Source organism: Dorea ammoniilytica, from assembly GCF_025567415.1.
In the GTDB taxonomy this organism is placed as follows: Bacteria; Bacillota; Clostridia; order Lachnospirales; family Lachnospiraceae; genus Claveliimonas; species Claveliimonas ammoniilytica.
The window spans coordinates 173015-403700 of sequence record NZ_JAOQJV010000001.1; the positions used below are offsets into that span (position 1 = coordinate 173015).

A 230686-nucleotide genomic window follows, 5' to 3' on the forward strand; every position below is an offset into this window, starting at 1 on the left:
GTATCTGACAGAGCGCACAAAGAGCTGACACCTGAGTGGGTATATCAGATCTTTAACGATAACTATGTCAATGCAAAGAGCGTATTTGCTATTGATGAGTGTCATTTCAAACAGACTGACGGTATTATCGCAGACGCAACGATCCAGCATGGCAGTGACACAAGAATTGTGACAGCTTCCGGTAACGGACGTCTGGATGCAGTAAGTAATGCGATCAAGCAGTATTTCAATATCAGCTATGAGCTGAGATATTACGAGGAGCATTCATTGACACGCGGTTCTTCCTCTAAGGCAGTTGCATACGTAGGTATCGTATGCCAGGGTAAGACCTACTGGGGTGTTGGTATCGATGCTGATATCATCAAAGCTTCTATCGAGGCATTGATCGTAGCAGTTAATAAACTGGATCAGATTAATACAGCAGATACAGTAAATGATCCGCGTATGATTGAAATCATGAATTACATCCAGGCTAATTACATTGATGTGACACTGGATGACCTGGCAGAGAAGTTCTACCTTTCTAAGCCGTATCTGTCCAAGTACATCAAGGAGAAATCCGGAGTAACATTTGGGGAACTGGTTAAAAAAGTACGTATGAAAAAAGCACGTGCAATGCTGAAGAGCAGCAGTATGACTGTTGAAAATATTGCATTGACCGTAGGATATCAGAACGTGGAACACTTCAACCGTCTGTTTAAGAAAGCATACAATATGACGCCAGTTCAGTTCCGTAATCAGAAATAATATAAAAGCAGGGGTGTTATCTGTAAAAAAAGCAGATAATACCTCTTTTTTTTATCCAAAGATTGAAATTAGGAAAAATAACGGATATAATGTAGGATGTTAAAGTATTAAAATAAGGAAATGAATGGAGGGCTGTTTTATGAATAGTGTTACAGCAGATAGCACAGCCGTAATGAGAATAGCTGCGTTGCTGGATGAAGGCAGTTTTGTGGAGATTGGTGGAGCAATCACGGCAAGATCTACAGATTTTAATCTGCAGAATGCCCCGACACCGGGAGATGGTGTCCTTACAGGATATGGTCTGATTGATGGTAATCTGGTCTATGTGTACTGCCAGAATCCGGAAGTGCTGCATGGAACGATCGGTGAGATGCATGCAAAAAAGATAGCCAATGTATATGATATGGCAATGAAAATGGGAGCACCGGTGATTGGATTGATCGATTGTGCAGGTATGCGTCTGCAGGAGGCTACGGATGCATTGTATGGATTTGGTAATCTTTACCTGAAACAGACTATGGCATCAGGAGTGATTCCACAGATTACAGCTGTGTTTGGCGCATGTGGTGGCGGACTTTCTGTAGCAGCAGGTTTGTCTGATTTTACATTTATGGAAGCAGAGAAGGCAAAATTGTTTGTGAATTCTCCAAATGCGATTCCTGGAAATTGTGAAAGCAAGTGTGACACAGCTTCTGCAGAGTACCAGAGCAGTCAGTCTGGGTTAGTCGATGGAACCGGAAGTGAAGCAGAGATTCTTGGAAAGATCCGAGAACTGATCTGTATGCTCCCGGCTAATAATGAAGACGAATCACCTTATGCAGAGTGTGCAGATGATCTGAACCGCATTTGTGCTGATCTTGCAGGAACTGTTGCAGATACGGGACTTCTTCTTGCGAAGATTGCAGATCAGCAGTATTTTCTGGAATTAAAAGAAGATTATGCGAAAGATATGGTGACAGGTTTCCTTCATTTGAATGGTCAGACGGTGGGAGCGGTTGCAAACCGTTCTGTTATCTATGACATAGAAGGTAATGCAGAGAATGTATCAGATGGAGGACTCAGTGTAGAAGGAGCAGAGAAAGCAGCAAGATTTGTGGAATTCTGTGACGCATTTCATATCCCGGTGCTGACAGTGACCAATGTAAATGGATTCAAAGCATCGGAAGAAAGTGAACGGAGACTTGCAAAAGCTTCTGCAAGACTGGTATATACATTTGCCAATGCAACTGTACCGAAGGTCAATGTGATTGCCGGAAAAGCATATGGAAGTGCAGGGGTTGTGATGAACAGCAAGTCGGTCGGCGCAGATATGGTATATGCATGGCCGGAGGCTGAGATTGGTATGATGGATGCAGAGCTTGCAGCAAAGATCATGTATGCAGACGAGACAGCACAGGTGCAGAGAGAAAAGGCGGAAGAATATAAGAAGCTTCAGTCAAGTCCTGTATCAGCAGCCAGAAGAGGCTATGTGGATACCTTGATCCAGCCGGAGAATACAAGAAAATATGTGATCGGAGCGTTTGAAATGCTTGCTACCAAGCGGGAAGAGCGTCCGTTTAAGAAGCATGGAACAGTATAGAGAGGTGAAGCAGAGTGAAAAATAAGATTCGTGTTTTAACAGGAATGTTGATTATGATCCTTCTGCTTACAGCGGGTTGTGGTAAGAAGGAAACGCTTGCTTATGATCAGCAGACTATCACGCAGATTACGGAATTTATGATCGATTACAGTTCCAGTGCGGATGAGCAGACGGTAGAACAGCTTAAGGCAATGAGAGAGTCCACTTTTGAAGATCAGCTTGCCAATATGGGCTTATCCATTACTCCGGATCATTTTGTGAGCGTGGTCGAGGCATGGAAGGCCGGTGAAAAAGAATGTGGTGCATATGTGGATCACGGTGCTTATACAATCGAAGCAACTGCGGATGAACTGCATGTGACTACAGAAGCGAAGTTCCAGAATCGTGATGCGGAATTGGAATTTGTGTTTGACAAGAACCTGTATCTGGAAAGCCTGACTGTAGGTGCCCATTATTCAATGGGCGAGATTCTGAAAAAGGCCGGAATGAATACACTCCTGGGAATGGGAACGGTATTTGTGGTACTGATACTGATCTCCGTGATTATTTCATTATTCAAATATATACCGGCAATGCAGGAGCGTATGAAGAATAAGAAGTCTAAAAAGAAAGATGTCACAGACGGTACAGAAGAGACCGCTCAGGCAGATATTACAGAAGCTGCGGACAATGTGACGGAGGATGAAGAGCTTGTAGCAGTCATTGCGGCAGCAATTGCAGCGGCAGAGGGTACTACAACAGATGGCTTTGTGGTAAGAAGTATTCGAAGAAGACCATCAAACAAATGGAATCGATAATGGAGGAATAAGGATGAAGAGCTATACAATTACAGTAAATGGAAATGTATATGATGTAACAGTAGAAGAAAAGGGTGGTGTGACACCGGCAGCAGCACCGGCACCTCAGGCAGCACCTGTAATGGCACAGGCTCCACAGGCAGCACCGGCACCGGCTGCAAAATCCACAGGAGCAGGATCTGTTCAGGTGAAGGCAGGAGCAGCAGGCAAGGTATTTAAAATTGAAGCCGGTGTGGGACAGACAGTAAAGCGCGGAGATGCGGTGGTAATTATTGAGGCAATGAAGATGGAGATCCCGGTTGTGGCACCAGAAGACGGAACAGTAGCAAGCATTGATGTGGCAGTAGGAGATGCTGTAGAAGCAGGCCATGTACTTGCAACCATGAATTAATATGACAGGAAATGGCATAACAGATGTTATGTAATAGACACAACTGGAGGTTATAAAATGGAATATATTTCAACAACATTACAGAACCTCGTGCATCAGACAGCGTTTATGAATCTGACGGGAGGCAATCTGGTCATGATCGGAGTCGCCTGCTTTTTCCTGTATCTTGCTATCCGGCACGAGTTTGAGCCGTTACTTCTGCTTCCGATTGCATTTGGTATGCTGCTTGTTAATATCTATCCGGATATTATGCTGCATGCGGAAGATTCTGCAAACGGAACCGGAGGACTGCTCTATTATTTCTATATTCTGGATGAATGGGCAATTCTGCCGTCGCTGATCTTCATGGGCGTCGGTGCGATGACAGACTTTGGACCGCTGATCGCTAATCCTAAGAGCTTTCTTCTTGGAGCAGCAGCGCAGTTTGGTATCTTTGCGGCATATCTGGGAGCAATGGCAATGGGATTCTCAGATAAAGCAGCAGCTGCTGTATCTATTATCGGTGGAGCGGATGGACCTACATCCATTTTCCTGGCAGGTAAATTACAACAGACAGGTATTTTGGGACCAATCGCGGTAGCAGCGTATTCTTATATGTCACTGGTGCCGATCATTCAGCCACCGATCATGAAGCTTCTGACAACGGAGGAAGAGCGTAAGATCAAGATGGAGCAGCTGAGGCCGGTATCGAAGCTTGAGAGAATCCTGTTCCCGATCATTGTAACGATCGTGGTATGTATGATTCTCCCGACAACAGCACCGTTGGTTGGTATGCTGATGCTTGGTAATCTGTTCCGCGAGTCGGGTGTGGTAAGACAGTTACAAGAGACAGCTTCCAATGCGATGATGTATATTGTAGTTATTCTTCTTGGAACTTCGGTAGGAGCAACTACCAGTGCAGAGGCATTTCTGAACTGGGATACATTGAAAATTGTGGCACTGGGACTGATCGCATTTGCATTTGGTACAGCAGCCGGAGTCCTTTTCGGTAAACTTATGTGCAAAGTAACGCATGGTAAGGTGAATCCACTCATAGGATCGGCAGGAGTATCAGCAGTACCAATGGCAGCCAGAGTATCACAGAAAGTAGGAGCGGAGGCAGATCCGACTAACTTCCTGCTGATGCATGCCATGGGACCGAATGTGGCAGGTGTAATCGGAACTGCGGTAGCAGCCGGAACATTTATGGCGATATTCGGAGTATTCTAAGATGTCCCGGACATCAGAATCATTAGGAAGAAATGGACGTTAGGAGGAATAACGAATGGCAGAGATAGAAAAGAAACCGGTAAAAATAACAGAAACCATCCTGCGCGATGCGCATCAGTCTCTGATTGCAACCCGTATGACGACAGAGCAGATGCTGCCGATCGTAGAGAAGATGGATCAGGTGGGATATCATTCCGTAGAATGCTGGGGAGGTGCAACGTTTGATGCATCCCTCAGATTCCTGAAGGAAGATCCATGGGACAGACTTCGTAAATTCCGTGACGGATTTAAGCATACCAAGCTTCAGATGTTGTTCCGTGGACAGAATATTCTGGGATACCGCCCTTATGCGGACGATGTGGTAGAGTATTTTGTAGAGAAATCCGTGGCCAATGGTATCGATATTATACGTATATTTGACTGCCTCAATGACCTGCGTAATCTGCAGACAGCAGTATCAGCAGCGAATAAAGAAAAAGCAGAGGCACAGGTGGCACTTTCCTACACACTGGGAGATGCCTATACGTTGGATTACTGGGTAGACATTGCAAAGCGGATTGAAGATATGGGTGCAAATTCTATATGTATCAAGGATATGGCAGGACTTCTGCTTCCTTATCAGGCAACCGAACTGATCGGAGCATTGAAAGATGCTGTAGATCTTCCAATTCAGCTGCATACACATTATACATCAGGAGTAGCCTCTATGACTTATCTGAAAGCAGTGGAAGCCGGCGTAGATGTTATCGATACAGCAATTTCACCATTTGCGCTTGGTACTTCACAGCCGGCAACAGAAGTTATGGTAGAGACATTTAAGGGAACTCCGTACGATACCGGACTGGATCAGAAATTGTTGGCGGAGATTGCAGATTATTTCCGTCCGATCCGCGATGAGGCACTGGCAAGTGGACTGTTAAATCCGAAGAATCTTGGTGTCAATATCAAGACACTTCTGTATCAGGTACCAGGCGGCATGCTGTCTAACCTGACTTCTCAGTTAAAAGAGCAGAATGCAGAAGATAAATACTATGAAGTGTTGGAAGAAGTTCCGAGAGTACGAAAGGATCTGGGTGAACCGCCGCTTGTTACACCGTCTTCACAGATCGTGGGTACACAAGCTGTATTCAATGTGCTGATGGGTGAGCGCTATAAGGTTGCAACCAAAGAGACGAAAGATATTTTGCGCGGTAAATACGGAGCAACGGTAAAACCTTTTAATGAAGAAGTAAAGAAAAAAGTCTTGGGAGATGATCCGGATACCATTACCTGCAGACCTGCAGATCTGATTCCGGATGAATTAGATACCCTGCGTAAGGAATGTGAACAGTGGATCCAGCAGGATGAAGATGTACTGACATATGCGTTGTTCCCGCAGGTTGCAGTGGATTTCTTTAAATACCGGGAAGCACAGCAGACGAAGATAGATCCGGATAAGGCTGATAAAGAAACAGGCAGCTATCCGGTGTAGTGAGAGGTATTAATGATTAAAAATGTGATATTTGACGTGGGTCGTGTATTGGCGGCCTACGATTATCAGAGCTATCTGAATCGTAAAAATTATAGTGAGGAAGAACAGCAGATTATTAAAAAAGCCATGTTTGAGAGTCAGACATGGCTTTTGGCAGATCGCGGCGAGGTACCGGAAGGGAAACTCCTGGAATTGTTTGTAAATAATGATCCAGATCATGAAGAACTGATTCGGGATGCTTATGAGTATATGGAGGAAGTGATTTGGTTATTTCCGTATACTATGCAGTGGGTTAAGGATCTCAAAGAGCAAGAGTACAAGATCTATGTGTTGTCTAATTATGGAGAGGAATTACTTACGCGGACAAAAAGTAAACTTGAATTTCTTCCATATATGGACGGAGTTGTATTTTCATATGAGAGTCATTTTCTGAAACCGGAGGCAGACAGCTATCATTATCTGTGCCGCAAATATAATATCTGTCCGGCAGACAGTGTATTCTTAGATGACCGTCCGGAAAATGTGGAAGGTGCCAGAGCATACGGCATACATGGCATTTTATTTGAAAGCTATGGACAGGCAGATCAGAAACTAAAGGAATTGATTCGTTTGTATGAGGAAGATGACCGCATGTCATATTGTATAGAGTAATCTTGCATAAACTCTGCTTCTAAATGTCCCATTTTCTGCATATACTCTAACAGCACATACGGAGAGGGGCAGAAAGCAGATGGATGCGAATCATTTATACAAGGACATACAGGCAAGGACGAATGGTGAGATCTACATAGGAGTGGTGGGACCGGTACGCACCGGCAAATCCACCTTTATCAAGAGATTTATGGAGATTCTTGTGCTGCCGCATATGACAGATGAACCGGATAAGGCGAGAACCAGAGATGAACTTCCGCAATCAGCGTCGGGGAAGACGATTATGACTACAGAACCCAAATTCATCCCTAAGGAGGCGGCAGAGATCCGTTTGATGGATGATGTGGCGGTGAAGGTGCGGTTAATTGATTGTGTAGGTTATATGGTGGATGGCGCTTCCGGACATATTGAAGAAGGGGAAGAACGTCAGGTAAAGACGCCCTGGTTTGATCAGGAGATTCCGTTTACCAAGGCAGCCAGCATTGGTACTCGTAAGGTGATCCATGAACATGCGACAATAGGTGTTGTGGTAACAACCGACGGAAGCATCGGCGAACTGGGGAGAGAACAGTACCTGGAAGCAGAAGAGAAGACAATTCGGGAACTGCAGAGTATCGGGAAACCATTTGTGGTGGTAGTGAATTCAGAGAAACCTTACAGTCCGGAAGCAAGGAAGATTGCGGAAGAAATTGAAAAGACCTGGCAGGTACATGCAATTCCGGTTAACTGCGAGCAATTGAAAGAAGAGGATATTCAGAGGATACTGGAAGCAGTACTTGCTACATTTCCGGTATCTGAGATTGCGTTTTATATTCCCAAATGGGTGGAAATGCTGCCGATGGATCATAAAATCCGGCAGGATATGACGACACATATCCGCAATCTGATGGATCAGGTTGGTGAAATGGGTGATGCATCTACAGGAATCAGCAAACCTGACAGTCCGTACATTACTGATCTTAGGGTAGAGAAGATTGCCATGGACAGCGGACAGATCCAGATTCGGATTGATGTAGACGAAGCATTTTATTATGAGATGCTCAGTGAAATGACAGGATCACAGATTGACGGAGAATACAGTCTGATCGCAGAATTGAAAGAATTGTCAAAGCTTAAAAACGAGTATGAGAGCGTGCGCGATGCATTTACCAGTGTGAAAATGAAAGGCTATGGCGTAGTCAGCCCGACCAGAGATGAAATAACACTGGATGAACCGGTGGTCATCCGTCAAGGCAATAAATACGGCGTGAAGATTCATTCGTCGGCACCGTCAATTCATCTGATCAGGGCAAATATTGAGACGGAGATCGCACCGATTGTAGGAGATGAAAAGCAGGCAGAGGACCTGATCACTTATATTCATCAGATGGCGAGTGAGGAAGATGGTATTTGGAATACCAATATCTTTGGTAAATCGGTGGAAGATCTGGTGATGGATGGTATGCGGAATAAAATGGCAGTGATCAATGATGAGAGCCAGACCAAGCTGCAGGATACGATGCAGAAGATTGTCAATGACAGTAATGGCGGACTGGTGTGTATAATTATCTGAAATTCGGGTTGCTTTTTTAAAGCGTAGGTGTATAATAAACACAGAAAAAGATGACAAAGATGTCAGAATCGTACGGATAGTGCGTATTCTGGCATCTTTTTTGCGCAAAGAGCGTTTTAAAAGTGGCTCTGAAGAAAAGAAAAAGGAGAAGAGGTTATGAAAGAATTTTCGTTTAAGGTACCGCAGAATATTGTATTTGGGGAGGGAAGCATCCGTAAGCTTCCGGAACTTCTGAAGGAAAGCGGCTGTACAAATGTATTGATCATTTCCGGCCCGCGTCTTCGAAAGATGGGAAAGGTAGATGAAGTCGCAGGATACGTAAAAGAATCAGGAATTGGCTGTGATATGTTCACTGATGTAGAAGGTAATCCGTCCGTAGATACTGTAGATAAGGCAGCAGCAAAATATCGTGAAATGAAAGCAGATGGAATCGTGGCATTCGGTGGTGGAAGTCCGATGGATGTGGCTAAGGCTGTAGTTCTTGTGGCGAAATATGGCGGCTCTATCACAGAATACGAAGGCGGCGATAAAGTACCTGGACCGGTAGATACGATTATTGCTATTCCGACTACTGCAGGAACAGGAAGTGAAGTGACAACATTCTCTGTAATTACAGATCATACCAGAAATTATAAACTGTCTGTATTCAGTTTTGATCTGCTTCCAAAATATGCGATCCTGGATCCGGAACTTCTTACATCTATGCCGGCATCTGTTGCTGCATCCTGTGGAATTGATGCGATGATCCATGCACTGGAGTCTTATTTGTCAAGAGCAGCATCTCCGTTCTCAGATGCGATGGCAGAAAAGGCACTGGAACTGATCGGAGGAAATATCAGACGTTTTGTTGCTAACAGAGAAGACATTGAGGCAGCAAGTGCAATGTTGACAGGAAGTATGTTCGCAGGAATTGCATTTTCGTGGGCAAGACTGGGAAATGTACATGCTATGTCTCACCCGGTCAGTGCATTTTTTGATGTGCCGCATGGGGTTGCGAACGCCATTTTGCTGCCGGTTATCGTAGAGTACAATGAATTGGCTGATCAGGGACGTTACGCAAAGTTATATCAGTTCATTTCAGAAGATCATAAGATTCCGGAAGACTTCCATGCTTCTATGCTGACAGAAGAAATCCTCAGGCTGAACAAATCTCTTGGTATTCCTGCAGGTCTTGCTGAGGCAGGCGTGACAGAAGACAAGATTCCGGAAATGGCTGCAGATGCCATGAAGAGTGGTAATATTCTTGTTAATCCACGTCAGAGTACATTAAAAGATATTGAAATGCTCTATCACAAAGCAATGTAAGATATTGCGCGTGTAAGGTGATATGCGTGTGGCAGATGGTAAAATGTGAGAATGCTGTGATGTGGTGAAAAGCTTGCAAATACAGTGAATAGTTGTTATTATTATGGATAGGAACAAATGAAGATATTTGGAGGTACATCATGAGAGTTGCAGTTATTACGGCAAGTACGCCGATTTACAGAGGACAGGAAGAGGATGCCAGCGGCAAGGTGATCCGCCATATTTTAGAGGAAGCCGGACACGATATCGTATTTCAAAAAGCACTTCCATGTGACAAGACTGTACTTTCTACAGTAATGCAGAGAATGGTAGATGGAGAACTTGCAGATCTGATCCTTACAACAGGAGGAGCAGGATGCGCAGCCGGTGATTGTATGCCGGAAGCTACCATGGAGATTGTGGACAGACCGGTACCGGGTATTCCGGAGGCTATGCGTGCATATACATCTCAGATGACAAAACGTGCAATGCTGAACAGAAGCGCAGCAGGTATCAGAGGAAATGTACTGATTGTGAATCTTCCGGGTAAGCCAGGGGCAGCAAAGCATTGTCTGGAGTATATTCTTCCGGAGATCACACATGCAGTTAAGCTGATCCAGAAGCAGGTATAAGTGGGAGAGACTACATATGAACGTTACCTATATACAGCACAGTGGATTTTCCGTTGATTTTGCAGATATGATGCTTGTGTTTGATTACTGGACGGGAGAGATTACGATTCCGGAGGACAAGCCGGTTTATGTATTTGTAAGTCACGCACATCATGATCATTTTAATGAAGAGATCTTTGAGTGGGAAAGAAGCGGTGTGGATATTCGTTACATTCTGTCGGATGATACCAATGCAGATCCGGCAGAGAACCGGATCTTGTTAGGTCCGGATGAGTTCTGTGACCTGGGTAATATAAAGATAAAGACGCTTCGCTCTACGGATGAGGGCGTAGCGTTCTTTGTTTCTATACAGACATCAGAATCAGCCCGAGAGGTTCATATCTATCATGCAGGGGATCTGAACTGGTGGCATTGGGAAGAAGAGGGCACAGAGTATAATCAGCAGATGAAAGAAGATTATCAGAATGCCCTGCGGTTAATGGAAGGGGAACATGTTGACGTGGCGTTTGTCCTGGTAGATCCAAGACTCGAGGATGCATATTACTGGGGAATTGACTGGTATATGCGCCACACGGATACGGAACGAGTGTATCCGATGCATATGTGGGGGCAGTATGAGATCCAGGATCGTCTGCTGCATCAGCCGGAGACAGCACCATATCGTGAACGGATTGTGAAAGTGATGGCATCATGATATTGGATGAATCAGCAGATGATGCAACGGATTATAAAAGCGAGAGGTTAAAGTAATGAAAGTTAAGATTTATACAGATGGAGCGGCACGGGGGAATCCGGATGGTCCAGGAGGGTATGGTACCGTTCTGGAGTATGTGGATACAAAGGGAGAACTCCATACCAGGGAACTGTCCCAGGGATATATTAAGACGACCAATAACAGAATGGAACTTATGGCAGTCATTGCGGGGTTTGAAGCTTTAAACCGTCCATGTGAGATTGAACTATATTCAGATTCCCAGTATGTGGTAAATGCATTTAATCAGCACTGGATTGACGGATGGATCAAAAAGGGCTGGAAACGTGGTAAGAATGAACCGGTGAAGAATGTAGATCTCTGGAAGAGATTGCTGCAGGCAAAAGAACCGCACAGGGTGACATTTAACTGGGTCAAAGGCCATGCAGGACATCCGCAGAATGAGCGATGCGATGAGCTCGCTACAACAGCGGCAGATGGCAAGGATCTGATTGCAGATGAAGGAATCTAATCTTGCATGGAAACGTAAGATGTGATAAAATGAAGAACCGTGAGATTCAAGTATGACAAGTAATCGCGGCTGCGAATGCCGAAAGGCTGCAGGTGAGGAAAGTCCGGGCTTCACAGGGCAGGATGCCGGATAACGTCCGGTGGAGGCGACTCCAAGGCCAGTGCAACAGAAATATACCGCCTGATCTTTGGATCAGGTAAGGGTGGAAAGGCAGCGTAAGAGACTACCGCCCTGCTGGTAACAGCAGGGGCACATGTAAACCCCATCCGAAGCAAGACCGAAAAGAGAAGATACGGCGGCCCGTCGGTTCTCAGGTAGGTTGCTTGAACCTGTTGGCAACGGCAGGTCTAGATAGATGATTACTCAACGACATAACCCGGCTTATCGTTGTGCTTGAACCCACTTGAATGAAAAAAGATTGCGCATTTCGCGCAATCTTTTTAGTTACATTGGGTCAGCCCCGGCCTTTATTTTGCTTTTATTTTCTTAGAACGGAGACGACCGTCATACTTTTCTTCGCAGTATTTACAACGATAAGTTTCCGTCTCAGGATCTGTCAGCACAAAAATATGAGACAGTCCATGTTCGATGGAAGTAATACATCTCGGATTCTTGCAGCGGATCACATTGCAGATCTGTTTAGGCAGATGCAGAGCTTTTTTCTCAACAATCTTCTGATCTTTGATGATGTTGACTGTAATATTGTGATCAATGAAGCCAAGGATATCAAGATCCATAAAGTCAATCGGGCATTCGATCTTCATAATGTCTTTTTTACCCATTTTACCGCTTCGTGCATTCTTAATAATAGCAACACAGCAGTCTAATTTGTCCAGATTCAGATATTTATAAATTTCCATGCTTTTACCGGCCTCAATATGATCCAGTACGAAACCTTCCGAGATACGACCGACGCTTAATGTATTTTCTACCATAATGAGCCTCCTATACTTCAATATTTAACAGTGTCAGAATCAGAGCCATACGTGCATACACACCGTATTGAACCTGTTTGAAATATGCAGCACGCGGATCTTTGTCTACCTCAACTGCAATTTCATTAACACGAGGAAGCGGATGGAGAACTAGCATATCTGATTTGGCAAGTTCCATCTTCTGGGCATCCAGAATGTAGAAGTCTTTCATACGTACATAATCTTCCTCATTGAAGAAACGCTCCTTCTGTACGCGGGTCATATAGAGAAGATCCAGTTCCGGCAGTGCGTCTTCCATGCGGACTACTTCTTCATATGGAATGTTGTTCTTATCCAGTACATCCTGGCGCATGTAACTTGGAAGACGAAGTTCTTCCGGAGAAATAAGGACGAATTCGATTCCCGGATAGCGCACCAGTGCATGGATCAGTGAATGTACGGTACGTCCAAATTTCAAGTCGCCGCAGAGACCGATCTTCATGTGGTTCAGTCTGCCTTTCAGAGAGCGGATTGTCATAAGGTCTGTCAGCGTCTGGGTAGGATGCTGATGACCACCGTCTCCGGCATTGATTACAGGAATGGAAGAATATTCACTGGCTACGAGCGCTGCACCTTCCTTAGGATGACGCATTGCACAGATGTCGGCGAAGCAGCTGATCATGCGAATCGTATCGGCTACCGTCTCGCCCTTTGTAGCAGAGCTTGATGCGGCAGAAGAAAAGCCAAGTACGCTGCCTCCCAGATTCAGCATTGCTGCTTCATGACTGAGGCGAGTGCGGGTGCTCGGCTCGTAAAATAAGGTAGCTAACTTCTTACCTTCACATGCATGTGCGTATTTGTCTGGATGTGCCTCAATATCACCGGCAAGATCCAATAATTTGTCAATTTCTTCCACTGTGAAATCCAGCGGACTCATCAAATGTCTCATAATAACCTCCTTGGTAAAATAAAAAAAGAAGTCCTTCGGGAAAGTATCTGTGTGCGGTTAGCCTCCTTCCTGAACAACTTCTTGCATTTAATGATCTCTAGTTCGTTAATATAATATACTAATCCAGATCAATTTTCAATGAAAAGATATATATTTTTTAAAAGGCGTCGTCTGGATTTTGAAAAAAAGCTGTTGTATAATAGTCGATAGTATGTGTTTATCACACGAGATAATAAAGTTTCAAGAACTTTGAATAAGTAGGATAAAGGAGAACGATATGAGATCGTTAGAGGAACTGAGAAATGAACTGGATCGTATTGATCCACAGATCATACAGCTGTACGAAGAAAGAATGTCGGTCTGCGAAGAAGTAGGCGAGATTAAGATAGAAGAAGGAAGGAAGGTCTTCGACCGGAACCGGGAGCAACAGAAGTTAGCGCAGGTGACAAGGGAGGCTAAGGATCCATTTTATAAAAAAGGACTGACCGAGCTGTTTGAACAGCTGATGAGTCAGAGCCGAAAGTTACAGTATCAGTTGCTGACCAAGAAGGGAGCGCTCGGAAGACTTCCATTTATCGGAGTGGAAGAGTTGGATTGGAAGAATTCCCGAGTGGTATTCCAGGGGACAGATGGAGCATATTCACAGGCTGCCATGCATAAGTTCTTTTCCAAGGATGTGAACAGTTTTCATGTGCAGACATTCCGGGATGCCATGGAAGCAATCGAGGAAGGATCTGCAGATTTTGCAGTTCTTCCGATTGAAAATTCATCTGCGGGTATGGTCAGTGAGATGTATGACCTGCTGGAGGAATTTGAAAATTATATCGTTGGTGAAGTGATCCTGCCGATCAATCATTATCTGGTGGGTACAGAGAATACGACACTGGAAAGCATCGAGCGTGTGTATTCACATCCGCAGGCACTGATGCAGTGCTCCAAATTCCTGGACCGTCATGGAAGTTGGCAGCAGATTGGTGCAGCCAATACAGCAGTAGCAGCAAAGAAAATCCTGAATGAAAATGATCCGACACAGGCGGCAATCTGCAGTGAACACGCAGCGGAGATCTACGGACTTAAGATTCTGGAAGAGAAGATCAATCACAATCACAACAATTCTACCAGATTTATTGTGGTAACCAATCAGAAGATTTTTCTGAAGAAGGCACAGAAGATCAGTATCTGCTTTGAAGTGGCTCACGAAAGCGGATCTCTGTATCATCTATTGTCCCATTTTATTTATAATGATCTGAACATGACCAAGATTGAGTCACGTCCGATCGAGGGAAAGACATGGGAATATCGTTTCTTTGTAGATTTTGAAGGGAATATGGGTGACGCGGCAGTCAAGAATGCGATCCGCGGACTGCGGGAAGAGTCTAAGAGTTTGAAGATACTTGGCAACTATTAGAGAAAGTATAGAAAGAAGTGTAGAATATGAGAGTAAATGAACTGATGTTGTATCGCCATATGGAGCAAGGACAGGTACTGAATGATATGGCTTTCCTGATGGAAAACTATGACAATGAATATTATAATAAAGAGGACTTAAGAGGTCTGTTATTTGACAGTGTGAATGAGATCCTGGAGCTTGCCGTAAGCCACGGACTTACCGGTAATCTTTGGCATGATTATCTGACGTTTCTTCTGGCAAGTGATGAGAATGCCTACAGCACTTCCTGTGAGATCGTAGGAGCGATTGACGGAAGTATGAATCAGGTAGCAATGCATGACTTTGCGATTTTTAAGGAACTGTATGATTATGATTTTACAGAACTTGAAAAAGCTCTTGGCGTGGACTGTATGTCTATGCTGAAGGGATTTAAAGCAGATGGTGCACATGGCAGCGTATTTAACAAGCGAATCCGTGACCGTATCTGTGAATTGAGTATTCATCTGGCAGAGTCAGAGAATATCGAGGAATTTAAGGCAGTTCTTACCCAGTTTTATAAAGAATTCGGTGTGGGTAAATTCGGTCTGCACAAAGCATTCCGTATTGAACATACAGAACTTGGTGCTGAGATCGTACCGATCACTAAGATCGCACATGTACATCTGGATGATCTGGTGGGCTATGAGATGGCAAAGAAGAAGCTGATCGAGAATACAGAGGCATTTGTGAAAGGTAAGAAAGCCAATAACTGCCTGCTGTTTGGAGATGCTGGAACAGGCAAATCCACTTCCATTAAGGCAATCCTGAATCAGTATTATGATCAGGGACTGCGTATGATCGAAGTCTATAAGCATCAGTTCCAGGATTTGAATGATGTGATTGCTCAGATCAAGAACCGTAATTATAAGTTCATTATCTATATGGACGACCTGTCATTTGAAGAATTTGAGATTGAGTATAAATATCTAAAAGCCGTAATCGAAGGCGGATTGGAGAAGAAGCCGGACAATGTGTTGATCTATGCGACATCTAACCGCAGACATCTGATCAAAGAGACATTCAAGGACAAGGAAGACAGAGACGAAGAACTGCACACCAATGACACCGTACAGGAGAAGCTGTCGCTGGTAGCAAGATTCGGCGTGACGATCTTCTTTGGCAAACCGGATAAAAAGCAGTTCCAGGAGATCGTGCGTCAGCTTGCGTCAAGAACAGAGCTTGAGATTACAGAAGGAGAACTGATGTTAGAAGCCAATAAATGGGAACTGTCACATGGCGGTATGTCCGGAAGGGCAGCACAACAGTTCGTGGATTATCTGTTGGGAACAAGGTTATAAAAATTAATATTAAGAAGGTGCAGACAAGATGAGTTACATAGCAAGAGAAGATGCAGTTCAGTTATTAAAGAAATACAACAAAGATCCGTTTCATATCCAACATGCATATACTGTTGAAGCAGTTATGAAATGGTATGCAAATGAATTAGGATATGGTGATGATGCGGAATACTGGGGAATCGTGGGACTTCTGCATGATATTGATTTTGAATTATATCCGGAGGAACATTGCCTGAAAGCGCCTGAACTGTTGAGAGAAGCCGGTGTGGGCGAGGATATTATCCACAGTGTAGTATCGCACGGATATGGAATTACAGTTGGGTGTGGTACAACAATTGATATAGAGCCTGTACATGAGATGGAAAAAGTATTATTCGCAGCAGATGAATTGACCGGACTAATCTGGGCGGCAGCATTAATGCGTCCGTCTAAGAGCACTAAAGATATGGAATTAAAGTCTCTGAAGAAAAAATATAAGAGCAAAGGATTTGCCGCAGGATGTTCAAGAGAAGTGATACAACGTGGCGCAGATCAGCTTGGATGGGAACTTGAAAAGCTTTTGACAATGACGCTGGAGGCAATGAAAGCCAGCGAGGATCTGATTAACGCGGAATGTGCGCAACAGCAGTGATTGCCAATAAGGCAACGCCAAAAGCATTGAATAGAATGACGGGTGTGATCCTTGTGGTACTTGGAATTGTGATTATGCTGTTCAATGTTCTGACGTAATAGAATTATACAAAGACAAAATGAAGCAGGAGCATGTAACATATCGTGCCTCCTGCGATGGATATCAGCATGTTGCGTTTCCAACAATGAAGCACGCCTGTGACGAGGATAGCGATTCCTTCCGGGAGTCCGTGGGTTCCGTGGAACAGACTTACATTCTTCAGACAATAGATAACGAGCATGCCGAATACGGCTGATGGGAGGAATTTTCCGAGATATTGTACAAACTCGGGAGTCCTCCTTTTTTCATTAAATATGATAAATGGCAAAAAGCGGGTAGCCATGGTTCCCAGTACACACATAGCAATGGTGATAATCTGTTGTGTGAGTGTCATGGTGAATCCTCCTGTTCTTTCTTATCGAGTCGCGGCTTTAACAGTGCCAGCAGCACAACGATCAGAATCATAGTTGGGATAAGAAATGCGTCAGCACCGAAGCAAATCAGACAAATAACGGAAATCAGTAGCCCAAGAATGGAGGCTGTGTGATTCGTTTCTTTCATCCATTGCTCCAGAAAGATTACAACAAACATGGTCCAGAGAACCACCATAGATCAGCAGACTCATGAACATCGGATATAAAAATGAAAAGCCGGAAGCATTGGCGTAAATGCTATATGCCATGCCTAAGAACCAGAATCCGGTAAAGATCGGGAGAGTATAGGGAAATGCGGCTTTTAAAGCTTTGTATCTCATAGCTAAGTCTCCTTCACATTATGATTCCAGCAGAGTCAGTCCTGAGATGTCTGAGTCGATGACCAGCGAATAGTTGGTGTGATAGATGACGAAGCCCGGTCTGGCACCGTTTACTTTTTTTACATGTTTCTTTTCGATATAATCAATCTCGACCTTATCATTACCGCGATTCTTGGAGTAGTAGGCCGCAAGCTTTCCGGCTTCTTCAAATACTCGGTCAGGCATCTCGCCGTCCTGAGATTTGACGATGACGTGGGAACCAGGCGTGCCCTTGGCATGGAACCACCAGTCTCCACCATTGGCAAAATGGAAAGTCAGTTCTTCGTTTTGAAAATTATTTTTTCCTACATAAATATGATAGCCGTCGCTGGACAGATAGTGGAATGGCTGGCTCTTAAGCTTTACTTTTCTCTTCGTGAATTTACGGCGTATATATCCACTCTGGGTCAGTTCCTCCTTAATCTGTGCCAGGTCATCCTCACTAAGTGCGATATCTAAGGCATTGTTGACAGATTCCAGATATAGAATGTCGTCTTGCGTTTCTTTGATAAATTCGCTCAGTGCCTCGTAAGTACGTTTTAATTTATTATAACGTGCAAAGTAACGCTGTGAATTCTCCTGTGCTGTCTTATTCGGATCCAACGGTATCTTGACGAGATTATTATTATCGTAGTAATTCTCTGCTTCCAATACTTTGGCATCTGGTTCCAGATTGTAACCGTAGACATTGATCAGTTCACCGTAGATCTTATATTTTTCGCGGCCTTCGGTATCACGGAGCTGTCTGGACTGGAGATCGTATTTCTTGCGGGCACGTTCCAGTGCGGTCTGTACGATCCGGCGCAGATCGGAAGACTTCTGGCGGATACGAGTGATCAGATTCTTCTCTGCATAATAGCCGACCAGGAGCTTAGAGACGGAATCGAAGCAGGTCTTAGTATAGGCGCTGTAATGAGATAGCGGCAGGCAGGAAAAATCTTTTGGATTGCCATTATCATAATAAATGACTGGCTGAAATTGTCCTTCACGCACCTGATCCATATAGATTTCGAACTGATTGTACAGATGGTGCATGATATCATCTGACAGATCAGAGGCAGTCATCGAGGAATCAATGCCGGATATGGTACAGATTTCCTCTGCTACAACAGGGCTGATGCCCGTAAAACCAGAGTAAAGTGCCTTGCTAATCGGCATTGGTTTGGAACGGAGCATTTCAGCAAATGCTTCTGGGTCTGCACTCAGCGGATCCAGCTTATGCATGGTGTCCGGGATAAAGTAATCTCTGCCCGGAAGTACCTCTCTGACAGAGCTCATCTGCGCAGATACATGCTTGATGCTGTCCAGGATCCGCCCGGACTCATCGCAGAAAATGATATTGCTGTGCTTGCCCATGATCTCAACGATCAGTGTCTTCTGGCGGATATCACCGAGCTCATCCAGATGCTCAAGCTGAATGTTGATTATACGCTCTAAGCGCGGTTGTGAGATGCCGACAATGCGTGCATTGCCCACATGTTTTCTGAGCAGCATACAAAAATTCGGTGCCGTCATAGGGCTTGGTTTATTTTCATCAGTCAGATAGACAAGTGGGAGAGAAGCACTTGCGGAAATATATAAGCGTCTCTGTCCCTGTGGGGTCTTGATCGTGATTAGAAGTTCATCGGATTCCGGCTGTGCAATCTTGCTGATGCGTCCGCCGTCCAGTGTATTTTTCAGTTCCTGCGTTAACGCAGCAACGGTAATTCCATCGAATGCCATAATAAGTAGTCCTTTCATTTATATCTATCCTATGATAACACAGATTTGTTGACGGAACAAATAAAATGCTTTATAATGCTACATGGAAAACTGGGACTGCATCACAGGAGAATGGACAGACAGTCCTGATTTTTAATAATGAAAGGTAAGAGAATATTATGATTAAGAGTATGACGGGTTTCGGACGCTGTGAAGTGTCAGAGGGCGACCGTAAATTCACGGTAGAAATGAAAGGTGTTAATCACCGTTATCTGGATGCGAATATCCGTATGCCAAAGAAGCTGAATTTCTTTGACAGTGCAATCCGCACCGTATTGAAGCAGTATGTGACCAGAGGAAAGGTCGATATCTTTATTACATATGAAGATCTTACAGAGAATCAGGTAGCCCTGAAGTACAACGAGTCTCTGGCGAAGGAATATCTGGACGCATTTAAAAAAATGGAAGAGACCTTTGGCCTGGAGAATGATATCCGTGTATCTACCGTATCCAGATGTCCGGAGGTTCTTAGGATGGAAGAACAGTCTGCGGATGAGGATGAGCTGTGGAAAGGATTGAAGAAGGCACTGGAAGGTGCACTGAAGCAGTTTGTAGAGACCAGAGGTATTGAGGGTGAGAATCTGAAGAATGATATCATTGCCAAGTTAGACGGTATGTCTGAGAAAGTGGCATGCATTGAAGTTCGTTCACCGGAGATTGTGGCAGAGTATCGTGCCAAGTTAGAGGAAAAGGTCAAAGAACTTCTTGCTGATACCCAGATGGACGAAGGACGTATTGCGGCAGAGGTTGTAATCTTCGCAGATAAGATCTGTACCGATGAGGAAGTGGTACGTCTGAAAAGCCACATTGCTCATATGAAGGAGACATTTGCAACAGAAGAAAATGGAATCGGCCGCAAGCTTGACTTTATTGCACAGGAGATGAACCGTGAGGCGAATACAATCCTGTCTAAGGCTAATGATATCGAAGTATCGAACTACGCAATCGACTTGAAGACAGAGATTGAGAAAGTACGTGAACAGATTCAGAATATCGAATAAGGAGACCGGTTATGAATACACATGGAATATTAATCGTTGTTTCCGGTTTCTCAGGTTCCGGAAAAGGAACGATCATGAAAGAACTTCTGAAAAGATATGACAACTATGCCCTGTCCATTTCAGCAACTACCAGAGCTCCAAGAGAAGGCGAGACAGACGGTCGGGAATATTTTTTCAAAACCAGGGAAGAATTTGAAAAAATGATTGCGAAAGAAGAATTGATAGAGTATGCTGAGTATGTGAATAATTACTATGGGACACCAAGAGCTTATGTGGAGGAACAGCTTACAGCGGGTAAGGATGTCATTCTTGAGATTGAGATCCAGGGTGCGTTGAAAGTTAAGAAAAAGTTCCCGGATACATTGCTCTTATTTGTGACTCCGCCGTCAGCAGAAGAGCTTAGAAAGCGGTTGATCGGACGTGGTACAGAGACCATGGAAGTTATAGAACAGCGGATGCAGAGAGCCATCGAAGAATCCGATGGGATGGAATCGTATGATTATTATGTGATCAATGATGATCTGGATACCTGTGTAGATGAAGTGCATCGGATCATTCAGGCAGAGCACAATCGCAGTACGAGAAATCATGCATTTGCAGACAAGATTAAGAGAGATTTGAAAGGAGAATAATGATATGTTACATCCATCTTATACAGATTTGATGAAAGAAGTGAACAAAGGAGCAGAAGACGGTGAGACAAGAGTAGTCAGCAGCCGTTATTCTATCGTGATGGCTACATCGAAGAGAGCCAGACAGCTGATCGATGGAGCGCTTCCATTAGTAGATACCAAGCCTGGTGACAAGCCGCTGTCTATCGCAGTTGATGAGTTGAACAGTGGTAAAATCACTATCATCGGTGAGGAAGAAGACGCCGAATAATTAAGGAACAAGAGGCAGGTGCCGGATGGTATCTGCCTTTTCAAGAAATATGTAACAAGGGAGAATAAGAATGAATATTTTATTTATTTCACTGGGGTGTGACAAGAATCTGGTGGATTCGGAAGTCATGCTCGGGCTTCTTGATTCCCGCGGATATCAGATTGTAGATGATGAGACGATCGCAGATGTGATCGTGGTCAATACCTGTTGCTTTATTCATGATGCCAAGGAAGAAAGTATTCAGACAATCCTGGAGATGGCTGAGTATAAGAAGACAGGACGCTTAAAAGCACTGGTTGTGACAGGATGTCTTGCACAGCGTTACCAGCAGGAGATCATTGATGAGATTCCGGAAGTGGATGCTGTGCTTGGTACAGCTTCTTATGATAAGATTGCAGAAGCAATCGATGAAGCACTGGACGGTCATACAGAGATGTATCTGGAAGATATTGACAGACTTCCACAGGTGTCCTCCAAGAGACTGGTGACAACCGGAGGTCATTACGCATATCTGAAGATTGCAGAAGGGTGTGACAAGCATTGTACCTACTGCATTATTCCGAAAGTTCGCGGTAATTACCGAAGCGTTCCAATGGAGCAGCTTCTGAAAGAAGCAAAGGAACTGGCGGAAGGCGGCGTTAAGGAACTGATTCTTGTAGCGCAGGAGACTACCGTTTATGGACAGGATATCTATGGAGAGAAGTCATTACATCGTCTGCTTAGGGAACTTTGTAAGATTGATGGTATCCAGTGGATCCGTCTGCTGTACTGTTATCCGGAAGAGATCGATGCGAATCTGATTCGGGTGATGAAGGAAGAGCCGAAGATCTGTCATTATCTGGATCTGCCAATCCAGCATGCAAGTGATGCAATCCTCAAAAAGATGGGCAGAAGAACATCAAAGGCACAGCTTGTGGATACGATCCGTACACTGCGGGAAGAGATTCCGGATATCACACTTCGTACAACCCTGATCACGGGATTCCCGGGAGAGACAGAGGAGCAGCATCAGGAATTGGTAGAATTCGTGGATGAGATGGAATTTGACCGCCTTGGCGTATTTACTTATTCACCGGAAGAGAATACACCTGCAGCGGAGATGCCGGATCAGATTCCGGAGGAAGTGAAAGAAGACCGACAGGCAGAACTGATGGAACTTCAGCAGGAGATTGCATTTGATCTTGCAGAAGATATGATCGATCGGGAAGTTCTGGTGATGATCGAGGGGAAGGTCGCTGATGAGAATGCATATGTAGGCAGAACTTACCGGGATGCACCGAATGTAGACGGTCTGATATTTATCAATACGGATGAAGAACTGATGTCCGGAGATTTTGCCAAGGTAAAAGTAACCGGAGCAATGGAATATGATTTGATAGGAGAGTTGATGTAATGAATTTACCTAATAAACTGACAGTACTTAGAATGATTATGGTTCCGTTTTTTGTATTATTTATGCTGACAGATATCGGAGGCCCTGCGAATAAATGGATCACACTGGTCATCTTCTGTGTGGCAAGTCTGACAGATATGCTGGACGGTAAGATTGCGAGAGCACGTAACCTGGTAACGAACTTTGGAAAATTTATGGATCCACTGGCAGATAAGATGCTGGTATGTTCCGCTATGATCTGTTTTATTCCACTTGGCAAGCTGACTGCATGGTATGTTATCATCATTATTGCAAGAGAATTTATTATCAGCGGGTTCCGTCTGGTAGCATCTGATAATAATGTGGTCATCGCAGCAAGCTACTGGGGCAAATTCAAAACGGTATCACAGATGTTTATGATTATCCTTCTGATTGCTGATCTGGGTGGCGTTTTCAATACGATCGCGGCAATTCTGGTATGGGTATCACTTGCTTTGACTGTAATCTCACTGGTAGATTATATCGGAAAGAATATTCAGGTCCTCACAAAGGGAGGCATGTAGGATGAATGCGACCGAAGAGGATGTTACACTGGAAGAAGCGGTTGTTGATATTCTTAAGGAAAAGAAGCTGACAGTTACAACAGTAGAATCTTGTACAGCAGGGCTTCTGGCAGGAAGACTGATGAATGTGCCGGGAGCTTCTGCGGTATTTAATGAAGGGTATATTACCTATTCAAATGCTGCAAAAGAAAAAATCGTGGGTGTATCTCACGAGACCCTTGAGAAATACACTGCCGTAAGCAAAGAAACAGCAGCAGAGATGGCAGCCGGAGCAGCCAGGGTATCCGGAGCAGATGTGGCAGTATCGGTAACAGGTATTGCGGGACCGGATGGTGGCACCAAAGAGCAACCGGTAGGTCTGGTATACATCGGATGCTGTGTCAATGGAAAAGTCCGTGTAGAGGAATTCCATTTTACCGGCAATCGACAGAAAAACAGAGATTATGCAGTTGTACGCGCACTTACCCTGTTGAGGGAGGAGATTATATGTTTGTAAGACCATTGAATCCGGATGAGGTATTGTCTGCACTTCACCTGATCTGGGAAGTATATGCTTCGGATGTGGCTCCACTTCAGAATCCGGAAGCTGTTGCCGGATTCAGGGAACTGATCCGATATGAGCATATTATGCCACGTATACAGAATAAAGAGGTCATCCTTTTTGGTGCGTGGGAAGGAACTGAACTCTGCGGAGTCGGCGGCATCAATAATCGCGGCAATGTCCTGTTTCTGTATGTGCGAAAAGAATGGATGAGAAAAGGTGTAGCAAGACAGCTAATGCAGGGAATGTATCAGTTCTGCGCACAGGCGCTTGTGATTACCAGAATGACAGTGCGTGCTGTACCGGCTTCCGTAACAGCATTTAACCATCTGGGATTTCGGGAAGTGGCACCGGTTCAGAATGTCGGAGCAGAAATATTTGTTCCGATGGAACTGCTGATCGCACCGGGAAGTATACCGGCAAAGAAACCGAAGAAGAGGATCGCATTGATCATTGTCGGGGTTTGTCTGCTTATTGCACTTTTGATTTGCATGGTGGTCAAAGAAGCAGCATCCATTGTGCAGGAATCCGATACATATGCGGAAGAACAGGAGAACCCATTTGGAGATTATGGCAATGGAGATTCGGGTGAGTATGATTTTGGAATGGGAGATGGATCGGAGACTGAGCAGCAGTCCGGTCTGGATCAGATTCCGGAATATGAGGCAGAAGATCTTCCATTTGAAGTGAAAGATGAGACCTATAATTATTCACCGGAGAATCAGTCTTCCGTAACGCAGCAGTTTGAAATTTATTATCCACAGCTTGATGGCATGGAGAATCAGGACATTCAGGCAAAAGTGAATGACGAACTGAAGAACTGCGCGATGGAGACCGTAGACCGGATTTATGAGAATCCGGATAATGAGATCAGAAACCGGGTATTGGAAGCAGAAAGCCCGGTAATCGCAGATTTTGTGAAATATAAAGTGACTTATCTGACACAGGATTATATCTGTGTGGCATATGAGGATTACAGTTATGAGGGCAATTCAGAATATTCTTATGTGGGACTTCGTACTAAGAATATCAATCTGAAAGATGGTACAGTCTACGATGTGAAAGATATTGTAAATACAGATAAGACCTTCGTAAATAAATGGCTGAAAGAGATGCAGAGTGAAGCAGATGACAAATCTCTGCTTGCAGATCAGAATACAGACAGTCTCGCCAAAGTTCTGTCCGGCGAAGATACACAGAATGGCACATTTACACCAGTGTTCTTCATGGATAAGGACGGCATTGAAATAGGATTATCATTCCATTATGACAAAGAAGATGAAAATGCACCAGATTACGGCTGGGTGACAGCACCATTCCAGCTTAATGACCTGAAGGACAGCAAGACTGACAGCACGTTTTGGGATTTGGTAAAATAGTTGACGAATCCTGTAAATTATGAGAAAATAACTACGCCTGGTGTTAAATAAGTAACATATACCATGCGTCAGAAAATCATGCACATGTTGAAAGGAGTTTTAAAATGATTTATTCACACGAAGTAGAAATGATGTGTCCAGTAGCACAGGGCGCTAATCACGGACCAGCTCCGATTCCGGAAGAAGCAAAATGGGTAAAAGCAAAAGAAATCACAGATATTTCAGGTTTTACACATGGTATCGGCTGGTGCGCACCACAGCAGGGAGCCTGTAAGCTGACTCTTAATGTAAAAGATGGTATTATCCAGGAAGCACTTGTTGAGACAATCGGATGTTCAGGAATGACTCACTCAGCTGCTATGGCATCTGAGATCCTTCCAGGAAAGACTATTCTTGAAGCACTTAATACAGACCTTGTCTGTGATGCTATCAATACAGCTATGAGAGAACTGTTCCTCCAGATCGTATACGGAAGAACTCAGAGTGCTTTCTCTGAGGACGGACTTGCAATCGGAGCAGGACTGGAAGACCTTGGAAAGGGACTTCGTTCTCAGGTAGGTACAATGTATGGTACATTGGCAAAAGGTCCTCGTTACCTTGAAATGGCAGAAGGTTATGTAACAGGTATCGCTCTCGATGAGCACGATGAGATCATCGGATACCAGTTCGTATCTCTTGGCAAAATGACAGACTTCATCAAATCTGGTGACACACCGACAGAAGCTTGGGAGAAAGCAAAAGGACAGTACGGACGTGTTGCAGATGCAGCGAAGATCATCGACCCAAGAAAAGAGTAGTTGCGATAGGCGGACAGAGACAGGCGTTGAATTTAGTTCAAGTTGAGTCCGCGTTATTTCAAGAAACGTAAATATAGTAGGAGGACATTATAAATGGCTTTATTTGAATCATATGAAAGAAGAATTGATAAAATCAATGAAGTATTAGGAAGCTATGGCATTGCTTCCATCGAAGAAGCAGAAAAGATCACAAAGGATGCCGGACTTGATGTATATAATCAGATCAAAGGCATTCAGCCAATCTGTTTCGAGAATGCTTGCTGGGCATACATTGTAGGTGCAGCAATCGCAATTAAGAAAGACTGCAGAAAAGCAGCAGATGCAGCAGCAGCAATTGGAGAAGGACTTCAGGCATTCTGTATTCCGGGATCCGTAGCTGATCAGCGTAAAGTAGGTCTTGGACATGGTAACCTTGGAAAGATGCTTCTGGAAGAAGATACAGACTGTTTCGCATTCCTGGCTGGACATGAGTCATTCGCAGCAGCTGAGGGTGCTATCGGTATCGCAGAGAAGGCTAACAAGGTACGTAAAAAACCTCTGCGTGTTATCCTGAATGGTCTTGGAAAAGACGCTGCTAAGATCATCTCAAGAATTAACGGATTTACATACGTTCAGACTGAGTACGATTACTACACAGGAGAACTGAAAGAAGTACAGAGAACATCTTACTCTGACGGACTTCGTTCTAAGGTTAACTGCTACGGTGCTAACGACGTACGTGAAGGTGTAGCTATCATGTGGAAAGAGGGCGTAGACGTATCTATCACAGGTAACTCTACCAACCCAACACGTTTCCAGCACCCAGTTGCAGGTACATATAAGAAAGAGTGTGTAGAAGCAGGAAAGAAATACTTCTCAGTAGCATCAGGTGGTGGTACAGGACGTACACTTCACCCAGATAACATGGCTGCAGGTCCGGCTTCTTACGGTATGACAGATACACTTGGACGTATGCACTCTGATGCACAGTTCGCTGGATCTTCATCTGTACCGGCTCACGTAGAAATGATGGGTCTGATCGGTGCAGGTAACAACCCGATGGTTGGTATGACAGTAGCTGTAGCTGTTTCCGTTGAAGAAGCTGCAAAGGCTGGCAAATTCTAACAATGATTTTATGAAAAGAGCTTTCACAGTTGGTAAAACTACTGTGATAGTTCTTTTTTATTGTTAAAAAATACCCAAACTGATATAAAAATGAAAATTTTTCTGTTTCCTTTGCTAATTGTTGTTGAATGTAGGATGTTATATAATGCAAACATCGATAGGAAAAGAGTTCTAATGGAGGAATGGAAATATGAAAAAGAAATTATTAGTAACATTAGCAGTGGTTTTGGTACTTGGTGGATTTGCAGTTGGACAGGGAAGAGCAGAGGAGACAAATAATCTCACGACAGATCTCTCCGGATATACGGAAATGAGCTGGCCGGATACAGACATGGCACATTCAATCCCAACACCGGCATCATCTACAGGAAGCATGTATGCAACTGAAAAAACAGTTGTTGCAGATGTTGCTAACACATCAGAAGATTCTTACAACGCATATATAGAGAAATGCAAAAATGCTGGATATGATAACAATGTTGTAACAGAGGATGGAATGTATGCAGCAGATAACGGAGTATATACATTAGTGTTATCTATGGCTGATGATAATGTAATGAACATTTCAATGAATGTAGTTGAATAAACAGAGTATAGATAAATATTAGGAAAGCCTGGGTCATAACAATGATCTGGGCTTTTTTGATATCAGACTATAAGCTACAATGCAGAGATTGATAAAAAATAATATAAAAATAGAGACGAATTAGAAGTGAAATATATAGCCTGTTACGAAGGAATGATGTATAATAACTGAGAATGTTTTTTGAAATGTATGATTGAACAATGCTTTAAATAAATATATTGCATAAGGAGTAGAAGAATGCCAGTATTTGATTTTAATAATACACCGGATACAAAAGAACCGGTGAAGTGTACCTATACAACATTTGCATCAGATGCGGATCATGCATCTGCGGAGCAGCCGATTCTGATCCTGGATAATAGCAAGAAGGAATGGAAGCATCATTCTTGTGGAGTGTTTGCTAATCAGAATAAGCAGACTGCATTTGAATTTGATGAGGAAGGCGGCAAAGTAAGTGCTGATATTCTTCGCGTGGATTCACGTTTTGTAAGCCTGTTAAAATGGTTGGGTGAGAACCGGATTAATGTACGTTTGTCTGGAGTAAATAATTCAGAAGGTTATTGTGTATACCGTATCCGTGAGATTGCATTTGGCGGAGGTACAAAGCTTTCCGCCGAAGATGGATTCCTGCAGTTTATGATTGAAAGATTATTTGCAAGTGATGCACCGGAAGAAGAGATAGATGATGAAGATCAGGAAGAGTCTGGTGACGATATGAAACTTACCAGTATTCAGAGTATCACAGATTTCCTGAACTGTGCGGGACGGACATTACCGGATAATATCCGACTTTGGGCGAGAAGAAATCTTGCGGTAGCACGTTCGCATGAAGTGTCTCCGGAGGAACGCCGCCATGCGCAGAGAGCACTGTCTATGATGTTAAACATTCAGTGGAAAAAGGATTATTTTGAAGCAATTGATCCTGCGGAAGCGAGACGTATTCTGGATGAAGAATTATATGGCATGGAGCGTGTAAAGCAGAGAATCATTGAGACGATCATTCAGATTAACCGTACTCATACATTGCCTGCATATGGACTGTTGTTGATCGGTCCGGCAGGTACAGGTAAGTCACAGATTGCATATGCGGTGGCTCGTATTTTGAAGCTCCCTTGGAGTACGTTGGATATGAGTTCGATCAATGACCCGGAACAGCTTACCGGAAGTTCCAGAATCTATTCTAATGCAAAGCCAGGTATTATCATGGAAGCCTTTGGCATGGCAGAGTCTTCTAATCTGGTATTTATTATTAATGAGCTGGATAAAGCAGCATCAGGAAAAGGGAATGGTAACCCGGCGGATGTACTGTTGACACTCCTTGATAATCTTGGATTTACGGATAATTATATGGAATGTATGATTCCTACATCCGGCGTATATCCGATTGCAACAGCCAATGACAGAGATCAGATCAGTGCACCGTTGATGTCACGTTTTGCAGTCATCGACATTCCGGATTATACGGCTGAAGAGAAGAAAGTAATCTTTTCCAAATTTGCACTTCCAAAGATTCTGAGGAGAATCGGGCTTTCAGCAGATGAGTGTATTATGACGGACGAAGCACTGGATGCAGTCATCGAGCTGTATTCTAACACCAGCGGTATCCGTGATCTGGAACAGGCGGCAGAGCATATTGCAGCACATGCACTGTATAAAATTGAAGTAGAGCATGTAAAAGAAGTGGTATACGATGCGGAAAGCGTAAGAGAATTACTGAGTTAGAGTGTCATAGAAAATGATGATTGTTATACCATGCATTTCCAGACAGGAGAATGTGGCGGACATTGTGTATGAGATGGAGAATGGAAGAATTTCATAAAATCAGATTTTGACAGATACTTAATGCCATGCATTTCTTGACACGTAAGAGATGCATGGTATAATTTTGAATATAAGTTAGTGTAAACTAACGAACGTAAGCTATGACGAATATAACGTTGGCAGCGAGGCAGTGAAAGAAGGTTTGATTATGCTTTTTAAGACGATAGGAAATAAGTCCAATCCGGCAATATTATTTTTCCATGCAATGGGTGTGACGGGTGCAAGCAGTATACCTGTGGCGGAATATCTACAGGAAACATATTATTGTATTATGCCGACATCGACGGTGTATTGTGAAGGACAGAGATACGAAAGTAAGACAGAAGAGATAAAGCAGATCAGGAAGTTTCTTGAAGGACAGCAGATTGACCGATTGGCACTCGTGGTGGCGTCTTCTATCGGGGCAGATCTTGCAATGACATTCCTGACAAAATCAGGAGTTGAAGTAGAGCATGTATTTTTTGACGGCGGACAATTTGCACAGATTGCTAAAATGACGCGCTGGATCATGGTTCCGTTTTTATATCTGGCGATTAAGAGTCTGTACTGGTCAAACGGAAAAACGCTGAAAAAGATTCTGTGGTGCGATGATGAAGCGATTAAACCTTATTTTATCGCGGCGGGAAAAGCACTGACCTATGGTAATATACGGAGACAGCTTGCAGACAGTCTGGAAGATAAACCATTTCCGGCACTGTCAGAGGAGTTACAGAGGCGGACTGTGTTTGAATTTGGAAGTATAGAAGATCATTTGAAATACCGTGAAGCGGTCATGCGGGTGTATCCGTATGGTCAGTATCCGGTATTTGAAGGATGTAAACATATGCAATATCAGATCCGTGATCCGAAAGGATTTGCTAAGATGTTGGATACGTTGATAGAAAAAGGTGTGCCTGTACAGATAAAAGAGAGATAAAACAGACACCGGGAGGACGGTATATGAGCAGTAAAGAGGGACAGACAGTCATTGAATTTCGGGATGTAGTACGTACTTATGGTGAGGGGGAAGCCTTACAGTATGCGGTCAACCATATTAATTTTACGATTGATAAGGGTGAATTTGTGGTAATCCTTGGACAGTCGGGCGCGGGCAAGTCTACTGTGCTGAATATGCTTGGCGGCATGGATCAGCCTACGGAAGGCGAAGTGATCATTGATGGGGCGACGATATCCAATATGAGGGATAAACAGTTATCCGATTACCGGGCAGAGAAGATTGGATTTATTTTTCAGTTTTATAACCTGATCCCGACACTGACGGCATATGAAAATGTGGCATTGACGAAGAGTATTGTCAAGAATGCGGCGAGTGCGGATGAGATGCTGGCAGCAGTAGGTCTTGCGGATCACAAGGATAAATTTCCATCGCAGTTATCGGGAGGTGAACAGCAGAGAGTGTCTATCGCCAGAGCATTAGCCAAGAAACCGCAGATCATCCTTGGTGATGAGCCAACCGGCGCACTGGATTCCGAGACGGGTGTGATTGTGCTCGAGCTTCTTCAGAAGCTTGGAAAAGAGCATGGTAATACGGTAGTCATTGTTACCCATAATGCGGATATTGCCAAGTGTGCGGATAAGGTGATTCGTATGAAAAATGGTAAGATATCCGAGATCGTTATCAATGAGAATTCGCTTCCGGTAAGGGAGGTGGAGTGGTAATGCTGTTTCGCAAAATGCTGCGTGATTTTAGGAAGAATTTTGGAGCATTTTTCTCAGTATTTCTGTTATCGGCACTGGCAATGACATTATTCTGCACCTTTGAAGGACATGTATTATCGCAGAATGTTGCCAGAGAGGCATATCATAAGGAGTGCAATCTGTCCGATGTATGGGTATATGGAGAAGGATTTTCAGAAGAACAGTTAGAGAAAGTACGGGATCTTGATTTCGTCCAGTCGGTTCAGCTTCGGACTACTATTACAGGCACGGCTCCAGACTGCGATGGGGCACAGGTGGATATCTTCCTGGAAAATGAAAATACGGTCAATACACCATATTATATTTCAGGTGAGAAGTTTGATCCTTCAGATAAAGATGGTGTCTGGATTGCCAATGCATTTGCCGAGAGGCGGAATCTTCATGTGGGTGATCGATTTACCATTGAGTATGACGGAGTAACATTTACTAAGACGATAAAAGGACTGACTGAGAGCGCGGAATACGAATATCGTCAGGCAGACGGAGATGCAGATACTTATCTGGAAAATATCGCAATCGTGTATATGTCTATGGATGGATTTCCGGCAGAGGAGTATGTACAGCATCTCTTTACACAGGGAAAGATTAGTATTGTGGATGTGATCGCGGGACTGGCATCTTCGGATCAGTATGATTCTATGCCGTATACGCAGATGATTATCCGTACCAAAGATAATGGAGCACTGGAGCATGAGGATGAAATCGCTGAGGCATTGGATCATGATTATTCGGCAATGATCGATCGTAAATCGGTGCCTGGACTTGCAAGACTTGACAGTGAGCTTGACCAGCATCAGTCATTTTCTTATGTGTTTGTTGTGATATTTGTGGGTATTGCGGTGTTGGTAATTGCAACTACAATGAACCGTATGGTGGCAAAACAGCGGACACAGATCGGTACATTGAATGCGCTGGGTATGAAGAAATGGAAGGCACTGCTTCATTATGTAAGCTTCAGCCTTGTAGTATCGGTGCTTGGTGTGAGCGTTGGTCTGTTGCTTGGGATTTTATGGGGATGCCCGACAATCATGAGTGTGTTTGGAGCGTGGTACATTGTACCGGATCTGCATTCCGTTTTCCATCCGATGTATCTGGTGATTTCTCTGGTAGTCGTGTTGGTATGTGTATTATCAGCATATCTGAGCTGCAGAAAGATTTTGCGGATACGCCCGGCGGAAGCACTTCGCCCGGCGCCGCCGAGACAGGGCAAAAGGTGTTTGTTTGAAAAGTTGCCATTCTGGAAGAAACTGTCATTTAACAGCCAGTATAATCTGCGCGACATATCGCGTGCGAAGTTAAGAGCATTTATGTGTGTTGTCGGAACGGCAGTCGGAATGCTCATGATGATGTACGGAACCGGATGCGGCTCATTAGTTAGCACGATGGTGGATCTGAATTTTGAGCGGACAGCAGTAGCAGAATATCAGACAAAACTATCGTCAGATGCTAAACTATCGGATGTGGATGCACTGGCAGACAGTGTGGACGGAGAACTGGTGATGCAGGATGCAGTGGAAATCTCAAAGGTGAAAAATGCATCCTCAAAAGAGAAGAAGAAAGAGACCATTACGGTTCTGGAAGGAGAACATCTCTATAATATTCTGGATCTGAATAATAAAGTAACAGATCTTGTACCGGGTACGGTTGGCTTAAGCCGGAAACTGGCAGAAGGTATGGATATTAAGGTTGGAGATACTATATACTGGCATTTGTATTCAAAGAATACCTGGTATAAAGCAAAAGTCGGCATGATCTATCGGTGTTCGGATACACAGGGAATTGCGATGCTCAGAGAAGATTATGAAGAGACAGGCGCAGAATATACACCGACCCTGCTGATGAGTAATCAGAAACCAGAGAATACGAAAGATAAAGACTATATTATCAGCGTATCCAGTAAACCAGATATGGAAAAGGCATATGAGAACAGTATGTCAATGGTTAATCTTATGGTATATATGATGATCGGATTTTCTTCCATTATGATCATCGTTGTATTATACAATTCCGGTTCGTTGTCGTTTAATGAACGAATCAAGGAACTGGCAACACTGAAGGTTATGGGCTTCCGTTCCGGTAGGATCCGCCAGATTCTCAGTGTGCAGAATCTGTGGCTGTCACTGGTCGGAATCGTGATTGGTATCCCGCTTGGCAATGTGTCATTGAATGCGATGATGAACAGTAATGGCGAGAATTTTGACTATATGCTGAAATTACCGATGATCGATTACGTGCTGTCCGGAATACTCGTCATGGCGGTATCTATGCTGGTAAGTTTCATGTTCTCCAAACGTATCCATAAACTGGATATGGTGGAGGTACTGAAAGGGTGCGAATAAGTGAGAATTCGGATAATTGAAAAAATCGAAAAATGTCTTGCATTTTTCATGACTTCTGTGTATTATATTATAAACTCTTTGCACTGCATATATTAACTACAGTACAAACTGAACAGGCCGGGGAAACCTGGGGCCGGGTCACAGAAGTGACAGTGGAGAATAAGACGATATGTACATCCACGGGACAGTAGATTTACTGAAACGTGGGTGTATTTTTATGCCCATGTACATAACAGCAGACAGAATGTCTGATTATGAAAGAGCAGGAGTGCTTGTCAATGAATGGAGGTTATGGACATGGAAAATGAATTTGAAAAGACAGCAATTAGAGTCTCGTTAGTGAGTGTAGTATGGAATCTGATCTTATCAGTATTTAAGCTGATTGCAGGTTTTGTAGCACATTCAGGAGCAATGATCAGTGATGCGGTACATTCGGCATCAGATGTATTCAGCAGTATCATCGTGATGATCGGCGTGCGGATTTCCGGAAAGGCATCAGATAAGGATCATCCGTATGGACACGAGAGAATGGAATGTGTGGCAGCCATTGTACTGGCTACGGTACTTGCAGGGACAGGTGTTGGTATTGGCTATGCCGCAGTCAAGACATTACTTGACGGTGAATATGCATCTGAGATACCGGGAATGCTGGCACTGATCGCAGCAGTCGTATCAATCTTGGTAAAAGAAGCAATGTTCTGGTATACCAGATATTATGCGAAGAAGATTGATTCCAGTGCAGTGATGGCAGATGCATGGCACCATCGTTCTGATGCGTTATCATCGGTAGGCGCACTGATCGGTATCGGTGGCGCGAGACTTGGCTTCCCAATCATGGAGCCAATCGCAAGTATAGTAATCTGTGTATTTATTGAGAAAGCAGCATTTGATATTTTCAAAGATGCTATTGATAAGATGGTAGATAAGGCATGTGATGAGCAGACTGAGGAAGCTTTGAAAAACTGTGCATTGAATACCAAAGGAGTAGAGCAGGTGGATCTTTTGAAGACCCGTATTTTTGGCAACAAAGTTTATGTGGAGATGGAAATCGGGGCAGACGAGAATTTGTCGTTAAAAGACAGCCATGCGATCGCAGAGAACGTACATGATGCGATTGAACAGGGCTGGCCGAAGATCAAACATATCCTGATTCATGTGAATCCGGTGAGAATGTAATTAGATAGAAAAAATTATAGAAAGTATTCAAGGCGTTCCATTTAACGGAGCGCCTTTTGAATTATATGATTGAATCGCAGATGTAGTTATACTAAAATGATATTGAAACTAATGTAAGAGAATTAAAAGGCTAGTTATGTATTTGATATCTTTATACTTTGATGATGTGACAAATGAAAGAATCCAGTCGTATATGAATCAGATCGCAAAACGCACGGGGAATGACGTGATGCTTGCAGGTAAGGTTCCGCCACATATTACGTTGTCAGCATTTGAGACAACGCAGGAGTCAGAAGCAGTGGTAGTGTTTGAAGATCTGGCAAAGGAATTTATCTGCGGTGAGATCATGTGGTGTTCGGTAGGGATATTTTTTCCACACACGATCTATCTGCTGCCGGTTATGAATCACTACCTGTTTCAAATGTCAGAACAGGCATATCAGTATATAAGCCAGATTCGTCAGGTGAAGATTCATCAGCGGTATCAGCCATTTTCCTGGATACCGCACAGTACGATTGGAAAGCAGCTGTCGCAGACAGAATTAAAAGAGGCATTTGTAGTGATGCAGGAGCAGTTTGGCATGTTCCGTGGAACTGCGGTCGGCATCGGTCTTGCAAAGACGAATCCATACACGGATATTTGTCGGGTGTGGTATGACCCTGTGACAGGCAAATGCATACAAAACGATAAGAAGGCAATGCAGGAGAGAAAGCAATGGAAATAGGATTAGTATTGACATTATGCGGTCTTGGAATTGCATTTTGGATTCCAGCTTTTATACTGGGCATGATTTCAGGTAATAAAATGCGCAAATGCACAGCTGATGCAACAGCCACAGTAGTACGCATCAATGTAAGGAATTCCGGTGATAATGGTTTGTCGTATCATCCGATATATGAATATTATGCCGGAGGGAGTTATTATACATCAGAAGGCACTTATATAAGCAGACGTGTGCCGCCAGTTGGTGCAAAAGTCCAGATTAAGTATAATCCGGACAAACCAAAGCAGTCTTACATACCGGGATATGATAATAAAGTATATAAGATATTGACAATTGTATTTGGAATTGTCGGAGCGATACCGATACTTGTATGCATCGGAATCTTATTATTTGTGTAGACAAGAATTTTAATAGTTATTGATAGGGACAGGAGAAAACAGATGAATGATAAATGGCTGAACTGGGCAGTGAAGATACAGAGTATCGCACAGGCTGGACTGACATACAGCCGCGATCCGTATGATAAAGAACGGTATGAGGAATTGCGTGAGATTGCAGCGGAAATGCTGGCAGAGAGAACGGATATTCCGACGGGTAAGATTCGGGATCTGTTCTGCAATGAATCGGGATACCAGACGCCGAAAGTAGACACCAGAGCGGCGATATTTAAGGATGGAAAAATTCTGCTCGTACATGAGAATAACGGTACCTGGGCATTACCGGGAGGCTGGTGTGATGTGGATCAGTCCGTGGTGTCTAATACGCTTAAAGAAGTAAGCGAAGAGACCGGACTGACGGCAGAAGCAGAGCAGTTAATTGCGGTACAGGACTGGCGCAGGCATAATGTGCAGAATTATGTATATGGCATACTTAAGATCTTTGTAGAATGCAGAGTGATTGGTGGCAAGTTCGAGGATAATATTGAAACTACAGAGATCCGATATTTTGGAAAAGAAGAATTACCAGATAAGCTGGCGGTCGAGAAGACGACAAAAGAACAGATACTGATGTGCTTTCAGGCACATGAAGCGGAACACTGGAAAGTAATTGTGGATTAGAATGTAAAGACGGTAGCAGAGGCTGGTTGAATATCGATTACTGGGAACATACAAAGTGATTTTTGAGAGACACGTATAAAGGCAGAACGAGTTCATAACATGGTATAGGAAGTTGGATTGACAAGCGAGTTAGTCTATGCTAACATAACAAGTATGATGGAAGATGAGCGCAGAAAACAAACGGAACAAAAATTAATAGAGTCTGGCAAAGCAGAATTTCTAAAAAAAGGCTATGCGAAAGCTAATCTACGGGATCTTTGTAAAACAGCCGGGGTCACGACCGGAGCATTTTATTTCTCATTTGCGAATAAAGAAGCATTGCTGGCTGCAATCCTTGATCCCGTGATCGCGGATTATGAGCGGATGTGCAGTATGTTTGCGCAGAGAGAAGAGGAAGATCCGGCGCCGCCGAGACAGTCATCCTCATGGATCAGTGTGCCGGAAGCCGGTATGAGATGTTCAGAGCACAGATTAAATTACAGATGCAGGCAGCATTTACCAGTTATTTTACGAAATTTATGGGTAGAAAGCCTGACGCAGAGCTTATCAGAATCTTAGTGTCTATGAGACTTCAGGGATATATGGAGTTGATAAAAGGAGATTACACGGTGGATGAAAGAGTACGGATGTCGCGGGAAATCGGCATTCATGCCGATGCCGGGACAGCGGCATTAATTAAATATCTGAATCAGGAACATGAAGCCTGTCGCAAATAATGCGGCGGGCTTTTCTATTGCCAAACATAACATTTTGCGGATTTGTTATGTGCTCGAAATGAGTAAAAATATATTTCTAAGGAGGAACTAACATGAGAGAAAAGACAAATTACGGGAACTGGGTGCCGGAGAAAGCATTGTATATGCTGTTTGGTGGCGCAGCGATCTTACTTGTAGCGGCAATTGTATCAGGAGTAATGGGAGTGGTGCCGGTTATTACATGGATAGCAGGCGTGATCGGTGTGCTGATGCTTGTGATGGCTGTGTATATGCTGATCTGCCATGAGGAATTTGCATTTGGAAAAGGAAATATGATGGCTGGCGTACATCAGCATCTGGTTGACCATCTTGACTGGGACGGCAAAGGCGAGCTGCTTGATATCGGATGCGGAGCGGCAGCACTGACAGTCCGCTGTGCGAAGGCTTTTCTGGAGGCAGAGATTACCGCGATGGACTACTGGGGAGCCGAGTGGAATTATGCCAAAGAGCAGTGTGAGAACAATGCGCGTCTGGAAGGTGTTGCGAACAGGATAACATTTCAGAAGGGTGATGCTGCAAAGATGGAATTTGAGACGGAAACATTTGATGCAGCGGTCAGCAATTTTGTATTTCATGAAGTGCGCACTGCAAAGGATAAGAGGGATGTGGTAAAAGAAGCACTTCGGGTGGTAAAGAAAGGCGGCGTATTTTCTTTTCAGGATATGTTCTCTCAGAAGGCATTATATGGAGATATGGATGAATTTGTCAGAGAACTGAAAGCAGAAGGTATTTCAGAGGTTTACTATATCGGTAATCTGGAAAAGAAGCTGGATTTTATTCCTGGATATGTGAAGACTCCGTGGATGATAAGCGGTATGGGCATTCTGTATGGCAGGAAATAGGAGGTAAATGATTCGTAGATTGACAAAACAGCCTGTCTGCTTCTATGCTAAAGCTGTAAAAACGTTTCGCAGATAGAAAAGCGGAGCGGGAACAGCAGGAGGAAATGACAAGACGTGGAGGCGAAACAGTTCGGGCAGTTTATTGCCGGGATACGAAAAGAGAAAAAGATGACGCAGGCAGAACTTGCAGAAAAAATCAATGTGACAGATAAGGCAGTCAGCCGGTGGGAGCGCGGGCTTGGCTTTCCGGATATCCAGACACTGGAGCCGCTGGCGCAGGCACTTGGAATCTCGGTGCTGGAATTGATGCGTTCTGAAAAGAAGGAATCCACAGGAGATGTGGATATAACGGAAACCCAGTATACCCGGCAGGAGGTGGCTGAGATGCTCCAAAATGCAGATGATATTTCGAAACAGCAGAAAAGACAGGATAAGAATGCCAATATCATTGCCGGAATCCTGGTGATCGGTGTGGCGGCAGCGGCGTGGGCAGCGAAGATTGCCAATGTCGGAGGCGGACTTGTGCTTGGCGGACTGGCAGCAACTGTGTTTGTGTCTTTGTGGTATTTTTTCCAGAATATAGATGATGAAGAAAGCCGCAGGATATATGGCGTGGCATCAGCATTATCTATTGGAATTGTAGCAGCGCTGGTCAATTATGTCTGGGGAGACCGGATTGCAGAATGGATTCCGGGCGGTGTGGAACGAAAGGAACAGATTTTCTGGACACTCTGGTATCTGTTTGTGATTGCAATGCTTATGCTTGGGACGATCAGAGGTGTCCGTCAGCAGAGACAGAAAAAAGCAAAGAAGTATAAAACGGTTCTCTTTACAGGAATTATGGCAGTATTTATGTTTGTCACGCTCTGGCAGTATCAGAATACGATGCAGAGACAGAGACGGAATATAGGAATCTGGAGTGGAGCACAACAGTATGCCGAGACATTGCTCAAAAAAGACAAACATCTTGAAAATGACTGGTTAATTGGTGATGAGTCATGGCAGGACGGGAAAAATACTTATCAGATTCGTCTTACCTACTATGCTGATGCCGATGCCGAAAAAGAAGGAAGAGAGAGCAAATATCAATACACGATTCGATTTGATGAAACAGAAGGATATCTGATTAAATCGGAGGGTGTCCCGGAGAAAGAAATGGATCTTACAGGGGAATAATCTATTTGACACAGAGACCTCTTTCGTGTATAAAAGTGTGTGGATTATTTTGACAACATGCGTTACACGAAGGAGGTTTTTTATGGCTGGAAGAAAAGAGATGGATCTGACAACAGGCAGGCCGTTCGGTGCACTGTTCAAATTTGCGATTCCTGTAATACTTGGCAATTTATTTCAGCTTTTTTATACACTGGCGGATTCTGTAATCGTAGGGAAGACACTAGGAGCAGATTCTCTTGCGGCGGTAGGGTCAACCAGCATTATTATTTATTTTGTGCTCTGTTTTATCAATGGATTTACCGGTGGATTTGGTATCTGTCTGGGACAGCGCTGCGGTGCAAGAGACGAGCGCGGAATGCGAAAGAGTATCGCGGTATCAACGATTTTGAGTGTTGCGTTTGCGGTAGTGCTGACTGTTTTGTGCTGTGTGCTTTCCCATCAGATCATACGCTGGATGAAAATTCCGGCAGATATTGCAGTGGAGGCATATGCATATATGTTTGTCGTGCTTCTCGGTACAGGTGCGACCGTATTTTACAATATGATCTCCAATATACTGCGTGCACTGGGAGACAGTAAGACACCATTGTACTTTCTGGTCTTTTCGTCAGTGCTGAATATTTTCCTTGATATACTGTTTATTCTGCCGCTTGGAATGGGTGTCGCCGGAGCGGCATGGGCGACGATTCTGTCGCAGTTTTTGTCGGCTGTGTTGAGTCTTCTGGTGGGGATGCGACGGTTTGCGGTACTGCATCTGAGAAAAGCTGATTTTGCGAATTTGGGAAATGCAATGGTAGTGCATCTTAAGACAGGTTTCCCGATGGGATTCCAGATGTCGGTGATGTGTATCGGTCAGCTTGCCATGCAGATGGTGGTCAATTCTCTTGGGACTGCTGCTGTAGCAGGATACACAGCGGCATCGAAGGCAGACCAACTATCTGTTCTTGTAAATAATGCCATGATGACGGCAATTTCTAATTATGTGGCACAGAACTTTGGTGCAGGCAAGAGGGAACGGATTTGTCAGGGTGTTCGTGCCAGCCTGATTCAAACAGAGACGTTCAATGTGTTGATGTGTGCGGGCATTATATTACTGAGGCATCCGATTGTAGAACTTTTCATGTCCAATCCGACAAAGGAGATCTATCATTATTCGGATGCATATCTGACGATCGTGGCACCGTTTTATGTGATACTGGGACTGCTTGCTGTGTATCGTACTACTATTCAGAGTATGCAGAATGGCTGGGCACCATTTGCAGCGTGTATGATCGAGCTGGTAATGAGGATATCAGCAACAGTTGGACTTGTTGGAATGCTTGGCTATACATCAGTATGCATTGCAAGTCCTATGGCGTGGTTTGGAGCATGTGCATTACTGATTCCATGCTATTATCGAATGATGAAAGCATGGAAAAAAGATAAATAGAATATGCTAAATTGAGAAAAACAGTCCATTATACTGCGAAAATGATAGTCGTTTTCACTTGAAAAAATCAAAATGATGCGTTACACTATATGAGAAGTTAGAGAAAACTAACTCGCGTGAATAAATCATTTTGAAACTCCCTTTTCAATGTATGACTGGAGTGCTTACAGTCAGAAACAGCGGTCTGATCTGCTGACAGACCGCGGTAAATGGGAGCGGGAAGGAGCTAATAATATGGACTATTTACAGATTGAAAAAGTAATTGGAAGAGAAATTCTGGATTCAAGAGGTAATCCGACCGTAGAGGCGGAAGTGTATCTGATAGATGGAACAGTCGGCAGAGGTACTGCACCAAGCGGCGCATCTACCGGAGAGTTTGAAGCGCTGGAGCTTCGTGACGGAGATAAGGACAGATATCTTGGAAAAGGTGTGCAGAAAGCTGTGGAGAATATCAACACTGTAATCAATGACGCGCTGATTGATATGGACGCATCCGACATTTATGCAATTGACAAGGCAATGATTGATGCAGATGGAACAAAGGACAAATCCAAACTTGGAGCAAATGCAATTCTTGCAGTATCCATCGCGTGTTGCAGAGCGGCAGCGTCTGCATTAGATATTCCGCTTTACCGTTTCCTTGGCGGTGTATCTGGTAACCGTCTTCCGGTACCGATGATGAACATCCTGAACGGCGGCGCACACGCTGCAAATACCGTAGATGTACAGGAATTTATGATCATGCCGGTAGGAGCAGCGTCATTTAAAGAAGCGCTCCGCTGGTGTGCGGAAGTATTCCATGCACTTGCAAAACTGCTGAAGAGCAAAGGACTTGCTACATCGGTAGGTGATGAGGGAGGATTTGCACCGGACCTTGCAAGTGATGAAGAAGCAATCCGGTACATTCTGGATGCAGTAAAACAGGCTGGATACGAGCCGGGCAAAGACTTTATGATTGCTATGGACGCAGCTTCCAGTGAGTGGAAAGGCGAGAAGAAGGGCGAATATGTACTTCCGAAGGCAGGAACTAAGTATACATCTGCAGAACTGATCGAGCACTGGAAAGGTCTTGTAGAGAAATATCCGATCATTTCTATCGAGGATGCATTGGATGAAGAAGATTGGGAAGGGTGGCAGTTGCTTACCAAAGAACTTGGCGATAAGGTACAGTTAGTAGGTGACGATCTCTTTGTAACGAATACAGAACGTCTTGCTAAGGGTATCAGCCTTGGATGCGGTAACTCTGTACTGATCAAGCTGAATCAGATCGGATCTGTATCTGAGACTCTGGAAGCAATTAAGATGGCACATAAAGCAGGTTATACAGCAGTTACCTCCCATCGTTCCGGTGAGACGGAGGATACAACCATCGCTGACCTCGCAGTAGCATTGAACACCTGCCAGATCAAGACAGGAGCGCCGTCAAGATCTGAACGTGTGGCAAAATACAACCAGCTTCTCCGCATCGAAGAAGAACTGGGAAGTGCCGCAGTATATCCGGGAAGAAAAGCATTTAACGTATAAATGCAACATACATTACATGAATCAGTCCTTAAGTATCTTTTAACTTCATAAACAAGATGAGAATCCGCCGGGTGCAGTCGCACTTAGGCGGATTTTCATCTTGCGTGATAATCTGCTATGCAGAAATTGTACTTGCACGAATTTCTGATGGCTCATACAGTTGTATCAGAATCCAACATCTGGTAAGATAAATAACAGTAATGTTGAGAGGAGGAAGTACAATGTTTGAAGGAAAGAAACTTGGATTCGGACTGATGCGTCTGCCGCTTACAGATGCAAATGACAAGGGAAGCATTGATATAGAAGCATTAAAAGAGATGGTGGATGCATTTATTGAACAGGGATTCACTTATTTTGACACGGCGTGGATGTATTGTGCATTTAAGAGTGAGGATGCGGTAAAAGAAGCGCTGACAGACCGTTATCCGAGAGATCGATATACGCTGACCACAAAGCTGCATGCATCGTATCTGAAGAAAAAAGAGGATAGGGACCGCATTTTTGAAGAACAGAGACAGAAAACAGGCGTTGAGTATTTTGATTATTATCTGATCCATGCAATTGATCAGGAATTATATTCAATCTACAACGAGATGGACTGCTTTAACTGGCTGATTGAAAAGAGGAAGCAGGGACTTGTAAAACATATTGGATTTTCTTACCACGACAGTGCAGAATTCCTGGATCAGGTACTGACAGAACATCCGGAGATGGAGTTTGTACAGCTTCAGATGAATTATCTGGATTGGGAAAGTGCAGAAGTGCAGTCGCGTAAATGTTATGAGGTGGCGTCAAAACATGGCAAACCGGTCATTGTTATGGAACCTGTAAAAGGAGGAACCCTTGCTGATGTACCTGCGGAGGTACGTGAGAGCTTTGCAGCATATCATCCAGATCTCTCTGTGCCATCATGGGCAATCCGGTTTGTGGCAAGTCTTGATAATGTGGCGATGGTACTGAGCGGCATGAGCAATATGGAGCAGCTTATGGATAACATATCCTATATGAAAGAATTTGTGCCAATGAATGCCGAAGAAACCGAGCTGGTACATAAGGCTGCTGAAATGATCAAAGACAGCATAGCGATTCCGTGTACAGGATGTTCTTATTGTACAGAAGGCTGTCCGATGCAGATTGCAATTCCAGATCTGTTTCGCGTCTATAACAAGAGTAAACGTGGCGAAATTTCTGACGTTGAGGCTGACGAGGAGTATCGGCAACTGACAGAGTCTGGAGGAAAAGCCAGGGAATGTCTGGCGTGTGGACAGTGCCAGGTGGCCTGTCCGCAGCATCTGGAGATCATTAATTATCTCAAGGATGTGGCAAAATGTATGGAAAAGCAGGATTAGAACATGAACATAGTTAATATTGAGAATATCAGTAAAATATATGGAGAGAAGGTTATCTTTGACGAGACTTCTTTTGGTATCCAGCAGGGAGATAAGATTGGTATCGTTGGAATCAACGGAACCGGTAAGACTACACTCCTTCGGATGGTCAGCGGAGAGGAAGTTCCTGACAGCGGACAGATCGTCAGACAGAACGGATTAAAGATTGCGTTTGTAGTGCAGAATCCGCCGTATGATCCAGAGGAGACGGTTGATGCCTATGCATTATCGGGAAATCCGGATACGGACTGGAAGGTACAGAGTTATCTGAACCAACTTGGGATTGCGGATGGCACACAAAAGATGAAAGAGCTGTCCGGAGGACAGAGAAGACGCGCAGCTATGGCGAAAGTACTTGCAGGTGACTTTGATCTGCTGCTTCTGGATGAGCCGACGAACCATCTGGACGAGGAAATGATCAGCTGGCTGGAAGATTATCTGCGAAGCTTCCGTGGAACGATCCTGATGGTTACTCATGACCGGTATTTTCTGGATCGCGTGACGAATCGTATTCTGGAGATCAGTCATGGGAAACTCTATGGTTATCAGACTGCATATTCGGGATTCCTGGAACTGAAAGCGGAACGGGAAGAGATGGAGCTTGCATCCGAGCGCAAGAGGCAGAGCATCCTGCGCATTGAACTGGAGTGGGCGAAGCGCGGATGCCGTGCGAGAACCACCAAGCAGAAAGCGCGTCTGGAACGTCTGGAGGGTCTGAAAAATGGATCTGCTCCGGTATCAGACCAGACGGTGGAACTGGATAGCATTGAGACTCGCATGGGCAAGAAGACGATCGAACTGCATCATATTGCCAAGGCATTTGGCGACCGGGTGATCCTGAGAGACTTTGATTATATTTTTCTGAAGAACCAGAATGTTGGTATTGTGGGTCCGAACGGCTGCGGTAAGTCTACCCTGCTTCGGATGATCGCAGGAGAAACAGAACCGGATCAGGGAAGCGTCGAAGTGGGCGAGACAATCCGCATTGGTTATTTTGCGCAGGAAGAACAGGAGATGGACGACCGTCAGAGAGTCATCGATTACGTAAAGGACATTGCGGAATATATCAACACCAGAGAGGGACGCATCAGTGCATCTGCCATGCTGGAGAGGTTCCTATTTACCCCGGATATGCAGTATGCGCCGATCGGCAAGCTGTCCGGCGGTGAGAAGCGAAGACTGTATCTGCTTGGCGTGCTCTGCCAGGAGGCAAATGTGCTGATCCTTGATGAGCCGGGCAATAATCTTGATATACCGACATTGACAATTCTCGAAGATTTTCTTAATTCTTTTGTAGGAATTGTGATCACCGTATCCCATGACCGATATTTTCTGGATAATGTGGCAGACCGCATTTTCGCATTTGACGGACATGGCGGACTTACCCAGTATGAGGGCGGTTATACCGATTATCTCGAAGCATCCGGCGGCGGACATATGGCGAATGCCGTGACCGCACCGCAGATCAGTAAAGCAGATCCGGCACAGAAAGAAGATGCGAAGAAGAGCTGGAAGCAGAACCGTCCGCAGAAGCTCAAATTCAGTTACAAAGAGCAGAAAGAATTCGAGACGATTGATGACGATATCGCAAAACTGGAAGCGAAGATTGGACATCTGGATGAAGAGATGGCGCGCAATGCAACTAATTCTGTGAAGTTGTCAGAGTTGATCGCTGAGAAAGAACAAACAGAAGCGGAGCTGGAAGAAAAGATGGATCGTTGGGTATATTTGAATGACCTGAAAGAGCGTATTCAGAACGGAGAATAAAATAGATCAATAATTAATTCAAAAAGATGATTAGGATACTTGACAAACAGTAGGTATATTGCTATTATAAAAAAACAGAACGCACTCTGTTTTTGAAAAGTAAGATCAGGAGGTGCACAATGAAAAGAGTATTATCATTATTAGTAGATGATAATCCTGGAGTTCTGAGCAGAATATCAGGATTATTCAGCAGAAGATGTTATAACGTAGACAGTATCACAGCAGGTGTGACTGCCGATCCGAGATTTACAAGAATTACAATTGTAACAAGCGGAGATGAGCTGATTCTGTCACAGATTGAGAAGCAGGTCAGAAAGTTGGAAGACGTTGTTGAGATTAAGGTGCTTGCTCCGGAAGAGTCCGTATTTCGTGAACTGATCATGGTGAAGATTCGTGCCAATGCAGCACAGAGATCAGAAGTCAGCGCGATCGCAGATATTTTCCGTGCCAAGGTTGTAGACGCAGGCAAGGAGTCGCTGATCATCGAACTTACAGGCAATCAGTCCAAGCTTGGCGCATTCTTAAATCTTCTGGACGGCTATGAGATACTGGAACTTGCAAGAACCGGTATTACAGGGCTCTCAAGAGGAAGCGATAATGTAACGATTATCGAATAGTTATACCAGCAGAGATAACGATGGTCTCTAAATGCGGTGTGAAGAGCATCAGCATTTGACAATATATTTTATTATTCATTAGGAGGATGATACATATGTCAGCAAGAATTTTTTACCAGGAAGATTGTAATTTAGCTGAATTGGAAGGAAAGAAGATCGCTATTATCGGTTATGGCAGCCAGGGACATGCACATGCCCTGAACCTGAAAGAATCAGGATGCGATGTAATCGTAGGTCTTTACGAAGGAAGTAAGTCATGGGCAAAAGCAGAAGCTCAGGGACTGAAGGTTTATACAGCAGCAGAGGCTGCTAAGCAGGCAGACATCATCATGATTCTGATCAACGATGAGAAACAGGCTGCACTTTACAAGAATGATATCGAGCCAAACCTTGAAGAAGGTAACATGCTGATGTTCGCTCATGGTTTCAACATTCACTTCAATCAGATTGTACCGCCGAAGTATGTGGATGTTACTATGATCGCACCTAAGGCACCAGGACACACAGTAAGAAGCGAGTATCAGGCTGGTAAGGGAACACCTTGTCTGGTAGCTGTAGAGCAGGATTACACAGGAAAGGCTCTTGACAGAGCACTTGCTTATGGTCTTGGAATCGGCGGAGCAAGAGCTGGTATCCTTGAGACAACATTCAGAACAGAGACAGAGACTGACCTCTTCGGCGAGCAGGCTGTACTTTGCGGTGGTGTTTGTGCTCTTATGCAGTGTGGATTTGAGACACTGGTTGAAGCTGGATATGATCCGAGAAATGCTTACTTCGAGTGTATCCACGAGATGAAGCTGATTGTTGACCTGATCTACGAATCAGGATTCGCGGGAATGAGATACTCTATCTCTAACACAGCTGAGTACGGTGATTACATCACAGGACCTAAGGTAGTAACAGCTGAGACAAAGAAAGCTATGAAGCAGATCCTGAAAGACATCCAGGATGGTTCATTTGCAAAAGAATTCCTGTTAGATATGTCAGCAGCAGGTGGACAGGCTCACTTCAAAGCAATGAGAAAGCTTGCTTCTGAGCATCCGTCAGAGAAGGTTGGCGAGGAGATCAGAAAGCTGTACAGCTGGAGCGATTCTAACAAGCTGATCAACAACTAATCTAAATATTGAATAATAGAGATTACCGAGACCGTTGCGTATGCAGCGGTCTCTTTGCTATACTGAAAACAAGAATCGGAGACACAAGGAGGAAGACCTATGATCATACCACATTACTACGAAGACCCTCATATACTGCACGAGAATACCATGCCGAACCGGGCATACTATGTTCCGGCATCAAAGCGGATGGACAATCTGATCGAACACAGAGAACAGTCAGATCGTCTGCAATTGTTAAATGGGAACTGGAAGTTCCGTTATTATAAGAGTATCTATGATCTGCAGGATGAATTTTACAAGACTGATTATCCAGTAGAAGAATATGATACGGTTCCGGTACCGGGTGTATGGCAGAATTACGGTTATGAGTCTCATCAGTATATCGAATCCGATTATCCATTTCCGGTGGACCCTCCTTATGTACCGTTAGATAACCCGTGCGGGGCATACATTCATAAGTTTCCGTACAAAACGAATGCAGATGCGCCAAAAGTGTATCTGGAATTTGAAGGCGTGGATTCCTGCTTTTATGTGTGGCTGAACGGAACATACGTGGGTTATGGTCAGGTGTCGCATTCTTTGAATGAATTTGATATCACAGATCAGATCGCAGAAGGAGAAAATACGCTGGCTGTTCTGGTGTTGAAATGGTGTGACGGAAGTTATCTGGAAGATCAGGACAAGTTCCGTATGTCGGGAATCTTTCGGGATGTGTATTTATTAGAACGCCCGAAGCAGTGCATTTACGATTACACGATCCGTGCAGTGCCGGAAGCAGATGATCGAAAAGGGAAGATACAGATTCAGACCAGCTATCTGGATCAGGTGCTTCCTGTAATGGCAAGAGTATACACGGCAGATAACTGTCTGATTCACGAAATAACATTTGAAAATGAGACGGAGCTGGTAATCGATGATCCTGTGTTGTGGAACAGTGAACAGCCGTATCTCTACACGCTGGTTTTGGAGACGGAACACGAGGTGATCACAGAATATATCGGAATCCGAGAGATCCATGTCGAGAACAGCGTCGTCTATATCAATGGGGCACCTGTGAAGTTCCGCGGTGTGAACCGCCATGATTCCGATCCGGTAACAGGATTTACCATCAGCGTAGATCAGATGAAGAAGGATCTGGAGCTGATGAAGCGGCATAATATCAATGCAATCCGCACCAGCCACTATCCGAATGCACCGATGTTTTATCAGATGTGTGATAAATACGGATTTTTCGTGATCGATGAAGCAGATTATGAGAGTCATGGAACGATGAATCTGTATTATAAAAATGACACCCGTGAGGAGCGGACGAGCAGATGGAATGAGCTGATTACGGATAATCCGGAATATGAAGAAGCAGTGTTGGACAGAGTGAAGAAAATGATAGAACGGGACAAGAACCGTCCATGTGTCGTTATCTGGTCAATGGGTAATGAGAGTGGTTACGGCTGTACAACCGAGAAAGCGCTTGCATGGACGAAAGCGTATGATCCAGGCCGACTTACACATTATGAAGGTGCTTTGCACAAAGGGAAAAAGCGCAGATATGATTATTCCAATCTGGATCTCTACAGCAGAATGTATCCGCTCTATGAGCAGGTGGAAGAATACTGTGAATCTGAACCTGATAAGCCGATGATCCTGTGCGAATACTGTCATTCTATGGGAAACGGAGCCGGAGATTACGAAGATTATTTTGAAATGATTGAGACATACGACTGTCTCTGTGGCGGATTTATCTGGGAATGGTGTGATCATGCTATTTACAAAGGAACGGAAGAGAATGGAAAGGACATTTACTACTACGGCGGTGATCATGGTGAATATCCGAATGACGGCAATTTCTGTATGGACGGAATGGTATATCCTGACCGCACACCACACACGGGACTTTTAGAATATAAGAATGTGCACAGACCGGTTCGGGTTACAGAGTATAATCAGGCAGAAGGATATGTGATTCTGAAAAATGAGATGAATTATCTGAGTCTTCAGGAGTATGTGGACGTAGCATATGAGGTGAGTTGCGATGGGACACTCGTTGAATCCGGACAGCTGAACCTGACTGAAGTTCCTGCAATCAATCCGCATCAGGCAGGAAACATACAGTTACCTGTCAATGTGCCGGAGAAGGGCAGGGTCTATTTAAAATTGACCTATCAATTGAAACATGCAGATGCAATCCGCAGTCAGGGGTATGAACTCGGATTTGACGAGATATTACTGGAAAATGTAGATGGAAACAATCGAAGAGTTACAGACTGGCTTAACAGTAATATAGAAAATGCCGAAGCGATAGAAGTGGAAGAAACAGAGCGGCAGCTGATCGTGAAAGGTGCGCGTTTCTGTTATACCTACGATAAGCTTCACGGAATCTTTGGGCAACTGGAGGCAGATGGCAAAGTATTACTGGATCGACCAATGGAAGTGAATGTATGGCGGGCACCGACGGACAACGATCGGATTATCCGCGTAGAATGGCAGAAAGCAAGGTATCATCAGACAACAACGAGAGCCTACACCACGGAGTATGCAGTGACTGATGCCGGAGTAGAAATCCACAGTAAGATGGCACTGCTTGCAATCACAGTACAGAGACTTATGGATATCGATGCAGTCTGGAAACTCGATGCGGATGGAAGAATATCGGTAAAAATGGATGTCGTGAAGAATCCGGAGCTGCCGGAACTTCCGAGATTTGGTCTGCGTCTGTTCCTGAAAAAGGATATGGATCAGTTGGAATATTACGGCGTAGGACCACAGGAAAGTTATATCGATAAATGCAAAGCAGGCAGTCATGGAATCTATACGGGCAGCGTAACGGATCAGCATGAGGATTATATCCGTCCACAGGAAAACGGAAGCCATGCAGACTGCGATTACGTGATCGTGAAAGGAAGCGTACTTGGAATTGTTGCATATGGAGCGCAGTCATTTGCATTTAACGTATCTGAGTATACGCAGGAAGAACTGACGGAAAAAGCACATAATTATGAGCTTGAACCATGCGAAAGCACCGTGTTGTGTCTGGACTATAAACAGAATGGAATCGGATCGCAGAGCTGTGGACCGAGACTGAAAGAGAAGTATCGATTCGATGAAGAGAGCTTTACATTTGAAATGAATCTGAATCCATTGTATGGTACACTGAAAGCAGAAAAGTAGTGGAGGATAAGTCATGCGGAATACTATTCTGATCGTAGAAGATGACGAAATGGTCCGTCAGGGAATTGTAGATGCACTGCAGCTTCGTAACTGGAAAACGGATGTGGCAGCAACTTGCGAAGAGGCAGAGAAAAAGATAAAAGAGGATACATATATGCTGTATATTCTGGATATGAAGCTTCCGGATGGCAACGGGATTTCTCTTTGCCGGAAAATCAGAACCGCTACGGAAAATCCGGTTTTGTTCCTATCAGCGTATGACAATGAAAGCTATATTGTCGAAGGACTTGAAGCAGGCGGTGATGACTATGTGGTGAAGCCGTTTCGGACACTGGAACTTCTGGCACGTATCAAATCTTTGCTTAAGCATTCGAATCAAACTCAGCAGATGAGACCAGAAGGCATCCGGAGCGGACATATTTTTCTGGATTTGAACAGCCACACCGTGTATGTGAATGACCGCGCGGCAGACCTGACGCTGACGGAATACCGCATTTTATATAGTTTGATAAATAATGCTCCTGGTCTGGTCACACGGGGGAAACTTTTGGATCTGATTTGGGAGAACAATGATCATGACGTGGATGATAATGCATTGTCAGTGTATATGAACCGGATTCGCAGCAAGTTGACAGTCGATTCAGAGCCTGTGCCGATAGAGACCAGACGAGGACTTGGATATCGGTGGACAGACAGAACCGAGGTTGTGTATGGATCATTTTTCTAAAAAAGACATGTTAAAAATCACAGGAAAATGGCTCGTTATCTTTGGAACGATAATGATTATTTTCTGTGCATATCAGTATCGTCTGGGAAGTATGTATATTTCTCGGATGATATCGCTTGTTGGCAGCCTGGAACATCAGACAGATGTTGAGACTGCCATTTTTGGTGAATTTCAGGAGGAAGATTATCAGAGTGGATTGCAGAGCATACGGGATGCAGGACTTGAAAAGACAGGTGAGGATAACCTTTACCAGACGATTATATCTTATGGTAGAAATTGGTATGTTGTGATGACAGTAATGCTCTGTCTGACAGGAATGGCATATGATTGTTACCGGTGCAGGAAAAATGCTGCGAGAGCCGAAAAATATGCAGAACAGATACGGGAAGAAGAGCGGACCAGATTACAGGAAGAAAAAGATTACGTGATAAAAGAACGTGAGAAGATGGGAGCCTATATGGAGAATATTGCTCATCAGTTGAAAACTCCGACGGCAGGAATGATGCTTGGACTAGAGTATCTGCAGGATACGGAAGCAGATGAGCAGAGACAGAGAAGACTGGGGCAATGCATTAACCAGCTGGAGCGTATGTCAGACATGACGGCATCACTGCTCCGGCTTGCGCAGATTGATTCCGGAAAGATATGGATGAAAAAGAAGAAAGAGAATCTGTCGGAACTTCTTAATGAGTCAGTAGATGCAGTAGAGCCACTGAGGGCGGCGAAAAGTATCGATTTTCAACAGGAAATCCCTGAAGAAACTATGTTATCATGTGATGCATTCTGGGTCAGGGAGGCATTTAAAAACTTATTGAAAAATGCCACAGAGCATACACCGGAAAACGGGCAGATACGTATGACACTGGACGTTTCAATCGGGCAATATGATATCCGTATCTATAACAGCGGAGCAGAGATAACGATGGATCAGCGTGAAAAGATATTTGACCGTTTTTATCAGACCGATGGAGATAAAAAAGACAGTTTTGGCATTGGACTCCATCTGTCGCGTGAAATCTTTCGTATGCATCAGGGAACCGTACGCGTATTAGAATCGGATGAGACAGGAACGACATTTCAGATTCTGCTGCCTATATTTACAGCGAAAGACGCCGGCAGCAATCTTACAGAATTGTAAGATAAGATTAAGAGAACAGTAAGATACGTGCTTTATAATCTGAGTCAGAAGGACAGATCAAGGAGGTGGGGATATATGGATACAATAATTCGAATGAAACATGTAAGCAAGAGTTATCAGCTTGGACTAAAAAGCATCCAGGCACTGAAAAATCTTGATTTTACTGCGGAGCGCGGAGAGTTTGTGGCAGTCATGGGACGAAGCGGATCTGGCAAGTCCACTTTTCTGAAAATTGCAGGGACACTGGAAGATGCAGATGAAGGAAAAGTGTGGATCGGTGAGAAGGAGATCCAGACACTTTCTAGGCAGGAGCGGTGTGAGATGCGCCAGGGTTCTATCGGCTTTGTATTTCAGAAATATCAGCTTCTTCAGGAATATACGATCTGGGATAATGTCTGCATGCCTCTGTATATCGCACATCAGAATCCGGACAGGGATTATATTCAGCAGATTCTGGAGCGGGCAGGATTGTGGGAGAGATGCATGGATTATCCGGAAGAACTGTCTGGTGGCGAACAGCAACGAGTGGCAATTGCCAGAGCAATGGCGGCAAAACCGGAGATCATCCTTGCTGATGAGCCGACCGGGAACCTGGATTACCGCACCGGACAGGAAATTATGCGGATGCTTCGGGCATCCAGAGAAATGTATCTGCAGACGATTGTGATGGTGACGCACGATATGGAAAGCGCCAATTACGCAGACCGTATCGTGATACTGGAGGATGGGAAGCTGCGATGAAAGAAAATCACGGGATAAGGCATATTGAATGGAATATTAGTTTACAATGGATGAAACGCCAGAAAAAGTATTGCCTGATGGTGGTGTGGGTTGCCATTCTTGCGTGTATGCTGATGCAGACAGGCTTTCTCATTACAGATGGGATAAGCAGTGCAGTGATGAACCAGCGTAAGAACATCTATGGCGAATGGGAATATGGACTGGTAAACATGGATGCAGATTCGCAGACTTTAATAGAAGATCATCCATTTATCGAATCCAAAGGGAAGATTCAGATATATGGTGTGCTGGCTGGTTCTTATATGGACAATAAGCAGGCGAATATCGGAACGATGGATCAGACTGCGTGGAATATCGGATATTTGCAGATGTTAAAAGGGCATCTTCCGGAAAATGAACAGGAGATTGCTATGGAATCCGGCATGCTTACCGCGCTTGGTTACCAGGGAGAGCCGGGGGAGAAGATTACGTTAAATATCGTTACTACGACTGCGTATCAGAATGATATGGTCGGAAAGGCTTATACCTATACATTGTGTGGTGTCATCAAGGACTATCAGGTCAACTGGGACATCTGTAACCGGAATCGGTTTCCGACAGGAATTGTGACAAAAGCAGGAGCAGAGCGGATTGGCAGTCCATTGGAGTCTCATATGCTGATTCGGGCAGACAAGGGAGACTCGGTTTATGAAGATTTGAAGAAAAGCGATAAGCTGACCTGCGGTATGGAAGAAAATGCAAAATGGAATCAGGATGTGGTGAAGCAAATGCCATATATCGGATTTCTTCAGGCAATCCGTGTGGTAATCGCAGTAGCGGCAGCCTGTGTGTTGTATCTGATGGTGTCGCACTCTGTTCAGAAACGTCAGGAGATGTGGAAGATTCTGGATGCACTTGGAATGGAGAAGAAGCAGATGTACCAGATACTGATCTTTGAAGCCTGTGCGTGTTATCTGATTGCGTCTATAACCGGAATGGGTCTCGGTACATTGACGTACCTGGCAGCTATGAAAGGATGGGAGAAGATACTTGGCTATCCGTTAGCTGCAAAAGTGACCGGAAAAGCATATGCAGGAACACTATTATACAGCTTTTTCGTATTTTCATTTAGTTATTTCTTTTCATGCATGAAATTAAATAAATTCAGGAAAGGAGGTACAGACCGCCAGAAAATTAAATTATCAAAAAGAAAAAATCAGATTACCAGACTGACACCTCTTTCTATGGTGCTGTGTGACTGGAATTACAGAAAACTGCGTAAAGGCATACAGATTCTGCTGATAGCAAGCGTATTAGTGATGTGCGGTACGGGGTATCTGGAGATACGGTCGGACTGGGAAGAACTTGCAAGAGACCGTCAGTATACAGGCAATGGATATATGTTAAATGTGCAGCCGGATTCAAACACACAAGGGATTAGTAAACTTACAGTTCAGACATTGTCTCAGATTGAAGGTGTGGAATCGGCAGAAGCATATTATTCTACAGATAGTGACGAACGTAATGAAACAGAATATACCATTGATTTGTCGGAGTATGAACAAAGCCCATATATTGAAAAAATACTGGAGACAGAGCAGCTTTTTAAGGAAAATGTGAATGCTCATAACATTTCTTTTCATGCACTGGGAGTCACGCGCTGGGAAGATCTGCAGAGATTCCTGGCAGATGTTCAGGAAGGAACCGTTACACGAGAAGAATTTGAAAGCGGCAACTTCTGTATCCTTGTATTAAGTCCACTTCGAGAGCAGGACGATATGGAAGGCATATATCTGCCGTGGTATATAAAAGAAATGGTGAAAGACAGTGACATTCGGGAATCACAGATCAAAGCCGGTGATCAGTTATCTGTTACCTATCATGGAAAAAAAGAAGTGCAGACGAAGCAGATGCGGGTTAATGCAATTTTGCGCGCATCTTCCGAAAAAAATATACATCCACCTTATCCTGCCAGCAGTGGTATCTGTGCGGTCACAGGAAAGAATTTCTGGAAACAATATGGCATAAATACCGTGGATGATTATTGTGAGAAGGTACGGATATTGGTAGATGATACAGCGGATGCTTACGATGCAGAGACGCATATACTAAGCTGTGTGAAAAAGGCTGGAAATATCGACCTGATCAATTACCATGAAGAGTATGCAGGCAGACAGCAGACCTGCTATTCCGTTACAGGCACATTCATTATCTTTGGAATATTTTATCTTATCATGGTGGTTATCGTGGTAAGCCAGCTGTTGGAAGCGGAACGCCAGGACAAGGCGAGAAATCATCAGATATTATATGCGCTTGGAATGGAAGATGCATTTTTAAAGAAAATGAGATGCATTGAAGTGGTTCTGGAATGTGGAATAGCACTGGTATTAGGTGTGGCAGTGCTAATAAGTTACTATATGATGAAGTAAAGGAGAAAGATAATATGAAGAAAAAAATATGTTCTATTATGCTCGTTATGATGTTAAGTTTAAGTTTTAGCTCTATGATGGCTTCAGCGGCAGAAATACAGCCATAAGGAGCATTAGGAATTAGTGTTTCAATATCTGGTATTTCACTTGGATTTTCAGGTGGAAATTATGACTCTCAAGCAATAACATATAGGTATTAAGGATATGTATTATGAAAAGTTGAAATGTATAATAAAAGTATTTGCAATCATAATATTGATAGTTATAACGAGTATTTTTGTTGTAAATCAATATATTTTTATGACAAGAGATATACGTGAATTAGCACCGTTTCAACTCGGAGAAAATGATATTGTTGAAAGTGAGACTAAAAATACAATTGTTATTATTTCTAAAAACCCTGCAAAACCTGATACGGCAACAGTGAAAATAATACAGAAGACTGTTTTTCGTCCGTATAACGAGGAAAATATAATAACAATAAATGCTAAGGATTATTATATTGAGTATTTTAATACAAACGTATATGATATTAAATTTGGAAAAAAGGGTGAAGGAATTAATATGGGAGGTCCCAAGTGGGTGGGGGAAAATTATTTCACATGGCTCAATAATTATGGATTCTTCCCTAAAGTGACGGAAATAGAGATAGAGTATGTTTTTGATAATGTTAAAAGTGTAGAGAATCTGGAAGTTCAAGTTGGAGTAGTAAGAAGATAACGGATGATGCCTGAACTCGTTGTGATGACGGGGTTGGGCGTGCTGTGTATTCTTAAATGGAAAGGGGAAATGGTATATGAAGCGTAATATACGAATAATTGTGATGGGAGCTTTTGTGATAAATGCGTTAATTGGCTGTTCTAAACAGAATGAAGTTCCTGATTCTACTACAAAATTATTACATGCTATCGTGGAATCTCCGAATGAAGAGTTATATCATGCTCAGCCTACTGAAATAGGAATAGGAACAGATGTACCAGATGAAGAGGAAATAGAAGCAACACAGAAAGCAGTGGAAGAAGAGAAAAATGCCTGGGATGAGACAGTGGGAGACTGCTTTGCAAAAGGAATGTTTGATACATTCTTGAACAGTCAGGAACGGATTTATTTTCTGGGAGCTTCTGATGTGAATGGCTGTCAGACATCTGTAAAAAAGATTGAACTTGTTGAGAAAAATGATAATATACAGCACATAAAAGTGACAGTGCAGGCAGAGACAAGTGATTATAAGGAGGCTGAGACGAAAGACTTCGAGACGGAGTGGAGAGTTATCTATGATAAGGATGATCCGGAACTGATACAGACGATAGAACTGACAGATGATGACGGGTTCTGGGAGTGGAATGTAAAAAAATAAACAAAAAAGACATCCATCATGACGGTAATGGATGTCTTTTGTTTCGTTTACTTTATTCAAATAAATTAAGCGATTTCGTTTACAGCTTTTGATAAACGTGCAATCTTTCTTGAGCAAGTGTTCTTGTGGTAAACTCCCTTAGAACCAGCTTTGTTGATCTCAGAAATAGCAACCTTCAGTGCGTCCTGAGCAGCAGTAGCGTCTTTCTTTGCTACAGCAGTCTCAACTTTCTTTACGCAAGTCTTAACCTTAGATTTGATCGCTTTATTTCTTGCAGCCTTTGTCTCGTTTACTAAAATTCTTTTCTTTGCAGATTTGATGTTAGCCAATTTGTCCACCTCCGATATCATGGATTAATTATAATTTCATTCATGTTTATCAGAACAGACACGGACGCTCTGATAAAACGTACTTAATTATATTAGAATAATTAGGTGTGCTTGTCAATACATATTTTGACAAAAGCTGTAAAAACTAATGGAAAATGAGTATGAAGGAGAGAGACTAGGTATGATCGACAAGTTCAATGTGCGTACGGATCTTGCATTGGAAGAAAAGGAACGGTTTGAATCGGATGATGTAGAGATATCAGGCGTGGTGTTGGAGGAACATTATGATGAGCAGAAGGAGATCCGCATCACGATGGTGAAGATTGAGACAGAGAAGGGGGCAAGAACCATGGGGAAGCCTGTAGGGAATTACCTGACGCTGGAGGCACCGGGGATGGCGGATGATAACGAAGAGATCCACCGGGATATTTCGGATGAACTGGAGAAGCTGCTCAGACGCATTTTGAAAGATCATAAGGGAAAGCAGGAGTCGGTGCTGGTAGTGGGACTTGGCAACCGGATGGTGACACCGGATGCACTGGGACCGTACGTGGCAGATCATCTGAATATCACCCGTCATGTGATCCGTGAGTATGGCAGGTATGCATTACATGATCAGCGGATGCGTCTGGTCAGCGCGATTGTGCCGGGAGTGATGGGACAGACCGGCATGGAGACGGTAGAAATTGTGAAGGGAATTGTGAAAGAGACGGAGCCGGATCTTGTAATCGCGATTGATGCGTTGGCTGCGCGGAATACGAAGCGACTGAACCGCACGATCCAGGTGGCAGATACTGGGATCCAGCCGGGATCCGGCGTTGGGAATCACCGCAGTGCGATCTGTCAGGAGACATTGGGGATTCCTGTAATCGCAATCGGTGTGCCAACAGTGGTAGATGCAGCGACAATCGTTAATGATTCTATGGAGAATCTGATTCAGGCACTGGAGACTTCGGAGGCGTTGCGTGGTGTCGGACTGGTATTACAGGGATATAATGCCACGGAAAAATACGAATTGGTGAAAGAACTCATTTCCCCACATTTGAATGGAATGTTCGTGACGCCAAAGGATATCGATGATACAGTGAGGCGGATCAGTCGGATTGTCTGTGATGCGATCAATCAATTGTGTGTATGTGTGGAATAAATGCAGATGTATTGGCATATTTTACACCGGGACGGCATAGGATAACAGCAGTACGGCAGACTGCCGGAGGTGAGTGAACGATGCGGAGTGGACATGTAAAGATCAACCGTTGCCTGATTCTGATGCTGTCAGTGATCTTGGGGGCATATATATTGTGGAATATGGGCGTATTTTCCTGGGATATGATCTGGGAGGAGATTACCGATATGCTGGTCAGGCAGTCGGCGGAGTGTTATCTGCCCGGAATGGTATATGTGGCAGAGGATAAAAATGGTGACTGGAAGGAATGGCTGGAAGGAAAGGCAGCCGAGCTGATACCGTTAGGTACGTATTTGGATGAAAAATCAGAATGGGAGACCGAAGTGGAGGATGCAGAGACAATTGCAAAGATTCTGGCGGAACAGGCGTCAGATGAGAATGCGGTGGATGCGAATGGGGCGTTAATCGGCGAGGATGATTCAGCTAAGACGGAAGGAGTGGGCACAGGCATTGATGTATCTCCGGAGAAAATGGGAGATTTTAACTATCTGCTGAGCCATTTCTATACGGTGGACAGTTCCACGATGATCCGCAGTGATGAACTGAATGGGACAGAGCTTATGAGCAAGGATCTTCATATTAATCAAGAGACAGGAGGACCGAAGATCCTGATCTATCATACCCATTCCCAGGAAATGTTTGCGGATTCGGTACCTGGAGATCCGTCTACATCGATTGTGGGAATCGGAGATTATCTGACGGACCTGTTGAATCAGACATATCATATAGAAACAATGCATCATATAGGTGTCTATGATCTGATCAATGGAGAATTGGATCGAAGCAAAGCATATGATCTGGCGAAACCGGAGATCGCAGAGATTCTGAAAAATAACCCATCCATTGAGGTGGTGATTGACTTGCACAGGGATGGCGTGGGTGAGGGAACCCATTTGGTGACGGAGATCAATGGAAAGCCAACAGCCCAGATTATGTTCTTTAACGGACTAAGTAAGACCAGGTCAAACGGTGAGATTGATTATCTTGCCAATCCTTACATACAGGATAATCTTGCATTTTCTCTGCAGATGCAGGTGGCGGCAAGTGAGAAGTATCCGGATTTTGCCAGACGGATCTATCTGCGAGGATACCGTTATAACATGCATCTGATGCCGAAGAGTCTGCTGATTGAGGCGGGTGCGCAGACGAATACCGTACAGGAAATGAAAAATGCGATGGACATCTTAGCGGAGCTGCTGAATCAGGTGCTGGTAAAGTGATTGGTAACGATCACTAAAATAAATTCTTTGCGAAAAAGAAACATTTGTGATATTCTAATACAACATGGGTAAGTATGCGAAATAGTAGAAAGGACTAATTAACATGGCGAATAAAGCTACATATGATGCGGACAGTATCTCGGTGCTGGAGGGGCTGGAGGCAGTCCGTAAGAGACCGGGTATGTATATCGGAAGTACCTCAACGAAAGGTCTGAATCATCTGATCTATGAGATCGTGGATAATGCAGTGGATGAGCATCTGGCGGGATTCTGTTCCGAGATTCATGTGACATTGGAAAAAGACGGATCGGCAACCGTGGTGGATAACGGACGAGGCGTGCCTGTCGGCATGCATGCAAAGGGCATGTCTGCTGCCAGACTGGTGTACACGACACTGCATGCGGGCGGTAAATTCGATGACTCGGCCTATAAGACCAGCGGTGGTCTGCACGGTGTGGGTTCTTCTGTAGTCAATGCGCTGTCTGCATGGATGGACGTGGAGATCAGCAGAGACGGATATGTGCATCATGACCGCTATGAGCGTGGTGTTCCGGTAATTGAATTGGAAGATGGACTGTTGCCGAAGATCAGTAAGACAAGAAAGACAGGAACGAAGGTCAGCTTCCTGCCGGATGATACGATCTTTGAGAAGACGAAATTCCGCGGGGAAGAGATCAAGAGCCGCATGCATGAGACGGCTTATCTGAATCCGAACTTAACAATTATATATGAAGATAAACGTGGAGAAGAGACCGAACATATCGAATATCACGAGCCGGACGGTATCATTGGCTTTATCCGCGATCTGAATGCTAAGAAAGAAGTCATCCATGAACCGGTGTATTATAGGGGAACAGCAGAAGGCGTTGAGGTCGAGGTTGCGTTTCAGTATGTCAATGAGTTCCATGAAAATGTACTTGGCTTCTGTAATAATATCTATAACGCAGAGGGCGGAACCCATCTGACCGGATTTAAGACAACATTTACCACAGTGATGAATCAGTATGCCAGAGAACTGGGTATCCTGAAGGATAAGGATGCGAACTTTACCGGAGCGGATATCCGTAATGGTATGACAGCCATCGTATCGATTAAACATTCGGATCCTAGATTCGAGGGACAGACAAAGACAAAGCTGGATAACCCGGATGCTGCCAAAGCGACAGGAAAGGTAACCGGTGAGGAAGTTGTACGCTATTTTGACCGCAATCTGGATACCTTAAAGAAGGTGCTTGCCTGCGCAGAAAAGGCAGCCAAGATCCGTAAGACAGAGGAACGCGCAAAGACGAATCTGCTGACCAAGCAGAAGTATTCCTTTGACAGTAACGGCAAGCTTGCTAACTGTGAGAGCAGGGATGCGTCCAAATGCGAGATCTTTATCGTGGAGGGAGATTCTGCGGGAGGTTCTGCCAAGACAGCCAGAGATCGTATGTATCAGGCAATCCTGCCGATCCGCGGTAAAATCCTGAATGTAGAAAAAGCAAGTATCGACAAGATTCTTGCCAATGCGGAGATCAAGACAATGATTAATGCATTCGGATGCGGTTTCTCCGAAGGATACGGCAATGACTTTGACATTACCAAACTGCGGTATGACAAGATTATTATCATGGCAGATGCAGATGTGGATGGAGCACATATTTCCACCCTGCTGTTAACTTTGTTTTATCGTTTTATGCCGGAACTGATTTACGAAGGACATGTATATATCGCGATGCCTCCGCTCTATAAGGCAATGCCGAAGAAGGGTGAGGAAGAATATCTCTATGATGACAAGGCATTAGAACGTTATCGTAAGACCCACGAGGGACCATTTACCTTACAGAGATACAAAGGTCTGGGCGAGATGGACGCAGAGCAGCTCTGGGAGACAACGTTGAACCCGGAGACTCGTGTAATGAAATTAGTAGAGATCGAGGATGCCAGAATGGCATCCAGTGTGACGGAGATGCTGATGGGGACAGAAGTGCCGCCGCGCCGTGCATTTATCTACGACAATGCGACAGAGGCAGAGCTTGATATCTAGGGAGGAGCAGATAAAATATGAGTGAAGCACAGATTATTCGTACCGAATATTCGGACGTGATGAAGAAATCATATATTGATTATGCCATGAGTGTTATCGTGGCAAGAGCCCTTCCGGATGTGAGGGATGGGCTGAAACCGGTACAGCGGCGTACACTGTATGATATGCATGAGCTTGGCATCCGGTGGGACAAGCCTTACCGTAAATGCGCCCGTATTGTGGGTGACACTATGGGTAAATACCATCCGCATGGTGACAGTTCTATCTATGAAGCACTGGTTGTGATGGCACAGGACTTTAAGAAAGGGAAGATTCTGGTGGACGGACATGGTAACTTCGGCTCTATTGAAGGAGACGGAGCAGCAGCCATGCGATACACGGAAGCGAGACTTGCAAAGTTTACCCAGGATATCTTTCTTGCGGATCTGGACAAAGATATTGTGAATTTTGTTCCAAACTTTGATGAGACAGAAAAAGAGCCGGAGGTGCTGCCGGTACGTGTGCCGAATCTGTTGGTCAATGGTGCAGAAGGCATTGCAGTTGGTATGGCGACCAGCATTCCTACCCATAATCTGGGTGAGGTGATCGATGCGGTCATCGCGTATATGAAAGATAATACACTGACCACAAAGCAGTTAATGAAATATATCAAAGGACCGGATTTCCCGACCGGCGGTATTGTGGTCAATCAGGACGATCTGCTGTCAATCTACGAGAGTGGAACCGGTAAGATCAAGATCCGCGGTAAAGTAGAGACAGAAGATATGAAGGGCGGTAAAAAACGTCTTGTTATTACCGAGATTCCTTATACGATGATCGGAGCAGGCATTGGCAAATTCTTAAATGATGTCTGCAATTTGGTGGAGACCAAGAAAGCATCGGATATCGTAGACATTTCCAACCAGTCCTCTAAGGAAGGTATCCGCATTGTGATCGAATTGAAGAAGGGCGCGGATGTAGAGAATCTTACGAATATGCTCTATAAGAAGACACGTCTGGAAGACACCTTTGGCGTAAATATGCTGGCGGTAGCAGACGGCAGGCCGGAGACCATGGGCTTAAAAAAGATTATTGAACACCATGTGGATTTCCAGTTTGAACTGGCGACCAGAAAGTATCGTACACTGCTTGCAAAAGAACAGGATAAGAAAGAGATTCAGGAAGGACTGATCAAAGCCTGTGATGTGATTGATTTGATCATTGAAATTCTCAGAGGCAGTAAGAACATCAAAGATGCGAAAGCATGTCTGACGAATGGTGTGACTGAGAATATTAAATTCAAGAGTAAGATTTCACAGAAGATGGCGGCGATGTTACGCTTTACGGAGCGCCAGGCTACAGCAATCCTGGAAATGCGTCTGTATAAGCTGATCGGCCTGGAAATTGAGGCATTACAGAAAGAGCACGAGGAGACGTTGAAGAAGATTGCACGCTACGAGGATATCCTGAATCATTATGAGTCAATGTCCAGTGTGATCATCGAAGAGCTGGAACAGTTCCGTACGGAATTTGCAGGAGCCCGTCGTACCGTGATCATGAATGCAGAAGAGGCGGTATTTGAAGAAAAGAAGATTGAGGAGCAGGAAGTGGTGTTCCTGATGGACCGCTTTGGTTACGCACGTACCGTAGATCCGTCAGTATATGAGAGAAATAAAGAGGCAGCAGACAGTGAGAACAAATACATTGTCTCCTGCATGAATACCGGCAAATTGTGTCTGTTTACCAATACCGGCAAGATGCATCAGATCAAGCTACAGGATCTTCCGTATGGAAAGTTCCGTGATAAAGGCATTCCGATAGATAATGTGAGTAATTTTGACAGCACCGGTGAACAGATCGTTTACCTGTGTGATGGCGAGCAGATGCGTTATGCATGGCTGATGTTTGCGACGAAGCAGGGCATGATCAAGAAGGTAGAGGGTGCTGAGTTCCAGGTGATCAAACGTACCATCGTGGCGGCGAAGCTGCAGGACGAGGATGAACTGATCAGCGTTCAATTGATCCATCCAAATCAGCAGGTGGTATTACAGACCAAAGAAGGGTATTTTCTGAAGTTCGCTGCAGATGAAGTGGCAGAGAAGAAGAAGGCAGCAGTCGGTGTCCGGGGAATCAAGCTTAAGAAGAATGACGAACTGGAACAGGTATATCTGATTGGAGAAGGTCAGGAGAGTACGATACGTTACGGTGAAAGGGATCTGTATCTGAACCGATTAAAACTGGCTAAGCGTGGTGGAATGGGTACCAAAGCACGGAGTTAGCAATTTGTATCAAAAATAGAAAAAACCTTTGTAAAATATGGGAAATCCCTTGATTTTACAAAAAGCAGGTGCTATACTGTATACAGTTACATAGTAGATTGAGGCAAGAGTGAACGAAAGTTCACTCTTCTTTGTTGTAAGAAAGCATATTAATAATTTTAAGAAAGAAGGGAATAACTGCATTGTCTAAGAGAGAAAGTTATGAACAGAGAACAGAAGCAATTCTGCTCCCAATCCTTGAGAAGCATGGATTCTCACTGTGGGATGTGGAATATGTGAAGGAAGGCGGTAACTGGTATCTGCGTGCTTACATTGATAAGCCGGATGGAATCGGAGTGAATGACTGTGAGGTTGTAAGCCGTGAATTGTCAGATATCCTGGATGAGGAAGATTATATTGAAGGATCTTATATTCTGGAGGTCAGTTCACCGGGACTTGGAAGACCGCTGAAGAAGGACAGAGATTTTGAGAGAAGTATGGGAGAAGAGGTGGAGATCCGTACTTATCGGATGATCGACCGTACCAAAGAATTCCGTGGAATTCTGAAAGCATACGACAAAGACAGTGTGACCATTGAGATGGACGATTCCCGGGAAAAGACATTTGAAAAAAGTGAAATAGCATTGGTTCGGCTTGCTTTTGATTTTTAGATTTATCAGTAGGAGGAAAAGAAAATGAATACAGAATTATTAGAAGCGTTGACAATATTAGAGAAAGAAAAAGACATCAGCAAAGAGACACTCTTAGATGCCATTGAGAATTCTCTGATCAATGCATGTAAGAACCATTTTGGAAAAGCGGATAATATCAAAGTTATCATGGATCGTGAGACCTGCGATTATCAGTTGATCCAGGAGAAGACAGTAGTAGATGAAGTGATGGATGATGTAGAAGAGATCAGCCTGGAAGATGCTAAGAACATCGATAAGAAATATGAAATCGGTGACATCGTACAGATTCCGGTAGAGTCTAAATCATTCGGACGTATCGCAACACAGAATGCAAAGAATCTGATCCTTCAGAAGATTCGTGAAGAAGAGCGTAAAGTGATTTACGATCAGTATTTTGAAAAAGAAAAAGATATCGTAACTGGTATCGTACAGCGTTATGTTGGACGTAATATCAGCGTAAACCTTGGTAAGGTGGATGCTATGCTGACAGAAAATGAGCAGGTAAAGGGTGAGGTGTTCCAGCCGACAGAGCGTATTAAGCTGTACGTTGTAGAAGTTAAGAATACAACCAAGGGACCTAAGATTCTGGTATCCAGAACCCATCCGGAACTGGTAAAACGTCTGTTTGAAGCAGAGGTTACTGAAGTAAGAGACGGCGTCGTAGAGATCCGCAGTATTGCAAGAGAAGCAGGAAGCAGAACGAAGATCGCTGTATGGTCTAATGATCCTGATGTAGATCCGGTAGGAGCATGTGTAGGTATGAACGGTGCACGTGTCAACACGATTGTTAATGAGTTGCGTGGCGAGAAGATCGATATCATCAACTGGAGTGATAATCCGGGTATTCTGATTGAGAATGCACTGAGCCCGGCAAAGGTTATTTCTGTAATGGCTGATCCGGATGAGAAGACTGCAAGCGTTATTGTGCCGGATTACCAGCTTTCACTGGCTATCGGTAAAGAGGGACAGAATGCAAGACTGGCAGCGAGACTGACCGGATACAAGATAGATATTAAGAGCGAGAGCCAGGCAATTGAGTCAGGAGAGCTTCCGGAGAACTATATGGAACTGATGGAAGGTGTATACGAAGAAGAGATGTACGAGGACGGCTACGATGAAGAAGTGGCAGATGAAGCTTACGAGACATCTGAAGAAGCATCTGAGGAGACAGCACCGGAAGACGAGATTCAGTTCGAAGAAGTAGAAGAATAAGAGTAGAAATCAGGTGATTGTTTGAGTGGAAATAAAAAGATGCCTGTGCGTATGTGCGTAGGCTGTCAGGAAATGAAGAATAAAAAAGAGATGATCCGGGTGATCAAGACACCGGAAGGTACATTTATGTTGGATGCGACCGGCAAGAAGAATGGCAGAGGGGCATATGTATGTCCAAGTGAAGAATGTTTGCAGCTTGCCCGTAAGAACAAGGGACTGGAAAGGTCATTCAAACAGGCTATCCCGGCAGAAGTCTATGAATCGCTGGAAAAGGAGATGGAAGCACTTGAAATCAGATAAAGCATTGTCAATGCTCGGCCTTGCGGCAAGAGCGGGAAGAATCGTCAGCGGAGAATTTACCGTCGAGAAGGAAGTGAAGAGCGGCAGAGCATATCTGGTGTTGATCGCAGAAGATGCATCTGAGAATACCAGAAAAAAATTTCAGAATATGTGTGAATTCTATGAAGTACCAATGCGCCTGTGTTATGACAGAGAGAGGCTTGGACATTTTATCGGCAAAGACTTCCGCGCATCCGTTGCAATATTGGATGAGGGATTCGCAGATAACATTCTGAAACATTTAAACAGTCAGATATAGATACAATTGCATAGAGGAGGTTAGTTTGTATGTCAAAAGTAAAAGTATATGAACTTGCAAAGGAACTTGGCAAGGACAGCAAAGACGTTGTGAAGTTCCTGGAAGGAAAGAATATAGAAGTAAAGAATCATATGAGCACGATTTCAGAGGATGAAGCCGCCATGGTGAAGAAAGCACTTGGCGGAAGCAAAGCCTCTGCATCAGGGGATGAGGCTAAGGCAGCACCGAAGAAGAAAAATATCGTGCATGTATTCCGCCCGCAGAATACCAGAGACGGTTCCAGAAATGGCAGACGTCAGGCCGGGCGTCCTGCCGGTGGAGCAAAGGCACCGCAGAATGCAAAGCCGATGCAGGTACAGAACGGAAGACCGGCACCGGGAAGCAAGCCGGCAGTAAAATCTGTCGCTAAGCCAGCAGTTAAGCCTGTAGCAGAGAAGCCGGCAGAAGCAGTAAAGCCTGCAGAGGTGAAACCAGAAGTAAATGCAGAGACAGTACAGTCTAAGAAGCCGGAAAGTACTCCGGTACAGCCGCAGAGTGTGGCGAACCAGACAGAAAAAGTTCAGGAGAAGAATACGTCAGTGGAAAAACCAGTTAAGAACAGAGAAGAACAGAATAGAAATTCTCAATCCCAGGAAGGACGCAGAGAGCGTTCACAGGGGGGATATAACAGAGACCGTCAGGGAAGAAATGACAGAAATAATGACCGCGGTGACAGAAACGGTCGCCCACAGGGAGACAGAAGAGATAATAACCGCGGAAGAAACGACAGAAATAACGATAGAAATGATCGCCCGCAGGGAGACAGAAGAGATAATAACCGCGGAAGAAATGACAGAAATGATCGTCAGGGCGGATTCAACAACAGAGACCGACAAGGAAGAAACGGAAATGACCGTTTCCAGAATAACGATCACCGCAAGAAGAATAATAATCCTGCAATTCCTGCACCGGCTTTGGAAGGACAGAAGCCACAGCAGAGAAAGAATAAGGGTAAGGAAGACTTCAAGAAGAAAGATTACCGCAAGGATGACGAAGACAGAATGCCTAAGGGAAGAAAGCAGAAGAATGATCAGAAGCAGCAGATGCAGAAGCCACAGCAGAAGGAACAGAAGGTAGAAGAGACAATCAAGTCAATCGTAATTCCAGAGGTCCTTACAATCAAAGAACTGGCAGATAAGATGAAGATCGTACCATCTGTTATTGTTAAGAAGCTCTTTATGCAGGGCAAGATCGTAACTGTTAATCAGGAGATTGATTATGATACAGCAGAAGAGATTGCGCTTGAGTTTGATGTACTCTGCGAGAAGGAAGAAGTTGTAGATGTAATTGAAGAACTCCTGAAAGAGGAAGAAGAAGACGAAAAGAAGATGAAGAAACGTCCGCCGGTTGTATGTGTTATGGGACACGTTGACCATGGTAAGACTTCTCTTCTGGACGCAATCCGCCATACAAATGTGATCGACCGTGAGGCCGGTGGTATTACACAGCACATTGGTGCTTCTGTTGTTACAGTAAATGGTGAGAAGATTACATTCCTGGATACACCGGGACATGAGGCTTTTACTGCAATGCGTATGCGTGGTGCGAACTCTACTGATATTGCGATTCTTGTAGTTGCCGCTGATGATGGTGTAATGCCGCAGACGGTTGAGGCGATCAACCATGCGAAAGCTGCAGGTATTGAAATTGTAGTTGCGATTAACAAGATTGATAAGCCAAGTGCAAATATCGATCGTGTAAAACAGGAACTGTCTGAGTACGAACTGATTCCGGAAGACTGGGGCGGAAGCACAATCTTCGTACCGGTATCTGCTAAGACCGGAGAAGGTATTCAGGATCTGATGGAAATGCTGCTTCTGACAGCAGAAGTATCTGAACTTAAGGCTAATCCGAACAGAAGAGCAAGAGGTCTTGTAATCGAGGCTCAGCTTGACAAAGGTAAGGGACCGGTTGCTACTGTTCTGGTACAGAAGGGTACACTGCGTATCGGAGATGCGATAGCTGCAGGTTCTGCTTACGGTAAAGTAAGAGCGATGATGGATGATAAGGGACGCCGTGTAAAAGAGGCCGGCCCGTCTACTCCGGTAGAGATTCTTGGTCTGAATGACGTGCCGAATGCCGGTGAAGTATTTGTTGGATGCAAGAATGACAAAGATGCAAGAAGTTTTGCTGAGACATTTATCTCGCAGAACAAAGCTAAACTTCTGGAAGATACTAAGGGTAAACTTTCTCTGGATGATCTGTTTACACAGATCAAGGAAGGTAACCTGAAGGAACTGAATATTGTAGTTAAAGCAGACGTACAGGGATCTGTAGAGGCGATCAAGCAGAGTCTCCTGAAGCTGTCTAACGAAGAAGTTGTAGTTAAGATCATTCATGGCGGTGTTGGTGCGATCAACGAATCTGACGTCAGCCTGGCATCTGCATCCAATGCGATCATCATCGGATTTAACGTTCGTCCGGATGCGACCGCAAAAGAGACAGCAGAGCGTGAAGGTGTAGATGTACGTTTGTATCGTGTTATTTACAATGCTATCGAAGATGTGCAGGCAGCGATGAAGGGTATGCTGGATCCGGTATTTGAGGAGAAAGTGCTTGGTCATGCCGAAGTACGTCAGACATTCAAGGCTTCCGGAGTGGGTACAATTGCCGGATCTTATGTGCTGGATGGTATATTCGAAAGAGATTGTCAGGCAAGGATCGTACGTGACGGTATCGTTATTTATGATGGCAAGCTTGCCTCTCTGAGAAGATTTAAGGATGATGTAAAAGAAGTACGTGCCGGATATGAATGTGGTTTCGTATTTGAAAATTATAATGATGTAAAAGAAGGCGACCAGGTAGAGGCGTTCAAGATGGTTGAGATCCCTAGATAATAGCGGGGATCTGACGCCCCACCCGGGGAGTCTTGGTAAGGAGAATAGAATTGAGAAAAAACAGTATTAAGAATACCAGGGTGAATACAGAAGTTCAGAGAGAACTGAGTAATATTATCCGTGCAGGGATCAAAGATCCGAGGGTAGCACCATGGACATCTGTTGTTGCAGTACAGGTAGCTCCTGATCTGAAGACCTGCAAGGCTTATATCAGTGTGCTTGGCGATGAGAAAGCACAGGCAGACACAGTAGTCGGACTTAAGAGTGCGGAAGGATATATCAGAAGACAGCTTGCACATAATCTGAATATGCGCAACACTCCAGAGATTACATTTGTGCTGGATCAGTCAATTGAGTATGGTGTAACTATGTCTAAGAAGATTGATGATGTAACCAAGGATTTGGATACGGACGGTGAAGAAGATGCTGAATAAAATGCTTCAGAAAGCACAGACGGTTGCCATTGGCGGACATGAGCGTCCGGATGGCGACTGCATTGGTTCCTGCATGGGAATGTATCGATATATTAAGAATAATTACCCGGAGATCCAGGTGAATCTCTATCTGGAACCGATTGCGGATAAATTTCGCTTTATCCGTGGAACAGAGGATATTTTAAGTGAGATTGACGAAGAGAAACGCTATGATCTTTTTATCAGTCTGGACTGCGGAGACCGGGCGCGTCTCGGATTCTCTGAGCCGCTGTTCTGCAGTGCGGCACACACATTGTGTATTGATCATCATGTGAGTAATGGTTCTTTTGCAGAAGAGAATTATATATTCCCGGATGCAAGTTCTGCGTCAGAGCTAGTATACGAACTACTGGATAAGGACAAGATTACAAAGGAGATTGCGGAGTCCCTGTATATGGGAATTGCACACGATACGGGAATCTTCCGTTACTCCTGTGCATCGCCGAAGACATATCGCGTGGCGGCAGATCTGCTGGAATATGGATTTGATGCTCCGGCACTTCTGGATTCTACATTCAGCGAAAAGACATATGCACAGAATCAGGTGATGGGACGAGCATTGTTAGAGAGTATTCTGTTCATGGATGGTAAATGCATAGCATCGTCCTTTAAAAAGGAGCAGATGGACTATTATGGCGTGACACCAAAGGATTTAGATGGCATTGTGTCACAGCTTCGCCTGACGAAGGGTGTGGAGGTCGCGATATTTGCCTATGAGTTGGCGGCAGATGTGTACAAAGTCAGCCTGAGGTCCAAGAGTTATGTGGATGTGAATAAAGTAGCCAGCTATTTTGGCGGAGGCGGTCACGTGAGAGCGGCCGGCTGTACTATGCCTGGTACGATCTATGATGTGCTGAACAATCTCTCCGGACGGATTGCGATGCAGATGGAGCAGGAATAAATCATGATTCATGGAATTATTAATGTATATAAAGAGAAGGGATATACTTCTCATGATGTAGTAGCAAAACTCAGAGGTATTGTTGGTCAGAAGAAGATTGGCCACACAGGAACCCTGGATCCAGATGCGGAAGGGGTTCTTCCGGTATGCCTGGGAAAGGCGACGAAGGTATGTGAACTTCTGACAGACAAGGATAAGACATACCGAGCAGTGCTTTTCCTGGGACAGACAACAGATACCCAGGATGCTTCAGGTACAGTGCTTGAGACTTCAGATATTTCGAATCTGAATGAAGCACAGGTGACAGAAGCTGTCAAGAGCTTTGTGGGAGAATATGCACAGATACCGCCAATGTATTCAGCTCTCAAGGTGGGTGGTAAGAAACTTTATGAACTTGCGCGTGAAGGGAAAACAGTAGAACGCAAAGCAAGAAATGTGATGATTCACAGTATTAAGATTCTTTGTGTAGATCTTCCGAGAGTAGAAATGGAAGTTTCCTGCTCAAAAGGAACTTATATCCGTACGTTATGTCATGATATCGGTGAAAAGCTCGGTGTCGGTGGATGTATGGAGTCGCTGCTCCGGGTGCAGGTAGGACGCTTTGTGCTGGCAGACAGCCTACGCCTTAGTGAGATACAGAAGGCGAAAGAGGATGGGAATCTGGAAAAGATTCTTCAACCGATCGACAGTGTGTTTGAACAATACAGAGCAGTTTGGATCCGTCCGGATCAGGAAAAGAGACTGCAGAATGGTAATTCGTTCCGTAAGCCTGACAGATCACAGAACTATGATGATCAGGAAATGGTAAGAGTTTATGATTCGAATGGACATTTTGCGGCAGTTTATCGGTATGTAGAAAAAGAACATGAATTCCGAATTGTGAAAATGTTTCTGCAGCCGTAGAACAAGAGGAGAAACATGCAATATATTAAAGGCTTGAAAGATTACCACGATGACAGTCAGACTGCTGTTACGCTCGGAAAGTTTGATGGTGTACATCGTGGCCATGAAAAACTTGTTGAAAAAGTAATAGAATATGCAGATACTGCGGGTGTAAAAAGTGTTGTGTGTGCATTCGATATGCTGGCATTTTCGAAAAAGCATGTGGATGAACGCTGTATTTTGATGACCAAAGAGGAAAGGGAAGACAGACTTCACGACCGGGTGGATTATCTGGTCGACTGTCCATTTACCAGAGAGTTCAGTCAGGTGAAGGCTGAAGATTTTATCCGGGATGTGCTGGTGGATACATTCCATGCATCTTATGTGGTGGTTGGAACGGATTTTACGTTTGGCTATAAGAAACGCGGCGATATTCACATGTTGAAAGAGTATGAAAAGGTATATGGATATCATCTAGTTGTGATCGAGAAAGAACGGTACCACGACCGGGAAATCAGCAGTACTTATATACGTGAAGTGCTGAACGCAGGGGATATTCCGCTGGCTAATACATTACTGGGATATCCGTATCGGGTTATAGGGTGTGTGGAGCACGGAAAAAGACTTGGCAGAACACTGGGATTTCCAACTTTGAATGTGGCTCCAAATCCAAATAAGCTGATGCCGCCAAATGGTGTATATGCAGTGCAGGTAAAGATGGACGGGAAGGTCTACGGAGGCATTGCCAATGTAGGCGTGAAGCCGACAGTGACGAATGAGAATCGGATGCTGGTGGAAGCGTTTTTGTATAATTACTCTGGTAATGCATATGGTAAAGAAGTAGAGATTGAGTTTTGTGAATATCATAGACCGGAACAGAAGTTTCATGGTGTTGATGAGCTGAAAGCGTGTGTGGATACAGATATTTTATACGGAAAAGAGTATTTTAAATAAAAGTCTAGGAGATAATACGAAAATGTTGTATAATATGTACAAAGGTGTTTGGGGTGTGGAATGTTCTGCGCAGCGATGATCCTTTGACATCAAAATACATGTATTATGGAGGATTCTAGTATGAAAAAGATATTGGTAGTCGGAAGTCTGAATATGGATACTGTTATTGAGACTCCAAGAATTCCGGTTCCGGGCGAAACGATTATGGGAAATGGTATTAAGCATGTGCCAGGCGGTAAAGGTGCTAATCAGGTTTATACGATTGGTAAGCTTGGTGGAGATGTAAGCATGATTGGTGCAGTTGGTGATGACAGTTTTGGTGATGCAATGTTAGAAAATCTCAAAAGTGTTAATGTCAATGTAGAAGGTATTGAGCGAATTCCGGGGGGAACAACCGGGCAGGCATTTATACCGGTTGATGCTAATGGCGAGAATTCAATTATCGTAGTTGGTGGAACAAATAGTCTGGTAGATGAGGACCTTTTGAAAAAATATGAGTATCTGATGGATGAGGCTGATATTGTGGTAATGCAGCAGGAGATTCCACTTGATACCGTTATGAAGGCAAAAGAGATGGCACTTGCCAAAGGTAAGACGATCATTGTAGATCCGGCTCCTGCAGCAGCTATGCCAGAAGAATTTTGGAAAGATATTGACTATATTAAGCCGAATGAGACGGAACTTGGTATTCTGATCGGCAGAGAATTGCATAGCAAAGAAGAGTATAAAGAAGCAGCACACGAGATGCTGAAAAAAGGTGTCAAACATCTGCTTGTTACTCTGGGAAGCAAAGGATGTCTCCTGATGTCAGAAGAAGGAGAGGAATTTCTTCCGGCTAATAAGGTGAAAGCAGTAGATACTACAGCTGCGGGAGATTGCTTTACAGGAGCGTTTGCAGTGGCAATCAGTCAGGGGAAATCAGAAAAAGATGCGATTGCATTTGCACAGAAAGCGTCTGCAATTGCAGTTACAAGATCAGGTGCACAGTCTTCCGTGCCATCATTGGAAGAGGTGCTTGAAAGTTTATGATGCCAACCATTAAAGATGTGGCAGAGAAAGCCGGTGTCGGCATTGCGACGGTGTCCAGAGCAATGAATGGCACCGGCTATGTTTCTGCCCGTTCCAGGGAGAAAATTGAAACAGCAATCCGGGAACTTCATTATATTCCCAATGAACGTGCACGTAATCTGTCCAGAAAGCAGACTGGAATTATCGGTGTGCTGATTCCGGATTTTCAGACGCCGTTTTACGCATCGTTTTTGCGACAGGTTGAAATGGAATTATATAATTATGGCTATCGTACGATGGTGTGTAATACGGTAAAACACAGTGACAGAGAAGCGGCATATGTGGAAATGCTAGATCGTAATATGTTGGATGGTTTGATTACCTGCGCATGGTCTGCTGAGGCAGAAGTGTATCGGCATATGGACAAACCAATAGTCAGCATGGATCATAATCTGGGAGAAGGTATTCCACTTATTCATTCCGATCATAAGACCGGAGGAAGAATTGCAGCAGAACATCTATTGGAAAAGGGATGCAAAAGAGTGTTGCAGCTTGGAGACTATTTTCCAGTATATACGCCATCGAATGACAGGTACCGGGAATTTCATCGGATTATGGATGAAGCAGGCGTGGAGGTACGTCAGCTTGATCTGGAGTGGAATCGCCTGGATTATGAATATTATGAAAAATATCTATCAGAACATCTGAGGGATGTGAAGTGGTCGGATGCAGTGTTTGCTTCTGATATGGGGGCAATTGCCTGTTATCGTTTTGCGACAGAGAGGGGGATTCAGGTTCCGGATCATATGAAGATTATGGCGTATGATGGAACAGATTTTACCCGGATGATGATGCCTGTTATGACGGCAGTGCGCCAGGACATTACAAAGCTTGCATCAAGCTGTGCCGATACTGTAGTCCGGCTGGTACAGCGCAAAGAGCCTGTGCGTATGCATCGGATTATTGATGTGGAATTTCAAAAAGGTGGAACAACATAACGTTTCTGTATGTGCAATGTACATATATGGAAACGTTTTTATAATGTATAAATGTACTGAATATACAAAAATGATGGGTTCTTTTCTTGACTTTCTAGATAACGCTGATGATAATGATAGATAGAAAGACAGCTGTGAATGTAGAATGGAAAGGAAGGAACCGTATGAAAGAGACAAGATGGGCAATTGTGGGAACCGGATATATTGCTAATGAATTTGCAAAGGGCATGCAGGAGGCGGCTGCAGCAGAACTTGTTGCGGTGGTTTCCAGAAGCGAGGAAAATGGAAAGACATTTGCACAGAGATATGGTTGTGATACGGTCTATACAGAGCTAGCAGAGATGCTTCAGAATGCGAGACCAGACATTGTATATATTGCAATTCCAAATGACTGCCATTTCAGTTATATTATGACAGTGCTGGAGGCGGGCATTCCTGTTCTTTCGGAAAAGCCGATGGTTGATAATCGAAGACAACTTGATGCAGTGCTTGCAAAAGCAAGAGAAAAAGATGTTTTTCTTATGGAAGGTATGTGGACCAGATGTTTTCCGGCGGTGAGACAGGCAAGAAGCTGGATTGCAGAAGGTAAGATCGGAAAACCACTTACAGTGAAGTCTGGATTTGACATTAAACCGGATGTCAGTGACTGGCAGCCGTGGAAAGGCGGTATTAGTCATGCGGGTGGTGCACTTCGTGATGTGGGAATTTATGCTCTAGCTATGGCACAGATGGTATTTCCGGAGTCTCCGAAAGAGGCACATGCTACGATGAAGTCCAACGGTGAAGTGGATGAAAGTTTTCATATGCTGGCAACTTATACAGATGGAAGAGCAGCATTCTTAAGTGGTGCATTTAATCAGGTCAGTACACCTGTGACAGAGATTGTAGGCGAGCTTGGACGAATTCTGATTGGACCGGAATTCTGGCATCCTACTACTGCAGAGCTTGTGATGAATGATGGAACCAGACAGACCTTTGAAAAAGCATATCCGGCAAGTGGTTTTCAATATGAGATAGAAGCGATACAGGAATGCCTGGAAAAAGGAGAAAAGGAGTGTCCATATTTTACGTTAACAGACACAGAGATTATCGCAGACTGGATTGAAACCACCAGAAAAGAATGGGGTATTGTATACAAAGCGGATAGTGAATAAACAGTTAAGCATTGGTGAATAAAGGGAGGATGAGACGATGAAAGGTAAAATCAAGCAGATTTGTGTGTTGGTAGATGATGTGCAGAAAGCGATGAAAGAATATTGGGAAAAATTCGGTATTGGGCCATGGGATATCCGACATTTTACACCGGACACGGTGCATGATTTATATGTGCGTGGCGAAGCAGTGACTGAAGGATTTGACTTTATCTGTGCTGTCTGCTGGGCAGGTGATATGGAATTTGAATTAATTCAACCGATCAAAGGTCCAAATATTTACTGGGAATTTTTAGAAAAATACGGCAGCGGACTTCACCATTTTAAAATTGTAATTCCTGATGATGAAGAATTGAGGGCGTATGTAGACGAATTACAGGCGAAGGGCCTTAAAGTAACACAGACAGGCTGGATTGATAATGATGTACATTATTATCTGGATTCATATGAACAGCTTGGACTGACATTGGAACTTGGAAATGGCGGTAAGATTGGACCAGCACCAGAGGTTTATCCGGAGGAAGGTGCGATTCGGTCAATAAACCACATTCCGAATATCAGACAGCTTGCAATTGTCGTTGACGATGCGGAAAAATACATGAAGAATTATGCATATTATCTCGGAATCGATGGATGGGATGTGCGCCATTTTACGCCGGATAAGGTAAAGAGCCTGAAAGTAGGCGGTCATGAAGTGAAAGAGGAATTTGATTTTATCTGTGCAGTGAAATGGGCGGGAGATATGGAGATTGAAATCATTCAGCCAGTCAAAGGACCGAATATTTACTGGGAATTTCTGGAGAAACAGGGACCGGGATTCCATCATATTAAAGATATATTTTCAGACGAAGAGATTGCAGAAGAATGTGATCGCCTGAAAGCGTATGATGTGGAGATTATGCAGACCGGATGGATCGATGGAGACAGTCACTATTATATGAGTACGCAAAAATTTCTTGATATGATCATAGAGTTTGGAAATGGTGGTAAGATCGGACCACCGGATTATGTGTTTGCAGATGGAAAGCGGAGGCATTCTTGAACTTTTATCTCCAACATTGTATCTATATTGAATAATCAGTATTGACAATTATATGTTGTGCAATATATAACAAAAAAAGTGGCTTAAAACGATTAAAGGTAGCAAAATACACAGGAGATAAGAAGTGCGCGCAACAATTAAAGATGTGGCGAAGCTTGCTGGTGTATCGACGGCAACGGTATCTAATGTGCTGACTGGACGTAAGAATGTCAGTGAATCATTACGTCGCCGGGTGAATGAAGCAAGTGCCGAATTGGACTATAAACCAAATAGTATAGCGAGAAGCCTGAAGACGAATCAGAGTCACACGATTGGTGTGATCGTGCCGGATATCCTGAATCCTTTCTTCGCGGAAGTGCTGAAACATATTGGCTATGAGGCATCCAGAAAGGATTATCAGGTCGTGATGTATGAATCAGGTGAAAGCGTCAGACAGGAGAAAAAGCTGCTTCAGCAATTAGTGGAAAGTGGAGTTGATGGAATTATTGATATTACATCGCGCCTGGATCGTGAAGAGTTAAAAGCAGGTTTTTCAGTGCCGCTTGTGCTTGGAGATCGTGTGGCATTTGACAGTGTGGGTAATGTGGCATTTGCACATACAGATAATCATGCCAGCGGACGAATTGCTGCAGATCACCTGATTGAGCGTGGGTATCGGAAGTTTGCATGTATTGCCGGACCTGTAGATGCAACTTCTGCTGCAAGAAGACGACTGGAAGGATTCCGGGAAGGACTACAGGAACACGGCTTTACAGAACAGGATTTACTTGTTTTTTTGTGTAAATTTTCGTTTGATGACGGATATCGAATGATGAACCATTTTCTGGATATTTATAATCAAGAAGAAAATTGTGCCGTATTTGCCAGTAGTGATATTATGGCTTGGGGGGCAGTGGAAGCATGCAAGAGTAGAGGCATCCGTATTCCGGAACAGATCGCAATAATTGGAAATGATAATATCTGGTGTAGTAAATATATTGAACAAGGACTTACGACCGTGGAGTATCCAGCGAAAGAGTTGGGCATCAGAACCATGGGAATGCTTCTGGAAGCACTGAATCATGGTGGGGTATTCCGGGAACGGGAAGTCATCTTACAACCTAGTCTATGTTTAAGGAATACAACATAGAGAATCCTGATTTATATGAGATTCTTCGGAATCTCATATAAATTACAACAAAAGTTAATCGTTTAACTACGCAACAAAAGACATACTTGAATATGTTTTGGAAAAGGACAGAGTGGAACGATTACTAATACACTATAAAAGGAGAGCGTGTGATGAAGTATTGTTATGAAGAAGGACAGAAAAGAACCGGACATGTGTTTATGGGCGAAGAGATTACGCGAAGTGCCCGCATTGAGACGCTGCGAGATACACTTCTGGAGGCAGTGCCACAGATATCAGCAGATAGAGCGATGATCGTGACGGAAGCTTATCAGAGGTATAACAGTGAAACTATCTATATTAAGCGTGCAAAAACACTTGCAGAGCTTCTGGAAAAACTTCCAATTACGATTCTTGACGGTGAATTGATCGTAGGAAGTGTCAGTGACAAACTTCGCTGTGCACATATTTTTCCGGAATTCGGTCTGGACTGGCTGATTGAAGAACTGGATGGGAATCCAGTCAGACCAGAGAAACGCCCGGGTGATCGTTATGAGATTGCGGAAGCGGATGAGAATAAACTTCGCGAGATCACGGACTATTGGCGTAATAATAATCATGAGTATCGATGTAAGGCAGTGCTGCCGGAAGAGACACATTTGATTCGTGAGATGGGTGTGACGGATTCATACTGGTTGATGATCGGGGGTGAAGGACACCTGACAGTGAATCTGAAACGTGTTGTCAAAGAGGGACTTAGTAACTATATGAAAAGGGCAAAGGAACGGCTGGAGAATCTGGATTTGTCGGAACCATCTGAGGCGGAGCAGAAGCCATTTCTGGAGTCAGTGCTGATTACCTGTGATGCAGTGATAAAATATGCAGGAAGATATGCGGCGCTTGCTGAAAAACAGGCGGAAGAGACGGAAAATCCAGTGCGGCGGAAGGAACTTCAACATATAGCGGATATCTGCAGACGTGTTCCGGCAGAACCTGCGAGAGATTTCCATGAGGCCTTGCAGTCAATATGGTTTATTAATCTCTGTATCCAGCTGGAAAACAATGGCCATTCCATATCGCTGGGACGTCTGGATCAGAATCTTTTTCCTTATTATAAAGAAAATATTAATTCCGGTGTAATGCGTGATGAAGATGCATTGGAATTGTTGGAATGCCTGTATCTTAAGCTGTTTCAGCTTCACAAAATTACAAGCTGGGGTAATACGAAATCGTTCAGTGGTTATCAATTATTCCAAAATATTACGATCGGCGGGCAGGATATGAATGGAAAAGATGCAACGAATGAGCTTTCATATTTAATCCTGGGCGCTCAGGCGGCGATAAAATTACATACACCATCCATTTCACTGCGCTATCATGACCGTATTTCAGAGAAGATGATGTATGCGGCTATGGATGTTGTGCGTCTTGGCGGTGGGCAGCCTGCAATCTACAGCGATGAAGTCTATATTCCGGCACTGGTTAACAGGGGGATCAGATGGGATGATGCAGTGGAATATTCCATTGTAGGATGTGTAGAAGCCATTGTGGAAGGCAAACAGACCGGAAGACCTAATGGAGCGGGATTCATTAATCTGCAGAAGATCATGGAACTTGCATTATATGGTGGAAAAGATCCGAATACCGATATCTGCCTGCATCCGGGAAAGGGCAGTCTCGCAGATTTTGCCTCATATGAAGAACTTTATGAAGCATTCAAAGAACAGATTCGTTATTATTTCAAGTATCAGGTAATTACGGATAATATGATCGATATGGTAACCGAAAAAGGAATTGCAGATCCATTTGTGTCCTGTCTTGTGGATGATTGCATCGACAGAGGTAAGACCATGAAAGAGGGTGGTGCGGTCTATGACTACTGTGGACCATTATATGTAGGAATGGCGAATGTGGGCAACACTCTGGCTGCATTAAAGAAATTGGTTTATGATGAGCGTATTCTTACAGGTGTACAGGTGATGCATGCGATACAGACAAATTATGAAGATCTTACTACTGTACCATCTGGACCGGATATCCGTAAAATGCTTCTGGATGCGCCAAAATATGGTAATGACGATGACTATGTGGATGATATTATGGTAGATTATTTCCGGTTTATCTGTGAAGAAACAGCAAAGTATAAGACTACACGGAACGGACGTGGACCGATCGGATGTATCTGGCAGCCGTCTACCAGTTCTGTGTCATCAAATGTGCCTTGCGGTGAATGTGTAGGAGCGACTCCGGATGGAAGAAAAGCGGGAGAGGCATTGGCTGATACAGCATCTCCGACACATGGTACAGATACAAAAGGTATTACTGCCTCTCTTAAATCTGTAGGTAAACTTCCGACGGTTCTGGTATCCGGCGGACAACTGGTTAATGTTAAAGTGATGCCTGCAATGCTAGACGGTATGATGACAAGAAAAATGGTACAGGTACTGCGTACATATCTGGGTAATTATAAAGGAATGCATGTTCAGATTAATTGTGTATCTGCAGATACACTGAAAGCAGCACAGGTGCATCCGGAAGAATATAAGGATCTGATGGTACGCGTTGCAGGTTATAGTGCATTATTTACTCCTTTAGATAAAGCACTGCAGGATGATATTATTGCAAGGACAGAGCACAGCGCATAAGAAAATACATAGCATGGCGTATCATAACGAAGGTAGGTGAATAGTGTGTTTGGTTCCGATTATAGGGAGATAGAAGAGACTACAAATGGAATCGTATTCAACATAGAACATTTCCATGTACATGATGGAGAAGGAATCCGAACCAATGTATTTCTGAAGGGATGTAATCTGCATTGCCCGTGGTGCTGCAATCCTGAGTCTATCAGTCCGGATCCACAGATTGCATTTTATAAAAAATTCTGCACCGGATGTGGGAAGTGCCAGAATATTTGCCCACAGCACTGTATAGAAATAACTGGAGATGGGAAAAGCAGAACAGATCGTTCGAGGTGTATTGCATGTGGGGCGTGTGAAAAGGTGTGTCCGCATGGTGCCAGAGAGTTGTTTGGTCATCGAATGAATGTGGCGGAAGTGATGGAGGATGTGGAGAAAGACAGCTTTTATTTTATGAATTCAGATGGCGGCATGACATTGTCAGGAGGTGAAACCTGTCTTCAACCGGAATTTGCGAGAGCGCTTATTGAAGCAGCACACCGCAGATATATTCCCGTAGCGTTGGAAACCGCCGGAGCTGTCAGATGGGAAAACCTTTGGAAAGTTGCTGAATTGGCGGATGAGATACTATTTGATTTAAAAACAACAAAAACTGAGCATTTTGCACAAGTGGGAAATATTTTTTTAAAAAAAGTGTTAAACAACTTGCACAATTTAACTGTGAATGGTAAAATAATAACTGTGAGATGTCCCATAATACCAAATTTTAATGACACGGCAGAACATCTGGAGAATGTTGCGAAGATTGCGACAGATTTTGGGATAAAGAAGATTGATCTGTTACCGTTTCATCAGTTTGGAAGACACAAGTATGAAGCAATCGAACGTGCTTATTGTTTGAAAGAATATCCGGAGATGGAACACAGTAAGGTAGAAGCGATGGCGGATTGCCTGAGAAAAAGGGGATTTCAAGTGTCAGTCGGTGGTTGATAACTGACAAATAATCAGATATCAATATTCCATTTTGGTGGTTGATGAGATGGAATGTGGATATATACTTTTGCAATATGCGAAAGTTATAATGGCATGAAGCAGCCAGAATGCTTCCAAATTATACAAGGAGGATGTGTAACATGAAAAAGAGGATTTTAAGTGCAGTACTGGGCATCGCTATGGTAGCGACTCTGCTCGTTGGATGTGGCTCTGGCTCATCTGATGACAGCTCAAAGGAAGACACCAAGACAGAGGACACCGCGAAGGATGATTCCGGTGAAAAGACAGCAGCTGATTACAAGATTGCTGTAGTTCCTAAGATGACAAACCTTGCATGGTTTGAGCGTATGGAACAGGGTGTTGATGACTATAACGAGGCTAACGGAACAAGCGTTGAGTACTGCGGATCTCCGGAAGGTGACGGACAGGCAGCATTCGTTGAGGGACTGATCTCTCAGGGATACGATGCAATCTGTGTAGTTCCGTTCGATGTAGAAGCTCTTGACCCTGTTCTTGCAAAAGCTAAAGAGGCAGGCATCGTAGTTATCTGCCACGAGGCATCTACAGTAGAGAACATGGACTATGACGTTGAAGCATTTGATACATTAGAGTATGGTGCTCACCTGATGGAAAAGATTAACGAACTCTCTGACGGAAAAGGACGTGTAATCCAGACAGTTGGTGCTCTGACATCTCAGTCTCACGTTGAGGAAGCTCAGGGTGGTAAAGAATGGGCTGAGAAGAATGCTCCAGATCTTAAAGTAGATGATCAGCCAATCGTTTCTGATGACAATCAGGACACAGCATACAGCAAAGTTAAAGAAGCACTTACAGCTGATACAAAACACGAGATCGTTGGTATCCAGTGTGCAGCTATGTCAGAGACTCCGGGTGCAGCTCAGGCAGTTGAGGAACTTGGACTTCAGGGCAAAGTACATATCGCAGGTACATCTCTTATGTCAGTTTGTGGCGAGTATGTTGAAGACGGAACAGTTGAGCTTATGAGCTTCTGGGATCCGGCACTTGCAGGTCAGGCAATGATCGAACTTGCTGTTGCAACTCTGAATGGAACAGTTGGCGAAGATACACTTTCACTTCCGGTAGAAGGATATGAGAACCTGACACTTGAAGGCAAAGTATACACAGGTAGTGCTTGGATCGATGTTGATAAAGATAACTGCAACGACGAAGCATACGATTTCTAAATACATTTTGACATCTAAAATGTTTTAACTGAATGAGCCTTAAGCCTCATAGGGAATTGCAATAAGGGCATTCTCTATGAGGCTTTATTTGATGAAGAAACGAGGGATTCTATATGGGAGAAGTATTTCTGAAATTAGAGAATATTAAGAAATCGTTTGGTGGTGTGCAGGCCTTAAAAGGCGTTGATCTCGAAATTAGAAAAGGAGAAATTCTGGCACTTGCCGGACAGAATGGATGTGGTAAATCCACATTGATCAAAGTGATTTCCGGAGTTCATGAACAGACATCCGGTGATTATTATCTTGAAGGTAAAAAAGTCGAAAAACTGACACCTATCGATGCGATTCGAGCAGGTGTACAGGTTATATATCAGGATTTTGCAGTATTTCCTAACTTAACAGTTGCAGAGAATATTGCAATGAACAATTCACTCATGACAGGCACTAAGGTCATGAACTGGAAGAAAGCAAGAGAACTTGCTATCGAAGCTATGGAGCAGGTAGGTGCTCACATGGATCCGGATATTCTTGTAGAAAGGCTGACTGTTGCTAATAAGCAAATGGTTGCTATATGCCGGGCCATTATTAATGATGCAAAATTTCTGATTCTCGACGAACCTACTACTGCGCTGACTAAAAAAGAAGTTGAGAATCTGTTTAAGATCATCCGTCGCTTAAAAGAGAAAGGTATTGCGATTATGATCGTTAACCATAAGCTGGATGAGATATATGAAATTGCTGACAGACTTACGATTATCCGAAACGGAGAATATATCTCCAGCGGAGATATCAAAGAGTATGACAGAGCGAGATTTATCCATGATATCACCGGTCGTGATATTGTTGAATCTGTATATGTTCCAGAGAAAAGTGATGGAACAGAGATTTTGAAAGTTGAAAATATTTCCAGAGAAGGTGCATTTGAAAACGTATCGTTCTCACTTGAAAAAGGCGATGTGCTGGGGATTACAGGACTTCTTGGCTCAGGACGTGGAGAACTTGGTGATGCATTATTCGGGCTTGCACCGGCTACGAGTGGAAAAATCATTTTGAATGGAAAAGAGATTGAGATCCACAACATTGAAGATGCAATCAAGAATAAGATCGCATATGTTCCGGAAGACCGACTGACACAGGGATTGTTCCTTGACAGAAGTATTCAGGATAATATGGTGGCTGCGTCTATTGGCAAGTATTTCCATGGTGGCAAACTGGATCATAAAAAGATCGCAGAAGATACGACAGACTGGATCGGTAATCTTTCTGTGAAGATCGGTAAGCAGACAGATGCAATCCGTACATTATCCGGTGGTAATGCACAGAAGGTTGTTATTGCAAAATGGCTGAATACGGATCCTGAGCTGATTGTTCTGAACGGACCTACAGTGGGTGTGGATATCGGATCAAAGAGTGAGATTTTTGAGATTCTTCACAAACTTGCAAAAGAGGGCGTGGGAGTTATCGTTATCTCTGATGACTTGTCTGAGCTGGTTCAGAACTGTAACAAGATCCTTGTTATGAGAAATGGTAAAGCTGTTGCTCATATCGATGAAGAGATCAGCGAGAATGAACTGTACAAGCTGTTCAGCGAAGGAGGAGAGAGTTAATGAAACAATCAAAATGGAAAGAGATTCTGACTTCGAATCAGATGTTTATTGTTTATATTATTGTTGTCCTTTGCATTGCGATTAGCATGAAGACACCAGCGTTTGCAGAGGTTTCGACAATTATTACACTTGCCAGAGCACTTCTGGTAACACTGTGTTTTGCTATCTGTGAGATGGTGGTTATTATTTCGGGAGGTATCGATGTTTCTTTCCCGGCAATTGCGTGTGCATCTCTTTATATTCCAATCTGTGTATTTAAAGAGAACGATATTGACAATGTAGTTCTTGCGTTTGTATTTGCGGCAGCTATCGGGCTGGTGATTGGTATTATCAATGCGGTACTGATTTCATTGCTTCAGATTCCGCCGTTGATTGCTACGCTTGGTGTGAGCAGTATTACACAGGGCATGCTTCTTACATTCTTTGGCACCAGACAGATCTCAAGACTGCCAAGTACGATTGCAGCACTCAATAAAGTTTATTTGTTTACGTATCAGAGTAAAGCGGGTAATAACTATAGTATGACCGCATTGATTCTGGTTCCGATTATTCTTTATATTGTTGTATATATTGTTTTGAAATATACAATGCTTGGACGTGGAATCTATGCAATCGGCGGAGATGCCAATGCAGCTCGTATTGCCGGATTTAACGTAGTAAGACTTCAGTTTATTGTGTACATGTTCTCGGGCGTTATGGCTGGTATCACCGGAATGATTTATTGTGTACTTAATAAGGCGGCGAACCCATTGAATCTTATGGGAAGTGAAATGATGATCATCGCTGCTGTTGTTGTAGGCGGAACCCGCATGAGTGGCGGACATGGTACAGTGCTCGGAACGATTCTCGGTGTTGTGCTGATCGGTCTGATCCAGAACAACCTGATCATGCTTGGCGTACCTACATATTGGCAGACGTTCGTAGTCGGTGCTGTAATCGTAGTTGGTACAGCAATCACTTCGCTGAAAGAACTTGCTGTTCAGAAGAATCAAAAGGTATAAAGGGAGGAATGTACAATGAAGCTTTTGAAGAAAATAGACCATAACATTCTTTCTTTATTAGGAATGTATGCAGTCGTATTAATTGCGATGGCGATTTTGAACCCGTCAACCTATTATTCAACATTGAATATCAAATCATGGTTTTACCTGTTTCCGGAATACGGTATCCTTACATTTGGCATGATGCTGTGTATGATCTCCGGAGGAATCGATCTGTCTCTGGTTGGTATTGCCAATCTCGTAGGTGTTGTAGCATCGTATATGATGGTTAATATCGGCGGTGGAAAAGAATGCGGTATGGGTATGATTATTGGTGCGATCATTGTGGGTCTGATCATCGGTGTGCTGTGTGGCGCGTTTAACGGTTTCCTGATTGGATTTCTGCACATTCCACCGATGCTGGTTACACTTTGTGGTCTGCAGCTTTACACAGGTATTGCTATGATCGTTACAACAGGTCCTGGTATCACTGGCGTACCACAGTCATACATTAATATTGCAAATGGAACGATTGCAGGTATACCGCATACATTGCCTATGTTCATTATTGTTACACTGGTGATGTCATTCCTGTTGAAGTCTACTACATATGGACAGAAAGTATATTTCCTTGGAAGTAATGAAGTCGCATCTAAGTATTCAGGAATCAACAACTTTAAAGTTATCATGACAACATATATGATTTCCGGTTTTCTGGGAGCAATCAGCGGTATCCTGACATCTTCACATTATGGATCCGGTAAATCTAACTACAATACATCTTATACACTGCTTTCACTGCTGATCGTAGTATTGGGTGGCGTTCATCCAGATGGTGGTAAAGGTAAGGTGATAGGAGTTACACTTGCAATCGTATTATTACAGCTGATTTCTTCTGCATTCAGTGTCCTTCGTATCGATACGGTTATTACAGACCTCGTATACGGACTGATTCTGATCGCAGTACTGGTTATTACAAACATTGCAGCTAAAAGAGCAACTAAGGTGAAAACAAAATAAAGGGAGGACTTAGTTATGAAAAAAATCATTAACAAACCGGAAAATTATGTAGACGAGATGCTGGAAGGTCTTTATGCAGCGCATCCTGATTATATTACTTATACAGCGGATGACCTGCGTTGCCTTGTAACATCTAATAAGGTCGCTGGAAAGGTTGGTATCGTTACAGGTGGCGGTTCAGGACATTTGCCATTATTCCTGGGATATGTAGGAAAAGGTATGCTGGATGGCTGCTGTGTAGGCGGTGTGTTCCAGTCACCAAGCCCGGAACAGGTATTTAATGTTACAAAAGAAGTAGATGACGGAGCAGGTGTTCTGTATATTTACGGTAATTATAACGGAGATATTCTTAACTTTGACATGGGCGCAGAAATGGCTGATTTTGAAGAAGATATCCGTGTTGAGACGGTTGTTGCAGGTGAAGATGTAGCTTCTGCTGCACCGGCTGGCCCTGGAGAACCAAATCACAGACGAGGCGTAGCTGGTATTGTATTTGTATATAAATGTGCAGGTGCTGCAGCAGCTCAGATGAAAGATCTGGATGAAGTTAAGAGAATTGCTGAGAAAGCGGCAGCTAATGTAAGAACAATGGGTGTGGCTCTGACGCCGTGTACAATTCCGGAAGTTGGTAAACCGGGATTTACAATTGCTGACGATGAGATGGCTATTGGTATGGGTATCCATGGTGAGGCTGGTATTCGTAATGGTAAAATTGAGCCTGCAGATGCTATTGTCGATGAGATGTTAGAAAAGATTCTTCCAGATATTCCGTATGTAAAAGGCGATGAAGTAGCTGTTATGGTAAATGGACTGGGAGCTACTCCTCTGGATGAGCAGTATATTGTAACACGCCATATTGACAAGAGATTAAAAGAAGAAGGTATCAAAGTACATCGTTACTATGTAGGTGAGTTCGCTACAGCGATGGAAATGGCAGGATTCTCAATTTCCCTGTTCAAATTGGATGATGAGTTGAAGGAACTTCTTGATGCTCCGGCAGCAACACCGTTCTTTAAACAGCTTTAATATTAGGAGGAAATCATAATGAATTCATCATATATTGTAAAAATGCTGGCTGAGATCAGCACAATCATGAATGAGAACAAAGATCGATTGATCGAGTTGGACAGTGTAGTAGGAGATGGAGACCTTGGACTTACAATGACTAAGGGATTTGCGGCAGCGTCTGAATTTGCAGCAGGATCTGATGAAACGGATGCTGGCAAGATGCTTTACGGCGCTGGAAAAGCAATGTCAAGTGCGGCGCCATCTACTATGGGTACGCTGATGTCTATTGGACTTATGCAGGGAGGAAAGGTTCTGAAGGGTAAGACTGAACTGAGCAACGAAGATATTGTAGAATTTCTTGCTGCATATGAGAATGGAATTATGACAAAGGGTAAAGCAAAACTTGGAGAGAAGACATTCTTAGATGGATTTGATCCGGGAGTTCAGGCACTGAAGGTTGCTGTGGAAGCTGGCGAGGATCTTGCGGCAGCGACTGCAAAAGCAGCTGTGGCTGCGGAAGAAGGATTCAACGCAGCTACTAATATGAAGGCTGTACATGGTAAACCAGCAGTAAAGGGCGATGCTTCCATCGGTATGGTTGATCCGGGAGCATGCGTTGCAATGCTGATTTTTAAAGCAATTGCAAAAGCCTCTGTATAACAGTAAATAATTAGATCTGATTACACTTATTAGGCCTTGCCGAATAAGTGTAATCTTTTAAGAAAGAAGGATTTGTTATGAAGAAGATTAAAGTAGAGCAGCTTACAAAAGAAGCATTTGCAGAATTTGGCGAAGTATTATCTTATGAAGGAAGAGAAGACTGTGGAGCAAAAGGCTCTCATACATGGTATCCACAGGTTGTAGTCAGAGACACTCCTACATCCATCAATTTGATGGAAGTGTTCCGTAAGCCATTTACAGTGAAGAAATTTGAAGCACATGATCATACGGAGGAGAATTTATTTGCAATGACTGGCGGTATTATTGTTCCATTTGCACCGGCTGGCAAACCGGATCCGGACAAGGTTCGTGCATTCTATATTCCAAAGGGAATGGGAATCAGCTGTAAACCTGGCGTATGGCACTGGGCTCCGAATACACTGGACGATTCCGTACATTGCCTGGTTATTTTTAAGAATAACACAAGCCATGAAGACATATACTTCGATGAACTTCCTGAGGAGATTGGACTCGAACTTTAATAAAACGGAGGAAAATAAGATGCGTAAAATAGATTGTGTATTAGGTGTTGATATGGGTACTGGCGGAGCCAGGGTTGGTATTTTTGATCTGAAAGGTAATCCAATTGTATTTTGTGAGGAACCATATCCATTGTATACGCCAGCTTCCGGTCGCGCAGAGCAGAAGCCAAGCGAATGGTGGGATTCTATCTGCAAGGCATCAAAGAGAGCAATGGCAGAAAGTGATATTGACCCTGCTTGCATCAAAGGCATGAGCGTAGATACAACATGCTGTACTGTTGTCCTGTCAGGGGATGATATGGAGCCTCTCCGTGATGCGATTATGTGGATGGATGTGCGCGCTTCCGAACAGGCAAAGCGTATCTACGAATCCGGACATGATGCATTGAAGTACAATGGATACGGAATGGTATCTGCAGAATGTCTTCCAGCTAAGGCTCTTTGGTTAAAAGAAAATGAACCAGAGACTTATAATAAGGCTACAAGATTTTATGAATGTACAGATTGGCTGATGTATAAATTGACAGGCGAATATACAGCAAGTATTAACTGTGCATCTGTTCGCTGGTATTATAACAATGAAGAAGGTGGATATCCGGTTGACTTCTATAATACGATCGGATTGGATGATCTGGTTGAAAAGCTTCCGGAGAGGGTGTTGCCGTTAGGAGAACTTGTTGGCGGATTGACAGAAAAGGCTGCTGAGGATATGGGGCTTATTCCAGGTATTCCGGTTGGCGAAGGAGGTGCCGATGCGTTTGTTGGCGTTATCGGACTGAATGCACACCAGCCTGGCAAGCTGACATTAATCACCGGATCTTCCCATTTGCATGTTGCCCAGTTTAAAGACCCGATCCATAGAAAAGGAATGTGGGGAGCGTATCCGGATGCTATCGTTCCTGGACTTCGTATGGTTGAAGGCGGACAGACATCGACAGGTTCAATTGTTAACTGGTTCAAAAATCAATTATGTGGTACAGTGAAAATGCAGGCAGAAAAAGAAGGCTGCAGTGTATATGATATTCTGAACCGTGAGGCTGCAAAGCTTCCGATAGGAGCAGAAGGTCTGGTAGCACTTGATTTCTTCCAGGGCAATCGTACACCGCATGTAGATCCGGATGTCAGAGGAATGTTTTACGGATTGTCTTTGGGACATACACCGGCGCATATGTATCGTGCGATTATTGAGAGTATCTGCTATGGTACAGAAGCAATTCTCGAAGTATTCCGCGAAGCTGGATTTGTACCGAAAGCAATGGTTGTATCAGGTGGAGCGGCAAAGAGTGATTTCTGGCTTCAGGCTCATGCAGATGTAAGCAATTGTCCGGTTGTTGTACCGAAATGCAGCGAAGGACCTGTGCTTGGTTCAGCAATCCTTGGTGCTGTAGCTGGTGGAGTATATCCGGATATCGATACTGCCGCAGAGGCTATGACGGATGTAGAATATACGGTTGAGCCTAATCAGGAAAGACATGAAGAGTATATGTTCTACTTTGAAAAATATAAAGAGATTTATGCAATTGCAAAAGATTGGATGCATTCAGTGACAAATCATGTAACACAGAAATAAAGGATATTCAGGTGGGTATGGTGACATGCCCACTTGCTTATAACAGGAGGAAAACTATGGCAAAGGTATCAGCATCAATCCTTGCATGTGATCACACAAAGATTGGAGAACAGGTATTAGAAGCAGAAAAGGCAGGCGCAGATATTGTACATATTGATGTGATGGATGGTGTTTATGTGGAGAATGTTACTTTTGGACCACAGCTTGTAGCGGATCTGAAGAAAATTACGAAGCTTCCGCTTTCTGTACATATGGAACTTGTTAGACCAGAGACATTTCTTCCAATGTTTGCAAAAGCAGGTGCGGATATCATTACATTTCAACTGGATGCATGTCCGAACCCGCTTCATATGCTGCGCGAAGTAAAGAAAGCTGGTATTAAGGCGGGACTAGGTATAGGACCGTCTTATGATGTGGAAAGACTTCGTTACCTGCTTCCGCATATCGATGGGTTGATTCTTATGAGTGTAGAACCGGGATATGGAGGACAGCCGTTTGAAGAGAGTATCTATGAAAAAGTGAAAAGATCAGTAGAAATCATGGATGAAACTGGAATACATGTTCCGATCAGCATAGATGGCGGTGTGAATACGGTGACAGGCAAGAAGCTTGTAGAAGCCGGAGCGGATATACTGATCGCGGGAAGTTCTGTATTTGGTGCAGACTCCATTACAGATGCTGTTAAGAGCTTGAAAGCTTTATAGAAAGATACAAAAGGGGGGTTTACATGGACCTCCCTTTTGTGTTATACTACGATTCGTGTAAAACAACCGGTGTTCGGTAGCTGGAGGACTCCAACCGCTACTTAATGTCGGCAGTGTAAAGAATAAGGAGGAAAAAGACATGATAACAAAAGAGCAGAAGAGTCAGATTATCGCAGAGTATGGAAGAGGAGAAGGAGATACAGGTTCTCCGGAAGTTCAGGTTGCTATCCTGACAGCAAGAATCAATGACCTGACAGATCATTTCAAAGCTAATCCGAAAGATCACCACTCAAGAAGAGGACTTCTTAAGATGGTAGGTCAGAGAAGAGGACTTCTTGCATACCTGAAAGAGAAAGATATCGAAAGATATCGTGCACTGATTGAGAAACTTGGACTGCGTAAATAATTATCGCATTTTGAGGATTGAAGAAGTGAAACAAGAGCATCGGGATAACCGGTGCTCTTATTTTGATGCTGTTAAAAAGAAAAATAAAAGATAGCCTTTTTATATAATGTATGCTATAATAAACAAGATTGCGAACAGAGACATATATTCCGAGACCACTGAAAAGTGTATTTTGCGAAATATGTTTTTCAGTAGTTTCGGTGGTTTCTGATTGCGCATAGTTGAAATAAGTTTAAGAGATGAATTTGAGAAAGGAATACTACCATGTTTAAACAATTTGAAATGGAATTAGCTGGCAGAACACTGCGAGTTGATGTGGGAAGAGTTGCAAAACAGGCAAATGGTGCAGTATTAATGCACTATGGTGATACAACTGTGCTGTGTACAGCAACAGCATCCGAGAAACCGAGAGAAGGAATTGATTTCTTTCCGTTAAGCGTAGAATATAATGAAAGAATGTACGCTGTGGGTAAGATTCCGGGAGGATTTAACAAGCGTGAAGGTAAGGCGTCTGAGAATGCAGTTCTGACAGACCGTGTTATCGACCGTCCGATGCGTCCGCTGTTCCCGAAGGATTATCGTAATGATGTTACATTGGAGAATCTTGTACTTTCTGTAGATCAGGATTGTTCGCCGGAACTTACAGCAATGCTTGGTTCTGCAATTGCAACTACAATTTCTGACATCCCGTTTGACGGACCGATTTCTACTACTCAGGTAGGTCTGGTTGATGGCGAATTTGTATTTAACCCGACAGCTGTTCAGAAGGAAGTGTCTGACATGGCTTTGACAGTTGCGTCTACACGAGAGAAGGTTATCATGATCGAAGCTGGAGCTAATGAAGTTCCGGAAGCACAGATGATCGAAGCGATTTATGCTGCTCACGAAGTAAACCAGAAGGTTATCGCATTTGTAGATACAATTGTTGCAGAGTGTGGCAAACCGAAGCATGATTATCAGAGATTTGCAGTTCCGGAAGAACTTTTCGCAGCAATTAAAGAGATTGTTCCGCCGGAAGAGATGGAAAAAGCAGTATTTACTGATGAAAAGCAGGTTCGTGAGGAGAATATCCGCCAGGTAACAGAGAAGCTGGAAGAAGCTTTTGCTGAAAATGAAGAATGGCTTGCTGTACTTGGAGAGGCTGTATATCAGTATCAGAAGAAGACGGTACGTAAGATGATCCTGAAAGATCACAAGCGTCCGGATGGAAGAGCAATTGAACAGATTCGTCCGCTTGCAGCAGAAGTAGACCTGATTCCTCGTGTGCACGGATCAGCAATGTTCACCAGAGGACAGACACAGATATGTAATGTCTGCACACTGGCTCCACTGTCGGAGGCACAGAGACTTGATGGATTAGATGAGAAAGAGACTACAAAGCGTTATATGCATCACTATAACTTCCCTTCATACTCTGTGGGTGAGACAAGACCATCCAGAGGACCGGGACGTCGTGAGATTGGACACGGAGCTCTTGCGGAGCGCGCACTTGTACCAGTTCTTCCAAGTGAATCTGAATTCCCATATGCGATCCGTACTGTATCAGAGACATTTGAGTCTAATGGATCTACATCTATGGCTTCTACCTGTGCATCTTGTATGTCTCTTATGGCTGCAGGTGTTCCAATTAAAGCTATGGTTGCAGGTATCTCATGCGGACTCGTGACCGGAGATACAGATGATGATTATCTGGTACTTACTGATATTCAGGGCCTTGAAGATTTCTTTGGAGACATGGACTTTAAGGTAACCGGTACAAAGAAGGGTATCACGGCAATCCAGATGGATATCAAGATCCACGGACTTACAAGACCGATCGTTGAAGAAGCAATCGCACGTACAAGACAGGCTCGTCTGTTTATTATGGATGAGTGTATGTCAAAGGCAATTGCAGAGCCTAGAACAGAGGTTGGAGAATTTGCACCTAAGATCATTCAGATGCAGATTGATCCACAGAAGATTGGCGATGTAGTTGGTCAGCGTGGAAAGACAATCAATGCGATCATTGAAGAGACAGGCGTTAAGATCGATATTACAGATGATGGCGCTGTATCTATCTGTGGTACTGATGCAGCTGGAATGGCTCGCGCAAAACAGTTGATCGAGATTATTGTAACTGACTTTGAAGCGGGACAGGTTCTGGAAGGAAAGGTTGTCAGCATCAAAGAGTTCGGTGCATTCCTTGAATTTGCACCTGGAAAAGAGGGAATGGTGCACATTTCTAAGATTTCTAAAGAAAGAATCAAACAGGTTGAGGATGTACTTACCCTGGGTGATGTGGTTAAGGTTGTATGCCTTGGCAAGGATAAGATGGGACGTCTTTCATTCAGCATGAAGGATGTAGCTGAATAGGATATAATATTAAGGGACCGGATTTTCTGGTCCTTTTTTATTAAAGCAAACTTAAGATTCAGGTTATTAATTCTTTAGATTCTATACACATCCATGTCACATATCTCCGTTATGCTAAATATAGTTGGAAAGGAAAGCCGGAATTAGTCATATTGTAGGGGGAGACGCAATATAATAATAAAGTCGGCAATCCAATCAAACTTACAGATGAGTATAATTGAAACAGAAAGATAGGAGGAGATTTGCATGGATAAGGGGACATACAGAGATAACTATCAGGAAGTTATATCGATGGAAGAGTATCTGCTCAGAAGGCAGCGTATCCGGGAAGCCGGACGTAAGAACCAGCAGTCTGACGTTGTGGAAAATAGTCCCGCCTGGTTCATGGCAGAACTTTATATTTAACCCACATACATAAGAATTTCAAAGAAAGAGCTGCACGGAACAATCTGTGCGGCTCTTTTGCAAATAAATAAAGTAAAGACTTTGAAAAAAAGTATTAAATGGTATATAATATTGTGAGCGGATTAGGCATGCCTGCCGTCTGCAATATTTTAACAGACAAAGGAGAAACAAAAATGGCTGGATTATTAGATCAGTGGCGTAAAATCGCATATAACGAACAGGCAGACAGAACCGAGCTTCAGAATTTCTGGGCTAATTATTTTAATATTGAAAAGGACATTTATGAGCAGCTGTTATCGGATCCGGATACAGAAGTACGCGGAACTGTAAAGGAACTGGCTGAAAAGTATGGTCAGGATGTTATGACTATGGTTGGATTTCTGGATGGAATTAACGAGAGTCTGAAAGAAGAGAACCCGATCGAAGATCTGTCAGAAGATACACAGGTGAACCTGGTATTTGATAAGGCTCTTCTGTATAAGAATATGGTGGCTGCCAAGGCTGACTGGCTGTATGAACTGCCGCAGTGGAAAGAAATCTTCTCTGAGGAAGAATTAAAGGCGCTTTACAAGGAGCAGAGAGATTCCGGTACAGTTCGTAAACCAAAGAAAATCGGAAGAAATGATCCATGTCCATGTGGAAGTGGCAAGAAGTACAAGAAGTGCTGTGGTAGATAATAATTCTCTGTTTGTATGATCATATGACAGGGGAATGGAAAAGGAAATGGAACTGTTATGGGAATAAATAATGAACTGCTCCAGAAGATTGATGAGAAGTATCCCAGATTAAGCAAGGGGCAGAAGAAGCTTGCCGATTACATCCGGCAGGAATACGATAAGGCTGCGTTTCTTACAGCCGCTAAAATGGGAGAAGTGGTAGGTGTCAGTGAATCGACGGTTGTTCGTTTTGCTATGACTCTTGGATATAAAGGGTATCCGGAATTTCAGAAAGCATTGGAAGAACTGGTGCGGACCAAGTTGAATTCTATACAGCGGATGGAAGTGACCTATGGAAGGATCAGTCAGGGAGAGATCCTGACGTCGGTTCTGCAGGCTGATATTGAAAAGATTAAGCTTACCATGGGAAGTATGGATCAGGAAGCGTTTGAGATGGCGGTGGATACGATTCTGAAAGCAAAGAGAATCTATGTGATCGGTATTCGGAGCTGTGCTCCGTTAGCTAGCTTTCTGAGTTATTATCTGCAGTTGATCTGTGAAGATGTGACGCTTGTTAATACCAACAGTTCCAGTGAAATATTTGAACAGTTGATTCGTATCGGACAGGATGATGTAGTGATTGGTATCAGTTTTCCACGTTATTCCATGAGGACTTTAAAAGCACTTGAATTTGCGAATAATCGCAATGCCAAGGTGATTACATTGACGGACAGTGTTCATTCACCGATGAATCTGTATTCGTCCTGCAATCTGATTGCACGAAGTGATATGGCGTCTATTGTAGACTCTCTGGTGGCACCTTTGAGTGTGATCAATGCGCTAGTAGTAGCTCTTTGCATGAAGAAGCAGAAAGAAGTAGTGGCAACACTCGAAACACTGGAGAAGATCTGGGACGAGTATCAGGTATACAGTAAGGATGAACTGAATATGGTTACGGATAAGGTGGAATTTTCGAATCTTGGCGGAGATGATATTTAGTTATGAGTAAAGTGATTATTATAGGAGGCGGTGCTGCAGGTATGTTTGCGGCAGTACATGCGTCTGATAAAGGGCATGAAGTACATCTTTTTGAAAAGAATGAGAAGCTTGGTAAAAAGTTATATATTACCGGAAAGGGAAGATGCAATATTACCAACGCCTGTGATGTGGAGGAACTTTTTCAGGCAGTAATCGGCAATCCGAAGTTCCTTTACAGCAGTTTTTATACGTACACGAATCAGAATGTGATTGATTTTTTTGAAAATGAAGGCCTTGCTACGAAGATTGAGCGAGGCAACAGAGTATTTCCGGTATCTGATCACTCTTCGGATGTAATCCGTACTTTGTCAGAGGCTATGAGGAAACGTGGTGTTCAGATACACTTGAATCAGAAAGTAGAAAAAGTGCTGCAGAAAGATGGAATGTTTGATGGGATTGTTCTGGAGGATGGTAAGACAGTAAAAGGCGACAGCTGCATTATCGTGACAGGAGGTCTTTCCTATCCATCTACTGGTTCCACCGGCGATGGATACAGATGGGCAGAAGCACTTGGACACAAGGTGACGGAGCGGAGTCCAGGACTGGTTCCGCTTGAGACAAAAGAGCCATGGGTAAAAACACTTCAGGGATTGTCGCTTAGAAATGTTAATGTCACTGTTTTAGATGGACGTAAGAAATATTACGAAGAGTTTGGTGAACTTTTGTTTACACATTTTGGCGTGAGTGGTCCGACTGTGATCAGTGCCAGCAGTATCGTAGGACAGATGTTGAAAAAGAAAGAACTCACACTGACAATTGATCTGAAACCGGCACTTTCTGAGGAACAGCTTGATAAGAGGTTGCTGAGAGATTTTGAAGAACAAAAAAATAAACAGTTCAAAAATGCACTTGGTGGTTTGTTTCCTTCCAAACTGATTCCGGTTATGGTAGAACTCAGTGGGATTTTGCCGGAGAAGCAGGTGAATGCTATTTCTAAAGAAGAACGCCGCAGTCTGGTACGTTTAATTAAGAATTTTGCAATGACACTTACTGGAATTCGTGGATATAATGAGGCAATCATAACCAGAGGTGGTGTATCAGTCCGGGAGATTGATCCTGGTACTATGGAGTCAAAGAAAGTTAAAAATCTTTATTTTGCAGGTGAAGTTCTGGATCTGGATGCAGTAACAGGAGGATATAATCTGCAGATTGCCTGGTCTACCGGATACATGGCAGCACAGGAAATACGATAGAAAAGGTGAAAATATGGGATTTAATATAGCAATTGATGGACCGGCAGGTGCCGGAAAAAGTACAATAGCCAAGTTGGTGGCGGCCAGACAGAATTGCATCTATGTGGATACGGGCGCAATGTACCGTGGCCTTGCTGTACATTTTCTCGGAAAACAGATTGATCCATCAGATATCAATGCGGTAATTGATGCCTGCCGGGATGCGGATGTAAGTATCCGTTACGAAGACGGTATGCAGCAGGTGTATTTGAATGGAACGAATATTACCGGACAGCTTCGAAGTGAAGAAGTCGGCGATATGGCGTCTAAGACATCTGCGATTCCTGAAGTTCGCACAAAACTTCTGGAACTGCAGCGCACTATGGCAAGAGAACATGATGTAGTGATGGATGGAAGAGATATCGGAACCAATATCCTGCCAGATGCAGATGTGAAGATATATCTGACTGCAAGTGTGGAAACTCGTGCTAAGCGGAGATTTGATGAGCTTCAGGCAAAAGGACAGGAATGTGATCTGACTAAGATTCAGGAAGACATCAGAGCGCGGGATCACAGGGATATGACGCGAGAGACTGCGCCGCTCAAACAGGCAGACGATGCAGTGCTGGTGGACAGTTCTGATATGAACATAGAAGAAGTAACAGATGCGATTCTTGCGATATGTGCAGATAAGCAGAAGGAGACGGTATGAAAGTTCTGTTAGCTAAGACTGCCGGTTTTTGCTTTGGAGTGAAACGTGCGGTTGATACCGTATACCAACAGGTAGAAGAGAATAAAGACTGTAAGATCTATACGTTTGGTCCGATCATTCATAACGATGAAGTGATCAAGGATATGCAGGCGAAAGGTGTGACTGTACTGGAGGGAGAAGAAGATCTTCCAAAGGCAAAGAACGGGATTGTGATCATACGATCCCACGGAGTGCCGAAACGCATCTGTGACCGAATGGATGAACTGGGAATTCAGTACGTCGATGCGACCTGTCCATTTGTGAAAAAGATTCATAAAATTGCAATGGAAAAAGCAGAAGAGGGCGCATTTCTTGTGGTGATAGGCAATCCGGTACACCCGGAGGTAGAAGGCATTATGGGCTGGGCTGGAGAAGATGCGGCTGTTATTTCTACGGCAGAGGAAGCAGAGCATCTGACGGTGCCAGAGGACAGGAAAATATGTGTTGTTGCACAAACGACATTTAATTACAATAAATTCAAAGAATTGGTTGAAATTATTTCGAAAAGGCGTTATGATATAAGTGTTTTGAATACGATTTGCAGTGCGACGAAAGAGCGGCAGACTGAAACTGCCCGTATTGCAGACAGGGTCGATGCGATGATCGTTATTGGAGATAAACGAAGTTCCAATACCCAGAAGCTATTCGAGATATGCAAGAATGCATGTAACAATACGTACTATATACAGACACTTGACGATTTGAATGTGAATCAATTAAGGTCCGTGGAAACAGTAGGTATTACAGCAGGGGCATCCACGCCCAATAATATAATTGAGGAGGTTCAAAATTATGTCAGAATTAACTTTTGAACAAATGCTAGAAGATTCGTTGAAAACAATTCACAACGGAGAGGTGGTTGACGGTACGGTCATTGACGTTAAGCCAGATGAAATTATTTTAAATATAGGTTACAAGGCTGACGGAATCATTACAAAGAGTGAGTACACGAATGAGACCGGTGCAGATCTTACAACTATGGTATCAGTTGGAGATTCAATGACAGTTAAAGTATTAAAGGTAAATGATGGCGAAGGTCAGGTATTATTGACATACAAGAGACTGCTTGCTGAAAGAGGAAATGAAAGACTGAAAGAAGCTTTCGAGAACAAAGAAGTACTGAAAGCACCAGTTGTTCAGATCCTTGGCGGTGGATTAAGTGTTGTTGTTGATGAAGCAAGAGTATTTATCCCGGCAAGTCTGGTATCTGATACTTATGAAAAAGATCTCAGCAAATATCAGGGACAGGAAATTGAGTTCGTAATCAGTGAGTTCAATCCTAGAAGAAACCGTGTAATCGGTGACAGAAGACAGCTTCTGGTTGCTGAGAGAGCAGAAAAGCAGAAAGAACTTTTCGCAAATCTTCATGTTGGAGATACAGTAGAAGGTGTTGTAAAGAATGTTACAGATTTTGGCGCATTCATCGATCTTGGTGGAGTAGATGGTCTGTTACATATTTCAGAGATGTCTTGGGGACGTGTTGAGAATCCTAAGAAAGTATTCCAGGTTGGCGAAAAGCTGAAAGTACTCGTGAAAGATATTCACGATACTAAGATCGCACTCAGCCTGAAATTCCCAGAGACTAATCCATGGGCTAATGCTGCAGAAGATTATGCAGTAGGTAAAGAGATCACAGGTAAGGTTGCAAGAATGACAGATTTTGGTGCATTCGTTGAACTCGCTCCTGGAGTAGATGCTCTGCTTCATGTTTCACAGATTTCTCGTGCACATGTTGAAAAACCATCTGACGTACTTTCAGTTGGACAGGAGATTACTGCTAAGATTGTAGATCTGAACGAAGCTGAGAAGAAGATCAGCCTGAGCATGAAAGCACTTGAGAAACCGGAAGAGGCATCTGAAGGTGAAGAGGCTTAATTACTGATAAGAACAGACTTGATATATATGAAAAAGATAGCAAAGATAGGGACACGAAAGTGCCTCTATCTTTCTGTGTTGTTATGCCTAAAATGTTAAATAATAGGCAAGCTGTATTGAAAAATGTACAACGAAACATCCTACATTTATGGAAAATTAGGAGATTTTTTTGTATATTATATATAATAAACTAAAAGGAAGGAAGGAAAAGGAATGGCACTGTTAACATTTAAGGGTGGTATTCATCCGGATGACGGCAAGAGTCTGGCAAAAGATAAGGCGATTGTTGATGTGAAGCCAAAAGGAGATCTTGTATATCCGCTTTCGCAGCATATCGGTGCTCCGGCAACTCCAATTGTTGCCAAGGGAGATCACGTGCTGAGAGGACAGAAGATTGCGGAAGCTGGCGGATTTGTTTCTGCTCCGATTTATGCTTCAGTATCCGGAACGGTAAAAGCAATTGAACCTCATTTTAATCCTACTGGGGCAAAGGTGAACTGCATCGTAGTTGAGAATGACGGAGAGTACAAGGAAGTTGAATATGCTCCTGTAAAACCGTTGGAGGAAATGACAAAAGAAGAGATACTGAATGCGATCGGTGAGGCCGGTGTTGTAGGTATGGGTGGAGCTGGATTCCCTACTAAGGTGAAGCTTTCTCCAAAAGAGCCGGAGAAGATTGACTATATTATAGCAAACTGTGCGGAGTGTGAGCCATATATCACTGCCGATTACAGACGTATGATGGAGACGCCGGAACGTCTTGTTGGTGGTATGAAGGTTGTCCTTTCACTGTTTGAACATGCAAAAGGTATTTTTGGCGTGGAAGATAATAAGCCAGATTGTATCGAGAAGCTGAAAGAACTTACAAAAGATGAGCCTCGTATGGAAGTTATGGCATTAAAGACCAAATACCCTCAGGGTGGTGAGCGTCAGCTGATCTATGCTACAACCGGGCGAGCAATCAACTCTACTATGCTTCCGGCAGATGCGGGATGTGTTGTAGATAACGTTGAGACTATGATCAATATTTACCAGGCAGTTGTAGAAGGAAAGCCTTCTATTGAACGTATTGTTACTGTCAGTGGTGATGCGATCAATGAGCCTGGTAACTTCCGCGCACCATTTGGTATGAATCAGATGGAACTTGTAGAGCAGGCTGGTGGATTTAAGGAAGAACCAGAAAAGGTGATTTCCGGTGGTCCGATGATGGGATTTGCCATGTTTACTGTAGATGTACCTGTTACGAAAACATCTTCTTCAGTTCTGGCATTTGTAAAAGATCCGGTTAAGAGACTGGAAGAGACCGCATGTATCAACTGTGGACGTTGTGTGGATGCCTGTCCAAGCCGTATTATTCCGTCTCGTCTGGCTGATTATGCACAGCATCATGATGCGGAGACATTTGAAAAAATGAACGGTATGGAATGCGTAGAGTGTGGATCATGTAGTTACGTCTGTCCAGCTAAGAGACCGTTGAAACAGTCAATCGGTTCCATGAGAAAGATTGTTCTGGCTAATCGCAGAAAGAAAAAATAACAAGAGAGGAAGAGGTGAACAAAAGTGGAGAATCAGTTAAATATTTCATCTTCACCACATATACGTTCCAAAGTTACTTCCAGCAATATTATGCTCATGGTAACAATTGCTCTGTTGCCGGCATCTGCATTTGGAGTATATAATTTTGGAATGGATGCACTGCTGATGCTGATCGTTACGACTGCAACAGCTGTGCTCACAGAGTTTATTTATGAAAAGCTTATGCACAAGAAGATCACAATCGGTGATTTCAGTGCTGTTGTAACAGGACTTCTGCTTGGACTTAATATGCCACCTACAGCACCGTTGTGGATGGGAGCACTTGGTAGTGTATTTGCTATCCTGATCGTCAAGCAGCTGTTCGGAGGTTTGGGACAGAACTTCATGAACCCGGCACTTGGAGCAAGATGTTTTCTGCTGATTTCTTTTGCAGGACAGATGACCAAGTTCGTTTATGATGGAGAGACAGGACCGACACCACTGGCATATCTGAAGGAAGGAGCACTGTCAAGTGTGAATTCTATGGACATGCTGATCGGACGTATCCCAGGTACGATTGGTGAGACATCTGTGATCGCAATCATTATTGGCGCGATTTTCCTGATTATGTTGGGAATTATTGATCTTCGTATTCCTGGTACATATATTGTAACATTTGTACTGTTTATTGGTATCTTCGGACAGTTCTCTGATGCAAATGTAGGATTTTTTGATCCTCAGTTCATCACTGCAGAGTTGTGTGGAGGTGGTCTGATGTTAGGTGCATGGTTCATGGCAACTGACTACGTTACATCACCGATCACCAAATCCGGTCAGATCGTATACGGTATTGTACTTGGACTTCTGACTGGTCTGTTCCGTCTGTTCGGTGGATCATCAGAAGGTGTATCCTATGCGATCATCATCAGTAACCTTTTAGTTCCACTTATTGAGAAGGTTACTCTTCCGAAACCATTTGGCAAAGGAGGAGAAAAATAATGAACAAGATTATTAAAAATACAGCGATCCTTACAGCAATCACTCTGATTGCAGGACTTTTGCTGGGACTGGTATATGAAGTAACTAAGACTCCGATTGCTCAGACTCAGGAAGCAGCTAAGAGAGAAGCCTGGTTACAGGTATTCCCTGAAGCAAGTGAGGATGATTTTGAAGCAGTAGATGTAGACCAGAAGGTTGCTGATCAGGTAATCAAAGATCTCGGCATCAAGGGAAGCATCGATGAGGTATGTTCCGTAAAAGGCGGAGAGGCCGGATATGTTATCACAGCTACCGATGGCGAAGGTTATGGCGGTGATATCCAGATCACAGTAGGTATTACAGCAGATGGAACAATCAGTGGAGTTGCATTCCTGAGTATCAGCGAGACAGCAGGACTTGGTATGAAAGCAACTGACAGTTCTTTCTATTCACAGTATGTGGGTAAGCAGACAGATAAATTCTATGTATCAAAGGATGGCGGCGAAGGTGAGCCGATCGATGCCATCAGTGGTGCAAGCTTTACATCACGAGCTGTAACAGGTGCCGTGAATGCAGCACTTGCATATTTTCACAGTGCATTTTAGTCGGGAGGTAGTGTAGATGAATTCATGTGGAGAAAGACTGAAAAATGGTCTTATTGATGAAAATCCGATTTTCGTCCTGATGCTTGGTATGTGTCCGACACTTGCGGTAACTACTTCGGCTATGAACGGTATCGGTATGGGACTTTCAACAACGGCGGTACTTGTAATGTCCAACATGTTGATTTCCATGTTACGTAAGATTATACCGGATTCTGTCAGAATGCCGGCATTTATCGTGGTTGTTGCGTCATTCGTAACAATCGTTGACTTCCTTATGGAAGGATATACACCGTCACTTTATGATTCACTTGGGATTTATATTCCACTGATCGTTGTTAACTGTATTATTCTTGGCCGCGCAGAGAGCTATGCTTCTAAGAACCCGGTTCTTCCGTCTATTTTTGACGGACTTGGTATGGGACTTGGATTTACCGTGGGTCTTCTTGCAATCGGTGCTGTACGTGAGATCATTGGAGCAGGACAGATCTTTGGCAAACAGATTCTTCCGCTCGCTGATTCTACAATGGGTAAGGCAGGATATACACCAATTACAATCTTTATTCTGGCACCTGGAGCATTCCTGGTACTTGCAGGTCTTGCAGCAATCCAGAATAAGGTAAAGATTAACATGGAGAAGAAAGGCAAGGATGCATCTAAGATTCAGTCAGGATGTGGTTCTGATTGTGCAACCTGTGCCGGATGTGCTTCTACAGCAGATAAAGGAAAGGAATAGGAAAGATGGGAAATTTGATTTTAATCGCAGTCGGTTCTGCGCTTGTAAGTAACGTCGTACTTAGTCAGTTCCTCGGTATCTGTTCTTTCCTGGGTGTTTCCAAGAAGACAGAGACAGCTGCCGGAATGGGCGGAGCCGTTATTTTCGTAATCACTCTGGCATCATTAGTTGCCGGAATATTACATCAGTTTATTCTCAAACCACTGGGATTTGAGTACTTGAACACAATCGTATTTATCCTTGTAATCGCAGCACTTGTACAGATTGTAGAAATGTTCTTGAAAAAGTTTGTGCCTTCATTGTACAATGCTCTTGGAGTATACCTTCCACTGATCACAACAAACTGTGCAGTGCTTGGTGTAGCTCTGAATAATGTACAGGATGATTACAATATTCTCGAAGGCGTAGTGAATGGTTTTGCAACAGGTGTTGGTTATCTGATCGCCATTGTACTGCTTGCCGGTATCAGAGAAAAGATGGAATATAATGACATTCCGGAATCCTTCAAAGGTATGCCGATTGTACTGCTGACATCAGCACTCATGTCAATCGCATTCTTCGGATTCTCAGGACTTATTTAGGAGGAAGACAATATGAGTATGATAGGAATTGTTTTGGCTACAGTCATTGTAGGCGGTACCGGATTATTCATTGGTATTTTCCTCGGACTGGCAGACAAAAAGTTTGCAGTTGAAGTAGATGAAAAGGAAGAAGCTATTCTGGGTGTTCTTCCAGGTAATAACTGTGGTGGTTGTGGTTATCCGGGATGTTCCGGACTTGCAGCCGCAATTGCAGCCGGTGAAGCTCCGGTCAATGCCTGTCCGGTCGGTGGTGCACCAGTAGGTGCTAAGGTAGCCGAGATTATGGGACAGGAAGCAACAGAGCAGGTGCATGAAGTTGCATATGTAAAATGTGCAGGTACCTGTGATAAAGCTAAGACTGATTATGAATATCAGGGAGTTTCTGACTGTATTATGATCAATATGATGCAGAATGGTGGACCAAAGACATGTAACTATGGATGTATCGGTGAGGGTACCTGTGTGAAAGCCTGTCCGTTTGATGCAATCCATATTGTGGACGGAGTTGCAGTAGTAGATAAGGAAAAATGTAAGGCATGTGGTAAATGTATCGCAGTATGTCCAAGACATTTGATCGAACTGATTCCATATGAACAGAAACATATGGTACAGTGCAGCTCACAGGATAAAGGTAAGGATGTAATGGCAGCTTGTGCCGTTGGTTGTATAGGATGCAGAATGTGTGCGAAAGTATGCCCTGCAGAAGCAATAACCGTAGAAAACAATATTGCACATATTGACTCCACTAAATGTGTAAATTGCGGCGCCTGCGCTGAGAAGTGTCCGAAGAAGATTATCCGGATTCAATAGTTACCAATCTTCTCAACCAACTGTTAATTAAGGAGATCTTGGTCGAGATATAGATCGGACATTACATCATACAAGATATGTTGACTCAATGCATAACATTGGGATCCGCGGAAGCGGAAGGTGAAAACGACAGGGGTGATTACGAAAGTAATCACCCCTGTCGTTTTGTATATTATTTTGGAAAATTATCTGAGTAAGTCAGATTATTATCTGTATCGATGAATACGGCTTCTACGCCATCCAGACTGTTGATTAAATCCATTCCCTTATCCGGACCAAGAAGAAAAGTTGTGGTACTCAGTGCATCTGCTGTGAGAGAAGAATCAGTGAGAATCGTAACACTGTTCAGCCCATTGTTGCACGGCATACCATTGGAAGGCTGTAATATGTGATGGTAGAAATCACCGTCTTTTTCAAAGTATCTCTGGTATGTACCAGAAGTAACAGCGGCCTGATCATTCAATTCTATGGATGCGATTGGCTCACCACGGTCGTCAAAAGGTTTCTGAATGCCGATCAGAAAACTGCTTCCATCTGGCTTGTCTCCGATAGCAAGGACATTACCGCCAAGATCAATCAGTGCGTGTTCTACGCCTTCGCTTTTCAGATATTCTTTTAATTTATCAGCAATAAATCCTTTGGCAATGGCTCCGAGATCTATTTTAGATTTGGGATCGGAGAGGCGTACCAGATTACCGTCAATTTCTACATTGTGATAATCGACGTGTGTCACGGCCTCTGCAAGAACTGAGGCATCCGGTACCTGTGGATCATCGGATTTGAAATCCCACAGCTCAGTGACAGTCCCAATGGTAATGTCGAAAGCTCCATCAGATAATTCGCTGTAATGCAATCCTTCCCGGATTAATTTGAGAGTATCATCAGAGACTTCGGTATAAGCGCCTTCTGCATGGTTAATCTGCCAGATCTCACTGCCTTCTCTGGTACGTGACAGCCTGGCTTCATAATCGTCGCAGATCTTCTGACATTTAGTTAGAAGATTATTATCCTGTGAATCGTAAATCTTAATACTAATTACAGTGTCAAGTGCCGTCCCGGTATAGGAAATGGGATCTGTGTTGGCAGAACTCCCGGAACATCCGGTAAGACCAAGCAGCAGAGACGCTGTGCCAAGTATAGCTAGTTGTCTATGCCATTTCATAAGTGTACTCCTTTATCAATAACTGCAATGGCAGTTAGTATTTTAAACAGATTCAGTATAGCACAGGGAAACAAAGGGTTTCAACCTTTATCGAACGTGTGGTTGCGATGGAGGAGTGGTTGTGATAGAATAGGTAAGAATTATAAAAGACTGGAAAGTGCAGAAGTGTGAAGATGGGATTAAAGAAAAAAGATCTGGTGTTAATGGGGATAATTCTCTGTATTGCTGCAGTGTGCAGCCTGGTACATCATTTTACCGGAGAAGCGGGGAAAGGCATAGTGGCAATCAAAGTGGATGGAGTGACAGAAGGGACATATGTACTGACGGAAGATCGCAGGATAGAGATTAATCATGGAACCAATATACTTGAGATTAAGAATGGAGAGGCTTCTATGATTGAAGCTGACTGTCCGGATCAGATATGTGTGCATGAGAAAGCAATATCTGCCGATGGCGAGTCAATTATCTGCCTTCCTAATAAAATCGTAGTTGAGGTGGAGTCTGATAAAGAGAGTGAACTGGATGCAGTAATGAAGTAGGAGGCAGTTGTGAAGAACCGAGTAGCATATTTTGGTGTGTTTGTTGCGCTGGCATTGATATTCAGCTATGTTGAAACAATGATTCCGTTTCAGATTGGTATTCCCGGTGTTAAGCTGGGACTGGCAAACCTGATCGTAGTTATAGCATTGTACAAAACGGATGTAAAGGAGGCGCTGCTGTTATCAGTAACAAGAGTGGTTTTATCCGGATTTATATTTGGTAATCTGGCAAGTATTCTATATAGTCTTGCCGGAGGGCTGTTGAGTCTTGCGGTAATGGCATTGCTGAAAAAGTATGCGGATCTGAGCATTATCGGAGTCAGTGTGGCCGGTGGTGTATTTCATAATATAGGACAGCTTGTAGTGGCAGCTATTGTGGTTGAGACTTATAGCGTAACCGGATATTTGCCGGTACTCCTGGTGGCAGGACTGATTACAGGATTTTTGATCGGTACGGTGGCAACGGAAATGATACGACGGCTGAGAAACATAGATCTACGTTAAAATCAATCTGGAATAGAAGGGGGACAGACGGAATGATTGCATATATAAAAGGCGAACTTGTAATACTGGAAGAAGACAGGGTGGTCGTTGATATCGGTGGTGTGGGATATGGCATCTATATGCCGGGAAGAGCGATGTCTGCGCTTCCGCCGATAGGTTCGGAAGTGCTTATTCATACATATCTGAATGTAAAGGAAGATGCGATGCAGCTTTACGGATTTCTTACGAGAGACGACCTTGCAGTGTTTCGCAAAGTGATCACAGTCAGTGGAATCGGGCCAAGAGGAGGACTCAGCATTTTGTCTCAGCTTTCGGCGGATGATCTGAGATTTGCTGTTATGTCAGGTGATGCCAAGGCAATTTCGGCTGCACAGGGAATCGGGAAAAAGACGGCCGAGAAGCTGATTCTGGAATTAAAAGACAAACTCAGTATGCCGGATCTGGATCATTATGCGGCTTTAGAAGATACATCTGCTGTATCGGCTGCGACAGGTGGAATCCAGCAGGATGCGGTATCGGCACTGGTGGCACTTGGCTATGGCAATACAGAAGCTTTGAAGGCAGTACGTCGGGTAGAACTTACAGAAGGCATGAATGTAGAAGATGTGCTGAAACAGGCTTTGAAATATATGATGTTTTAGCAGCAGAGGGGTATCATGGGAAGAAGAATTATCACAACAGAGAATCTGGAAGAAGATCAGAAAATAGAAAACCATCTCAGACCGCAGACACTGGATGACTATGTGGGTCAGGAAAAAGCGAAAGAGATGTTGAAAATATATATATCTGCGGCAAAGGACCGAGGAGAGCCGTTAGACCATGTATTGTTTTATGGGCCGCCGGGACTCGGTAAGACAACACTTGCCGGGATTATTGCCAATGAGATGGGCGTGAATTTAAAGGTTACATCCGGTCCGGCAATTGAAAAGCCGGGAGATATGGCGGCAATATTGAACAGTCTGCAGGAGGGAGATGTACTTTTTGTGGATGAGATCCATCGCTTGAACCGTCAGGTGGAAGAGGTACTTTACCCAGCTATGGAGGATTTTGCCATTGACATTATGATTGGTAAGGGTGCAAGTGCCAGATCGATACGTCTGGATCTTCCTAAGTTTACACTGGTCGGAGCAACCACCAGAGCGGGTATGCTTACAGCTCCGCTTCGTGACCGCTTTGGCGTGATCAATCGCCTGGAGTTTTATACGGTAGAAGAGCTGCAGACGATCATACAGAGATCAGCAACAGTTCTGGGTGTGGAGATTGATGAACGTGGTTCTGCGGAACTTGCAAGAAGATCCAGAGGTACGCCGCGTCTTGCCAATCGTTTGCTGAAACGGGTACGTGACTTTGCACAGGTGAAGTTCGATGGCGTGATTACAGGAGACGTAGCAGATTTTGCACTGGATCTTTTAGATGTAGATAAATATGGTCTGGATCATGTCGACAGAAATCTTCTGTCTACAATGATCACAAGATTTGCCGGGGGACCAGTTGGTCTGGAGACACTTGCAGCATCTATAGGTGAAGATGCCGGAACGATAGAGGATGTCTATGAACCGTATCTTTTGAAGAATGGATTCCTGCTCAGAACACCGAGAGGAAGGGTCGCAACAGAGCTGGCATATGGACATTTGGGAATTTCCCTTTCAAAATAGTGAAAAACTGTTGGTTTTTATGGAACTATCGTTTATAATATATCTATATTGTTTATGTATGAATTTAGGAAATGTTGGAGGTTGCAATGGCATCATCAAAGAATTTTACAGAAGTATTAATTGGTGGAAAGGTATTTACTCTGAGTGGATTTGAGAGTGAAGAATATCTGCAGAGAGTGTCTACATATCTGAATCATAAATTAGAAGAGTGCTCCAGCAGTGATGGCTACAGAAAGCAGAGTGCAGAGACGAGAAGTATCCTTCTTGCGCTGAATATTGCAGATGACTATTTCAAGGCTAAGAAGCAGGGCGGTACATTAGAAAGTGATATCGAAGCAAAAGATAAAGAGATGTATGATCTCAAGCATGAGTTGATTTCAGTACAGATTAAGCTGGAGAACGCGGACAAAGCACTGGACAAGCTGAAAGAAGAGAATAAAGCATTGCAGATGAAGATTGTACAGTTAGAAACTGAGATGAAGAATAAAAAGAGTAAATAGGCTGTCATACGACAGCCTATCTGCTTTATATGATCGTTTATATAAACAGAATTCGGAATAAATGGATATTTTCAAAGGAGTTTAGATGGAACGAATGCCAGAAATTCTTGCACCGGCAGGTGATTTTGCTACACTGAAAGCAGCTGTATCAGCCGGAGCAGATGCAATATATCTTGGCGGGGAGCAATTTGGAGCTCGCGCCTTTGCAAAAAATTTTACAGAAGAAGAACTGTGCTCAGCAATTGATTATGCACATCTGCATGGCAGAAAGATATATTTGACAGTTAATACGCTGGTCAAGGAACGTGAATTTGATCAGTTATATGGATATCTTCTCCCATACTATAAGCAGGGGCTGGATGCAGTAATTGTACAGGATATGGGTGTGATGGAATATATTCGTTGCCAGTTTCCTGAGATGGATATCCATGCCAGTACGCAGATGACGGTTACGAATGCAATTTCAGCAGAATGGCTGGAGAAGCAGGGCGTGGTACGAGTGGTTCCGGCAAGAGAGCTTTCGCTTCCGGAGATTAAGGAAATACGTGACAGGACCAATCTTGAGATTGAGTGTTTTGTACATGGAGCTCTTTGTTATTGCTATTCCGGACAGTGTCTGCTCAGCAGTCTGATTGGGGGACGAAGCGGTAATCGCGGACAGTGTGCGCAGCCATGCAGACTGCCTTATCGGGTGAATGGAAAGAAGCCGTCAGATATTATGAGTCTGAAAGATTTGTGTACGATTGAGTATATTCCTGATCTGATTGAACATGGAATTGATTCCTTTAAGATTGAAGGACGGATGAAGCAGCCTGCTTATGTAGCAACAGTGACTGATGCATATCACAGATACCGGGATTACTATCTGGAAAAAGGAAGAGAAAATTATCGCGTTAAGAAAGATGATTTAAACCGGCTTATGCAGGCTTATCAGAGAAGAGGATATTGTAACGGTTATTACTATGTTCATAATGGAAAGAATATGATATCTCTGGAGCGCCCAAAAGCGGAAATGCAGTCAGAGGATACACCCAATATGGTCTGTCAGGAAAAAATTACAGGTGTGTTAAGGGCTGTATGTGGAAAACCGGCAGAATTTTCAGTAAGTTGTGGTGAGACAGAAGTATGTATAAAAGGTGCAGATGTACAGCGTGCTGAAAAAGTTCCGATGAGCAGGGATCGTCTGGAGAAGCAGATGAAGAAGACCGGCAATACGCCATTTGTGTTTGAGCAGCTGGATATTCAGATGGATGAGGATATCTTTCTCCCGGTGCAGGCATTGAATGAACTTCGCCGTCAGGCGTTGGGGATGCTGGAAGCAAAACTTCTGGAATCAGGAAAAAGAGAAGAACCGGAGCGGTTAGCCATTTGCTCAGACACAGAAAATACAGCAGATACGAATAAGGAAAAGGCATCGGAGCTTACTGTGTCGGTTGAGACTATAGAACAGTTTGAAACAGTAGCTGGATTTACAGGAATTGCACGTATTTATGTTGAAGATACCCTGTGGGATGGGCAGAATGCAGACCGAATGAAACAGATCATTCGAATTGCACGAGAGAATGGAACAGATGTATATTTCGCTATGGCACGGATTTACAGAGAAGAGTCAAAGTTATATTATAATAAGCACCTGGAAGAATTGATGGAGACCTTTGATGGCGCACTGGCACGGAATCTGGAGAGCCTGCTTCTTATACGTAAAAAGAGTGCGGATTATCCGGTGGTTACGGATAGCAGTATATATCTGTGGAATCATAGAGCTAAGAATTTCTTGCGGCAGTTTAATCTTAAGGCAGGGACTGCACCTGTAGAACTAAACAGCTGGGAATTAGAGGAACTGGGCATACAGGAGATGGAACTTGTAGTATATGGATATCTCCCGGTTATGGTATCGGCGGGATGTGTGCGTAAGAATACATCCGGTTGTACAGGAAAACCAGGGGAACTTATCCTGACAGATAGACAGAAGAAGAATATGACAGTAAAAAATGTCTGCAGATACTGCTATAATGTAATGTATAATACATCTCCATTATTGCTGGCAGATCAGCAGATGAAGATTATGCGTCTCCATCCGCGTGCACTGCGCCTGGCGTTTACGACAGAAAATGGAGAGGATATGCAGAAGATACTTTGCATGTTCAGAAATATCTATGTAGAGAATACAGAATGTCCGATCCCAAAGATGGATTATACAAGAGGACATTTTAAACGAGGAGTAAAGTAGGTGGAAAATGGTTAATATCATAGTTGAGCTTTCAAAATATCTGATCATCACGATCATTATCATGTATACCTATTTGTGTTTCCGTATCTTCGGATATCAGGATGCCGAGAAAAAGCAGCGTATGCTGAAGCGTCAGAATACATTAATGTTTATGCTTCAGCTTATTGCCTTTATGGTATTGTATCTGGAAATGGATGACATTAAGATACTGGGACTGTATCTTGCACAGATGGCACTTTTTCTGGCAACAATCCTGTTGTATACGCACATTTACCCGAGAGTATCAAGACTTGTGGTAAATAATATGTGTATGCTGCTGTGTATTGGTCTGATCATGCAGACCAGATTGTCTTACAGTAAGGCGATGAAACAGTTTGTGATCGCTGCCTGTGCGATAGCATTGAGTCTGGTGATTCCGATCATTATCCGCAAGTGTAAATTCTTGTCAGAGTGGAGAAAAATCTATGCGATCATAGGTTTGATTTCACTTGGAGTGGTAGTAGTCGTCGGTCAGGTATCCTACGGCGCCATGCTTGGGTTTACGATCGCAGGAATTAATATCCAGCCATCAGAGCTGGTGAAGATTGTATTTGTATTTTATGTGGCGGCGAGTCTGAAAGTATCCAGGGAATTTAAAGATATTGTGGTTACGACAGCCATTGCCGCGTTTCATGTGCTGATACTGGTAGTCTCTAAAGACCTTGGAGCCGCACTTATTATTTTTGTAGTATATCTGGTCATGCTGTACGTGGCGACCAGACAGCCGTTATATATACTGGCTGGGCTTGGAGCCGGAAGTGTGGCATCGGTAGTAGCATATTATTTGTTTGGTCATGTACGTACAAGAGTTATCGCATGGAAGGATCCATTTGCAGTATATGACAGTGGCGGCTATCAGTTGGCACAGTCTTTATTTGCGATAGGAACCGGCGGCTGGCTCGGAATGGGACTTTGTCAGGGACAGCCGGATAAGATTCCGGTAGCGGCTGAAGATTTTATTTTTTCGGCAATTGCGGAAGAACTTGGAATCGTATTCGCCATGTGTCTGATTTTGATCTGCCTGAGCTGTTATATTATGTTTCTTAATATAGCCATGCAGCTTCGCAATCAATTCTATAAGCTGGTTGCATTGGGGCTGGGAACCTGTTATATTTTCCAGGTGTTCCTGACGATTGGCGGAGTGACCAAGTTTATTCCATCTACAGGAGTTACGCTGCCACTGGTTAGCTATGGAGGAAGTTCCCTTTTGAGTACTTTAATTATGTTTGCAATTATTCAGGGGCTCTATATCCTGAGAGAAGACGAGGAAGAGATCATTGAAAGAAAGAAGAAAGAACAGCAAATACGACAGTTACGAGCTGAAAGAAGCAGAAAACAGAGAACGCAGGAAGCGAGAAAGAGAGCAGTTAAGCCGGAAAGAGCGCCGGAGCGCCAAAAAAGAAGACAAGCACCTGGAAAAGAAAAAGCGCGCCCGCAACAAAGAGTTCGCTAGAGTTACGTATGTATTTGTTGCGCTGTTTCTGGTTATGATGGGATATATCGGATATTTTACAGTGGTCAAGAGCAAAGACATTATCAGCAGTCCATATAATCCGCGTCTGGATTCCATGGCAGACCGTGTGGTACGAGGGAAGATCCTGGACAAAAGTGGTAATGTATTGGCTGAGACAGATACGGCTGATGATGGCAGTGAGTATCGATACTATCCATACGGTGAGATATTTGCTCATGTGGTAGGTTATTCTTCCCAGGGTAAATCCGGTCTGGAGTCTACACAGAACTTCAATCTGCTGACATCAGATGCATTTATTCTGGAAAAACTGGTAAAGGAATTTCAGGATCAGAAAAATATCGGCGATAATGTAGTGACTACTCTGGATGTAGATCTTCAGAGTGCTGCATATAATGCACTTGGCGATAATAAAGGTGCGGTAGTGATCATGGAGCCAAGTACTGGAAAGGTGCTCGCTATGGTATCAAAGCCGTCCTTTGATCCGAATTCGGTTGCGGCAAATTGGGATGCGTTGAATTCCGATGAGAACAGCGTTTTGCTTAACCGCGCAACACAAGGGCTGTATGCACCGGGATCTACATTTAAAATTGTGACTACACTGGAATATATGCGGGAGCATCCGGATGATTATAATTCCTATAGTTATAACTGTACCGGATCGATCACTTATGGGGACACAACGATCCCGTGTGCGAATCATGCAGTGCATGGTGCAGAGGATTTGGCATCTTCCTTTGCAAATTCCTGCAACTCTTCATTCTGTAATATCGGCATGAGTCTGGATGTAAAAAAATATCAGGAGACTGCCGAGGATCTGCTGATCGGCTCAAAGCTTCCGGGTGATTTTGCAACTGGCAAGAGTGAATTTCAACTGACAGAAAATGATTCTACGGCAGAGAAAATGATGACTGCGATGGGACAGGGTAAAACACAGGTGAGTCCTTATCAGATGGCACTGATTACATCAGCGATTGCTAATGGCGGAACTCTGATGCGTCCGTATCTGGTAGATTCAGTGACGAATTATACGGGAACGATTATTTCTGAGACGACACCGGAAAAATATAAAGATCTGATGACATCTGCGGAGGCTTCACAGCTTAAAACATATATGGAAGGTGTAGTCAGCTACGGAACAGGTTCCGTGCTGAGCGGTCAGTCCTATAGCGTGGCAGGAAAGACAGGTACGGCAGAATACAGTATGGATTCTTCCAGCCAGAATCATTCCTGGTTTGTTGGATTCAGTAATGTAGATAATCCGGAGCTTGTAGTCAGCGTGATCGTGGAGCAGTCAGACGGTAATACAAAGGCGGTTAATGTAGCCAAATCAATATTTGACAGTTATTACTATTAAAGAGGTGTGCCGGTGAAATATTATAGCAATCTGTATGTTTCAGAAGGACTTGAAAAAAAGAAAGATAAAGTGATCGCCAGATTGGAACGAAGAAAGATCCAGCCGGATCTGCATGTGATCCTGTTACCGGAATGCGACCATAATCAGTTGGAGATTGTAAATGCAATGTATCTGCTGCAGCCTGGTTATCCGAGAGAAGGCCGGATGGTAGTGGGGATCGCAAAAGGGTTTGAGGAAGCGGTAGAACTGGTAGAGGAGATCAGCCGGGAAGTGTATGATGCGACCGGAGATCTGGAGCTTAGAGACTATATTCAGGCAAAGGAACAGGAAGATTGATATGCTACATATTCTTTTTCTGATATTAAAAATAATAGGGATTATATTGGCAGTGATATTGGGACTGATTCTTTTGGTAATCTGTATTGTCCTCTTTGTGCCAATTTGCTATAAAGCTGATCTGCATGGGAGCGGAAATGCAAGAGAACTGACGGTACATGCAAAAGTAAGCTGGCTGTTTGGATTGATAAAGGCAGTATTTGCTCTGGAAAATGGCAAAACAGATTTATCAGTACGAATTGCCTGGAAAAAGTTTGGGGATAGCGATCCGGTTGAGGATAAAGCCGAGGATAGGATTGAAGAAAAGCCAAAGCCGGAAAAGAAATCAGTAATGCAGGAGAAACAGGTCATACAGGGGGAGGAGAAGCAGGATGACACGACGAATCGAATTACAGATAAAGCGGTTGAAGATCAGACTGAAAAGGCTGAAAAATCTGAGCAGACTGCAAAGACTCGTCCGGAGAGCACTGAAAAGAAACAGCGCAAGAAGAAAGATCGAAAAGAAGATTCGGATTCAGCTTCAAAGATTGAACAGATTACGGAAAAGATAAAATGTACATACCATAAATTCTGTGATAAAATAAATGAAATCACAGAAAAAAAAGATAAGATGAGTGATTTTCTTACGGATGAGACGCATAAGAATGCTTTTCTTAAATTAAAAAACGAAGCATTTCATCTACTTAAAAAGCTTAAGCCAAAGAAGATACAGGGTGAGATTACATTTGGATTTGAAGATCCGTCACTGACTGGCAGGCTTCTGGCATGGATCAGTATGATCTATCCATGGATTGGCGAACACACAGATATTACGCCGGATTTTGAACATCGTACGTTAAGTGGTGATTTGAGTATACGCGGCAGATTATATGTAATAACGCCGGTGGTGACAGCCATTCGTCTGATCTTGAGTAAAGCGGTACGCAGATCATTTAAAGATATCAGAAATTTCAAATTATAAAGCAGGAGGTTTGCAGTTATGGGAGAGAATAACAAGCTGAAAGGGACAGTAGAAGAGCTGTTTCGCGGAATGGATGGAGTGATTTCTTCCAAGACCGTTGTGGGAGATGCAATTCATATTGGAGATACGATCATACTTCCGTTAATTGATGTGTCATTTGGTATGGGAGCGGGCTCATTCAGTGGTGAAAAGAAAGAAAAAGGCGGTGGAGGTCTCGGTGGTAAGATGACTCCATGTGCGGTTCTGGTAATCCAGAATGGTAATACCAAACTTGTCAATATCAAGAACCAGGATACGATCACTAAGATTCTTGACATGGTTCCAGATGTGGTTGACCGCTTTGCATCACGTGGTGAAACGAAAATGACTGAAGAAGATGTGGTAGACATTCTTAATGAATCAGAATAAAATCAGGATTATACGGAACCATGCAGGTATTGCCGCATATAATATCATAAGGTTATATGCGGAGGCAGTATGAGAAGAGTAACAGGATTTATATTATTTTGGATGGCAATGGGCATGATCGTTAACATGTTATTACCGAATCTTTTTGTCCAGATCTTGTGCATCTGCCTGTGTATTCTGATCGGGTATGAATTGTATCGTTGTGACTAAAAGAAAATGTTAAAACAAAATGATAAGAAATTCATAAATAATACTTGCATTTGCTTTATTCTTCTGATACAATAACTATTGTTGTGAGTCTGTATAGCAGACTATATCGGAGCGTTAGGAGGTGCAGTCATGGCTAAATGTGCTATTTGTGATAAGGGTGCTCACTTTGGAAATCATGTAAGTCACTCACATAGAAAAACACCAAAAATGTGGAAATCAAATGTAAAGTCAGTTCGTGTAAAGACTGAGAGTGGAGCTACAGAAAGAATGTATGTATGTACTTCTTGCTTAAGATCCGGAAAAGTTGAGCGTGCATAATAATGGTAACACTAAAACCTGGATTCAGAAGAATCCAGGTTTTTTTGTGTCACGACGAGCCAAAGTCCGAGCTTGCTCGAGACCTTGGCGACCGTGGATAATCCCGGAATGTGCAATAATCCGTTGAAAAATTTTGTTGTAAATAAAAAAGAAACAGAGTATAATACATTTGTTAAATTATGTTTTGTAACATGAAAGACAACATTCATATAAGAATTGGAGGATATAACTATGAAGGGAAGTATGAGTACGGATCTCGGAACAATTACAGTCAGCTCTGATGTTATTGCCAAATATGCAGGTACTGTAGCTGTAGAATGCTTCGGCATTGTCGGAATGGCTGCTGTTAATATGAAAGATGGAATCTACCGCCTTCTCAAGAAAGAGAATCTTACACATGGTATTCAGGTTACTATTTCAGAAGATAATCGTATTAAGATCGATTTTCATGTAATTGTAGCTTTCGGTGTAAGTATTTCTGCTGTTACAGAGAATTTGATCAGCAATGTTAAGTATAAAGTGGAAGAATTTACCAGAATGCCGGTCGATAAGATTAATATTTACATCGAAGGCGTCAGAGTGATTGATTAAGGAGGAACTTCGAAAGTGGCTACAAAGACTATTAATGTAGATATGCTTGCCAAAATGTTCCTGGCAGGTGCACAGAATATTGAAGCAAGAAAAGAGTATATTAATGAATTGAACGTATTTCCGGTTCCGGATGGAGATACAGGTACGAACATGTCTATGACGATCATGTCAGCGGCAAAAGAAGTAACAGCACTGGATCATCCGGATATGAAGACCCTGGCTAAAGCTATTTCTTCCGGATCACTGCGTGGAGCCAGAGGTAACTCCGGTGTTATTCTTTCACAGCTTCTCAGAGGATTTACAAAGGTTGTGAAGGAACAGAAAGAGATTGATGTGACGGTTCTTGCTGCAGCATGTATCCGTGCGAAAGAGACTGCATACAAGGCAGTTATGAAGCCGAAGGAGGGTACGATCCTTACAGTTGCCAAGGGGATTGCAGAAAAAGCAGCGGAGATGGAGCTGGAGACAGATGATCTGGAAGTATTTATACCAGCTGTTATTGAATATGCAGAAGAAGTTCTGGCGAAAACACCAGAGATGCTTCCTGTATTAAAAGAAGCCGGTGTTGTGGATTCCGGCGGACAGGGACTGTTAGAGGTTTTGAAGGGCGGATATGATGCATTCCAGGGCAAAGAGATTGATTATTCTGCAATTACTCCAAGTGAAAGCAGTGCAGTAACTAAAATTTCTGCAGAAGCAACGGCAGATATTAAATTTGGGTACTGTACAGAGTTTATCATTCTTACAAATCGCGAATTTACAGAGAAGGACGAACAGGAATTTAAAGCATATCTGGAGTCTATCGGTGACTCTATCGTATGCGTAGCGGATGATGATGTGGTTAAGACACATGTTCACACCAATGATCCGGGACTTGCGATCCAGAAGGCTCTTACTTATGGGCAGTTATCTCGCATGAAGATTGATAATATGCGTGAAGAACACCAGGAGAAGCTGATCAAAGATGCTGAGAAGATGGCTCGCGCTCAGGAAGAAAAAAAGAAAAAAGAGCCGGCGAAGCCTATGGGATTCATTACCGTATCGATTGGTGATGGATTGAATGATATTTTCCGTGAACTTGGCGCTGATTATATCATCGAAGGCGGACAGACCATGAACCCAAGTACAGAAGATATGCTGAATGCGATCGATAAGGTCAATGCAGAGACTGTATTTATCCTTCCGAATAACAAAAACATTGTTCTTGCAGCTAATCAGGCTAAGGCACTGGTTGAAGATAAGAAGATCGTGGTTATTCCAACCAAGACAGTACCGCAGGGTATTACAGCAATCATCAACTTTATGCCAGATGCAGATGCGGCGGCTAATGAAGAGGCAATGCTGGAAGCTATTCAGAATGTAAAAACCGGACAGGTTACTTATGCAGTCCGTGATACTAAGATCGACGACAAAGAGATCCATGAGGGAGACATCATGGGTATCGGTGATGCAGGTATTATAGCTGTTGGAACAGATATCCAGAATACAGCTAAGGAGATGCTTGCAGCTATGGTAGATGAGGATTCAGAGCTTATCAGTCTGTACTATGGTGAAGAGATTTCAGCTGAGGATGCGGAAAGCTTTGCGGCAGAGATTGCAGAGCTGTATCCGGATATGGATATTGATGCGCAGTTTGGCGGTCAGCCGATCTATTATTATGTAATGGCGGTAGAGTAAATAAATGAATGAAAGAACAGGTATTGGCGAATTAAAGGGCATTGGAGAAAAGACAGAAAAACTTTTCCATAGGCTTGGTGTCTATACGGTAGGAGATCTTTTGAGACATTATCCGAGAGGATATGACATATATGAAGCACCCGTGCCGATTGATGATCTTACGGAAGGCAGAATCCAGACAGTATCCGGTTTATTATCCGGAGCTGTTCAGGTATCACCGAATCGCAAAATGCCGGTTACAACTGTAAAAGTAAAGGATGCATCCGGGACTATAAAAGCAATATGGTTCCGGATGCCTTTTTTAAGGAGCACATTGGCGGCAGGTGGACCGATTATTCTGCGTGGACATGTGGTGCGGAGAAAAGATGGTCTGATCTTGGAGCATCCTGAGATCTTTTATCCGGCAGATTCTTATCAGCAGAAAATGGGTACACTGCAGCCGCAGTATCCGCTGACGACAGGACTTTCCAATAATCTTACGGTAAAGGCGGTCCGTCAGGCTGTAGAACAGCTGAATCTGACGACAGACAGGCTGCCAGAAGAACTCCGTATGAAATACGAACTGGCGGAGTACAATTATGCAATTCGCGGTATACACTTTCCAGAGGATAAAGAAGTATACTGTCGAGCAAGAGAACGGCTGGTGTTTGAAGAATTCCTGGAATTTATTCTGTCTATCCGAAAGCTGAAAGAAAATAATGAACGTATGAAAAATGATTTCGATATCATGCCAAGGAAAGAGACAGACAGACTGCTCCGGTCATTGCCGTATGAACTGACAGGTGCACAGATGCGTGTGTGGAAGGAAATAATGCAGGATATGCAGGGGGAATACGTGATGTCGAGACTGGTACAGGGAGATGTGGGGTCCGGTAAGACGATCGTAGCGGCACTTGCTCTTCTCACTGTTGTAATGAACGGATACCAGGGAGCGATGATGGCTCCGACAGAAGTGCTCGCGAAGCAGCATTTTGAATCATTAACAGAACTTTTTGACACCTGTCATATTTCGATAAAAACGGAACTCCTGACTGGATCAATGAAAGCAAAAGAGAAGCGGGAAGCGTATGCAAGAATTGCATCTGGAGAATCACAGATTATTCTTGGTACGCACGCATTGATTCAGGATAAGGTCGACTATCATAACCTGGCACTAGTGGTGACTGATGAGCAACATCGATTTGGTGTACGCCAGCGGGAGATATTTGCGGAAAAAGGAACAAATCCACATATTCTCGTTATGAGTGCAACACCGATTCCACGGACACTGGCAATTATTCTGTATGGTGATCTGGATATTTCAATCATTGATGAGCTTCCATCCAATCGTCTGCCGATCAAGAACTGCGTGGTAGACACCGGATATCGTGATACTGCATATCGATTTATTAAGAATCAAATTATTGAAGGGCGGCAATGTTATATAGTGTGCCCGATGGTAGAAGAAAGTGAACATCTGGAAGTTGAAAATGTAACGGATTATGCGGTAATGCTTCAGCACGAACTGGGCAATACGATTAAGGTAGATTATCTTCATGGAAAAATGAAGCAGTCTGAAAAGGATGAGATCATGAATCGTTTTGCGGCAAACGAGATTCAGGTACTGGTATCAACAACGGTAATCGAAGTGGGGATAAATGTACCAAATGCCACAGTGATGATGGTGGAAAATGCTGAACGCTTTGGTCTTGCGCAGCTGCATCAGCTTCGTGGACGTGTGGGGCGCGGTAAATATCAGTCATATTGCATTTTTATGAGTGGTTCAAAATCAAAAGATACGAAAAAAAGATTGGAAATTCTGAATAATACCAATGACGGATTTAAAATTGCGAGTGAAGATCTGAAGCTTCGCGGTCCGGGAGATCTGTTTGGTATCCGGCAGAGCGGACTGATGGATTTTAAGCTTGGAGATATTTATCAGGATGCAAAGCTTCTGCAATATGCATCGGAAGCAGCTGAATGGATTATGACCAATCACCAAGACTGGATACAGGATCTGGAAAAGAACGAAAAAAATACCAGTGTAATATTATAAAACCTCCATATACTATGGGTGTAACTTAAGACAGGGTTACAGACAAACAGTAAAAGGATACAAAAGGAGGAAAATAAAATGGCAAGTCGTTCAACAAACAGAACAGCAGTGCCTGAGGCAAAGGGCGCACTGGACAAATTTAAATACGAGGTAGCAAGTGAATTGGGAGTACCGCTTTCAGATGGCTACAACGGAGATTTAACATCCAGACAGAACGGATCTGTAGGTGGATATATGGTAAAAAAGATGATCGAAGAACAGGAAAAGCAGATGGCAAATAAATAATCAGACAAATGCTGAAAGAGACCTCGGAAAAATCCGGGGTTTCTTTGTATTTTCTGGGATTCCGTGTTGACATTTTTGCTACTTATTTATATAATTAACAAGGTAAAGTATTATGTATACAAGAGGAGAAAGAATATGCGTGTTATCGGAGGACGGGCAAAGCGGTTACAGTTGAAGACACTGGAAGGGATGGATACCAGACCGACGACAGATCGTATTAAGGAGACACTTTTTAATATGATCGATCCGTGGATTGCTGACTGTGACTTTCTGGATCTGTTTGCCGGAAGCGGCGGAATCGGGATTGAGGCTGCCAGCCGGGGAGCGAAGGAAGTAGTATTTGTAGAGAAGAATCCTGCTGCTATGATGATTATCCGGGAGAATCTGAAGCACACAAGCCTGGAAGATGCAGCTGTTACGATGCAGTCTGATGTGATGACTGCAATCCGTTCACTGGATGGACGAAAGCAGTTTGATTACATTTTCATGGATCCACCATATGATCACAGCCTGGAACGTCAGGTGCTGGAGCTTCTCAGAGAACATCGTATCCTGCGTGATGATGGCATGGTGATCGTAGAGGCATCGCTTGATACATCCTTTGCATATCTGGAGGAATGTGGATTCCGCCTGGTAAAAGAAAAGATATACAAGACTAATAAGCACATGTTTATTGAGTATCAGCAAGATTAGATGAGACATAGATTACAGGAGGATTTTTTATGAGAGCGATTTATCCGGGAAGTTTTGATCCGGTTACATTTGGACATCTTGATATTATCTGCCGTTCATCAAAGATTGCGGACGAGTTAATTATCGGAGTATTGAAGAATAATGCAAAAAGTCCGTTGTTTTCCTTAGAAGAACGTGTTAAAATGTTGGAAGAGGTCACAAAAGATTATCATAATGTGAAGGTTGTTCCCTTTGAGGGATTATTGGTAGATTTTGCAAAGAATATGAAGGCAGATATTGTCGTCCGGGGATTGCGGGCGATCACAGACTTCGAGTATGAGCTGCAGATGGCGCAGACCAACCATAAGCTGGAAGAGAATGTTGAGACGATATTCCTTTCCACCAGACTGGAGTACTCTTATCTGAGTTCTACAATTGTAAAAGAAGTGGCGTCTTTTAATGGGGATATATCTCAGTTTGTACCGAAAGTGGTAGAACAGAGAATACGGGAGAAAATACAAAAAAGGAGAGTGTAAATTATGAGCAGCCGTATTGAACAGATTATTGAAGAGATTGAAGAGTATATTGATTCCTGTAAGTTTCAGCCTTTATCTACAACTAAGATCATTGTAAATAAAGATCAGCTGGATGAACTTCTTCGCGAACTGCGTATGAAGACACCGGATGAGATTAAGAGATATCAGAAGATCATTGCGAATAAAGATGCGATTCTGGCAGATGCACAGGCAAAGGCAGATAATATGATTGAAGAGGCACACATTCAGACGAATGAGCTGGTCAGCGAGCATGAGATCATGCAACAGGCATATGCGCAGGCCAATGATATTGTTACTGCGGCTACTGAGCAGGCGCAGCAGATTCTGGATAATGCAACACGTGATGCTAATGATATCCGTATCGGCGCTATGCAGTATACAGATGATCTCCTTGCTAACGCAGAAAGCATTATCGGTCATACACTGGACAGTTATACAGCGAAGTATGATGGACTGATCAATTCACTTCAGGAGTGTTTTGATATGGTACGTAATAATCGTTCTGAACTTGAGATTCCAGAACAGCCACAGCCGGATGCCAACGAATATGTTGAGCCGGAAGAGGACGATTTTCTTGACACGGAATTAGATCAGTAATTAATTACAATAAGATATAGATATGCCAACAGGCTGGTTACCGTCATGGTAACCAGCTTTTCAGCTATATATGGGATCATTTTAAGTCCGGATCTTTGAATCATGGACATGGTCTGCAGAATGGAAGAGATTCCACCAAACGAGGTCAGCGCGAGCATAATCAGATAACGGATGTTTCGCGAAATAGGGAGACCAGACAGCAGTTCAAGACCTGTAGTAATCTCAAAAGTGGACAACAGGATAGTCTTACCAACACTGTCTGTAAGAATAATCTGATCTAACATATGCATCCATATGGATGCAAGCATCATATAAAGCGCTACCCGTATGATGGCATCGGCACTTTCAGTAATGCTGGTATTTAAGATTGTGCCAAAGGAATGACTTGCGGGTTGCACGGATGACCCGATTGCGCAAGTCCGATATTCTTCAGAATGTATCCTGGGCTTGTGGGTATAATAGAGTCTGAACATCTGGCTGCAGAGCATCGGAGAACCTGTTAATATCAGGAAAAATGGAAGATGCAGGGCATGTTCGGGAATATAATTGCGAAAAAGCACACCCAGAATAAACATGGGACTCATATTATTACAAAAAGAGAGCAGAAATGCACCCTCATCTGGGCTGATACGTTCGCTGACAGTCAGGTCTGCGGTCACCTTGGCACCCACCGGATAACCGCACAGGAAACCGGCGATGACTGCAAAAGAGCCATATCCCGATACGCCTGGAAAAAGACGCATGAAAGATTCTGTAATCCGGCTGACAAGATACACAGTGTCTGTCTGCATCATCATCTGTGTCAGGATCATAAATGGGAGAAGCGTGGGAAGCACATAGAGGTACCACAATACAAGTCCTTCCAAAGCACCGGAAATGACTGCATTTCTGTAAAACAAAAAGAGAAAAAAGACAGATAACAGCAGTGCAGAAAGAATCCTTCGCTTCATAGTATCACCTGATATATAAGTTATAATTAATCTATGCGTCCGGTTGCTTTTTCATGTGGAATATGACAAAATAAATGATGTTGGAGATAAAATAACGAAGAGAGGATAGCGAGAAGATATGTCAGTATTAAGTGAATTGGAACCAAAGAAGGTATTTCATTATTTTGAAGAACTGTGTAAAATTCCGCACGGCTCTTACAATACAAAAGCGATCAGCGACTATTGTATGCAATTTGCAGCAGATAGAGGGTTGGAAGCAGAACAGGATGATACTAATAATGTGATTATCCGCAAGAATGGAACGGCAGGTTATGAGGAATCTGCGCCGGTTATTATTCAGGGGCATCTGGATATGGTATGTGAGAAGATGCCTGAAGTAGAGCATGATTTTGAGAAAGATCCATTGGATCTTCAGATTGAGGATGGATTTGTTACTGCCAACGGAACCACTCTTGGTGGAGATGATGGAATTGCGATCGCCATGGCACTGGCGGTTCTGGACAGCGATAATATTCCACATCCACCGATTGAGGCGGTATTTACCACAGAAGAAGAGGTAGGCATGGAAGGTGCCCGTAATCTTGATTTCTCTAAGATTAAAGGTAATATGGTGATTAATATTGATTCTGAAGAAGAAGGCATTCTGACTGTAGGATGTGCCGGTGGTTTTCGTTTTGATGCGATGCTTCCGGTTGCATATGAGCCGGTCAATGGAACGGTGTTATCCGTTCACATCCATGGATTATCCGGCGGACATTCCGGAGCGATGATTCATCTGCAGCGTGGAAATGCTAATAAGCTGATGGGACGTCTGTTAAATCACATTCGTCTGCAGCAGTCTGTACGCCTCGTAGAGCTTGGCGGCGGTAATAAGGACAATGTAATTCCTGCTGATCATACAGCTAAGATCGCAGTGACGGATGCAGAAGCAGTGAAAGCACTGATCCGTGAGATGGAACAGATCTGGAAACAGGAATTTGGCAAGGATGAACAGGGACTTACAGTAGATATCACAGAGACCGCTGCGGATCAGATGATGGATGAGACGAGTACAGACCGCGTGATCGCGTATCTGGATCTGATGCCGGACGGAGTGGCTGCGTTTGAGCGTGAGATTGAAGGTCAGGTTGAGACTTCTCTGAATGCCGGTGTCGTGAAGACAGAGGCAGAGCAGGTTGTGGTAACACATCTGGTAAGAAGTTCTGTAGAGTCGAAGAAAGCAGAATTAAAGGAACGCCTGTACCGTCTGGTACGTATGCTGGGTGCAGACGGAATCGATCGCGATGAGTATCCAGCATGGGCTTACAAGGCAGACAGTGTACTCCGTAGACGGATGGTTGAAGTATTCAAAGAAGTATACGGCAAAGAGCCACAGGTAGTAACTATCCACGCAGGACTGGAGTGTGGTATTTTCATGGGCAAGCGTCCGGAACTGGACTGTGTATCGATCGGACCGGATCTGTTCGATATTCATTCCTATAATGAACGCATGGATATTAAATCAGTAGAACGCACTTACAAATATCTGCTGGAAGTTCTGAAAGCAATGAAATAATGCATAGGATAATAAAAAAGGCTGGACATCGGATTGAGAAAAAGGAACTTGAAGATGTTCAGGATTCTGTTGATCCTGGCATTTGTCTGTACGAACGGGGCGCATGCTCTGTATGAAAAAAGTAAGATCAATACAAGAGAAAATCTGGGAATAGAAGACGCAGAGTATCGGCGTGAATTCTGTTCTCCGGGGATGAAAGAGGACAGGGATGAATGGTCAGATTCCTGTCTTTCTTTTTTGGAAAAAGTAGAACGCGACAGTGTTTATTTTCCGATACCGGAGTCTGTGGCCGATCAGACGCTGACCGTATCATACGTTGATTCCTGGATGGCCAACAGAGAATATAAGGGTAAGAGCAGGCATGAAGGCACGGACATTATGGCAGATAAGAATGAGCGGGGACTCTATCCGGTGATCAGTATCTCGGATGGTATGATCACGAACCTTGGATGGCTGGAGAAGGGCGGATACCGGATCGGGATCACATCGCCTTCCGGTGTCTACTATTATTATGCGCATCTGGAATCCTATGCGGAGATTAAAGAGGGTGATCAGGTACAGGCAGGAGAAATGCTTGGATTTATGGGTGATTCCGGTTATGGAGAAGAAGGAACTACGGGACAGTTTCCGGTACATCTGCATCTTGGGATTTATGCCTTTGAAAATGGGAAAGAGATCAGCGTGAATCCCTATTACCTTCTACGTGCGCTGGAAGACAAAACGTTGAAATATTACTACATATAGAGTATAATATGACGGTATATACAAAGGATGCCGTATCATGTATTTCACCGGCATCTGAATGGAGGAAACGATGTATTTACCGGAAAAGTTTGAAAGAAAAATGCAAGATATCCTGGGAGATGAATACCAGGAATATGTAGATTGTTATGAAGCACCCCGCTATTATGGGCTGCGTGTGAATACGAAGAAGATATCAGTGGAGGACTTTGTCCGGATCTGTCCATTTGAAATCCGTCCGATACCATGGATTGAGAATGGATTTTATTACGATGGAGCACAGATCTCGCCGGCAAAGCATCCATATTATGCAGCGGGATTATATTATCTGCAGGAGCCAAGTGCTATGACTCCGGCGAACCGCCTGCCGGTCGAACCGGGTGACCGCGTATTGGATGTATGTGCAGCACCGGGAGGTAAAGCGACGGAACTTGGAGCAAAGCTTCAGGGACAGGGAGTACTGGTGGCCAATGATATCAGCAGTTCCAGAGCAAAGGGACTATTAAAAAATATAGAAATGTTTGGGATTGGCAATGTACTGGTACTCAGTGAAGAACCAGGCAAACTTGTAGAGTATTTCAGAGGATATTTTGATAAGATCCTGATCGATGCACCATGCTCCGGTGAGGGTATGTTCCGAAAAGATAAAAAGATGGTCAAAGCCTGGGAAGAACACGGACCGGAGTTTTTCAGCAAATTACAGCGCAGTATTATTACGCAGGCTGCTGAGATGTTACGACCTGGCGGAATGTTGCTTTATTCCACCTGTACCTTTGATGGATTGGAGAATGAAGGAACGATCGGTTACCTGTTAGAACAGTATCCGGAGTTTACAATCGAAGGGATTCGCCCATATGAGGGATTCTGTGCGGGAATGCCAGGACTCTGGAAGAAGGATATTCCGGATCTTAAGAAGACAGTCCGTATCTTTCCACATAAGATGAAGGGCGAAGGTCATTATATTGCGCTGCTGAGAAAGAACGGGGAACATGAGATGATGTCTGGCGGCAGTAAGAAACGACCGAAGAAACTAGCCGAAGAGTTGGAAGCATTTCTGGCACAGGTGGACTGGGAAAAAGCAGGCATTGATTTTAAGCGGGAACAGTTAGAATTTCATGGCGAGCGCGTGTACTATATGCCGGAGAATCTGCCGGATATGGCAGGGATCCGTTTCTTACGTACCGGGCTTCTTATGGGTGAACTTAAGAAAAACCGCTTTGAGCCGAGCCAGGCACTGGCAATGTGTCTGAATATGGATGCGTATGGAGACTGCATTTCGCTTCCGGTGGATGATGACCGTGTGGTGCGTTACCTGAAGGGCGAGACACTGGATGTGGAAGATGTGACCGGAATGAAGAAAAAGGGATGGCATCTGTTCTGCGTGGACGGTTATCCGTTAGGTTGGGGCAAGCTTGCATCCGGGACGCTTAAGAATAAATATCTGCCGGGCTGGAGATGGCAGTCCTGACAGAGAGATAAGTAAGATAAGGATGGAATCCGATGATAAGACTGGATAAATATCTGGCAGACATGGGGATCGGTACCCGTTCTGCGGTAAAGCAAATGATCCGGAAAGGGCAGGTGCAGGTCAATCAGGAGACTGCTGCCAGACCGGAGTTAAAGATTGATGAACAGAATGACAAAGTGCAGGTAAACGGACAGATGATAGGCTATGCAGCCTTTGAATACTATATGCTCCATAAGCCTGCAGGAGTTGTGTCCGCAACAGAAGATAAGCGTGATAAGACGGTCATTGATCTGATCGAGAGCCGGAAGCGGAAAGACCTGTTCCCGGTAGGGAGACTGGACAAAGATACAGAAGGGCTGCTTCTGATTACCAATGATGGTGCTCTGGCACACCAGCTTTTGGCACCGAAGAAGCATGTAGACAAGGTCTACTATGCAAAAGTGCATGGATGGGTTACAGAGGATACGGTCAGTCAGTTCGCAAAAGGACTGAATATTGGCACTGACGATGCAGAGGAATGGACAAGACCAGCAAAGCTTGTAATTGTACAGGCCGGTGATGATTCGGAGATTCGACTGACGATCCAGGAAGGCAAATTTCATCAGGTGAAACGTATGTTTCAGGCAGTTGGCATGGAAGTAACCTATCTGAAACGGGAGTCTATGGGAAGCCTTGTGTTGGATGAGACATTAAAGCCTGGTGAATATCGGGAGCTTACAACAGAAGAACTGGAGAATTTATGAATAAATACGAAGAGATTATGAAAAATACAGATGCCGTGCTGTTTGATATGGATGGAACACTGATTGATTCCATGTGGGTATGGGCTGCAGTAGATGAAGAATTTTATGAGAGATACGGTCTGACAGAGCCGGACGACTTCTATGAGCAGATGGAAGGCAAGAGTTTTACAGAAGTTGCAAAGCTTTATCTGGACGCATTTCCGGAGATACCATTTACACTGGAAGAACTGCAGCAAGAATGGACCAGGATGGCATATGAAAAATACACAACTGAAGTGCCGTTGAAAGAAGGCGTGAGAGAATTTATCACCTTGCTGAAAGAACGGAACGTCAAGCTTGGAATCGGTACAAGCAATGGAAGAGAGCTTGTAGATGCAACGCTTCAGGCGTTGGATATTGAGCAGTATTTTGATTCCGTACATACATCCTGTGAAGTGGAGACAGGAAAACCATCGCCGGACATCTACCTGCTGGTGGCAGAGGATCTGGGTGTGGATCCGTCAAGATGCCTGGTGTTTGAGGATGTGCCGAACGGAATTCTTGCAGGGAAGAACGCAGGCATGCGCACCTGTGCAGTTTATGATCAATATTCCCGTGATCAGGAAGATAAGAAAAAAGAAATGGCCGATTATTATATTGATAGTTACATGGAACTTGGGAGTGCAGAGTAGTTATGGGACAGGGATTTTTACCGATTTGTAAAGAAGATATGGAAAAACGTGGCTGGACACAATTGGATTTTGTCTATGTGTCTGGTGATGCTTATGTTGATCATCCATCTTTTGGACCTGCGATCATCACCCGTATACTGGAATCCTATGGCTATAAGGTTGGCATTATCGCGCAGCCGGACTGGAAGGATAAGAACAGTGTGACGATCCTTGGAGAGCCGAGACTTGGTTTTTTAGTTTCTGCCGGCAATATGGATTCTATGGTAAATCATTACTCTGTATCCAAGAAGCGGAGAAGAACGGATGCATATACGCCAGGTGGCGTGGCCGGTCACAGACCGGATTATGCGGCTGTAGTCTACGGCAATCTGATTCGTCAGACATACAAGCATACGCCGATCATCCTGGGCGGAATCGAAGCAAGTCTCCGGAGAATGGCACACTATGATTACTGGTCCAACAAATTAAAACGCTCCATATTGCTGGATTCCGGTGCGGATATCATTTCGTATGGGATGGGAGAACGGTCGATCATTGCAATCGCAGAAGCTCTGGATGCAGGATTGGATGTAAAAGATATCACCTATATTGATGGCACCGTGTGTAAAGTGAAGGATTTGGACAGTGTCTATGATTATATCAGGCTTCCGTCTTATGAAGATCTGAAGACAGATAAGTTGGAATATGCCAGAAGCTTTTATACACAGTATTGCAATACAGATCCGTTTTCTGGAAAACGTCTGGTAGAACCATATAACGATCACCTGTACGTAGTGCAGAATCCGCCGTCCAAGCCGTTAACTATGGAGGAAATGGATCAGGTCTACAGCTATCCATATATGCGGACATGGCATCCGTCTTATGATGCAGCGGGTGGAGTTCCTGCGATTCAGGAAGTAAAGTTCAGCCTGATCAGCAACCGTGGCTGCTTTGGCGGCTGTAGTTTCTGTGCATTGACGTTCCATCAGGGACGGATTATTCAGACCAGAAGCCACGAATCACTGGTCGAAGAAGCGAAGATGATGACGCAGGATAAGGAGTTTAAAGGATATATCCATGATGTCGGAGGACCGACTGCTAATTTCCGTGCACCATCCTGTCAGAAGCAGTTGACAAAGGGTGTGTGTCCGAATAAGCAGTGTCTCTTTCCGAAACCATGTAAAAATCTCCGCGCAGACCACAGAGATTACATAAAACTATTACGTGAACTTAGAAAAATTGACGGAGTGAAGAAAGTATTTATCCGATCAGGAATCCGATTCGATTATGTGCTGGCAGATCCGGATGATACATTTTTAAGAGAGCTATGTGAATATCATGTCAGCGGACAGTTAAAGGTAGCACCGGAGCATGTGTCTGATCCGGTATTGCAGAAAATGGGAAAACCGGAATACAGCGTGTATCAGAAGTTTGTGGAGAAATACAATCAGATGAATAAAAAGCTCCGCAAAGATCAGTATCTGGTACCGTATCTGATGTCATCGCATCCAGGTTCTACATTAAAAGAAGCAGTAAATCTGGCAGAGCATCTGCGGGACTTTGGCTATATGCCGGAGCAGGTACAGGATTTTTATCCGACACCGTCCACTCTTTCTACCTGTATGTATTACACAGGCGTGGATCCGCGGAACATGCAGCCGGTATATGTGCCGAAGAATCCTCATGAAAAGGCAATGCAGCGAGCGCTGATCCAGTATCGTGACCCGAAGAATTATGATCTGGTCATGGAAGCACTAAAAAAGACCGGACGCATGGATCTGGTAGGATATGACAAACGCTGTCTGATCCGTCCGGAAAAGGGGAAATCCAGCGGTTGGTCAGAGAAGGGCAAGTCAGGAAAGAATGCGCGTGATAACACACGGAAGAAAAAGCATATTCGTAATGTGCATAAACGCAAAAAGAAATAACATAGCAAATAACAGAATCAATCAGGGAGTGACAGGGGAATATGAAGAAAGTAACAAAAGGAAAAGCAGGATATCTGTCTGAAAAGAAAAAAAGATTAGGATTGCAGGCACTGGCGGAATTTGCCGTGGTTGCGTTGATCCTGATCATTGGATATGTAATTACAAAAACAAGACTGAATATATTTACGGTAGTTGCAATCGTAGGCTGTCTTCCGGCAGCGCGTGTGCTGGTGGAGTTTATCGCGATGTTTCCTTATAGAAGCATTGAGGGAAAAGTACAGCGTGAGATAGATGAGAAAGGAGCACTGCTTACCAGAGCGTATGATATGGTGATTACAGATGGAGAGCATATCATGCCGGTCAGTGCAGTGGCAATCTCCAATCACAAGGTATTTGGTTATGCGCCAAATCCAAAGACAGATCCTGAGATGGCTGCGGCGTATATCAAACAGATCCTGAAAAATACAGGTCTGGAACCATCCACAGTAAAAGTATTTGCTGAGTATGTGCCCTTTCTTTCCAGGGTAGAAGGCCTGAACAGCATGATGGAGATCAGCCAGTCTGCAGATCAGCAGTTGGAGAGACGTATCCGCCGCAAGATACTGAATGTATCCATGTAATGAAAACACTGCTTTTGACACAATTTTAAAATATCAGAATCATGACAGGTGACGAATGAGAGAATTAATCATATCGAAAAATGAAGCGAATCAGCGACTGGACAAGTATCTTGCCAAATATCTGAATCAGGCTCCGACAAGCTTTATCTATAAAATGTTAAGGAAAAAGAATATCGTTTTGAATGGTAAGAAAGCTGCCGGAAAGGAAAAGCTGCAGGCAGGGGATTCGGTGAAATTATTTCTTGCGGAAGATACAATTGAGAAGTTTATCGAGCAGAAACATACTGTACGGAAGAGACTTCCGGGACATATGCCGGAAGTGATCTATGAGGATGCGGACGTTTTGCTGTTAAATAAGCCTGCAGGTATGTTGTCACAGAAAGCGAATCCATCCGATGTATCGGTAGTGGATTATATTACGGAATATCTGCTGCGAAGCGGACAGGTTACTGAAACAGATCTTCATACGTTTCATCCTGGAATCTGTAACCGGTTGGACCGGAATACATCCGGACTTATTGCAGCGGGTAAGAGTCTTGCAGGTCTGCAGGAGTTAAGCCTGGGCTTTCACGACCGGACATTCCGCAAGTATTACCATTGTCTGGTAAAAGGAAAGGTAGACAAGCAGATCCATCTGAACGGCTATCTGAAGAAAGATCACCGGACGAACCGGGTTACGGTAATACAAGAGTCTGAAACGGATGCACAGCCAATCGAAACAGAGTATCGACCACTGGAATCTAATGGAAAGTATACGCTTCTGGAGGTACACCTCATCACGGGTAAGACCCATCAGATCCGTGCGCATCTTGCATCGGCAGGACATCCACTTATCGGTGATTATAAATATGGAGATCGGTCATTAAATGACCGGTTTCGTGAAAAATATGGATTAAAATCACAGCTGCTACATGCATATCGTCTGGAATTTCCAGAGCTTGATGGGGCATTAAAAGAAGTCTCAGGCAGAGCTTTTATTGCAGAAGAACCGATATTATTCCAGAAAATTGCAAAAGACTGTATCAGATAAAATGACAGATAAGGATTATATAAATAATGGGAACATGGCATACTAGGGGGCTCAGAGGCTCCACACTGGAAGATATGGTTAACCGGACAAATGAGAGATATTTGGAACAGGAGCTGGCATTGATCCAGAAGATTCCCACACCGATCACGCCGGTGCGCATGGACAAGGAACATCGTCAGATTACATTGGCGTATTTCGAACAGCGCAGTACGGTGGATTACATCGGTGCCGTACAGGGAATTCCAGTCTGCTTTGATGCAAAAGAGTGCAATGCAGATACATTTCCATTGCAGAACATACATGAGCATCAGATCATATTTATGGAAAATCTGGAGAAACAGCAGGGGATTTCTTTCCTGTTAATCTATTATACTGCAAGAAATGAAATGTATTATATGCGTTTTGAAGAGGTGGCGAAGTTCTGGAACCGTGCAATGACCGGCGGACGCAAGAGCATTCGTCTTGAAGAACTTGATCCACGATTTTTCTTTGATATCCGTTCAGGCTGTTTTGTGCCATATCTGGATATGATTAATCTGGATCTGGAACTCCGGGATGAGAGGTCTTGACAGGTTCGGAAAAAATTCGTATAATTCAAAAAAAGATTTTAACGTATTAGCAAGCTAAAGTGTAAGGAGATCAATATGAAGAAATTACAGCATACTCCGGAAGGTGTCCGGGACATATACAATATCGAATGCGGCAAGAAACTCTCACTGGAGAGCCGTCTGCATAAAGTTCTGCAAATGTACGGATATCACGACATCCAGACTCCTACGTTTGAGTTCTTTGAAGTGTTCCGCAAAGAAATCGGAACCATTCCATCCAAAGAATTATATAAATTTTTTGATAAAGAAGGAAATACTCTGGTTCTTCGACCGGATATTACACCATCCATTGCAAGGGCAGCGGCTACGCTGTTCCCGGATAATGATATGCCGATCCGGCTTTGCTATACCGGTAATACTTTTGTGAATTATCCGCAGAGTTATCAGGGCCGTCTTCGTGAGAATACACAGATGGGTGCGGAATTGATCGGTGTAGAGTCTATTGAGGCGGACGCTGAGATGCTGGCACTGGTAGTGGATTGTCTTACGACAATCGGTCTGCGTGAATTCCAGATCAGTGTGGGTAATGTTGACTATTTCCAGAGCCTGATTGAAGATGCAGGACTGGGAGAAGAATCAGAAGCAAGAGTACGTGAACTGATCGGTAATCGTAATTTTCCGGGTGTGGAAGAATATCTGGACAGTATCGAAGTGCGTCGTAGCTCCAGAGAGGCATTAGTAGCACTGGAAGATCTCTACGGTGGAGAAGAGGTGCTGGATCAGGCAGAAAATATTGCACCAAACTCCAAAGCCATCATGGCAGTTCGCAGACTGAAGCGGATCTATGAAGTGCTGAAGATCTATGGCGTAGAAAAATACATTAACTTTGATCTGAGTATGACGGGGTTATATGGATACTATACAGGAATTATTTTCAGAGGATATACCTTTGGAACAGGCGATGCTATTGTAAAGGGTGGTCGTTATGACCATCTGTTGGAGAAATTTGGTAAAAAATCACCATCTATTGGATTTGCGATCATAATTGACCAACTGATGAATGCATTGACCAGACAGCATATCCGTATTTCCTATACTCGTAAGAACACACTGATCCTTTATGATGACGGACGTCAGAAAGAGGCAATCAGCCTGGCAAAAGAATTTCGTGAAAAATGCAAAAATACAGAACTGGTGAAACGTGCTCCGGGTAAGACGCTGGAGGATTATATCAGCTACGGTAAAGAAAACTATGCCGGCAATATGCTCTATATTCAGAGCGATAATCAGATTATTATGATCAATCTGGTAACCGGTGAGAAGAAAATGATCCATTCAGATAATTAGTTTAGAAATTTTAAGATAGGAGCCTGCTATGAGATATCTTACATTTGCCCTGGGAAAGGGGCGTCTTGCCAGCCAGACGCTGGAATTATTTGAAAAAATAGGAATTACCTGTGAAGAAATGAAGGACAAAAAGTCCAGAAAACTGATATTTGTAAATGAGGAACTGAAGCTTCGCTTTTTCTTGTCCAAGGGTCCGGATGTACCGACTTATGTGGAATACGGTGCGGCTGATATCGGTATCGTAGGAAGAGATACCATTCTGGAAGAGGGAAGAAAGGTGCACGAAGTGCTGGATCTTGGTTATGGTAAATGTCGCATGTGTATCTGCGGACCGAAAGAAGCGGAAGATCTGCTGAAACATCATGAACTGATCCGCGTTGCAACCAAATATCCAAATATTGCAAAAGATTATTTTTACAATGTCAAGCATCAGACAGTAGAGATCATCAAGTTAAATGGTTCTATCGAACTTGCTCCGATTGTGGGACTTTCAGAGGTAATCTGTGATATAGTAGAGACAGGATCCACACTGCGCGAGAATGGTCTGACTGTACTGGAAGAGGTATGTCCGCTGTCGGCACGCATGATTGTGAATCCGGTGAGTATGAGAATGGAAAGTGAACGGATCAAGGATCTGATCCAGAGACTGAGAACTGTGATATAAATATTGAATGATAAATAGAGATACAGACAGAAAGGATTGATCAGGATGAGAATACAGCATTTGGATTCCAGCACAAAAAAGAATCTTCTCGAAGATCTGCTACAGCGCAGTCCATCCAGCTATGGGCAGTATGAGCAGGCGGTGGCAGAGATTCTAAACAATGTTAAGATTGAAAAAGATAAAGCATTATTTGCATATACAGAGCAATTTGACCATGCCCATATTGACGCTTCTAATGTACGTGTAACAATGGAAGAGATTCAGGCGGCTTATGAAGAAGTTGGCGAGGAATTACTGCGTGTGATCCGCGGATCATTAGAGAGCATTAAGTCTTATCATGAGAAACAACGTCAGTTCAGCTGGTTTGACAGTAAGCCTGACGGAACAATCCTTGGACAGAAGGTAACTGCGCTTCAGCGGGTAGGTGTCTATGTACCGGGCGGAAAAGCAGCTTATCCATCCTCTGTATTGATGAATATTGTTCCTGCACGTGTGGCCGGAGTGGATGAAATCATTATGGTTACACCTCCGGGAGCGGATGGGCGTGTCAATGCTAACACTCTGGTGGCAGCCTGTGAAGCAGGTGCAACAGCTATTTATAAAGTAGGTGGAGCACAGGCAATCGGAGCACTGGCATACGGAACAGAAAGTATTCCCAAGGTAGACAAGATTGTAGGACCTGGTAATATCTATGTGGCATTGGCGAAGAAAGCGGTGTACGGACATGTAAGCATTGATGCCATTGCCGGACCAAGTGAGATTATGGTAGTAGCGGATGAGACTGCTAATCCACGATATGTGGCGGCAGATCTGTTGTCTCAGGCGGAACATGATGAGATGGCCTCAGCGATTCTGGTTACGACCAGTGAAAAGCTCGCAAGAGAAGTATCTGATCAGATCGATGGCTTCTTAAAGGAACTGTCCAGAGCAGATATTATTCAGAAATCTTTAGATAATTATGGTTATATTCTGATCGCAGATACGATGGATGAAGTGATCGATACAGCAAATGAAATTGCGTCGGAACATCTTGAGATTATGACAAAGAATCCGTATGACACCATGACTCGTATCCGTAATGCAGGAGCTATTTTTATCGGTGAGTATGCAAGTGAGCCATTGGGCGATTATTATGCGGGACCGAACCATGTTCTTCCGACCAATGGAACAGCGAAATTCTTCTCACCGCTGTCGGTGGATGATTTTATTAAAAAGTCCAGCATTATCGGCTATTCCAGAGAAGCACTGGAACGTGTACACAAGGATATTGAAGCATTTGCGGAAGCAGAACATCTGACCGCGCATGCGAATTCAATTAAAGTCAGATTTGAAGAAAACAGATAGCAATATAATTAAATCAGATAAGGAGGTCTGTCTATGAGTAGAACTGCTTCTTGCACCCGCAAGACAAAGGAGACAGATATTACCCTGTCACTGAATCTGGATGGACAGGGAAAGAATGATATACATACCGGCATAGGATTTTTTGATCATATGTTGGATGGATTCGCAAGACATGGACTGTTTGATCTGGAGCTTCATGTGAGTGGAGATCTGGATGTGGACTGTCATCATACCATAGAGGATGTAGGAATTGTATTAGGTGGTGCAATCCGTGAGGCATTGGGAGATAAGGCTGGCATTAAGCGATATGGAAGTTTTCTGCTTCCGATGGATGAGACGCTTGCCATGTGTGCCATTGATCTCTCTGGCAGACCATATCTGAATTATCAGGCAGAGTTTACCTGCGAAAGACTTGGAACGATGGATACAGAGATGATCCGTGAATTTTTCTATGCGGTATCTTACGGCGCAATGATGAATCTGCATCTGAAGATTCTGGATGCAGGCAATAACCACCATATGGCGGAAGCTTTGTTTAAGAGCTTCGGAAAGGCGCTCGATATGGCGACCGGAATGGAGCCTCGTATCAAAGAGGCGTGGACAACAAAAGGCAAATTATAAGGGGAGCAGATATGAGTTATAAAAGAGTAATACCATGTATATTTATCGATTCGGGAAAGGCAGTGCGCTGGTATGATGACCGGACGGTGATCAGTAAAGATGTAGTCTCACTGGCGCGTTACTACAGTGAAAATGGTGCAGATGAACTGTTGGTATTTGACCTGTCCGAGTCAGATGAAGACCACGAAGAAGCTATCAACCTGATGCGCAAGATTAACCGTGTGATCCGGATTCCAATGGTTGCGGGAGGGAATATCAAGCGTCAGGAAGATGTAAAGAAGATTCTTTATGCAGGAGCAAAACGCGCCATGCTGAACTTTTCCAAAAAGGACAGTATTGAAATGATGGAAGCGGCAGCACTTCGCTTTGGCAAAGAGAAGATCGCAGTATCATTAAATGATTTTGATTCACTCTTCAAACAGCAGCATGTGATTAATGAAAACTGCAGTGAGATTGTATTTATGCACCGACTGGATCTGGATTCAGTGATGAATATTACCGATATTCCGTGTGTGATCGTGACCGATTCTATGGAAGAACCGGAACTTATCAATATATTAAAGTGTCCGGGAGTAAAAGGACTGTCAGGGCGCTATGTAAGCCAGACAGATATGAAATTCAGTGAATTTAAGAAACGTTGTGAAGACGAAGAGATTAAGATGACTTCATTTGAGAGCATCATGGAATTCTCAGAATTTAAGCTGAATGAAAATGGACTGATTCCGGTTGTCGTACAGGATTATAAGACACAGGAAGTTCTGATGGTTGCATATATGAACGAAGAGGCATTCTATAATACGATCAAGACTGGACGGATGACCTATTACAGCAGAAGCCGCAAGTGCCAGTGGGTGAAAGGTGAAACCAGCGGACATTTCCAGTATGTGAAGTCACTGACCATTGACTGTGACAAGGATACTTTGCTTGCCAAAGTAGAACAGATCGGAGCAGCCTGCCATACAGGAAATAAGACCTGTTTCTATCAACCGCTTGTTGGAACAGATTATGATGAGAAGAATCCGCTTCAGGTATTTGAATCTGTGTATGCGGTAATCGAGGATCGTAAAGCAAATCCAAAAGAAGGCTCATATACAAATTACCTGTTTGATAAAGGAATTGATAAGATTCTTAAGAAGGTTGGAGAGGAAGCCGCAGAGATCATTATTGCAGCAAAGAATCCAAATCCGGAAGAGGTAAAATACGAAATGGCTGATTTTCTTTATCATGCTATGGTATTGATGGTAGAAAAGGGACTTACCTGGGATGATATTGTGGGTGAGCTTGCCGACAGATAAAATCAGGGATATATAGCAGATGAATTTCATAGACTGATATAAGAACGATAATGGAGAGGTTCAGTCTGTGAATGAATCAGAAAAAAGAAGAAGAGAATTATTGCGTTCAGCCAGAGAAATGTATGGAGATTCCCATATGCCGCCTGCGGTACATCCGAGATTTCGAAATATATATGGGGATTTATATGAATCAGAGGAACAATCATCCGGATTGCAGACACGCCTTTTGATCGGATGTGTATTGTTTCTGGTATTTGTGCTGATGGATTATTTTCATTTAGAGATTGCTCAGGTAGACAGTGAAGAGGTTGTGCAGATGGTAGAACAGGATGCCAATGCGGTAGAAAGCTGGAGTGATCTGATTATTAAGTAAGAAAGAATAAGAGGGCAAACGAATGAAAAAGAGGAGAATGTTGTGTGCATTGTGCCTGCTGCTTGGCCTGATGATGTTATGTAGCGGTTGTGAAAAGAAAGAGTCGGCAGATGATTATCTTGGCCGTTTGATTACTCGTGCCAAGGAAAATGAGGGCGAACTGCAGAGTGTTTTAGAAACGGGAATTGCGGATGCCAAATCATCCAATGATTTTGTGATTGATTTTCCAGATGAATTAAAGGAATCCTATGAAGCATTTCTTAAGGAAGCACTGAATCAGGTACAGTTTGAACTTAACAAAGCAGACAAGGAGTCTAATGATACCTATATCATTCGTGTAACTTATGAACCGATTGATATTGCAGCTACGACCAAAGAAACGGATGCCGGATATGTAAAGAATATATCAGGCACAGATTTTACAACAGAGGTGAAAAATCTTCTGGAAGAGGATACGAAGCTTTTAAGTAATGCCACAAAACAGCAGAAAAAGAGCAGAACCATTACTGTAAAGAAGTCCGGAGACAGCTATAAAGTATCGAAAAAGGATATCACGGCATTGTTGCAGGATGCACTTCAGGGGTATATGGCTCCTTATGAGGCAGTCGGTACCGTGTTTGATTTCCGTGATTTTATGCAGGCATACCTGGATGCATATTTTAAGGGAGATACTGAGCGCTACTGTATGCATACAGGTGAGAGTGCAGAAGAAGCTGCTGCCTGGTATGAGGAATCGTTTAACAGTTTTCGGCTGGATGATCTGACAGATGATCAGAATACGAGGTTTATTAATGCTATAAAAGCAATATATAAGAATTGTCAGTACACATTAGGTGCGATGCGGCAGGTATCGCTTACAGAGTATCAATTTGATCTTACCGCGACACCGAACACAAGTATTGTAAATGCGGCAAGTGAACTGGATGCAGGTACTTATTACAGTACTGCCGAGGTGGCAGATGCATTTTTAAATATCTATGATAAATATGCAGCAGCGCCATCATATGGTACAGAGACAACAGTCACGATTAACTGGAATAGCCTGAATATGGCGTCTAGCAATGCATCAGCGGATGAGAATTTTAACCGTCTGGTGGAAACAATCATTCCATCAGAATAAGAGAAGTTTGAATGTATTCATTTTGAATAATGCGATTAGAAAGAGCTTTGTACTTGTGTACGGAGCTCTTTTTTGTGAGAAAAGTCGTGTAATACTTTGCGAAAAATTAGAATAATAAGAAAATGATAGAAAAAATTCAGCTTATGTCCATGTTTGCTTGTTGAAATGTGATAAAATAACAAACAAATATTTCATAAAGACTGATTATATGGAAAGGAGCATGGGATTATGAGATTAGATGGAAAAGTAGCAATTGTAACTGCATCTACAAGAGGAATCGGACTTGCCTGCACACAGCGTCTTGCCCGAGAAGGAGCAATTGTATATATGGCCGCCAGAAATATGGAGCGCGCAGAGAATCGTGCAAAAGAACTGAATGATGAAGGATGCAACGTAAAAACCGTATATAACGATGCAACTGAAAAGGAAACTTATACTTCTATGGTAGAAGAAGTATTCAAGAATGAAGGAAGAATTGATATTCTGGTAAATAATTTCGGAACATCTAATCCACAGAAAGATCTGGATATCAAAAATACAGAATATGACGAGTATATCCGTACTGTTGATATTAATCTTGCCAGTGTATTTATGACCAGCCAGGCTGCAATTCCACACATGGCAGCAAATGGCGGTGGAAGTATTATCAACATTTCTTCCATTGGAGGTCTGCGTCCGGATATTTCCCAGATTGCATACGGAACCAGTAAGGCAGCAATCAATTATTTGACCAAACTTATTGCAACGCAGTGCGCAAGAGATAACATCCGTTGTAACGCCGTATTACCGGGAATGACAGCAACAGAAGCTGTATCAAACAATCTGACACCGGAATTCCAGGAATTTTTCTTGAAACACATTCCGATCAAGAGAATGGCAACGCCTGAAGAAATCGCGGGAGCAGTTGCATATTTCGCAAGCGATGATGCGGCATATACGACAGGACAGATCATGGATGTATCCGGCGGATTCGGAATGCCGACACCAATCTTTGGTGATATGATCGCGATGAAGAGTAAGAGATAAATAGAATGATTATCATGACTCCTGGCGAGACATTTGTCTGCCGGGAGTTTTTTATATTGCAGTTATCAAAAGATAATTTGCCGAAGCTCTGGATTCATGCTACAATAAATCAATGCGATAAAATTGAGTTTTATCGATTTAATGGATGAATCAAGGAGTAGTGAATGAGAAAGTTAGCTTTAAGTGACGATATTTTGATGAAAATAGAAAAACCTGCCCGTTACATCGGCGGCGAGGTAAATGCAGTTGTAAAAGACCTTCAGAACGTGGATATCAGGTTTGCAATGTGCTTCCCGGATGTCTATGAAATTGGTATGTCCCATCTGGGAATTCAGATTTTGTATGATATGTTCAACCGCAGGGATGATGTGTGGTGTGAGCGCGTGTATTCTCCGTGGGTAGATCTGGATAAAGTGATGCGAGAAGAGAAGATTCCGCTGTTTGCACTGGAATCGCAGGATCCTGTGCGTGATTTTGATTTTCTTGGAATCACGATCCAGTATGAGATGTGTTATACCAATATTCTGCAGGTGTTAGACTTGGCCTGCATTCCGCTTCATGCGAAAGACCGAACCGAGGAAGATCCGATTGTGATCGGTGGTGGCCCATGTGCGTATAACCCGGAGCCGATTGCAGAATTTTTCGATATGTTTTATATCGGTGAAGGCGAGACGGTCTATGATGAACTGTTGGATACGTACAAAGAGAATAAGAAAAATGGCGGATCACGTATGGACTTTCTGGAGAAAGCCTGTCAGATCGATGGCATCTATGTTCCGATGTTCTATGATGTGACTTATCACGAAGACGGAACGATCGATCAGTTTTTCCCGGTTAACAAGCATGCACCGTCCGTGATCCACAAGCAGGTAGTCATGGATGTGACGAACACGACCTATCCGCAGGCACCGATCGTTCCTTATATTAAGGTGACGCAGGATCGTGTGGTATTGGAAGTACAGCGCGGCTGTATTCGTGGCTGCAGATTCTGTCAGGCTGGTATGTTGTACCGCCCGACCAGAGAACGTGACGTCGAGACGCTGAAGCAGTATGCGTATAATATGTTGAAGAATACAGGTCATGAGGAGATATCTCTTAGTTCCTTAAGTACCAGTGATTACAGTGAATTAAAGGAACTGGTGACATTCCTGATCGATAACTTTAAAAATAAAGGAATCAATATTTCGTTGCCATCTCTTCGGATTGATGCATTTTCGTTGGATGTAATGAGCCAGGTGCAGGATATCCGTAAGAGCAGTCTGACATTTGCACCGGAGGCTGGTTCCCAGCGGATGCGTAACGTCATTAATAAAGGTCTGACGGAAGAGGATATCATTTCCGGAGCCGGACAGGCATTTGAAGGTGGATGGAACAAAGTAAAGCTTTACTTCATGCTGGGACTTCCGACTGAGACAGAGGAAGATATGGAGGCAATCGCTGTTCTGGCAGATAAGGTTGCCAGAAGATATTATGAGATTCCAAAGGATCAGAGAAATGGCAAATGCCAGATTACAGCAAGCTCTTCGTTCTTTATACCGAAGCCATTTACACCGTTCCAGTGGGCACCGATGCTGAATCACGAAGACTATATTGAACGTGCAGCAATTGTAAAGCATGCATTTCTTAATCAGCTCAATAAAAAGAGTCTGCGTTACAATTGGCATGATGCTGAGGTAAGTGTGCTGGAGGGTGTATTTGCCAGAGGTGATCGCAAGATAGCGTCAGTCATCGAAGAAGCTTATCGCATGGGATGTATCTATGATTCCTGGAGTGAACAGTTTGATAATGATAAATGGATGCGGGCATTTGACAATACAGGTATTGAGATTGGATTTTATAATCTCAGGGAACGCGGGGAAGATGAAGTATTTCCATGGGATTTTATCGATATTGGCGTGACGAAGAAGTTCCTCAGAAGAGAATGGGATCGCGCCATGAAGGGCGAAGTGACACCGAACTGCCGTATGCAGTGTTCTGGATGCGGTGTGGCAAAATGGAAAGGAGGTGTCTGCATTGAAAGTAAGAATTAAGTTCCGCAAATACGGCATTCTGAAATACATTGGACATCTGGATGTGATGCGTTTCTTCCAGAAGGCAATGCGACGCGCAGATATCCCGATCGCATTTACCGGAGGATACAGTCCTCATATGATCATGTCTTTCGCACAGCCGCTCGGACTTGGCGTGACAAGCGAAGGGGAATATCTGGATATTGAGCTTGCGGGGGATATTACATCGGAGGATGCAGTCAGACAGTTGAATCAAACAATGGCAAACGGTATCGATGTCGTAAGTTTCAGACAGATCCAGGATGAGAAAAAATACAGCGGTATGACGCTGGTAGCTGCTGCGGATTACCTGATCGTGCCAAAAGATATGGAAGAGACAGCGTTAAGAGAACATAATAGTGAGACAGCGGTGTTCCCTGATAACTGGAATGAAGCGCTCGCTGCATTTCTGGAGCAACCGGAGATTAAAGTTATGAAGAAGACGAAGCGCAGTGAAAAGGAAGTGGATATCCGTCCGATGATCTATGACATGCATATGGAGCCTTCAGGAATCTGTATGCAGCTTGCGGCGGGAAGTGAGAATAACCTGAAACCGGATCTTGTGATGGAGACATTTTTAAAATATGTCGGCGAAGAAGAGGTGAAGCTTCATTATCATAGAAGAGAAGTTTATGCGAAGAATCCTAAGTCCGAAAATCCAAGATTTGTATCATTAGAATCACTTGGCTGGGATATTTTATCTTGCTAAAGTGCCGTGGCAAGTGGTATAGTAATGAACTAGAAGCAGAATAGTGGCATATACAGCTTCAAAGCATACGATAACGAGGTAAGATAATGAGTAAAAAAGAGATTAAGACCAATGCCATGCGGATTCTTGACCGTATGAAGATCTCGTATACTTATGAGACCTATGAGTGTGATGAATTCACAGATGGTATCCAGGTGGCAGATAAATTAAATCTGGATCATAGGCAGGTATTTAAGACACTTGTGACGACAGGAAAGACAGGTAATCATTATGTATTTGTAATCCCAATTGAAGATGAAATTGATTTTAAGAAGGCAGCCAAGGCAGTTGGTGAGAAGTCACTGGAGATGCTGCATCTGAAGGATCTGACCAAGGTGACTGGATATGTCCGTGGCGGATGTACTTCTATTGGAATGAAAAAGAATTTTCCGACTGTTATTCAGGAAAGCGCAAGGGATTTTGATGAGATTTATGTGAGCGGCGGTAAGCTTGGCATGCAGATAAAGCTTGCTCCGGCAGACCTGAAGAAAGCTGCAAATGCAGAATTTGGTGATGTGATAAGAGGTTAGCCAACCGGTAACACAATTCGAGATTTATGGAGGTCTACAAAAGAATGAAAAAAGTAGTTAAATTCGGAGGAAGCTCGCTGGCAAGTGCAGAACAGTTTAAAAAGGTGGGAGCCATTATCCGTCAGGAAGAGTCCAGACGCTATGTGGTACCATCCGCACCGGGAAAACGTTTTTCCGGGGATACAAAGGTAACAGATATGTTGTACAGCTGTTATCATCTGGCAATCCAGGAAGAAGATTTTGATGAGCAGTTAGATGCGATCAAAGCCCGTTATCAGGAGATCATTGACGGACTTAAGCTGGATCTGAGCCTGAATCAGGAGTTTAAGGTGATCCGCGAGAATTTCAGCAAGAAGGTGGGATGCGATTATGCGGCATCCAGAGGAGAGTATCTGAATGGTATGATCATGGCTGCTTATCTTGGCTATGAATTTATCGATGCGGCAGAAGTGATCTTCTTTAATGAAAAGGGTGGATTTGACGCAGATAAGACACAGAAGATCCTGTCGGAGCGTCTGGCACATACCGAAAAAGCAGTAATTCCAGGATTCTATGGAGCAGGATATGATGGAACGGTGAAAACATTTTCCAGAGGTGGTTCTGATGTAACGGGTTCCATTGTGGCAAAGGCAGTTCATGCAGACATGTATGAAAACTGGACAGATGTATCAGGATTCCTGATCGCTGATCCACGCGTGGTAAAGAACCCAAAAGCAATTGATGTGATTACATACCGTGAGCTTCGAGAGTTATCTTACATGGGAGCATCTGTACTTCATGAAGATGCAATTTTCCCGGTACGTAAAGAAGGTATTCCGATCAATATCCGTAATACGAACGTACCGGAAGATAAAGGTACACTGATCGTAGAAGCAACCTGCAGAAAGCCGCGTTTTGTCATTACAGGTATCGCAGGTAAGAAGGATTTTGCTTCTATTACTATTGAAAAAGCAATGATGAACTCAGAAGTAGGATTCTGTAAGCGTGTGCTGGAAGTATTTGATAATAATGGTATTTCTATTGAGCATATGCCGTCAGGTATTGATACCATGACAATTCTGGTGCATCAGGATGAGTTTGAAGAAAAGGAACAGGAAGTTGTGGCAGGCATCCACCGCGCAGTAGAACCGGATTTTGTGGAAATGGAATCTGATCTTGCACTGATCGCTGTGGTAGGTCGCGGTATGAAGTCTACCCGTGGTACTTCCGGACGAATCTTTTCAGCATTGGCACATGCCAATGTGAACGTGCGCATGATCGATCAGGGATCCAGTGAGTTGAATATTATCATTGGCGTGCGGAACCATGACTTTGATAATGCAATCAAAGCAATTTATGACATTTTTGTAATGACACAGTTGTAATAATAAAGATTTAATATGCGAAAAGAGGAATATAAAAGTTATGATAGATTTTCATACACATATATTTCCGGAGAAGATTGTAAAGAAGACGCTTGCAATTCTGGAGGCGAATTGCGAGACGGTACCGTATACAGATGGTACTGCGGCAGGACTGCAGGCTTCGTCAGAAGAGGCAGGGATTGACTGTTCCGTGATTCTTCCTGTAGCTACGAAGCCGGAGCAGTTTGATTCGATTAACCGGTTTGCAATGCAGTTTCGTGGTCAGGACAGATTACTTTCGTTTGGAGGAATCCATCCGGATACGGAAAATGTCCGTGAGAAACTGATGTTTTTAAAAGATCAAGGATTTAAAGGCATTAAATTACATCCCGATTATCAGCAAACATTTATCGATGATATCCGATGTGAGCGAATTATTGATGTGGCGAGTGAACTGGGATTAATTGTAAGTGTTCATTGTGGATTTGATCCGGGTTACAAAGAACTGACACACTGCACACCCGATAGGATTGTAAAGATGATTGATGCCGTTCATCCGGAAAAGTTGGTACTTGCACATATGGGCAGTCTCATGATGTGGGACGATGTTGAAAAGTATCTGGTCGGAGCACCGGTGTGGTTTGATACCGGTGTTGTATTCGGACATATTGCTGAAGAACAATTCATACGTATCGTCCGTAAACAAGGCGCAGACCGTATTCTTTTTGCCAGTGATTCCCCATGGGGCGGACAGAAAGAATTTGTGCAGACATTGGAATCAACGAGTCTTACAGAAGCAGAAAAACAGATGATATTCCACACAAACGCAGAAAAATTACTTGGTACGAAGATTCCGGACAGCCGGAAAATTAAGGAGGAATAAGAGAATGGCAGAGATAATTATGCCGGAGGGATATTTCTCTCCACTTACAATACGGGAAACGGAGGTAGCAATCAAAGAAATTAAGGATCATTTCCAGAGCTCACTTGCTAAGAACCTGCATCTTACCCGCGTGTCTGCACCGCTATTTGTAAAGCCGGAGAGCGGATTGAATGATAACCTGAACGGTGTGGAGCGCCCGGTTGCATTCGGTATTAAAGAACAGAATGATGACATGGCAGAGATTGTACATTCTCTGGCGAAATGGAAACGTTATGCGTTGAAAAAATACGGATTCCATTCAGGAGAAGGGCTTTACACAGATATGAGTGCGATCCGCAGAGATGAGGACACAGATAATATCCATTCTATCTACGTGGATCAGTGGGACTGGGAAAAGGTCATCTCCAAAGAAGAACGCAATACTGAAACATTAGAATATACCGTTAGGAAAGTATATGCTGCATTAAAAGATACAGAAGATTACATGGCTCGCAGATACAACTATATAGAAGCAGTACTCCCTGATGAGATTACATTTGTTACATCGCAGGAACTGGAAGATATGTATCCGGATAAGACCTCTAAAGAAAGAGAATATGCTTATGCTAAATTAAAAGGTGCAATTTTTATTTCTCAGATTGGTAAAGTGCTGGCCTCTGGTGAGAAGCATGATGGAAGAGCACCTGACTATGATGACTGGGAGCTGAACGGAGATATTATCGTATATTATCCGGTTCTTGATATTGCACTGGAGCTTTCTTCCATGGGTATCCGAGTAGACGAAGATTCTCTGATGAAACAGTTAGAAATTGCCGGATGTGAAGAACGCAAGGAACTTGCATTCCAGAAGTCATTGCTGAACGGCGAACTGCCATATACAATTGGCGGAGGTATCGGACAGTCGCGTATCTGTATGTATTATCTGAGAAAGGCACATATCGGAGAAGTACAGTCTTCTTTGTGGCCGGATGAGATGATTGAAGAGACAGCAAAGCATGGAATTCATCTGCTTTAAAAAAATAAAATATTTTTTGGTAATAAGCTTGCTTTTACAGCAAGCTTATGCTATTATAATCTAGTATGCCGCACAATGAGGTAATAAGTATTGCACATAGCGTGTGATCACCGTAGTTGGCGAGTAATGATAATAGGAGGTGCCATATGTACGCAATTATAGCAACAGGTGGTAAACAGTACAAAGTAGCCGAAGGCGATATCATTAAAGTAGAGAAGCTTGGTGTAGAGGCTGGCGAAACTTATACATTTGACCAGGTGCTTGCAGTAAGCGACGGAGAGCTTAAAGTAGGAGCTCCTACAGTAGCTGGTGCAACTGTTGAAGCATCCGTAGTTGAGAACGGAAAAGCCAGAAAAGTCATCGTTTACAAGTATAAGAGAAAATCTGGATACCATAAGAAAAATGGTCACAGACAGCAGTACACAGCTGTTAAGATTGAAAAGATCAACGCTTAATTCGGAGATTTTTCATGACTCATGTAACGATTTATCGTAACAAAGAAAATGAATGTATCGGTTTTACTGTAATCGGACATGCTGAGTATGCGGAAGCCGGAGAAGATATTATCTGCGCCGGAATATCCATGCTGGTAATTAATACCTGTAATGCAATCGAAGCGTTAACTACAGCGAAGTTTTCACTGACGACCAATGAATCTGAAGGACTCATTGATCTGAGGCTGAAAGAAAACCCGACGAAGGAAACCGAACTATTGTTGTCTGCGATGATTCTCGGATTCGAGAATATGGCAGACGATCAGGACTATAAAGAATATATTCACTTAACATTTGAGGAGGTGTAACGATAATGATGAAATTAAACCTTCAGTATTTCGCACACAAAAAGGGAGTAGGTTCTACAAAGAACGGACGTGACTCTGAGTCCAAGAGACTTGGTGCTAAGAGAGCCGACGGACAGTTTGTAAAAGCTGGCAACATTCTTTACAGACAGCGTGGAACAAAGATTCATCCGGGAGTTAATGTAGGTCGCGGTGGCGATGATACATTGTTCGCACTGGTTGACGGCGTTGTTCGTTTTGAGAGAAAAGGAAGAGATAAGAAACAGGTTTCTATCTACCCAGTTGCAGAGTAATTAGACATGAGACTTACGGAGGGTGCTGCGAAGTAACTGATTACAGTTATGGAACAGCACTTTCGTTATATTTCAGGAAAGGAAAACCGCAATGTTTGCAGACAGAGCAAAAATATTTATCAGATCCGGTAAAGGCGGGGACGGACATGTAAGTTTTCGTCGCGAATTATATGTGCCAAATGGCGGTCCCGATGGTGGAGACGGCGGACGTGGAGGCGATGTTATATTTGAAGTGGATGAAGGCTTAAATACACTTCAGGATTATCGTCACAGACGTAAATATGCCGCCAAAGACGGTGAGCAGGGTGGTAAGAGACGCTGCCACGGAAAAGACGCAGAAGATATTGTATTGAAAGTGCCAGAAGGAACCGTTGTCAAAGAAGCAGAATCCGGCAAAGTCATTGCAGATATGTCCGGCGACAACAGAAGACAGGTGATTTTAAAAGGTGGACGTGGAGGACTGGGTAATCAGCATTTTGCGACATCTACGATGCAGATTCCAAAGTATGCACAGCCTGGACAGCCATCCCAGGAGCTCTGGGTTAATCTTGAGCTTAAAGTCATTGCAGACGTGGGACTGGTTGGATTTCCAAATGTAGGAAAGTCTACATTTTTATCAAGAGTAACCAATGCACAGCCAAAGATCGCGAACTATCATTTTACCACTCTGAATCCGAATCTCGGCGTAGTAGATCTTCCGGACGGAAGAGGATTTGTAATCGCAGATATTCCGGGTCTGATTGAGGGTGCGTCAGAAGGTGTGGGTCTTGGACATGAATTCCTGCGTCATATTGAGCGTACCAAATTAATGATCCATGTAGTAGATGCTGCAGGTACCGAAGGACGTGATCCGGTCGATGACATTTACAAGATCAATGCAGAATTAAAGGCGTATAACGCTGATATTGCGAATCGTCCACAGGTAATCGCAGCAAATAAGATCGATGCGATTTACAGTGATCCGGAGAACGATCCAATCAAGCGTCTGAAAGATGAATTCGAGCCACAGGGATACAAGGTGTTTCCGATTTCCGGTGTTACAGGAGAAGGTTTGAATGAACTTCTGTATTATGTGTCTGATCAGTTAAAGGATCTGGATGCAGCACCGATCGTATTTGAGCAGGAGTATTTCCCTGAGGATGAACTGATTTACGTGGATCTTCCGTATACTGTAGAAAAAGAAGATGGTATGTATGTCGTAGAAGGACCAAAGATCGAGAAAATGCTTGGTTATACCAATCTGGATTCAGAGAAGGGATTTGCATTCTTCCAGAAGTTCCTGAAGGATACTGGAATCCTGAAAGAACTGGAAGATGCTGGTATTGAAGAAGGCGATACCGTACGCATGTACGGTCTCCAGTTTGATTATTATAAATAAAGGAGAACAGGAATGACTACAAAACAGAGAGCATATTTGAAGAGTCTTGCCATGACCATGGATCCGGTATTTCAGATTGGAAAGAACTGTGTAACACCGGAAGTGACTGCGGCTGTATCAGAAGCGTTGGAAGCAAGAGAGCTGATCAAGCTCAGCGTATTACAGAACTGTGTCGATGATCCGAAAGAAATGGCAAAAGTTCTTGCAGAGCGTACACATTCACAGGTTGTACAGGTAATTGGTAAGAAAATCGTTCTGTATAAAGAAGGTAAAGACGACAAGAAAAAGATACAGTTACCATAAAATATTTATGTGTACTATCGAGGAGTAGACATGAAAATTGGAATAATGGGAGGCACATTTGATCCCATTCATAACGGACATCTGATGCTGGGAGAATATGCATATCGTGAATTTAAGCTGGATCAGGTCTGGTTTATGCCGAATGGGAATCCGCCTCATAAACAGGATAGTGTGTTCCAGACAACGAGAGAAGACCGCATGGAGATGGTAACTCGTTCAATTGAAAAGTATGATTACTTTCGTCTGGAAGATTATGAGATTAAACGGCAGGAAATCTCATATTCCTATCAGACAATGGAATATTTTAAAGAAAAATATCCGGAAAATCATTTTTATTTTATCATTGGCGCGGATTCACTGTTTATGTTTGAACAGTGGGTGCATCCGGAGCGAATCGCTGCGACCTGTACGATTCTGGCTGCATACAGAGATGATAAAAACAATCGTCAGGTAATGGAAGATAAGATTGCTGAGCTGAATCGCAAATACAATGCAGATTTCCGTCTTCTGGTTACGCCGGTGCTTCCAATGGCATCTCATGAACTGCGGAACCGACTGCAGCAAGGAGGTTCTGTGACAGGCGAAATTCCAATCGAAGCAGAAGAATATATCAGAGAACATCATTTGTATAAAGGAGTGCAATGACATTAATGAATCATGAGCTTACATTTATTCAGAATGAACTGAAAAAGGAACTGGATGAGCCTCGTTATCAGCACACATTGGGTGTCATGTATACAGCATCAGCTATGGCAATGTGTCATGGTGCAGATCTCGCACAGGCACTGACAGCAGGACTTTTACATGACTGTGCCAAATGTATTCCTGCTGATGAGAAGATACGTATGTGTAAAGAACATGAGATTCCAGTTACAGATATAGAATATGCGAATCCAGGACTTCTGCATGCAAAGCTTGGTGCTTATCTGGCAGAAGAAAAATACGGAATCTTGGATCCGGTGATTCTGGATGCGATACGCTATCATACCACAGGAAGACCGGAGATGACTCTAATGGATAAGATTATATATATATCTGATTATATGGAACCGGGAAGGAAAGAACTTCCGAATATGAATGATGTGCGATATCTGGCATTTCATGATATCGATGCGTGTCTGTATCGGATATTGAAGGATTCACTGGAATATCTGAACAGTACCGGGAAACCGTTAGATCCTATGACAGCAGAGACCTGTCAGTACTACGAGAATAAAAGATAATTATTAAGCAGGAGGACTGTATATGAATCAGGCGAATACAATGGCTAAAGTTATATATGATGCACTGGATGAAAAGAAAGGTGCAGATATTAAGATTATTGATATTTCAACTGTTTCTACGATTGCAGATTATTTTGTGATCGCAACCGGAAACAGCAACAGTCAGGTCAGTGCACTGGTAGAGAATGTAGAAGAGCAGATGCATAAGAATGGATTTGCCATGAAGCAGCGAGAGGGTAATGGTAACAGCCCATGGATCCTGCTGGATTATGCAGATGTGATCGTGCATGTGTTTGATAAAGAGAACAGAAGCTTCTACAATCTGGAGCACATCTGGCATGATGGAAAAGAAATTATGAGAGATGATTTGTAAAAGGAGTGATAAAATCATGGATAAATCACAGGTTTATTTTACAACATTTAAAGCAACGCTGAATGAGAATCTGCTTCAGAAATTACACAGACTCATGAAGACTGCCGGATTTGAACATATCGATTTTCATGAAAAATATGCGGCGATTAAGATTCACTTCGGAGAATATGGTAATCTTGCATTCTTAAGACCGAATTACGCAAGAGTTGTGGCAGACTATGTAAAAGAACTTGGCGGTAAACCATTTCTTACAGATTGTAATACACTTTATGTCGGAAGCAGAAAGAATGCACTGGATCATCTGGAAACTGCATACATTAATGGGTTTTCGCCGTATCAGACCGGTTGTCACGTTATCATCGGTGACGGTCTGAAGGGAACCGATGAAGAGATTGTTCCGATTAATGGCGAATATGTAAAAGAAGCAAAGATTGGTCAGGCAATCATGGATGCAGATGTTTTTATCTCACTGACACATTTCAAAGGACACGAGACAGCCGGATTTGGCGGTGCAATTAAAAATATCGGTATGGGATGTGGCTCAAGAGCCGGTAAAATGGAACAGCACTGCGACGGTAAACCAAGTGTGGATCAGGATAACTGTATAGGATGTGGTGCCTGTTCGAGAATCTGTGCACATGATGCACCGGTTATTACCGAAAGAAAAGCATTGATCGACCATGATAAATGTGTAGGCTGCGGAAGATGTCTGGCAGTCTGTCCAAAGGATGTGATTGCAGCAGATTTCAGTGATTCCGTTGCGATGCTAAATTATAAAATGGCTGAATACAGCTATGCGGTATGTAAGGACAGACCATGTTTCCATGTATCTCTGATATGTGATGTATCACCAAATTGTGACTGTCATGCAGAGAATGATATTCCGATCATTCCTAATGTAGGTATGCTGGCATCGTTTGATCCTGTGGCATTGGATCAGGCCTGTGCAGATCTGTGCAATCAGATGCCTGTTATCGACGGCAGTGAGCTTGATAAGAATATCAAAGAGATGGGACATAAACATCACGATCATTTCCATATGACACATCCGGATGCAGAGTGGAAGACCTGTCTGGCTCATGCAGAGAAGATTGGTCTTGGCACAAGAGCATATGAACTTCATACAATTTAGAAACAAAAAGATAATCGGACAAAGATTTTATTCTTTGCCCGATTATCTTTTTCGCATTATTTACTCGAAAAATCTAAATACACCGATTACTTTGCCAAGAATCGTAACATCTGGTACAATGATCGGATCCATATAGTCGTTCTCTGGCTGAAGTCTGATATAACCATTTTCTTTGTAAAATGTCTTAACCGTAGCCCCATCTTCAATCAGGGCAACGACCATCTCTCCGTTAGACGCATTGTGTTGTTCCTTAACCAGTACCAGATCTCCATTAAGGATACCGGCATTCACCATGCTTTCACCCTGTACTTTTAACAGGAATGTATTCGCATTCGGAAGCATCTCGACAGGAATAGGGAAGTAGTCTTCGATATTCTGTTCAGCAAGAAGCGGTTCTCCGGCAGCTACGTGACCAATAATAGGAACACTGGTCATCTCGCGGCGCATCATTGCAAAAGAGTCATCCAGGATCTCAATTGCTCTTGGCTTCGTAGGATCACGGCGAATATAACCGTTCTTTTCAAGTGTCTCAAGATGAGAGTGAACAGAAGAAGTAGACTTCAAATGTACAGCTTCACAGATGTCACGCACAGCAGGCGGAAATCCTCTCTCAAGAATCTGAGACTTAATATAGTCAAGAATCTCTTGTTGTTTTGATGAAATCTTACCCTGTGCCATTGAAACATACTCCTTTCGATTAGTAAATATGAGTGGGGATATCCCCAATACTTTAATATAAGTCTACCATAGCAAAAGTGAAAAAGCAAACAAATGTTTAGAAAATACGTTCGATTATTTTGAACAAATCTATTGACAAACATGTGTTCTTTATATATAATCCAGATATAAGCAAGGAACGGATGTTCGGAACGATTGTTCGGCATATCCGCAGGAGTGGGAGATTAAGATTAAAGGGGGATTTTATTATGAGACGATCACACAGTGCAGTTAAGAGAGTACGTACCGTATATGTAGAGAAGCTGATCTTTTTTGTAGCAGCTATGATTATTGCTTTAATTTTAAGTATCATTGCAGGAAGAAAACTTGTCAGTGCACATGACGACCGTAAGAATGAACCTGTTAATTTTACTTACTATAAGAGCATTGAGGTACAGGAAGGCGATACCTTATGGGATATTGCAAGTGCCTATGCAGATGAAGATACATCTGTGAAAGCATATGTGAAAGAATTAAAGGAGATCAATCATCTGGACAGTGATTCCATTCAGGAGGGATCATACTTGACAGTTGCTTATACAGATCAGGATTTCCGGTAAAGCTTTAAGATTAAGATTTATAGATCGATTAGCGCAGATATTTAGAATACTTGTTATTCTTAAATATAGTAACTATTCATACATTGAATGGTTACACCTCATTTATATTTATATACTTACCCCAGAGTCAGGACGGTCAGACATCAGATTATACTGGTAGATGATCGTTCTGTCCTTATATAGAGGGATAGATACATCTATACATTTTAAGTATTGACTGAATGATTGTAAATGAGATATACTGTAAGTGAAATAGATCTATACGTAAAATACCGATTTTTCCAAAAGATTTATATAAAAATCTTTATAAATCAATGCTCATCTCTATACAGACTATATTTTTAGGAGGATTAATATGGCATCTAAGGAACGTACCTATCATGAACAGACGAATATAGATTATACATTGCGTCTCAGAGAATTGTTAAAGACGTTGCCTCCATTCGCTAAGGATTACTTTCGTGCAATCGAATATACTTCATCTATTCGTACAAGGCTGAACTATGCGTATGACATTCGGGTATTTTATCATTATCTGATAGAATATAACCCTGTATATCGCAATTACAGTATTGAACAGTTTCAGCCGGCAGATCTGGAGAAGCTTTCAGCAGTTGACATTGAAGAATATATGGATTACCTTAAGGTATATAAAAGTGATGATGACGCACTCCGAACGAATGGTGAAAAGGGTCTTGCACGCAAGATGTCGGCACTTCGGAGCTTTTATGGATATTATTACAAGCATCAGGTTATTACACAGAATCCTACATTGCTCGTAGACATGCCTAAACAGCACGAAAAAGCGATTATACGACTGGACGTAGATGAAGTTGCATTGCTCTTGGATTACGTCGAATCTGCGGGTTCTACGCTGTCTGGACAGGCTCTTAAGTACTATGAAAAGACCCGGGACCGTGACCTGGCAATTCTCACTTTACTTCTTGGAACCGGTATCCGTGTATCGGAATGTGTTGGTCTGGATCTTACCGATGTAGATTTCAAAAATAATGGAATTACAGTTACCAGGAAAGGTGGTAATCAGATGGTTGTTTATTTTGGCAATGAGGTTGCAGAGGCATTAAAGCAGTATATGCAAGGTGATCGTAAGGTCCTCTCTCCTCTTCCCGGGCACGAGAATGCATTGTTCTTATCTACTCAGAGACGTCGTATGGGTGTACAGGCTGTTGAGAATATGGTGAAGAAGTATTCCCGTCAGGTTACACCGAATAAAAAAATCACACCTCATAAGCTTCGGAGTACCTATGGCACATCACTGTACCGGGAAACCGGTGATATTTATCTCGTGGCGGACGTTCTTGGACATAAGGACGTGAATACTACGAAAAAGCATTATGCAGCAATTGACGAGAACCGGCGCAGACAGGCAGCTTCTGCTGTAAAATTACGTGAAGATTAAAGCAATCTTAGGAAAGGATCAAAAAATATTATATGAAATTACAACAGTTACTAAGCCACACAAGAAAGGCTGTAGATGAATACCAGATGATTCAGGAGGGGGATCATATAGCAGTGGGAATATCCGGAGGAAAAGACAGTCTTACATTGCTCTACGCTCTGCATGGACTGAAACGCTTTTATCCGAATCACTTCGAACTCAGTGCGATCACTGTTGATCTCGGCTATGAACAGTGTGATTTCACTCCAATCAAGGAATTATGCCGGGAAATGGAGATTCCCTATCACATTGTAAAGACAGACATTGCACAGATTCTTTTTGAAGAACGTAAGGAAAAGAATCCATGCTCTCTCTGTGCCAAGATGCGGAAAGGTGCATTGAATCAGGCAGTAAAGGAAATAGGCTGTAATAAGATTGCGTATGCCCATCATAAGGACGATATTATTGAGACGATGATTCTCTCGCTTTTCTTTGAGGGAAGGTTTTATTCGTTTTCACCGAAGACATATCTGGACCGTATGGATCTTACAGTAATCCGCCCGATTATGTTTGTGGACGAAGCAGATGTGATCGGATTTAAGAACAAGTATAATCTTCCGGTTGTAAAAAGTGCCTGTCCGGTCGATGGATATACAAAAAGACAATATGCAAAGGATCTGTTAGCCGATTTGAACCGTCAGTATCCAGGTATCAAACAGAGAATGTTTACTGCGATTCTGAATGGTAATATTCCGGGATGGCCGGAACGTATACCTTATATCAGATAGTAATGGGGATTAGCTGTTTTTTAACTATACGAGAAAGGGTGAATCCAGATAAATGGACTCACCCTTTTCTACATTAATTATAATTATTAATTATAATTATTCATCACATTGCCAGATATTACGCTTGATGCCCTTTTCTTTTACTTCTATGAGTTTGATGATTGCTTCAGCTGTACCCTCCAGACCAAGTACGGAACTGTCCAGGCAAACATCATAACTATCGGCATCACCCCATCGTTTATCGGTATAGTAATTATAGTAGCTTGCACGCTTCTTATTCGTCTTGATGATCAGATCCTTTGCTTTTGCATCCGTCAGATCATATTTTTTTGCGATACGTTTGATTCTGGCATCCAGATCAGCATGAATAAATACACTTAACAGATTCGGATAACCTTCCAATGCATAATCTGCACAACGTCCGACAAGAATACATGGTCCTTCATTAGCTATTTTTTTAATTGCATCAAACTGTGCCAGAAAGATCTTGTGATTAATTGGCATATCATTATAAGTACTTCCGGAATATCCCATGGAATATGTATCCATTACCAGGGAATAAAGAAAACTGTTACTCGGTTTTTCATCATGAGATTCAAACAATTCTTCGCAGATACCGCTGTCCTGCGCTGCTCTCTGAAGCATCTCTTTGTCATATAACTTGATACCCAGCTTGTCGGCAACCATATATCCGATCTCTCTTCCGCCGCTTCCAAACTGTCGTCCAATTGTAATAATTGTATTTGTCTTTGCCATAGGATCACGCTCCTTTTTAATCTTTCTATACTATGATTATAACTCATTCAGAAGAAAATGTATACTTAATTTGAACTATTAATAATTATTTTTAAGTATTTGCAATAAATTATTAAAATAGTCAGGCAACGGAGCGTCGAATTCCATATACTCTCCTGTCCTTGGGTGAATGATGCCAAGTATCTTTGCGTGAAGTGTCTGACCCTGAAGATTTTTAAATGGACATTTCGCCGGACCGTATATGGCATCACCTAATAACGGATGTCCAATACTTGCCATATGGACACGGATCTGATGTGTTCTTCCTGTTTCAAGCTCACATTGAATAAAGGTATAATCTCCGAATCTTTCGATTACAGTATAGTGTGTAACTGCGTGTTTCCCCTGCTTACATTTCGTGCTCATCTTTTTACGGTCAATGGGGTGACGACCGATCGCAGCGTTTACAGTTCCGTGGTCTTCTTTAATATTGCCGTGTACGATTGCATAGTACACTCGTTTGATGGAATGTTCCTTCAGCTGCTCGGCAATACACTGATGAGCCATATCATTTTTACATATGATCAAGGAGCCGGTAGTATCCATATCAATTCGGTGAACGATACCCGGGCGCATAACTCCGTTAATTCCCGATAATTCATTTCCGCAATGATACATTAATGCATTGACAAGAGTGCCGGAATAATGTCCCGGTGCCGGATGGACCACCATGCCTTTTGGTTTGTTGATTACAATTATATCCTGATCCTCATACAGAATATCTAATGGAATGTCCTCAGCTTCGATTTCAGGCTCTTTCAGCTCTGGTATGGTAACTTTTATGCTTTCATACAAAGAAAGCCTGTAATTGGCTTTTACAGGCTTCTCAGAAACAGTCACAAGACCATCCTTTATTATCTTTTGTATATAGGATCTGGACATATCTGGCATTTGTTCTGCCAGATAACGGTCAATTCTTTTGCCCTCTTCATTTTCTACGATGAAACAGTTCTTCAAATTCGTCCTCCTGATAATAGAATAAGATCAAAATTACTAATACGATCGTTGATACCGTAACATAGATATCCGCCACATTGAAAATCGGAAAATCAATCAGATTGAAGTAGAAAAAATCTACCACATATCCCAGATATATCCGGTCAATCATATTACCAATTGCACCTGCACAGATACCGATGATACAGATACGAAGTGGCAGATACCGTTGTGCATTAGGTAATTTACCATAAATCCATATAGCAAAGATCAATATGACCAGAGCACAGATCAGAAAGAAAATACGCTGATTCTGTAACACTCCAAATGCTGCACCGCGATTTTCAAGATAGCAGAGCTGAAATACTTTGTTGATCAGAATGAAAGGTGTTTTTCCCTGAAGTTTTGTTACAGCCAGATGCTTCGTCCACTGATCCAGAATGATAGCAAAGATAGTAAGCAGACATGCCGGTACGTAATTAATTTTTGGTTGATTATTATTCTGAGTCATTATACGCTCCTGATATTTATATAATTGTGGAATTCTAATACTTATACAGACGGATAAAATACCGCCCTTTTTTTGTTTCACTGATGACGCTGTCATACTGAATTCTTCCCATACCACGTACAGAAATGATATCGTTTTCTTTCAGACGGTAGCCATTGCTGGTAATCATTTTTCCGTTTACGAATACTTTGCCGCCTTCGATATAACCGACCAGTTTACTTCTGGACATCGGAAATGCAGATGAAAGTACGCTGTCCAGACGAATTGAAGATACATTTCCTTTTATCTCCGTACGTTCTGGCATATAATGAAATTCGCTGAGCTGCATTTTATCTACTGAAATCAATGTATGACGAACTCGTGTAAACTCTTTATATATAAAATCACTCATATCCGCATGGCAGAATATCAGACAGGAATCATCCGTCACCGCCAGATCACCAATCTTAGATCGTTCAATACCAAGGTTGAGAAGTGCACCGAGATAATCTCTGTGTGTAAGTGATTCGGCATATTTCTTGTGAACTGCCGATACACGCAGTACATCGATTGGATATTCATATTCATAACAAAGAGCATCAGGTAGAAATGCAACCATCTGACGCTCCGCATATTCATATCCACCAAAGAGCTCATATCTGGTTGAAAGCTCATTCTTTGGTATAGACTGTAAAATATGAAGTTCATTTAAATTAAGAAAATCTGAAAATGTTACAATATCACGCTGGTATGCAATAGATGACAATTCCAACAGGCGTTTCTGCAACATCTGTTCTTCCTTGTTCATTAAAATCTTGAACCCATTGATGATGAATCAAAAGATGTTCCCAAAAGATCCTGAAGATCACCGGAAATATCTACATTGGTAGGTGTTACAAGGAATATGTAATTTGAAATCTTCTGCAGATTACCGCTAATAGCAAATGCAGATCCTGAAATAAAGTCTATGATACGCTGTGCAATCTCAAGATCCAGTCCCTCCAGATTCAAAATTACAGTTCTTCCGCTAAGCAGTGTCTCACAGATCTCACGAGAATCATCTACAGATGCCGGTTTGATCACACAGACTTCCATGCTTACATTGTTAGCTCTTCTGTTAGAAGGACGCATCGGTGTCACTTTATTACTTACCGCGGTAGAGTTCGAACGCTTAGAGGATGAACGTTCTTCAATATAATCGTCATCATCATAATCATCATCGTCATCGCTCTTCATTAAACGGCTGAAGATACCTTTCTTCGGTTTCTCGTCTTCGTAGTCATCGTCATAATCATCATCGAAGAAATCATCATCTTCGTAATCATCGTCATCACTCAGTTTCATAATATCAAGGAACTTATCTAATACTCCCATTTTATATGTTCTCCTATCCTGTGTTTTTAGACCTGGTTGTAATTGCGCGCACCAAAGAGTCCGGTACCAACCCGAACCATAGTTGAGCCCTCTTCAATCGCAACCTCATAGTCATTTGTCATACCCATAGAAAGTATACTCATGATTACATTATCCGATTTTTTACGCTCGATGTCAACAGCAATGTTACGTAAACGGTTAAAATAAATACGATTTTCTTCAGGATTTTCCACAAATGGAGCAATTGTCATTAATCCGCAGATTCTTATGTGAGGTAATTGTGAAACATGTGATACCAGTTCTTCTACTTTTTCCGGCATAACACCGAATTTAGATTCTTCTTTTGCAACATTCACTTCGATCAGAATCTTTATAATAAGATCTTTTTTTGCTGCTTCTTTTTCAATTGTTTCAGCAAGACGCAGAGAATCTACCGAGTGGATCATGTCTACTTTATCGATAATATATTTTACTTTATTTCTCTGTAAATGACCGATCATATGCCAGGAAATGTCCTTTGGAAGTGCTTCGTATTTATCTACAATCTCCTGAACTTTATTCTCGCCAAAAACGCGTACACCAAAATCATAAGCTTCCTGAAGCATTTGAATTGGTTTCGTCTTACTGACTGCAATCAGCGTGACATCCTCTCTGTTGCGACCGGCCCTGTCACAGGCTGCCTGAATATTTGCATTTACTTTGTCAAAATTATCTTTCAGCATCTTAATCTCTCCTTAAAATACAATATCATTTTCATGTACATTCTTACTGTCTAAAGCAATGTGGTCGAAATTCGACAGTCCATAGTCATTGCCGTCTTCTATGATATAGTATTCTTCACCTTCACATAGAATGTTGATCTGGCGGAATACTGCATAGCCTTTGTTGATGTTATATACACCTGAAAGCTTAGCTGTTTTAGACAGGGTATATGCATCACCGGAATCCGGTTTTTGTAATACAGTACCTTCTTTAAAACTATCCATATCAAGATAAGCCATATCTGTCTCTATATCACGATAATATACAGTAGCTTCCTGAAATTCAACGGAATTCTTTTTGCCCTGTACCAGTACTCCGGTATTATTGCTGCCCCCTCCGCTGGTAATATAATCCTGCGGAACAATATAAAACTCTTTTTCAGTAACGGCAGTCTTTGGGATTTTAAGACCTGATTCATCCTCCAGAATGAGTTCTATGTCCAGATAACGTTCCGTAGCATAACGGATCATAGAATGGTCAAAAGTCAGATAGGCAAGGTTAGAATCCTTGGTATTGTAAATCTGAAGTGCGGCCCAGGTAGTCTCATTATCCTTGGAGAATTTAACCTTTACACTGGACTGTTCAGCAAGCTGCTGAGCCATAGTATCACTGAGTTCAATCACTACGGTCCAGTCGTCACTCATGATAAGCTTATACACCGGATCACCGGAATTTACCAGGGTATCATTCGAAAGAGTTGTACTCTCATAATTCTTTTTTTCAAGGATATCTGTTGTGACGTCGTCTTTGGTCAGTGATTCATAACCGTCAATAGTATAAACCACTACTCCATCGCTGTCAGCTGTGTGCACGGTAAGTCCTGAAGTTCCTGCATCAACGAGTGCCTGTAATCTGGCCTGTCTGCTCTGTGCTGTATTCGTTAGCACGACGTCAGTGATTGTATTCTTAAAATTGTAGACATCATTATATTGCTGGGAACGAAAGCTTTCTGTAAAAGAATGTGCTTTTTGTATGATGGATGCCTGCTCTTCTGCTGTAAGATCCGACGACGCAGAATCATTTTCTGCACTGGTTGATGCATCCTGGTCATCCAGTCCCAGCTTGTTCTGAGAAATACTGTATACATTAGTTTTGCTGCCGACCTTGCTTCCTTCTGTTACAAAATAATTCACATATCCATCAGAATCTGCCTTGACAATCTGTTCGTCTCTGAGAACAAGGCCCGTGTAGGCATTATCTTTTAAAATTGAACCTTCTCTTACTTCATAAACGGACACCTTTTTATTGGTAACGTATGCGAGAATTGTTATTACAAGATATATAAAAATGATTCCGAAAAGAATCACGCCGATATTATATTTAGTCTTCTTCTGATAGATCTGTATATTCGTCAGATTTTTATCTGCCAAAATATTCGCCTCCCCATTATATCCCCTTTTTTAAACAAAGCTATTGTACCATCTTTAATCTGACGGTACAATATCAGGATTTAAAAATTAAATACGTCTTATATTAAAATTAGTGTATGAAGATTTGCATTCAGGTGCATACTACCATTATCCGGTTAGGTATGTAATCTGCTTACTGCTTAACCTCACCATAAAGGAGGTCATTACATGAAATGGTTTGATAATACCGCATTAACAATTGTTATCATTGGAGCAGTCAACTGGCTTCTGGTAGGAATATTCCGATTTGACCTTGTAGCATTTCTGTTTGGAAATCTCACCTGGTTATCAAGAATCATCTATGCGTTAGTCGGTTTGTGCGGATTGTACCTGATCAGCATGTATGGACGAATTCAGTCCATGGAATCATAAAGAAATGCTTATGTCATACAATAAGAAGGAGGGGTATCAATGTGATAATCCCCTCTTTGCTTTATGCTTTCATTCATTTTTATCCTTTACAAATGCTATTTATGAAAGATTCGGTATCTGATTGATAATTGCTGTCATGTCCTCATATAAAAGAGGTTTGCTGTCTGCACCCATTACGATAGAAATATAATGTTTACCACTTTCATCCTGATCAAGAAGGATGAGACAGTTTCCGGCTTCTCCGGTATATCCAGTCTTACCGCCGATTACTTCTGCTCCATCCGGAAGTGCAGCTTCTCCTTTGGCATAATAGCTTGTTGGATACCAGGTTACCTGTCTGACAGTTCCATCTGTACCAGTAATATCAGCTGTATAGGAATCAGAACTTATAATATCCATAAATTCCTGATGCTTGATGCATTCATTAAAAATCAGATACATATCATACGCCGTTGTGTAGTGATTCTCGTCATGAAGACCGTTTGGGGTGACAAAATGCGTATTCGTTGCCCCAAGTTCTTCTGCTTTCTTATTCATGAGATTTACAAAATCTTCCACACTGCCATCACCTGCATATTCTGCAATTGCTACTGCATTGTCATTGCCTGAATGAAGCAGTAAGCCGTTAAGAAGAGCTTCCATAGATATCTGATCACCTTCCTGAAGTCCGCATACCTGCGCTTCTATGTCAAAGCTTGATGCAGCGGCATCCTGACTTACTGTAACAGTCTCGTCCATATCACAAAGTTCCATAGCGGTTAAAGCAGTCAGAATCTTTGTCGTGCTGGCAGGATATATTTTCTCATGAATATTATATGCATAATCAACAGTTTTATCATCGATATTAAAAAGTCCTGCTGCATGCAGAGACGAATCCCCGGTGAAGTCTTCTATCTCTACATCGTCTTTGCTGACACATAGGTCTTCTGCATATAAATGCCCTTCATAAAGATTATTATTATAATTTTCAGCTTCATATTTGGCAACTGTATTCTCAGACTGGCAGCCGGTCAAAAGTGCACAGCTGAATACCAGAACGGAAAATACGGAGATGCCTTTACCTGTACATTTCACGCCAGTCTAAATCTCCTCTATCTAATGCTAATACAATCAACTCTGCCGTAGCAAGGTTGGTGGCCATCGGAATATTGTGCATATCACAAAGCCTGATAACGTCATTTACATCCGGTTCATGAGGCTTAGCATTTGTAGGATCTCTCAAAAAGATCAGCGCATCAATATCATTCTGAGCAATTTGTGCGCCAAGCTGCTGCTTTCCCCCTAATGGACCAGCAAGATACTTATGAACAGACAGGTTGGTTACCTCTTCGATCAGACGCCCTGTCGTCCCTGTTGCATATAAATTGTGTTTACTTAAAATACCGCGGTATGCGATACAAAAATTCTGCATCAGAGTTTTTTTCGAATCATGCGCAATTAAACCTATGTTCATTACATTCTACCTCTCTATTTGTATTTTTTAGGCTGCAAACCAATATTGAGTACCAGACCAATACCAAGATACAGACTTACCAGTGATGTCAGACCATAACTGACAAACGGAAGCGGAATACCTGTGTTTGGAAATATCTGAGTGGCTACTGCAACATTAATGAAGGTCTGAATCCCTATGAGCGAACCTACACCGCAACATATGACCTTACCTGCGGTATCCTGTGCATGTGTTCCAATCAGAATGCAGTCTATTACTATTAATAATAACAGAGCAATTATCAGACAGCAACCCACAAATCCTAATTCTTCGCCGACAATTGCAAAAATAAAGTCTGTTTGGGGTTCCAGAATAAAATTTCCGTTCTTTACGGAGGTTGTTGTGTTATTATTAAGACCCTTTCCGGTAAGCTGTCCGGAACCGATTGCCATAACGGAATTGTTTTGCTGATAAGCTTCGTCACTTGCGTATTTTTCCGGCTCCAGCCAGGCAAGAATACGCTTCTGCTGATAATTGTCCAGTAATTTCTGATTTGGTTGTACAACAATACTTAAGAAAATAACAGCTACAGGTATGGTGATCAGAAGCACCGTTCCAATAAACCGATAACTTAATCCTCCGACATACATCAGGAAACAGAAAAGTGTTGCTGTACAGATTGTTGTAGAAAGGTTAGGCTCTTTTAAGATTAATGCAAGCGGAATTGCAATTAAAACCACTGCTTTCAGTATCGTCTGCTTTTCACTCAGATCCTCCTTATGTTTCATAATAAATTTGGCAAAAAATATGATCAGAAGGATTTTAGCAAGTTCTGATGGCTGAAAATTAGTAAAACCAAGATTGATCCATCTTCTTGCTCCGTTTACATAGACTCCGATTCCCGGAATCAGTACAATTGCAAGCATAAATACTGACATTCCATACAAGATCCAGTAGAAGTTCGTAATCCATACATAGTCTATCAAAGATACGATTGCCATAACAACCAGGCCGATCACTACACCAAATATCTGTTTACTCTGATATGATTCATTAGCACTTCCTACAACCAGTATGCCGATAATCGAAAGTACCAGAACCAATGCGACCAGTCCGAAACGATAATTCTTTAATTTGTATGGTTTCCTAAATTTAATTCGTCTCAATGTTGTTCTCCCATCAATTGAATATGTATTTCTGAACGGGTTATATGTATCCGCATTTCATCTTCCGCAACAGCCATATATTTTGAAAGAGTTTTATAGAGTTCTTTGCAGATCATCTCATACTCTTCTGGCTTACAGTGAATTCGGTCTGAGACGACCAGTGCCTCCAGACGTTCTTTCGCAATTGGTACGGAAGTCTTTTTCATTATCAGGAACCTCCTAATTCTTACGGAACCTGCCAGCGAGTCTGCTCAGAAAACTCTGGGCATGGTTCAAATCCAGAAATTCTACTTCTTCCCCTAGTATCCTGCGGCAGATATTACTGTAAGCAGTTCCTGCGGCCGAATGTATACTGATCACAGGAGTCCCTTGATTGGTTCCGATTACAACCTGCTCATCATCCGGAATTATCCCAAGAAGTGGAATGGATAAGATCTCGGTTACATCATCAACTGACATCATATCCCCTCGTTTCACCATATCAATCCGGATACGATTAATGATCAATTCATTCTTGCGAATACCATTCTTTTCCAGAAGTCCGATTATGCGATCCGCATCTCGGATAGCAGAGACTTCCGGTGTAGTCACTATGAAAGCTCGTTCTGCCCCTGCGATCGCATTCTGAAATCCCTGTTCGATACCAGCCGGGCAGTCTACTAAAATATAATCAAATTCTTCTTTTAACTCATCTGTAAGCTTACGGATCTGCCCCGGTGACACTGCACTTTTATCTTTAGTCTGGGCAGAAGGAAGCAGATAAAGATTCTCATAACGTCTGTCACGGATTAATGCCTGCTTCATTCGACATTTGCCCTCTATTACATCTACAAGATTATATACGATCAGATTCTCAAGCCCCATAACCACATCCAGATTACGAAGCCCCAGATCTGTATCGATAATAACCACTTTTTTATCTAACCTAGATAGTCCGGCACCGATATTTGCCGTGGTAGTAGTCTTGCCTACGCCGCCTTTTCCTGATGTAACAACAATTACTTCACCCATAATAATCCTCCTGCTTTCTGTTAGCGAATCTGATTAATCACTGTGTGATGACACAGTTACTTCATTTGCAGTTCCGGTAATCAATTCATCCGGATCTGTAATTCCATAATAGTATTCCATAACACCATCGCCGACTTCAGCTGCAAAGGTCGAACTGTATCCGTTTGCAATACGGATTGCTAATGCCACAGGCGTTTTATCGCCAGTATTGCCGGATGTAAATCCCACAAATAATCCATGGTCCGGATGTGTGGTACTCTGCTGTGCAGTACCGGTTTTACCGGAAAGAGTAATATCACTGGATATGATCTTACCGAAAACGCCAGGATTGTTTGTGACAACCCCCTGCATTCCGGCATGTACCAGATCCCATGTATTCTTGGAGATTCCTTCAACAGTATTTTTTATCTTTGGTTCATTCTGCAGAATCACATCGCCGTCAATATCTTCTACCCGGTCAATGAGACTCAGATCGTATACCGTTCCTTCGTTGGCAACTGCCGTGATATAACGGGCAAGCTGACTGGTTGTATAGTTATTTGTACCCTGTCCCATTGCAGAACGTACAGAGTCTTCATCTGAAATCTGTGGATCAGTCTCTGGAATCTCAAGACCTGATGTGCTGTCCAGACCAAACATAGTTGCATATTTCTTTAGTTTTTCCAGTCCCTGCTCACTGGAATAGGTCTGTTTGATCACTTTGCCATCCTCATCATACTGCGGTTCAGCATTTGGATTGGCTAATCCCAGATTATAACCCAGATTACAGAAGAATACGTTACATGAATTAGTAAGTGCACCAACTACATCCAGCGTTCCATGTGCATTTGGATATACCCAGCATTTAACGTTAGGTTCTACATTATCATAGATACCATCACATGTCACATAGGTGTCGGCAGAAATAGCCCCCTCTGTGAGCCCTGCAATAGCTGCAAGCGGTTTGTAGGTGGAACCTGGTGCGGTCTTCTCCTGTGTAGCATTATTATAAAATGGACGTGACGAATCATTAATCAACTGGTTATAGTATTCGCTGTCCATAGAATTGGCCAGTCTGTTATTATCATATCCCGGATAAGATACACAGGCCAGTACCTTACCGTTATCCGGGTCGGTTACAACCATAGATCCGGTACATGGTTCCAGACCGAGTTGCCCGGGAGTAATATCCAGGGTCTGAAGCTTGCCACGGATAAAATCATAAGCTCTTACAGAGCCTGAGGCCAGTGCTTCATACTGACTGCTGTCGTACTCCAGTACACCCTGTTCATACAGGATCATGGCGATTTCCTGACCGGAAACAGTTCCGGCTTTGATCATGTAGCGATAAATAAGCTTATCAAAAGTCTTATCACTGGCAAGCCTGTCCTGAACATAATTAATGATTGCCTTGTAGATTTCTGATGCATCCGAATAAGCAGCAGCATTATCTACATACTTCTGTAATCCGGAAGTATCGATCCAATTCTGGGAAATTGCATAGTTCAGATACGTATAGACATTGATCTGCTCATCTTCTTTCCAGTTCTTATAAGTAGCATCACTTGTATCGATTGCATTCTGATCCAGTACACCATTCTGAGTAAGAATGTCATTGACAATATAAGACAGATAAGCCTGCTGTTCTCGTGGAAGATCTGTATAGAAAGCTGCATTAGCATCTTCCATAGTACTTTTAAGCTGATCTAATACCTGCTGCTTATAATCACTAAATGCTGATGCCACGCTTTGTTCTGCTTTTCCGGCATTTTTATCTGTGAAATGATCCATATCAATAATATCGTTAGCAATAAATTGATAATATATGTCACCACTGGCAACAATTACATCTGCAGCATCGGTACACTGGGAACGATCATAATCCAGAACATCCGACATTTTGGCAAGCAGGATACCGGCAAGCTCCTGCTCCAGCATATCGTAAGCCGCTTTCTGCAAATCCGCATCAATGGTAAGATACAGGTCATTTCCTGCACTGGATTCCTTTACAGAGGTTGACTCGATTACCTTACCAACACTGTTAACGTATAGCTTCTTTTCTCCTTTTTCACCCTGCAGATACTGATCCATGATCTGTTCCAGACCAGCTTTACCTACAGTATCCGTCAGAGAATATTTCTTCTGCTCCTTCTCACTGAGAGCGTCATATTCCTCCTGAGAAATCTGTCCGGTATAACCGATGATATTAGCAAAATATTTGCTGTCAGTATATCGTCTTAAAGAATCTTCTGCAATATCAACACCCGGAAGATCATCAATCGACTCCATGATAGCTGCAACTGTCTCGTCACTGACATCTTCTGCTACAGTAACAGGGATATATTTCTGGTAACGGTTCAATCCAATCGCATAACGGATCGTTACCAATTTTAATACCTGTTCTTTATCCAGTTTTTTCTGGTTGATTCCGTATCCATAGGTCTTGTCAGTACAGAGATAATCAATAATATCTGCTGCTGATTGATTACGTTGTTCATCCGATAACTTATCAATCGTATCAAGTCCATAGACATCGGCAATAAAACGAAGTTTCAGAGTCTCGTTATCCATGGTAAATGCATACTCATCATTATCGAGCATGATACTGAAATCGTGAATTACTGAGTCTCCGTTACTTTCTACAATTTTGATGATCTTCGTGATTTCTTTATTTAGCTCTTTGTTCTTGTCTGTGCTGTCACTGTAATTATCTTCGATGGTTACAGAATAAGCAAGTTCATTATAAGCAAGAAGCTTACCATTCTTATCGTATATATTACCGCGTGTTCCCTGCGTTACTCTCGTTTTCTGTATCTGCAGTTTATAATCATCCAGATATTGTTGCCCATTAACAATCTGAAGATTAAACAAACGCCCAACAAGAATTGACGACATGATACAGAATACAATGATAAGCACAAATACACGTGTTCTTAAAATTTCTTCTATGCCGGCTTTCAGCCGTTCCCAAATACTATACAAATCTGCTTGCACTCCTTTGTTCTTCCTTTTCGAGCTTGCGGTTAATGTGAAGAATAATCTGATACAGTACGAGTGTTACCAGAATTGTGTATACAAGCTCAGGAAGCATGACATGTTCGAGAAACCAGATGAATTCAAATTCTCCCTTCAGCATGAACAGACATACATATACGACCATGGAATAAATCAGGTCACTGATGCCGATCATGGCAAGCGGAAGTTTGATGTCATCCTCATAAAACATTCTCTGAAAAGAACCATTCATATATCCGATCACAGTGTAGATCAGTGCATAAAAACCTATCAGACCTCCCCAGAAAATGTCTACCAGCAATCCACAGACAAATCCTACGCCCATTCCTTCTTTACGCCCCCGCATAAATCCTATAGATGCTGTAACAGCAATCAACAGGTTCGGGCGTATTCCGGAAAAGGTAAGCCTGCCAAAAATTGTAGACTGCAGAAGGAAAGCTGCTATTATGAAAATACATGTAATGATCTTTCTCTTCATAGTATTATTCCCCTTTGGAATCAGATGAGTTCTGTGTCAGATCCTCTTTTGTAGAAGTGATAACCAGAACTTCCTGAATATTAGAAAAATCCACTGCAGGAGTAATATATCCGGATCTGGTCAGGTTATTGGAATCCACCTCAATCTCACTGATATATCCTATAAAAAGTCCCTGCAGGTACTTGGAACTTATATGTGAAGTAACTACCTGTTCGCCTACTTCTATCTTATGATCGTTGTTTGGCAGTTTTTCAAATCGGATGCGGCCATCACTCATAAGCTTCAGATCACCGCTTACCATACACAGATCCGAGGTAGAAAGTGTCATACCACTGACATTACTTTCATCATCGATGATGGAACGAACCTGTGCATAGTCAGGTCCAACTTCTGTAACGATACCGGCAAGACCACTTCCGGCAAGTACATTCATATCAACTTTAATACCATCATTGCTTCCTTTATCAATAGTAAATGTACTAAACCAGTTGGAACCGCTGCTGGCAATCACATGAGCAGCTACTTTTTTATAGTCCGCATAATTCTGATCCAGTTTATACAATTCCTGCAGACGCTCCAGCTCGTACTGTTCCTGACGAAGTCTGGTATTGTCAATGGTCATATCATCCAGCTTGGACTGAAGTTCTTCATTCTCCTTTTTCAGATCATCCAGAGTCTTAAAGTTGTCTTTCATGTCGCCTGTCCAGCGTCCGATATATCCGATTCCTTTCTGCATAGGAATGATGGTATAATTGGCCACAAAGCTGAGAGGACCTTTGCCACCTGTGAGTTGCTCTGCACCCATCAATATCCCACAGACTACGATCAGAATCAGCAGTACATATTTACTTGGAATCCTGTTTTGATTCTTAATCTTCATATTATCTCATCCACCTATAATTATCTTCGATCATTGAATAAGCAAGTTTTTTTAGATCCTTTGAACCTATGATATTCTTAAGTCCTGTCACAGCACAGATATCAGGATCAATTGCTGTATGTGTTCGTATACCGGTCATTTCCTCCAGATATAATTCCAGCCCCGGTAAATTAGCAACACCGCCTGTCAGAAAAATACCATTTCTACGAATGGATTTACGAATCTCCGGAGGAGTACGGTCCATCAAAGCCATGATTGCCTGTACACACTGTTCCAGAGGTTCTTTTACTGCTGCGCGTACCAGATTAATAGAAATTTCACGCCGCTGTGGAATACCTGTGATCAGATCTCTTCCAGCAGCAGTCATAACTGCATTATCATCATCACTGAATACACCAAAATTTCGGCGAAGCGTCTCCGCTGTCTGATGACCGATCAGAAAATCGTGGTTATATCGCACAAGCTGTGCAACAGCCTGATCCAGATCACTACCGCCTACCTTGAGCAGCTGATTCAGCACGAGACCTCCACCTGCTATAATAGAAAGTTCTGTTGTAGCACCACCAAAATTCACAATAAAAAGACCTTTTGTATTCTCTACATCAAGATTCAGTCCGATTGCATCCGCAATACCTCTTTCTACTATATTAACTTCTCTTGCCCGGGCTGTCGAATGAACCACAAGATCAAAGAATGCTTTTTTTTCTACTTCTGTTACATCCGTTGGAACCGCAATAACATATGCAGAACCTCTGGCAAAATGCCGTTCTTTTTTCAAAAGATTCTGAAGAAGATACTGCATATCGTTAAATCTGGATATAACGCCATTCTCCATTGGAAACTGTACCTGAATATCCGGCGGTGTCTTTTCATACATCTCGTATGCCTGATCACCAACAGCAAATATCTCTCGATCCTCTTTGATGGCAATTACATTCTTCTCTTTCCAGATCGTATCTGATTTTTTATCATAAACTTTGATCTCATAAGACCCGAGATCAAGACCGTAAACATTTTTAGCCATTGTCACTGTCCTTTCACACGAAGCAGTTCCTGCTCTGAAAAACTGATATAACAGTTATCTCCCATAACAATGTGATCCAGTAATTCTATACCGATCAGTTCACCTGCCTGACGGATTCGCTCAGTCAGCAGCATATCTTCTCTGCTAGGTGTCGGATCACCACTGGGATGATTATGCAGTAATATAATGGAAACTGCATTCTTTTGTAAAGCTTCTATAAATAACTCTCTCGGCGTGATCAGTGCAGCGTTCACTGTACCTTTGGAAATATCTGTCTCGCCGATTAGTCGGGATTTCGAATTTAACATCAGGAGTTTCATAATCTCCTGCTTTTCATGTCTCATATCCTCCATATAATATCTGGCAATGGAAGATGGACACGTAAACTGCAGCATCTCACATGCCTCTGCCTTAGCAAGTCGTTTGGCAAGTTCTGAGATACAAAGAATCTGTATGGACTTGACTCTGCCGATTCCACGAATCTTTTTCAGACGTTCTTTGCTGAACCGGTGAATGCCAAGCAAACCATCCTCTCCGGCATAATACAGAATCCGCCTGGACAGATCCAGTGCATTTTCACCGTGACTGCCGGTACGCAGAAGCACAGCTAAAAGCTCTGTGTCAGTTAGATGCGATGCTCCAAACTGTTCACATTTCTCGTAGGGACGTTCAGATTCTGATAGTGATTTCATGGTATTTGTAAGACTCATTTCTTTTGTAGATCTCTAATGACTCTCCCCGGAAGACATCCCCTTTTACATGAAACGGTAAATGATGATTGCAAGAACAATACCGATAATGCTCGAAATCGTAATCTTTATCGTAAGACCAAAGGTGATTATCAGAATACCCAGATCAAGTATGATCGGCTTTTCAACTCCAAAGGTCTGTCCATAGGCAAGCCAGCCAACAGCTGATGAGCCTTCTGCCAGCATACCAATAAAGCCGCCAAGCACAAGTCCCGCCAGAATAAGCAAAAACAAAGCCCAGGAATTCTTACTTCCTGCTCCTCTCATATATACTCCTCCTCGTATCGTTTTCCTAAAAAACTCAATATATTTTAACACATTTCAAAAATAGTGTATAGACTAATCCATCTAAAAATTTTCTTAATCATGTTGCTGTCTGTCGAATGGGTGATATTTTTGAACGATCTTTTCAGCAACTTTAATGCCATCCATTGCAGCTGAAGTAATGCCTCCTGCATAGCCGGCACCCTCTCCGCAAGGATAAAGTCCGCGAATCTCGCTTTGCAGAGACTGGTCTCTCAATATACGTACCGGTGATGAAGTACGACTCTCTACACCCGATACAATTGCATCCTTTCTCGCATATCCCGGAATCTTACAATCAAACTTGTGAATAGTCTCTTCCAGATCATGACTGATAAATTCAGGGAAAATATTTCGTACATTTGCAAGTTCATACAGCCCACGCATCTGTGGTTTCACTTCGCCAAAGGCAGTCGATGTTTCATTCTTACAGAAATCTGCAAACTGCTGTACCGGAATCTTTCCGCCAGCTGCTTCGTAGGCGCGGTGTTCCAGGTTTCTCTGAAATTCCACACCGGCAAGCACATCTTCTCCCGGAAAATCTTCCGGACGCACTGTGATGATCACAGCACTGTTGGCATTTTCACCTGAACGGTCATGATAACTCATACCGTTGACTGCGAGCATCTCTTTTTCTGAAGATGCATTCACTACGTAACCACCTGGACACATACAGAAAGTATAACCACTTCTTCCCGATTCTAACTGTGCGGTAAGTTTGTAATCAGCTGCCGGCAGATGATTTTCCCTTTTCTGACCGTACTGCGCCAGGTCGATCATTTCCTGCGGATGTTCCATACGAATGCCGACTGCAAAGGCCTTGGCTTCCATAGGAACCTGTTTGTCATTTAGTACCTGAAAAGTATCTCTGGCGCTGTGACCAATTGCGAGTACAATAGTTTCTGCATCCAGTCTGTATTCTTTTCTGTCACGGGTATCGGTTACCGTCAGTCCGGTAATTTTTCCGTTTTCAAATGTAAAATCGGTTACCTGACTGTAAAAATGTACGTTGCCTCCATTCGCCAGAATCTTTTTACGCATGTTTTTTACCACTTTCGCAAGTACATCGGTACCGATATGTGGTTTGTTCCTATACAAGATTTCTTCCGATGCACCATTTGCCACAAAGATTTCCAGTACTTTGTGGTTGCGTCCCATCGGATCTTTGACCAGCGTATTTAATTTTCCATCCGAAAATGTACCTGCACCGCCTTCTCCAAACTGTACATTGGATCTGGTATCCAGTTCACCTGTTTTCCAGAAATGTTCAACATCCTGGCATCTGTTATCTACATCAGCACCTCGCTCCAGAAGTATCGGCCGATAACCTAATTCTGCAAGCATATATGTACAAAACATGCCCGCAGGACCGCACCCGATCACGACCGGACGATGGATCAGTGGTTCTGTACCTTCCTGCGGATAGCTGTATTCTTTCCATTCAGCCTTGCAAATATCTTTATTCTTGTTTTTTTGAAGAATGGAAGCCTCTCTGGAGACTTCAACATCTACCGTATAAGTATAGAAGAGATCTGGTTTTTTCCTGGCGTCCAGTGATTGTTTGCGGATAATATAGGAAACACACTGCCCGGGTTTCAGGTGCAGTGTGTGCTGAATTTTCTTCTCCAGATCTTCTTCTGTATGGTCAATCTTCAATTTTAATTGTCTGATTCGAATCATAATTACTCCTCTTCTGCTGCAGAGGTTCCTGCAAGCGTACCGGTGGCCCATGCAAAATGCAGATTATAACCACCACAGATTCCATCAATATCTAATAATTCACCTGTCAGATAAAGACCTTTTACAAGTTTCGATTCCATAGTGTGCGAATCAACTTCTGTAGTCCTTACCCCACCGGCACAAATCTGCGCCTTTTCAAATCCGTTTGTTTCTGTTACATTTACACAGAATTCTTTGCAAATTTTAATCATCTGATTCCATTTATCTTCTGGAACCTTTACCGCCCATAGCTTTTTATCAATGCCACAGAGATTAAGCAAAACAGGAATCAGTTTCGCCGGTAATATGGAATTAAAGCATTCTTCAGCCGTACGGTGGGCGTATTGTTCTTTCCGTCTGGTCATTTCTGCCGCAAAATCGTCATTACTCATAGAAGGCACCAGATCCAGAAGAACTGAGACTTTCTTTTTTTGTAACAATGCTTTGGATGCATAACGACTGACCTGAAATACCGGAATGCCTGAAATGCCATAGTCTGTAAATTGTAATTCACCTGTATCCTGATCAATTAACCTTCCATCAATATATAACTGCACGGTGGCTCCAGTTCGGATTCCGGCCAGTTTCTTAAAATATTTTTCATCGGAACGAAGCGCCATGAGTGCGGGTACCACTGAAGAAATATTGTGTCCCAACATTTTTGCAAGTGTATATCCACTTCCGTCGCTTCCGGATATCTGAGACGCTTTGCTGCCGCAGGCAAGGATTACACGATCCGCAGTATATATATTTTTATTTTCTTTGCAGTGTATCTGAAAATGCTGCTTTTTCTTTATCTGATCTACTGACACGCTATTAATTATTTTTACGCCTGCCTGTTTCGCTTCCAGTTCCAGTGCGTCCCGTACGGCAGATGCCTGATCATTAAGTGGATACACATAGTCACCGCGGCATTTTGTAATTATTCCAAGACTTTTAAATAAGGCGAGTGCATCGTCGATCTGAAACCTGGACAGTACAGGTCTGATAAAAGTCTGATCATCCCCTCGGTAACATTTTTCTGTAATTTGAAGATTAGTCAGATTGCATCTTCCGTTTCCGGTAGACAGTATTTTTTTGCCGGGACGGTCATTCTGTTCTAATACAGTAACTTCAGCCCCATTTCTCGCAGCAGTGATCGCGGCAGTCATACCCGATGCACCACCGCCGATTACAATAATTCTCTGCATAGAACCGCTCCTCCCTTTGCAGTACCAATATTATAAAGATACAATGCCATCTCTTACCAGATATTCCAGCGACATGAGGATACCAAGCTTAGCGTGTGGCCAGGTAAGTCCTCCCTGAAAATATACGGCATATGGCGGTTTGATCGGACCATCCGCTGAGAGTTCAATGGATGATCCCTGTACAAATGCGCCTGCCGCCATAATTACATCACTGTCATATCCGGGCATCGCCCAAGGTTCCGGTGTTACATGTGAATCAACCGGTGCAGCTGCCTGAATACCTTTGCAAAATGCAATGACACCTTCCGGTTTGCCAAATTCCACTGCCTGAATAATATCATGTCTGCTCTCAGAACCGTTCGGAATTACATGGTATCCAAGCTTCTCGTAAATATTGGCAGCGAAAATGGCTCCTTTTAATGCACTTGCAGTGACGGTCGGTGCCAGGAAGAAGCCCTGATAAAAGTCTTTCATGACGCCAAGAGAGGCACCAACTTCACGTCCGAGTCCCGGAGAAGTCAGGCGATAACCGCAGTTCTCGATCAGTTCTTCACGACCGGCAATATATCCGCCGATCGGAGCCAGACCGCCTCCCGGATTCTTGATCAGAGAGCCAACCACCATATCTGCTCCTACATCACTTGGTTCAATCGTTTCTACGAACTCTCCATAACAGTTATCTACCATACAGATCACATCCGGTTTGATTTTTTTCACAAATGCGATCACTTCACCAATCTGTTCAACTGAAAAACTTGGTCTGGTCTGATAACCTTTTGAACGCTGAATGGTAACAATCTTTGTATTATCATGGATTGCTTTTGGGATATTTTCAAAATCAAAACTTCCGTCTTCCAAAAGATCAACCTGAGAATAGCTGACACCGTACTCTGCAAGAGAACCTTTTGATGGTCGGATACCGATTACTTCTTCCAGTGTATCGTATGGCTTGCCGGCCACGGATACCAATTCATCCCCCGGACGGAGATTGGCTGACAGAGCCAACGCCAGTGCATGCGTTCCGCAGGTGATCTGTGGACGAACCAGCGCACTCTCCGTATGGAAAACATCGGCATAAACTTTTTCCAGTTTATCACGTCCCAGATCATCATATCCATAACCGCTTGCATATTCAAAGCAGGCTGCGCTGACATGATTTTTCTGCATAGCGTGAACGACTTTTAACTGGTTGTATTCTGCAATCTCATCAATTGTATCAAATCTTTCTTTTAATGTTGCTTCTATTTCTTTACCGAGATTGACAACAGAGTTTCGAATTCCCATTTCCCGGTACATTTCCGTAATAACTGACATATATATCTTCTCCTTCGTTATATCTTCTATATTTATCCGCGTATTTTTCCAAATGCCGGATCATCAGCCAATTCTGCCATCATAGAATTCAGAATCTTTTTTTCATCATAACCATATTCATCCTTATTTACCCAGATCACATCCCGCTCTCGTTTGAACCATGTGATCTGTCTTTTGGCAAAATGTCTGGTGTCACGTTTGATCTCATAAACTGCTTCATCCAATGATATTTCACCATCCAGATAACTCAGGATTTCTTTATATCCCAGTCCCTGCATAGACACCATTCCCCGATGATATCCCATTTCTTTTAACCGCTTAACCTCCTGAAGCAGCCCTTCTTCCATCATCTGGTCTACGCGCAGATCTATTCTCCGGTACAGATGATCCCGTTTGTCATTCAAAACGAAGTATCGATAATCATATGGGGATTCTTTTTCCCGTTCTCTGGCATTGTGTACGGATATCTTTTCACCTGTCAAATGGTAATATTCCAGTGCGCGAATCACTCTTTTAACATTATTCGCATGAATACTGTCCGCAGATTCCGGATCAATGGCACGCAGTTTTTCGTGCAATGTGTTGACACCGTGTTCATTAGCATAGCATTCCAATTCGCTGCGATAGGAAGCATCGCTGTCGCTTTCCGTAAAATCAATATCATACAAAAGTGCCTGAATGTAGAATCCGGTGCCGCCTACAACGACTGGAATATGATTGTTTGCATAGATCTTTTCCATGGCTTCTTTTGCCATTTCCTGAAACCGGACAACATGAAATTCTTCTTCGGGCTTCAATACATCTACCAGATAATGAGGCACACCATCCATTTCGTCTCTCCGGATCTTGGCAGATCCGATGTCCATATATTGATATACCTGCATTGAGTCGGCAGAAATGATCTCTCCGCCAATTGCTTTCGCAAGCTGGATAGACAAAGCCGTTTTCCCTACGGCCGTAGGTCCGGTCAATATAATAAGTGGTCTTTTCATAGGAATGCTCCTTTATTGTTATACAATACGCTTAAATTTCTTTTCAATCTCCCGCTTTGACATGGAGATAATGGTCGGACGCCCATGAGGACAATGATACGGATTATCTAATGCAAGCAACTCGCCGATCAATGCGTCAGCTTCTGCATAAGAAAGCTTCATATTCCCTTTAACGGCAGCCTTACATGACATGGATGCTATCTTTTCATCTACAACATCCGGCGTCAGACCAGTATAAATCTCATCTGACAGACTGTCAATCATTTCCATCAGAAGATCCTTCTTAGCTATGCTGAAAAGATTGTCCGGCACTGCGCACACTGCATAGGAATCCGGACCAAAGTTTTCAAATTCAAACCCAATTCGAGTGAACTGGTCCATATATTTTTCCAAAAGCTGTGCTTCACCCATAGACAGATTTAACACGATTGGCGGACTGATATTCTGGGAAGTATAATCACGGCTTTTCATTCCTTGAAGTGTCTTTTCATATAATACACGCTCATGCGCTGCATGTTGATCAATGATATACAGACTGTTTTGGAATTCAATCAGCCAATATGTTTCAAAAAGCTGACCTATAATCCGATGTTCTTTTACAGATTGCTTATCCAAAAGTTTCTCTTCAAACAGGTTTAACTGTTTTGGCTTTTCAGGCACGGTATCCTGCGCTGGCGTACTGCGATAAGGCACAGTTTCTTCTTTTATAACATTCGACTTTGTGATTTCATGTACAGGAACAATTTTTTCAGCTTCTTCCTCCTGATGGCGGGACATTACCCGTTCGCGCATCTGTTTCATGAAATAATCCAAGTCTTTTTTACCTGTTTTGCCTGTATTTTTACAGAGCGCACTCTGTTTTTCTTCTGTTTTTTTGTTCTTTTCCTTTGATGCTGTGCTTGAGAAGCTTATCTCTGCCGATTGTGGCGGTTCAGGCACTTCCACATGAGGTATCAACTCTTCGTGGTGCAGACTTCTGCCGATTGCTTCACAGAGAAAATTATAAACTTCCTGCTGATTGCCAAAGCGTACTTCCATTTTAGTTGGATGTACATTCACATCCAACAGATCTCCTTTGACTTCTAGATGCAGAACAGTAAATGGATACTTATGCTGCATCGTAAAATCCTTATAGGCATCTTCGATTGCTTTTGAGATCATCTGGCTTTTTACATACCTGCCATTAATATAATAATTTTCAAAGTTACGATTACCTCTGGATACAATTGGTTCTCCGATATAGCCGGTTAGTTTCAGATGTTCATTTTCAGCTTTCACTTCCAGAAGATGAGATGCAATATCTCTTCCATAGATATGGTAGATTACATCTTTAAGATTACCATTGCCGGAAGTATGAATCTTTGACTGTCCGTTATTAATAAACTGAAAAGATATCTCTGGATGCGAAAGGGCAAGTCTGGTTACCAGATCAGCAACATGACTTGCTTCTGTCATCGGCGTTTTTAAGAATTTACGTCGTGCCGGAGTATTATAAAAGAGTTGGCGGACCAGAAATGTAGTGCCATCAGGTGCACCCGTTTCTTCTATAGATATTTCTTTTCCGCCCTCAATTCGGTAAGTAATTCCAAAGTCATTCTCTCTGGTTTTGGTGATCAGTTCTACTCTGGACACAGCAGCGATACTTGACAGTGCTTCGCCACGGAATCCTAATGTGTGAATATCCATCAGATCGTCTACGGAACGGATTTTGCTGGTAGAATGACGCAAGAATGCATTCGATACATCTTCTTTTGCAATACCACATCCATTATCTGTAATGCGTATAAATGAGATTCCACCCTCTTTTATTTCTATTACGATTGCACCGGCACCGGCATCGATAGCATTTTCTGCCAGCTCTTTTACAATAGAGGCTGGTCGTTCAATGACTTCGCCGGCCGCAATCTTATCAATTGTAATCTGGTCTAATACCTGTATTTTACTCATGCTTTACCACCTGTTTTTGAGTTTGTTCTGTAACTGATAAAGTGTATTCATAGCATCAATCGGTGTCAGATTGCTGATATCCAGTTCCTTCAGCTCTTTCAGCACATCATCATCTTTTACAGTGTCAAATAATGACATCTGCGCCAGATCCACTTCATCCAGACGCTTTGTCTTCTGTTTCGTCTCCTGACCAGCCACTGCAATATCTTTGATTCTGGAAGTAATATCTGCGTGGGACAACTCTTCTACAATCTCCTTTGCCCGGTTTGTTACGGATTCCGGCACTCCTGCAAGCTTGGCCACCTGAATACCATAACTCTTATCTGCACCACCTTTTACGATTTTGCGAAGGAATACGATATCGTCTCCTTTCTCTTTTACGGCAATGCAGTAATTATTTACATTATCAATCTTACCTTCCAGCTCAGTCAGTTCATGGTAATGGGTTGCAAACAGCGTCTTTGCGCCAAGTAATTTGGTGTTGCTTACATGTTCTACCACAGCCCATGCAATAGATAGTCCGTCAAATGTACTGGTACCGCGGCCAATCTCGTCCAGGATCAGCAGACTCTTGCGTGTTGCATTTCTTAGAATATTGGCAACTTCTGTCATTTCCACCATGAAGGTGCTCTGACCGCTTGCCAGGTCATCGGACGCTCCGACTCTGGTAAAGATACGGTCTACAATAGAAATATTCGCACTGGAAGCCGGTACAAATGAACCGATCTGCGCCATCAACACAATCAGCGCTGTCTGCCGCATATAGGTCGATTTACCTGCCATATTCGGACCCGTGATGATCGATACACGATTCTTTCGGTCATCCAGACACGTATCATTGCATATGAACATGTCATTCGGAATCATTTTCTCCACTACAGGATGTCTACCGTCCTTAATATCAATCGTACCACGTTCATTGATCTTCGGACACACATAGTTATTACGCTCTGCCACAAGAGCCAGAGATGTGAGAACATCAATCTGTGCAACGACAGCAGCCGTCTTCTGGATTCTTACAATCTCTTTTGCAATGCTGTCACGTACCTGACAATATAATTCATATTCAAGCGCATAGAGTTTGTCTTCCGCTCCCAGGATCGTGTCTTCCAGTTCTTTTAATTCCGGTGTAATATAACGTTCTGCATTGGCAAGTGTCTGTTTACGTGTATAGTAATCCGGTACCAGCTCCTTGTAGGAATTAGTCACTTCCAGATAGTATCCAAATACTTTGTTGTATCGAACACGGAGATTCTTAATTCCTGTCTTTTCACGTTCATCTGCCTCAAGCTGTGTCAGCCAGTCCTTACCTTCTGTTTTGGCATTGCGCAGAGTATCAACGTCCGAATTAAATCCTTCTCGGATAATGCCTCCCTCTTTCATAGCGAGAGGCGGCTCATCACAGATTGCATCTCCAACCAGTTTACAGAGTTCTTCCAGTGTATCCAGTTCTTCACAGAGTCTGGCAAGCAGCGGACTCTTCATATCTTCTAACAGATATTTGATTGGTGGAAGCATATCCATGGAATTCTTCAATGCCGTCAGATCTCTTGGATTGGCCGACTGATACGAGATTCGTCCGACCAGACGCTCCAGGTCATAGATTGGAGAAAGGTATTCCCGCAATTCCTCTCTGGATATTGCATTATTCTTCAGCTCTTTCACTGCTTCTAACCGCTCCTCAATCATGGTACGGTCAATTAACGGCTGTTCGATATATTTGCGCAGAAGTCTGGCACCCATAGCCGTCTTGGTCTTATCCAACACCCACAGCAACGAACCGCGCTTCTGTTTTTCACGCAATGTTTCACAGAGTTCCAGATTTCTTCTGGTCGAATTATCCAGGATCATATATTTGCCTACGGCGTAGCGTGTCAGTCTGCTGATATGGTTCAGGGATGTCTTCTGCGTCTCATAAAGATATTCCAGAAGTGCACCTGCGCCGATCATTCCGCAATTATAATCGTCCAGACCAATCGCTTCCAGAGAGCTTACGTGAAAATGTTCCTTCAACGTGCGTGCACACAGTGCATCGTCAAAATATGCTGCATCCAATGCTGAAATAGCAATTCCAAGACGATCTTTCAAATCATTCAGGCTTGCACCGCTCATATAGAATGCTTCATTACAGATGATCTCTGCCGGAGAGAACTTGTAGATCTCATCAAAAAGCTTTTCACTGTTCTCCACTTCCGATACCAGATATTCTCCGGTTGTCACATCTGCTACAGAAAGCCCATATCGATCCTCGATATATACGATGCACATGATATAATTATTCTTACTCTCATCCAGATTCTGGGTGCTCAAAATAGTTCCCGGTGTCACCACCCGGACAACCTCTCGCTTTACCAGTCCCTTGGCTGTGGCAGGATCTTCTACCTGCTCACAGATTGCCACTTTATGGCCTCTGGAAACCAGCCGGTTCAGATATCCGTCTACTGCATGGTATGGGACACCGCACATCGGTGCACGTTCTTCCAGACCACAGCTTTTACCGGTTAATGTGATCTCCAGTTCCTTTGATGCGGTAATCGCATCATCAAAAAACATCTCATAGAAATCACCCAGACGGTAAAACAAAATACAATCCGGATACTCCTTTTTGGTCTCCATATATTTCTGCATCATTGGTGTTAATTGTGCCACATCTATTCTCCTCTTTCACTTATCTTTTGACATACATAGTCTAGTATAGCATCTTTTGTGGATTCATAAAAGAAAAAAGAGACTATTTTTCAATAGCCTCTTTTGCGATAATTCTCACTATTAATCTGTCAAATCTTCTGTAATAGACTTCAGATTCAAGAAGTTTGTAAGGTAATCACTTGTTCCTGTCTTGGCGTCTGTACCGGACATATTGAATCCGCCAAATGGATGCTGAAGTACAACTGCTGCAGTAGATTTACGGTTAAAGTACAGATTACCAACGTTAAACTGAACTTTAGCTTTCATGATATTCTCTCTTGTCTCACTGTATACAGAACCTGTCAGACCATATTCTGTCTGATTAGCAATATCAAGTGCCTCATCAAAAGAATCTACTTTGATCACTGCAAGTACAGGTCCAAAGATTTCTTCATTTGCAATTCTTGCATCTCTCTTGATATCACGGATGACTGTCGGATCCACAAAGTAACCCTTCTCATCACTGTATGTACCACCATATACGATAGTTCCTTCTTTACGTCCCACTTCGATGTAAGAAGTAATGTTATTGTATGCATTCTGGTTGATAACCGGTCCGATGGCTGCATTATCACGTCCTGCACCCTGATCAGCTTTTAACTTCTTAGCTTCTTCTACAACTGCGTCTACCAGTTCATCATATACGTCGCTCATAACGATAGCTCTTGAGCATGCAGAGCATTTCTGTCCCTGGAATGTAAATGCAGAACTTGCAATTCCCTGAGCTGCTTTCTTAATGTTAGCACTGGAATCTACGATAATTGCATTCTTTCCACCCATTTCTGCAACGACACGTTTGATCCATTTCTGACCCTTAGAAATCTTAGCGGCATGCTCATTAATACGGCATCCGATCTCTTTAGATCCTGTGAAGTTAATGAATCTTGTAAGTGGATGCTCCACAATGAAATCTCCGATATCTGATCCTGATCCTGGAATATAGTTTACAACACCTGCCGGGATTCCTGCCTTCTCGCACAGCTCCACGAATTTGTAGGCAACGATCGGTGAATCTGATGATGGCTTACATACAATGCTGTTACCCGTTACAACTGCTGCTGCAACCATACCACCGATCAGTGATAACGGGAAGTTCCACGGTGGAACAGCCACGCCTACACCGATTGGAATATAGATACATTTGGTATATTCATCTGTAGGCACAAGCTCCAGTCCTTTTTCCAGATTGTTCATATGCATCACGTATGAATTGATGAAATCCAGAAGCTCGCACAGCTCTCCATCTGCTTCGCCCCAGTTCTTTCCACTTTCTTCTACATTCCATGCATCGATATAATAACGATTCTCTTCTACTAATCTAGCAAGCTTTCTAAGTGCACGTGCACGCTCTTCTAACGGAGTAACGCTCCATTTCTTAAATGCTTCATTCGCTCCCTGAATCGCCTTTTCAGCAAGTTCCTGGCTGCAAGAACATGCATATCCGAGCACTTCCTTTGTAGCAGGTGAAAGAGAGGTAATCTTTTTCTCTGTCTCGATTCTCTCTCCGTTAATAATCAGTGGAAATACAGATCCTTTTTCCTTTTCAACAAGCTGAAAAGCTTCTTCCATTTTTACTTTGTTCTCATCAATAGTAAAATCAAGCTCTGCAGCATTCTTAAATCCTTTTAACATTTTGTATACCTCCAGCTATCGTTCGTTTTCTATATATTAGCAGTTGGATTTTTACAAGTCAATACATTTTTGTATAATTGTATACAAAAATTCAATTTGTGTTCATTAAGTTATAGAATATGATACGACGGCTTAACTTCTTTGTAAAGATAAAATGCAAGATAGCCACTGAGAAAAATTCCAAGTACACTTAGACCTGAAAAAATAATCATAAAAGGTACACAGATCTGTCCAAATACCTGTAACGGCATCTGGCTGTAATCCCAGACACTGTAATGCAGCCACTTATTTACGATGATTCCTGTAATGAATTCCCCTGCCGTTACAAATACGGTACAGCGAAGCGTCTGTTTCCAGACAGGTTCCTGCCATCCCATGCTCTCTCCCTGAATATAAAAAAACACAAAACAGATACCACCAAGCACATACATAGACCAGTGGGAAAATCCACGGAACAGTATTTCAAATGTATAATACAGAGCACCGCCAAGTGCCCAGAAAAATAAATATTTACTGATTTTCCGCATCATAAAAACGCCCTCACTATGTTTCTTACCACATAGTGTGAGCGTTTTAAGTTCAAAATATTTATAATTACAGGTGGCAGATTCCACCATTTGCAGCATCTACAAGCTGCTTTAAATAGTATAAATTTAATTTAAGCTCGTGTACCAAGGTAATAGAATCCCTTACATTCATCCAGATGCACTTCTACAATCTTACCGATTAAATCAGCTTCTCCTGGGAAATGAACCAGCAGATTATTACTCATTCTTCCGGTAACCAGTGTGTCGTCGTGATCATTCACAGATTCTACCAGAACAGATACCGTCTTACCTTCGTGTACGGAGCATACTTCTGCTGAGATCTTCTGTACTTCCGCAAGGAGTCGATCAAAACGTTCGTGAACCACATCATCCGGAACCTGATTCTCCATAACAGCAGCCGGTGTTCCGGTACGTTTGGAATAAATAAATGTAAATGCACTGTCGTATCGTACCTTTTTCACAATATCCATGGTATCCTCAAAATCTTCTTCTGTCTCTCCCGGGAATCCTACTATAATGTCCGTAGTAAGTGAGATATCCGGAATCGCAGTTTTAATCCGTTCTACCAGGTCAAGATACTGCTCCTTTGTATAACGACGGTTCATTTTCTTCAGAATCTCTGTGCTTCCGGACTGCACCGGTAAATGAAGATGCTTACAGATTTTCTTGGAATTCTTCATAACTTCGATCAGTTCATCAGATAGATCCTTAGGATGAGAAGTCATGAAACGAATGCGCTCCAGTCCTTCAATTTTTTCAATTTCCTGCAGAAGTTCGGCAAATGACATTGGCTCGTCCAGATTCTTGCCATAGGAATTGACATTCTGACCAAGCAGCATGATTTCCACTACACCATCTGCCACAAGACGTTCAATCTCACGCACAATTGCTTTCGGATCACGGCTCCGCTCTCGCCCTCTTACGTACGGCACAATACAGTAGCTACAGAAATTATTGCAGCCGAACATAATATTAACACCGGATTTGAAATGGAACTTTCGTTCACTTGGCAGATCTTCTACAATCTTATCGGTATCTTTCCAGATATCAATGACCATACGGTCTGACTCGAAACGAGTGGTAATTAACTCTGCAAATTTATAGATATTATGGGTTCCAAAAATCAAATCCACAAACCGATAACTCTTTTTTAACTTCTCTACAACTTCCGGTTCCTGCATCATACAGCCGCAGAGACCGATCATCATATGTGGACGTTTTTTCTTGACACGGTTTAACTGTCCCAGACGCCCATAGACTCTCATATTTGCATTTTCGCGGACAGTACAGGTATTGTAGATTACAAAATCCGCATTCTCTTCTTTTTCCTCTTCCGCATATCCGATCTTACGAAGGATACCTACCAGTTTTTCTGAATCTCTGGCATTCATCTGACACCCAAAGGTTACCACACAGAACGTCGGCTGATGACCGATCTGTGCTTCCAGGTTCTTTACGTATTCTTTCGCTTTTTCTATGTAATAGTACTGACGCTCCGGTTCTGTTACCGGAATCTGCTCAGACAAACTGATGTCTGGTTTCATCGTATTCATAATCTATTCCTTTCAGTGTTTCGATTAATTCTTCCTTATTGACTCCAAGATCCTCACAGAAAGCATCCAGTGAGTCGTAAAAATCCCGAAGCTTAGTGTTCACAACACTTAACAGCAGCATCGGATCTTTGGGCAGATTGTTCATCCTTAATTTCCTTTCTTATGTCCGTGTTTTTTACCAAGATCGGTAATACTACCATCCTTTTCCTGGATCGAAATATTATCCAACTGCGAGCTAAGGTTGCGTTTTATCGCATCGATATATTCTTTTCGAAGAATCTGCTGTTCCATCTTCTCAACTTCTGACAGACCTTCTGCTTTTGACTTACGGTATAACTCATTGATTCGATCAATTCTAGATTTATCCATTGTAACAATCCTTTCCAGATTAACTGTTTTAAGTTATCTTATTTTATCTAACTACTGTAATTTTCCAGAAAGCCATATAATTCCTGCAGACTTTCCACGTATTTACCATTCTTAATTTCATTTTGAAGTGTAACCGGAAGTTCGGTTACTTCAATACTTGTATATTCATATACTGTTTTTTTATCCTGCAGACAGACAATCACAAACCCTTCCCTCTGCATTAAGTAATAGCCAGCATTTTTCTCAGCGCTGCCCTCCGTCGTCTGAACAGGATTCTTCTTCAGCTCAGATTCTATCTCCTCTTTTTGACGGTCTACCGCAGCATAATAACTTAACTGATATGCTCCGGCAAGCAGAACAATGATGACCAGTGATACAGTCAGAAACCAGATACTATACTTTTTACTATTCATAGGAAATCTCCTTTTTTAGTATAGTATCGGTTATCCGCTCTGTATTTATACAATCACCTTTCGATTATCTAATGCAATATCCTATCGAAGCAAATGCAGCTTTTTGAAAAGACCAACAATCTTTGTACCCATCGGTAATGTCTTAATTTCCGCTTCTGTAACACCCTTCAATAAAATCAATGCCACAAAGTATACCGCAATTGCCACAAGTACCGCAATCACAGTCGCAATATGAGGTCCTACAAATAACTCAAACACCAGATGAACACCAAGTGCCACAATACTCATAATAATTGCCGATATACCAGGGATAATAAATGTCTTACGGTATTCCTGTACATAGCCGCTGCATTTCCTGAGATCTCTGTCATTCAAAACACAGATCGCAGCTGCAAAAATAATCTTACTTGCGACAATAGAATAAATATTCCAATGAAATGCTACCAGCATAATGTACAGTGCAACCAGATGGATTACCAGCGAAATTGCTGCATTCTTAACAGGCTGTGACATATGATCCATACCCTGAAGTGCTGCATTGGTCACAGTAGACAGGCAGAAAAATACAACCGAAATTCCACCAATCTTAAGCAGCATTGCCGGAATTGTATTATCCTGCGTAAAATACAACAGATCCAGGATCGGTTTGCCAAGTGTAATAAATGCTGCTGCGCATGGAATCGCAATGATCATATTAAATCGGCTGACCAGATCAATCTTATTATGTATTTCTTTACGGCTTCCTGTCTGAATCGTAGCCACAAGACTTGGCATAAAGGATGCCGCCAATGCACTTGCAACACTCAGCGGAATATTGGTGATCGTATCATACTGTCCGCTGAACATACCAAGAAGTTCAGTGTATTCTTTTTTCGGCATTCCCTGCGCTGCCATAGCATTTGTAAATACCGCCTGATCTAACAGGTTACTGATATTGTATACGGTAGCGCTTAAAATAACCGGTGCAATCGTAAAAAGCAGTACCTTCGCAATATGTTTACCACTCTCGGTACGATGTTCTGTATCATGTTTCATTTGCTTTTTGAAGCCTTTTCTAAAGACACAGAATAAAAGAATCAAAAATACCAGGGCAGCCAGTGCACCGGCAACCGTTCCCAATGTTGCACCTGCTGCTGCGTAAGCTGCTCCATAAGATTTCTTGTCTGCTCCTGATACGGAATTCTGTCCAACCTTTAATAACATGTATGCGCCAACAATACTTACGATCGCATTGATGATCTGCTCTACAGTCTGTGATACCGCCGTAGGGATCATGGTTCCGAAGCCCTGGAAGAACCCACGGAATACACCAAGAAATGCAACAACCAGAATACATGGTGCCAGTACACGGAGTGCATAGACGGACAGATCCATCTTCATAATATCTGTCGCAATGAATCCTGCTCCAAAGAATACGATTGCAGTAACAATACCACCTGCTATGATCGCAAATGTCATTGCTCCACGAAAAACGCGGTATGCATTGCGGTACTGTCCGGTAGCCACTCTTGCAGATACCAATTTGGATACGGCAGTCGGCAGACTGTAAGAAGTTAACATCAGTGCCAGATTGTATACTTGAAATACCATTCCGTAGTATCCATTTCCTTCGGCTCCCATAATATTAGTCACCGGAATACGATAAGCAAGTCCGATAATTTTTGTAATTAATGCAGTGGCAGCGAGGATAGCGCCCTGCATCAGAAAGCTGTTTTCTTTTTTCTTTGACATAATCTTTTCCTCTAACGAACGATATTCAGTGCATTTAGAATCTCATTCTGCATACGTTCCATCGTCTTACGTTCTTCCTCTTCCATATGGTCATAACCGAATAAGTGTAACATAGAATGAGCAATTAGGAAAGCATATTCTCGTTTTATTTCATGTCCGTACTCTTCTGCCTGAGCGATTACTCTGTCTTTAGAGATCACAATATCCCCAAGCAGCAGTTCTCCGGTCTCCGGATGAAAACAGTCATACTGATCTTCCAGAAAATCAAATTGTCCTGCTTCTTCGTATTCAACCATCGGAAAAGAAAGTACATCTGTCGGACGATCAATACCTCTGTGTTCTTTGTTCATCTGATGAATCTCTTCATCCGTAGTCAACAACAGATTCACCTCTGCCTCATAAGGACATTCCGCATAATCAAGTGCTGCTTCAATCACTTCTTTTGCAAGGCCCTCACAGTCGACCGGAAGCTTTACCTCGCCTTCTTCTTCATAGTTTAATGTCATATTAATTTCTCCTCTTACCGTGTTCTCTGCCACGCGACTTCTTTGACTCATAATCTTCGTATGCCTTTACAATCTGCTGTACCAGTGGATGTCTAACTACATCCTTGCTGGTAAGCTTGCATACCGAGATCTCTTCAATCTTTTTGACAACATTAATGGCCACATCTAATCCGGAAGTCTGACCTGCCGGAAGATCCTTCTGCGTCGAATCTCCGGTAATAACTACCTTAGAGCCAAATCCAATACGCGTCAGAAACATCTTCATCTGCGCAGGTGTAGTATTCTGTGCTTCATCCAGGATAATAAAGGCATTGTCAAGTGTACGGCCTCGCATGTATGCAAGAGGCGCCACCTCGATCAGACCTTTTTCTGAATTCTTAAGAAAACTTTCCGCTCCCATGATCTGATACAGTGCATCATACAATGGGCGCAGATACGGATCAATCTTACTCTGCAGATCACCCGGCAGGAAACCAAGCTTCTCTCCCGCTTCAATCGCTGGTCTTGTCAGAATGATCCTCCCTACTTCATTATTCTTAAATGCAGTAATGGCCATCGCCATTGCAAGATATGTTTTACCTGTTCCGGCAGGTCCAAGCCCAAATACGATCATCTGTTTCCGGATCGCATCTACATATTTCTTCTGTCCCAATGTCTTAGGCTTGATAGGTTTCCCCTGCAATGTATGACAGATAATGTCATCATCAATCTCAAGTACTTTACCTTCGCTCTGTTCCATAGAAAGTGCCAGTGTGTAATTCACGTTCTGTTCCTGAATCTGATTGCCACGTCTTGCAAGCGCCGTAAGCTGTTCCAGTACACTTTTCGCCTGCAGTGCCACAGTCTCTTCACCCAGAATCTTCACAGTGTCATCTCTGGCAATCAGAGTCACGTGCAATGTTCGTTCTATTTTCTTTGCAAATGCATCAAATTGTCCGAATACATTTGCCTGATGCTCAGCAGGAATATCTACTGTTGTTTCAATCATCCCCATCTGTGTTATCCTCCATAATACTGATCGGCTGAGGAACTGCTATATCAGTAATAACCGTAAGCTGTCCGAAAGCCCTGGCGCAAACGCGCCCTGTGTATATTTTAACATCATTCGAGATAATTTCTACCCTTTTTTTCCCCAGAGTCTCTGTAAAATGCTGATAGTTCATGCTAAGTATCTTTTGTAGTCCTTTCCCGGTATGTTTTTTTTGCTCTATATAGTAATACCGGCCAATCCGACTCCCAATCCGTACAGGAATCGAAAAATGTTCTCCAAGAGAAAAGTTCTTTTCCAGGGTGTAGATTTCCGCCTGATCTGATATTTTATCCGATTTTCCGCTGTTAAGATACAGATTTCCAATCTGGAGATATGGTTCTGCTTGCTGAAAATCATAATATACCTTTTCTGGATACTGAACGTTTTCCGTGTCTTCGTATTCCAGAATTGTCCGTGCTCTGATATCTGCATCTGCCTTTTGATACTGATAGCCTATCGTCTCTCCGTCGTCACCAACCACAGGTACTGCGCCGCTTACAAGGATCTGTCCCTTTTCAACGGTATCCCCCTTTTTTACCAGCGGAATTCCTTTTCGTACAATCATACTTTCTATAATACCACTTCGTTCTGCAACCAGATCATTTCCATCCTGCTGCATAACTGCATAATCAGTGCCTTCATCTCCGGAATCTTCATTTTCTCTTACCCGCACATTTAATGTGCTGCCGTCTACCGAGACCGATACCCAGATGATTCTGTCATGGGACTTTCTCAGTAATGTGGCAATATCAGTGCAATCTACACTGGATATCAGAATACCTGGTCGTATCTTGTAATCTGCGAGGAATTCTTCCAGGGCTTCATCCGTGTATCTTCGATTACCGGTAATATCAATCTCCCAGATAAAAAGGGACATAAGATAAATAAATCCTGCCGCGCATACCGCTCCACCAAAGAGCACTTTTCTTTTCCTGTGCTGAAACAGAAAAAAAGGGAATCCATACCGTTTTATAATCACAGCACGAACTCCTGTCTTTTTTAAAATCGGTTTTAACATGCGAAAATCCGAGATACTGATATTCATTTCGTAGAAGTCCTGAACTGGCTGAATATTCCAGATATAGATGTTCCGGTGCATACAGGCATTCAAAAACCTTTCAGGTGAAAAGCCGGAGATGCGGATGCGCAGGCTTCCCCTGAAATAACCTATAACCTTTTCAATCACGTATACCCACTCCTCAGTTTTTAAATTCAACCGCAATAATTCGTCCACGTATAAGCATTTCCAGATTTGTATAGTATTCAATCCACAGATTTTTACCCTTTATGCATACTTCACCACTCCCAGTCTGTACGCGGATCAGTAATTCCGAATACTCCTGAATCCCCCTGTAATTTTCTATCGTAAGTTCCGTCCGCCCGGTCAGCGTCAAAATAGGAGCTTTTAACGCTACATCCTTTGGCATTTCTGCTGCATCGGATACGTGATCAATCAATTTATCTTTCATAAAATAAAGCCACACATAGTTTTGTAATATCCTATGCATGGCTTTCTCCGACTATTCAAATATATCATTTTGAAGCTGTATTATTTGCTCCACAACTCATCTGCGAGAGCTTTGATCTGTGCTTTTGTCTCCTCTTTTACACCTGACTTAATAGTTACGGCTGTCTCCGTCCAGGTAAGATTCTTACAGCCTTCCATCATAGACTTAATATTCTTGGCTGCAACCGGAGCCCAGGAACCATTCTCAATGATACCTATTGTACGGTTCTGGAAGTTACGCTCTTTCAGCCCATCAATAAATGTCTGCATAAATGGAAAAACTCCACCATTATAAGTAATGGTTGCAAGTACCAGCTTACCATGGCGAAATGCATCTTCGATACACTCTGCCATATCTTCTCTTGCAAGATCAGCAACTACTACACGTGGGCATCCATTGGCCTTCAGCTCTTCGCCAAGAAGTTCAGCTGCTTTCTTCGTATTGCCATAGACAGATGCATAAGCAATCATAACGCCTTCTGTCTCTACACCGTAAGATGACCACGTCTGGTAAAGATCCAGATAATAACCAAGATTTTCTGTCAGTATCGGTCCGTGCAGTGGACAGATCTTTTCAATATCAAGAGTGACTGCCTTCTTTAACAGAGCTTGCACCTGCGCGCCATACTTTCCAACGATTCCGAAGTAATATCTTCTTGCTTCACATGCCCAGTCTTCTTCTACATCCAGCGCACCAAATTTACCAAAGGCGTCTGCTGAAAAGAGAATCTTATCCTTGCTGTCGTATGTGACCATAACTTCTGGCCAGTGTACCATTGGTGCAAATACAAATGTAAGCTCATGACTTCCAAGTGAGAGTGTACCGTTATTCGTCACAACTTCCTGTTTGTCTGCAAGATTTAAGCCAAAGAAATTCTCAATCATCTGAAATGTCTTGGCATTACCTACAACCTTAGCCTCTGGATATGCTTCGACAAATTTTGTGATATTCGCAGAATGATCCGGTTCCATATGCTGAACTACCAGATAATCCGGCTTTCTGTCTCCGAGTATTTCTGCTACGTTAGCAAGCCATTCCTCACCAAAATTCACATCTACCGTATCCATTACCGCAATCTTCTCGTCCATAATTACATAAGAATTATATGCCATACCATTCGGTACTGCAAACTGTCCTTCAAACAGATCCACCTGATGGTCATTGACGCCTGCGTAATATATATCTTCTGTTATCTTCTTCATGCTGATACAGCCTCCTTCGATTCACAATTTCTTACATCATACTGCCTCTTTCGGGAAAATGCAAGACAGTCGCATTTATTTTCCTGTCGGTTTCTGTATCTTCTTCAGTGCATCCCTGAAACGCACCCGAAATAACAGTACCGTAAATGTAATTGCAAAGAAATCTGCGATTGGTTCAGCCATATAGACTGCCATAGTCCGGTCAGAGTTCCATATCATTGGAACGATATAGATTAATGGGATCAGAAGAACGAACTTACGCACAACTGCAACAATAATGGATTCCAGTGCCTTTCCCAGTGAATTAAACGTAATCTGGCAGGATATCTGAATCCCGAACAGGAACATAACCGCCATATAGATGCGAAGTGCCGGAATCGTGAATTCAATTAATTCAGCATTGGATGTGAAAATTCCGGCAAACACACCCGGTATCAGCATTACCAATGCCCAGAGTACTGTTGCATAGATCATATTGATTTTTAAAAGCAGCCAGAAGGCAGCTTTGACTCTTTCAGCATTGGATGCCCCATAATTGTAACTGATGATCGGCTGTGCTCCCTGAGACAATCCCTGTAGCGGAAGCATTGCAAACTGCATAACACTTGTAAGAATCGTCATAGCTCCTACTGCAATGTCCCCGCCATATCGTTGCAGCGAAGAATTGAAGCAGATGGAAATAACGCTTTCACTCGCCTGCATGATAAAGGTTGCGAGTCCAAGTGCCAGACAAGGCAAAATAATCCCAGGTATCAGACGCAAGTTCTCTTTTCGTATACGGATAAAACTCTTCCTGCCACATAAGAATGCAACCACCCAGATACAAGACAGTGCCTGCGAAATGATCGTTGCAAGTGCTGCTCCCCGTACATCCATATGCAGTCCAAAGATAAAGATCGGATCCAGAATGATATTACTTACAGCTCCGATTAATACAGAATACATACCTGTCTTTGCAAATCCCTGTGCGGTAATAAATGCATTCATGCCCAGAGTCAGTTCCACAAATATCGTTCCGATCGCATAAATATTCATATAGCTGGAAGCATATCCGATGGTATTCTCGCTTGCGCCAAACGCAAGTAAAAGGCCCCGATTCCATTTCAAGAGAATTGCTGTAAGGATCAATGATACAATGATCTGCAACGCAAAACAGTTACCAAGAATCTGTTCTGCTGTATGCTGTTCTTTCTTTCCCATATAGATAGATGCCCTGGGTGCTCCACCGTATCCTACCAGCGCCGCAAATGCTGATACGATCAGAATCAAAGGCATACATACGCCGACACCTGTCAGTGCTGAGGCTCCGATGCCCGGAATATGTCCAATATAAATACGGTCTACGATGTTATATAACATATTAATAAACTGTGCTGCCAGGGTTGGCAGTGCAAGCTTCAACAATAATTTTCCTATTGGTTCCTTTTCCAGGAAATCTTTATTTTCACTCATGTTACTTCCTTATGCTCCTTTGTAAATTTTGTTTTGCAAGGACTGTTTATATATGGATCTTATTTGTGATATGGTTCGTGATTTATGATCCGATAGCTACGGTAAATCTGTTCCAGAAGAATGACGCGCATTAACTGATGTGGAAATGTCATCTTTGAAAAGCTCAGTGCATAATCCGATCTCTTTAATATTTCCCTGCCAAGACCAATGGATCCACCAATGATAAATATAATATGGCTGGTTCCCTGCACGCCAAGTTTCTCAATCTTTTCTGCCATCTCCTCAGAAGTCAGCATTTTCCCGGCTATTTCCAGTGTGATCACATAAGCATCTTCCTTTATATACTTCAGGATCCGTTCGCCTTCTTTGTCCCGGATGGCATCTTCTACGGTGTCACTTGCGTTATCTGGTGTCTTTTCATCTGCCACTTCCACAATCTCCAGTTTGCAGTAACGACTCAGACGCTTGCTATATTCTGCAATCGCATCTTTCAGATATTTTTCTTTAATCATCCCTACAGTTATCAGTGTTATTTTCATCGAATTCTCCATTCTCATATTTTTAGCGATACAGTATATTATCATAGCATCAGAAGTGAAGATAAGCAAACACTTTAAATCGTTGCAGACAAAAAAGACTGCGCAATAATACGCAGCCTTTTACAGACAATATAATTTATACTGCATGCAAATTCTTCAGTGAAATATCAAGAATTGGTGCAGAGTGAGTCAGTGCTCCGCTGGAAATATAATCTACGCCAAGTTCCGTAAGTCTTGCGATATTCTCTTTTGTCACATTACCGGAACATTCTGTCTCTGCACGTCCACCAATCATTCGGATCGCTTCTTTCATGGTATCCGTATCCATATTGTCAAGCATGATAATATCGGCACCGGCTTCTACCGCTTCTTTTACCATGGCAAGATTCTCTACCTCAATCTCAATCTTTCGTACAAATGGAGCATAGTCCTTTGCCATCTGCACTGCCTTTGTTACATTTCCGGCAGCTCCAATATGATTATCTTTCAGAAGCACACCATCTGACAGATTGTACCGATGATTATATCCGCCTCCCGTACGCACTGCATATTTTTCGAATATGCGCATATTCGGTGTCGTCTTGCGGGTATCCAGAAGCTTGATCTTTGTACCTTCCAAAAGCTTTGCTACGGAATGTGTATAGGTTGCAATGCCACTCATTCTCTGGAGATAGTTCAGTGCCACACGTTCTCCGGATAAAAGTACCCGGATATCTCCTGTGACAATTCCCATAAGTTGTCCTTCTTCAACAGCATCCCCATCTTTACAATAGAAGGTCACTCCTGTCCTTTCATCCAATAATTCAAAGACACGTTTAAATACTTCCAGACCTGAAATAATACCATTCTGCTTACATATCAGCTGCACTTCACCCTTTACATATTCTTTCATAACTGAATTAGTAGTCACATCTTCACTGGATATATCTTCTTTTAATGCTTCCAGAATCAGATGATCTGCCTGCAAACGCATTGTTATTTCGTTCATACTGTTATTTCCTCATTTCTCTCAGACTTAATCTTTTCTGCAGCACGTTTGGCAAATACCAGACTCTCCAGAAGGGAGTTACTGGCAAGCCGGTTGGCTCCATGGACACCATTACAGCTGGTCTCTCCGACTGCAAAAAGATGGTTCATAGACGTATGACTGTCTTTATCTACCCAGATGCCGCCCATAAAATAATGCTGCGCAGGGACTACAGGAATCCATTCTTTTGTTACATCATATCCTTCTTCCAGACAACGTTCATAGATATTCGGAAAATGTTTCATGATGATCTCTTTGTCAATATGCTCCAGAGAAAGCCATACATGAGAAGTATGATCCTTTTCCATCTGTTTCTGGATGGCTTTGGTAACTACATCTCTTGGCAGCAGTTCATCCACAAAACGCTCACCATTCTTATCATACAGGAGTGCACCCTCGCCACGGACTGACTCAGAGATCAGGAAACTTCTTCCCGGTTTTTCCGTATACAGTGTTGTCGGATGTATCTGTACATAATCCAGATGTTCCAGTTTAATATGATGTTTTTTAGAAATCTCGATTGCATCTCCTGTCAAATGCGGAAAATTTGTCGAATGCTCATAACATCCTCCGATACCGCCGCTGGCAAAAATGGTATGCTCCGCATGGATTATAAGTTCTTCTCCGTCTTTTGTCTCAGCAACAATTCCTTCACATCCATCTGCATCTTCCAGAATATCCTTCATGGTCGTATATTCCAGAATCGTAATATTTTTACGTCTCTTCACCTGATGTAATAACTTTGTGGTGATTTCTTTACCAGTAATATCTTCATGAAACAAGATACGTGGTCTGGAATGTGCTCCTTCTCTTGTAAATAGAAGCTTGCCATCCTTCTGTGCAAATTCTACACCATATCCGATCAGATCTCGAATAATCTCCTGTGAACTCCGGATCATAATATCTACGGACTCCTTACGGTTCTCATAATGCCCGGCTCTCATGGTATCTTCAAAATAACTGTCATAATCCTGATTATCCCGCAGGACACAGATACCTCCCTGTGCCAGGAAAGAATCACTGCTTTCCAAATCTGACTTTGTGATCAGCAGAATCTTCATATCTTCCGGAAGATTCAGTGCCGCAAAACATCCGCTGACACCTGTTCCCACAATGACTGTATCTGTATTATATTTCATCTTCATACATCTCCTTACTTGCCAAGCTCTAGCATGCGCTCCAGAGGTTTCTTGGAATTCTCACGCAGACTATCTGTTACATGCACCTGATTGTCGCCTGTCTTCAGTACATGTAATACTTTTTCCAACGTGTTTTTCTTCATGTTCGGACATACAGGTACCGTCTCCGGATAGTAAAATTGTTTATCCGGATTGTTCTGTGTCAGTTTGTAATGTACTCCTTCTTCAGTACAGATAATAAACTCCTGACGGTCACTGTCCGTCGCATAATTAATAATGCCGGATGTACTTCCGATATAATCAGCAATTGCTAAAATCTCCTGTCTGCATTCTGGATGCGCAAGCACCAGTGCATCCGGATGTTCATCTTTTGCCTTCAGCACCTCGTCTGCTTCCATGCGTTCATGGGTTGGACAGAATCCCTCGTTGAAGATAAAATGCTTCTCCGGAACCTGATCTGCTATGTAATGAGCCAGATTCCTGTCAGGAATAAAGTATATATTCTTGTTTGGCAGTTTCTTTACAATCTTAACTGCATTCGCAGATGTCACGCACACATCTGAATACTCCTTTAATTCAGCTGTGGAATTGATGTAGCAGACAACTGCCACATCTTCGTAAGTCTCACGCACTTTTTTAATACGATCAATATCTGCCATATGAGCCATCGAACAATCGGCCTGCAGATCTGGCATAAGCACCGTTTTCTCTGGATTGAGAATCTTTGCACTCTCTCCCATAAAGGATACTCCGCAGAATACGATTGTCTTAGCGGTAAGTTCTGTAGCCACACGGCTCAGATAAAAAGAATCTCCTATATAGTCTGCGATGTCCTGCACTTCCGGTCTCACATAGTAATGTGCAAGGATGACTGCATCTTTTTCTTTTTTTAATTTCTTGATCTCGTCTGTAATATTCATCTCAGTTTCCTCCTGTTTACAGCTACACTGTTGACAATTATAGCACATGTATCAACATGTGACAAGACAGTTGTAAACTACAAATATATGACAAAATCTAAAATATTATTTCAAGAAACAAATAAGGAGACTATATTTCTATAATCTCCTCAAAATCATCGTAATCTTTCAGTATTTAGTTTGTTTTATTTCTGTGACAGATATTCATGAATACCCTTCGCGCCGGCTTTTCCGGCACCCATAGCAAGGATAACTGTAGCTGCTCCGGTCACAGCATCGCCGCCTGCGAATACGGCAGCCTTGGATGTCTGTCCATTTTCTTCTTCAGCTACAATACATCTTCTTCGGTTGGTCTCAAGTCCCTCCGTTGTAGATGCGATCAATGGGTTTGGAGAAGTACCAAGTGCCATGATAACTGTATCCAGTTCAATCTCGTACTCAGATCCTTCGATCGGTACCGGACGTCTTCTGCCAGATGCATCTGGTTCACCAAGTTCCATTTTGATTACTTTCATGCCTTTTACCCATCCGTTATCATCGGTAAGGATCTCTACCGGATTGGTCAACAGATTGAAGATAATGCCTTCTTCTTTTGCATGATGGACTTCTTCTGCTCTTGCCGGAAGCTCTGCTTCACTTCGACGATATACAATATGTACATTTGCGCCAAGACGAAGCGCTGTCCTGGCTGCATCCATCGCTACGTTACCACCGCCGACTACAGCTACTTTCTTACCAGCTGCAATTGGTGTGTCATAATTATTATCAAAAGCTTTCATCAGATTACTTCTGGTCAGATACTCATTTGCGGAGAATACTCCATTCGCTGTCTCGCCAGGAATTCCCATAAACATCGGAAGACCTGCACCTGATCCAATAAATACAGCTTCGAAGTTTTCCTCTTCCATCAGCTGATCAATTGTAGTTGATTTACCAATCACTACATTGGTCTCAAATTTAACACCAAGCTCTTTAACCTTTTCAATCTCTTTCTTAACAACTTTTTCTTTTGGAAGACGGAATTCCGGGATACCATATACCAGTACTCCACCCAGTTCGTGAAGCGCTTCAAATACAGTTACTTCATATCCAAGTTTTGCAAGATCACCGGCACAGGTGAGTCCAGACGGACCGGAACCGATCACAGCCACCTTATGACCATTTGTCTTCTCTGCTTTCTTAGGCTTGATATCATGCTCCAGTGCATAATCTGCCACAAAACGCTCCAGCTTACCAATAGATACAGCATCACCTTTAATGCCGCGGATACATTTGCATTCGCACTGTGATTCCTGAGGACATACACGACCACAGATTGCCGGCAATGCAGAAGACTCACCGATCACCTGATAAGCACCTTCAATATCGCCCTCTTTTACTTTGGATATAAATCCGGGAATATTGATTGATACCGGACATCCCTGGATACATCTAGCATTTTTGCAGTTCAGACATCTGGTTGCTTCTTCCATTGCCTCTTCTTTATTATATCCATAACATACTTCTTCAAAATTAGTTGCACGTACTTTTGCATCCTGTTCTCTGACAGGAATTCTCTTTAACATATCAGCCATTAGTTGTCACCTCCGCAATTACCGCATCCGCCATGGTGAGTATCACCCTCCTGCAGCTTCAGTAAAGCACGACCTTCCTGCGTCTTATACATCTGCTGTCTCTTCATGGCATTATCAAAGTCTACCAGATGTCCGTCAAATTCCGGTCCATCCACGCAGGCGAATTTCACTTCATCGCCTACCAGGAGACGACAGGCACCACACATACCGGTACCGTCTACCATGATCGGGTTCATGCTAACAACAGTCGGGATTGCAAGCTTTTTCGTCAGGAGACATACAAATTTCATCATGATCATCGGTCCGATAGCGATACAGACATCGTAATGATTACCCTGCTCTACCAGTTCCTCCACCATAGTGGTAACCATTCCGGCATGTCCGTAAGAACCGTCATCTGTACATGGATAGTAATTACCGGATACCGCACGCATCTCATCCTCCAGGATCAACAGATCCTTATTCTTGGAACCGATGATAACATCAGCATCAATACCGTGTTCTTTCAGCCATTTTACCTGCGGATATACCGGTGCAGCACCTACACCACCGCCTACAAACAGGATCTTCTTCTTTTTCAAGCTCTCAATATCTTCTTTTACAAATTCAGAAGGACAGCCAAGTGGTCCGGTAAAATCACGGAACGCATCTCCTTCTTTTAATTCAGCAAATTTTCTTGTAGATGCGCCAACCGGCTGGAATACGATAGTAATCGTGCCTGCTTCTCTGTCATAATCGCAGATTGTCAGCGGGATACGTTCTCCTGTCTCATCTATTTTTACAATAACGAACTGTCCAGGCTCGCAATGTCTTGCCACACGAGGAGCTTCTACGACCATCAGATAGATATTCTCGTTCAGCTTCTCGGCTTTCTGTATCTTGTACATCTTGTTTCCTCCTGTCTATTGATTTTACTAATAATGATAATGTATACATCTGAAAATTTCAAGGAAAGTTTACAAAAGAAAAGCAGATTCCCTGAAATTGCCTGAATTTACAGAATCTGCTTTCCTGAATTTCTGAAATTTAGAAGTCTACTTCTGTACCATAATATGTACACTCAAACAGTTTTTTCATTGTCTCCGGATCGATAGTTCTTGGATTAGATCCTGTACATGCATCACCGACTGCAAGCTCTGCAATCTTATCAATCTTTTCTTTAAATTCATCCTCATTGATTCCAAATTCTTTCAAAGTCTTTGGAATATTGAGTTTTACATTGAACTCATCAATCTTCTCACACAGACTGTTGATCAATGCTTTTTCAGATATTCCTGCCAGTCCCATTCTACGTGCGATCTCGGCATAACGCTTAGCGGCTATCGGATCCTTGGCGTTGTATTTTATAACATATGGCAAATAAATCGCATTGGCACATCCATGCGGAATATGTCCGGTAGAGAATGCAGCACCCGTCTTGTGCGCCATAGAATGAACAATGCCAAGTAAAGCGTTAGAGAATGCCATACCTGCAAGACACTGTGCGTAATGCATTTGTTCTCTCGCTACCTTGTCACATTTATAGGATGCCGGCAGATAATCAAGAACCATCTCGATTGCCTGCAATGCAAGCGGATCTGTGAATGGACAATTCAGTGTAGATACATACGCTTCAATCGCATGTGTCAATGCATCCATTCCGGTATAAGCAACCTGTTTGATTGGAAGTCCCATAACCAGTTCCGGGTCAACAATTGCCACATCAGGTGTAATATTAAAGTCAGCCAGCGGATATTTTACTCCGGTCTCATAATTTGTAATTACAGAGAATGCCGTAACCTCTGTAGCTGTACCAGATGTAGAAGGAATTGCACAGAATTTTGCTTTCTGACGCAGTTCCGGGAAATTAAACGGAATACAAAGTGCTTCAAATGTGGTATCCGGATACTCATAGAAAGCCCACATAGCTTTGGCTGCATCAATCGGTGATCCACCACCCATTGCTACGATCCAGTCTGGTTGGAACTTACGCATTGCTTCGGCACCTTTCATAACTGTCTCAACAGACGGATCAGGTTCTACACCTTCAAAAAGTTCAACTTCCATTCCGGCATCTTTCAGATAATCGACTGCTTTGTCAAGAAATCCCTGTCTTCTCATAGAACCTCCGCCAACTACAAGAATTGCTTTTTTACCTTTTAGGTTCTTAAGCTCCTCCAGGCAACCCATTCCATGGTATACGTCTCTAGGTAATGTAAATCTGCTCATAATTAATCGCTCCTTTGTATAATGGATTACTTTTTTACATTCACATTATACGACCGTTATTTATTTAACACAATAGTTAAATAAATAACGGATTGTACTTTTTTACGCACAATCCGTTTATATTGCATTGGATATTATTCTATTCAGTCCGTTCGTAATTACGAGTAGTAACACCACTCAAACGTCCTTTTCCATTCACAAGAACCGCTTTGAAAATAGTAGTTCCTTCCGGCATGGAAATCGGATCTGTATATTCTTCTGAATCTTCATCTGGGGTAGATCCATCTGTTGTATAATAAGCTGTATAGCCGTCCGGCACAACAATACTGATCTTTGTATCGGTATCATACTGACCGGTAGACGGAGATACGGCAGGTGCATCTTCGATTGGCAGTTCTACTTCATAAGTCTTACTTACGGTAAGACTTGGAATGCCGTTCGCATTGACAGATACTGCTTTGATTTCTGTCTCACCCTCAGAGATCTGAATTGGTTTTTCGTATTTGATACGAGTTTTAGATGAAAATGGATCACTTCCATCATCGGTATAATAGATATTCTTCTCCGTTGTAGTCAATGAAAGCTGCTGAACATCGTCAAAACTTTCACTGTCATCCAGGCTGAATTCTGGTGAATCTGACGCGTATTCCGTAAGCTGATCAGCCACACTGGACTTAGCCCCGTCTAATATTAACGGAATTTCGCCCTGATTCTTAGTATCTTCATAGAATTTAAAACATGCCTTATATACATCAACACTATCCGAATATTTATCTACCGCACTTAACAGGATCTCTTCCGCCTTGTCACTCTCATTCTGCTCAATATACAGTTCAGACAATCCCTCATATGCTTCTGCTTTCTTAGGCTTCTTCTTAATAGCTTTCTTAAACTGTGTTTCCGCTTCCGTATAATCTTTACTGCTCAGTGCTTTATAACCTTTCTTCACATAACCATTATACGAAAACTGATACATGATCAATCCAGCGATCACAAGAATCACAAGAAAAATACCGGTAAGAAGCAGCGCTCTTTTTCTCTTTTTCTTCTTCAGAGCTTTTTTCCTGGCAACACGTCTCCTGCGTTCTTCCTGCGGAGTAAGTTGTCTTCTGGATCTGTCCTCTCTTTTAGGTCGACGTTGTCCGGACGAAGTCCTACGCTGACCGGATGAAGTCCTGCGAGAAGACTGACCTCCACGTGTACCGGAATTTCTTCTCGCTGTCGGTATCGTGCTTGTCTGATAATCATAGTCATCAAGTGGTGTGTCAGAACCATCGATTGCACCTTTTACCTGTGCAGCAAGCACATCGTCTAAAGGATTGTAATCCGGTACAATGCGTATCTCTGCCCCACATTCTTCACATCTAAGCGCGCCCTCCGGCATCTCTGCGCCACAGCGTCTACATCTCATGTTCTACTCTACCTCCTGACCCTTCGCTGCTTCTACACAATTGTACATCAGCATAGCGATTGTCATAGGACCGACTCCACCTGGCACCGGAGTAATTGCTGATACTTTATCTTTTATATCATCAAAGTCCACATCACCACATAACTTGTTTTCTTCGTTACGGTGCATACCTACGTCAATAACTACCGCACCTTCTTTCACATAGTCTGCTGTGATGAATTTCGGTTTGCCAATGGCAACTACAAGGATATCAGCTCTTCCTGTAACTTCTTTCAGATCTTTGGTCCTGGAGTGCGTGATCGTAACCGTTCCATTTTCACGAAGAAGCAGAATAGACATCGGTTTGCCTACAATGTTACTTCTTCCTACAACCACACATTCTTTTCCTTCTATTTCAATTCCGGAGCGTTTCAGAAGCTGGATGATTCCCGCCGGTGTGCAGGATACAAAGCCCGGTTCTCCGATACAGAGTCGTCCTACGCTTTCAGGATGAAATCCGTCCACATCTTTATCCGGTGAAATCGTACGGATAATCGTATCTGCATTAATATGCTTTGGAAGCGGAAGCTGTACCAGAATACCATGTACATTATCATTCTCGTTCAATTCTTTTACTAACTTCACCAGTTCTTCTTCTGTAGTCTCTTCAGGAAGCTCGTAAGAAAGTGATTCGATTCCTACATAGGCACATGCTCCTTTTTTATTGCGTACATAAATGCTGGATGCAGGATCATCTCCCACCTGAATTACTGCCAGGCAGGTCTCCACACCCTGTTTCTTCAATTCTTCAACGGTTATCTTCAACTCATCCTTGATCTCGGTAGAGATTTTCTTTCCATCAATCAATAACGGCATAATTCCAATTCCCCTTATATTTATATATTATGATGTTGGGGTCAAAAGCCCCAACTATGATGCCTGCGGATTGTTCCGTGCTATGCACTCCCACAATCCTGGCATCATATTCTATACTTTTTAGAACAATCCTGTGATCTGACCATCCTCAGTTACGTCAATATTATTGGCAGCCGGAACCTTCGGAAGTCCAGGCATCGTCATAACAGCTCCTGTCAGTGCTACTACAAATCCTGCACCTGAACTTACATAAGCTTCACGGATATGTATATCAAAATCTGTCGGTCTGCCAAGCTTCTTAGCATCATCAGACAGTGAATACTGATTCTTTGCCATACAGACAGGCATGTTGCCAAATCCCATCGCTTCAATCTTGGCGAGTTGTTTGGCTGCCTTAGGCTCAAAGATCACACCTCTTGCACCATAGATTTCTTTAGAGATAGTCTCAATCTTTTCCTGCAGAGACAGACCGTCCTCATACAGCGGATGGAAATGACTTTCCTTGTTCTCCAATGTTTCAAGTACTTTTTCAGCAAGAGCGATACCGCCCTCTCCACCTTTTTCCCATACCTCAGAAAGAGCAAATTCACAGCCTCTCTCTTCACAGAATCTGCGGATATATTCATTCTCTGCATCCGTATCTGTCACGAAAGAATTCAGCGTAACAACTACCGGTACATCATATTTCTGAATATTCTCAATATGTTTTTCCAGATTCACAATACCTTTTGCAAGCGCTTCCAGGTTCTCATCAGAAAGCTGATCTTTTGGTACTCCGCCATTATACTTCAATGCGCGCACTGTTGCAACCAATACTACTGCATCCGGCTTCAGACCGGACATACGACATTTGATGTCCATAAATTTTTCAGCGCCAAGATCTGCACCAAATCCAGCTTCCGTAATCGTAATATCTGCCAGTTTCAATGCCATTCTGGTAGCACGTACACTGTTACATCCGTGGGCAATATTGGCAAATGGTCCACCGTGTACAAGCGCCGGTGTATGCTCCAGCGTCTGGATCAGATTTGGTTTGATAGCATCTTTTAAAAGTGCTGTCATTGCTCCGGTTGCCTGTAAATCATCTGCTGTTACAGGATCACCCTGGAAGTTATATGCTACAATAATGCGTCCCAGTCTTGCTTTCAGATCCTTTATATCTTCTGCAAGACAGAGAATAGCCATGATCTCAGAAGCAACTGTAATTACAAAATGATCCTCTCTTACCATTCCATCCGTCTTGTTACCAAGTCCGACTACAATATTACGCAGGTTACGGTCATTCATATCTACACAACGTTTCCATACTACCTGACGTGGATCAATGCCCAGCGCATTGCCCTGCTGAATATGATTATCCAATAATGCTGCAAGCAGATTATTCGCTGAAGTAATTGCATGAAAATCTCCTGTAAAATGCAGGTTCAGATCTTCCATCGGCACAACCTGTGCATATCCGCCACCGGCAGCTCCTCCTTTAATACCGAAACATGGTCCAAGCGATGGCTCACGAAGTGCAATAATAGCTTTTTTATTCATCTTGGCAAATGCTTCACCAAGTCCTACTGTAGTAGTAGTCTTACCCTCGCCTGCTGGAGTAGGATTGATCGCTGTTACAAGAACAAGCTTGCCGTCTGGGTTATCCTTTATCTTATCATATAAATCATCTGAAAGTTTTGCCTTATACTTACCGTATAATTCCAGATTGTCTTCCTCAATTCCGATCGATGCGGCTACATCTCTGATATGGCTCATTTCTGCTTCCTGTGCGATTTGAATATCTGTTTTCATGTTCTTCATCCTTTCTTTCATTCATTAGTGTCTAGTAACTATATTAAACATACTCTTCTATGTACTGTTCAAACTCTTCCATAGACATGAGTACCTTTCTTGGCTTTGTTCCCTCTTCCGGTCCAACCACACCTGCTTCACAGAGCTGATCCATAATTCTTGCGGCACGGTTAAAGCCGATCTTGAACATCCGCTGTAACATTCCAATAGACGCCTTTTCTTTGTCGATGATCAGCTTACCTGCATCTACAAAATAGGCATCTCGTTCGCTTGCACTGTCACTGCCAGACATCATATTTCCACCGGCAGCGCTGGAATTCATGTGTTCTACCACTTCCTGGCTGTAAGCAGCATCTCCATTGTGATCTTTCAGATAATCGGTTACCTTCTGAACCTCCTTGTCCGAAACAAATGCTCCCTGCACACGGACCGGTTTCTGATAACCGCTCGGATAAAAGAGCATATCACCCTTTCCGAGGAGCTTCTCAGCTCCGTTCATGTCAATGATCGTCCTTGAATCCACACCCGATGATACAGAAAATGCAATTCTGGACGGCATATTGGCTTTAATCAGACCAGTAATGACATTAACAGACGGTCTCTGAGTTGCAAGTACCAGGTGAATGCCGGCTGCTCTTGCAAGCTGGGCCAGACGACAGATAGATTCTTCCACCTCACCTGGTGCCACCATCATCAGATCGGCAAGTTCGTCCACAATGATTACAATCTGCGGCATAGTATCCGGCTTATTGCCGTTCTCATCCGGTTCCAGCTGACTTACTTTCTCATTATATCCTTTCATATCACGGACTTGATGCTCCGCAAATGCCTGATAACGTCTTGTCATTTCCGCAACTGCCCAATTAAGAGCTCCTGCAGCTTTCTTCGGGTCTGTTACTACAGGAATCATCAGATGCGGAATGCCATTGTATACGCTTAATTCTACTACTTTCGGATCCACCATGATCAGTCGCACCTGATCTGGTGATGCTTTATATAAAATACTCATGATCAATGTATTGATACACACAGATTTACCGGAACCGGTCGCTCCTGCGATCAGAAGATGCGGCATCTTGGCAATGTCAGCCACAACACATCTTCCCGCAATATCCCGGCCTACCGCAAAGGATACATTTGATGCACTGTTTTTAAATTCAGTCGACTCCAGAAGATCCCGCAGCATAACTGCAGAATTTTCTTTATTTGGCACTTCGATACCCACCGCTGCTTTTCCTGGGATCGGTGCTTCAATACGAATATCCGCAGCCGCAAGATTCAGCTTGATATCATCAGCAAGTCCTACAATCTTGCTGACTTTCACACCCTGCTCCGGCTGAAGCTCATATCTGGTAACAGCTGGTCCACAGCTTACATTGGTAACCGTTACATTCACGCCGAAACTGTGCAGTGTATCCTGCAGCTTTCCGGCGGTTTCGCGAAGATGTGTATCCGAATCCCCACCACCTTTTTTACCTCTTGTAAGCAACGAAAATGGAGGCGTATGATAAGTCTCATTCTTAACTTCATTTTCTGAAACTGCCTGAGCTACGTTTGCAGTCTCCTGAGCAATCGCATCTGCCCCTGCCTTTTTCCTGCTTCTCTTTGCCGGGGCTTTCGGATCCTCTAAAGATTCTACAGCCGAATCCGTATCAAATGGATCCGGCAGATCGTCTGGCTGCGCAGCCATCTCCGGCTGTGTCCTGTTAATCACCAGATCCTGTGTATCTTTCGTGTTTGGCTGAACTGCTGACGGAATATCGGTCTTAAGCTCGTCAGCTTTCATCTCTTTCATCTCCGGAGATCTTCCGCTCAATGTTGTATCAAAAGATACTCCCTCCACGTGACGGTCTTTTCTCTTTGATGCAGTCTTCTTTTCTGCTTTAGCCTGTTCCAGTTCTTTTTCTTCTCTGGCTGTGCGTCGTTCTTCCCTGCGTCTTGCAGATGCTTCGCGCCTTCTGGTATTGGACTCTTTTGCATGTGAATAAGCGCGATCGCTCTGCTTCTTTACACCTTTGAGAACGGAACGCCCGGTGATGATCACTATTCCAATGATCAGCATAATAATCAAAATCACATATGTACCTGCCACTCCGAGAGCCGGTGACAGGATGTCTGCAAGCGATCCTCCGACAGTACCTCCCGCATCACTGATCAATTCAAATAAACCACATAAAATCAGGAAACAGATCACAGCTGCGCCGGATTTCCAGTATGCGATACGATTATGCTTGTTCGATACCAGAAATGCTGTTACTCCAAATAACAGAAAAGGTACAAGATACGCACCTGCACCAAAGCTTTCCATCAGGAAAGCCGAAGCTGACGCCCCAAGTGTCCCACCAAATCCAAAATTACTGATCAGAAGAAGTATGCTGACAGCCAGCACAATCCATATAATTATTTCATCAATTACAAAATTCTCTCCCGTTTTCTTCGTTGTCTTCCTGGTGGTCTTTTTAGACGTACTTTTCTTCTTAGACTTCGAAGCCATATAATCCCCCCTGTTTCGCGCATCGTATCTATAGGCATATCATCACAAAGTATAGATACACATACTATTTAAAGTATATCATTTTTACAAGAGACTGTCATTATTTAATTATCCATTTTCTGTTCCATTTTCATCGATCATTTGATGCAGTTTCGCCAGTGCTTCTTTTAATCCTCCCACTTCATCAATGAGACCGACTGCAACTGCTTCCGGGCCTTCCAGCATTGTTCCCACATCTTTGACAAGCTGTGTTGGATTCAGCATCAGTTCTTCAATCTGATCCTGCGTCATATGGGAATGTTTTGAAAGAAATGCCGTAATCCGATCCTGCGTTTTTACCATATTGCGAAAACTCTGTTCTACCCCGATGAACATTCCATTGGATCTTACCGGATGGATGATCATGGTTCCACTTGGTACAATAAAAGAATAATCAGCTGCTACTGCAAGAGGACCACCGATAGAATGGCTTCCTCCGAGCACCAACGACACCGTAGGCTTACTGAGAGACGCGATCATTTCTGCAATCGAAAGTCCTGCTTCCACATCGCCACCCAGAGTATTTAACAGAATCAGCAGACCATCTATCTCACAACTGTCTTCTATTTCCGCAAGCATGGGAAGCAAATGCTCGTATTTGGTTGCCTTCGTGCTTCCGCTGACCGCATCATGTCCTTCTATCTCTCCGATGATTGTGATTAATTTAATTCTGTGGTGCGCACGGCTTTCATCAAGATCCAGTGAACCAGTTTCTTTGATCTCTGCTTTTTTCTCCTGCTTTTCTTCATTTTTCTGCATATAAAAACACCTCCATACCATTTAGTATGGAAGTGTTATATAGTTCTTATTCATGTATACAGGATTCTTATACCTGTTCCAGTGCCTGTTCTACATCAGCGATAATATCATCAGCATTCTCGATACCTACACTGAAACGAATCAAATCCGGCTGTACCCCGGCTTCCATCAGTTCCTGATCATTCATCTGGCGATGTGTGTGACTTGCCGGATGCAGTACACAACTCCTTGCATCTGCCACATGAGTTACGATCGCAACCATTTTCAGGCTGTCCATCATCTTCACTGCGCTGTCACGTCCGCCCTTCAGACCAAATGTAAGCACACCGCATGTTCCGTTTGGCATATATTTCTGAGCCAGTTCATACTGAGAATCACCTTCCAGTCCCGGATAGTTAACCCACGCCACCTTTTCATGTCCCTGCAGATATTTCGCAACCTTCAATGCGTTCTCACAATGACGAGGTACACGAAGATGTAATGTTTCGAGTCCCAGATTCAGCAAAAATGCATTCTGCGGTGCCTGGATAGAGCCAAGGTCTCGCATCAGCTGTGATGTAGCTTTTGTTATGTATGCAGCCTTGCCGAATTTCTGTGTATACACGATGCCATGGTAGGTCTCATCCGGTGTGGTGAGTCCTGCAAATTTGTCACCGTAAGCTTCCCAGTCAAAATTACCACTGTCTACGATCACACCACCTACACAGGTCGCATGTCCGTCCATATATTTGGTAGTTGAATGTGTTACAATATCCGCACCCCACGCAAATGGTCTGCAGTTGATCGGTGTGGCAAATGTATTATCTACAACAAATGGTACACCGTGCGCATGTGCTGCTTTGGCAAACTTTTCAAAATCAAGAACAACCAGTGCAGGGTTTGCAATAGATTCACCAAATACAACCTTTGTATTATCACGAAACGCGGCATTCAAATCTTCCTCACTGCAGTCCGGCTCAACAAAAGTAGCCTCAACGCCCATCTTCTTGATGGTGTGAGCGTAAAGATTATAAGTACCGCCGTACAGTGCAGATGCACATACAATATGATCTCCTGCTTCCACAATATTCATGATCGCATAGAAATTAGCTGCCTGTCCCGATGAAGTAAGCATCGCTGCCACTCCACCCTCCAGATCACAGATCTTTGCAGCTACCGCATCATTGGTCGGATTCTGCAACCGTGTATAAAAATATCCGCTCTCTTCCAGGTCAAAAAGTCTTCCCATCTGGTCACTGGAATTATATTTAAATGTTGTACTCTGATAGATTGGCAGAACTCTTGGCTCTCCATTACCCGGTTTATATCCTGACTGAATACACTTAGTTTCAATCTTATAATCACTCATCCTCTCGATGCCTCCTTTTATCCTTTATCCATAATTATTCATCCCAGTTATGATATACATCCTGTACATCATCGTCATCATCCAACAGATCCAGGGTTTTCTGAATATTCTGAATATCCTTAGGATCAGTAAGTTCTACATAAGTCTGCGGAATCATGGTTACTTCTGCAGACGCCATATGAATTCCTGCTTCTTCAAGTGCTTCACGCACCTCACTGAAATCATCTGGATCCGTCAGAATCTCAAAGCTGTCATCTTCCTCAGCAAAGTCTTCTGCACCTGCATCTAGAGCCTGCATCATAAGATCATCGGCATCTCCATCGTATTCTTCCTTATCTACAATAATCTGTCCCTTACGGTCAAACATAAAAGATACACATCCCGGTGTACCGACGTTGCCATTACCTTTTGTAAATGCACTCTTAACATTAGATGCCGTACGGTTCTTATTATCTGTCAGTGTCTCGACTATAATTGCCGTACCATTCGGACCGTAACCTTCGTATGTAATATGTTCGTAATCTGCTGATCCGCCTTCGCCTGCAGCTTTTTTAATATTTCTCTCAATCGTGTCATTTGGCATATTGTTAGATTTAGCCTTTGCGATAACATCACGCAGACGGCTGTTGTTAGCCGGATCAGCGCTTCCACCTTCTTTTACCGCTACTGCAAGCTCTTTACCGATTTTTGTAAAAATCTTACCTTTTGCCGCATCATTTTTTTCTTTTTTATGCTTAATATTGGCAAATTTTGAATGTCCTGACATCTTCTTCTCTCCTTATCTTCTATTAGTTCGCATACATTTTATTTTATCATGCATATTACATTTTTTCAATCTTTACTGATTGAATCGCATTATTGTCTACTTCCAGCACTGTAAACAGATATCCATCATAAAGTACTGTGCTGTGCTCATCCTCTCCGGGGATTCTGTCAAGCTGATGGATCAGAAATCCGTTTAACGTCTCATACTCTTCCTTATCAAAATGAATATTCAGCAGATCTTCCAGATCCTCCAGGTCAGTAAAGCCATTGACTTCATAGGATCCATCTGCCTGTACTTCGATATCCTCTTCCTCTTCATCGTATTCGTCCATAATATTACCTACGATTTCTTCCAGAATATCTTCCATAGCTACCAGCCCTGAAGTCTGTCCATACTCATCAATGACAATTGCAATATGATTATTTCCTTCCTGCATTCTGCGGAACAGTGTATCTATGCTCTTGGTTTCAGGTATGTAATCTACCGGACGGATATACCCTTTCAGTTCTTTGATCGGACGATTGCGGTTGGCTTCGGTAAAATAACAGGTCATAGCATCCCGAAGATGAATGGTTCCTATAATCTCATCAATATCCTCCCGATATACCGGGAATCTGGAAAAACGTTCTCCCAGCATAAACTTGAGTGCAGTTTCCAGTGTTTCCTCTTCATCGATACCCACAATATCACGTCGATGTGTCATAATATCTTTTGCATCCTTATCAAGATAGCGGACAATATTGCGGATCAGTTTCATTGCCTGACTTCCGACTTCTTCTGTCTCGCCTTCTTCTCGAAATATCTGTCTCATCCGATGAAACAAACTTCGTTCTTCCATATCCATACTCCTTTTTATGTATGAAGCGCAAGGCTGACCCTTATCGCTTCATCAACGCTTCTCATTCGTTCTTTATCCAGATGACCGATCATATCTTTTAGCCTCTGCTTATCAATCGTTCTTATCTGTTCCAACAGAATTACAGAATCCTTCATGATCTGACATCGTCTGGAATCAATCTCTATATGCGTAGGCAACTTTGCTTTGTTCATTCTGGATGTAATCGCTGCGCAAATGACAGTCGGACTGTATCTGTTACCTACGTCATTCTGTATGATCAGCACCGGCCTGATGCCTCCCTGTTCCGAGCCGACTACCGGGCTGAGGTCAGCATAATAAATATCTCCACGTTTTACCTGCACCTGTTTTCACTCTCCATATTTCTGATAAAAACAGTATTTCCATCTTTTTTCAGATGTATTCTATTGCAGTTCTTCATTCGATATATTTATGCGAAATAATCAATCTGCTCTATGACTTTTCCATCTTTCAGAAATTCTCTCGGTATTCTCTTACCCAGGTCACAAACAAATTCATAGCTGAAACGACCGGACAGATCACTGAGCGTCTCTACCGGAAGGTAATTGTCTCCGTCCCGACCGATAAGTACCACGCGGTCTCCATATGCCACATTTTCAATTTCTGTACAATCTACCATAAACTGATCCATACAGATTCGTCCGAGGATCGGGGCTTTCTTGCCATGGATCAGTACAAAGCCTTTATTAGACAGACTTCTCGGATATCCATCTCCATATCCTACCGGTACAGTTACAATCCTGGTCGGACGTTCGGTCACAAACGTACCGCCATAACTTACCGGAACTCCTGCCTCTACCCATTTCACATGGGAAACATGACTGATCAGTTCCATAGCTGGTTTCAGATGCACATGCTGCTGATCTACTTCGTCTGAGGGATACAGACCATAAGTAGAAATACCTGATCTTACAATATCCATATAGGTCTCTGGCAAATCAAGAATCGCCGCACTGTTTGCACAGTGATAATGCTTAAATGTGACATTTCTGTCCTCCAGTGCTTTACACATCCACAGATAGCGCTCCAACTGTTTATGGGCATAAGCTTTGTCTGCTTCATCTGCTTTGGAGAAATGTGTATACATTCCTTCCATCTCAATGCCTGGAAGCTTTGCAATCTCTGCGATTGTATCTGCATTCTCCTCATCGATCTGGAATCCAAGTCTCGACATTCCAGTGTCTAATTTGATATGGACGTACGCTGTCTTTCCAAGCTTTACTGCTGTCTCAGAAATCTGCTCTGCGATTTCTTTCGTATAACAGGTGAAACGGATCTCATGTTCAATTGCTTCTGCCTGCTGTGATGGAAAAACAGGACCCAATACAAGTATCGGTTTCCTGATACCGTTTGCACGCAGAATCACACCCTCATCCGGTGTGGCTGTAGCAAATCCCCACAGGTAGTTTTTTTTCTCCAGATCACATGCGATTGGTACCGCCCCGTGACCGTAGCCATCCATCTTGACAACAGCCATGATCTTAGTCGCATCACCAACCGTTTCATGCATCTGATCCATATTATATTCTATGGCGTCCAGATCAATTCTGGCACACACTCTTGTATATTCTTTCATCATTTTTCCGCCTTCCAGTTTTCTGTCATTTGGATCGCTGATCCAAGTGCATCAGCAAGATCCCTCGCCAATACACTATAGCACCCCATTTCATTTCTTGCAATATCTCCCGCAAGTCCATGGAGATAAACTCCAAGAACAGCGGCATCATAATTATCACATCCCTGCACCATAAGTCCGCCAATAATTCCGGCCAGCACATCTCCGGAACCTGCTTTTGCCATTGCAGCATTTCCAGTAAGATTCACATACATTCTTCTGCCCTTTGCTCCCACAAAAGTACGTGCATCTTTTTGTACCAGAGTAACATCTAAAGTTCTTGCCGTCTGTTCCAGGACCTCTCTTCGATGCATTTGTATCTCGTTGACAGGCCGTCCTGTTAATCTGGATAATTCCTTCAAATGTGGAGTCAGTACATAATTGCCTTCTGCCAGCTGGTCCTTCCATTCCGGATGCGCCGCCAATATATTAATTCCGTCCGCATCAATCAGACATGGCACATTTATTTCTTTCAAAACGGTATTTACAATCAGATCTGCGACATCAGATCTTCCAAGACCTGATCCTATACAGACTGCATCAGCCCACTCCAGTACCGACAGAAGACTTGCTTTGTCATATTCCGTATATGTTGTGATAATAGCTTCCGGAATCAGCTGCTGTAATATACTTCGGTTATCTTCAGTGGTATAAATGCGTACAAGTCCTGCTCCCATGCGATAAGCAGCACAGGCGCTTAAGAATGCAGCTCCTGCCATTCCACTGCTTCCGGCAATTAATAATAATTTTCCAAATGTACCTTTATGCGCATATGGCGGACGTTCAGGCAGAAGTTTGGCAATATCACTCATTTCTAATGCATATGCAGTATCCAGCTGTTCCTTTACTGTAAAACTGTCAATTCCGATATCTGTCACGCAGACTTTTCCGGTATACAATGCACCGGAAAACAGAAACAGACCCAGCTTTCGTTCCTGGAATGTTACGGTTGCATCTGCCTGAAACGCTTCACCGAATACACGTCCATCCGTAGCTGAGATACCGGACGGAATATCAACCGCGAGTTTCCGTCCTGATGACATATTCATATGTTGAAGCATTTCCAGATAGTGTCCTGTAATCTCACGATTCAATCCTACACCAAACAATGCATCAATTACAATGCTGTAATCATTATCCTGCCATTCTGTAAGCAGCGTTCCTCCACACTGTTTGAACTGATCCATCTGATATATACACTCTTCTGTTCGGCTTGTCATCCGTCCGGCAAATACTGCTGTCACCTGGCAGCCTTTCTCTTTCAGAATACTTCCAATAGCAAAGCCATCGCCTCCGTTATTTCCTGATCCACACACAATGCATACATGTGTCAGCGGCCACTTTTGTTCTTCTATATAATCAGTACAGGCCGCAGCAGCCCGTTCCATCAGTGTTCTGGATGAAACTCCCAGATCCTGTATAGTATGACTATCCGCACTTTTCATCTGTTCCGCATTTAATAAATACTGCATATACTTCCTTTCTGCCTTAGGCGCAGATCACTGCAAAAAAAACGACGTGTAAAGAAGTCTGCTTTCACAGCCCGCATTACACGCCATTATTCTGTCTGTTATTTGTCTGCATGATCCTCATTATATCGACTGATATTATAAGATAATCTCATTAAGCTTTCTGATAAATGTACACTTTCTACAATTACATTATCCGGTACATTCAGATCTACATGCGCAAAATTCCAGATGGCCTGAATACCGGCATCTACCAGATCCTTCGCCACATCAATTGCGCATTCCTTCGGAATTGTAAGAACTGCAATCTCGATATTATTCTCTTTAATGAAATCTTTCATCTCACTCATCATACGAACCGGCACATCACGAATTGACATACCTCTCAGTGTAGGATTCACATCAAAGATACCTTTCAGGATAAATCCTTGATTTTCAAAATGTGAATAATTTGCCAAAGCCTGTCCCAAATTACCTGCGCCAACGATTATAAAATTATGCTTGTTCTCCAATCCAAGGATTTTACCAATTTCAGTATGAAGATATTTTACATTATAACCATATCCCTGCTGACCAAATCCGCCAAAGTTGTTCAAATCCTGTCGAATCTGTGATGCAGTAAGTTTCATTCTTTTACTTAAATCATTAGATGATATACGTTCGACACCATCTTCTAATAATTCACCCAGATATCGGTAATATCTTGGAAGTCTGCGAATTACCGCCTGAGAAATCTTTCTTGTCTCCACTGTTGTTCACCTACCCATAATATTATGGAATAATTATATCGGATTGTTAACGCAAAGTCAAACTTTTGTACAAACTTTCATTAACTTTAGTTGTATTTTCTGTTCTTTTCGGTATAATGATACACAGAGAATTATGGAGGTGTATCATGATTTTAGCATGTCATGATGTTTCCAAAGCATTTGGGGAACACGTTATTATACAAAATGGCTCTTTTCATATAGAAGACCATGAAAAAGCAGCCCTTGTCGGTATCAATGGTGCCGGCAAGTCTACTCTTCTGAAAATGATCGTCGGCGATCTTACAGCTGATGGCGGTACGATCACCCTTACAAAAGGTAAGACACTTGGTTATCTGTCCCAGCATCAGGAGCTGGTATCCGGCAATACAATCTACGAAGAAGTACGTTCAGCCAAGGCCGATGTCATTGCTATGGAATCACGGATCCGCGAGATTGAAAAAGAATTAAAAGACCTGACCGGCGATGAACTGGAAAGCCGGTTGAATACTTATCACAATCTGACCAGTGCCTTTGAACTGGCAGATGGTTACTCCTATGAAAGCGAGATTGTCGGTGTATTAAAAGGTCTCGGCTTTGCTGAGGATGAGTTTGACAAGCCCGTAGATACGTTGTCCGGCGGTCAGAAGACTCGCGTATCTCTCAGTAAGCTTCTGCTTACCAGACCAGATATTCTTCTGTTGGACGAGCCTACCAACCACCTGGATCTGAATTCCATTGCATGGTTGGAGACCTACTTATTGAATTATTTTGGAGCGGTATTGATTGTATCCCATGACCGATATTTTCTGAATAAAGTTGTTACAAAGGTTATTGAAGTAGAAATGGGTAAACTTTCCGTATTTCAAGGCAATTACTCTGCTTACGCCGAGAAAAAAGAAATGCTCCGTGAAGCAAGATTAAAAGAATACTTAAATCAACAGCGTGAGATCAAACATCAGGAAGCTGTTATTGAAAAACTCCGCTCTTTCAACCGGGAGAAGTCTATTAAGCGTGCAGAAAGCCGTGAGAAGATGCTGGAACGTATTCAGCCTGTAGAAAAGCCTCTGGAGCTTCATACGGATATTCATTTAAAGCTGGAGCCTTCTGTCGTCAGTGGTAATGACGTGCTGTCGGTAGAACATCTGTCCAAAGCATTCCCGCCGCATACTTTATTTCAGGATATCAGTTTTGAGATCCACCGCGGCGAGCACGTAGCGATCATCGGTGACAATGGAACCGGAAAGACTACACTGCTGAAGATACTGAATCAGGTTATTCCGGCAGACAGTGGTACTTTTACCCTCGGTTCCAAGGTAAAAATCGGTTATTATGACCAGGAACATCACGTCCTGCATATGGACAAAACAATCTTTGATGAGATTTCTGACGATTATCCGACGCTAACCAATACACAGATCCGAAAGACACTGGCGGCTTTTCTCTTTACCGGCGATGAAGTGTTTCAGCAGATCAGTTCTTTAAGCGGTGGTGAACGTGGGCGTGTGTCACTTGCCAAGCTCATGTTGTCTGAAGCGAATTTCCTTATCCTGGACGAACCTACCAACCACTTGGATATTACTTCTAAGGAAATTCTTGAAAAAGCTCTGAATGATTATACCGGTACGGTACTCTATGTATCTCATGACCGATATTTTATCAACCGTACAGCTACAAGAATTCTGGAGCTGACCGAACAGACATTTGTCAATTATATTGGTAACTATGATTACTATCTTGAAAAGAAAGATGAACTGACCCAGGCTTATGCCGGCGTCTCTTCCGCTCCATCTGATGTATGTGCACCGGAACCAGAATCTCAGGCTAAGCTCAGCTGGCAGGAACAGAAAGAAGCACAGGCTAAGGAACGCAAACGTCAGAATGAATTAAAAAAGACAGAAGAACGCATTACTGAACTGGAAGAACGTGACGGCGAAATTGACGAACTAATGGTTCAGGAAGAGATCTATACCAATTCTGTAAAATGCCAGGAACTGGCACTGGAAAAATCTAAAATCGCAGAAGAATTAGAAGAACTTTACGCCAGATGGGAAGAACTGGCGTAACAAACAGATATATGAAAACGCCCGCTAATAGACGGGCGTTTTTATCATGGTAACGAACAAAATATCTGTAAAATCAGCTGAGTTCCGGTACTTTCCTGCTACATGCAATTGCTCTGGCACCATGTCCAATGTGGCAGGCTACACTTAATGACAACGGATCCATATGCACTTCATATTCCGGAAATCTATTTTCCACTTCTGCTTTCCATTCTTCAGCTTCTTCTGCCGAACAGGTATACGCAACCTGCAGATACATCTCCTGTCCTGCAAACCGCTCTGTCAGATCCTTTTCCATTGCATCCAACATCGTCTTCTTCGCGCTCTTCCATCCTCTTGACTTAGAAAAAGAATCCAGCTTTTCTCCCTGAATCGTAAGAACCGGTTTCAGATTCAGGACTGAACCGATAGCTGCTGCTGCGGGTGTTACGCGACCACCTTTTTTAAGATATTTCAATGTATCTACCGTAATATAGATGCTGGCCTCCAGCTTCTCACGCATTAGAATATCATGGATCTCCTTCGCGTTCATTCCTTTTTCTGCCAAAGCAATGGCATCCAGAACCGATTGTCTCATGGTAACCGAAATACGTTGATTATCTACCACATATACTTTTCCATCCATGTCCTGCGCAAGCATCTGCGCAGTGGCACAGGAACTTGACAATCCGCTTGACATCGGAATATGCACTACCTCATCATATTCTTCCAGTGCTTTCTCCCATATATCCAGCACATCTCCCGGCGAAGGCTGCGAAGTAGAAATGTCTGCATCCTGAGTCAGACGTTCATAGAATTTTTCCTGAGTCAGAGATATATCTTCGTAGAACAGTTCTCCATCAATATAAAAAGGCATCGGAAGAACAAAGATTCCAAGTCTTTTTGCTTCCTCCTGTGTAATTCCACTGTTGCTATCTGTAACAATTGCTACTCCGCTCATGTTTAAACTTCCTCTCTAATTCTTAAAACTATGTATCGGTGCAGGGATTCGTCCCTGTCTGTTTATAAATGCGCTGCAGTCAAACTCATTCACCGGCATGATCGGGGCATAACCCAGCAAACCGCCAAATTCTGCCGTCTCTCCTACATCCTTACCAATAACCGGAATCAGACGGACCGCTGTCGTCTTATTATTCACCATACCAAGTGCCATCTCATCTGCAATAATACCGGAAATAGTTGCCGCACTGGTCTTTCCAGGAATTGCAATCATATCAAGACCTACGGAACATACACAGGTCATGGCCTCCAGCTTTTCAAGATTCAGCGCACCAAGCTTCACTGCATCAATCATACCCTGATCTTCACTGACCGGAATAAATGCGCCGCTTAAGCCTCCTACATAAGAGGAAGCCATAACGCCACCTTTCTTCACCTGATCATTCAACATAGCAAGTGCTGCTGTAGTACCCGGTGCACCTACACGTTCCAGACCGATCTCTTCCAGGATCTCAGCCACACTGTCACCCACTGCCGGAGTCGGTGCAAGAGACAGATCGATAATTCCAAACGGAATACCCATACGTTTGGATGCCTCACCCGCTACCAGTTGTCCTACGCGGGTAATCTTAAATGCTGTCTTCTTAATCATCTCACACAGCTCCTCAAAGCCCTTACCTCGCACCTGTTCAATTGCTTTCTTTACAACGCCAGGTCCGCTGACACCTACATTGATCACAGCATCTCCTTCTGTAACGCCAAGGAACGCACCCGCCATAAACGGATTGTCATCCGGTGCATTACAAAATACCACCAGCTTTGCACATCCCAGAGAATCATTATCTTTGGTTGCTTCTGCTGTCTCTTTTACGATCTCGCCGCACAGGCGAACAGCATCCATATTAATTCCGGTACGAGTAGATCCCACATTGATAGAACTGCACACACGTTCCGTACAGGCCAGTGCTTTCGGCACAGACCGAATCAGATTCTCTTCGCTTGTAGTCATAGCCTTTGATACCAGCGCAGAATATCCGCCGATAAAATTGACACCAACTTCTTTCGCGGCCTTATCCAGTGTCTTGGCAATCTCAACATAATCATCCGGAGTCTTGCAGGCTGCTGAGCCCACCAGAGCGATCGGAGTAATAGAGATACGCTTATTTACAATCGGAATACCAAATTCACGTTCAATATCCTGACCTGTACTCACCAGATTACTGGCAAGCGTTGTAATCTTTTTATAGATATTATCATTCAATCTATCAAGATCCGAATCGATGCAGTCCATCAGACTGATACCGAGGGTAATCGTTCTTACGTCAAGATTCTCCTGCTCGATCATTTTATTCGTTTCATTTACTTCATATACGCTAATCATGATTTTCTTTGCCTCCGCCATAGCATCCAACTTACAGTCTGTGCATTTTTTCAAAAATTTCTTCTCTCTGGCAGTGAATGCTTACACCGATTTCTCCGCCAAGTGCTTCCAGTTCAGCTGTATATTCCTGAAATTCCTTAGAAGCCCCGTCAACATCCACGATCATTATCATATTAAAGAAGTCATCAATGATAGTCTGCGAAATATCCAGAATATTAATTCCGGTCTCCGCAAGATAGGTACATACCTTTGCAATAATTCCTACAGTATCTTTTCCAACTACAGTAATCACACACTTTTTCATATTCTTCCTCCTGTTAAACATATGTATTGATTATACAGTAATAATATCCGAACGATGATCCCTTTTGGCAACAGCCAGAGGTATTTCATCTCCCTTATACGGATTATCCCCAAGTGTAACCTCTAATTTAACCGTCTCATACGCAAGTTCTGCATAATTATTCTCCTTACTGAGATGCCCAAGCATGACACTTTTCAGGTTGTCATGTAGTATATCACAAAGAAGCCGTCCTGACAATTCATTTGACAGATGTCCCTTATTTCCCATTACACGCTGTTTCAATGGATAAGGATAAGGTCCAACTTCCAGCATATGAATATCGTGGTTTGCTTCCAGCAGGATCGCATTCACATCCTTCAGATGTTCAATGATATAATCATCGTAAATTCCAAGATCAGTAGCCACCGCGACGCTCTTGCCATCCGCACGCATCCGATAACCACATGGTTCCGCTGCATCATGAGAAATGGCAAATGGCTCTACCTGCACATCCCCCAGTGTGAATGGCTCATCTGTATGGATTTCACGAAAAAGTTCCGGCAAGATTTTGCCAAGACTTTTGCTTTTTTTCACTGCATTCAGTGTGCCTGGCGTGCCATAAATCGGCACTTCATATTTCCGGCTGAATACCCCTAGTCCCTGAATATGGTCAGAATGTTCATGGGTAATAAGGATCCCATCAATCTCCTCTCCTTTGATCTCCAGGTCATGAAGTCCTTCTTCTATTCTCTTTTTACTGATGCCTGTATCAATCAGCAGATGCGTGTGGTCTGTACCTGTATAGATACAGTTCCCACTGCTTCCGCTAGCTATACTGCATAATCTCATCTATTGTTCTCCAGTCTATTGCTTTTATGCTATTTAGCACATTCTCTCTATTATTATACCTGACTTTTCTTTATGCCAAAATCCTTCAGCATATCATCCAGCTGTTCTCTGGTGTCATCAAAGCTCCGGCTGTTATCTACTGCACGGTCGCTGTGCTCCAGAAATTCATCCCTGCTTTTCTGTGCACGGAACATATCCTCGATCTTCTCTTCACTATATCCTCTGGATAATTTAAGTCGTTTCTTACGTACTTCTTCATTGGCATAGATATACCACACTTCATCACAGATCTCGTCATAGTGTTCTTCCAGGAGAAGTGCCGCCTCCAGTACAAAAAGCTCTGTTCCCTGCTTTATCTCCTGACGGATTTTCCGGCGGATATTTTCCTTCACAGCCGGATGAACAATCGCATTCAGCACATGGAGCTCTTCGTCATCCTTAAACACAATCCGTGCCAGATGCGGACGATCAATTCTGCCATTCTCATCTAAGATGTCCTCTCCAAAATGCTCAACGATTTTATTATAACAGATTGTACCCTTTTTTTGCAGATTCTTTGCAACAAGATCTGCCTCACACACAACTGCGCCATATTTCTCTTCCAGATAGCGGAGCACTTCGCTCTTTCCAGAGCCAACTCCACCTGTAATCCCTATGATCTTCATGTATATTCTCCTATTTTGCTTCATACCAGTTATTGCCGGTATGCATATCAACCAGAAGCGGTACCTTAAGGTCTGCCGCACGTTCCATTTCTTCCTTTAAAATCTCCTCTACCTGTTCCAGTTCCGGAATATAAGTCTCAATCAGGAGTTCATCATGTACCTGAAGAACAAGTCTGGATTTCATCTGTTTTTCTTTCAGCCTTCTGCTAACGCCAATCATCGCCACTTTAATAATGTCAGCTGCTGTTCCCTGAATCGGCGCATTCATCGCCACACGCTCTCCAAATGATCTCTGCATATAATTGGACGACTTCAGCTCCGGCATCGGGCGTCTTCTTCCAAACAACGTCTCCACGTATCCATGTTCCCTGGCAGACGCAACCGTATTATCCAGAAATGTCTTGATTCCCGGATAGGTCAGAAAATACTGATCAATGTATTCTGCCGCTTCTTTTCTGCTGATACTTAAATCCTGGCTCAGCCCAAAAGAACTGATGCCATACACGATTCCAAAATTAACCGCCTTGGCATTTCTTCTCTGAAGATCCGTCACCTCGTCAAACGGTACATGGAAAACCTGAGAAGCCGTAATTCTGTGAATATCCTGAGCCTGACGATAAGCATTGATCAACATATCATCTCCGGAACAATGCGCAAGAATACGAAGCTCAATCTGCGAATAATCTGCATCCACAAACACAAAACCATCTTCCGGAATGAACACTTTACGAATCAGCCTTCCAAGTTCCATACGAACCGGAATATTCTGCAGATTAGGTTCTGCGCTGCTGAGACGTCCCGTAGCTGTAATAGTCTGATGGAACTTCCCATGTATCCGTCCATCTGCCTGAATAAAACCAGCCAATCCATCCGCATAAGTCGACTTGAGTTTTGCCATCTGACGGTATTCCAGAATCTTCGCTACAATCGGATACTCCGGTGCCAGCTTCTCCAATACATCTGCCGCTGTCGAATATCCGGTCTTTGTCTTCCTTCCGCCCTGTAATCCCATTTTTTCAAACAGGATCACGCCTAATTGCTTCGGTGAATTAATATTAAAAATCTCGCCGGCCTCTTCATATATTTCCTGTTCCAGTTCATGGATCCGCACGCCAAGCTTCTCACCATAAGCTTTCAGCTCATCAGCCTCTACGCGGACACCACACTGTTCCATATCATACAATGTCTCTACAAGCGGCATCTCTACGTCCACAAACAGCTTCCACATATTGTTCTCTTTCAGCTGTTCCTGCAAAATTGGTGCAGCCTTCCATCCGGTATATGCTTCGTAACAGGCTTTGCTGTCATCAGGAAGCTTATCTTCAATCAGCAGATTCAGCCGTTCTCTGGCAACATCCTCGCCGGTATAATCACTTTTCAATGGGTTCAGCAAATATGCTGCGATTGTTCCGTCAAAAGAATGTGAAACCGGAAGACTGCCAAGTTCTCCCATTGCATTCTTTACGTCAAAGAATATGCAACATTCATTCTTCTCCACAAGCTGCACGGTCTGCTCCTTCAGCCATGCCGAAGATATATCATTTCCAGTCTTTATATAATACACATGCTCGTCTGAACAGCATAGTGCAATTCCTGCGAACTCTGCCAGGTCAGCAAATAATGGAAGCACATCCTCTGTATTCTTACAAAGTGCAATGCCAACACGCTCAGCTTTTGCCGCATCTGTGAAAATCTGTTCAGCTTTCTCTTTATTTGTAATCGTCTCAAATGCGTCCTCAATCTTATTCGACAGTTCCGATGTCTCAAATCTTCCCAGCAGATTTTTAAACTGCAGCTTCTGAAAATACACATATGCTTCGTCTGTATACAAATTACCGAGTTTCGCATCCGCAAACTCATAATCAATCTCTGCATCCAATTTGATCGTAGCGAGTGTCTTGCTCAAAACTGCCAGATCCCAATGTTCAATTATTGCCTTCGATGCACGCGGCGGCTTCAATTCGGAAGCATGCTCATGTGCATTTTCGATAGAATGATACTCGGTAATGATCTTCGTTGCAGTCTTCTCGCCTACCCCCGGCAATCCCGGTATATTATCTGAGGTATCTCCCATTAACGCTTTCAGATCAATAAACTCCGTTGGAGTTACCTGATATACATTCAAGACATCTTCCGCATAATAATCTTCAATCTCTGTCTGTCCTTTTTTCGTCTTTGGAATACGAATCTTTACATGCTCCGTTGCAAGCTGTAAAAGGTCTCTGTCACCACTGATCACAGACACTTCCAGCCCCCGTCTCTCAGACATTCTGGAAATAGTTCCGAGAATATCATCTGCTTCCAGACCGGCTTTTTCTATAATTTTAACTCCCATTGCCTGCAGGACTTCCTTGATTACAGGAACCTGCTGCCGGAGTTCTTCTGCCATCGGCTTTCGCGTGCCTTTATATTCCTCAAACATCTCATGACGAAATGTCGGTGCATGTACATCAAAGGCCACCGTCAGATACTCTGGCTTCTCCTGATCCAGAATCTTAAACATAATGTTCAGGAACCCATATACTGCATTCGTGTGAAGTCCATCTGCGTTAGTCAGATCCGGAACTCCGTAGAATGCACGATTCAATATACTGTGTCCATCAATCAATACGATCTTTTCAGCCATTCTAATTACCTCGTAGATTATTCAAATCTCAATTTTATAAATCAAACTTTAAAAATGCCCTGCTATTACTCCAAGGTACTTTTATTATTATAAAAGGCTTACCCTGTTACTGGCAAGCCTTATTTTCATTCAATTCATATGATAGCAAAAACGACCTTTCAAAAACAGTTAACTCTAAATCAACTATTTCTTGAAAGATCGTTTTGCCAAAATTCTCGGAGTATTCTCAGAATCCCCAATAATATCTCATTTTTCTGTCATATGGCACACCGATCTCCCATTCTTCTTTTTCAGATGCATAGTCCCATCTTTCCTCAACCTGGCAATAGTATTCAAAAACACCGGTTAAGCCCCACGGTTCAACCAGATACACATGTCCATTTTCTTCCCAATATCCTCTACAGCAAGGCAACTGAACAGAATTAGGTAACGCAGGACATTTTTTTCGTTCTATTTCGTCCGTAAGCTCTGCTTTATTTGCAACATTTAGCGAGGCATAAACACACCATCTTGTTGAACCGGAACCGCCGCCATCATGGTAAGATTCTGCATAGCTCTCTTTATAGAATATGTAATCCATCGTCTCTTGGTACCTGGCATCATAATATCCGCCATCCAATACTACATTAAGCGTATCTGCCGTTATTTCAAATGAATAAGGTTTATAACATATTTCCTTGATAATACGCTCTGCACATTTTACAATATCATTTGAATATTTTTGGACAAATGGATGAAACGATTCCGCAAACACACTCCTTGCATTTTCTGATTTTTTCACATGATTCCCGTTGCTCATATGCATGATCTCCTTTTATGATTCACTAATGATTTAAAATATGATCTTGTATAAAGTATAACACATATATTTTTTCTTTCCACTGCAATGATTGCTACTAATGAATAAAATTTATATTGATATGTTTTTCCACTATCTGCATATCCTAATAATCCTTTCCATCCCACTCTGCCATAAACTCATCCACATACTCTCTCATGAATCGCTCCCGTTTTTCGGCAATTTTCCTTCCAGTATCCGTACTCATCATATCCTTCAGCAGAAATAACTTTTCATAAAAATGATTGATCGAGGTGGTAACATGATCCTGATATTCATCTTTACTCATTCCAAATTTCGGAACGATCGCCGGATCATAAATTGCTCTGTTATGATTACCTCCATATGCAAATGCCCTCGCTATACCAATCGCCCCAAGGGCATCCAGTCTGTCCGCATCCTGTACGCATTTTCCTTCTACAGTAGACGGAATTACCGAATCATTCCCTGCAAATGATACCTCATCAATAATCTTACAGATTCGTTCGATGTTATCGTCTGACACACACTGTTCTTTCAAAAAACTGACCGCATGCTCCTTCTTTTCATATGTTTCCGGTGACAGCTTCCTTTCATCCACATCGTGCAAAAGCGCCGCTAACGAAACAATCTCCATATCCGCATTTTCCTGCTCTGCAATCGTTCCTGCCACACGATACACTCGCAATGAATGAAAATAATCATGTCCACTGAAATCGTTTAAAAAAATATTCTTTATATAATTAACCGTTTCCGCAATCACATGTTCCATGTTGTCCCCCTTTATATCTTGCCGATCAGTACCACAACTCCCCGTCTCTGAGCCTCTTCTATGGTAAGATTAACATCTATCAACTTCTCCTCATGCTCTATTTATTGAATATCCATTACAATATTCTTTCAAAAACTCCGCCTTCAAAATAAATATCCTTACCTTCGCTGTCCTTATAAAAAGAAATCTGTTCCGTACCTGTCAGTTTGAACTCCAGACTTTCAAGCAGTCTGACTGACGGCAGATTTTTAAATACTGTTCTATTTTCATCAATCCGATAGATGTAAATGTAGACAGTAAAAAAAGAGAGCTACCGCTTCACGATTTTTTAATCGTTGAAGCGATAACTCCATTCTATAATGCGGATGGCGGGACTTGAACCCGCACGTAGTCACCTACGCAAGATTTTGAGTCTTGTGCGTCTGCCATTCCGCCACATCCGCATTCGGCTATTCATGAGCCGAAATTAATAATAGCACAGATTCCATAAAAATACAATAGAAATCTGGAATTAATTATTAATAAATTTATTTTTTAGGAAGACGATCTGCAATATCAAAGCAGTCAAATGTTGCAAAGTAATCTGCCGGTGTCTCTGCACGGCGGATCAGCTGTGTAGAACCATCTTCTTTTAACAGTACCTCCGCTGAACGCAGACGTCCGTTGTAATTGTATCCCATGGAATATCCATGTGCACCTGCATCGTGGATAAACAGCAAATCTCCCATATCGATCTTCGGGAGCATACGGTCTACTGCAAACTTATCACAGTTCTCGCACAAGCTTCCTGTCACATCATACATATGGTCACACGGTTCATTTTCCTTGCCCATTACAGTGATATGATGATATGCGCCATAGATTGCCGGACGCATCAGGTTTGCTGCGCATGCATCCACGCCAATGTATTCTTTGTGAGTATGCTTCTCGTGAATTGCTTTTGTAATAAGTCCGCCGTATGGTCCAAGCATAAATCTTCCAAGCTCTGTGTAGATTGCCACATCCCCCATTCCTGCCGGAACAAGTACTTCTTCGTATACCTTACGCACACCTTCACCGATTACAGCAATATCATTCGGCTCCTGATCCGGTTTGTAAGGAATACCGATACCACCTGACAGATTGATAAATTTGACATGTGCTCCGGTCTCTTTCTGCAGCTTAACAGCCAACTCAAAAAGCACCTTTGCAAGCATCGGATAATACTCATTTGTTACTGTATTACTTGCAAGGAATGCATGAATACCAAATTCCTTAGCGCCTTTACTCTTCAGAATACGGAAAGCATCAAAGATCTGCTCTGTGGTCATACCGTATTTGGCATCACCCGGATTATCCATAATATCATTGGAAATCTTAAACAGTCCACCCGGATTGTATCGACAGCTGATAATCTCCGGAATATGGCCAAGAGTCTCCTCCAGACAGTCAATATGAGTAATATCATCCAGATTAATGATGGCACCGAGCTTATCCGCATATGCAAATTCTTCTGCCGGGGTGTCATTAGATGAGAACATAATATCTCTTGGTTGAACTCCGGTAGCCTCTGACAGCATAAGCTCTGTCAGAGATGAGCAGTCATAGCCGCAGCCATACTCTCTCAGAATATTCATAACAAATGGATTCGGTGTCGCCTTTACTGCGAAATACTCACGAAATCCTTTGTTCCATGCAAATGCATCTTTCAGAGCCTGAGCATTCTTACGAATGCCAGCCTCATCGTATAAATGAAATGGTGTCGGATACTCCTTCACAATCTCTTCCAACTGTTTCTTTGTGACAAACGGTGTCTTTTTCATCTGTGTCTTCCCTTCTGTAAAACTTTTATTTAATCAATAACTGCAATACGCATCATGTTGCTGACGCCTGCTTTGGTCTGCTTAAAGTTAGGTGATGGGATACCTGCTGTTACAATAACAATATCTCCTGTCTCTGCTTCCTGCTTGGCTGAAATCAGATCTACAGCACCATTCAGGATGTCTTCTGTTGTAGCAAATGCCAGTGACTTATAAGAGCGAACACCCCAGTATAACTGCATTCTGCGCATAGTTCTGGAATCTGGTGTTACACCAAGAATGTCGGCTTTTGGTTTAAATTTAGACATCACTCTTGCTGTTGCTCCTGATACGGTTGGTGTTACGATACACTTTGCATTCAAATTAAGAGATGCAGCTACAGATGCATAACCGATTGCGGAAGAAATGTCTTTTTTCTGGTGATCGCTGGTTCCATTCAGGATTGCTTCATAATCCAGATGCAATTCTGTATTTTCAACAATGTGTACCATCATATCCAAGGCTTCTACCGGGTATTTACCGTTAGCAGTTTCTCCGGACAGCATAACTGCATCCGTTCCGTCATATACTGCATTAGCAACGTCAGTTACTTCTGCTCTGGTCGGTCTTGGATTACGGATCATGGAATCCAGCATCTGTGTAGCAATAATAACCGGTTTGTAATTATCATTACATTTCTGGATAATCTGCTTCTGCAAATAAGGGACTTCCTCCGCCGGAATCTCAACCCCAAGATCGCCTCTGGCTACCATAACACCATCTGCACAGCGGATGATCTCGTCGATATTATCCACACCTTCTCCATTCTCTATCTTGGCGATAACCGGAATATACGGTGCGCCACATTCCTTCAGCCATGCCTTGATCTCAAGAATACATTCTGCATTTCTTACAAATGAAGCAGCGATAAAATCAATATCCTGCTCTACACCGAATCGGATATCCTCTTTATCCTTTTCTGTAATAGCAGGAAGACGAATGGCAACTCCAGGTACATTCACACCCTTCTTCTCACCAAGCTCACCACCATTATCTACAATACATTTGATTTCTTTATCTGTTTTACCGATAACCTTCAGCTCGATCAGTCCATCGTCAATCAAAATAATGCTTCCTACAACTACATCATCAATCAGTCCGGCGTATGTGATAGACACACCTGTCTCATCACCGATTTTTTCCTCAATGCTGAGTGTAAATGCATTGCCTTCTTTCAGCATAACCTTTTTACCATCTTTCAGCTGTCCGGTTCTGATCTCCGGTCCTTTGGTATCCAGCAGAATCGCAATTGGTTTCTTCTCCTGTTCGCGGAGTTCTTTCAACTGATCCATTCTCCCTTTATGTTCTTCATGGGAACCATGCGAAAAGTTAAATCTGGCAATATCCATTCCTGATTTGATCAGGGCGCGCATTACTTCTTTATCGTTTGATCCAGGTCCCATAGTACAGATAATTTTCGTTTTTTTCATAATCAATTTCTCCTCATTTAAAATTCTCTTCATTTAGGTTTCTTATCCTGTTTCCTTTAGACATACAATAATCTTCTTAACCGGCATACATATATAGTATTACTTCACATGTGTATGCGTAAACAAGTGATCCTGACAATATTCATAATCACCGTTGCATCTTGAGCAATAACGAAATTCCAGATTCGGATCATCCAGCTCTGTCCTTCCGCACACCGCACAACGGTGTCTCGCGCCACCGGCATAGTGATTAACCGGACGCATTTTCTGCTTAAACTGCTGCTTCCGCATACGCTCTTTCGGACTGTAAGGCTTCATGTTCCGCGAACATAAGAAAAAGATCACGAAATTCAGAATAGATACAACTGCAGCAAGTGCATTCGCTTTATAAAGAATACCATAATATCCTCCGCCATAAGCCGGAAGAAATGCCTGCAGTACTGTGTATCCAAAATACACTCCGTCAATAATCGCCAGCCATTTGGCTTTGATCGGGATCAGAAAGAACAGCAGAAACTCAAGTTCTGGATACATCGCTGCAAATGCAAAAAACAGCGACAGATTCAGATAGCTGGTTCCTAATGGCAGGGAAAGCCCTGTCAGCAGGTAAACAATGATAGCTGCGATCACATGGAACAGCATTCCTGAAAAGAAATATACATTAAACCGGAATGCGCCCCAGGTCCTCTCGAGATTGGATCCCAGCACGTAATAAAAATATAATACAATAATGATAAACAGCAGACTCGAAGATGGTGGCTGAATGATAAATGTCACAATCCTCCATATCTGTCCATGCAAGATCGCCGCAGCGTCCAGACTGAGATAATTATAATAAAATGATGGGTTAATCATCTGAAATACAAATCCCACCGCATACAGAATGATGATGTAATACATCAGATTGTGAATCGCATAGCGGCCGAATTTGCGTTCTAATTTGTCAAGCCAGTTCATATTCCTTCTCCTTAATCTTTGCTGTAAACATGTAGTTATTCTACCTTTTCCTTTTTTATTTGTCAATTACGCACCGATGAAAACACATATTTTACATATTTCCGCCCTGTATTTTATAAATTTTTCACTTGATCTCCGGCAACTTCTAATTGTGTTTTAGAAATGAATGTCGTATAATGTTAAAAGTTGTAAAAAAATACTTTACACATTTTAATAGGAAAAGACACATATTTATATACCAGAAAAGGAGATATCCATGAATAGAAATGAGATCTATACATTGGGAATTGATATTGGTTCTACTACAGTTAAGATTGCCATATTAGATTCTGCCAATGAAGTATTATTTTCAAGTTATGAGCGGCATTTCGCCAACATTCAGGAAACTCTTTCCGACCTTTTGGGGCGTGCAGCAGAGAAACTCGGCAGTATCCATGTTTCACCGGTCATCACCGGTTCCGGTGGACTGACACTTGCCAAGCATCTGAAAGTCCCATTCGTACAGGAAGTTGTGGCTGTATCCACTGCCCTTCAGGACTATGCCCCTCAGACCGACGTAGCAATCGAACTCGGCGGCGAAGATGCCAAGATCATTTATTTTGAAGGCGGTAATATTGAGC

Annotated in this window: 228 protein-coding genes, 1 tRNA gene, 1 other RNA gene, 1 pseudogene and 1 riboswitch (2 of these 232 cut by a window edge); of the genes and pseudogenes, 153 read left to right on the forward strand and 78 right to left on the reverse strand. The window is 43.0% G+C overall.

The genetic code is table 11. From position 1 onward, the window contains the following. The 13 genes from OCV65_RS00815 to rnpB form a co-directional block, all read left to right on the forward strand. Nucleotides 1-747 carry the end of a 2-isopropylmalate synthase gene (locus tag OCV65_RS00815; protein WP_262580587.1) on the forward strand. Its footprint begins 1242 nt before the window's first position, so only the last 747 of its 1989 coding nucleotides appear in the window; its start codon lies beyond the left edge, outside the window; the stop codon is at nt 745-747. Nucleotides 748-886: 139 nt separating this feature from the next. After that, nucleotides 887-2326, forward strand: coding sequence for an acyl-CoA carboxylase subunit beta (locus OCV65_RS00820; RefSeq protein WP_262580589.1), 1440 nt, complete (start codon nt 887-889; stop codon nt 2324-2326). 14 nt (nt 2327-2340) lie between these two features. After that, the gene (locus OCV65_RS00825; RefSeq protein WP_262580590.1) at nt 2341-3123 is read left to right on the forward strand and encodes an OadG family transporter subunit; all 783 of its coding nucleotides are present in this window, start codon (nt 2341-2343) and stop codon (nt 3121-3123) included. A 13-nt stretch (nt 3124-3136) separates the two neighbouring features. After that, on the forward strand, nt 3137-3514 hold the full coding sequence (locus OCV65_RS00830; protein ID WP_118382627.1) for a biotin/lipoyl-containing protein: 378 nt from the start codon (nt 3137-3139) through the stop codon (nt 3512-3514). Between the two features lie 57 nt (nt 3515-3571). Continuing rightward, nucleotides 3572-4723, forward strand: coding sequence for a sodium ion-translocating decarboxylase subunit beta (locus OCV65_RS00835; RefSeq protein WP_118382628.1), 1152 nt, complete (start codon nt 3572-3574; stop codon nt 4721-4723). A 55-nt stretch (nt 4724-4778) separates the two neighbouring features. Continuing rightward, nucleotides 4779-6194 carry an oxaloacetate decarboxylase subunit alpha gene (locus OCV65_RS00840; RefSeq protein WP_118382629.1) on the forward strand — a complete coding sequence of 472 codons (1416 nt, stop codon included), beginning with the start codon at nt 4779-4781 and terminating at the stop codon, nt 6192-6194. 12 nt (nt 6195-6206) lie between these two features. Further along, entirely contained in the window at nt 6207-6845 is a 639-nt protein-coding gene (locus OCV65_RS00845) for an HAD family hydrolase (RefSeq protein ID WP_262580591.1), read from the forward strand. 79 nt (nt 6846-6924) lie between these two features. Further along, nucleotides 6925-8397 carry a stage IV sporulation protein A gene (gene spoIVA, locus OCV65_RS00850; RefSeq protein ID WP_262580592.1) on the forward strand — a complete coding sequence of 491 codons (1473 nt, stop codon included), beginning with the start codon at nt 6925-6927 and terminating at the stop codon, nt 8395-8397. Nucleotides 8398-8553: 156 nt separating this feature from the next. Then, nucleotides 8554-9702 carry an iron-containing alcohol dehydrogenase family protein gene (locus OCV65_RS00855; protein ID WP_262580593.1) on the forward strand — a complete coding sequence of 383 codons (1149 nt, stop codon included), beginning with the start codon at nt 8554-8556 and terminating at the stop codon, nt 9700-9702. Between the two features lie 140 nt (nt 9703-9842). Beyond that, the gene (locus tag OCV65_RS00860) at nt 9843-10313 is read left to right on the forward strand and encodes a MogA/MoaB family molybdenum cofactor biosynthesis protein (RefSeq protein ID WP_118382633.1); all 471 of its coding nucleotides are present in this window, start codon (nt 9843-9845) and stop codon (nt 10311-10313) included. Nucleotides 10314-10329: 16 nt separating this feature from the next. Further along, nucleotides 10330-11007: an MBL fold metallo-hydrolase gene (locus tag OCV65_RS00865; protein WP_262580594.1), complete on the forward strand. Its 678-nt coding sequence runs from the start codon at nt 10330-10332 to the stop codon at nt 11005-11007. A 55-nt stretch (nt 11008-11062) separates the two neighbouring features. Further along, nucleotides 11063-11536, forward strand: a complete 474-nt coding sequence (gene rnhA, locus OCV65_RS00870) for a ribonuclease HI (protein ID WP_118382635.1) — start codon at nt 11063-11065, stop codon at nt 11534-11536. A 47-nt stretch (nt 11537-11583) separates the two neighbouring features. Next, nucleotides 11584-11936: RNase P RNA component class A (gene rnpB, locus OCV65_RS00875), an RNA gene on the forward strand. A gap of 67 nt (nt 11937-12003) precedes the next feature. Here rnpB and OCV65_RS00880 read toward each other — a convergent pair. Then, nucleotides 12004-12471, reverse strand: a complete 468-nt coding sequence (locus OCV65_RS00880) for an aspartate carbamoyltransferase regulatory subunit (protein ID WP_118382636.1) — start codon at nt 12469-12471, stop codon at nt 12004-12006. Between the two features lie 10 nt (nt 12472-12481). Beyond that, nucleotides 12482-13399 (reverse strand): aspartate carbamoyltransferase, encoded by a 918-nt coding sequence (gene pyrB / locus OCV65_RS00885; RefSeq protein ID WP_262580595.1) that lies wholly within the window; start codon nt 13397-13399, stop codon nt 12482-12484. Between the two features lie 277 nt (nt 13400-13676). On the opposite strand from pyrB, the gene pheA reads away from it, so the two are divergent. The 4 genes and pseudogenes from pheA to OCV65_RS13390 all read left to right on the forward strand — a co-directional run. Beyond that, a complete protein-coding gene (gene pheA / locus OCV65_RS00890; protein ID WP_262580596.1) occupies nt 13677-14807 on the forward strand; it encodes a prephenate dehydratase in 1131 nt (376 codons plus the stop codon). Nucleotides 14808-14833: 26 nt separating this feature from the next. Further along, a complete protein-coding gene (locus OCV65_RS00895) occupies nt 14834-16126 on the forward strand; it encodes an ATP-binding protein (protein WP_262580597.1) in 1293 nt (430 codons plus the stop codon). A gap of 28 nt (nt 16127-16154) precedes the next feature. After that, entirely contained in the window at nt 16155-16757 is a 603-nt protein-coding gene (locus OCV65_RS00900; protein ID WP_262580598.1) for a hydrolase, read from the forward strand. Then, nucleotides 16751-16855 (forward strand): annotated as a pseudogene (locus OCV65_RS13390) (sulfite exporter TauE/SafE family protein); the annotation flags it as partial. The gene OCV65_RS00900 and the pseudogene OCV65_RS13390, both read left to right, overlap by 7 nt. Nucleotides 16856-16860: 5 nt before the next feature. Here the strand turns inward: OCV65_RS13390 and OCV65_RS00910 are convergent. The 4 genes from OCV65_RS00910 to OCV65_RS00920 are packed head-to-tail and all read right to left on the reverse strand — an operon-like array spanning nt 16861 to nt 19311. Continuing rightward, the gene (locus OCV65_RS00910; RefSeq protein ID WP_262580599.1) at nt 16861-17190 is read right to left on the reverse strand and encodes a branched-chain amino acid transporter permease; all 330 of its coding nucleotides are present in this window, start codon (nt 17188-17190) and stop codon (nt 16861-16863) included. Then, nucleotides 17187-17357: a hypothetical protein gene (locus OCV65_RS13305; RefSeq protein WP_317258746.1), complete on the reverse strand. Its 171-nt coding sequence runs from the start codon at nt 17355-17357 to the stop codon at nt 17187-17189. The genes OCV65_RS00910 and OCV65_RS13305 overlap by 4 nt, the downstream gene beginning before the upstream one ends. Next, nucleotides 17281-17550: an AzlC family ABC transporter permease gene (locus OCV65_RS13395; protein ID WP_317258737.1), complete on the reverse strand. Its 270-nt coding sequence runs from the start codon at nt 17548-17550 to the stop codon at nt 17281-17283. Before OCV65_RS13395 ends, OCV65_RS13305 begins: the two co-directional genes overlap by 77 nt. 18 nt (nt 17551-17568) lie before the next feature. Next, nucleotides 17569-19311, reverse strand: coding sequence for an Rqc2 family fibronectin-binding protein (locus tag OCV65_RS00920; RefSeq protein ID WP_262580771.1), 1743 nt, complete (start codon nt 19309-19311; stop codon nt 17569-17571). Nucleotides 19312-19469: 158 nt separating this feature from the next. Here OCV65_RS00920 and OCV65_RS00925 point away from each other — a divergent pair, with 158 nt between their 5' ends. From OCV65_RS00925 to OCV65_RS01090, 34 genes are all read left to right on the forward strand, one after another. Beyond that, nucleotides 19470-20351, forward strand: a complete 882-nt coding sequence (locus OCV65_RS00925; protein WP_262580600.1) for a YicC/YloC family endoribonuclease — start codon at nt 19470-19472, stop codon at nt 20349-20351. An 11-nt stretch (nt 20352-20362) separates the two neighbouring features. Beyond that, nucleotides 20363-20983: a guanylate kinase gene (gene gmk / locus OCV65_RS00930; protein ID WP_118382643.1), complete on the forward strand. Its 621-nt coding sequence runs from the start codon at nt 20363-20365 to the stop codon at nt 20981-20983. Nucleotides 20984-20987: 4 nt separating this feature from the next. Further along, nucleotides 20988-21233: a DNA-directed RNA polymerase subunit omega gene (gene rpoZ, locus OCV65_RS00935; protein WP_118382644.1), complete on the forward strand. Its 246-nt coding sequence runs from the start codon at nt 20988-20990 to the stop codon at nt 21231-21233. 70 nt (nt 21234-21303) lie between these two features. Next, nucleotides 21304-22626 carry a 30S ribosomal protein S12 methylthiotransferase RimO gene (gene rimO, locus OCV65_RS00940; RefSeq protein ID WP_118451855.1) on the forward strand — a complete coding sequence of 441 codons (1323 nt, stop codon included), beginning with the start codon at nt 21304-21306 and terminating at the stop codon, nt 22624-22626. Further along, nucleotides 22626-23168, forward strand: coding sequence for a CDP-diacylglycerol--glycerol-3-phosphate 3-phosphatidyltransferase (gene pgsA, locus OCV65_RS00945; RefSeq protein ID WP_118382645.1), 543 nt, complete (start codon nt 22626-22628; stop codon nt 23166-23168). Before rimO ends, pgsA begins: the two co-directional genes overlap by 1 nt. Before the next feature lies 1 nt (nt 23169). Continuing rightward, nucleotides 23170-23664 carry a CinA family protein gene (locus OCV65_RS00950; RefSeq protein ID WP_262580601.1) on the forward strand — a complete coding sequence of 165 codons (495 nt, stop codon included), beginning with the start codon at nt 23170-23172 and terminating at the stop codon, nt 23662-23664. Then, nucleotides 23655-25088 (forward strand): GNAT family N-acetyltransferase, encoded by a 1434-nt coding sequence (locus OCV65_RS00955; protein WP_262580602.1) that lies wholly within the window; start codon nt 23655-23657, stop codon nt 25086-25088. The genes OCV65_RS00950 and OCV65_RS00955 overlap by 10 nt, the downstream gene beginning before the upstream one ends. 104 nt (nt 25089-25192) lie before the next feature. Continuing rightward, complete coding sequence (locus tag OCV65_RS00960) at nt 25193-25885, forward strand: iron-sulfur cluster assembly scaffold protein (protein ID WP_118382648.1); 693 nt, start codon at nt 25193-25195, stop codon at nt 25883-25885. A 93-nt stretch (nt 25886-25978) separates the two neighbouring features. Next, entirely contained in the window at nt 25979-26989 is a 1011-nt protein-coding gene (locus OCV65_RS00965; RefSeq protein ID WP_118382649.1) for a GGGtGRT protein, read from the forward strand. A 190-nt stretch (nt 26990-27179) separates the two neighbouring features. Further along, complete coding sequence (locus OCV65_RS00970; protein WP_262580603.1) at nt 27180-27575, forward strand: DUF6591 domain-containing protein; 396 nt, start codon at nt 27180-27182, stop codon at nt 27573-27575. Between the two features lie 237 nt (nt 27576-27812). Next, complete coding sequence (locus tag OCV65_RS00975; RefSeq protein WP_262580604.1) at nt 27813-29297, forward strand: AAA family ATPase; 1485 nt, start codon at nt 27813-27815, stop codon at nt 29295-29297. A 247-nt stretch (nt 29298-29544) separates the two neighbouring features. After that, nucleotides 29545-30312, forward strand: a complete 768-nt coding sequence (locus OCV65_RS00980; protein ID WP_262580606.1) for an alpha/beta hydrolase — start codon at nt 29545-29547, stop codon at nt 30310-30312. 23 nt (nt 30313-30335) lie between these two features. After that, the gene (locus OCV65_RS00985) at nt 30336-31055 is read left to right on the forward strand and encodes an ABC transporter ATP-binding protein (protein ID WP_262580607.1); all 720 of its coding nucleotides are present in this window, start codon (nt 30336-30338) and stop codon (nt 31053-31055) included. Further along, nucleotides 31055-33433 (forward strand): ABC transporter permease, encoded by a 2379-nt coding sequence (locus tag OCV65_RS00990; RefSeq protein ID WP_262580608.1) that lies wholly within the window; start codon nt 31055-31057, stop codon nt 33431-33433. The genes OCV65_RS00985 and OCV65_RS00990 overlap by 1 nt, the downstream gene beginning before the upstream one ends. 98 nt (nt 33434-33531) lie before the next feature. Continuing rightward, nucleotides 33532-33623, forward strand: a riboswitch (NiCo riboswitch). Nucleotides 33624-33730: 107 nt separating this feature from the next. After that, nucleotides 33731-34609, forward strand: coding sequence for a cation diffusion facilitator family transporter (locus tag OCV65_RS00995; RefSeq protein WP_262580609.1), 879 nt, complete (start codon nt 33731-33733; stop codon nt 34607-34609). A 136-nt stretch (nt 34610-34745) separates the two neighbouring features. Then, a complete protein-coding gene (locus OCV65_RS01000) occupies nt 34746-35333 on the forward strand; it encodes a 2'-5' RNA ligase family protein (protein WP_262580610.1) in 588 nt (195 codons plus the stop codon). Continuing rightward, nucleotides 35324-35731, forward strand: a complete 408-nt coding sequence (locus OCV65_RS01005; protein WP_262580611.1) for a DUF3592 domain-containing protein — start codon at nt 35324-35326, stop codon at nt 35729-35731. Before OCV65_RS01000 ends, OCV65_RS01005 begins: the two co-directional genes overlap by 10 nt. A gap of 42 nt (nt 35732-35773) precedes the next feature. Continuing rightward, on the forward strand, nt 35774-36391 hold the full coding sequence (locus tag OCV65_RS01010; RefSeq protein WP_262580612.1) for an NUDIX hydrolase N-terminal domain-containing protein: 618 nt from the start codon (nt 35774-35776) through the stop codon (nt 36389-36391). Nucleotides 36392-36508: 117 nt separating this feature from the next. After that, nucleotides 36509-36949: a TetR/AcrR family transcriptional regulator gene (locus OCV65_RS01015; protein WP_262580613.1), complete on the forward strand. Its 441-nt coding sequence runs from the start codon at nt 36509-36511 to the stop codon at nt 36947-36949. A gap of 250 nt (nt 36950-37199) precedes the next feature. After that, nucleotides 37200-37988: a class I SAM-dependent methyltransferase gene (locus tag OCV65_RS01020; RefSeq protein ID WP_262580614.1), complete on the forward strand. Its 789-nt coding sequence runs from the start codon at nt 37200-37202 to the stop codon at nt 37986-37988. A gap of 114 nt (nt 37989-38102) precedes the next feature. Then, nucleotides 38103-39164, forward strand: coding sequence for a helix-turn-helix domain-containing protein (locus OCV65_RS01025; protein ID WP_262580615.1), 1062 nt, complete (start codon nt 38103-38105; stop codon nt 39162-39164). Nucleotides 39165-39246: 82 nt separating this feature from the next. Continuing rightward, nucleotides 39247-40593: an MATE family efflux transporter gene (locus tag OCV65_RS01030; RefSeq protein ID WP_262580616.1), complete on the forward strand. Its 1347-nt coding sequence runs from the start codon at nt 39247-39249 to the stop codon at nt 40591-40593. A 234-nt stretch (nt 40594-40827) separates the two neighbouring features. After that, entirely contained in the window at nt 40828-42117 is a 1290-nt protein-coding gene (gene eno / locus OCV65_RS01035; RefSeq protein ID WP_262580618.1) for a phosphopyruvate hydratase, read from the forward strand. A 221-nt stretch (nt 42118-42338) separates the two neighbouring features. After that, a complete protein-coding gene (locus OCV65_RS01040) occupies nt 42339-43466 on the forward strand; it encodes an aldo/keto reductase (RefSeq protein WP_262580619.1) in 1128 nt (375 codons plus the stop codon). A 3-nt stretch (nt 43467-43469) separates the two neighbouring features. Further along, nucleotides 43470-45272 (forward strand): ABC-F family ATP-binding cassette domain-containing protein, encoded by a 1803-nt coding sequence (locus OCV65_RS01045; RefSeq protein WP_262580621.1) that lies wholly within the window; start codon nt 43470-43472, stop codon nt 45270-45272. A gap of 119 nt (nt 45273-45391) precedes the next feature. Further along, on the forward strand, nt 45392-45889 hold the full coding sequence (ilvN, locus tag OCV65_RS01050) for an acetolactate synthase small subunit (protein WP_118383760.1): 498 nt from the start codon (nt 45392-45394) through the stop codon (nt 45887-45889). A gap of 95 nt (nt 45890-45984) precedes the next feature. After that, nucleotides 45985-47004 (forward strand): ketol-acid reductoisomerase, encoded by a 1020-nt coding sequence (gene ilvC, locus OCV65_RS01055; protein WP_118383759.1) that lies wholly within the window; start codon nt 45985-45987, stop codon nt 47002-47004. Nucleotides 47005-47103: 99 nt separating this feature from the next. Further along, entirely contained in the window at nt 47104-50172 is a 3069-nt protein-coding gene (locus tag OCV65_RS01060) for a glycoside hydrolase family 2 TIM barrel-domain containing protein (RefSeq protein ID WP_262580622.1), read from the forward strand. 13 nt (nt 50173-50185) lie between these two features. After that, a complete protein-coding gene (locus OCV65_RS01065) occupies nt 50186-50899 on the forward strand; it encodes a response regulator transcription factor (RefSeq protein WP_262580623.1) in 714 nt (237 codons plus the stop codon). Continuing rightward, nucleotides 50883-52037: a sensor histidine kinase gene (locus OCV65_RS01070; protein ID WP_262580624.1), complete on the forward strand. Its 1155-nt coding sequence runs from the start codon at nt 50883-50885 to the stop codon at nt 52035-52037. The genes OCV65_RS01065 and OCV65_RS01070 overlap by 17 nt, the downstream gene beginning before the upstream one ends. Nucleotides 52038-52112: 75 nt before the next feature. After that, on the forward strand, nt 52113-52778 hold the full coding sequence (locus OCV65_RS01075) for an ABC transporter ATP-binding protein (RefSeq protein ID WP_262580625.1): 666 nt from the start codon (nt 52113-52115) through the stop codon (nt 52776-52778). Further along, on the forward strand, nt 52775-55186 hold the full coding sequence (locus tag OCV65_RS01080; protein WP_262580626.1) for an ABC transporter permease: 2412 nt from the start codon (nt 52775-52777) through the stop codon (nt 55184-55186). The genes OCV65_RS01075 and OCV65_RS01080 overlap by 4 nt, the downstream gene beginning before the upstream one ends. A 204-nt stretch (nt 55187-55390) precedes the next feature. Beyond that, on the forward strand, nt 55391-55906 hold the full coding sequence (locus OCV65_RS01085; RefSeq protein WP_262580627.1) for a hypothetical protein: 516 nt from the start codon (nt 55391-55393) through the stop codon (nt 55904-55906). Between the two features lie 76 nt (nt 55907-55982). Continuing rightward, on the forward strand, nt 55983-56543 hold the full coding sequence (locus OCV65_RS01090) for a hypothetical protein (protein ID WP_262580629.1): 561 nt from the start codon (nt 55983-55985) through the stop codon (nt 56541-56543). 65 nt (nt 56544-56608) lie between these two features. Here the strand turns inward: OCV65_RS01090 and rpsT are convergent, their stop codons facing one another. Continuing rightward, entirely contained in the window at nt 56609-56872 is a 264-nt protein-coding gene (gene rpsT, locus OCV65_RS01095; RefSeq protein ID WP_262580630.1) for a 30S ribosomal protein S20, read from the reverse strand. Between the two features lie 181 nt (nt 56873-57053). Between rpsT and gpr the strand changes: the two genes are divergently transcribed. From gpr to rnfB, 44 genes are all read left to right on the forward strand, one after another. Further along, the gene (gene gpr / locus OCV65_RS01100) at nt 57054-58019 is read left to right on the forward strand and encodes a GPR endopeptidase (protein ID WP_262580632.1); all 966 of its coding nucleotides are present in this window, start codon (nt 57054-57056) and stop codon (nt 58017-58019) included. Nucleotides 58020-58099: 80 nt separating this feature from the next. Next, a complete protein-coding gene (locus tag OCV65_RS01105) occupies nt 58100-59278 on the forward strand; it encodes a stage II sporulation protein P (protein WP_262580634.1) in 1179 nt (392 codons plus the stop codon). 103 nt (nt 59279-59381) lie between these two features. Continuing rightward, nucleotides 59382-61304: a DNA gyrase/topoisomerase IV subunit B gene (locus OCV65_RS01110; RefSeq protein WP_262580635.1), complete on the forward strand. Its 1923-nt coding sequence runs from the start codon at nt 59382-59384 to the stop codon at nt 61302-61304. 17 nt (nt 61305-61321) lie between these two features. Further along, on the forward strand, nt 61322-63562 hold the full coding sequence (locus OCV65_RS01115) for a DNA gyrase/topoisomerase IV subunit A (RefSeq protein WP_262580636.1): 2241 nt from the start codon (nt 61322-61324) through the stop codon (nt 63560-63562). A 182-nt stretch (nt 63563-63744) separates the two neighbouring features. After that, nucleotides 63745-64212 carry a ribosome maturation factor RimP gene (locus OCV65_RS01120; RefSeq protein WP_262580637.1) on the forward strand — a complete coding sequence of 156 codons (468 nt, stop codon included), beginning with the start codon at nt 63745-63747 and terminating at the stop codon, nt 64210-64212. Nucleotides 64213-64236: 24 nt separating this feature from the next. After that, a complete protein-coding gene (gene nusA / locus OCV65_RS01125) occupies nt 64237-65445 on the forward strand; it encodes a transcription termination factor NusA (protein WP_118383744.1) in 1209 nt (402 codons plus the stop codon). 39 nt (nt 65446-65484) lie between these two features. Then, complete coding sequence (rnpM, locus tag OCV65_RS01130) at nt 65485-65745, forward strand: RNase P modulator RnpM (RefSeq protein ID WP_262580772.1); 261 nt, start codon at nt 65485-65487, stop codon at nt 65743-65745. After that, a complete protein-coding gene (locus OCV65_RS01135) occupies nt 65732-66043 on the forward strand; it encodes a YlxQ family RNA-binding protein (RefSeq protein WP_262580639.1) in 312 nt (103 codons plus the stop codon). Before rnpM ends, OCV65_RS01135 begins: the two co-directional genes overlap by 14 nt. Nucleotides 66044-66072: 29 nt before the next feature. Beyond that, on the forward strand, nt 66073-68919 hold the full coding sequence (infB, locus tag OCV65_RS01140; RefSeq protein WP_262580640.1) for a translation initiation factor IF-2: 2847 nt from the start codon (nt 66073-66075) through the stop codon (nt 68917-68919). Between the two features lie 50 nt (nt 68920-68969). Then, nucleotides 68970-69353, forward strand: coding sequence for a 30S ribosome-binding factor RbfA (rbfA, locus tag OCV65_RS01145; protein WP_118383740.1), 384 nt, complete (start codon nt 68970-68972; stop codon nt 69351-69353). Next, entirely contained in the window at nt 69343-70293 is a 951-nt protein-coding gene (locus OCV65_RS01150; protein WP_262580773.1) for a DHH family phosphoesterase, read from the forward strand. Before rbfA ends, OCV65_RS01150 begins: the two co-directional genes overlap by 11 nt. A gap of 3 nt (nt 70294-70296) precedes the next feature. Next, a complete protein-coding gene (gene truB, locus OCV65_RS01155) occupies nt 70297-71196 on the forward strand; it encodes a tRNA pseudouridine(55) synthase TruB (protein WP_262580642.1) in 900 nt (299 codons plus the stop codon). A gap of 15 nt (nt 71197-71211) precedes the next feature. Then, the gene (locus OCV65_RS01160; RefSeq protein ID WP_262580644.1) at nt 71212-72129 is read left to right on the forward strand and encodes a bifunctional riboflavin kinase/FAD synthetase; all 918 of its coding nucleotides are present in this window, start codon (nt 71212-71214) and stop codon (nt 72127-72129) included. A gap of 120 nt (nt 72130-72249) precedes the next feature. Continuing rightward, nucleotides 72250-73158, forward strand: a complete 909-nt coding sequence (gene rbsK, locus OCV65_RS01165; protein ID WP_118451880.1) for a ribokinase — start codon at nt 72250-72252, stop codon at nt 73156-73158. Then, complete coding sequence (locus tag OCV65_RS01170) at nt 73155-74135, forward strand: LacI family DNA-binding transcriptional regulator (protein ID WP_262580645.1); 981 nt, start codon at nt 73155-73157, stop codon at nt 74133-74135. The genes rbsK and OCV65_RS01170 overlap by 4 nt, the downstream gene beginning before the upstream one ends. Nucleotides 74136-74299: 164 nt before the next feature. Further along, nucleotides 74300-75289 carry a Gfo/Idh/MocA family protein gene (locus tag OCV65_RS01175; protein WP_262580647.1) on the forward strand — a complete coding sequence of 330 codons (990 nt, stop codon included), beginning with the start codon at nt 74300-74302 and terminating at the stop codon, nt 75287-75289. 37 nt (nt 75290-75326) lie between these two features. Continuing rightward, complete coding sequence (locus OCV65_RS01180) at nt 75327-76328, forward strand: VOC family protein (RefSeq protein WP_262580648.1); 1002 nt, start codon at nt 75327-75329, stop codon at nt 76326-76328. Nucleotides 76329-76452: 124 nt separating this feature from the next. Continuing rightward, nucleotides 76453-77457, forward strand: coding sequence for a LacI family DNA-binding transcriptional regulator (locus OCV65_RS01185; protein ID WP_262580649.1), 1005 nt, complete (start codon nt 76453-76455; stop codon nt 77455-77457). A 152-nt stretch (nt 77458-77609) separates the two neighbouring features. After that, complete coding sequence (locus OCV65_RS01190; protein ID WP_262580650.1) at nt 77610-80081, forward strand: glycyl radical protein; 2472 nt, start codon at nt 77610-77612, stop codon at nt 80079-80081. Between the two features lie 36 nt (nt 80082-80117). Then, nucleotides 80118-81065 (forward strand): glycyl-radical enzyme activating protein, encoded by a 948-nt coding sequence (locus tag OCV65_RS01195; protein WP_262580652.1) that lies wholly within the window; start codon nt 80118-80120, stop codon nt 81063-81065. Nucleotides 81066-81208: 143 nt separating this feature from the next. After that, nucleotides 81209-82273 (forward strand): autoinducer 2 ABC transporter substrate-binding protein, encoded by a 1065-nt coding sequence (locus tag OCV65_RS01200; protein WP_262580653.1) that lies wholly within the window; start codon nt 81209-81211, stop codon nt 82271-82273. Between the two features lie 113 nt (nt 82274-82386). After that, nucleotides 82387-83880, forward strand: coding sequence for a sugar ABC transporter ATP-binding protein (locus OCV65_RS01205; protein ID WP_262580654.1), 1494 nt, complete (start codon nt 82387-82389; stop codon nt 83878-83880). Beyond that, the gene (locus OCV65_RS01210) at nt 83880-84881 is read left to right on the forward strand and encodes an ABC transporter permease (protein ID WP_262580655.1); all 1002 of its coding nucleotides are present in this window, start codon (nt 83880-83882) and stop codon (nt 84879-84881) included. Before OCV65_RS01205 ends, OCV65_RS01210 begins: the two co-directional genes overlap by 1 nt. Nucleotides 84882-84896: 15 nt before the next feature. Beyond that, a complete protein-coding gene (locus tag OCV65_RS01215) occupies nt 84897-85880 on the forward strand; it encodes an ABC transporter permease (protein WP_118383727.1) in 984 nt (327 codons plus the stop codon). Nucleotides 85881-85895: 15 nt separating this feature from the next. Then, nucleotides 85896-86906, forward strand: coding sequence for a dihydroxyacetone kinase subunit DhaK (locus OCV65_RS01220; RefSeq protein ID WP_118383726.1), 1011 nt, complete (start codon nt 85896-85898; stop codon nt 86904-86906). 18 nt (nt 86907-86924) lie between these two features. Further along, nucleotides 86925-87548: a dihydroxyacetone kinase subunit L gene (locus OCV65_RS01225; RefSeq protein WP_262580657.1), complete on the forward strand. Its 624-nt coding sequence runs from the start codon at nt 86925-86927 to the stop codon at nt 87546-87548. A gap of 77 nt (nt 87549-87625) precedes the next feature. Continuing rightward, nucleotides 87626-88090, forward strand: coding sequence for an ureidoglycolate lyase (locus tag OCV65_RS01230; RefSeq protein ID WP_118383724.1), 465 nt, complete (start codon nt 87626-87628; stop codon nt 88088-88090). Nucleotides 88091-88109: 19 nt separating this feature from the next. After that, entirely contained in the window at nt 88110-89660 is a 1551-nt protein-coding gene (locus OCV65_RS01235; protein ID WP_118383723.1) for an FGGY-family carbohydrate kinase, read from the forward strand. Nucleotides 89661-89716: 56 nt separating this feature from the next. Next, nucleotides 89717-90364 (forward strand): ribulose-phosphate 3-epimerase, encoded by a 648-nt coding sequence (rpe, locus tag OCV65_RS01240; RefSeq protein ID WP_158567113.1) that lies wholly within the window; start codon nt 89717-89719, stop codon nt 90362-90364. Nucleotides 90365-90503: 139 nt separating this feature from the next. Then, nucleotides 90504-90770, forward strand: coding sequence for a 30S ribosomal protein S15 (gene rpsO / locus OCV65_RS01245; RefSeq protein ID WP_118383721.1), 267 nt, complete (start codon nt 90504-90506; stop codon nt 90768-90770). Between the two features lie 264 nt (nt 90771-91034). Next, nucleotides 91035-93122 carry a polyribonucleotide nucleotidyltransferase gene (locus OCV65_RS01250; protein WP_262580658.1) on the forward strand — a complete coding sequence of 696 codons (2088 nt, stop codon included), beginning with the start codon at nt 91035-91037 and terminating at the stop codon, nt 93120-93122. Nucleotides 93123-93368: 246 nt separating this feature from the next. Next, nucleotides 93369-93527, forward strand: coding sequence for a hypothetical protein (locus OCV65_RS01255; protein ID WP_199665564.1), 159 nt, complete (start codon nt 93369-93371; stop codon nt 93525-93527). Nucleotides 93528-93700: 173 nt separating this feature from the next. Further along, a complete protein-coding gene (locus OCV65_RS01260; RefSeq protein WP_118383720.1) occupies nt 93701-94204 on the forward strand; it encodes an SEC-C metal-binding domain-containing protein in 504 nt (167 codons plus the stop codon). Nucleotides 94205-94261: 57 nt separating this feature from the next. After that, complete coding sequence (locus OCV65_RS01265; RefSeq protein WP_118383719.1) at nt 94262-95182, forward strand: MurR/RpiR family transcriptional regulator; 921 nt, start codon at nt 94262-94264, stop codon at nt 95180-95182. Between the two features lie 2 nt (nt 95183-95184). After that, nucleotides 95185-96414: a BaiN/RdsA family NAD(P)/FAD-dependent oxidoreductase gene (locus tag OCV65_RS01270; protein ID WP_262580660.1), complete on the forward strand. Its 1230-nt coding sequence runs from the start codon at nt 95185-95187 to the stop codon at nt 96412-96414. Nucleotides 96415-96427: 13 nt separating this feature from the next. Beyond that, complete coding sequence (gene cmk, locus OCV65_RS01275; protein ID WP_118383717.1) at nt 96428-97105, forward strand: (d)CMP kinase; 678 nt, start codon at nt 96428-96430, stop codon at nt 97103-97105. Next, complete coding sequence (gene ispH / locus OCV65_RS01280) at nt 97102-97956, forward strand: 4-hydroxy-3-methylbut-2-enyl diphosphate reductase (protein WP_118383716.1); 855 nt, start codon at nt 97102-97104, stop codon at nt 97954-97956. Before cmk ends, ispH begins: the two co-directional genes overlap by 4 nt. After that, a complete protein-coding gene (rpsA, locus tag OCV65_RS01285; RefSeq protein ID WP_262580663.1) occupies nt 97937-99019 on the forward strand; it encodes a 30S ribosomal protein S1 in 1083 nt (360 codons plus the stop codon). Before ispH ends, rpsA begins: the two co-directional genes overlap by 20 nt. A 213-nt stretch (nt 99020-99232) precedes the next feature. Continuing rightward, complete coding sequence (gene rsxC / locus OCV65_RS01290) at nt 99233-100555, forward strand: electron transport complex subunit RsxC (protein ID WP_118452070.1); 1323 nt, start codon at nt 99233-99235, stop codon at nt 100553-100555. A gap of 24 nt (nt 100556-100579) precedes the next feature. Continuing rightward, complete coding sequence (locus tag OCV65_RS01295) at nt 100580-101533, forward strand: RnfABCDGE type electron transport complex subunit D (protein WP_118383713.1); 954 nt, start codon at nt 100580-100582, stop codon at nt 101531-101533. Next, nucleotides 101533-102117, forward strand: a complete 585-nt coding sequence (locus tag OCV65_RS01300) for an RnfABCDGE type electron transport complex subunit G (RefSeq protein ID WP_262580664.1) — start codon at nt 101533-101535, stop codon at nt 102115-102117. Before OCV65_RS01295 ends, OCV65_RS01300 begins: the two co-directional genes overlap by 1 nt. A gap of 16 nt (nt 102118-102133) precedes the next feature. Further along, nucleotides 102134-102850: an electron transport complex subunit RsxE gene (rsxE, locus tag OCV65_RS01305; RefSeq protein ID WP_118383711.1), complete on the forward strand. Its 717-nt coding sequence runs from the start codon at nt 102134-102136 to the stop codon at nt 102848-102850. Between the two features lie 5 nt (nt 102851-102855). Next, nucleotides 102856-103431, forward strand: coding sequence for an electron transport complex protein RnfA (locus tag OCV65_RS01310; RefSeq protein WP_118383710.1), 576 nt, complete (start codon nt 102856-102858; stop codon nt 103429-103431). Nucleotides 103432-103443: 12 nt separating this feature from the next. Beyond that, nucleotides 103444-104241, forward strand: coding sequence for an RnfABCDGE type electron transport complex subunit B (rnfB, locus tag OCV65_RS01315; protein WP_262580665.1), 798 nt, complete (start codon nt 103444-103446; stop codon nt 104239-104241). Nucleotides 104242-104413: 172 nt separating this feature from the next. Here the strand turns inward: rnfB and OCV65_RS01320 are convergent, their stop codons facing one another. Next, nucleotides 104414-105403 (reverse strand): FAD:protein FMN transferase, encoded by a 990-nt coding sequence (locus OCV65_RS01320; RefSeq protein ID WP_262580666.1) that lies wholly within the window; start codon nt 105401-105403, stop codon nt 104414-104416. Nucleotides 105404-105576: 173 nt separating this feature from the next. Between OCV65_RS01320 and OCV65_RS01325 the strand changes: the two genes are divergently transcribed. The 20 genes from OCV65_RS01325 (at nt 105577) to OCV65_RS01420 (ending at nt 122345) form a co-directional block, all read left to right on the forward strand. Beyond that, complete coding sequence (locus OCV65_RS01325; RefSeq protein ID WP_243061074.1) at nt 105577-105942, forward strand: NusG domain II-containing protein; 366 nt, start codon at nt 105577-105579, stop codon at nt 105940-105942. A 9-nt stretch (nt 105943-105951) separates the two neighbouring features. Beyond that, nucleotides 105952-106446 carry a Gx transporter family protein gene (locus OCV65_RS01330; protein WP_262580667.1) on the forward strand — a complete coding sequence of 165 codons (495 nt, stop codon included), beginning with the start codon at nt 105952-105954 and terminating at the stop codon, nt 106444-106446. A 32-nt stretch (nt 106447-106478) separates the two neighbouring features. Further along, nucleotides 106479-107087 carry a Holliday junction branch migration protein RuvA gene (ruvA, locus tag OCV65_RS01335; RefSeq protein WP_262580669.1) on the forward strand — a complete coding sequence of 203 codons (609 nt, stop codon included), beginning with the start codon at nt 106479-106481 and terminating at the stop codon, nt 107085-107087. A 15-nt stretch (nt 107088-107102) separates the two neighbouring features. Beyond that, nucleotides 107103-108101 (forward strand): Holliday junction branch migration DNA helicase RuvB, encoded by a 999-nt coding sequence (ruvB, locus tag OCV65_RS01340; RefSeq protein ID WP_118383705.1) that lies wholly within the window; start codon nt 107103-107105, stop codon nt 108099-108101. Nucleotides 108102-108187: 86 nt separating this feature from the next. Beyond that, a complete protein-coding gene (locus OCV65_RS01345) occupies nt 108188-108601 on the forward strand; it encodes a cell division protein ZapA (RefSeq protein ID WP_118383704.1) in 414 nt (137 codons plus the stop codon). A gap of 85 nt (nt 108602-108686) precedes the next feature. After that, nucleotides 108687-110831, forward strand: coding sequence for a U32 family peptidase (locus tag OCV65_RS01350; protein ID WP_262580670.1), 2145 nt, complete (start codon nt 108687-108689; stop codon nt 110829-110831). Nucleotides 110832-110838: 7 nt separating this feature from the next. Further along, complete coding sequence (locus tag OCV65_RS01355) at nt 110839-112323, forward strand: FtsW/RodA/SpoVE family cell cycle protein (protein WP_262580671.1); 1485 nt, start codon at nt 110839-110841, stop codon at nt 112321-112323. A gap of 37 nt (nt 112324-112360) precedes the next feature. Next, nucleotides 112361-113698 (forward strand): peptidoglycan D,D-transpeptidase FtsI family protein, encoded by a 1338-nt coding sequence (locus tag OCV65_RS01360; protein WP_262580774.1) that lies wholly within the window; start codon nt 112361-112363, stop codon nt 113696-113698. Nucleotides 113699-113710: 12 nt separating this feature from the next. Continuing rightward, entirely contained in the window at nt 113711-114034 is a 324-nt protein-coding gene (locus tag OCV65_RS01365) for a hypothetical protein (RefSeq protein WP_118451895.1), read from the forward strand. Between the two features lies 1 nt (nt 114035). Further along, complete coding sequence (locus OCV65_RS01370; protein ID WP_262580672.1) at nt 114036-114995, forward strand: DUF2953 domain-containing protein; 960 nt, start codon at nt 114036-114038, stop codon at nt 114993-114995. Between the two features lie 18 nt (nt 114996-115013). Next, nucleotides 115014-115403: a GerW family sporulation protein gene (locus tag OCV65_RS01375; RefSeq protein ID WP_118383698.1), complete on the forward strand. Its 390-nt coding sequence runs from the start codon at nt 115014-115016 to the stop codon at nt 115401-115403. A 69-nt stretch (nt 115404-115472) separates the two neighbouring features. Further along, nucleotides 115473-115613, forward strand: a complete 141-nt coding sequence (locus OCV65_RS01380; RefSeq protein ID WP_199665563.1) for a hypothetical protein — start codon at nt 115473-115475, stop codon at nt 115611-115613. Nucleotides 115614-115742: 129 nt separating this feature from the next. Continuing rightward, on the forward strand, nt 115743-115931 hold the full coding sequence (rpmB, locus tag OCV65_RS01385; protein WP_118383697.1) for a 50S ribosomal protein L28: 189 nt from the start codon (nt 115743-115745) through the stop codon (nt 115929-115931). 231 nt (nt 115932-116162) lie between these two features. Next, on the forward strand, nt 116163-116522 hold the full coding sequence (locus tag OCV65_RS01390) for an Asp23/Gls24 family envelope stress response protein (RefSeq protein WP_118383696.1): 360 nt from the start codon (nt 116163-116165) through the stop codon (nt 116520-116522). 15 nt (nt 116523-116537) lie between these two features. Further along, on the forward strand, nt 116538-118199 hold the full coding sequence (locus OCV65_RS01395) for a DAK2 domain-containing protein (protein ID WP_262580673.1): 1662 nt from the start codon (nt 116538-116540) through the stop codon (nt 118197-118199). Between the two features lie 4 nt (nt 118200-118203). Further along, the gene (recG, locus tag OCV65_RS01400) at nt 118204-120234 is read left to right on the forward strand and encodes an ATP-dependent DNA helicase RecG (protein ID WP_262580675.1); all 2031 of its coding nucleotides are present in this window, start codon (nt 118204-118206) and stop codon (nt 120232-120234) included. 78 nt (nt 120235-120312) lie between these two features. After that, nucleotides 120313-120519 (forward strand): alpha/beta-type small acid-soluble spore protein, encoded by a 207-nt coding sequence (locus tag OCV65_RS01405; protein ID WP_118383694.1) that lies wholly within the window; start codon nt 120313-120315, stop codon nt 120517-120519. Between the two features lie 93 nt (nt 120520-120612). After that, complete coding sequence (gene rsmD / locus OCV65_RS01410) at nt 120613-121212, forward strand: 16S rRNA (guanine(966)-N(2))-methyltransferase RsmD (RefSeq protein WP_262580775.1); 600 nt, start codon at nt 120613-120615, stop codon at nt 121210-121212. 29 nt (nt 121213-121241) lie between these two features. Next, nucleotides 121242-121727 carry a pantetheine-phosphate adenylyltransferase gene (gene coaD / locus OCV65_RS01415; RefSeq protein WP_118383692.1) on the forward strand — a complete coding sequence of 162 codons (486 nt, stop codon included), beginning with the start codon at nt 121242-121244 and terminating at the stop codon, nt 121725-121727. Nucleotides 121728-121730: 3 nt separating this feature from the next. Beyond that, nucleotides 121731-122345 carry an ATPase gene (locus OCV65_RS01420; RefSeq protein ID WP_118383691.1) on the forward strand — a complete coding sequence of 205 codons (615 nt, stop codon included), beginning with the start codon at nt 121731-121733 and terminating at the stop codon, nt 122343-122345. On the opposite strand, the gene OCV65_RS01425 is transcribed toward OCV65_RS01420, so the two are convergent. Further along, nucleotides 122339-123295 carry a transporter gene (locus OCV65_RS01425; RefSeq protein ID WP_262580676.1) on the reverse strand — a complete coding sequence of 319 codons (957 nt, stop codon included), beginning with the start codon at nt 123293-123295 and terminating at the stop codon, nt 122339-122341. The two genes, OCV65_RS01420 and OCV65_RS01425, sit on opposite strands and share 7 nt — an antisense overlap. A gap of 118 nt (nt 123296-123413) precedes the next feature. Between OCV65_RS01425 and OCV65_RS01430 the strand changes: the two genes are divergently transcribed. From OCV65_RS01430 to OCV65_RS01585, 32 genes are all read left to right on the forward strand, one after another. Continuing rightward, nucleotides 123414-124850, forward strand: coding sequence for an aminoacyl-histidine dipeptidase (locus OCV65_RS01430; protein ID WP_262580677.1), 1437 nt, complete (start codon nt 123414-123416; stop codon nt 124848-124850). Nucleotides 124851-124904: 54 nt separating this feature from the next. Next, nucleotides 124905-125594 carry a M23 family metallopeptidase gene (locus tag OCV65_RS01435; protein WP_118383687.1) on the forward strand — a complete coding sequence of 230 codons (690 nt, stop codon included), beginning with the start codon at nt 124905-124907 and terminating at the stop codon, nt 125592-125594. Between the two features lie 70 nt (nt 125595-125664). After that, complete coding sequence (locus OCV65_RS01440) at nt 125665-127059, forward strand: RsmF rRNA methyltransferase first C-terminal domain-containing protein (protein ID WP_262580678.1); 1395 nt, start codon at nt 125665-125667, stop codon at nt 127057-127059. 32 nt (nt 127060-127091) lie between these two features. After that, entirely contained in the window at nt 127092-127802 is a 711-nt protein-coding gene (locus tag OCV65_RS01445; RefSeq protein ID WP_262580679.1) for a pseudouridine synthase, read from the forward strand. After that, nucleotides 127799-128473, forward strand: coding sequence for an HAD family hydrolase (locus OCV65_RS01450; protein ID WP_262580680.1), 675 nt, complete (start codon nt 127799-127801; stop codon nt 128471-128473). Before OCV65_RS01445 ends, OCV65_RS01450 begins: the two co-directional genes overlap by 4 nt. A 2-nt stretch (nt 128474-128475) precedes the next feature. Beyond that, on the forward strand, nt 128476-130380 hold the full coding sequence (locus tag OCV65_RS01455; protein WP_262580681.1) for a YgiQ family radical SAM protein: 1905 nt from the start codon (nt 128476-128478) through the stop codon (nt 130378-130380). Nucleotides 130381-130421: 41 nt separating this feature from the next. Further along, a complete protein-coding gene (locus OCV65_RS01460; protein WP_262580682.1) occupies nt 130422-131000 on the forward strand; it encodes a PLP-dependent aminotransferase family protein in 579 nt (192 codons plus the stop codon). 55 nt (nt 131001-131055) lie between these two features. Further along, a complete protein-coding gene (locus OCV65_RS01465; RefSeq protein WP_118383682.1) occupies nt 131056-132030 on the forward strand; it encodes an RluA family pseudouridine synthase in 975 nt (324 codons plus the stop codon). Nucleotides 132031-132056: 26 nt separating this feature from the next. Next, nucleotides 132057-132599: a Holliday junction resolvase RecU gene (locus OCV65_RS01470; protein ID WP_118383681.1), complete on the forward strand. Its 543-nt coding sequence runs from the start codon at nt 132057-132059 to the stop codon at nt 132597-132599. 75 nt (nt 132600-132674) lie between these two features. Next, a complete protein-coding gene (gene hisZ, locus OCV65_RS01475) occupies nt 132675-133925 on the forward strand; it encodes an ATP phosphoribosyltransferase regulatory subunit (protein WP_118383680.1) in 1251 nt (416 codons plus the stop codon). A gap of 28 nt (nt 133926-133953) precedes the next feature. After that, complete coding sequence (hisG, locus tag OCV65_RS01480; RefSeq protein WP_118383679.1) at nt 133954-134589, forward strand: ATP phosphoribosyltransferase; 636 nt, start codon at nt 133954-133956, stop codon at nt 134587-134589. 45 nt (nt 134590-134634) lie between these two features. Further along, nucleotides 134635-135933 (forward strand): histidinol dehydrogenase, encoded by a 1299-nt coding sequence (hisD, locus tag OCV65_RS01485; protein WP_118383678.1) that lies wholly within the window; start codon nt 134635-134637, stop codon nt 135931-135933. Nucleotides 135934-135966: 33 nt separating this feature from the next. Beyond that, nucleotides 135967-136554: an imidazoleglycerol-phosphate dehydratase HisB gene (gene hisB, locus OCV65_RS01490; protein ID WP_262580684.1), complete on the forward strand. Its 588-nt coding sequence runs from the start codon at nt 135967-135969 to the stop codon at nt 136552-136554. A gap of 11 nt (nt 136555-136565) precedes the next feature. Beyond that, on the forward strand, nt 136566-137849 hold the full coding sequence (hisIE, locus tag OCV65_RS01495; protein WP_118383676.1) for a bifunctional phosphoribosyl-AMP cyclohydrolase/phosphoribosyl-ATP diphosphatase HisIE: 1284 nt from the start codon (nt 136566-136568) through the stop codon (nt 137847-137849). Nucleotides 137850-137916: 67 nt separating this feature from the next. Continuing rightward, entirely contained in the window at nt 137917-138222 is a 306-nt protein-coding gene (locus OCV65_RS01500) for a hypothetical protein (protein ID WP_118383675.1), read from the forward strand. Nucleotides 138223-138244: 22 nt separating this feature from the next. Continuing rightward, nucleotides 138245-139342 carry a hypothetical protein gene (locus OCV65_RS01505; protein ID WP_118383674.1) on the forward strand — a complete coding sequence of 366 codons (1098 nt, stop codon included), beginning with the start codon at nt 138245-138247 and terminating at the stop codon, nt 139340-139342. A gap of 228 nt (nt 139343-139570) precedes the next feature. After that, a complete protein-coding gene (gene hdhA, locus OCV65_RS01510) occupies nt 139571-140368 on the forward strand; it encodes a 7alpha-hydroxysteroid dehydrogenase (protein ID WP_262580685.1) in 798 nt (265 codons plus the stop codon). Between the two features lie 164 nt (nt 140369-140532). Next, on the forward strand, nt 140533-142398 hold the full coding sequence (locus OCV65_RS01515) for a TIGR03960 family B12-binding radical SAM protein (RefSeq protein WP_262580686.1): 1866 nt from the start codon (nt 140533-140535) through the stop codon (nt 142396-142398). Further along, a complete protein-coding gene (locus tag OCV65_RS01520) occupies nt 142382-143125 on the forward strand; it encodes a TIGR03936 family radical SAM-associated protein (protein ID WP_262580687.1) in 744 nt (247 codons plus the stop codon). The genes OCV65_RS01515 and OCV65_RS01520 overlap by 17 nt, the downstream gene beginning before the upstream one ends. 86 nt (nt 143126-143211) lie before the next feature. After that, nucleotides 143212-143694 carry a Cys-tRNA(Pro) deacylase gene (gene ybaK / locus OCV65_RS01525; protein WP_118383855.1) on the forward strand — a complete coding sequence of 161 codons (483 nt, stop codon included), beginning with the start codon at nt 143212-143214 and terminating at the stop codon, nt 143692-143694. A gap of 44 nt (nt 143695-143738) precedes the next feature. Beyond that, nucleotides 143739-145058: an aspartate kinase gene (locus OCV65_RS01530; protein WP_262580688.1), complete on the forward strand. Its 1320-nt coding sequence runs from the start codon at nt 143739-143741 to the stop codon at nt 145056-145058. 40 nt (nt 145059-145098) lie between these two features. Further along, a complete protein-coding gene (locus OCV65_RS01535; protein WP_262580689.1) occupies nt 145099-145920 on the forward strand; it encodes an amidohydrolase family protein in 822 nt (273 codons plus the stop codon). 4 nt (nt 145921-145924) lie between these two features. Beyond that, complete coding sequence (asnA, locus tag OCV65_RS01540) at nt 145925-146935, forward strand: aspartate--ammonia ligase (RefSeq protein WP_118383858.1); 1011 nt, start codon at nt 145925-145927, stop codon at nt 146933-146935. Between the two features lie 146 nt (nt 146936-147081). Next, nucleotides 147082-147390, forward strand: coding sequence for a 50S ribosomal protein L21 (gene rplU, locus OCV65_RS01545; protein ID WP_118383859.1), 309 nt, complete (start codon nt 147082-147084; stop codon nt 147388-147390). A gap of 14 nt (nt 147391-147404) precedes the next feature. Then, the gene (locus OCV65_RS01550) at nt 147405-147737 is read left to right on the forward strand and encodes a ribosomal-processing cysteine protease Prp (RefSeq protein WP_262580690.1); all 333 of its coding nucleotides are present in this window, start codon (nt 147405-147407) and stop codon (nt 147735-147737) included. Nucleotides 147738-147742: 5 nt separating this feature from the next. After that, complete coding sequence (rpmA, locus tag OCV65_RS01555) at nt 147743-148027, forward strand: 50S ribosomal protein L27 (protein ID WP_118383861.1); 285 nt, start codon at nt 147743-147745, stop codon at nt 148025-148027. Between the two features lie 91 nt (nt 148028-148118). Further along, the gene (obgE, locus tag OCV65_RS01560) at nt 148119-149405 is read left to right on the forward strand and encodes a GTPase ObgE (RefSeq protein WP_118451918.1); all 1287 of its coding nucleotides are present in this window, start codon (nt 148119-148121) and stop codon (nt 149403-149405) included. A 12-nt stretch (nt 149406-149417) separates the two neighbouring features. Next, entirely contained in the window at nt 149418-149708 is a 291-nt protein-coding gene (gene yhbY / locus OCV65_RS01565) for a ribosome assembly RNA-binding protein YhbY (RefSeq protein WP_118383863.1), read from the forward strand. A 30-nt stretch (nt 149709-149738) separates the two neighbouring features. Next, nucleotides 149739-150353 carry a nicotinate-nucleotide adenylyltransferase gene (gene nadD / locus OCV65_RS01570; protein WP_262580691.1) on the forward strand — a complete coding sequence of 205 codons (615 nt, stop codon included), beginning with the start codon at nt 149739-149741 and terminating at the stop codon, nt 150351-150353. A gap of 5 nt (nt 150354-150358) precedes the next feature. Further along, nucleotides 150359-150931, forward strand: a complete 573-nt coding sequence (gene yqeK / locus OCV65_RS01575) for a bis(5'-nucleosyl)-tetraphosphatase (symmetrical) YqeK (protein ID WP_262580776.1) — start codon at nt 150359-150361, stop codon at nt 150929-150931. Nucleotides 150932-150953: 22 nt separating this feature from the next. Further along, nucleotides 150954-151304 carry a ribosome silencing factor gene (gene rsfS / locus OCV65_RS01580; protein ID WP_118383865.1) on the forward strand — a complete coding sequence of 117 codons (351 nt, stop codon included), beginning with the start codon at nt 150954-150956 and terminating at the stop codon, nt 151302-151304. A gap of 16 nt (nt 151305-151320) precedes the next feature. Further along, nucleotides 151321-152436, forward strand: a complete 1116-nt coding sequence (locus OCV65_RS01585; protein ID WP_262580692.1) for a DUF362 domain-containing protein — start codon at nt 151321-151323, stop codon at nt 152434-152436. A 60-nt stretch (nt 152437-152496) separates the two neighbouring features. On the opposite strand, the gene lexA is transcribed toward OCV65_RS01585, so the two are convergent. Then, nucleotides 152497-153114, reverse strand: coding sequence for a transcriptional repressor LexA (gene lexA / locus OCV65_RS01590; protein ID WP_118383867.1), 618 nt, complete (start codon nt 153112-153114; stop codon nt 152497-152499). A gap of 248 nt (nt 153115-153362) precedes the next feature. Between lexA and OCV65_RS01595 the strand changes: the two genes are divergently transcribed. From OCV65_RS01595 to OCV65_RS01605, 3 genes are all read left to right on the forward strand, one after another. After that, nucleotides 153363-153713, forward strand: coding sequence for a LysM peptidoglycan-binding domain-containing protein (locus OCV65_RS01595; protein WP_262580693.1), 351 nt, complete (start codon nt 153363-153365; stop codon nt 153711-153713). A 355-nt stretch (nt 153714-154068) separates the two neighbouring features. Next, complete coding sequence (locus OCV65_RS01600) at nt 154069-155133, forward strand: tyrosine-type recombinase/integrase (protein WP_262580694.1); 1065 nt, start codon at nt 154069-154071, stop codon at nt 155131-155133. A gap of 32 nt (nt 155134-155165) precedes the next feature. Beyond that, nucleotides 155166-155900, forward strand: coding sequence for a tRNA lysidine(34) synthetase (locus tag OCV65_RS01605; protein WP_262580695.1), 735 nt, complete (start codon nt 155166-155168; stop codon nt 155898-155900). A gap of 96 nt (nt 155901-155996) precedes the next feature. Here OCV65_RS01605 and OCV65_RS01610 read toward each other — a convergent pair whose 3' ends face one another. The 7 genes from OCV65_RS01610 to OCV65_RS01640 all read right to left on the reverse strand — a co-directional run bounded on the left by OCV65_RS01610 (nt 155997) and on the right by OCV65_RS01640 (nt 161627). Continuing rightward, nucleotides 155997-156656, reverse strand: coding sequence for a cytidylate kinase-like family protein (locus tag OCV65_RS01610; protein ID WP_262580696.1), 660 nt, complete (start codon nt 156654-156656; stop codon nt 155997-155999). 78 nt (nt 156657-156734) lie between these two features. Continuing rightward, a complete protein-coding gene (locus tag OCV65_RS01615; protein ID WP_262580697.1) occupies nt 156735-157652 on the reverse strand; it encodes an RluA family pseudouridine synthase in 918 nt (305 codons plus the stop codon). Beyond that, nucleotides 157624-158142, reverse strand: coding sequence for a signal peptidase II (lspA, locus tag OCV65_RS01620; protein ID WP_262580698.1), 519 nt, complete (start codon nt 158140-158142; stop codon nt 157624-157626). The genes OCV65_RS01615 and lspA overlap by 29 nt, the downstream gene beginning before the upstream one ends. Nucleotides 158143-158176: 34 nt before the next feature. Further along, nucleotides 158177-158929, reverse strand: a complete 753-nt coding sequence (locus OCV65_RS01625; protein ID WP_262580699.1) for a YlmH family RNA-binding protein — start codon at nt 158927-158929, stop codon at nt 158177-158179. Next, nucleotides 158929-159495, reverse strand: a complete 567-nt coding sequence (locus tag OCV65_RS01630) for a cell division protein SepF (RefSeq protein ID WP_118383874.1) — start codon at nt 159493-159495, stop codon at nt 158929-158931. Before OCV65_RS01630 ends, OCV65_RS01625 begins: the two co-directional genes overlap by 1 nt. 26 nt (nt 159496-159521) lie before the next feature. Then, a complete protein-coding gene (locus OCV65_RS01635) occupies nt 159522-160217 on the reverse strand; it encodes a YggS family pyridoxal phosphate-dependent enzyme (protein WP_262580700.1) in 696 nt (231 codons plus the stop codon). Nucleotides 160218-160229: 12 nt separating this feature from the next. Further along, nucleotides 160230-161627 (reverse strand): biotin/lipoyl attachment domain-containing protein, encoded by a 1398-nt coding sequence (locus tag OCV65_RS01640; protein ID WP_262580702.1) that lies wholly within the window; start codon nt 161625-161627, stop codon nt 160230-160232. A gap of 207 nt (nt 161628-161834) precedes the next feature. Between OCV65_RS01640 and OCV65_RS01645 the strand changes: the two genes are divergently transcribed. Then, on the forward strand, nt 161835-162038 hold the full coding sequence (locus OCV65_RS01645) for a DUF378 domain-containing protein (RefSeq protein ID WP_118383877.1): 204 nt from the start codon (nt 161835-161837) through the stop codon (nt 162036-162038). 99 nt (nt 162039-162137) lie between these two features. On the opposite strand, the gene OCV65_RS01650 is transcribed toward OCV65_RS01645, so the two are convergent. From OCV65_RS01650 to OCV65_RS01890, 49 genes are all read right to left on the reverse strand, one after another. Beyond that, nucleotides 162138-163112, reverse strand: a complete 975-nt coding sequence (locus tag OCV65_RS01650) for a D-alanyl-D-alanine carboxypeptidase family protein (RefSeq protein ID WP_243061076.1) — start codon at nt 163110-163112, stop codon at nt 162138-162140. Next, complete coding sequence (gene mgsA, locus OCV65_RS01655; protein ID WP_118383878.1) at nt 163096-163491, reverse strand: methylglyoxal synthase; 396 nt, start codon at nt 163489-163491, stop codon at nt 163096-163098. The genes OCV65_RS01650 and mgsA overlap by 17 nt, the downstream gene beginning before the upstream one ends. Before the next feature lie 14 nt (nt 163492-163505). Beyond that, entirely contained in the window at nt 163506-164636 is a 1131-nt protein-coding gene (locus OCV65_RS01660) for an FtsW/RodA/SpoVE family cell cycle protein (protein WP_262580704.1), read from the reverse strand. Next, a complete protein-coding gene (locus OCV65_RS01665) occupies nt 164633-164842 on the reverse strand; it encodes a cell division topological specificity factor MinE (protein WP_243007105.1) in 210 nt (69 codons plus the stop codon). The genes OCV65_RS01660 and OCV65_RS01665 overlap by 4 nt, the downstream gene beginning before the upstream one ends. 13 nt (nt 164843-164855) lie before the next feature. Next, nucleotides 164856-165647 (reverse strand): septum site-determining protein MinD, encoded by a 792-nt coding sequence (gene minD / locus OCV65_RS01670; protein WP_262580705.1) that lies wholly within the window; start codon nt 165645-165647, stop codon nt 164856-164858. Nucleotides 165648-165680: 33 nt separating this feature from the next. Next, nucleotides 165681-168599, reverse strand: a complete 2919-nt coding sequence (locus tag OCV65_RS01675; protein WP_262580778.1) for a penicillin-binding transpeptidase domain-containing protein — start codon at nt 168597-168599, stop codon at nt 165681-165683. A gap of 1 nt (nt 168600) precedes the next feature. After that, complete coding sequence (mreD, locus tag OCV65_RS01680) at nt 168601-169119, reverse strand: rod shape-determining protein MreD (RefSeq protein ID WP_262580706.1); 519 nt, start codon at nt 169117-169119, stop codon at nt 168601-168603. 4 nt (nt 169120-169123) lie between these two features. Next, nucleotides 169124-169999, reverse strand: coding sequence for a rod shape-determining protein MreC (mreC, locus tag OCV65_RS01685; RefSeq protein WP_262580707.1), 876 nt, complete (start codon nt 169997-169999; stop codon nt 169124-169126). Nucleotide 170000: 1 nt separating this feature from the next. Continuing rightward, the gene (locus OCV65_RS01690) at nt 170001-171023 is read right to left on the reverse strand and encodes a rod shape-determining protein (protein ID WP_118451930.1); all 1023 of its coding nucleotides are present in this window, start codon (nt 171021-171023) and stop codon (nt 170001-170003) included. A 2-nt stretch (nt 171024-171025) separates the two neighbouring features. Continuing rightward, nucleotides 171026-171733, reverse strand: a complete 708-nt coding sequence (radC, locus tag OCV65_RS01695; RefSeq protein WP_118383884.1) for a RadC family protein — start codon at nt 171731-171733, stop codon at nt 171026-171028. Nucleotides 171734-171778: 45 nt separating this feature from the next. Continuing rightward, on the reverse strand, nt 171779-172039 hold the full coding sequence (locus OCV65_RS01700; RefSeq protein ID WP_118383885.1) for a DUF4321 domain-containing protein: 261 nt from the start codon (nt 172037-172039) through the stop codon (nt 171779-171781). Between the two features lie 93 nt (nt 172040-172132). After that, nucleotides 172133-173755, reverse strand: a complete 1623-nt coding sequence (locus tag OCV65_RS01705; protein ID WP_262580709.1) for an NAD(P)/FAD-dependent oxidoreductase — start codon at nt 173753-173755, stop codon at nt 172133-172135. A gap of 2 nt (nt 173756-173757) precedes the next feature. Beyond that, a complete protein-coding gene (locus OCV65_RS01710) occupies nt 173758-174984 on the reverse strand; it encodes a BaiN/RdsA family NAD(P)/FAD-dependent oxidoreductase (protein WP_262580710.1) in 1227 nt (408 codons plus the stop codon). Nucleotides 174985-175014: 30 nt separating this feature from the next. Continuing rightward, a complete protein-coding gene (locus OCV65_RS01715) occupies nt 175015-176298 on the reverse strand; it encodes a methionine gamma-lyase family protein (protein WP_262580711.1) in 1284 nt (427 codons plus the stop codon). 32 nt (nt 176299-176330) lie between these two features. Beyond that, nucleotides 176331-177290, reverse strand: a complete 960-nt coding sequence (gene miaA, locus OCV65_RS01720; protein ID WP_262580712.1) for a tRNA (adenosine(37)-N6)-dimethylallyltransferase MiaA — start codon at nt 177288-177290, stop codon at nt 176331-176333. Between the two features lie 18 nt (nt 177291-177308). Next, a complete protein-coding gene (mutL, locus tag OCV65_RS01725; protein ID WP_262580713.1) occupies nt 177309-179237 on the reverse strand; it encodes a DNA mismatch repair endonuclease MutL in 1929 nt (642 codons plus the stop codon). A gap of 3 nt (nt 179238-179240) precedes the next feature. Beyond that, entirely contained in the window at nt 179241-181868 is a 2628-nt protein-coding gene (gene mutS / locus OCV65_RS01730) for a DNA mismatch repair protein MutS (RefSeq protein ID WP_262580780.1), read from the reverse strand. A gap of 138 nt (nt 181869-182006) precedes the next feature. Beyond that, complete coding sequence (locus tag OCV65_RS01735; protein WP_118451936.1) at nt 182007-183557, reverse strand: L-glutamate gamma-semialdehyde dehydrogenase; 1551 nt, start codon at nt 183555-183557, stop codon at nt 182007-182009. Nucleotides 183558-183667: 110 nt separating this feature from the next. After that, nucleotides 183668-184084, reverse strand: a complete 417-nt coding sequence (locus tag OCV65_RS01740; RefSeq protein ID WP_118452073.1) for a putative ABC transporter permease — start codon at nt 184082-184084, stop codon at nt 183668-183670. 131 nt (nt 184085-184215) lie between these two features. After that, entirely contained in the window at nt 184216-185658 is a 1443-nt protein-coding gene (gene miaB, locus OCV65_RS01745) for a tRNA (N6-isopentenyl adenosine(37)-C2)-methylthiotransferase MiaB (protein WP_262580714.1), read from the reverse strand. Next, nucleotides 185624-185803 carry a DUF4250 domain-containing protein gene (locus OCV65_RS01750; protein ID WP_118383894.1) on the reverse strand — a complete coding sequence of 60 codons (180 nt, stop codon included), beginning with the start codon at nt 185801-185803 and terminating at the stop codon, nt 185624-185626. The genes miaB and OCV65_RS01750 overlap by 35 nt, the downstream gene beginning before the upstream one ends. 2 nt (nt 185804-185805) lie before the next feature. Next, nucleotides 185806-186027, reverse strand: a complete 222-nt coding sequence (locus OCV65_RS01755; protein ID WP_118383895.1) for a DUF896 domain-containing protein — start codon at nt 186025-186027, stop codon at nt 185806-185808. Nucleotides 186028-186074: 47 nt separating this feature from the next. Next, nucleotides 186075-186440, reverse strand: a complete 366-nt coding sequence (locus OCV65_RS01760; protein WP_262580716.1) for a hypothetical protein — start codon at nt 186438-186440, stop codon at nt 186075-186077. A gap of 81 nt (nt 186441-186521) precedes the next feature. Then, on the reverse strand, nt 186522-188171 hold the full coding sequence (locus tag OCV65_RS01765) for a putative polysaccharide biosynthesis protein (protein WP_262580717.1): 1650 nt from the start codon (nt 188169-188171) through the stop codon (nt 186522-186524). Nucleotides 188172-188182: 11 nt separating this feature from the next. After that, nucleotides 188183-188677 (reverse strand): rRNA maturation RNase YbeY, encoded by a 495-nt coding sequence (gene ybeY, locus OCV65_RS01770; RefSeq protein WP_118383897.1) that lies wholly within the window; start codon nt 188675-188677, stop codon nt 188183-188185. Nucleotide 188678: 1 nt separating this feature from the next. Continuing rightward, nucleotides 188679-189671: a PhoH family protein gene (locus tag OCV65_RS01775; protein WP_118383898.1), complete on the reverse strand. Its 993-nt coding sequence runs from the start codon at nt 189669-189671 to the stop codon at nt 188679-188681. Then, a complete protein-coding gene (locus OCV65_RS01780; protein WP_317258744.1) occupies nt 189658-190941 on the reverse strand; it encodes a sporulation protein YqfD in 1284 nt (427 codons plus the stop codon). Before OCV65_RS01780 ends, OCV65_RS01775 begins: the two co-directional genes overlap by 14 nt. Next, nucleotides 190907-191176: a YabP/YqfC family sporulation protein gene (locus OCV65_RS01785; protein ID WP_262580720.1), complete on the reverse strand. Its 270-nt coding sequence runs from the start codon at nt 191174-191176 to the stop codon at nt 190907-190909. The genes OCV65_RS01780 and OCV65_RS01785 overlap by 35 nt, the downstream gene beginning before the upstream one ends. Before the next feature lie 80 nt (nt 191177-191256). Beyond that, on the reverse strand, nt 191257-192417 hold the full coding sequence (locus OCV65_RS01790) for an FprA family A-type flavoprotein (protein ID WP_262580722.1): 1161 nt from the start codon (nt 192415-192417) through the stop codon (nt 191257-191259). Nucleotides 192418-192492: 75 nt separating this feature from the next. After that, on the reverse strand, nt 192493-193869 hold the full coding sequence (locus tag OCV65_RS01795) for an MATE family efflux transporter (RefSeq protein WP_262580724.1): 1377 nt from the start codon (nt 193867-193869) through the stop codon (nt 192493-192495). Nucleotides 193870-193928: 59 nt separating this feature from the next. Continuing rightward, on the reverse strand, nt 193929-194408 hold the full coding sequence (gene rlmH, locus OCV65_RS01800; protein WP_262580725.1) for a 23S rRNA (pseudouridine(1915)-N(3))-methyltransferase RlmH: 480 nt from the start codon (nt 194406-194408) through the stop codon (nt 193929-193931). A gap of 136 nt (nt 194409-194544) precedes the next feature. Further along, the gene (nadC, locus tag OCV65_RS01805; RefSeq protein WP_262580726.1) at nt 194545-195396 is read right to left on the reverse strand and encodes a carboxylating nicotinate-nucleotide diphosphorylase; all 852 of its coding nucleotides are present in this window, start codon (nt 195394-195396) and stop codon (nt 194545-194547) included. Next, the gene (locus OCV65_RS01810; RefSeq protein ID WP_262580727.1) at nt 195393-196574 is read right to left on the reverse strand and encodes an L-aspartate oxidase; all 1182 of its coding nucleotides are present in this window, start codon (nt 196572-196574) and stop codon (nt 195393-195395) included. The genes nadC and OCV65_RS01810 overlap by 4 nt, the downstream gene beginning before the upstream one ends. A gap of 14 nt (nt 196575-196588) precedes the next feature. After that, on the reverse strand, nt 196589-197494 hold the full coding sequence (nadA, locus tag OCV65_RS01815; RefSeq protein ID WP_262580728.1) for a quinolinate synthase NadA: 906 nt from the start codon (nt 197492-197494) through the stop codon (nt 196589-196591). A gap of 185 nt (nt 197495-197679) precedes the next feature. Then, a complete protein-coding gene (gltA, locus tag OCV65_RS01820) occupies nt 197680-199068 on the reverse strand; it encodes an NADPH-dependent glutamate synthase (protein ID WP_262580729.1) in 1389 nt (462 codons plus the stop codon). Then, complete coding sequence (locus OCV65_RS01825) at nt 199068-199955, reverse strand: sulfide/dihydroorotate dehydrogenase-like FAD/NAD-binding protein (RefSeq protein ID WP_262580730.1); 888 nt, start codon at nt 199953-199955, stop codon at nt 199068-199070. Before OCV65_RS01825 ends, gltA begins: the two co-directional genes overlap by 1 nt. A gap of 139 nt (nt 199956-200094) precedes the next feature. Then, complete coding sequence (locus tag OCV65_RS01830) at nt 200095-201276, reverse strand: iron-containing alcohol dehydrogenase (protein ID WP_118383907.1); 1182 nt, start codon at nt 201274-201276, stop codon at nt 200095-200097. A gap of 139 nt (nt 201277-201415) precedes the next feature. Then, nucleotides 201416-202687, reverse strand: a complete 1272-nt coding sequence (locus tag OCV65_RS01835; protein ID WP_262580732.1) for an FN3 associated domain-containing protein — start codon at nt 202685-202687, stop codon at nt 201416-201418. 3 nt (nt 202688-202690) lie between these two features. Next, on the reverse strand, nt 202691-203542 hold the full coding sequence (gene folD, locus OCV65_RS01840; protein ID WP_262580733.1) for a bifunctional methylenetetrahydrofolate dehydrogenase/methenyltetrahydrofolate cyclohydrolase FolD: 852 nt from the start codon (nt 203540-203542) through the stop codon (nt 202691-202693). A gap of 120 nt (nt 203543-203662) precedes the next feature. After that, complete coding sequence (locus tag OCV65_RS01845; protein ID WP_262580735.1) at nt 203663-205333, reverse strand: formate--tetrahydrofolate ligase; 1671 nt, start codon at nt 205331-205333, stop codon at nt 203663-203665. A 43-nt stretch (nt 205334-205376) separates the two neighbouring features. Then, the gene (locus OCV65_RS01850; RefSeq protein ID WP_262580736.1) at nt 205377-207827 is read right to left on the reverse strand and encodes an FtsK/SpoIIIE family DNA translocase; all 2451 of its coding nucleotides are present in this window, start codon (nt 207825-207827) and stop codon (nt 205377-205379) included. 108 nt (nt 207828-207935) lie between these two features. Then, nucleotides 207936-208625, reverse strand: coding sequence for a ClpP family protease (locus OCV65_RS01855; protein WP_118451952.1), 690 nt, complete (start codon nt 208623-208625; stop codon nt 207936-207938). 67 nt (nt 208626-208692) lie between these two features. Then, a complete protein-coding gene (locus OCV65_RS01860) occupies nt 208693-209973 on the reverse strand; it encodes an O-acetylhomoserine aminocarboxypropyltransferase/cysteine synthase family protein (protein WP_262580737.1) in 1281 nt (426 codons plus the stop codon). A 34-nt stretch (nt 209974-210007) separates the two neighbouring features. Next, nucleotides 210008-210739 carry a YebC/PmpR family DNA-binding transcriptional regulator gene (locus OCV65_RS01865; protein WP_118383913.1) on the reverse strand — a complete coding sequence of 244 codons (732 nt, stop codon included), beginning with the start codon at nt 210737-210739 and terminating at the stop codon, nt 210008-210010. Between the two features lie 55 nt (nt 210740-210794). After that, complete coding sequence (locus tag OCV65_RS01870) at nt 210795-211577, reverse strand: hemolysin family protein (protein WP_262580738.1); 783 nt, start codon at nt 211575-211577, stop codon at nt 210795-210797. A gap of 14 nt (nt 211578-211591) precedes the next feature. Beyond that, a complete protein-coding gene (locus tag OCV65_RS01875; protein ID WP_118383915.1) occupies nt 211592-211939 on the reverse strand; it encodes a type II toxin-antitoxin system PemK/MazF family toxin in 348 nt (115 codons plus the stop codon). 86 nt (nt 211940-212025) lie between these two features. Continuing rightward, nucleotides 212026-213192 carry an alanine racemase gene (gene alr, locus OCV65_RS01880; protein WP_262580781.1) on the reverse strand — a complete coding sequence of 389 codons (1167 nt, stop codon included), beginning with the start codon at nt 213190-213192 and terminating at the stop codon, nt 212026-212028. Further along, entirely contained in the window at nt 213192-214703 is a 1512-nt protein-coding gene (locus tag OCV65_RS01885; RefSeq protein ID WP_262580739.1) for an NAD(P)H-hydrate dehydratase, read from the reverse strand. Before OCV65_RS01885 ends, alr begins: the two co-directional genes overlap by 1 nt. 98 nt (nt 214704-214801) lie before the next feature. Then, entirely contained in the window at nt 214802-215449 is a 648-nt protein-coding gene (locus OCV65_RS01890; RefSeq protein WP_118383917.1) for a redox-sensing transcriptional repressor Rex, read from the reverse strand. 146 nt (nt 215450-215595) lie between these two features. On the opposite strand from OCV65_RS01890, the gene OCV65_RS01895 reads away from it, so the two are divergent. Continuing rightward, nucleotides 215596-217512, forward strand: a complete 1917-nt coding sequence (locus OCV65_RS01895; protein ID WP_262580740.1) for an ABC-F family ATP-binding cassette domain-containing protein — start codon at nt 215596-215598, stop codon at nt 217510-217512. A 73-nt stretch (nt 217513-217585) separates the two neighbouring features. On the opposite strand, the gene OCV65_RS01900 is transcribed toward OCV65_RS01895, so the two are convergent. The 12 genes from OCV65_RS01900 to OCV65_RS01955 all read right to left on the reverse strand — a co-directional run bounded on the left by OCV65_RS01900 (nt 217586) and on the right by OCV65_RS01955 (nt 230066). Beyond that, the gene (locus tag OCV65_RS01900) at nt 217586-218449 is read right to left on the reverse strand and encodes a DegV family protein (protein WP_118383919.1); all 864 of its coding nucleotides are present in this window, start codon (nt 218447-218449) and stop codon (nt 217586-217588) included. A 15-nt stretch (nt 218450-218464) separates the two neighbouring features. Next, nucleotides 218465-219829: a PFL family protein gene (locus OCV65_RS01905; protein WP_262580783.1), complete on the reverse strand. Its 1365-nt coding sequence runs from the start codon at nt 219827-219829 to the stop codon at nt 218465-218467. 31 nt (nt 219830-219860) lie between these two features. Then, the gene (locus tag OCV65_RS01910) at nt 219861-220133 is read right to left on the reverse strand and encodes an ACT domain-containing protein (RefSeq protein WP_118383921.1); all 273 of its coding nucleotides are present in this window, start codon (nt 220131-220133) and stop codon (nt 219861-219863) included. Between the two features lie 30 nt (nt 220134-220163). Beyond that, on the reverse strand, nt 220164-220961 hold the full coding sequence (locus OCV65_RS01915) for an MBL fold metallo-hydrolase (RefSeq protein WP_118383922.1): 798 nt from the start codon (nt 220959-220961) through the stop codon (nt 220164-220166). Nucleotides 220962-221014: 53 nt separating this feature from the next. Continuing rightward, nucleotides 221015-221626, reverse strand: a complete 612-nt coding sequence (gene coaE, locus OCV65_RS01920) for a dephospho-CoA kinase (protein ID WP_262580741.1) — start codon at nt 221624-221626, stop codon at nt 221015-221017. A gap of 10 nt (nt 221627-221636) precedes the next feature. Next, nucleotides 221637-224252, reverse strand: a complete 2616-nt coding sequence (gene polA / locus OCV65_RS01925) for a DNA polymerase I (RefSeq protein WP_262580742.1) — start codon at nt 224250-224252, stop codon at nt 221637-221639. A gap of 226 nt (nt 224253-224478) precedes the next feature. Beyond that, complete coding sequence (locus OCV65_RS01930) at nt 224479-225033, reverse strand: hypothetical protein (protein WP_262580743.1); 555 nt, start codon at nt 225031-225033, stop codon at nt 224479-224481. A 163-nt stretch (nt 225034-225196) separates the two neighbouring features. Then, nucleotides 225197-225841 carry an HD domain-containing protein gene (locus tag OCV65_RS01935; RefSeq protein WP_262580744.1) on the reverse strand — a complete coding sequence of 215 codons (645 nt, stop codon included), beginning with the start codon at nt 225839-225841 and terminating at the stop codon, nt 225197-225199. Nucleotides 225842-226201: 360 nt separating this feature from the next. Further along, nucleotides 226202-226284: transfer RNA gene (locus tag OCV65_RS01940), tRNA-Leu, on the reverse strand. An 84-nt stretch (nt 226285-226368) separates the two neighbouring features. Then, nucleotides 226369-227643 (reverse strand): diaminopimelate decarboxylase, encoded by a 1275-nt coding sequence (locus tag OCV65_RS01945; RefSeq protein WP_262580745.1) that lies wholly within the window; start codon nt 227641-227643, stop codon nt 226369-226371. 29 nt (nt 227644-227672) lie between these two features. Beyond that, nucleotides 227673-229109, reverse strand: a complete 1437-nt coding sequence (gene pyk, locus OCV65_RS01950; protein WP_262580746.1) for a pyruvate kinase — start codon at nt 229107-229109, stop codon at nt 227673-227675. A gap of 99 nt (nt 229110-229208) precedes the next feature. Beyond that, on the reverse strand, nt 229209-230066 hold the full coding sequence (locus OCV65_RS01955; RefSeq protein ID WP_262580747.1) for a rhomboid family intramembrane serine protease: 858 nt from the start codon (nt 230064-230066) through the stop codon (nt 229209-229211). A gap of 256 nt (nt 230067-230322) precedes the next feature. Between OCV65_RS01955 and OCV65_RS13545 the strand changes: the two genes are divergently transcribed. Next, nucleotides 230323-230686: the beginning of a 2-hydroxyacyl-CoA dehydratase gene (locus OCV65_RS13545; RefSeq protein ID WP_262580748.1), read on the forward strand. It continues 3884 nt past the right edge of the window; the window shows 364 of its 4248 coding nt (coding positions 1-364); the start codon lies at nt 230323-230325; the stop codon falls past the right edge of the window.

What these genes read in the sequence shown, in the direction of transcription:
- OCV65_RS00955 (WP_262580602.1), top strand. Translation starts at nt 23,655, where the DNA reads ATGTTTGTAAGACCATTGAATCCGGATGAGGTATTGTCTGCACTTCAC.
- OCV65_RS01175 (WP_262580647.1), top strand. Translation starts at nt 74,300, where the DNA reads ATGAAAGAGACAAGATGGGCAATTGTGGGAACCGGATATATTGCTAAT.
- yhbY (WP_118383863.1), top strand. Translation starts at nt 149,418, where the DNA reads ATGACTACAAAACAGAGAGCATATTTGAAGAGTCTTGCCATGACCATG.
- OCV65_RS01360 (WP_262580774.1), top strand. Translation starts at nt 112,361, where the DNA reads ATGGGATATATCGGATATTTTACAGTGGTCAAGAGCAAAGACATTATC.
- OCV65_RS01900 (WP_118383919.1), bottom strand. Translation starts at nt 218,449, where the DNA reads ATGAGCGGAGTAGCAATTGTTACAGATAGCAACAGTGGAATTACACAG.
- cmk (WP_118383717.1), top strand. Translation starts at nt 96,428, where the DNA reads ATGGGATTTAATATAGCAATTGATGGACCGGCAGGTGCCGGAAAAAGT.
- pyk (WP_262580746.1), bottom strand. Translation starts at nt 229,109, where the DNA reads ATGAAAAAAACGAAAATTATCTGTACTATGGGACCTGGATCAAACGAT.
- OCV65_RS01760 (WP_262580716.1), bottom strand. Translation starts at nt 186,440, where the DNA reads ATGAATAGTAAAAAGTATAGTATCTGGTTTCTGACTGTATCACTGGTC.
- OCV65_RS01355 (WP_262580671.1), top strand. Translation starts at nt 110,839, where the DNA reads ATGGTTAATATCATAGTTGAGCTTTCAAAATATCTGATCATCACGATC.
- OCV65_RS01865 (WP_118383913.1), bottom strand. Translation starts at nt 210,739, where the DNA reads ATGTCAGGACATTCAAAATTTGCCAATATTAAGCATAAAAAAGAAAAA.
- OCV65_RS00925 (WP_262580600.1), top strand. Translation starts at nt 19,470, where the DNA reads ATGATTAAGAGTATGACGGGTTTCGGACGCTGTGAAGTGTCAGAGGGC.
- OCV65_RS01250 (WP_262580658.1), top strand. Translation starts at nt 91,035, where the DNA reads ATGTTTAAACAATTTGAAATGGAATTAGCTGGCAGAACACTGCGAGTT.
- ruvA (WP_262580669.1), top strand. Translation starts at nt 106,479, where the DNA reads ATGATTGCATATATAAAAGGCGAACTTGTAATACTGGAAGAAGACAGG.
- hisD (WP_118383678.1), top strand. Translation starts at nt 134,635, where the DNA reads ATGAGAATACAGCATTTGGATTCCAGCACAAAAAAGAATCTTCTCGAA.
- OCV65_RS00860 (WP_118382633.1), top strand. Translation starts at nt 9,843, where the DNA reads ATGAGAGTTGCAGTTATTACGGCAAGTACGCCGATTTACAGAGGACAG.
- OCV65_RS01255 (WP_199665564.1), top strand. Translation starts at nt 93,369, where the DNA reads ATGGATAAGGGGACATACAGAGATAACTATCAGGAAGTTATATCGATG.
- OCV65_RS01435 (WP_118383687.1), top strand. Translation starts at nt 124,905, where the DNA reads ATGTTCAGGATTCTGTTGATCCTGGCATTTGTCTGTACGAACGGGGCG.
- OCV65_RS00845 (WP_262580591.1), top strand. Translation starts at nt 6,207, where the DNA reads ATGATTAAAAATGTGATATTTGACGTGGGTCGTGTATTGGCGGCCTAC.
- gpr (WP_262580632.1), top strand. Translation starts at nt 57,054, where the DNA reads ATGATCGACAAGTTCAATGTGCGTACGGATCTTGCATTGGAAGAAAAG.
- OCV65_RS00920 (WP_262580771.1), bottom strand. Translation starts at nt 19,311, where the DNA reads ATGGCATTCGATGGAATTACCGTTGCTGCGTTAACGCAGGAACTGAAA.
- OCV65_RS01785 (WP_262580720.1), bottom strand. Translation starts at nt 191,176, where the DNA reads ATGAAAGATAAATTGATTGATCACGTATCCGATGCAGCAGAAATGCCA.
- rpsO (WP_118383721.1), top strand. Translation starts at nt 90,504, where the DNA reads ATGATAACAAAAGAGCAGAAGAGTCAGATTATCGCAGAGTATGGAAGA.
- OCV65_RS01090 (WP_262580629.1), top strand. Translation starts at nt 55,983, where the DNA reads ATGAAGCGTAATATACGAATAATTGTGATGGGAGCTTTTGTGATAAAT.
- hisIE (WP_118383676.1), top strand. Translation starts at nt 136,566, where the DNA reads ATGAGTTATAAAAGAGTAATACCATGTATATTTATCGATTCGGGAAAG.
- OCV65_RS01440 (WP_262580678.1), top strand. Translation starts at nt 125,665, where the DNA reads ATGTATTTACCGGAAAAGTTTGAAAGAAAAATGCAAGATATCCTGGGA.
- OCV65_RS01690 (WP_118451930.1), bottom strand. Translation starts at nt 171,023, where the DNA reads ATGGCTAAAAATGTTTACGGTCTTGATCTCGGGTCTTATGAGATCAAA.
- rpe (WP_158567113.1), top strand. Translation starts at nt 89,717, where the DNA reads ATGGCAAAGGTATCAGCATCAATCCTTGCATGTGATCACACAAAGATT.
- OCV65_RS01380 (WP_199665563.1), top strand. Translation starts at nt 115,473, where the DNA reads ATGAGAAGAGTAACAGGATTTATATTATTTTGGATGGCAATGGGCATG.
- OCV65_RS01515 (WP_262580686.1), top strand. Translation starts at nt 140,533, where the DNA reads ATGAGAAAGTTAGCTTTAAGTGACGATATTTTGATGAAAATAGAAAAA.
- OCV65_RS00865 (WP_262580594.1), top strand. Translation starts at nt 10,330, where the DNA reads ATGAACGTTACCTATATACAGCACAGTGGATTTTCCGTTGATTTTGCA.
- OCV65_RS01855 (WP_118451952.1), bottom strand. Translation starts at nt 208,625, where the DNA reads ATGCAGAAAAATGAAGAAAAGCAGGAGAAAAAAGCAGAGATCAAAGAA.
- OCV65_RS01910 (WP_118383921.1), bottom strand. Translation starts at nt 220,133, where the DNA reads ATGAAAAAGTGTGTGATTACTGTAGTTGGAAAAGATACTGTAGGAATT.
- nusA (WP_118383744.1), top strand. Translation starts at nt 64,237, where the DNA reads ATGAATACAGAATTATTAGAAGCGTTGACAATATTAGAGAAAGAAAAA.
- lexA (WP_118383867.1), bottom strand. Translation starts at nt 153,114, where the DNA reads ATGGCACAGGGTAAGATTTCATCAAAACAACAAGAGATTCTTGACTAT.
- OCV65_RS01595 (WP_262580693.1), top strand. Translation starts at nt 153,363, where the DNA reads ATGAGACGATCACACAGTGCAGTTAAGAGAGTACGTACCGTATATGTA.
- minD (WP_262580705.1), bottom strand. Translation starts at nt 165,647, where the DNA reads ATGGGTGAAGTAATTGTTGTTACATCAGGAAAAGGCGGCGTAGGCAAG.
- OCV65_RS01115 (WP_262580636.1), top strand. Translation starts at nt 61,322, where the DNA reads ATGAGTGAAGCACAGATTATTCGTACCGAATATTCGGACGTGATGAAG.
- OCV65_RS01430 (WP_262580677.1), top strand. Translation starts at nt 123,414, where the DNA reads ATGTCAGTATTAAGTGAATTGGAACCAAAGAAGGTATTTCATTATTTT.
- OCV65_RS01460 (WP_262580682.1), top strand. Translation starts at nt 130,422, where the DNA reads ATGAAGAAAGTAACAAAAGGAAAAGCAGGATATCTGTCTGAAAAGAAA.
- ispH (WP_118383716.1), top strand. Translation starts at nt 97,102, where the DNA reads ATGAAAGTTCTGTTAGCTAAGACTGCCGGTTTTTGCTTTGGAGTGAAA.
- coaE (WP_262580741.1), bottom strand. Translation starts at nt 221,626, where the DNA reads ATGAAGATCATAGGGATTACAGGTGGAGTTGGCTCTGGAAAGAGCGAA.
- spoIVA (WP_262580592.1), top strand. Translation starts at nt 6,925, where the DNA reads ATGGATGCGAATCATTTATACAAGGACATACAGGCAAGGACGAATGGT.
- OCV65_RS01200 (WP_262580653.1), top strand. Translation starts at nt 81,209, where the DNA reads ATGAAAAAGAGGATTTTAAGTGCAGTACTGGGCATCGCTATGGTAGCG.
- mgsA (WP_118383878.1), bottom strand. Translation starts at nt 163,491, where the DNA reads ATGAACATAGGTTTAATTGCGCATGATTCGAAAAAAACTCTGATGCAG.
- rbsK (WP_118451880.1), top strand. Translation starts at nt 72,250, where the DNA reads ATGAAAAAGATATTGGTAGTCGGAAGTCTGAATATGGATACTGTTATT.
- OCV65_RS01420 (WP_118383691.1), top strand. Translation starts at nt 121,731, where the DNA reads ATGAGCAGCCGTATTGAACAGATTATTGAAGAGATTGAAGAGTATATT.
- OCV65_RS00965 (WP_118382649.1), top strand. Translation starts at nt 25,979, where the DNA reads ATGGCTTTATTTGAATCATATGAAAGAAGAATTGATAAAATCAATGAA.
- gltA (WP_262580729.1), bottom strand. Translation starts at nt 199,068, where the DNA reads ATGGCTGATATGTTAAAGAGAATTCCTGTCAGAGAACAGGATGCAAAA.
- OCV65_RS01215 (WP_118383727.1), top strand. Translation starts at nt 84,897, where the DNA reads ATGAAGCTTTTGAAGAAAATAGACCATAACATTCTTTCTTTATTAGGA.
- radC (WP_118383884.1), bottom strand. Translation starts at nt 171,733, where the DNA reads ATGAGTCTTACAAATACCATGAAATCACTATCAGAATCTGAACGTCCC.
- OCV65_RS01455 (WP_262580681.1), top strand. Translation starts at nt 128,476, where the DNA reads ATGGGACAGGGATTTTTACCGATTTGTAAAGAAGATATGGAAAAACGT.
- OCV65_RS01700 (WP_118383885.1), bottom strand. Translation starts at nt 172,039, where the DNA reads ATGAGAGGAGCAGGAAGTAAGAATTCCTGGGCTTTGTTTTTGCTTATT.
- OCV65_RS01765 (WP_262580717.1), bottom strand. Translation starts at nt 188,171, where the DNA reads ATGTCAAAGAAAAAAGAAAACAGCTTTCTGATGCAGGGCGCTATCCTC.
- coaD (WP_118383692.1), top strand. Translation starts at nt 121,242, where the DNA reads ATGAGAGCGATTTATCCGGGAAGTTTTGATCCGGTTACATTTGGACAT.
- OCV65_RS01320 (WP_262580666.1), bottom strand. Translation starts at nt 105,403, where the DNA reads ATGAAATGGCATAGACAACTAGCTATACTTGGCACAGCGTCTCTGCTG.
- OCV65_RS01830 (WP_118383907.1), bottom strand. Translation starts at nt 201,276, where the DNA reads ATGAGCAGATTTACATTACCTAGAGACGTATACCATGGAATGGGTTGC.
- OCV65_RS01610 (WP_262580696.1), bottom strand. Translation starts at nt 156,656, where the DNA reads ATGGCAAAGACAAATACAATTATTACAATTGGACGACAGTTTGGAAGC.
- OCV65_RS01470 (WP_118383681.1), top strand. Translation starts at nt 132,057, where the DNA reads ATGGGAACATGGCATACTAGGGGGCTCAGAGGCTCCACACTGGAAGAT.
- OCV65_RS01010 (WP_262580612.1), top strand. Translation starts at nt 35,774, where the DNA reads ATGAATGATAAATGGCTGAACTGGGCAGTGAAGATACAGAGTATCGCA.
- ybaK (WP_118383855.1), top strand. Translation starts at nt 143,212, where the DNA reads ATGAGTAAAAAAGAGATTAAGACCAATGCCATGCGGATTCTTGACCGT.
- OCV65_RS00880 (WP_118382636.1), bottom strand. Translation starts at nt 12,471, where the DNA reads ATGGTAGAAAATACATTAAGCGTCGGTCGTATCTCGGAAGGTTTCGTA.
- OCV65_RS01705 (WP_262580709.1), bottom strand. Translation starts at nt 173,755, where the DNA reads ATGATTCGAATCAGACAATTAAAATTGAAGATTGACCATACAGAAGAA.
- OCV65_RS01530 (WP_262580688.1), top strand. Translation starts at nt 143,739, where the DNA reads ATGAAAAAAGTAGTTAAATTCGGAGGAAGCTCGCTGGCAAGTGCAGAA.
- infB (WP_262580640.1), top strand. Translation starts at nt 66,073, where the DNA reads ATGTCAAAAGTAAAAGTATATGAACTTGCAAAGGAACTTGGCAAGGAC.
- OCV65_RS01235 (WP_118383723.1), top strand. Translation starts at nt 88,110, where the DNA reads ATGCGTAAAATAGATTGTGTATTAGGTGTTGATATGGGTACTGGCGGA.
- mreC (WP_262580707.1), bottom strand. Translation starts at nt 169,999, where the DNA reads ATGAAGATTAAGAATCAAAACAGGATTCCAAGTAAATATGTACTGCTG.
- OCV65_RS00835 (WP_118382628.1), top strand. Translation starts at nt 3,572, where the DNA reads ATGGAATATATTTCAACAACATTACAGAACCTCGTGCATCAGACAGCG.
- nadC (WP_262580726.1), bottom strand. Translation starts at nt 195,396, where the DNA reads ATGAACGAAATAACAATGCGTTTGCAGGCAGATCATCTGATTCTGGAA.
- OCV65_RS01505 (WP_118383674.1), top strand. Translation starts at nt 138,245, where the DNA reads ATGAAAAAGAGGAGAATGTTGTGTGCATTGTGCCTGCTGCTTGGCCTG.
- OCV65_RS01230 (WP_118383724.1), top strand. Translation starts at nt 87,626, where the DNA reads ATGAAGAAGATTAAAGTAGAGCAGCTTACAAAAGAAGCATTTGCAGAA.
- rpsA (WP_262580663.1), top strand. Translation starts at nt 97,937, where the DNA reads ATGTCAGAATTAACTTTTGAACAAATGCTAGAAGATTCGTTGAAAACA.
- OCV65_RS01825 (WP_262580730.1), bottom strand. Translation starts at nt 199,955, where the DNA reads ATGTACAAGATACAGAAAGCCGAGAAGCTGAACGAGAATATCTATCTG.
- OCV65_RS01075 (WP_262580625.1), top strand. Translation starts at nt 52,113, where the DNA reads ATGGATACAATAATTCGAATGAAACATGTAAGCAAGAGTTATCAGCTT.
- OCV65_RS01790 (WP_262580722.1), bottom strand. Translation starts at nt 192,417, where the DNA reads ATGAAGAAGATAACAGAAGATATATATTACGCAGGCGTCAATGACCAT.
- hisZ (WP_118383680.1), top strand. Translation starts at nt 132,675, where the DNA reads ATGAAGAAATTACAGCATACTCCGGAAGGTGTCCGGGACATATACAAT.
- OCV65_RS01710 (WP_262580710.1), bottom strand. Translation starts at nt 174,984, where the DNA reads ATGCAGAGAATTATTGTAATCGGCGGTGGTGCATCGGGTATGACTGCC.
- hisG (WP_118383679.1), top strand. Translation starts at nt 133,954, where the DNA reads ATGAGATATCTTACATTTGCCCTGGGAAAGGGGCGTCTTGCCAGCCAG.
- OCV65_RS01740 (WP_118452073.1), bottom strand. Translation starts at nt 184,084, where the DNA reads ATGCGGAAAATCAGTAAATATTTATTTTTCTGGGCACTTGGCGGTGCT.
- ilvC (WP_118383759.1), top strand. Translation starts at nt 45,985, where the DNA reads ATGTCAGCAAGAATTTTTTACCAGGAAGATTGTAATTTAGCTGAATTG.
- hdhA (WP_262580685.1), top strand. Translation starts at nt 139,571, where the DNA reads ATGAGATTAGATGGAAAAGTAGCAATTGTAACTGCATCTACAAGAGGA.
- rnpM (WP_262580772.1), top strand. Translation starts at nt 65,485, where the DNA reads ATGCCTGTGCGTATGTGCGTAGGCTGTCAGGAAATGAAGAATAAAAAA.
- rlmH (WP_262580725.1), bottom strand. Translation starts at nt 194,408, where the DNA reads ATGAAAATAACACTGATAACTGTAGGGATGATTAAAGAAAAATATCTG.
- OCV65_RS01735 (WP_118451936.1), bottom strand. Translation starts at nt 183,557, where the DNA reads ATGTTAAAAGGATTTAAGAATGCTGCAGAGCTTGATTTTACTATTGAT.
- OCV65_RS01750 (WP_118383894.1), bottom strand. Translation starts at nt 185,803, where the DNA reads ATGAACAATCTGCCCAAAGATCCGATGCTGCTGTTAAGTGTTGTGAAC.
- OCV65_RS01630 (WP_118383874.1), bottom strand. Translation starts at nt 159,495, where the DNA reads ATGGGAGTATTAGATAAGTTCCTTGATATTATGAAACTGAGTGATGAC.
- OCV65_RS01350 (WP_262580670.1), top strand. Translation starts at nt 108,687, where the DNA reads ATGGAACGAATGCCAGAAATTCTTGCACCGGCAGGTGATTTTGCTACA.
- OCV65_RS01370 (WP_262580672.1), top strand. Translation starts at nt 114,036, where the DNA reads ATGCTACATATTCTTTTTCTGATATTAAAAATAATAGGGATTATATTG.
- OCV65_RS01080 (WP_262580626.1), top strand. Translation starts at nt 52,775, where the DNA reads ATGAAAGAAAATCACGGGATAAGGCATATTGAATGGAATATTAGTTTA.
- OCV65_RS01645 (WP_118383877.1), top strand. Translation starts at nt 161,835, where the DNA reads ATGAAATGGTTTGATAATACCGCATTAACAATTGTTATCATTGGAGCA.
- OCV65_RS01405 (WP_118383694.1), top strand. Translation starts at nt 120,313, where the DNA reads ATGGCAAGTCGTTCAACAAACAGAACAGCAGTGCCTGAGGCAAAGGGC.
- OCV65_RS01270 (WP_262580660.1), top strand. Translation starts at nt 95,185, where the DNA reads ATGAGTAAAGTGATTATTATAGGAGGCGGTGCTGCAGGTATGTTTGCG.
- OCV65_RS01000 (WP_262580610.1), top strand. Translation starts at nt 34,746, where the DNA reads ATGTATTTGATATCTTTATACTTTGATGATGTGACAAATGAAAGAATC.
- ybeY (WP_118383897.1), bottom strand. Translation starts at nt 188,677, where the DNA reads ATGACATTAAACTATGAAGAAGAAGGCGAGGTAAAGCTTCCGGTCGAC.
- nadD (WP_262580691.1), top strand. Translation starts at nt 149,739, where the DNA reads ATGAAAATTGGAATAATGGGAGGCACATTTGATCCCATTCATAACGGA.
- OCV65_RS01205 (WP_262580654.1), top strand. Translation starts at nt 82,387, where the DNA reads ATGGGAGAAGTATTTCTGAAATTAGAGAATATTAAGAAATCGTTTGGT.
- OCV65_RS01550 (WP_262580690.1), top strand. Translation starts at nt 147,405, where the DNA reads ATGACTCATGTAACGATTTATCGTAACAAAGAAAATGAATGTATCGGT.
- OCV65_RS00995 (WP_262580609.1), top strand. Translation starts at nt 33,731, where the DNA reads ATGGAAAATGAATTTGAAAAGACAGCAATTAGAGTCTCGTTAGTGAGT.
- OCV65_RS00985 (WP_262580607.1), top strand. Translation starts at nt 30,336, where the DNA reads ATGAGCAGTAAAGAGGGACAGACAGTCATTGAATTTCGGGATGTAGTA.
- miaB (WP_262580714.1), bottom strand. Translation starts at nt 185,658, where the DNA reads ATGAATACGATGAAACCAGACATCAGTTTGTCTGAGCAGATTCCGGTA.
- OCV65_RS01810 (WP_262580727.1), bottom strand. Translation starts at nt 196,574, where the DNA reads ATGAAATATAATACAGATACAGTCATTGTGGGAACAGGTGTCAGCGGA.
- OCV65_RS01375 (WP_118383698.1), top strand. Translation starts at nt 115,014, where the DNA reads ATGGGAGAGAATAACAAGCTGAAAGGGACAGTAGAAGAGCTGTTTCGC.
- truB (WP_262580642.1), top strand. Translation starts at nt 70,297, where the DNA reads ATGATTCATGGAATTATTAATGTATATAAAGAGAAGGGATATACTTCT.
- OCV65_RS01225 (WP_262580657.1), top strand. Translation starts at nt 86,925, where the DNA reads ATGAATTCATCATATATTGTAAAAATGCTGGCTGAGATCAGCACAATC.
- OCV65_RS01260 (WP_118383720.1), top strand. Translation starts at nt 93,701, where the DNA reads ATGGCTGGATTATTAGATCAGTGGCGTAAAATCGCATATAACGAACAG.
- rsxE (WP_118383711.1), top strand. Translation starts at nt 102,134, where the DNA reads ATGAATTCATGTGGAGAAAGACTGAAAAATGGTCTTATTGATGAAAAT.
- OCV65_RS00970 (WP_262580603.1), top strand. Translation starts at nt 27,180, where the DNA reads ATGAAAAAGAAATTATTAGTAACATTAGCAGTGGTTTTGGTACTTGGT.
- OCV65_RS00960 (WP_118382648.1), top strand. Translation starts at nt 25,193, where the DNA reads ATGATTTATTCACACGAAGTAGAAATGATGTGTCCAGTAGCACAGGGC.
- OCV65_RS00950 (WP_262580601.1), top strand. Translation starts at nt 23,170, where the DNA reads ATGAATGCGACCGAAGAGGATGTTACACTGGAAGAAGCGGTTGTTGAT.
- ruvB (WP_118383705.1), top strand. Translation starts at nt 107,103, where the DNA reads ATGGGAAGAAGAATTATCACAACAGAGAATCTGGAAGAAGATCAGAAA.
- OCV65_RS01190 (WP_262580650.1), top strand. Translation starts at nt 77,610, where the DNA reads ATGAAGTATTGTTATGAAGAAGGACAGAAAAGAACCGGACATGTGTTT.
- OCV65_RS01605 (WP_262580695.1), top strand. Translation starts at nt 155,166, where the DNA reads ATGAAATTACAACAGTTACTAAGCCACACAAGAAAGGCTGTAGATGAA.
- eno (WP_262580618.1), top strand. Translation starts at nt 40,828, where the DNA reads ATGGACTATTTACAGATTGAAAAAGTAATTGGAAGAGAAATTCTGGAT.
- rpoZ (WP_118382644.1), top strand. Translation starts at nt 20,988, where the DNA reads ATGTTACATCCATCTTATACAGATTTGATGAAAGAAGTGAACAAAGGA.
- alr (WP_262580781.1), bottom strand. Translation starts at nt 213,192, where the DNA reads ATGAAAGAATATACAAGAGTGTGTGCCAGAATTGATCTGGACGCCATA.
- OCV65_RS00975 (WP_262580604.1), top strand. Translation starts at nt 27,813, where the DNA reads ATGCCAGTATTTGATTTTAATAATACACCGGATACAAAAGAACCGGTG.
- pyrB (WP_262580595.1), bottom strand. Translation starts at nt 13,399, where the DNA reads ATGAGACATTTGATGAGTCCGCTGGATTTCACAGTGGAAGAAATTGAC.
- OCV65_RS01180 (WP_262580648.1), top strand. Translation starts at nt 75,327, where the DNA reads ATGAAAGGTAAAATCAAGCAGATTTGTGTGTTGGTAGATGATGTGCAG.
- OCV65_RS13395 (WP_317258737.1), bottom strand. Translation starts at nt 17,550, where the DNA reads ATGAGATACAAAGCTTTAAAAGCCGCATTTCCCTATACTCTCCCGATC.
- OCV65_RS00895 (WP_262580597.1), top strand. Translation starts at nt 14,834, where the DNA reads ATGAGAGTAAATGAACTGATGTTGTATCGCCATATGGAGCAAGGACAG.
- OCV65_RS01835 (WP_262580732.1), bottom strand. Translation starts at nt 202,687, where the DNA reads ATGAGATGTAGACGCTGTGGCGCAGAGATGCCGGAGGGCGCGCTTAGA.
- OCV65_RS01220 (WP_118383726.1), top strand. Translation starts at nt 85,896, where the DNA reads ATGAAAAAAATCATTAACAAACCGGAAAATTATGTAGACGAGATGCTG.
- OCV65_RS01625 (WP_262580699.1), bottom strand. Translation starts at nt 158,929, where the DNA reads ATGAACAAGGAAGAACAGATGTTGCAGAAACGCCTGTTGGAATTGTCA.
- gmk (WP_118382643.1), top strand. Translation starts at nt 20,363, where the DNA reads ATGAATACACATGGAATATTAATCGTTGTTTCCGGTTTCTCAGGTTCC.
- OCV65_RS00980 (WP_262580606.1), top strand. Translation starts at nt 29,545, where the DNA reads ATGCTTTTTAAGACGATAGGAAATAAGTCCAATCCGGCAATATTATTT.
- OCV65_RS01110 (WP_262580635.1), top strand. Translation starts at nt 59,382, where the DNA reads ATGGCGAATAAAGCTACATATGATGCGGACAGTATCTCGGTGCTGGAG.
- OCV65_RS00910 (WP_262580599.1), bottom strand. Translation starts at nt 17,190, where the DNA reads ATGACACTCACACAACAGATTATCACCATTGCTATGTGTGTACTGGGA.
- OCV65_RS01030 (WP_262580616.1), top strand. Translation starts at nt 39,247, where the DNA reads ATGGCTGGAAGAAAAGAGATGGATCTGACAACAGGCAGGCCGTTCGGT.
- rplU (WP_118383859.1), top strand. Translation starts at nt 147,082, where the DNA reads ATGTACGCAATTATAGCAACAGGTGGTAAACAGTACAAAGTAGCCGAA.
- rsxC (WP_118452070.1), top strand. Translation starts at nt 99,233, where the DNA reads ATGGCACTGTTAACATTTAAGGGTGGTATTCATCCGGATGACGGCAAG.
- pheA (WP_262580596.1), top strand. Translation starts at nt 13,677, where the DNA reads ATGAGATCGTTAGAGGAACTGAGAAATGAACTGGATCGTATTGATCCA.
- OCV65_RS01070 (WP_262580624.1), top strand. Translation starts at nt 50,883, where the DNA reads ATGGATCATTTTTCTAAAAAAGACATGTTAAAAATCACAGGAAAATGG.
- mutS (WP_262580780.1), bottom strand. Translation starts at nt 181,868, where the DNA reads ATGATGCAGAAATATATGGAGACCAAAAAGGAGTATCCGGATTGTATT.
- OCV65_RS01210 (WP_262580655.1), top strand. Translation starts at nt 83,880, where the DNA reads ATGAAACAATCAAAATGGAAAGAGATTCTGACTTCGAATCAGATGTTT.
- OCV65_RS01105 (WP_262580634.1), top strand. Translation starts at nt 58,100, where the DNA reads ATGCGGAGTGGACATGTAAAGATCAACCGTTGCCTGATTCTGATGCTG.
- OCV65_RS01160 (WP_262580644.1), top strand. Translation starts at nt 71,212, where the DNA reads ATGCAATATATTAAAGGCTTGAAAGATTACCACGATGACAGTCAGACT.
- lspA (WP_262580698.1), bottom strand. Translation starts at nt 158,142, where the DNA reads ATGACTCAGAATAATAATCAACCAAAAATTAATTACGTACCGGCATGT.
- OCV65_RS00840 (WP_118382629.1), top strand. Translation starts at nt 4,779, where the DNA reads ATGGCAGAGATAGAAAAGAAACCGGTAAAAATAACAGAAACCATCCTG.
- OCV65_RS01860 (WP_262580737.1), bottom strand. Translation starts at nt 209,973, where the DNA reads ATGAGTGATTATAAGATTGAAACTAAGTGTATTCAGTCAGGATATAAA.
- rnhA (WP_118382635.1), top strand. Translation starts at nt 11,063, where the DNA reads ATGAAAGTTAAGATTTATACAGATGGAGCGGCACGGGGGAATCCGGAT.
- miaA (WP_262580712.1), bottom strand. Translation starts at nt 177,290, where the DNA reads ATGAAAAGACCACTTATTATATTGACCGGACCTACGGCCGTAGGGAAA.
- OCV65_RS01850 (WP_262580736.1), bottom strand. Translation starts at nt 207,827, where the DNA reads ATGGCTTCGAAGTCTAAGAAGAAAAGTACGTCTAAAAAGACCACCAGG.
- OCV65_RS01310 (WP_118383710.1), top strand. Translation starts at nt 102,856, where the DNA reads ATGGGAAATTTGATTTTAATCGCAGTCGGTTCTGCGCTTGTAAGTAAC.
- OCV65_RS01535 (WP_262580689.1), top strand. Translation starts at nt 145,099, where the DNA reads ATGATAGATTTTCATACACATATATTTCCGGAGAAGATTGTAAAGAAG.
- OCV65_RS01755 (WP_118383895.1), bottom strand. Translation starts at nt 186,027, where the DNA reads ATGGATAAATCTAGAATTGATCGAATCAATGAGTTATACCGTAAGTCA.
- OCV65_RS01945 (WP_262580745.1), bottom strand. Translation starts at nt 227,643, where the DNA reads ATGAAAAAGACACCGTTTGTCACAAAGAAACAGTTGGAAGAGATTGTG.
- OCV65_RS00990 (WP_262580608.1), top strand. Translation starts at nt 31,055, where the DNA reads ATGCTGTTTCGCAAAATGCTGCGTGATTTTAGGAAGAATTTTGGAGCA.
- OCV65_RS00820 (WP_262580589.1), top strand. Translation starts at nt 887, where the DNA reads ATGAATAGTGTTACAGCAGATAGCACAGCCGTAATGAGAATAGCTGCG.
- OCV65_RS01445 (WP_262580679.1), top strand. Translation starts at nt 127,092, where the DNA reads ATGATAAGACTGGATAAATATCTGGCAGACATGGGGATCGGTACCCGT.
- pgsA (WP_118382645.1), top strand. Translation starts at nt 22,626, where the DNA reads ATGAATTTACCTAATAAACTGACAGTACTTAGAATGATTATGGTTCCG.
- OCV65_RS01150 (WP_262580773.1), top strand. Translation starts at nt 69,343, where the DNA reads ATGCTGAATAAAATGCTTCAGAAAGCACAGACGGTTGCCATTGGCGGA.
- OCV65_RS01325 (WP_243061074.1), top strand. Translation starts at nt 105,577, where the DNA reads ATGGGATTAAAGAAAAAAGATCTGGTGTTAATGGGGATAATTCTCTGT.
- rnfB (WP_262580665.1), top strand. Translation starts at nt 103,444, where the DNA reads ATGAGTATGATAGGAATTGTTTTGGCTACAGTCATTGTAGGCGGTACC.
- OCV65_RS01060 (WP_262580622.1), top strand. Translation starts at nt 47,104, where the DNA reads ATGATCATACCACATTACTACGAAGACCCTCATATACTGCACGAGAAT.
- OCV65_RS01085 (WP_262580627.1), top strand. Translation starts at nt 55,391, where the DNA reads ATGTATTATGAAAAGTTGAAATGTATAATAAAAGTATTTGCAATCATA.
- OCV65_RS01600 (WP_262580694.1), top strand. Translation starts at nt 154,069, where the DNA reads ATGGCATCTAAGGAACGTACCTATCATGAACAGACGAATATAGATTAT.
- OCV65_RS01895 (WP_262580740.1), top strand. Translation starts at nt 215,596, where the DNA reads ATGATTTTAGCATGTCATGATGTTTCCAAAGCATTTGGGGAACACGTT.
- obgE (WP_118451918.1), top strand. Translation starts at nt 148,119, where the DNA reads ATGTTTGCAGACAGAGCAAAAATATTTATCAGATCCGGTAAAGGCGGG.
- OCV65_RS01065 (WP_262580623.1), top strand. Translation starts at nt 50,186, where the DNA reads ATGCGGAATACTATTCTGATCGTAGAAGATGACGAAATGGTCCGTCAG.
- asnA (WP_118383858.1), top strand. Translation starts at nt 145,925, where the DNA reads ATGGCAGAGATAATTATGCCGGAGGGATATTTCTCTCCACTTACAATA.
- OCV65_RS01300 (WP_262580664.1), top strand. Translation starts at nt 101,533, where the DNA reads ATGAACAAGATTATTAAAAATACAGCGATCCTTACAGCAATCACTCTG.
- OCV65_RS01665 (WP_243007105.1), bottom strand. Translation starts at nt 164,842, where the DNA reads ATGAAAAAGACTTCCGTACCAATTGCGAAAGAACGTCTGGAGGCACTG.
- OCV65_RS00855 (WP_262580593.1), top strand. Translation starts at nt 8,554, where the DNA reads ATGAAAGAATTTTCGTTTAAGGTACCGCAGAATATTGTATTTGGGGAG.
- OCV65_RS01390 (WP_118383696.1), top strand. Translation starts at nt 116,163, where the DNA reads ATGAAGGGAAGTATGAGTACGGATCTCGGAACAATTACAGTCAGCTCT.
- OCV65_RS01585 (WP_262580692.1), top strand. Translation starts at nt 151,321, where the DNA reads ATGGATAAATCACAGGTTTATTTTACAACATTTAAAGCAACGCTGAAT.
- mreD (WP_262580706.1), bottom strand. Translation starts at nt 169,119, where the DNA reads ATGAAGAGAAAGATCATTACATGTATTTTCATAATAGCAGCTTTCCTT.
- OCV65_RS01425 (WP_262580676.1), bottom strand. Translation starts at nt 123,295, where the DNA reads ATGAAGCGAAGGATTCTTTCTGCACTGCTGTTATCTGTCTTTTTTCTC.
- folD (WP_262580733.1), bottom strand. Translation starts at nt 203,542, where the DNA reads ATGCCGTTATTGATTGATGGAAAGAAAATCTCTACCGAGATCAAGGAT.
- OCV65_RS01020 (WP_262580614.1), top strand. Translation starts at nt 37,200, where the DNA reads ATGAGAGAAAAGACAAATTACGGGAACTGGGTGCCGGAGAAAGCATTG.
- OCV65_RS13305 (WP_317258746.1), bottom strand. Translation starts at nt 17,357, where the DNA reads ATGAAAGAAACGAATCACACAGCCTCCATTCTTGGGCTACTGATTTCC.
- OCV65_RS01265 (WP_118383719.1), top strand. Translation starts at nt 94,262, where the DNA reads ATGGGAATAAATAATGAACTGCTCCAGAAGATTGATGAGAAGTATCCC.
- OCV65_RS01465 (WP_118383682.1), top strand. Translation starts at nt 131,056, where the DNA reads ATGAGAGAATTAATCATATCGAAAAATGAAGCGAATCAGCGACTGGAC.
- hisB (WP_262580684.1), top strand. Translation starts at nt 135,967, where the DNA reads ATGAGTAGAACTGCTTCTTGCACCCGCAAGACAAAGGAGACAGATATT.
- OCV65_RS01845 (WP_262580735.1), bottom strand. Translation starts at nt 205,333, where the DNA reads ATGAAAACAGATATTCAAATCGCACAGGAAGCAGAAATGAGCCATATC.
- nadA (WP_262580728.1), bottom strand. Translation starts at nt 197,494, where the DNA reads ATGAATATTACAGACGAGATCAAGAAATTAAAAAAAGAAAAAGATGCA.
- OCV65_RS01045 (WP_262580621.1), top strand. Translation starts at nt 43,470, where the DNA reads ATGAACATAGTTAATATTGAGAATATCAGTAAAATATATGGAGAGAAG.
- rimO (WP_118451855.1), top strand. Translation starts at nt 21,304, where the DNA reads ATGAATATTTTATTTATTTCACTGGGGTGTGACAAGAATCTGGTGGAT.
- OCV65_RS01915 (WP_118383922.1), bottom strand. Translation starts at nt 220,961, where the DNA reads ATGAGATTATGCAGTATAGCTAGCGGAAGCAGTGGGAACTGTATCTAT.
- ilvN (WP_118383760.1), top strand. Translation starts at nt 45,392, where the DNA reads ATGAAAAGAGTATTATCATTATTAGTAGATGATAATCCTGGAGTTCTG.
- OCV65_RS01795 (WP_262580724.1), bottom strand. Translation starts at nt 193,869, where the DNA reads ATGAGTGAAAATAAAGATTTCCTGGAAAAGGAACCAATAGGAAAATTA.
- OCV65_RS01715 (WP_262580711.1), bottom strand. Translation starts at nt 176,298, where the DNA reads ATGTCAGTTATTACGGAAATGTACCGGGAAATGGGAATTCGAAACTCT.
- OCV65_RS01005 (WP_262580611.1), top strand. Translation starts at nt 35,324, where the DNA reads ATGGAAATAGGATTAGTATTGACATTATGCGGTCTTGGAATTGCATTT.
- OCV65_RS00900 (WP_262580598.1), top strand. Translation starts at nt 16,155, where the DNA reads ATGAGTTACATAGCAAGAGAAGATGCAGTTCAGTTATTAAAGAAATAC.
- OCV65_RS01955 (WP_262580747.1), bottom strand. Translation starts at nt 230,066, where the DNA reads ATGAACTGGCTTGACAAATTAGAACGCAAATTCGGCCGCTATGCGATT.
- mutL (WP_262580713.1), bottom strand. Translation starts at nt 179,237, where the DNA reads ATGAGTAAAATACAGGTATTAGACCAGATTACAATTGATAAGATTGCG.
- OCV65_RS01170 (WP_262580645.1), top strand. Translation starts at nt 73,155, where the DNA reads ATGATGCCAACCATTAAAGATGTGGCAGAGAAAGCCGGTGTCGGCATT.
- recG (WP_262580675.1), top strand. Translation starts at nt 118,204, where the DNA reads ATGAATGAAAGAACAGGTATTGGCGAATTAAAGGGCATTGGAGAAAAG.
- OCV65_RS01775 (WP_118383898.1), bottom strand. Translation starts at nt 189,671, where the DNA reads ATGGGGATGATTGAAACAACAGTAGATATTCCTGCTGAGCATCAGGCA.
- OCV65_RS01905 (WP_262580783.1), bottom strand. Translation starts at nt 219,829, where the DNA reads ATGATTAGCGTATATGAAGTAAATGAAACGAATAAAATGATCGAGCAG.
- OCV65_RS01885 (WP_262580739.1), bottom strand. Translation starts at nt 214,703, where the DNA reads ATGCAGTATTTATTAAATGCGGAACAGATGAAAAGTGCGGATAGTCAT.
- OCV65_RS01635 (WP_262580700.1), bottom strand. Translation starts at nt 160,217, where the DNA reads ATGCTGAAAGATAATTTTGACAAAGTAAATGCAAATATTCAGGCAGCC.
- OCV65_RS01345 (WP_118383704.1), top strand. Translation starts at nt 108,188, where the DNA reads ATGGCATCATCAAAGAATTTTACAGAAGTATTAATTGGTGGAAAGGTA.
- OCV65_RS00830 (WP_118382627.1), top strand. Translation starts at nt 3,137, where the DNA reads ATGAAGAGCTATACAATTACAGTAAATGGAAATGTATATGATGTAACA.
- OCV65_RS01870 (WP_262580738.1), bottom strand. Translation starts at nt 211,577, where the DNA reads ATGGAAGAACGAAGTTTGTTTCATCGGATGAGACAGATATTTCGAGAA.
- yqeK (WP_262580776.1), top strand. Translation starts at nt 150,359, where the DNA reads ATGAATCATGAGCTTACATTTATTCAGAATGAACTGAAAAAGGAACTG.
- rsfS (WP_118383865.1), top strand. Translation starts at nt 150,954, where the DNA reads ATGAATCAGGCGAATACAATGGCTAAAGTTATATATGATGCACTGGAT.
- OCV65_RS01935 (WP_262580744.1), bottom strand. Translation starts at nt 225,841, where the DNA reads ATGGAACATGTGATTGCGGAAACGGTTAATTATATAAAGAATATTTTT.
- rpmB (WP_118383697.1), top strand. Translation starts at nt 115,743, where the DNA reads ATGGCTAAATGTGCTATTTGTGATAAGGGTGCTCACTTTGGAAATCAT.
- polA (WP_262580742.1), bottom strand. Translation starts at nt 224,252, where the DNA reads ATGGCTGAAAAGATCGTATTGATTGATGGACACAGTATATTGAATCGT.
- OCV65_RS01040 (WP_262580619.1), top strand. Translation starts at nt 42,339, where the DNA reads ATGTTTGAAGGAAAGAAACTTGGATTCGGACTGATGCGTCTGCCGCTT.
- OCV65_RS01450 (WP_262580680.1), top strand. Translation starts at nt 127,799, where the DNA reads ATGAATAAATACGAAGAGATTATGAAAAATACAGATGCCGTGCTGTTT.
- rpmA (WP_118383861.1), top strand. Translation starts at nt 147,743, where the DNA reads ATGATGAAATTAAACCTTCAGTATTTCGCACACAAAAAGGGAGTAGGT.